Source organism: Pseudomonas fluorescens (assembly GCF_018614655.1).
In the GTDB taxonomy this organism is placed as follows: Bacteria; Pseudomonadota; Gammaproteobacteria; order Pseudomonadales; family Pseudomonadaceae; genus Aquipseudomonas; species Aquipseudomonas fluorescens_BX.
In genome coordinates this window covers 1-227,783 of the sequence record NZ_JAGGOG010000003.1, presented here as the reverse complement: position 1 = coordinate 227,783, position 227,783 = coordinate 1, and the positions used below count along the sequence as shown (strand labels likewise).

General features: G+C 59.2%; 212 protein-coding genes, 5 tRNA genes, 1 other RNA gene, 2 pseudogenes and 1 riboswitch (1 of these 221 running past the window's edge). Of the genes and pseudogenes, 134 read left to right on the top strand and 86 right to left on the bottom strand.

All coding sequences use genetic code 11. The annotated features are described in order from the left end of the window. Window positions 1-592, bottom strand: a pseudogene (locus J7E41_RS03680) (Lnb N-terminal periplasmic domain-containing protein); it reaches 1,260 nt to the left of the window's first position. 94 nt (window positions 593-686) lie between these two features. Continuing rightward, entirely contained in the window at window positions 687-1,175 is a 489-nt protein-coding gene (locus J7E41_RS03675; protein ID WP_214990193.1) for a DUF3015 domain-containing protein, read from the bottom strand. Between the two features lie 267 nt (window positions 1,176-1,442). Between J7E41_RS03675 and J7E41_RS03670 the strand changes: the two genes are divergently transcribed. Together J7E41_RS03670 and J7E41_RS03665 are read left to right on the top strand one after the other, a co-directional pair. Continuing rightward, window positions 1,443-3,881, top strand: a complete 2,439-nt coding sequence (locus tag J7E41_RS03670) for a Lon protease family protein (protein WP_214990191.1) — start codon at window positions 1,443-1,445, stop codon at window positions 3,879-3,881. A 214-nt stretch (window positions 3,882-4,095) separates the two neighbouring features. Further along, complete coding sequence (locus tag J7E41_RS03665; RefSeq protein WP_214990189.1) at window positions 4,096-4,422, top strand: hypothetical protein; 327 nt, start codon at window positions 4,096-4,098, stop codon at window positions 4,420-4,422. 20 nt (window positions 4,423-4,442) lie between these two features. Here J7E41_RS03665 and J7E41_RS03660 read toward each other — a convergent pair whose 3' ends face one another. After that, window positions 4,443-6,278, bottom strand: a complete 1,836-nt coding sequence (locus tag J7E41_RS03660; RefSeq protein WP_214990188.1) for a hypothetical protein — start codon at window positions 6,276-6,278, stop codon at window positions 4,443-4,445. Between the two features lie 166 nt (window positions 6,279-6,444). On the opposite strand from J7E41_RS03660, the gene J7E41_RS03655 reads away from it, so the two are divergent. Beyond that, the gene (locus J7E41_RS03655; protein WP_214990186.1) at window positions 6,445-6,933 is read left to right on the top strand and encodes a TIGR00645 family protein; all 489 of its coding nucleotides are present in this window, start codon (window positions 6,445-6,447) and stop codon (window positions 6,931-6,933) included. A gap of 172 nt (window positions 6,934-7,105) precedes the next feature. Next, window positions 7,106-7,723: an FKBP-type peptidyl-prolyl cis-trans isomerase gene (locus J7E41_RS03650; RefSeq protein ID WP_155584757.1), complete on the top strand. Its 618-nt coding sequence runs from the start codon at window positions 7,106-7,108 to the stop codon at window positions 7,721-7,723. Window positions 7,724-7,783: 60 nt separating this feature from the next. Here J7E41_RS03650 and J7E41_RS03645 read toward each other — a convergent pair whose 3' ends face one another. From J7E41_RS03645 to J7E41_RS03635, 3 genes are all read right to left on the bottom strand, one after another. Beyond that, window positions 7,784-8,041 (bottom strand): PA4570 family protein, encoded by a 258-nt coding sequence (locus J7E41_RS03645; protein WP_155584756.1) that lies wholly within the window; start codon window positions 8,039-8,041, stop codon window positions 7,784-7,786. Between the two features lie 198 nt (window positions 8,042-8,239). Beyond that, window positions 8,240-8,581, bottom strand: coding sequence for a zinc ribbon domain-containing protein YjdM (locus J7E41_RS03640; protein ID WP_214990184.1), 342 nt, complete (start codon window positions 8,579-8,581; stop codon window positions 8,240-8,242). A gap of 144 nt (window positions 8,582-8,725) precedes the next feature. Continuing rightward, complete coding sequence (locus J7E41_RS03635) at window positions 8,726-9,694, bottom strand: polyprenyl synthetase family protein (RefSeq protein ID WP_214990183.1); 969 nt, start codon at window positions 9,692-9,694, stop codon at window positions 8,726-8,728. Between the two features lie 240 nt (window positions 9,695-9,934). On the opposite strand from J7E41_RS03635, the gene rplU reads away from it, so the two are divergent. The 5 genes from rplU (at window position 9,935) to J7E41_RS03610 (ending at window position 13,700) form a co-directional block, all read left to right on the top strand. Then, window positions 9,935-10,249, top strand: a complete 315-nt coding sequence (gene rplU, locus J7E41_RS03630) for a 50S ribosomal protein L21 (RefSeq protein WP_003176051.1) — start codon at window positions 9,935-9,937, stop codon at window positions 10,247-10,249. Between the two features lie 34 nt (window positions 10,250-10,283). Further along, a complete protein-coding gene (gene rpmA / locus J7E41_RS03625) occupies window positions 10,284-10,559 on the top strand; it encodes a 50S ribosomal protein L27 (RefSeq protein ID WP_003215862.1) in 276 nt (91 codons plus the stop codon). A 194-nt stretch (window positions 10,560-10,753) separates the two neighbouring features. Further along, window positions 10,754-11,977, top strand: a complete 1,224-nt coding sequence (gene cgtA, locus J7E41_RS03620; RefSeq protein WP_169356447.1) for an Obg family GTPase CgtA — start codon at window positions 10,754-10,756, stop codon at window positions 11,975-11,977. Window positions 11,978-12,100: 123 nt separating this feature from the next. Further along, the gene (gene proB / locus J7E41_RS03615; RefSeq protein WP_214990181.1) at window positions 12,101-13,219 is read left to right on the top strand and encodes a glutamate 5-kinase; all 1,119 of its coding nucleotides are present in this window, start codon (window positions 12,101-12,103) and stop codon (window positions 13,217-13,219) included. 16 nt (window positions 13,220-13,235) lie between these two features. Beyond that, window positions 13,236-13,700, top strand: coding sequence for a CreA family protein (locus J7E41_RS03610; RefSeq protein WP_214990179.1), 465 nt, complete (start codon window positions 13,236-13,238; stop codon window positions 13,698-13,700). A 128-nt stretch (window positions 13,701-13,828) separates the two neighbouring features. On the opposite strand, the gene rpsT is transcribed toward J7E41_RS03610, so the two are convergent. After that, window positions 13,829-14,107, bottom strand: a complete 279-nt coding sequence (gene rpsT / locus J7E41_RS03605) for a 30S ribosomal protein S20 (RefSeq protein WP_003215870.1) — start codon at window positions 14,105-14,107, stop codon at window positions 13,829-13,831. A 253-nt stretch (window positions 14,108-14,360) separates the two neighbouring features. Between rpsT and murJ the strand changes: the two genes are divergently transcribed. From murJ to ispH, 6 genes are all read left to right on the top strand, one after another. Continuing rightward, complete coding sequence (gene murJ / locus J7E41_RS03600; RefSeq protein WP_214990177.1) at window positions 14,361-15,899, top strand: murein biosynthesis integral membrane protein MurJ; 1,539 nt, start codon at window positions 14,361-14,363, stop codon at window positions 15,897-15,899. A 118-nt stretch (window positions 15,900-16,017) separates the two neighbouring features. After that, window positions 16,018-16,956, top strand: a complete 939-nt coding sequence (gene ribF / locus J7E41_RS03595) for a bifunctional riboflavin kinase/FAD synthetase (RefSeq protein WP_214990175.1) — start codon at window positions 16,018-16,020, stop codon at window positions 16,954-16,956. A gap of 13 nt (window positions 16,957-16,969) precedes the next feature. Then, window positions 16,970-19,801 carry an isoleucine--tRNA ligase gene (ileS, locus tag J7E41_RS03590; protein WP_214990173.1) on the top strand — a complete coding sequence of 944 codons (2,832 nt, stop codon included), beginning with the start codon at window positions 16,970-16,972 and terminating at the stop codon, window positions 19,799-19,801. Continuing rightward, window positions 19,794-20,306, top strand: a complete 513-nt coding sequence (gene lspA / locus J7E41_RS03585; protein WP_169356443.1) for a signal peptidase II — start codon at window positions 19,794-19,796, stop codon at window positions 20,304-20,306. Before ileS ends, lspA begins: the two co-directional genes overlap by 8 nt. Before the next feature lie 7 nt (window positions 20,307-20,313). Continuing rightward, window positions 20,314-20,751: an FKBP-type peptidyl-prolyl cis-trans isomerase gene (gene fkpB / locus J7E41_RS03580; RefSeq protein WP_172831370.1), complete on the top strand. Its 438-nt coding sequence runs from the start codon at window positions 20,314-20,316 to the stop codon at window positions 20,749-20,751. 135 nt (window positions 20,752-20,886) lie between these two features. Continuing rightward, window positions 20,887-21,834, top strand: coding sequence for a 4-hydroxy-3-methylbut-2-enyl diphosphate reductase (gene ispH, locus J7E41_RS03575; RefSeq protein ID WP_155584746.1), 948 nt, complete (start codon window positions 20,887-20,889; stop codon window positions 21,832-21,834). Here the strand turns inward: ispH and J7E41_RS03570 are convergent. Continuing rightward, entirely contained in the window at window positions 21,788-22,369 is a 582-nt protein-coding gene (locus J7E41_RS03570) for a GspH/FimT family pseudopilin (RefSeq protein ID WP_214990172.1), read from the bottom strand. The genes ispH and J7E41_RS03570 overlap by 47 nt on opposite strands. 236 nt (window positions 22,370-22,605) lie before the next feature. Between J7E41_RS03570 and pilV the strand changes: the two genes are divergently transcribed. The 5 genes from pilV (at window position 22,606) to thiO (ending at window position 25,919) form a co-directional block, all read left to right on the top strand. Next, window positions 22,606-23,091, top strand: coding sequence for a type IV pilus modification protein PilV (gene pilV / locus J7E41_RS03565; RefSeq protein WP_214990170.1), 486 nt, complete (start codon window positions 22,606-22,608; stop codon window positions 23,089-23,091). Next, window positions 23,088-23,795, top strand: a complete 708-nt coding sequence (locus J7E41_RS03560) for a PilW family protein (protein WP_214990168.1) — start codon at window positions 23,088-23,090, stop codon at window positions 23,793-23,795. Before pilV ends, J7E41_RS03560 begins: the two co-directional genes overlap by 4 nt. 4 nt (window positions 23,796-23,799) lie before the next feature. Continuing rightward, the gene (locus tag J7E41_RS03555) at window positions 23,800-24,339 is read left to right on the top strand and encodes a pilus assembly PilX family protein (protein WP_251029315.1); all 540 of its coding nucleotides are present in this window, start codon (window positions 23,800-23,802) and stop codon (window positions 24,337-24,339) included. 12 nt (window positions 24,340-24,351) lie between these two features. Beyond that, window positions 24,352-24,753, top strand: coding sequence for a type IV pilin protein (locus J7E41_RS03550; RefSeq protein WP_214990163.1), 402 nt, complete (start codon window positions 24,352-24,354; stop codon window positions 24,751-24,753). 62 nt (window positions 24,754-24,815) lie between these two features. Next, a complete protein-coding gene (gene thiO, locus J7E41_RS03545) occupies window positions 24,816-25,919 on the top strand; it encodes a glycine oxidase ThiO (RefSeq protein ID WP_214990161.1) in 1,104 nt (367 codons plus the stop codon). 6 nt (window positions 25,920-25,925) lie between these two features. On the opposite strand, the gene J7E41_RS03540 is transcribed toward thiO, so the two are convergent. Both J7E41_RS03540 and J7E41_RS03535 read right to left on the bottom strand, forming a co-directional pair. Beyond that, the gene (locus J7E41_RS03540) at window positions 25,926-26,162 is read right to left on the bottom strand and encodes a PP0621 family protein (protein WP_214990159.1); all 237 of its coding nucleotides are present in this window, start codon (window positions 26,160-26,162) and stop codon (window positions 25,926-25,928) included. A gap of 129 nt (window positions 26,163-26,291) precedes the next feature. Then, a complete protein-coding gene (locus tag J7E41_RS03535; protein WP_214990157.1) occupies window positions 26,292-27,317 on the bottom strand; it encodes an outer membrane protein assembly factor BamD in 1,026 nt (341 codons plus the stop codon). A gap of 149 nt (window positions 27,318-27,466) precedes the next feature. Between J7E41_RS03535 and rluD the strand changes: the two genes are divergently transcribed. From rluD to J7E41_RS03500, 7 genes are all read left to right on the top strand, one after another. Next, entirely contained in the window at window positions 27,467-28,429 is a 963-nt protein-coding gene (gene rluD, locus J7E41_RS03530; RefSeq protein ID WP_155584738.1) for a 23S rRNA pseudouridine(1911/1915/1917) synthase RluD, read from the top strand. Further along, window positions 28,426-29,151, top strand: a complete 726-nt coding sequence (gene pgeF / locus J7E41_RS03525; RefSeq protein ID WP_214990155.1) for a peptidoglycan editing factor PgeF — start codon at window positions 28,426-28,428, stop codon at window positions 29,149-29,151. The genes rluD and pgeF overlap by 4 nt, the downstream gene beginning before the upstream one ends. Window positions 29,152-29,305: 154 nt before the next feature. After that, complete coding sequence (clpB, locus tag J7E41_RS03520) at window positions 29,306-31,870, top strand: ATP-dependent chaperone ClpB (protein ID WP_214990153.1); 2,565 nt, start codon at window positions 29,306-29,308, stop codon at window positions 31,868-31,870. A gap of 300 nt (window positions 31,871-32,170) precedes the next feature. Further along, window positions 32,171-32,246: transfer RNA gene (locus J7E41_RS03515), tRNA-Asn, on the top strand. Between the two features lie 9 nt (window positions 32,247-32,255). Further along, window positions 32,256-32,332: transfer RNA gene (locus J7E41_RS03510), tRNA-Pro, on the top strand. Between the two features lie 5 nt (window positions 32,333-32,337). Beyond that, a tRNA-Lys gene (locus tag J7E41_RS03505) sits at window positions 32,338-32,413 on the top strand. Window positions 32,414-32,507: 94 nt separating this feature from the next. Beyond that, window positions 32,508-32,584, top strand: a tRNA-Pro gene (locus tag J7E41_RS03500). 129 nt (window positions 32,585-32,713) lie between these two features. Here J7E41_RS03500 and J7E41_RS03495 read toward each other — a convergent pair. The 3 genes from J7E41_RS03495 to J7E41_RS03485 all read right to left on the bottom strand — a co-directional run bounded on the left by J7E41_RS03495 (window position 32,714) and on the right by J7E41_RS03485 (window position 35,054). Next, window positions 32,714-34,012 (bottom strand): NAD(P)/FAD-dependent oxidoreductase, encoded by a 1,299-nt coding sequence (locus J7E41_RS03495; protein ID WP_214990152.1) that lies wholly within the window; start codon window positions 34,010-34,012, stop codon window positions 32,714-32,716. 60 nt (window positions 34,013-34,072) lie between these two features. Then, a complete protein-coding gene (locus J7E41_RS03490) occupies window positions 34,073-34,246 on the bottom strand; it encodes a DUF3094 family protein (RefSeq protein WP_214990150.1) in 174 nt (57 codons plus the stop codon). A 178-nt stretch (window positions 34,247-34,424) separates the two neighbouring features. Beyond that, window positions 34,425-35,054 (bottom strand): DUF1780 domain-containing protein, encoded by a 630-nt coding sequence (locus J7E41_RS03485; protein WP_154744567.1) that lies wholly within the window; start codon window positions 35,052-35,054, stop codon window positions 34,425-34,427. Window positions 35,055-35,179: 125 nt separating this feature from the next. Here J7E41_RS03485 and J7E41_RS03480 point away from each other — a divergent pair, with 125 nt between their 5' ends. The 3 genes from J7E41_RS03480 (at window position 35,180) to J7E41_RS03470 (ending at window position 36,613) form a co-directional block, all read left to right on the top strand. Beyond that, the gene (locus J7E41_RS03480) at window positions 35,180-35,647 is read left to right on the top strand and encodes an FAD/FMN-containing dehydrogenase (protein ID WP_214990148.1); all 468 of its coding nucleotides are present in this window, start codon (window positions 35,180-35,182) and stop codon (window positions 35,645-35,647) included. Further along, window positions 35,644-36,333, top strand: a complete 690-nt coding sequence (locus tag J7E41_RS03475) for an energy-coupling factor ABC transporter permease (protein ID WP_214990146.1) — start codon at window positions 35,644-35,646, stop codon at window positions 36,331-36,333. Before J7E41_RS03480 ends, J7E41_RS03475 begins: the two co-directional genes overlap by 4 nt. 64 nt (window positions 36,334-36,397) lie before the next feature. Then, on the top strand, window positions 36,398-36,613 hold the full coding sequence (locus J7E41_RS03470; RefSeq protein ID WP_214990144.1) for a hypothetical protein: 216 nt from the start codon (window positions 36,398-36,400) through the stop codon (window positions 36,611-36,613). Here J7E41_RS03470 and yacG read toward each other — a convergent pair. Genes yacG through J7E41_RS03450 form a run of 4 tightly spaced genes read right to left on the bottom strand, consistent with a single transcriptional unit; the run spans window position 36,610 to window position 39,513 of the window. Next, window positions 36,610-36,813 carry a DNA gyrase inhibitor YacG gene (yacG, locus tag J7E41_RS03465; RefSeq protein WP_169356411.1) on the bottom strand — a complete coding sequence of 68 codons (204 nt, stop codon included), beginning with the start codon at window positions 36,811-36,813 and terminating at the stop codon, window positions 36,610-36,612. The genes J7E41_RS03470 and yacG overlap by 4 nt on opposite strands. Then, complete coding sequence (coaE, locus tag J7E41_RS03460; protein ID WP_214990142.1) at window positions 36,810-37,433, bottom strand: dephospho-CoA kinase; 624 nt, start codon at window positions 37,431-37,433, stop codon at window positions 36,810-36,812. The genes yacG and coaE overlap by 4 nt, the downstream gene beginning before the upstream one ends. Then, on the bottom strand, window positions 37,430-38,287 hold the full coding sequence (locus tag J7E41_RS03455) for a prepilin peptidase (protein ID WP_214990504.1): 858 nt from the start codon (window positions 38,285-38,287) through the stop codon (window positions 37,430-37,432). Before J7E41_RS03455 ends, coaE begins: the two co-directional genes overlap by 4 nt. Before the next feature lie 17 nt (window positions 38,288-38,304). Beyond that, complete coding sequence (locus J7E41_RS03450; RefSeq protein ID WP_214990140.1) at window positions 38,305-39,513, bottom strand: type II secretion system F family protein; 1,209 nt, start codon at window positions 39,511-39,513, stop codon at window positions 38,305-38,307. Between the two features lie 261 nt (window positions 39,514-39,774). On the opposite strand from J7E41_RS03450, the gene J7E41_RS03445 reads away from it, so the two are divergent. The 4 genes from J7E41_RS03445 to J7E41_RS03430 all read left to right on the top strand — a co-directional run bounded on the left by J7E41_RS03445 (window position 39,775) and on the right by J7E41_RS03430 (window position 42,261). Further along, window positions 39,775-40,188, top strand: coding sequence for a pilin (locus tag J7E41_RS03445; protein WP_214990502.1), 414 nt, complete (start codon window positions 39,775-39,777; stop codon window positions 40,186-40,188). Between the two features lie 100 nt (window positions 40,189-40,288). Continuing rightward, entirely contained in the window at window positions 40,289-41,707 is a 1,419-nt protein-coding gene (locus J7E41_RS03440; RefSeq protein WP_214990138.1) for an O-antigen ligase family protein, read from the top strand. Between the two features lie 39 nt (window positions 41,708-41,746). Continuing rightward, window positions 41,747-41,819: transfer RNA gene (locus J7E41_RS03435), tRNA-Thr, on the top strand. Window positions 41,820-41,955: 136 nt separating this feature from the next. After that, window positions 41,956-42,261 (top strand): DUF6388 family protein, encoded by a 306-nt coding sequence (locus J7E41_RS03430; RefSeq protein WP_214990136.1) that lies wholly within the window; start codon window positions 41,956-41,958, stop codon window positions 42,259-42,261. A 45-nt stretch (window positions 42,262-42,306) separates the two neighbouring features. Here J7E41_RS03430 and nadC read toward each other — a convergent pair whose 3' ends face one another. Beyond that, window positions 42,307-43,155, bottom strand: a complete 849-nt coding sequence (gene nadC / locus J7E41_RS03425) for a carboxylating nicotinate-nucleotide diphosphorylase (RefSeq protein ID WP_214990135.1) — start codon at window positions 43,153-43,155, stop codon at window positions 42,307-42,309. A 280-nt stretch (window positions 43,156-43,435) separates the two neighbouring features. Here nadC and J7E41_RS03420 point away from each other — a divergent pair, with 280 nt between their 5' ends. The 6 genes and pseudogenes from J7E41_RS03420 (at window position 43,436) to J7E41_RS03400 (ending at window position 49,819) form a co-directional block, all read left to right on the top strand. Next, window positions 43,436-45,616 (top strand): DUF1631 domain-containing protein, encoded by a 2,181-nt coding sequence (locus J7E41_RS03420; RefSeq protein WP_214990133.1) that lies wholly within the window; start codon window positions 43,436-43,438, stop codon window positions 45,614-45,616. A gap of 61 nt (window positions 45,617-45,677) precedes the next feature. Then, window positions 45,678-46,241, top strand: a complete 564-nt coding sequence (ampD, locus tag J7E41_RS03415) for a 1,6-anhydro-N-acetylmuramyl-L-alanine amidase AmpD (protein ID WP_214990131.1) — start codon at window positions 45,678-45,680, stop codon at window positions 46,239-46,241. Beyond that, complete coding sequence (gene ampE, locus J7E41_RS03410; RefSeq protein WP_214990129.1) at window positions 46,238-47,074, top strand: regulatory signaling modulator protein AmpE; 837 nt, start codon at window positions 46,238-46,240, stop codon at window positions 47,072-47,074. The genes ampD and ampE overlap by 4 nt, the downstream gene beginning before the upstream one ends. A gap of 180 nt (window positions 47,075-47,254) precedes the next feature. After that, a pseudogene (locus tag J7E41_RS28510) lies at window positions 47,255-48,394 on the top strand (HAMP domain-containing protein); the annotation flags it as partial. A 144-nt stretch (window positions 48,395-48,538) separates the two neighbouring features. Beyond that, window positions 48,539-49,252, top strand: coding sequence for a methyl-accepting chemotaxis protein (locus J7E41_RS28505; RefSeq protein WP_435304112.1), 714 nt, complete (start codon window positions 48,539-48,541; stop codon window positions 49,250-49,252). A 126-nt stretch (window positions 49,253-49,378) separates the two neighbouring features. Next, window positions 49,379-49,819 (top strand): hypothetical protein, encoded by a 441-nt coding sequence (locus J7E41_RS03400; RefSeq protein ID WP_214990125.1) that lies wholly within the window; start codon window positions 49,379-49,381, stop codon window positions 49,817-49,819. On the opposite strand, the gene J7E41_RS03395 is transcribed toward J7E41_RS03400, so the two are convergent. Next, window positions 49,766-50,542, bottom strand: a complete 777-nt coding sequence (locus J7E41_RS03395) for a TatD family hydrolase (protein ID WP_214990123.1) — start codon at window positions 50,540-50,542, stop codon at window positions 49,766-49,768. The two genes, J7E41_RS03400 and J7E41_RS03395, sit on opposite strands and share 54 nt — an antisense overlap. A 2-nt stretch (window positions 50,543-50,544) precedes the next feature. Beyond that, window positions 50,545-51,540 carry a catabolite repressor/activator gene (gene cra, locus J7E41_RS03390; RefSeq protein ID WP_214990121.1) on the bottom strand — a complete coding sequence of 332 codons (996 nt, stop codon included), beginning with the start codon at window positions 51,538-51,540 and terminating at the stop codon, window positions 50,545-50,547. Window positions 51,541-51,832: 292 nt separating this feature from the next. Between cra and ptsP the strand changes: the two genes are divergently transcribed. The 4 genes from ptsP to J7E41_RS03370 all read left to right on the top strand — a co-directional run bounded on the left by ptsP (window position 51,833) and on the right by J7E41_RS03370 (window position 59,069). Then, window positions 51,833-54,691 (top strand): phosphoenolpyruvate--protein phosphotransferase, encoded by a 2,859-nt coding sequence (ptsP, locus tag J7E41_RS03385; protein ID WP_214990119.1) that lies wholly within the window; start codon window positions 51,833-51,835, stop codon window positions 54,689-54,691. After that, a complete protein-coding gene (gene pfkB / locus J7E41_RS03380; RefSeq protein WP_214990117.1) occupies window positions 54,692-55,633 on the top strand; it encodes a 1-phosphofructokinase in 942 nt (313 codons plus the stop codon). An 11-nt stretch (window positions 55,634-55,644) separates the two neighbouring features. Next, window positions 55,645-57,366, top strand: a complete 1,722-nt coding sequence (locus J7E41_RS03375; protein ID WP_214990115.1) for a PTS fructose-like transporter subunit IIB — start codon at window positions 55,645-55,647, stop codon at window positions 57,364-57,366. 161 nt (window positions 57,367-57,527) lie between these two features. Further along, window positions 57,528-59,069: an alkaline phosphatase D family protein gene (locus J7E41_RS03370; protein WP_214990114.1), complete on the top strand. Its 1,542-nt coding sequence runs from the start codon at window positions 57,528-57,530 to the stop codon at window positions 59,067-59,069. Window positions 59,070-59,440: 371 nt separating this feature from the next. On the opposite strand, the gene J7E41_RS03365 is transcribed toward J7E41_RS03370, so the two are convergent. Both J7E41_RS03365 and J7E41_RS03360 read right to left on the bottom strand, forming a co-directional pair. Then, complete coding sequence (locus J7E41_RS03365) at window positions 59,441-61,966, bottom strand: PepSY domain-containing protein (protein WP_214990112.1); 2,526 nt, start codon at window positions 61,964-61,966, stop codon at window positions 59,441-59,443. A gap of 262 nt (window positions 61,967-62,228) precedes the next feature. Continuing rightward, complete coding sequence (locus J7E41_RS03360; RefSeq protein WP_214990110.1) at window positions 62,229-64,514, bottom strand: TonB-dependent receptor; 2,286 nt, start codon at window positions 64,512-64,514, stop codon at window positions 62,229-62,231. A 215-nt stretch (window positions 64,515-64,729) separates the two neighbouring features. Between J7E41_RS03360 and J7E41_RS03355 the strand changes: the two genes are divergently transcribed. Next, entirely contained in the window at window positions 64,730-65,410 is a 681-nt protein-coding gene (locus J7E41_RS03355) for a Fe2+-dependent dioxygenase (protein WP_214990108.1), read from the top strand. Between the two features lie 2 nt (window positions 65,411-65,412). Further along, window positions 65,413-66,162, top strand: coding sequence for a tetratricopeptide repeat protein (locus J7E41_RS03350; protein ID WP_214990106.1), 750 nt, complete (start codon window positions 65,413-65,415; stop codon window positions 66,160-66,162). A gap of 47 nt (window positions 66,163-66,209) precedes the next feature. Here the strand turns inward: J7E41_RS03350 and J7E41_RS03345 are convergent, their stop codons facing one another. The 5 genes from J7E41_RS03345 to J7E41_RS03325 all read right to left on the bottom strand — a co-directional run bounded on the left by J7E41_RS03345 (window position 66,210) and on the right by J7E41_RS03325 (window position 71,295). Then, entirely contained in the window at window positions 66,210-67,373 is a 1,164-nt protein-coding gene (locus tag J7E41_RS03345; RefSeq protein WP_214990104.1) for a type III PLP-dependent enzyme, read from the bottom strand. Window positions 67,374-67,847: 474 nt separating this feature from the next. Continuing rightward, window positions 67,848-69,005, bottom strand: a complete 1,158-nt coding sequence (locus J7E41_RS03340; RefSeq protein ID WP_214990102.1) for an osmoprotectant ABC transporter ATP-binding protein OsmV — start codon at window positions 69,003-69,005, stop codon at window positions 67,848-67,850. Next, complete coding sequence (locus J7E41_RS03335; RefSeq protein WP_169356387.1) at window positions 69,002-69,655, bottom strand: ABC transporter permease; 654 nt, start codon at window positions 69,653-69,655, stop codon at window positions 69,002-69,004. Before J7E41_RS03335 ends, J7E41_RS03340 begins: the two co-directional genes overlap by 4 nt. A gap of 9 nt (window positions 69,656-69,664) precedes the next feature. Next, window positions 69,665-70,558, bottom strand: coding sequence for a glycine betaine ABC transporter substrate-binding protein (locus tag J7E41_RS03330; protein WP_214990100.1), 894 nt, complete (start codon window positions 70,556-70,558; stop codon window positions 69,665-69,667). Between the two features lie 20 nt (window positions 70,559-70,578). Beyond that, window positions 70,579-71,295 carry an ABC transporter permease gene (locus tag J7E41_RS03325; protein WP_003215977.1) on the bottom strand — a complete coding sequence of 239 codons (717 nt, stop codon included), beginning with the start codon at window positions 71,293-71,295 and terminating at the stop codon, window positions 70,579-70,581. A 328-nt stretch (window positions 71,296-71,623) separates the two neighbouring features. Here J7E41_RS03325 and J7E41_RS03320 point away from each other — a divergent pair, with 328 nt between their 5' ends. Beyond that, window positions 71,624-73,207, top strand: a complete 1,584-nt coding sequence (locus J7E41_RS03320; protein WP_155583549.1) for a peptide chain release factor 3 — start codon at window positions 71,624-71,626, stop codon at window positions 73,205-73,207. Between the two features lie 189 nt (window positions 73,208-73,396). Continuing rightward, window positions 73,397-73,825 carry a hypothetical protein gene (locus J7E41_RS03315; protein WP_214990099.1) on the top strand — a complete coding sequence of 143 codons (429 nt, stop codon included), beginning with the start codon at window positions 73,397-73,399 and terminating at the stop codon, window positions 73,823-73,825. A gap of 194 nt (window positions 73,826-74,019) precedes the next feature. Here the strand turns inward: J7E41_RS03315 and J7E41_RS03310 are convergent, their stop codons facing one another. After that, window positions 74,020-74,361: a hypothetical protein gene (locus J7E41_RS03310; protein ID WP_214990098.1), complete on the bottom strand. Its 342-nt coding sequence runs from the start codon at window positions 74,359-74,361 to the stop codon at window positions 74,020-74,022. Between the two features lie 383 nt (window positions 74,362-74,744). Here J7E41_RS03310 and J7E41_RS03305 point away from each other — a divergent pair, with 383 nt between their 5' ends. Continuing rightward, on the top strand, window positions 74,745-75,017 hold the full coding sequence (locus J7E41_RS03305) for a hypothetical protein (RefSeq protein WP_214990097.1): 273 nt from the start codon (window positions 74,745-74,747) through the stop codon (window positions 75,015-75,017). A 114-nt stretch (window positions 75,018-75,131) separates the two neighbouring features. On the opposite strand, the gene J7E41_RS03300 is transcribed toward J7E41_RS03305, so the two are convergent. The 11 genes from J7E41_RS03300 to J7E41_RS03250 all read right to left on the bottom strand — a co-directional run bounded on the left by J7E41_RS03300 (window position 75,132) and on the right by J7E41_RS03250 (window position 92,087). Further along, window positions 75,132-76,103, bottom strand: coding sequence for a peptide ABC transporter ATP-binding protein (locus J7E41_RS03300; RefSeq protein ID WP_214990096.1), 972 nt, complete (start codon window positions 76,101-76,103; stop codon window positions 75,132-75,134). Further along, window positions 76,103-77,071 (bottom strand): ABC transporter ATP-binding protein, encoded by a 969-nt coding sequence (locus tag J7E41_RS03295; RefSeq protein WP_214990095.1) that lies wholly within the window; start codon window positions 77,069-77,071, stop codon window positions 76,103-76,105. The genes J7E41_RS03300 and J7E41_RS03295 overlap by 1 nt, the downstream gene beginning before the upstream one ends. 10 nt (window positions 77,072-77,081) lie before the next feature. Then, on the bottom strand, window positions 77,082-77,993 hold the full coding sequence (locus tag J7E41_RS03290; RefSeq protein ID WP_155583544.1) for an ABC transporter permease subunit: 912 nt from the start codon (window positions 77,991-77,993) through the stop codon (window positions 77,082-77,084). Window positions 77,994-78,003: 10 nt separating this feature from the next. Then, a complete protein-coding gene (locus tag J7E41_RS03285) occupies window positions 78,004-79,014 on the bottom strand; it encodes an ABC transporter permease subunit (protein WP_078740765.1) in 1,011 nt (336 codons plus the stop codon). 76 nt (window positions 79,015-79,090) lie between these two features. Beyond that, complete coding sequence (locus J7E41_RS03280; protein WP_214990094.1) at window positions 79,091-80,689, bottom strand: ABC transporter substrate-binding protein; 1,599 nt, start codon at window positions 80,687-80,689, stop codon at window positions 79,091-79,093. 80 nt (window positions 80,690-80,769) lie between these two features. After that, window positions 80,770-82,164, bottom strand: coding sequence for an OprD family porin (locus tag J7E41_RS03275; RefSeq protein WP_214990092.1), 1,395 nt, complete (start codon window positions 82,162-82,164; stop codon window positions 80,770-80,772). Window positions 82,165-82,336: 172 nt separating this feature from the next. Further along, on the bottom strand, window positions 82,337-83,941 hold the full coding sequence (locus J7E41_RS03270; RefSeq protein WP_214990090.1) for an ABC transporter substrate-binding protein: 1,605 nt from the start codon (window positions 83,939-83,941) through the stop codon (window positions 82,337-82,339). Between the two features lie 303 nt (window positions 83,942-84,244). Next, on the bottom strand, window positions 84,245-85,873 hold the full coding sequence (locus J7E41_RS03265; RefSeq protein ID WP_214990088.1) for an ABC transporter substrate-binding protein: 1,629 nt from the start codon (window positions 85,871-85,873) through the stop codon (window positions 84,245-84,247). Between the two features lie 257 nt (window positions 85,874-86,130). After that, complete coding sequence (locus J7E41_RS03260; RefSeq protein WP_214990085.1) at window positions 86,131-87,732, bottom strand: ABC transporter substrate-binding protein; 1,602 nt, start codon at window positions 87,730-87,732, stop codon at window positions 86,131-86,133. Between the two features lie 104 nt (window positions 87,733-87,836). Next, window positions 87,837-91,109, bottom strand: coding sequence for a dermonecrotic toxin domain-containing protein (locus J7E41_RS03255; RefSeq protein WP_214990084.1), 3,273 nt, complete (start codon window positions 91,107-91,109; stop codon window positions 87,837-87,839). Window positions 91,110-91,376: 267 nt separating this feature from the next. After that, entirely contained in the window at window positions 91,377-92,087 is a 711-nt protein-coding gene (locus J7E41_RS03250; protein WP_214990082.1) for an SIMPL domain-containing protein, read from the bottom strand. A 204-nt stretch (window positions 92,088-92,291) separates the two neighbouring features. Here J7E41_RS03250 and J7E41_RS03245 point away from each other — a divergent pair, with 204 nt between their 5' ends. From J7E41_RS03245 to J7E41_RS03235, 3 genes are all read left to right on the top strand, one after another. Next, the gene (locus tag J7E41_RS03245; protein ID WP_214990080.1) at window positions 92,292-93,554 is read left to right on the top strand and encodes an ATP-binding protein; all 1,263 of its coding nucleotides are present in this window, start codon (window positions 92,292-92,294) and stop codon (window positions 93,552-93,554) included. Further along, the gene (locus J7E41_RS03240; RefSeq protein WP_029291924.1) at window positions 93,547-94,107 is read left to right on the top strand and encodes a response regulator transcription factor; all 561 of its coding nucleotides are present in this window, start codon (window positions 93,547-93,549) and stop codon (window positions 94,105-94,107) included. The genes J7E41_RS03245 and J7E41_RS03240 overlap by 8 nt, the downstream gene beginning before the upstream one ends. 96 nt (window positions 94,108-94,203) lie before the next feature. After that, window positions 94,204-95,928, top strand: a complete 1,725-nt coding sequence (locus J7E41_RS03235) for an ABC transporter ATP-binding protein/permease (RefSeq protein ID WP_214990078.1) — start codon at window positions 94,204-94,206, stop codon at window positions 95,926-95,928. A 114-nt stretch (window positions 95,929-96,042) separates the two neighbouring features. Here J7E41_RS03235 and J7E41_RS03230 read toward each other — a convergent pair whose 3' ends face one another. Further along, complete coding sequence (locus J7E41_RS03230; RefSeq protein ID WP_214990076.1) at window positions 96,043-96,480, bottom strand: YhcB family protein; 438 nt, start codon at window positions 96,478-96,480, stop codon at window positions 96,043-96,045. 147 nt (window positions 96,481-96,627) lie between these two features. Here J7E41_RS03230 and J7E41_RS03225 point away from each other — a divergent pair, with 147 nt between their 5' ends. The 3 genes from J7E41_RS03225 (at window position 96,628) to zapE (ending at window position 99,810) form a co-directional block, all read left to right on the top strand. Then, window positions 96,628-97,257, top strand: coding sequence for an alpha/beta hydrolase (locus tag J7E41_RS03225; RefSeq protein ID WP_214990075.1), 630 nt, complete (start codon window positions 96,628-96,630; stop codon window positions 97,255-97,257). A 24-nt stretch (window positions 97,258-97,281) separates the two neighbouring features. Continuing rightward, on the top strand, window positions 97,282-98,637 hold the full coding sequence (locus J7E41_RS03220) for a tryptophan--tRNA ligase (RefSeq protein WP_214990073.1): 1,356 nt from the start codon (window positions 97,282-97,284) through the stop codon (window positions 98,635-98,637). A 78-nt stretch (window positions 98,638-98,715) separates the two neighbouring features. Beyond that, window positions 98,716-99,810: a cell division protein ZapE gene (gene zapE, locus J7E41_RS03215; protein WP_155583533.1), complete on the top strand. Its 1,095-nt coding sequence runs from the start codon at window positions 98,716-98,718 to the stop codon at window positions 99,808-99,810. A gap of 204 nt (window positions 99,811-100,014) precedes the next feature. Here the strand turns inward: zapE and J7E41_RS03210 are convergent, their stop codons facing one another. After that, the gene (locus J7E41_RS03210; RefSeq protein ID WP_214990500.1) at window positions 100,015-100,935 is read right to left on the bottom strand and encodes a GlxA family transcriptional regulator; all 921 of its coding nucleotides are present in this window, start codon (window positions 100,933-100,935) and stop codon (window positions 100,015-100,017) included. 220 nt (window positions 100,936-101,155) lie between these two features. On the opposite strand from J7E41_RS03210, the gene J7E41_RS03205 reads away from it, so the two are divergent. Beyond that, window positions 101,156-102,292, top strand: coding sequence for an acyl-CoA dehydrogenase family protein (locus J7E41_RS03205; protein WP_214990071.1), 1,137 nt, complete (start codon window positions 101,156-101,158; stop codon window positions 102,290-102,292). A 123-nt stretch (window positions 102,293-102,415) separates the two neighbouring features. Here the strand turns inward: J7E41_RS03205 and J7E41_RS03200 are convergent, their stop codons facing one another. After that, entirely contained in the window at window positions 102,416-103,456 is a 1,041-nt protein-coding gene (locus J7E41_RS03200) for an NADP(H)-dependent aldo-keto reductase (RefSeq protein ID WP_214990069.1), read from the bottom strand. A gap of 248 nt (window positions 103,457-103,704) precedes the next feature. On the opposite strand from J7E41_RS03200, the gene rplM reads away from it, so the two are divergent. From rplM to J7E41_RS03160, 8 genes are all read left to right on the top strand, one after another. Continuing rightward, a complete protein-coding gene (gene rplM, locus J7E41_RS03195; RefSeq protein ID WP_155583529.1) occupies window positions 103,705-104,133 on the top strand; it encodes a 50S ribosomal protein L13 in 429 nt (142 codons plus the stop codon). Between the two features lie 14 nt (window positions 104,134-104,147). Beyond that, window positions 104,148-104,540, top strand: coding sequence for a 30S ribosomal protein S9 (gene rpsI, locus J7E41_RS03190; protein ID WP_003216038.1), 393 nt, complete (start codon window positions 104,148-104,150; stop codon window positions 104,538-104,540). Window positions 104,541-104,807: 267 nt separating this feature from the next. Further along, window positions 104,808-105,404 (top strand): ubiquinol-cytochrome c reductase iron-sulfur subunit, encoded by a 597-nt coding sequence (petA, locus tag J7E41_RS03185; protein ID WP_003216040.1) that lies wholly within the window; start codon window positions 104,808-104,810, stop codon window positions 105,402-105,404. Then, a complete protein-coding gene (locus J7E41_RS03180; RefSeq protein WP_179448008.1) occupies window positions 105,404-106,615 on the top strand; it encodes a cytochrome b in 1,212 nt (403 codons plus the stop codon). The genes petA and J7E41_RS03180 overlap by 1 nt, the downstream gene beginning before the upstream one ends. Next, entirely contained in the window at window positions 106,615-107,394 is a 780-nt protein-coding gene (locus tag J7E41_RS03175; RefSeq protein WP_214990067.1) for a cytochrome c1, read from the top strand. The genes J7E41_RS03180 and J7E41_RS03175 overlap by 1 nt, the downstream gene beginning before the upstream one ends. Before the next feature lie 150 nt (window positions 107,395-107,544). Further along, window positions 107,545-108,162, top strand: coding sequence for a glutathione S-transferase N-terminal domain-containing protein (locus tag J7E41_RS03170; protein ID WP_155583525.1), 618 nt, complete (start codon window positions 107,545-107,547; stop codon window positions 108,160-108,162). A 17-nt stretch (window positions 108,163-108,179) separates the two neighbouring features. Beyond that, entirely contained in the window at window positions 108,180-108,599 is a 420-nt protein-coding gene (locus J7E41_RS03165) for a ClpXP protease specificity-enhancing factor (RefSeq protein WP_169356361.1), read from the top strand. A 172-nt stretch (window positions 108,600-108,771) separates the two neighbouring features. After that, window positions 108,772-109,521 carry a FadR/GntR family transcriptional regulator gene (locus J7E41_RS03160; RefSeq protein WP_214990065.1) on the top strand — a complete coding sequence of 250 codons (750 nt, stop codon included), beginning with the start codon at window positions 108,772-108,774 and terminating at the stop codon, window positions 109,519-109,521. Between the two features lie 180 nt (window positions 109,522-109,701). Here J7E41_RS03160 and J7E41_RS03155 read toward each other — a convergent pair whose 3' ends face one another. Continuing rightward, a complete protein-coding gene (locus tag J7E41_RS03155; RefSeq protein WP_214990063.1) occupies window positions 109,702-110,853 on the bottom strand; it encodes a phospholipase in 1,152 nt (383 codons plus the stop codon). 247 nt (window positions 110,854-111,100) lie between these two features. Between J7E41_RS03155 and kdgD the strand changes: the two genes are divergently transcribed. The 5 genes from kdgD (at window position 111,101) to J7E41_RS03130 (ending at window position 117,755) form a co-directional block, all read left to right on the top strand. After that, window positions 111,101-112,012, top strand: coding sequence for a 5-dehydro-4-deoxyglucarate dehydratase (kdgD, locus tag J7E41_RS03150; protein ID WP_214990061.1), 912 nt, complete (start codon window positions 111,101-111,103; stop codon window positions 112,010-112,012). A gap of 54 nt (window positions 112,013-112,066) precedes the next feature. Next, complete coding sequence (locus J7E41_RS03145) at window positions 112,067-113,512, top strand: aldehyde dehydrogenase family protein (protein ID WP_214990059.1); 1,446 nt, start codon at window positions 112,067-112,069, stop codon at window positions 113,510-113,512. Between the two features lie 184 nt (window positions 113,513-113,696). Further along, window positions 113,697-115,061, top strand: a complete 1,365-nt coding sequence (locus J7E41_RS03140) for an MFS transporter (protein WP_214990057.1) — start codon at window positions 113,697-113,699, stop codon at window positions 115,059-115,061. A 13-nt stretch (window positions 115,062-115,074) separates the two neighbouring features. After that, on the top strand, window positions 115,075-116,628 hold the full coding sequence (gene garD, locus J7E41_RS03135; protein WP_214990055.1) for a galactarate dehydratase: 1,554 nt from the start codon (window positions 115,075-115,077) through the stop codon (window positions 116,626-116,628). A gap of 185 nt (window positions 116,629-116,813) precedes the next feature. After that, complete coding sequence (locus J7E41_RS03130) at window positions 116,814-117,755, top strand: AEC family transporter (RefSeq protein ID WP_214990498.1); 942 nt, start codon at window positions 116,814-116,816, stop codon at window positions 117,753-117,755. Here the strand turns inward: J7E41_RS03130 and J7E41_RS03125 are convergent. The 6 genes from J7E41_RS03125 to gatC form a co-directional block, all read right to left on the bottom strand. Continuing rightward, complete coding sequence (locus tag J7E41_RS03125; RefSeq protein WP_214990053.1) at window positions 117,752-118,132, bottom strand: carboxymuconolactone decarboxylase family protein; 381 nt, start codon at window positions 118,130-118,132, stop codon at window positions 117,752-117,754. The genes J7E41_RS03130 and J7E41_RS03125 overlap by 4 nt on opposite strands. Continuing rightward, window positions 118,129-119,175, bottom strand: coding sequence for a calcium/sodium antiporter (locus J7E41_RS03120; RefSeq protein WP_214990496.1), 1,047 nt, complete (start codon window positions 119,173-119,175; stop codon window positions 118,129-118,131). Before J7E41_RS03120 ends, J7E41_RS03125 begins: the two co-directional genes overlap by 4 nt. A gap of 60 nt (window positions 119,176-119,235) precedes the next feature. Continuing rightward, a complete protein-coding gene (locus J7E41_RS03115) occupies window positions 119,236-119,607 on the bottom strand; it encodes a septal ring lytic transglycosylase RlpA family protein (protein ID WP_214990051.1) in 372 nt (123 codons plus the stop codon). A 156-nt stretch (window positions 119,608-119,763) separates the two neighbouring features. Further along, a complete protein-coding gene (gene gatB / locus J7E41_RS03110; RefSeq protein ID WP_214990049.1) occupies window positions 119,764-121,209 on the bottom strand; it encodes an Asp-tRNA(Asn)/Glu-tRNA(Gln) amidotransferase subunit GatB in 1,446 nt (481 codons plus the stop codon). Between the two features lie 10 nt (window positions 121,210-121,219). Beyond that, on the bottom strand, window positions 121,220-122,671 hold the full coding sequence (gene gatA / locus J7E41_RS03105; protein WP_214990046.1) for an Asp-tRNA(Asn)/Glu-tRNA(Gln) amidotransferase subunit GatA: 1,452 nt from the start codon (window positions 122,669-122,671) through the stop codon (window positions 121,220-121,222). A gap of 16 nt (window positions 122,672-122,687) precedes the next feature. Then, window positions 122,688-122,975, bottom strand: coding sequence for an Asp-tRNA(Asn)/Glu-tRNA(Gln) amidotransferase subunit GatC (gene gatC / locus J7E41_RS03100; RefSeq protein WP_032860102.1), 288 nt, complete (start codon window positions 122,973-122,975; stop codon window positions 122,688-122,690). Window positions 122,976-123,185: 210 nt separating this feature from the next. On the opposite strand from gatC, the gene mreB reads away from it, so the two are divergent. The 8 genes from mreB (at window position 123,186) to tldD (ending at window position 134,427) form a co-directional block, all read left to right on the top strand. Then, window positions 123,186-124,223 (top strand): rod shape-determining protein MreB, encoded by a 1,038-nt coding sequence (gene mreB, locus J7E41_RS03095; protein WP_002555108.1) that lies wholly within the window; start codon window positions 123,186-123,188, stop codon window positions 124,221-124,223. 140 nt (window positions 124,224-124,363) lie between these two features. After that, window positions 124,364-125,476, top strand: a complete 1,113-nt coding sequence (mreC, locus tag J7E41_RS03090; RefSeq protein ID WP_214990494.1) for a rod shape-determining protein MreC — start codon at window positions 124,364-124,366, stop codon at window positions 125,474-125,476. Beyond that, window positions 125,476-125,964, top strand: coding sequence for a rod shape-determining protein MreD (gene mreD / locus J7E41_RS03085; protein ID WP_214990044.1), 489 nt, complete (start codon window positions 125,476-125,478; stop codon window positions 125,962-125,964). Before mreC ends, mreD begins: the two co-directional genes overlap by 1 nt. Window positions 125,965-126,015: 51 nt before the next feature. Beyond that, window positions 126,016-126,612 (top strand): Maf family protein, encoded by a 597-nt coding sequence (locus J7E41_RS03080; RefSeq protein WP_214990043.1) that lies wholly within the window; start codon window positions 126,016-126,018, stop codon window positions 126,610-126,612. A 70-nt stretch (window positions 126,613-126,682) separates the two neighbouring features. Then, on the top strand, window positions 126,683-128,140 hold the full coding sequence (gene rng, locus J7E41_RS03075; protein WP_169356350.1) for a ribonuclease G: 1,458 nt from the start codon (window positions 126,683-126,685) through the stop codon (window positions 128,138-128,140). Between the two features lie 75 nt (window positions 128,141-128,215). Next, window positions 128,216-132,031: a YhdP family protein gene (locus J7E41_RS03070; RefSeq protein ID WP_214990041.1), complete on the top strand. Its 3,816-nt coding sequence runs from the start codon at window positions 128,216-128,218 to the stop codon at window positions 132,029-132,031. Window positions 132,032-132,119: 88 nt separating this feature from the next. Next, window positions 132,120-132,965, top strand: a complete 846-nt coding sequence (locus tag J7E41_RS03065) for a carbon-nitrogen hydrolase family protein (protein ID WP_214990039.1) — start codon at window positions 132,120-132,122, stop codon at window positions 132,963-132,965. A gap of 19 nt (window positions 132,966-132,984) precedes the next feature. Further along, window positions 132,985-134,427: a metalloprotease TldD gene (gene tldD, locus J7E41_RS03060; RefSeq protein WP_155583506.1), complete on the top strand. Its 1,443-nt coding sequence runs from the start codon at window positions 132,985-132,987 to the stop codon at window positions 134,425-134,427. 45 nt (window positions 134,428-134,472) lie between these two features. On the opposite strand, the gene yjgA is transcribed toward tldD, so the two are convergent. Continuing rightward, window positions 134,473-134,994 (bottom strand): ribosome biogenesis factor YjgA, encoded by a 522-nt coding sequence (gene yjgA / locus J7E41_RS03055; protein WP_169356346.1) that lies wholly within the window; start codon window positions 134,992-134,994, stop codon window positions 134,473-134,475. A 108-nt stretch (window positions 134,995-135,102) separates the two neighbouring features. Here yjgA and pmbA point away from each other — a divergent pair, with 108 nt between their 5' ends. The 6 genes from pmbA (at window position 135,103) to J7E41_RS03025 (ending at window position 140,374) form a co-directional block, all read left to right on the top strand. After that, the gene (gene pmbA / locus J7E41_RS03050) at window positions 135,103-136,449 is read left to right on the top strand and encodes a metalloprotease PmbA (protein WP_214990037.1); all 1,347 of its coding nucleotides are present in this window, start codon (window positions 135,103-135,105) and stop codon (window positions 136,447-136,449) included. A 150-nt stretch (window positions 136,450-136,599) separates the two neighbouring features. Continuing rightward, window positions 136,600-136,995: a FagA protein gene (locus tag J7E41_RS03045; RefSeq protein WP_214990035.1), complete on the top strand. Its 396-nt coding sequence runs from the start codon at window positions 136,600-136,602 to the stop codon at window positions 136,993-136,995. Further along, a complete protein-coding gene (locus tag J7E41_RS03040) occupies window positions 136,988-138,364 on the top strand; it encodes a class II fumarate hydratase (protein ID WP_214990033.1) in 1,377 nt (458 codons plus the stop codon). The genes J7E41_RS03045 and J7E41_RS03040 overlap by 8 nt, the downstream gene beginning before the upstream one ends. 27 nt (window positions 138,365-138,391) lie before the next feature. Continuing rightward, window positions 138,392-138,835: a DUF2753 domain-containing protein gene (locus J7E41_RS03035; protein WP_214990031.1), complete on the top strand. Its 444-nt coding sequence runs from the start codon at window positions 138,392-138,394 to the stop codon at window positions 138,833-138,835. Window position 138,836: 1 nt separating this feature from the next. Next, entirely contained in the window at window positions 138,837-139,448 is a 612-nt protein-coding gene (locus J7E41_RS03030; protein WP_214990029.1) for a superoxide dismutase, read from the top strand. 32 nt (window positions 139,449-139,480) lie between these two features. Beyond that, on the top strand, window positions 139,481-140,374 hold the full coding sequence (locus J7E41_RS03025) for a ZIP family metal transporter (RefSeq protein ID WP_214990027.1): 894 nt from the start codon (window positions 139,481-139,483) through the stop codon (window positions 140,372-140,374). A gap of 55 nt (window positions 140,375-140,429) precedes the next feature. Here the strand turns inward: J7E41_RS03025 and J7E41_RS03020 are convergent, their stop codons facing one another. The 10 genes from J7E41_RS03020 to J7E41_RS02975 form a co-directional block, all read right to left on the bottom strand. Continuing rightward, complete coding sequence (locus J7E41_RS03020) at window positions 140,430-140,702, bottom strand: HPr family phosphocarrier protein (protein ID WP_214990025.1); 273 nt, start codon at window positions 140,700-140,702, stop codon at window positions 140,430-140,432. Between the two features lie 16 nt (window positions 140,703-140,718). Next, a complete protein-coding gene (gene rapZ, locus J7E41_RS03015; protein ID WP_214990023.1) occupies window positions 140,719-141,576 on the bottom strand; it encodes an RNase adapter RapZ in 858 nt (285 codons plus the stop codon). Between the two features lie 2 nt (window positions 141,577-141,578). Beyond that, window positions 141,579-142,043 carry a PTS IIA-like nitrogen regulatory protein PtsN gene (gene ptsN / locus J7E41_RS03010; protein ID WP_214990021.1) on the bottom strand — a complete coding sequence of 155 codons (465 nt, stop codon included), beginning with the start codon at window positions 142,041-142,043 and terminating at the stop codon, window positions 141,579-141,581. Between the two features lie 10 nt (window positions 142,044-142,053). Then, window positions 142,054-142,359, bottom strand: coding sequence for a ribosome hibernation-promoting factor, HPF/YfiA family (gene hpf, locus J7E41_RS03005; protein ID WP_078740744.1), 306 nt, complete (start codon window positions 142,357-142,359; stop codon window positions 142,054-142,056). A gap of 75 nt (window positions 142,360-142,434) precedes the next feature. Further along, complete coding sequence (locus J7E41_RS03000) at window positions 142,435-143,928, bottom strand: RNA polymerase factor sigma-54 (RefSeq protein WP_214990019.1); 1,494 nt, start codon at window positions 143,926-143,928, stop codon at window positions 142,435-142,437. Window positions 143,929-144,126: 198 nt separating this feature from the next. Continuing rightward, window positions 144,127-144,852 (bottom strand): LPS export ABC transporter ATP-binding protein, encoded by a 726-nt coding sequence (gene lptB / locus J7E41_RS02995; protein WP_154744722.1) that lies wholly within the window; start codon window positions 144,850-144,852, stop codon window positions 144,127-144,129. After that, entirely contained in the window at window positions 144,852-145,382 is a 531-nt protein-coding gene (lptA, locus tag J7E41_RS02990) for a lipopolysaccharide transport periplasmic protein LptA (protein ID WP_214990018.1), read from the bottom strand. Before lptA ends, lptB begins: the two co-directional genes overlap by 1 nt. Then, window positions 145,369-145,941, bottom strand: a complete 573-nt coding sequence (lptC, locus tag J7E41_RS02985) for an LPS export ABC transporter periplasmic protein LptC (protein WP_214990016.1) — start codon at window positions 145,939-145,941, stop codon at window positions 145,369-145,371. The genes lptA and lptC overlap by 14 nt, the downstream gene beginning before the upstream one ends. 8 nt (window positions 145,942-145,949) lie before the next feature. Beyond that, a complete protein-coding gene (locus J7E41_RS02980) occupies window positions 145,950-146,474 on the bottom strand; it encodes a KdsC family phosphatase (RefSeq protein WP_214990014.1) in 525 nt (174 codons plus the stop codon). Next, window positions 146,475-147,449 carry a KpsF/GutQ family sugar-phosphate isomerase gene (locus J7E41_RS02975; RefSeq protein ID WP_214990013.1) on the bottom strand — a complete coding sequence of 325 codons (975 nt, stop codon included), beginning with the start codon at window positions 147,447-147,449 and terminating at the stop codon, window positions 146,475-146,477. Between the two features lie 289 nt (window positions 147,450-147,738). On the opposite strand from J7E41_RS02975, the gene J7E41_RS02970 reads away from it, so the two are divergent. From J7E41_RS02970 to hisC, 10 genes are all read left to right on the top strand, one after another. Beyond that, a complete protein-coding gene (locus J7E41_RS02970) occupies window positions 147,739-148,548 on the top strand; it encodes an ATP-binding cassette domain-containing protein (protein ID WP_214990011.1) in 810 nt (269 codons plus the stop codon). Further along, entirely contained in the window at window positions 148,548-149,345 is a 798-nt protein-coding gene (gene mlaE / locus J7E41_RS02965; protein WP_169356332.1) for a lipid asymmetry maintenance ABC transporter permease subunit MlaE, read from the top strand. Before J7E41_RS02970 ends, mlaE begins: the two co-directional genes overlap by 1 nt. After that, on the top strand, window positions 149,345-149,812 hold the full coding sequence (gene mlaD / locus J7E41_RS02960) for an outer membrane lipid asymmetry maintenance protein MlaD (RefSeq protein ID WP_010170575.1): 468 nt from the start codon (window positions 149,345-149,347) through the stop codon (window positions 149,810-149,812). The genes mlaE and mlaD overlap by 1 nt, the downstream gene beginning before the upstream one ends. A gap of 11 nt (window positions 149,813-149,823) precedes the next feature. Next, window positions 149,824-150,477: an MlaC/ttg2D family ABC transporter substrate-binding protein gene (locus J7E41_RS02955; RefSeq protein WP_214990009.1), complete on the top strand. Its 654-nt coding sequence runs from the start codon at window positions 149,824-149,826 to the stop codon at window positions 150,475-150,477. Next, window positions 150,474-150,779 (top strand): STAS domain-containing protein, encoded by a 306-nt coding sequence (locus J7E41_RS02950; protein ID WP_214990007.1) that lies wholly within the window; start codon window positions 150,474-150,476, stop codon window positions 150,777-150,779. The genes J7E41_RS02955 and J7E41_RS02950 overlap by 4 nt, the downstream gene beginning before the upstream one ends. A 114-nt stretch (window positions 150,780-150,893) precedes the next feature. Then, complete coding sequence (locus J7E41_RS02945; protein ID WP_169356329.1) at window positions 150,894-151,133, top strand: BolA family protein; 240 nt, start codon at window positions 150,894-150,896, stop codon at window positions 151,131-151,133. Window positions 151,134-151,156: 23 nt separating this feature from the next. Then, window positions 151,157-152,422: a UDP-N-acetylglucosamine 1-carboxyvinyltransferase gene (gene murA, locus J7E41_RS02940; RefSeq protein WP_169356328.1), complete on the top strand. Its 1,266-nt coding sequence runs from the start codon at window positions 151,157-151,159 to the stop codon at window positions 152,420-152,422. Window positions 152,423-152,680: 258 nt separating this feature from the next. Then, on the top strand, window positions 152,681-153,316 hold the full coding sequence (gene hisG, locus J7E41_RS02935; RefSeq protein WP_003188599.1) for an ATP phosphoribosyltransferase: 636 nt from the start codon (window positions 152,681-152,683) through the stop codon (window positions 153,314-153,316). A 128-nt stretch (window positions 153,317-153,444) separates the two neighbouring features. Beyond that, window positions 153,445-154,770 (top strand): histidinol dehydrogenase, encoded by a 1,326-nt coding sequence (gene hisD / locus J7E41_RS02930; protein ID WP_214990005.1) that lies wholly within the window; start codon window positions 153,445-153,447, stop codon window positions 154,768-154,770. A 3-nt stretch (window positions 154,771-154,773) separates the two neighbouring features. Then, window positions 154,774-155,826 carry a histidinol-phosphate transaminase gene (gene hisC / locus J7E41_RS02925; protein WP_214990003.1) on the top strand — a complete coding sequence of 351 codons (1,053 nt, stop codon included), beginning with the start codon at window positions 154,774-154,776 and terminating at the stop codon, window positions 155,824-155,826. Window positions 155,827-155,913: 87 nt separating this feature from the next. Here the strand turns inward: hisC and J7E41_RS02920 are convergent, their stop codons facing one another. Further along, complete coding sequence (locus J7E41_RS02920) at window positions 155,914-157,188, bottom strand: uracil-xanthine permease family protein (protein WP_214990002.1); 1,275 nt, start codon at window positions 157,186-157,188, stop codon at window positions 155,914-155,916. A 2-nt stretch (window positions 157,189-157,190) separates the two neighbouring features. Continuing rightward, on the bottom strand, window positions 157,191-157,829 hold the full coding sequence (gene upp / locus J7E41_RS02915) for a uracil phosphoribosyltransferase (RefSeq protein WP_214990000.1): 639 nt from the start codon (window positions 157,827-157,829) through the stop codon (window positions 157,191-157,193). Between the two features lie 164 nt (window positions 157,830-157,993). On the opposite strand from upp, the gene J7E41_RS02910 reads away from it, so the two are divergent. The 3 genes from J7E41_RS02910 (at window position 157,994) to J7E41_RS02900 (ending at window position 159,436) form a co-directional block, all read left to right on the top strand. Beyond that, a complete protein-coding gene (locus J7E41_RS02910; RefSeq protein ID WP_214989998.1) occupies window positions 157,994-158,551 on the top strand; it encodes a hypoxanthine-guanine phosphoribosyltransferase in 558 nt (185 codons plus the stop codon). Between the two features lie 3 nt (window positions 158,552-158,554). Beyond that, on the top strand, window positions 158,555-159,022 hold the full coding sequence (locus tag J7E41_RS02905) for a WbuC family cupin fold metalloprotein (RefSeq protein WP_214989996.1): 468 nt from the start codon (window positions 158,555-158,557) through the stop codon (window positions 159,020-159,022). A gap of 126 nt (window positions 159,023-159,148) precedes the next feature. After that, a complete protein-coding gene (locus J7E41_RS02900) occupies window positions 159,149-159,436 on the top strand; it encodes a PA4642 family protein (protein ID WP_214989994.1) in 288 nt (95 codons plus the stop codon). Between the two features lie 102 nt (window positions 159,437-159,538). Here the strand turns inward: J7E41_RS02900 and mqo are convergent, their stop codons facing one another. Together mqo and J7E41_RS02890 are read right to left on the bottom strand one after the other, a co-directional pair. Further along, a complete protein-coding gene (mqo, locus tag J7E41_RS02895) occupies window positions 159,539-161,074 on the bottom strand; it encodes a malate dehydrogenase (quinone) (protein ID WP_214989993.1) in 1,536 nt (511 codons plus the stop codon). 732 nt (window positions 161,075-161,806) lie between these two features. After that, window positions 161,807-162,040 (bottom strand): hypothetical protein, encoded by a 234-nt coding sequence (locus tag J7E41_RS02890; protein WP_214989991.1) that lies wholly within the window; start codon window positions 162,038-162,040, stop codon window positions 161,807-161,809. Between the two features lie 182 nt (window positions 162,041-162,222). Here J7E41_RS02890 and J7E41_RS02885 point away from each other — a divergent pair, with 182 nt between their 5' ends. Next, window positions 162,223-162,810, top strand: coding sequence for a YajG family lipoprotein (locus J7E41_RS02885; protein ID WP_214989989.1), 588 nt, complete (start codon window positions 162,223-162,225; stop codon window positions 162,808-162,810). A gap of 57 nt (window positions 162,811-162,867) precedes the next feature. Here J7E41_RS02885 and J7E41_RS02880 read toward each other — a convergent pair whose 3' ends face one another. Continuing rightward, window positions 162,868-163,077 (bottom strand): hypothetical protein, encoded by a 210-nt coding sequence (locus J7E41_RS02880; protein WP_169356316.1) that lies wholly within the window; start codon window positions 163,075-163,077, stop codon window positions 162,868-162,870. 184 nt (window positions 163,078-163,261) lie between these two features. Between J7E41_RS02880 and J7E41_RS02875 the strand changes: the two genes are divergently transcribed. Beyond that, complete coding sequence (locus J7E41_RS02875) at window positions 163,262-163,546, top strand: hypothetical protein (RefSeq protein ID WP_214989987.1); 285 nt, start codon at window positions 163,262-163,264, stop codon at window positions 163,544-163,546. Between the two features lie 227 nt (window positions 163,547-163,773). Here J7E41_RS02875 and J7E41_RS02870 read toward each other — a convergent pair whose 3' ends face one another. Beyond that, on the bottom strand, window positions 163,774-164,937 hold the full coding sequence (locus J7E41_RS02870) for a 1-acyl-sn-glycerol-3-phosphate acyltransferase (RefSeq protein ID WP_214989985.1): 1,164 nt from the start codon (window positions 164,935-164,937) through the stop codon (window positions 163,774-163,776). Window positions 164,938-165,081: 144 nt separating this feature from the next. On the opposite strand from J7E41_RS02870, the gene J7E41_RS02865 reads away from it, so the two are divergent. From J7E41_RS02865 to J7E41_RS02850, 4 genes are all read left to right on the top strand, one after another. After that, the gene (locus J7E41_RS02865) at window positions 165,082-165,264 is read left to right on the top strand and encodes a CPXCG motif-containing cysteine-rich protein (protein ID WP_214989984.1); all 183 of its coding nucleotides are present in this window, start codon (window positions 165,082-165,084) and stop codon (window positions 165,262-165,264) included. Next, on the top strand, window positions 165,264-165,524 hold the full coding sequence (locus J7E41_RS02860) for a putative signal transducing protein (protein WP_214989982.1): 261 nt from the start codon (window positions 165,264-165,266) through the stop codon (window positions 165,522-165,524). The genes J7E41_RS02865 and J7E41_RS02860 overlap by 1 nt, the downstream gene beginning before the upstream one ends. 36 nt (window positions 165,525-165,560) lie before the next feature. Then, on the top strand, window positions 165,561-166,181 hold the full coding sequence (locus J7E41_RS02855; RefSeq protein ID WP_214989980.1) for an SOS response-associated peptidase: 621 nt from the start codon (window positions 165,561-165,563) through the stop codon (window positions 166,179-166,181). Window positions 166,182-166,295: 114 nt separating this feature from the next. Further along, on the top strand, window positions 166,296-167,114 hold the full coding sequence (locus J7E41_RS02850; protein ID WP_214989978.1) for a M48 family metallopeptidase: 819 nt from the start codon (window positions 166,296-166,298) through the stop codon (window positions 167,112-167,114). Between the two features lie 81 nt (window positions 167,115-167,195). Here J7E41_RS02850 and J7E41_RS02845 read toward each other — a convergent pair whose 3' ends face one another. From J7E41_RS02845 to J7E41_RS02835, 3 genes are all read right to left on the bottom strand, one after another. Beyond that, the gene (locus J7E41_RS02845; protein WP_214989977.1) at window positions 167,196-167,780 is read right to left on the bottom strand and encodes a TMEM165/GDT1 family protein; all 585 of its coding nucleotides are present in this window, start codon (window positions 167,778-167,780) and stop codon (window positions 167,196-167,198) included. 87 nt (window positions 167,781-167,867) lie between these two features. Beyond that, a riboswitch (yybP-ykoY riboswitch) is annotated at window positions 167,868-167,989 on the bottom strand. A gap of 50 nt (window positions 167,990-168,039) precedes the next feature. After that, window positions 168,040-169,038, bottom strand: a complete 999-nt coding sequence (locus J7E41_RS02840) for a class I SAM-dependent methyltransferase (protein ID WP_214989975.1) — start codon at window positions 169,036-169,038, stop codon at window positions 168,040-168,042. Between the two features lie 30 nt (window positions 169,039-169,068). Further along, window positions 169,069-170,034, bottom strand: coding sequence for a 2-hydroxyacid dehydrogenase (locus J7E41_RS02835; protein ID WP_214989973.1), 966 nt, complete (start codon window positions 170,032-170,034; stop codon window positions 169,069-169,071). A gap of 84 nt (window positions 170,035-170,118) precedes the next feature. Here J7E41_RS02835 and J7E41_RS02830 point away from each other — a divergent pair, with 84 nt between their 5' ends. From J7E41_RS02830 to J7E41_RS02800, 7 genes are all read left to right on the top strand, one after another. Then, window positions 170,119-170,751 (top strand): LysE family translocator, encoded by a 633-nt coding sequence (locus tag J7E41_RS02830; protein ID WP_214989971.1) that lies wholly within the window; start codon window positions 170,119-170,121, stop codon window positions 170,749-170,751. Between the two features lie 130 nt (window positions 170,752-170,881). Further along, window positions 170,882-172,564: a fatty acid--CoA ligase gene (locus tag J7E41_RS02825; RefSeq protein WP_214989969.1), complete on the top strand. Its 1,683-nt coding sequence runs from the start codon at window positions 170,882-170,884 to the stop codon at window positions 172,562-172,564. A gap of 332 nt (window positions 172,565-172,896) precedes the next feature. Beyond that, window positions 172,897-174,756, top strand: a complete 1,860-nt coding sequence (locus tag J7E41_RS02820) for a DUF1302 domain-containing protein (protein WP_214989967.1) — start codon at window positions 172,897-172,899, stop codon at window positions 174,754-174,756. Window positions 174,757-174,783: 27 nt separating this feature from the next. Continuing rightward, entirely contained in the window at window positions 174,784-176,148 is a 1,365-nt protein-coding gene (locus J7E41_RS02815; protein ID WP_214989965.1) for a DUF1329 domain-containing protein, read from the top strand. A 291-nt stretch (window positions 176,149-176,439) separates the two neighbouring features. Further along, window positions 176,440-179,169: a LuxR C-terminal-related transcriptional regulator gene (locus J7E41_RS02810; RefSeq protein ID WP_214989963.1), complete on the top strand. Its 2,730-nt coding sequence runs from the start codon at window positions 176,440-176,442 to the stop codon at window positions 179,167-179,169. A gap of 55 nt (window positions 179,170-179,224) precedes the next feature. Further along, window positions 179,225-179,866: an MBL fold metallo-hydrolase gene (locus J7E41_RS02805; RefSeq protein WP_214989961.1), complete on the top strand. Its 642-nt coding sequence runs from the start codon at window positions 179,225-179,227 to the stop codon at window positions 179,864-179,866. A gap of 250 nt (window positions 179,867-180,116) precedes the next feature. Beyond that, entirely contained in the window at window positions 180,117-180,884 is a 768-nt protein-coding gene (locus J7E41_RS02800) for an OmpA family protein (protein ID WP_214989959.1), read from the top strand. A 65-nt stretch (window positions 180,885-180,949) separates the two neighbouring features. On the opposite strand, the gene J7E41_RS02795 is transcribed toward J7E41_RS02800, so the two are convergent. The 4 genes from J7E41_RS02795 to J7E41_RS02780 all read right to left on the bottom strand — a co-directional run bounded on the left by J7E41_RS02795 (window position 180,950) and on the right by J7E41_RS02780 (window position 184,396). After that, window positions 180,950-181,531 (bottom strand): BON domain-containing protein, encoded by a 582-nt coding sequence (locus J7E41_RS02795; RefSeq protein WP_214989957.1) that lies wholly within the window; start codon window positions 181,529-181,531, stop codon window positions 180,950-180,952. After that, a complete protein-coding gene (locus tag J7E41_RS02790; RefSeq protein WP_007904374.1) occupies window positions 181,528-182,121 on the bottom strand; it encodes a phosphoheptose isomerase in 594 nt (197 codons plus the stop codon). Before J7E41_RS02790 ends, J7E41_RS02795 begins: the two co-directional genes overlap by 4 nt. A 92-nt stretch (window positions 182,122-182,213) precedes the next feature. After that, window positions 182,214-182,585 carry a YraN family protein gene (locus J7E41_RS02785; protein WP_214989955.1) on the bottom strand — a complete coding sequence of 124 codons (372 nt, stop codon included), beginning with the start codon at window positions 182,583-182,585 and terminating at the stop codon, window positions 182,214-182,216. Further along, the gene (locus J7E41_RS02780) at window positions 182,585-184,396 is read right to left on the bottom strand and encodes a penicillin-binding protein activator (protein ID WP_214989953.1); all 1,812 of its coding nucleotides are present in this window, start codon (window positions 184,394-184,396) and stop codon (window positions 182,585-182,587) included. The genes J7E41_RS02785 and J7E41_RS02780 overlap by 1 nt, the downstream gene beginning before the upstream one ends. Before the next feature lie 177 nt (window positions 184,397-184,573). On the opposite strand from J7E41_RS02780, the gene rsmI reads away from it, so the two are divergent. The 18 genes from rsmI (at window position 184,574) to lpxC (ending at window position 204,090) form a co-directional block, all read left to right on the top strand. Further along, window positions 184,574-185,479, top strand: coding sequence for a 16S rRNA (cytidine(1402)-2'-O)-methyltransferase (gene rsmI, locus J7E41_RS02775; protein WP_214989951.1), 906 nt, complete (start codon window positions 184,574-184,576; stop codon window positions 185,477-185,479). 95 nt (window positions 185,480-185,574) lie between these two features. Continuing rightward, window positions 185,575-185,928, top strand: an RNA gene (gene rnpB, locus J7E41_RS02770) — RNase P RNA component class A. Window positions 185,929-186,283: 355 nt separating this feature from the next. Continuing rightward, the gene (mraZ, locus tag J7E41_RS02765) at window positions 186,284-186,739 is read left to right on the top strand and encodes a division/cell wall cluster transcriptional repressor MraZ (protein ID WP_003171868.1); all 456 of its coding nucleotides are present in this window, start codon (window positions 186,284-186,286) and stop codon (window positions 186,737-186,739) included. Beyond that, a complete protein-coding gene (gene rsmH, locus J7E41_RS02760; RefSeq protein ID WP_169356295.1) occupies window positions 186,736-187,683 on the top strand; it encodes a 16S rRNA (cytosine(1402)-N(4))-methyltransferase RsmH in 948 nt (315 codons plus the stop codon). The genes mraZ and rsmH overlap by 4 nt, the downstream gene beginning before the upstream one ends. Beyond that, window positions 187,680-187,973 carry a cell division protein FtsL gene (gene ftsL, locus J7E41_RS02755; RefSeq protein WP_169356294.1) on the top strand — a complete coding sequence of 98 codons (294 nt, stop codon included), beginning with the start codon at window positions 187,680-187,682 and terminating at the stop codon, window positions 187,971-187,973. Before rsmH ends, ftsL begins: the two co-directional genes overlap by 4 nt. Continuing rightward, window positions 187,973-189,715, top strand: coding sequence for a peptidoglycan D,D-transpeptidase FtsI family protein (locus tag J7E41_RS02750; RefSeq protein ID WP_214990493.1), 1,743 nt, complete (start codon window positions 187,973-187,975; stop codon window positions 189,713-189,715). The genes ftsL and J7E41_RS02750 overlap by 1 nt, the downstream gene beginning before the upstream one ends. Continuing rightward, a complete protein-coding gene (locus J7E41_RS02745) occupies window positions 189,715-191,178 on the top strand; it encodes a UDP-N-acetylmuramoyl-L-alanyl-D-glutamate--2,6-diaminopimelate ligase (protein ID WP_214989949.1) in 1,464 nt (487 codons plus the stop codon). The genes J7E41_RS02750 and J7E41_RS02745 overlap by 1 nt, the downstream gene beginning before the upstream one ends. After that, window positions 191,171-192,541 carry a UDP-N-acetylmuramoyl-tripeptide--D-alanyl-D-alanine ligase gene (locus J7E41_RS02740; RefSeq protein ID WP_214989947.1) on the top strand — a complete coding sequence of 457 codons (1,371 nt, stop codon included), beginning with the start codon at window positions 191,171-191,173 and terminating at the stop codon, window positions 192,539-192,541. The genes J7E41_RS02745 and J7E41_RS02740 overlap by 8 nt, the downstream gene beginning before the upstream one ends. Continuing rightward, the gene (gene mraY / locus J7E41_RS02735; protein ID WP_214989945.1) at window positions 192,541-193,623 is read left to right on the top strand and encodes a phospho-N-acetylmuramoyl-pentapeptide-transferase; all 1,083 of its coding nucleotides are present in this window, start codon (window positions 192,541-192,543) and stop codon (window positions 193,621-193,623) included. The genes J7E41_RS02740 and mraY overlap by 1 nt, the downstream gene beginning before the upstream one ends. Before the next feature lie 6 nt (window positions 193,624-193,629). Continuing rightward, complete coding sequence (gene murD, locus J7E41_RS02730) at window positions 193,630-194,976, top strand: UDP-N-acetylmuramoyl-L-alanine--D-glutamate ligase (RefSeq protein WP_214989944.1); 1,347 nt, start codon at window positions 193,630-193,632, stop codon at window positions 194,974-194,976. Further along, window positions 194,973-196,196, top strand: a complete 1,224-nt coding sequence (gene ftsW, locus J7E41_RS02725; RefSeq protein ID WP_214989942.1) for a putative lipid II flippase FtsW — start codon at window positions 194,973-194,975, stop codon at window positions 196,194-196,196. Before murD ends, ftsW begins: the two co-directional genes overlap by 4 nt. Beyond that, entirely contained in the window at window positions 196,186-197,256 is a 1,071-nt protein-coding gene (murG, locus tag J7E41_RS02720) for an undecaprenyldiphospho-muramoylpentapeptide beta-N-acetylglucosaminyltransferase (protein WP_214989941.1), read from the top strand. Before ftsW ends, murG begins: the two co-directional genes overlap by 11 nt. Further along, window positions 197,249-198,694, top strand: a complete 1,446-nt coding sequence (murC, locus tag J7E41_RS02715; protein ID WP_214989940.1) for a UDP-N-acetylmuramate--L-alanine ligase — start codon at window positions 197,249-197,251, stop codon at window positions 198,692-198,694. The genes murG and murC overlap by 8 nt, the downstream gene beginning before the upstream one ends. Next, window positions 198,691-199,647 (top strand): D-alanine--D-alanine ligase, encoded by a 957-nt coding sequence (locus tag J7E41_RS02710; protein WP_214989939.1) that lies wholly within the window; start codon window positions 198,691-198,693, stop codon window positions 199,645-199,647. The genes murC and J7E41_RS02710 overlap by 4 nt, the downstream gene beginning before the upstream one ends. Before the next feature lie 4 nt (window positions 199,648-199,651). Further along, on the top strand, window positions 199,652-200,521 hold the full coding sequence (locus J7E41_RS02705; protein WP_214989938.1) for a cell division protein FtsQ/DivIB: 870 nt from the start codon (window positions 199,652-199,654) through the stop codon (window positions 200,519-200,521). Window positions 200,522-200,536: 15 nt separating this feature from the next. After that, the gene (gene ftsA, locus J7E41_RS02700; RefSeq protein WP_214989937.1) at window positions 200,537-201,799 is read left to right on the top strand and encodes a cell division protein FtsA; all 1,263 of its coding nucleotides are present in this window, start codon (window positions 200,537-200,539) and stop codon (window positions 201,797-201,799) included. A gap of 79 nt (window positions 201,800-201,878) precedes the next feature. Next, window positions 201,879-203,066, top strand: a complete 1,188-nt coding sequence (ftsZ, locus tag J7E41_RS02695; protein ID WP_214989936.1) for a cell division protein FtsZ — start codon at window positions 201,879-201,881, stop codon at window positions 203,064-203,066. A 112-nt stretch (window positions 203,067-203,178) separates the two neighbouring features. Continuing rightward, on the top strand, window positions 203,179-204,090 hold the full coding sequence (gene lpxC / locus J7E41_RS02690) for a UDP-3-O-acyl-N-acetylglucosamine deacetylase (RefSeq protein WP_214989935.1): 912 nt from the start codon (window positions 203,179-203,181) through the stop codon (window positions 204,088-204,090). Between the two features lie 53 nt (window positions 204,091-204,143). On the opposite strand, the gene J7E41_RS02685 is transcribed toward lpxC, so the two are convergent. The 6 genes from J7E41_RS02685 to J7E41_RS02660 form a co-directional block, all read right to left on the bottom strand. Continuing rightward, on the bottom strand, window positions 204,144-205,640 hold the full coding sequence (locus J7E41_RS02685; RefSeq protein WP_214989934.1) for a sensor domain-containing diguanylate cyclase: 1,497 nt from the start codon (window positions 205,638-205,640) through the stop codon (window positions 204,144-204,146). Between the two features lie 84 nt (window positions 205,641-205,724). Then, a complete protein-coding gene (locus tag J7E41_RS02680; protein ID WP_214989933.1) occupies window positions 205,725-207,047 on the bottom strand; it encodes an OprD family porin in 1,323 nt (440 codons plus the stop codon). Between the two features lie 395 nt (window positions 207,048-207,442). Beyond that, the gene (locus J7E41_RS02675) at window positions 207,443-208,807 is read right to left on the bottom strand and encodes a heavy metal sensor histidine kinase (protein ID WP_214989931.1); all 1,365 of its coding nucleotides are present in this window, start codon (window positions 208,805-208,807) and stop codon (window positions 207,443-207,445) included. Then, on the bottom strand, window positions 208,797-209,474 hold the full coding sequence (locus tag J7E41_RS02670; RefSeq protein ID WP_214989929.1) for a heavy metal response regulator transcription factor: 678 nt from the start codon (window positions 209,472-209,474) through the stop codon (window positions 208,797-208,799). The genes J7E41_RS02675 and J7E41_RS02670 overlap by 11 nt, the downstream gene beginning before the upstream one ends. Window positions 209,475-209,483: 9 nt before the next feature. Next, complete coding sequence (locus tag J7E41_RS02665; RefSeq protein ID WP_214989927.1) at window positions 209,484-212,579, bottom strand: multidrug efflux RND transporter permease subunit; 3,096 nt, start codon at window positions 212,577-212,579, stop codon at window positions 209,484-209,486. Further along, entirely contained in the window at window positions 212,576-213,742 is a 1,167-nt protein-coding gene (locus tag J7E41_RS02660) for an efflux RND transporter periplasmic adaptor subunit (protein ID WP_214989925.1), read from the bottom strand. Before J7E41_RS02660 ends, J7E41_RS02665 begins: the two co-directional genes overlap by 4 nt. Before the next feature lie 215 nt (window positions 213,743-213,957). Between J7E41_RS02660 and J7E41_RS02655 the strand changes: the two genes are divergently transcribed. Both J7E41_RS02655 and J7E41_RS02650 read left to right on the top strand, forming a co-directional pair. After that, window positions 213,958-214,200, top strand: coding sequence for a hypothetical protein (locus tag J7E41_RS02655; protein ID WP_214989923.1), 243 nt, complete (start codon window positions 213,958-213,960; stop codon window positions 214,198-214,200). A gap of 183 nt (window positions 214,201-214,383) precedes the next feature. Next, a complete protein-coding gene (locus J7E41_RS02650) occupies window positions 214,384-215,598 on the top strand; it encodes a transporter substrate-binding domain-containing protein (protein WP_251029312.1) in 1,215 nt (404 codons plus the stop codon). On the opposite strand, the gene J7E41_RS02645 is transcribed toward J7E41_RS02650, so the two are convergent. From J7E41_RS02645 to J7E41_RS02625, 5 genes are all read right to left on the bottom strand, one after another. After that, on the bottom strand, window positions 215,595-216,338 hold the full coding sequence (locus J7E41_RS02645) for a YkgJ family cysteine cluster protein (protein ID WP_214989919.1): 744 nt from the start codon (window positions 216,336-216,338) through the stop codon (window positions 215,595-215,597). The genes J7E41_RS02650 and J7E41_RS02645 overlap by 4 nt on opposite strands. A gap of 107 nt (window positions 216,339-216,445) precedes the next feature. Then, entirely contained in the window at window positions 216,446-216,928 is a 483-nt protein-coding gene (locus tag J7E41_RS02640; RefSeq protein WP_214989917.1) for a GNAT family N-acetyltransferase, read from the bottom strand. Between the two features lie 3 nt (window positions 216,929-216,931). Beyond that, a complete protein-coding gene (locus J7E41_RS02635; protein WP_214989916.1) occupies window positions 216,932-217,834 on the bottom strand; it encodes a chemotaxis protein CheV in 903 nt (300 codons plus the stop codon). A 263-nt stretch (window positions 217,835-218,097) separates the two neighbouring features. Then, window positions 218,098-219,072 (bottom strand): 2-hydroxyacid dehydrogenase, encoded by a 975-nt coding sequence (locus tag J7E41_RS02630; protein WP_214989914.1) that lies wholly within the window; start codon window positions 219,070-219,072, stop codon window positions 218,098-218,100. A gap of 63 nt (window positions 219,073-219,135) precedes the next feature. After that, window positions 219,136-220,104 carry a LysR family transcriptional regulator gene (locus tag J7E41_RS02625; protein WP_214989912.1) on the bottom strand — a complete coding sequence of 323 codons (969 nt, stop codon included), beginning with the start codon at window positions 220,102-220,104 and terminating at the stop codon, window positions 219,136-219,138. A gap of 282 nt (window positions 220,105-220,386) precedes the next feature. On the opposite strand from J7E41_RS02625, the gene J7E41_RS02620 reads away from it, so the two are divergent. Genes J7E41_RS02620 through J7E41_RS02605 form a run of 4 tightly spaced genes read left to right on the top strand, consistent with a single transcriptional unit; the run spans window position 220,387 to window position 225,153 of the window. Further along, on the top strand, window positions 220,387-221,898 hold the full coding sequence (locus J7E41_RS02620; protein ID WP_214989910.1) for an efflux transporter outer membrane subunit: 1,512 nt from the start codon (window positions 220,387-220,389) through the stop codon (window positions 221,896-221,898). A 10-nt stretch (window positions 221,899-221,908) separates the two neighbouring features. Continuing rightward, entirely contained in the window at window positions 221,909-224,092 is a 2,184-nt protein-coding gene (locus J7E41_RS02615; RefSeq protein ID WP_214989909.1) for an FUSC family protein, read from the top strand. Continuing rightward, window positions 224,082-224,282: a DUF1656 domain-containing protein gene (locus J7E41_RS02610; protein ID WP_214989907.1), complete on the top strand. Its 201-nt coding sequence runs from the start codon at window positions 224,082-224,084 to the stop codon at window positions 224,280-224,282. Before J7E41_RS02615 ends, J7E41_RS02610 begins: the two co-directional genes overlap by 11 nt. Window positions 224,283-224,292: 10 nt before the next feature. Next, window positions 224,293-225,153: an efflux RND transporter periplasmic adaptor subunit gene (locus tag J7E41_RS02605; protein ID WP_214989905.1), complete on the top strand. Its 861-nt coding sequence runs from the start codon at window positions 224,293-224,295 to the stop codon at window positions 225,151-225,153. Here the strand turns inward: J7E41_RS02605 and J7E41_RS02600 are convergent. Together J7E41_RS02600 and J7E41_RS02595 are read right to left on the bottom strand one after the other, a co-directional pair. Next, window positions 225,134-225,568, bottom strand: coding sequence for a DUF4440 domain-containing protein (locus tag J7E41_RS02600; RefSeq protein WP_214989903.1), 435 nt, complete (start codon window positions 225,566-225,568; stop codon window positions 225,134-225,136). The genes J7E41_RS02605 and J7E41_RS02600 overlap by 20 nt on opposite strands. Continuing rightward, window positions 225,568-226,764: an MFS transporter gene (locus J7E41_RS02595; protein ID WP_214989901.1), complete on the bottom strand. Its 1,197-nt coding sequence runs from the start codon at window positions 226,762-226,764 to the stop codon at window positions 225,568-225,570. The genes J7E41_RS02600 and J7E41_RS02595 overlap by 1 nt, the downstream gene beginning before the upstream one ends. A 111-nt stretch (window positions 226,765-226,875) precedes the next feature. Between J7E41_RS02595 and J7E41_RS02590 the strand changes: the two genes are divergently transcribed. Then, window positions 226,876-227,742 carry a LysR family transcriptional regulator gene (locus J7E41_RS02590; protein ID WP_214989899.1) on the top strand — a complete coding sequence of 289 codons (867 nt, stop codon included), beginning with the start codon at window positions 226,876-226,878 and terminating at the stop codon, window positions 227,740-227,742. Window positions 227,743-227,783 lie beyond the last annotated feature (41 nt).

Below are 227,783 nucleotides of genomic sequence, written 5' to 3'. Positions count from 1 at the left end.
CAGGCCCGGATAGCCGCCCATCAAGCCTTTCCAGGCGTAGAGGATGCTGTTGTCCGAGCCTTCGATATAGGCACCGAAGTTGATCGCGTAGCTGAGCAGGGCGGTGTTGTTGCTTTGCACATCAGCCTGGTCGATACGCAGCAGGGTATGGCCGAACATCGACGACGGGCTGTTGAGGTAGGCCGCCGGGAAGATCATCACCGCGCTGTGGGGGGCGACGTCCTTGAACCATTGCGTGAATTCTTTGCAGTCCAGGGCCGGTAAGTCGGTCAGGTGCAACTGATCCTTGAGCCAGCGGGTGCGGGCCGGGTAAACGCATTGGGCGTGTTGTTCACCGAGGCTGGCCGGGGCATAGAGTGCCTGTACGGTAGCCTTGAGTTCGGCGTCGGGGTGATGGGCGCCGTCTTCGGCGAGGAAGAACTTTTTGTCGCTGACATAGCTGCGCCAGCCCTTGATCTTGCCGGCCTCGTAATGGCCCAGGGACAACCAGAACGGGTCATTGGCGTTGCTGCAAACGTTGATCATCAAGGTGCGGGGCCGCGTACAACGGGGCGCAGGCGAAGAGAGCCATCCAGGCAAGACGTTTGAGCATGTGGGCAACTTAAGTCGAAATAAAAAAGACCCAAGGAAGGGGCGGGTCCAAAAAATATAAAACCCGTGCCTCGAAAGGCACGGGTGGGTCGAGCTTAAGCCTGGGTAGCGTATTTCGCCAGGCGGGTGTCGCTTTTCAGTACTGCGAGGGTATTGGTGTGCACGTCTTCGGCCGTGACGTCAGCCTTGCTGAAGATTTGCTGGAAGTGCTCGTGAGTCACGGCCGCGAAGTGCTCGCGGTCTTCAGGCGCAACGCCCAGTACCACGGCATAGGTGGTCAGCGCTTCGCCGTTACCTTTAGCCATGTCTTCGGACAGCTCGTTCATCATGCCATTCATGGCAATCCAGGACTTGCCGCCATAGGTCAGCTTGCTGTTGGTGCTGCAGCCGTTGGTCCCCGAGGTCATGCCGAAAGTAGCGTTACCGGAGGTGCCGTTGGTGGTGGAGGCCAGGAAGTGAGCGGGCGTCCCGCGCTGGCCTTCGAACAGGAGGTTACCCCAACCACAGTTCGGGCCGCCTGGCGCTTCAGCCATTGCATTGAGGGAGACGACGGTGAAGAGAGTACCGAGAAGGATCCGTTTCATAGCTTTGTTCTCTTTGTGTGCAAACCAATGGACAAGGGTTCAGGTGCCTCAAGGCACCCTAGGGGTCGGTTATTAATCCAACCCGCGCAATTTGGAGTTTAGGCACGATCCAAGGGTTCCGTGGTTTTTTGTAAAACAATCGAGAACGATGAGGTTTTTCTGCATGCTCGATGCTGTGTCTGTGCTTTCCCTAAGTCGTGCCTTGCCAGCCAGCCATACCCGGCGCCAGAATGCCGTCATCTGCCCCGCCTGATGTAAGGAAGCCCGATGCCTGATCCTGTTGCTGCCAGCTTGCGTCTAGCGCCTGAAGCGCTGACTCGTCCTTTTTCCGCTGAACAGTTCAGCTTCTCGACCACCAATGATTTGGAGCCCTTTCGCGGTGTGCTTGGCCAGGAACGTGCGGTCGAAGCCTTGCAGTTCGGTGTGGCCATGCCACGCCCCGGTTACAACGTCTTTGTCATGGGTGAACCCGGGACCGGGCGCTTTTCGTTCGTCAAACGCTACCTCAAGGCCGAGGGCAAACGCCTGCAAACCCCGGCAGACTGGGTTTACGTCAATAATTTCGATGAGCCGCGCGAGCCCCGTGCGTTGGAGTTGCCAGCGAGTGGCGCAGCGGCGTTCATCGCCGATATCAACGGGCTGATCGACAACCTGGTGGCGACCTTCCCGGCGGTCTTTGAGCACCCGACTTATCAACAGCGCAAAAGCGCCATCGACCGTGCTTTCAACCAGCGTTACGACCGGGCCCTGGACGTGATTGAACGCCTGGCCCTGGAAAAAGACGTGGCGCTGTACCGCGACAGTACCAACATTGCGTTTACGCCGATGCTCGACGGCAAGGCGCTGGACGAGGCTGAGTTCTCGCAACTGCCGGAAGCCGATCGTGAGCGCTTCCACACTGATATTTCCGAACTGGAAGAACGCCTCAACGAAGAACTCGCCAGCCTGCCTCAGTGGAAGCGCGAGTCGAATAACCAACTGCGCCAGTTCAACGAAGAAACCATCACCCTGGCCCTGCAGCCACTGTTGGCGCCGTTGTCCGAGAAGTACGCGGAGAACGCCGCTGTCTGCGGTTATCTGCAGGCGATGCAGGTTTACATGCTCAAAACCGTGGTTGAGCAGTTGGTAGACGACGCGAAAACCGACGCCCAGGCGCGAAAGCTGCTGGAAGAGCAGTACTGCCCGAGCCTGGTGGTCGGTCATCCGGTCAATGGCGGTGCGCCGGTGGTGTTCGAGCCTCATCCGACCTACGACAATCTGTTCGGCCGGATTGAATACAGCACTGACCAAGGTGCGCTGTACACCACCTATCGGCAGTTGCGCCCGGGTGCTTTGCACCGTGCCAATGGTGGTTTCCTGATCCTCGAAGCAGAGAAAATGCTCAGCGAGCCGTTTGTCTGGGATGCCCTCAAGCGTGCCCTGCAGTCGCGCAAGCTGAAGATGGAGTCGCCGTTGGGCGAGATGGGCCGCCTGGCCACCGTGACGCTGAACCCGCAAGTGATCCCGTTGCAGCTCAAAGTCGTCATCATTGGTTCGCGTCAGCTGTATTACGCCCTGCAAGACGCCGATCCGGATTTCCAGGAGATGTTTCGGGTGTTGGTGGATTTTGACGAAGACATCCCGATGGTCGACGAAAGCCTGGAGCAGTTCGCCCAGTTGCTTAAAACCCGTACCTCGGAAGAAGGCATGGCGCCGTTGACCTCTGATGCCGTCGCGCGTCTGGCGACCTACAGCGCGCGCCTGGCGGAGAACCAGGGGCGTCTGTCGGCGCGGATCGGCGACCTGTTCCAACTGGTCAGTGAGGCGGATTTCATTCGTCACCTGGCGGGTGATGAGCGGACCGATGCCGGGCATATCGAGCGGGCGCTCAAGGCCAAGGCCACGCGTACCGGGCGGGTGTCAGCACGGATTCTCGACGACATGCTCGCCGGGGTCATCCTGATCGATACGGCCGGCGCGGCCGTGGGCAAGTGCAACGGGCTGACGGTGCTGGAGGTCGGTGATTCGGCGTTCGGCGTACCGGCGCGGATTTCCGCCACGGTGTACCCGGGCGGCAGCGGCATCGTCGATATCGAGCGTGAAGTTAACCTCGGGCAGCCGATTCACTCCAAGGGTGTGATGATCCTCACGGGTTACCTGGGCAGCCGTTATGCCCAGGAATTCCCGTTGGCGATCTCGGCGAGCATCGCCCTGGAGCAGTCCTACGGTTATGTCGACGGTGACAGCGCGTCCCTGGGCGAGGCTTGCACCTTGATTTCGGCCCTGTCAAAGACGCCGCTCAAGCAGTGCTTTGCCATCACCGGCTCCATCAACCAGTTTGGTGAAGTGCAGGCGGTGGGTGGGGTCAACGAGAAGATCGAAGGCTTCTTCCGCCTTTGCGAGGCCCGTGGTTTGACGGGCGAGCAAGGGGCGATCATTCCACAGGCCAACGTTGCGACGCTGATGCTCGACGAGAAGGTGTTGCAGGCTGTGCGCGATGGAATGTTCCATGTCTATGCCGTGCGCCAGGCCGACGAGGCCCTGAGCCTGCTGGTGGGCGAGCCGGCCGGTGCGCCGGACGAAGAGGGGCAGTTCCCGGAAGGCAGCGTTAACGCACGGGTGGTGGAGCGTTTACGGGCGATTGCCGAGATGATCAGTGAAGATGATCTCAAGGAAGCGGAGAAGGAGTTGGCACAACAGGCGTTGGCCGAAGCCAAGCCGAGCTGATCCTGACTCTGTAAGGGGGCTTTTGTGGCGAGGGGACAAGCCCCCTCGCCACAATGTTGACTCAGTGATCAGGGGCAAATGCCCGTTGGTCCCCGCCGCCTTGGTTTGTAGCGGTTTTCTTCTATTCTCAGCTCAAGGGATATCAGCAGGAGTCGCAGGATAGAAACAGCCTTGCCTTCTGGAGGCTGAACACCGATCTATGAGGGGCGCCGCCATGACGCGCAACCTTTGCCTTACCCGCCAGTGCCTGGGCCTGGTCACCCGTATCGAATGCTCCATTCGCCCCCTTGCCGGGGATGCCGGGATGTGGACCTTATTGTTTGCCGCCGGAATGAACGGTGAACAGCCCTCGACCGTCAAGTCCCAAGGCCCGTTTCATGGGCCCTTCGTCGCCGAAACCATCCTTGAGTCCATCGTTGAAAGCCTGATGTTGCACGGTTATCAGCTGGCCGATACCCCGCAAATCTGGTGCTTGCACTTGCAGGCACACCTGCGCCAGCTCAATGGTGGGCGCCATCAGGTGCTCAGCGATATCCGATAAGTCCGTAGCCGTTGTCGAGCCTATGGCTTGGCAACGGGTTCTGCCTCAGGCTTATCCAGCTTGACCTCAAAGCCATACTCCACGGTATTCAACTCGGTGCGCTGGTAGGTTTCCAGCGTGGTCGGTTGGCCGTAGAAGTAATGCACGTCAAACAGCTCGGTGCCGTATTCCTCGGCACGGTGGCTGACAGCGAGAATTTCCTTCAAGTAGTTGCCGCTGGCATCCCTGGCAAAAAAGCGCCAGCTATCGGAAGGGAAGACCTTTTGGTCGATAATCAACGCGTTGTCTTGCAGTTCCAGGCCTTTGGGCAGTTGCCCGGCATTGAGGGTGCCTTTTTCGATATTGGCCAGGAACAGCGGGATCGAACCCACCACAAACGCCGGGTTTTCGGGGAACAGGTTGAGGTCGTAGGTGATAGTGCCGCGGCCCGGATCGACTTCGAAGGCCTCGGCGGGCAGTTCGATCGGCTCTCCACGCTTGCCCGCATTATCGGCGGCAAAGAAGGTGATGGGGGCGTCGCCGCCATTGCGCGAGTTACCCAGCAAGTCGTCATTGAACGTGAAGGGGTGATCGAACTCGATGCGTGCGGCGCTGGCGTCTTCCACAGACTGGCTGACGCTGACGCTGCTTTTCAACTGGTCTTCGGACAGCGCGGCGTCCTTGAGCCAGTCGCTCATCTGGTCGTCATACACCGTCACCGGCATGGGTAGGCTTTGTACGGTTTTTTCCAGGCTGTTCTTGTCGAAGCGGCGGACCGGCAGCTCCAGATCCTTGTGAGTGACCGTGGCATTGGAAAAGTCGAGGACGCTAACCTGCACATTCTCGATCTGGCCGTTGAAATACACCTTGGTGTAATGGCTGCTCTGCTTGTGTTCGAAGACTTTCTGCTCGTCTTCCAACTGTTTCTCAAAAGCGTCGGACCAGGCTTTCTGTTTCTGCATCTCGGCCAATTGTTTTTCATAGAACGCCAGTTGGGCGGCGTTCTCGTTGATCGAGCCCGAGCGTGACAGAAATTGCCCTGTGGCGTCCTGAGCCTGCACCAGCAGCGGGTTGGGGGACTCCTCACCGACGTCCGGCGCTAAAGGGGCGCTGTTGGTCATCTCGATCTCGGCGTAGTTCTTTTCCAGGGCCAGCAGGGTGACGGTGACGTTTTCTTCGATGCGCTTACGGCCCACGTCCTTCTTTGACAGATCGAAGGTGAAGACCTTGCGCGGCGCGATCACTTCTATCTGACCCTTGAGGGTGACGGGTTGTGGCTGGCTCTTGTTTTCGGTCTCGATGCCTTCGATGAACGGATAGGTCACCGTCAGGTCATCCGGGTTGGTCAGGTTGGAACTGGTGGGGCTCAACTGGATGCCTGGATCGGTTTCCGACCATTCCGGCTGGAAGGGGATGACCTTGTTGTTGCTCAAGGTCACCGACTGCCATTCCAGGCCTTGGGGGAAAGGAAACTGGTCGGGCATGTTGAAGTTGAAGGGGAAGACCGGCTGCAAGTCCGTCAGGTAATCCGAATGGGATGCCTTGCGCAGGACAAACAGGCCATTGATGTAGGTATCCACCAGCGCCTGGGGTGTGGGGTAGTGCTTGAGCAATGCCAGGGTGTCTTCGCTGTACTCGGTCTCGATGGGTTTGGTGCTGAGCTTGACCCGCGCACGCTCCAGCAACAGCAGCGAGCCACCAAGGTCGGCTACAGCATCCTTGAGCCTGGGGTCCTGAATCGTGTCCAGGGACTGTTCGAATTTTGCGGTTCGTTCTTCGAGGCTGGTCTGCTTTTGTTCATCGCTGGGGGAGCAGCCGCTGCCCATCAGAAACGCCGCGCACAGGCCAAGGCTGGCCAAAGGAGATCGCACATCCATTATCTGAGTCTTCCTGTCCGACGTCATCGAGCCGAGTTGATGACCTCGACACTAGCAGAAAAAATCTTTAACAGATGCGGTGCAGATCAGTTTTCTCGGTGGTTTCTGGCCTTTGGGCACGGCTGATATACTCGCCGCCATTTCTGGCCAAGCTGTGTGAGATTCAATGGAACGTTTTATCGAAAATGCAATGTACGCCTCACGCTGGCTGCTGGCGCCGATCTATTTCGGCTTGTCCTTAGGCTTGCTGGCGTTGGCGCTGAAGTTCTTCCAAGAAGTGGTTCACGTCATTCCCAATGTTTTCGCCATGACGGAGTCCGACCTGATCCTGGTGCTGCTGTCGTTGATCGACATGGCGCTGGTGGGTGGTTTGCTGGTGATGGTGATGATTTCCGGCTACGAGAACTTCGTTTCCCAATTGGACATCGACGAGAGCAAGGAAAAGCTCAACTGGTTGGGGACCATGGATTCGTCTTCGCTGAAGATGAAGGTAGCGGCGTCCATCGTGGCCATTTCGTCCATCCACTTGTTGCGGGTCTTCATGGATGCCAAGAACGTCGATCCGGAGCACCTCAAGTGGTACGTGATCATCCACATGACCTTCGTGATCTCGGCGTTTGCCATGGGTTACCTGGACAAAGTGACCAAGCACTAGCAGGCGCATATGCCGTGAAGGGCCTCGGCCTGCACGGCGTCTGGCTGGGAGGGCGGGGCTGATAAAGGCGCCGGATTGTGTGCTAGTCTGCTCGCCCTTTTAGTTCTGGATGACTCGGGAAACGCTGCAGTTCTGTAGCATTTTCAGGGTCTTCCTACAGCGGAGCAGTTTTATGTCCGAAGTTAATCTGTCCACCGACGAAACCCGCGTCAGCTACGGTATTGGCCGTCAGTTGGGCGACCAACTGCGCGACAACCCGCCACCGGGCGTGAGCCTGGACGCAATCCTGGCTGGCCTGACCGACGCTTTTGCCGGTAAGCCAAGCCGTGTTGACCAAGAGCAAATGGCTGCCAGCTTCAAGGTGATTCGCGAAATCATGCAAGCCGAAGCGGCTGCAAAGGCTGAAGCGGCGGCGGGCGAAGGCCTGGCTTTCCTGGCTGATAACGCCAAGCGTGATGGCATCACCACTCTGGCTTCCGGTCTGCAGTTCGAAGTACTGACTCAAGGTGAAGGCGCCAAGCCGACTCGTGAAGACCAGGTGCGTACCCACTACCATGGCACCCTGATCGACGGCACTGTGTTCGACAGCTCTTACGAGCGCGGCCAGCCTGCAGAGTTTCCGGTTGGCGGCGTGATCGCTGGCTGGACCGAAGCCCTGCAACTGATGAATGCCGGCAGCAAATGGCGCCTGTATGTACCGAGCGAATTGGCTTACGGCGCACAAGGCGTTGGCAGCATTCCGCCGCACAGCGTTCTGGTGTTCGACGTCGAGTTGCTCGACGTTCTGTAAGACCTGCTGATTATCTGTTGGAGCGAGCCTGCTCGCTCCAACAGTGTTTTGCGCGGTTACTCATGGATGAAACTTGCCATTGAGATCCGTCACCGGGCGCAACGCTCGGGCATAGCAAAACAGAAACAAGTTACGGACCACCTCCTTCAGCACGCCCGGCTCACTGGAACTCAAGCCATTGACGTCCAGGTCGCCCTGGTCCTGAAGTTCATTCAAGGCTTCTTCTTCCAGCACAGCACAGACTTCTCCGGTTTCCCGATGAAGGATCCGCAGGTAAGGGTGTGGACGGTCCAGCCAGGCATCGATCAAATAAGTCATGGGTCGCATCTCCTTGATGGGTTTCAATGAGAATAATTCTTATTCGTAGAATAGCAAGCGTCTATTGGCGGTTTCCGGGTTTTTCTGTGTGGATATTGTTTTCGATCAAAAGGTCTGGCCTTTTGCTATCGGAGAGGGGATTGGTGCGGGGAGGGTGAAGCGCCATCTCGCGCAGTGCACGAGATGGAGGCAGCTCTATCAGACTTTCCGAACGAACTCGGACTTGAGCTTCATCGGTCCGATACCGTCGATCTTGCAGTCGATATCGTGGTCGCCATCGCACAGACGGATGTTCTTGACCTTGGTGCCGACCTTGACCACCAGAGAGGTGCCCTTGACCTTGAGGTCCTTGATCACGGTGATGGTGTCGCCGTCCTGCAGGACATTGCCCACGGAGTCTTTTTTCACGGTTTCATCGCTGGAAGCTTCGGCTTCGCCACCGACGGCCCACTCATGGGCGCATTCCGGGCAGATCAGTTGGGCGCCGTCTTCGTAGGTGTATTCGGAATTGCATTTCGGGCAGGGTGGCAACGTGCTCACTAAAGCTCCTTGAAAGTCAGGATGGCTAAAAGTCGCACATTATATAGGGTTTTGTTGAGGGGCGGGGCGCGGTCGTGAATTGGTGATACAGACTAAATGTGGGAGCGGCAGTGCCGCTCCCACAAAAGCCCATATCCACAGATGTTAGTGAGTACGGGCTACCGCGAACTCACTCAGCTCAACCAGGGCGTCCCGGTATTCGCTGGCTGGAAGGGCTTCCAGGCATTTGATGGCTCGGGCCACGTAGTTACGGGCCAGTTGGGCGGTGTATTCCAGCGAGCCGGAGGCTTCCACGGCTTCGCGGATGCTTTCCAGGTCTTCGATCCCGCCTTTCTGGATCGCCTTGCGCACCAGGGCGGCCTGTTCCGGCGTACCTTCGCGCATGGTGTAGATCAATGGCAGGGTCGGCTTGCCTTCGGCCAGGTCATCACCCACGTTCTTGCCCAGGGTCTCGGCATCGCCACGATAGTCCAGTAGGTCGTCCACCAGTTGGAACGCCACGCCCAAGTGGTCACCGAAGGTGCGCAGGGCTTCGCTTTGCTCGGGCGTCGCGTCACACAGGGCTGCGGCGCTGTGGGTCGAGGCTTCGAAGAGCATGGCGGTCTTGCCGCGGATCACTTCCATGTAGGTTTCTTCGGTGGTGCTGGCGTCGCGTACTTTCGACAGTTGCAGCACTTCGCCTTCGGCGATGATGCGCGTGGCCTGTGAAAGAATCTTCATCACCGGCATCGAGCCCAGCTCGACCATCATCTCGAACGAGCGCGAGTACAGGAAGTCGCCCACCAGCACGCTTGGTGCGTTGCCCCACATGGCGTTGGCAGTTTCCCGGCCACGGCGCATGCCGGACATGTCGACCACGTCGTCGTGCAGCAGGGTAGCGGTGTGCAGGAATTCGATGGTGGCGGCCAGCAGACGCAGGTCATCGCCCTCGCGGCCCAAAGCCTTGCCACACAGCAGCACTAATAAAGGACGCAGGCGCTTGCCGCCCGCCGAGGTTATGTAGTCGCCAATTTTGGAGACCAGCGGCACTTTAGAAGTCAGTTGCTTCTTGATGATGCCGTCGACGGCGCTAAAATCGTCCGCCACCGCGCGGTAGAAAGCTTGGGGTTGCATCAGCGACAGTCGCTCCAGAAGGGTTGCGCGGCATGCTAGGACCCACGTCTCGCAGTGTCAAGGCGCGATAGACGGCTACTTGCAACACCTCTTTAGCTTGCGTACAATCGCGCACCCTGAACTTCCTGGGCAGCACCTGCCTTACGCAATTGCAATCAGGCCTTCCAGCCCTATGCAGCCATGCCAGCCAATACCTCTTCTTATAAAGAGCTGGGTGAGCAGGATTATCGGAGAAATACCATGTCGTACGCAGTAATTGTTACTGGTGGCAAGCAATACAAGGTCGCCCCAGGTGAATACCTGAAGATCGAAAAACTGGAAATCGCTACCGGCGAATCCGTTACTTTTGATCGCGTTCTGTTGGTCGCCAATGGCGATGACGTGAACATCGGCGCTCCAGTTGTTGCTGGCGCTACCGTTGTGGCTGAAGTGATCTCCCAAGGTCGTCACGATAAAGTCCGCATCATCAAGTTCCGTCGTCGTAAGCACCACATGAAGCGTATGGGCCACCGCCAGTGGTACACCGAGATCAAAATCACCGGTATTCAGGCTTAATTTCAGCCTAATTCCTCACTAGGAGAATTGACTCATGGCACACAAAAAAGCTGGTGGTAGTACCCGTAACGGTCGCGACTCAGAAGCCAAACGCCTTGGCGTGAAGATGTATGGCGGCCAGGTTATCATTCCGGGCAACATCATCGTGCGTCAGCGCGGCACCCAATTCCACGCCGGTTACGGTGTTGGCATGGGTAAAGATCACACTCTGTTCGCTAAAATCGACGGCGTGATCAAGTTCGAAGTAAAAGGCGCTTTCAACCGCCGTTACGTGAGCATTGTCCCGAAGACTGAAGTCGTCGCGGCATAATTACGTAGTTGCTGGAAAAGCCCTGTCTCGCGACGGGGCTTTTTCGTTTGTGGGGTGAGTCTCTTGCAAAGCTGTTTGTGATGGGCGAAAGCAGCTGGATTTGCGGTCGTTGCTTGAGGTCGCTGCGCTCATTTTTGCAAGAGTCTTATGTCTTGGTTTCTTAAGCTCGTCCGTGCGACGAGAGGCGTTTTGTTATGAAGTTCGTTGATGAAGTTTCGATCCGAGTAAAAGCTGGCGACGGCGGTAATGGTTGCATGAGTTTCCGTCGGGAAAAATTCATCGAAAACGGTGGTCCTAACGGCGGCGACGGCGGTGATGGCGGTTCCATCTACATGATGGCCGACGAAAACCTCAACACCCTGGTGGACTACCGTTACACCCGGCACTTCGATGCCGAGCGTGGCTCCAACGGTGGCAGCACCGATTGCACCGGTAAAAAAGGTGAAGACCTGGTCCTGCGGGTTCCGGTGGGTACCACGATCATCGACTCCGCTACCCAGGAAGTCATCGGTGACCTGACCAAGGCTGGTCAGCGCTTGATGGTGGTTCAGGGTGGCTGGCACGGTCTGGGTAACACCCGATTCAAGTCCAGTACCAACCGTGCGCCGCGTCAGACCACGCCGGGCAAGCCGGGCGAGCAGCGTGACTTGAAGCTGGAGATGAAGGTTCTGGCTGATGTTGGCCTGCTGGGTCTGCCGAACGCTGGCAAAAGTACGTTCATTCGCTCGGTATCTGCTGCCAAGCCGAAAGTGGCCGATTACCCGTTCACCACGCTGGTGCCAAACCTGGGCGTGGTCAGTGTCGATCGCTGGAAAAGCTTTGTGATCGCCGACATTCCGGGTCTGATCGAAGGTGCTTCCGACGGTGCGGGCCTGGGGATTCGCTTCCTCAAGCACTTGTCCCGTACTCGTCTGTTACTGCATCTCGTCGACATGGCGCCGCTGGATGACACCAGCGCTCCCGACGCTGCTGAAGTGATCGTCAGCGAGCTGACCAAGTTCAGCCCATCTCTGGCTGAGCGCGGCCGCTGGCTGGTGTTGAATAAGTGCGACCAGATCCTTGAAGAGGAGCATGAGGCGCGGGTCAAGGAGATCGTTGATCGCCTGGAGTGGACCGGTCCGGTTTATGTCATCTCGGCCATTGCCAAAGAAGGCACTGAGCGTCTGACGCGCGACATCATGCGCTACCTCGAAGATCGTGCTGACCGTCTGGCTGCCGACCCTGTCTACAAGGCGGAGCTGGCGGAGCTGGATCAGCGCATCGAAGACGAGGCCCGTGCTCAGTTGCAGGCGCTGGATGACCAGCGTGCCCTGCGCCGCAGCGGCGTCAAGTCGGTCCATGATATCGGTGACGATGATTGGGACGAGGAAGACGTGGATGATGAAGATGGCCCGGAAATCATTTACGTGCGCGACTGATTCGTTGCAGTAAACTTAAGCGCCGCTCAATCGAGCGGCGTTTTGGTATCTGGAAATCGGTAGTCACGAATAACGTTATGGGCGGCGCTGGGTCGCGCGGCCCTCTATCTAAGGTTGAAGATGATGCGGAGCAAGGTGACAGGTGCGCAGCGTTGGGTCGTTAAGATCGGTAGCGCGCTGCTGACGGCGGATGGCAAAGGGCTGGATCGTGCAGCCATGAGCGTCTGGGTGGACCAGATGGTGGCCTTGCATGAGGCTGGCGTCGAGTTGGTGTTGGTGTCGTCCGGGGCGGTTGCCGCCGGGATGAGCCGCCTCGGCTGGACCGCGCGACCCAGCGCGATGCATGAGCTGCAGGCCGCTGCCGCCATCGGGCAGATGGGCTTGGTGCAGGCTTGGGAATCCAGCTTTGCCGAGCACGGTCGCCACACGGCGCAGATTCTGCTGACCCATGACGACTTGTCCGACCGCAAGCGTTACCTCAATGCCCGCAGCACCTTGCGTGCCCTGGTCGAACTGAAGGTGATCCCGGTGATCAACGAGAATGACACCGTGGTCACCGACGAAATTCGTTTTGGCGACAACGACACCCTGGCGGCGCTGGTGGCCAATCTCGTCGAGGCCGATTTGCTGGTGATCCTTACGGATCGTGACGGCATGTTCGACGCTGATCCGCGTAATAATCCCGATGCTCAGCTGATTTATGAGGCGCGTGCCGACGATCCGACGCTGGATGCGGTGGCTGGCAGTGTCGGTGGCGCCCTGGGGCGTGGTGGTATGCAGACCAAGCTACGTGCCGCGCGGCTGGCGGCGCGCTCCGGTGCTCACACCATCATTGTGGGTGGGCGCATCGAGCGGGTTCTGGATCGTCTCAAGGCGGGCGAGCGTATTGGCACCTTGCTGTCGCCTGAGCGCGGCATGCTGGCGGCACGCAAGCAGTGGTTGGCGGGGCATCTTCAAACGCGCGGCACTTTGGTGCTGGATGAGGGGGCTGTGTCGGCGCTGTCTCGGGGTAACAAAAGCTTGCTGCCGGTGGGCGTGAAGTTGGTCCAGGGCAGCTTTCGTCGCGGTGAAATGGTGGTGTGCGTGGCGCCGGACGGTCGTGAGATTGCCCGCGGCCTGGCCAACTACAGTGCGCTTGAGGCGCAGAAAATCATTGGGCAGTCGTCCGAGGCGATTGTCGGCTTGTTGGGGTATATGGCTGAGCCGGAGTTGGTTCACCGGGATAACCTGATTCTGGTTTAAGTGAAAGGAAGTCTGGATGCGTGTAATGAAGGGGTTGCTCGGGTTGCTGCTGGCGATGCCGTTGCTGGCGTCCGCTGAAGAGATTGGTCAGGTGTCGACGGTGTTCAAGTTCGTCGGCCCCAATGATCGGATCGTGGTGGAGGCGTTTGATGATCCGAAGGTTGAGGGTGTGACCTGTTATCTGTCTAGGGCCAAGACGGGCGGGGTGAAGGGGGGTCTCGGCCTGGCTGAAGATCGCGCTGAGGCATCGATTGCCTGCCGTCAGGTGGGGCCGATTCGCTTCAAGGGCGAATTGAAGGACGGTGACGAGGTGTTCAAGGAGCGCACGTCCCTGGTGTTCAAGACCATGCAGGTGGTGCGGTTCCTCGACAAGAAGCGCAATACGCTGGTGTACCTGGTGTATAGCGACCGCTTGATCGAAGGTAGTCCGCAGAATGCGGTGACGGCGATTCCGATCTTGCCGTGGCCGACTGCGCAATAAGCTCGACAGCGCTGCTCTGCTTTATGTGGGGGCGAGCAAGCCCGCTCCCACATTTGTTTTGGGGTGCCTATAAAATTGCAGGCAATAAAAAACCGACCCTAGGGTCGGTTTTTTAACAAACTTATCGCTTAGGCTGCAGCAGCAAGGTTCAGAGCCTTGATGTGGCCATTCAGACGACCTTTATGGCGAGCAGCTTTGTTCTTGTGGATGATGCCTTTATCGGCCATACGGTCGATAACTGGCACGGCCAGAACGTAAGCAGCTTGAGCTTTTTCAGCGTCTTTTGCGTCAATGGCTTTAACTACATTCTTGATGTAGGTACGAACCATGGAACGCAGGCTGGCGTTGTGGCTGCGACGCTTCTCAGCCTGTTTTGCACGTTTTTTGGCGGAAGGTGTGTTGGCCACCGTCGAGCTCCTCGAAAGACTTTTTAGGAAATAGCAAACAAAATAGGCCGCGAATCATGCCGATGAGTTGAAGTCTTGTCAAGGGCGGCTGATGCGAACTGCTGAGTGGTCGATCTTAAGAGGCGGGTGATTTATTTCCGGCGCTTGACCTGTAAACTCGCGAGCTTTGGTTCTGTGCTGTTGCAGACGCGGAGTATCGCATATGTGGGCGCTTTGTTCGCCTGCTCTTTATCTATAGGCAAAAACTCTTTCAATGAATCTGCTCAAATCGTTGGCCGCTGTCAGCTCCATCACCATGATTTCCCGGATTCTTGGGTTTGTGCGTGACACGCTGCTGGCGCGTATTTTCGGCGCCAGCATGGCTACGGATGCTTTCTTCATTGCCTTCAAGTTGCCAAACCTGCTGCGGCGGATCTTCGCCGAGGGGGCGTTTTCCCAGGCTTTCGTGCCGATTCTGGCGGAGTACAAGTCCCAACAGGGGGAGGAGGCGACCCGCACCTTTATTGCCTACGTTTCGGGTTTGCTGACCCTGGTGCTGATGCTGGTGACGATTGCGGGAATGCTCGCGGCGCCCTGGGTTATCTGGGCGACAGCCCCCGGTTTTGCCAATACGCCGGAAAAGTTCGCCTTGACCACCGACCTCTTGCGGGTGACGTTTCCTTATATCTTGCTGATTTCCTTGTCGTCCCTGGCCGGCGCGATCCTCAATACCTGGAACCGTTTCTCGGTGCCGGCGTTCGTGCCGACCTTGCTTAACGTCAGCATGATTATTTTTGCGCTGTTCCTCACGCCGTACTTTGATCCGCCGGTCATGGCCTTGGGTTGGGCGGTATTGGCCGGTGGTCTGGCGCAATTGCTGTACCAGCTGCCGCACCTGAAAAAGATCGGCATGCTCGTGCTGCCACGCCTGAACCTCAAGGACACTGGGGTCTGGCGCGTGATGAGAAACATGCTGCCGGCGATTCTCGGCGTTTCCGTCAGTCAGATTTCACTGATCATCAACACGGCTTTCGCCTCGCTGCTGGTTTCGGGCTCTGTGTCCTGGATGTACTACGCCGACCGTCTGATGGAGTTGCCATCCGGTGTGCTGGGCGTGGCCCTCGGTACTATTTTGCTGCCGACCCTGTCCCGTACCTACGCCAGTAAAGATCGTCACGAGTATTCGCGAATCCTCGATTGGGGCCTGCGCCTGTGTTTTGTGCTGGTGCTGCCGTGCTCCCTGGCCCTGGGAATCCTGGCCGAGCCGTTGACTGTTTCGTTGTTCCAGTACGGTCAATTCAGTGCGTTTGATGCCTCGATGACCCAGCGTGCCCTGATCGCTTACTCCGTCGGTCTGCTGGGTATCATCGTGATCAAGGTCTTGGCTCCGGGCTTTTATGCTCAGCAAAACATTCGCACGCCAGTGAAAATCGCAATTTTCACTCTTGTCGTCACGCAACTGCTCAACCTGGTGTTTATCGGCCCGCTGGCACATGCCGGCCTGGCATTGGCCATCAGTGTGGGCGCCTGCATCAACGCGGGCTTGCTGTTTTACCAACTGCGTAAACAGCAGATGTTCCAGCCTCAGCCGGGTTGGGGCATGTTTGCCCTCAAGCTGCTGGTGGCGGTGGCCATGATGTCGGCCGTGCTGCTGGGGTTGATGTACCTGATGCCTGCCTGGGATCAAGGCCATATGCTGGAGCGATTCATGCGCCTGGGGGCATTGGTGGTCGCCGGGGTGGTGGTGTACTTCGGGATGTTGCTGTTGATGGGCTTCCGTTTGCGGGATTTCAATCGCAAGTCGCTGAGTTAAGGAGTTTTCGTCGATAAGGCGGTTGTTTTATCGATTCGAGCAATTGGCCTGCGCTGTTGCCTGTCGTCCGGGGCCGGGTGTGGTTATAATCGACCACTTTATGAGCAAGAAGCGCGTTATGCAGCTGGTTCGAGGTCTCCACAACCTACGCCCCGAGCATCGGGGCTGCGTCGCCACTATTGGCAACTTTGACGGTGTTCACCGTGGCCACCAGGCTATCCTGGCCCGGCTGCGCGAGCGTGCGGTCGAGTTGGGCGTGCCCAGCTGCGTGGTGATTTTTGAGCCGCAACCCCGTGAATTTTTCACCCCGGAGACCGCGCCGGCACGATTGGCTCGCTTGCGAGACAAGCTGCAGTTGTTGGCAGAAGAGGGCGTGGACCGTGTCCTGTGCCTGGCCTTCAACCAACGTTTGCGCAGTCTCAGTGCCGCCGAGTTCGTTGACCGCATTTTGGTGGATGGCCTTGGCGTGCAGCACTTGGAGGTCGGTGACGACTTCCGTTTTGGCTGTGACCGGGTAGGGGACTTTGATTTCCTGCAACAGGCCGGCGTGACTCAAGGTTTTACTGTCGAAGCCGCGCAAACCGTCGAACTGGACGGGCTGCGCGTGAGCAGTACCCAGGTGCGTAATGCACTGGCCGCTGCCGACTTCGCCTTGGCCGAGCAACTGCTCGGTCGCCCGTTCCGGATTGCCGGGCGGATTTTGCACGGTCAGAAGCTGGCGCGTCAACTGGGCACGCCAACGGCCAACGTGCAACTCAAGCGCCGTCGCGTGCCACTGACCGGGGTTTACCTGGTGAGTGTCGATATCGACGGCCAATCGTGGCCAGGAGTCGCCAACATAGGCGTCAGACCCACGGTTGCAGGTGATGGCAAGGCCCACCTGGAGGTTCACCTTTTGGATTTTGCCGGAGATTTGTATGACCGGCGTTTGACGGTGGTTTTCCACCAAAAGCTGCGTGAAGAGCAGCGTTTCGCCTCTCTGGAGGCGTTGAAAACGGCGATCAATGCGGATGTCGCCGCCGCCCGTGCACTAGCCGCACCTAGCGCCCATCGCTAATGAAGAGCCTTAAATGACCGACTATAAAGCCACGCTAAACCTTCCGGACACCGCCTTCCCAATGAAGGCCGGCCTGCCACAGCGCGAACCGCAGATTCTGCAGCGCTGGGACAGTATTGGCCTGTACGGAAAGTTGCGCGAGATTGGCAAGGATCGTCCGAAATTCGTCCTGCACGACGGCCCTCCTTATGCCAACGGCACGATTCACATCGGTCATGCACTGAACAAGATTCTCAAGGACATGATCATCCGCTCGAAAACCCTTTCGGGTTTCGACGCGCCTTATGTCCCTGGTTGGGACTGCCACGGCCTGCCGATCGAACACAAAGTCGAAGTGACCTACGGCAAGAACCTGGGTGCGGATAAAACCCGCGAACTGTGCCGTGCCTACGCCACCGAGCAGATCGAAGGGCAGAAGTCCGAATTCATCCGCTTGGGTGTGTTGGGTGACTGGGCCAACCCGTACAAGACCATGGACTTCAAGAACGAGGCCGGTGAAATCCGTGCCTTGGCCGAAATCGTCAAGGGTGGCTTCGTGTTCAAGGGCTTGAAGCCCGTGAACTGGTGCTTCGACTGCGGCTCGGCCCTGGCTGAAGCGGAAGTCGAGTACGAAGACAAGAAGTCCTCGACCATTGATGTTGCCTTCCCGATTGCCGATGAAGCCAAGCTGGCGAGCGCCTTCGGCCTGGCGAGCCTGGCCAAGCCAGCCTCCATCGTGATCTGGACCACCACCCCGTGGACCATCCCGGCCAACCAGGCGCTGAACGTGCATCCGGAATTCACCTATGCCCTGGTGGACGTCGGTGACAAGCTGCTGGTGCTGGCCGAAGAGATGGTCGAGTCGTGCCTGAGCCGCTACAACCTGCAAGGCTCGGTGATTGCGACCACCACGGGCTCGGCCCTGGAGCTGATCAACTTCCGCCATCCGTTCTATGACCGTTTGTCGCCGGTGTACTTGGCGGATTACGTCGAACTGGGTGCGGGCACCGGTGTGGTTCACTCCTCGCCTGCTTATGGCGTGGACGACTTCGTGACCTGCAAGGCTTATGGCATGGTCAACGATGACATCCTCAATCCGGTGCAAAGCAATGGCGTGTATGTGCCATCGCTGGAGTTCTTTGGTGGCCAGTTCATCTTCAAGGCGAACCCGGCGATCATCGACAAATTGTCGGAAGTCGGCGCGCTGCTGCACACCGAAACCATCAGCCACAGCTACATGCACTGCTGGCGCCACAAGACCCCGCTGATCTACCGCGCCACCGCGCAGTGGTTTATTGGCATGGACAAAGAGCCGACCAGCGGCGAGACCCTGCGCAAACGCGCGCTCAAGGCCATCGAAGATACCCAGTTTGTCCCGGCCTGGGGCCAGGCGCGCCTGCACTCGATGATCGCCAACCGTCCGGACTGGTGCATTTCTCGCCAGCGCAACTGGGGCGTGCCGATCCCGTTCTTCCTGAACAAGGAAAGCGGCGAACTGCACCCACGCACCGTCGAACTGATGGAAGTTGTGGCCCAGCGTGTTGAACAGGAAGGCATCGAAGCCTGGTTCAAACTGGACGCTGCCGAGCTGCTCGGCGACGAAGCGCCGCTGTACGACAAGATCAGCGACACGCTCGACGTCTGGTTCGATTCGGGTACCACCCATTGGCACGTACTGCGCGGTTCGCACCTGATGGGCCACGAAACCGGTCCTCGCGCCGACCTGTACCTGGAAGGTTCGGATCAACACCGTGGCTGGTTCCACTCGTCCTTGCTGACCGGTTGTGCCATTGACGATCACGCACCGTACCGCGAACTGCTGACCCACGGTTTCACCGTCGACGAAAACGGCCGCAAGATGTCCAAGTCCCTGGGTAACGTGATCGCTCCGCAAAAGGTCAACGACACGCTCGGCGCCGACATCATGCGCCTGTGGGTCGCCTCCACCGATTACTCGGGCGAGATGGCCGTATCCGAGCAGATCCTGCAACGTAGCGCTGACGCTTACCGCCGTATCCGTAATACCGCACGTTTCATGCTGTCGAACCTGACCGGCTTCAACCCGGCCACCGATATCCTGCCGGCCGAGGACATGCTTGCCCTGGACCGTTGGGCCGTGGATCGTACCTTGTTGCTGCAGCGCGAGCTGCAAGAGCACTACGGCGAATACCGCTTCTGGAATGTCTACTCGAAGATCCACAACTTCTGCGTGCAGGAGCTGGGTGGTTTCTACCTCGACATCATCAAGGACCGCCAGTACACCACCGGCGCCAACAGCAAGGCACGCCGTTCGGCGCAGACCGCGCTGTACCACATCTCCGAAGCGCTGGTGCGCTGGATCGCTCCGATCCTGGCTTTCACCGCCGATGAACTGTGGGAATACCTGCCGGGCGAGCGTAACGAGTCCGTCATGCTCAACACCTGGTACGAAGGCCTGACCGAACTGCCGGCTGACTTCGAACTGGGCCGTGAGTACTGGGAAGGCGTGATGGCTGTCAAGGTTGCCGTGAACAAGGAGCTGGAGAACCAGCGTGCGGCCAAGGCCGTCGGTGGCAACCTGCAGGCCGAAGTCACGTTGTTTGCCGAGGAAGGTCTGACCGCCGACCTGGCCAAGCTGAGCAATGAGCTGCGCTTCGTCTTGATCACTTCGACTGCCAGCCTGGCGCCATTCGTCCAGGCCCCGGCCGATGCGGTGGCTACCGAAGTGCCGGGCCTGAAGCTCAAAGTGGTCAAGTCGGCCTTCGCCAAGTGCGCCCGTTGCTGGCACTGCCGTGAAGACGTCGGTGTGAACCCGGAGCATCCGGAAATTTGCGGTCGTTGTGTCGACAACATCAGCGGCGCTGGCGAGGTTCGTCATTATGCCTAACGCAGCCGGTCGTTTCGGACGTCTGGGCTGGCTCGTACTGAGCGTGCTGGTGCTGGTCATTGACCAGCTCAGCAAGGCTCACTTCGAGGGCTCGTTGTCGATGTATCAGCAGATCGTGGTCATTCCTGACTACTTCAGCTGGACCCTGGCTTACAATACCGGCGCTGCCTTCAGCTTCCTGGCTGACAGCTCCGGCTGGCAGCGCTGGCTGTTTGCCCTGATTGCGGTAGTGGTCAGTGCGGTGCTGGTGGTTTGGCTCAAGCGTCTTGGCCGCAATGACACCTGGCTGGCGGTTGCGCTGGCTCTGGTGCTTGGTGGCGCGCTGGGCAATCTGTACGACCGCATTGCTCTGGGCCATGTGATCGACTTCATTCTGGTGCATTGGCAGAACCGCTGGTATTTCCCGGCGTTCAATTTTGCTGACAGCGCCATCACCGTCGGTGCAATCATGCTGGCGTTGGATATGTTCAAAAGTAAGAAAACCGGAGAGACCGTTCATGACTGAACAGGTATTGGCTGAGCAACGCATCGGCCAGAACACGGAAGTCACCTTGCATTTCGCACTGCGCCTGGAGAACGGCGATACGGTCGACAGCACCTTCGACAAGGCCCCAGCGACCTTCAAGGTCGGCGATGGCAACCTGCTGCCGGGTTTCGAAGCGGCACTGTTCGGTTTCAAGGCTGGCGACAAGCGCAACCTGCAGATCCTGCCGGAAAACGCTTTTGGTCAACCAAACCCGCAAAACGTACAGATCATCCCGCGTTCGCAGTTCCAGGACATGGAGTTGTCGGAAGGCCTGCTGGTGATCTTCAACGATGCGGCGAATACCGAGCTGCCGGGTGTGGTCAAAGCCTTTGATGACGCGCAAGTGACCATCGACTTCAACCACCCGTTGGCCGGGAAAACCTTGACCTTTGATGTTGAAATCATCGACGTTAAAGCTATCTAACTGACGAACCGGCTTATGTGGGCTCTGGCTTGTCGAATCGTCGCACCGCTGCGATAGCATCGCCTCGGAGTAGCTGATATACCGAGTCGCCTGCATCGCAGGCAAGCCAGCTCCCACAAAGACACGAGGCACAGCATGCAAATCAAACTCGCCAACCCCCGTGGCTTCTGCGCCGGTGTGGACCGGGCGATCGAAATCGTCAACCGCGCCCTGGAAGTCTTCGGGCCGCCGATTTATGTGCGCCATGAAGTGGTCCACAACAAATTCGTGGTTGAAGACTTGCGGGCGCGCGGCGCTATTTTCGTCGAAGAGCTGGACCAAGTGCCGGATGACGTCATTGTCATCTTCAGCGCCCACGGTGTTTCCCAGGCTGTGCGTACCGAAGCGGCTGGCCGTGGCTTGAAAGTGTTCGACGCCACCTGCCCGCTGGTGACCAAGGTTCACATCGAAGTCGCACGCTACAGCCGTGACGGTCGTGAGTGCATTCTGATCGGCCACGCCGGTCATCCGGAAGTTGAAGGCACCATGGGTCAGTACGATGCCAGTAATGGCGGTGCGATCTATCTGGTGGAAGACGAAAAAGATGTGGCCGCGCTTCAGGTGCACAACCCGGAGAAGCTGGCCTTCGTCACTCAGACCACCTTGTCCATGGACGATACCAGTCGTGTCATCGATGCCTTGCGCACACGCTTCCCGGCGATTGGCGGGCCACGCAAGGACGATATCTGCTATGCCACGCAAAACCGCCAGGACGCCGTCAAGCAATTGGCCGATGAATGCGATGTGGTGCTGGTGGTCGGCAGTCCTAACAGCTCCAACTCCAACCGTCTGCGCGAGTTGGCCGAGCGCATGGCTACCCCGGCCTACCTGATCGATGGTGCTGAAGACTTGCAACGCAGCTGGTTCGATGGCGTCGAGCGCATCGGCATCACCGCCGGCGCTTCGGCCCCGGAAGTTCTGGTGCGAGGCGTGATTCAGCAACTGCAAGCCTGGGGCGCCACCGGTGCAGATGAGCTGGCCGGGCGTGAAGAAAACATCACTTTCTCCATGCCCAAGGAGCTGCGGGTTCGCTCGCTACTCTAAGTCCCAGCGTGCCGGTGTAACTCCGGCATAGCGCCTGTTCGGTCTTGTCACTGCGCAGGCTGATGCGCCCGGTGGGCGCGAGCACCACTTGGTGCAAGCTCAGTTGTTGGTCTGTTGCGCAAACGTGCACGGTGCCAGCCCGAAAACCTCCTGCTGACAGCAACGGTTCGCCCAGTCCGCTGAAGCGTATCTGGGTTCTGACGGGTGTATTGCCCACGATCGGTATCTGTCCGCTGTCCTGTCGCTCCAGCAGCACTGGATTGTTGTTGTCCAGATGACCGCGGCCGCTCAGGTCAAGTATGACCCTCCATCCCAGGCTCCAGTCATCGTCCAACGCATGGATGATGACCGGACGGTTGCGCGCGATAGCTTCAGTGCGGGCGTAGCGCAGTCCACCAACCAAGTACTCGGCGGCGCTCTGACGGCGCTGTGACTCAAGCAGTCCCTTGAAACTGGGCACGGCCAGTTGAGCAAGGATACTGCTCAGGATCAGGCCGAACAGTAGTTCGATCAGCGTAAAACCATACTGTTTCATGTGTCGTCCCTCCGTGGACGTACTTATCGTGGCTGGCCTTTTTCATCGAAATTCAGGCGGCCAGTTGGTAGACATAGTTATAGCGCCGGCTTCGAAGTGATGAATGGTGGCCTTCCTGTCCAAAGTATTTCGCTTTGTTCCGAGGTGCAGCGCAGCTTCAGGACAGGCGCTAGTCTTGGGTCGCAGAGGAGATTCCTCCCTGCTTTTTGACACCCTTCGACACGGATGACGATGGTATGCACGCCTGCCCAATTACGTCTTACGCCCAACCCTCCCCGGCATCGCAAGTCGGTATGACCTTGATCGAGGTCCTCGTTTCGGTGCTGATCCTCGCGGTTGGTTTACTAGGTGCGGCGCTGATCCAACTCAAGGCCTTGAAGTACACCGACAGCTCAAGGATGACCAGTCAGGCCAGCTTTATCGCCTATGACATGCTCGACCGGATTCGCGCCAATTCGGGGGCCGACTATTCATGGGGGCAGCTGGAAAGTGCTCCTGCCAATACCTCGATGGCCAGTGTTCGTGACTTGGACCTGCATGATTTTGAAGCCAATATCCTCGGCTTTGCTGGTGAAAACGCCAAAGGTTCGGTCTCTATCAATCAGCGAGAGGTAACCGTCAGCATCAGCTGGGACGACTCCCGGGGGACGAATACCAGCGGTGCCCGAGAAACGTTCACGCTGACCAGTCGCGTTGCGGTCGATCCGACGGCGTTGCAATGAGTCGCCATGATCGCGGTTTCGGTATGGTCGAGATGCTGTTGGCGCTGACCCTTGGGTTGGTGTTGGTTATAGGGCTGGTCCAGATATCTATCAGTGCTCGCAGTACATATGCCAGCCAGAATGCGTCCGCGCTATTGCAGGACGATGCGCGGTTTATTCTGGGTAAGATTATTCAGGAGGTCCGCCTGGCGGGCATGTTTGGTTGCCTGTCCACTGCCTCCATCGTCAATGCTCCGGCTGATTTTTCACGGCCTGTTGGCTGGAGCGTCACCGGGAGTTCAACGACTCTGACGCTGGTCACTGCGGACGCTGGAAACAGTGGCAGTAAAGCCGACTGGACGGTGCTCTCCGATTGCATCAGCGTTGCCCAGGCTTATGCCGGAGCTGCTCCGGAGCCTGCTGCTGGACATACCCGCTTCCCTGTTCGCAAGTTGACATACATCTTTGAAGGAGGCCAGTTACGGCTGAGCACACCAGCAGCCCCGGCCAAGGCGGTCCTGGTGGACAACGTGCAGGCATTCGACCTCAGTTTCGGAATGGCTGGGACCGCGGGGTCAAGCATTGTGACTCGGTATGACGCTAGCCCCACTGACGAAGCTTTGATACGTAGTGTACGCATCCTCCTGACGCTCCAGGATCCCGGGGGACGGGTGAGGGACCAGACGTACAGCGTCGTAGCGGCGTTACGTAATCGTCTGGAGTAGCTCTATGCCCCGATATCCATTTCGACTTCATTCGCGGCAGGCCGGTATGGTGCTGCCAATCAGTTTGGTGTTCCTGCTGCTATTGGCGCTCATAGGGTTGTCTTCGATGCAGGGAGCAATCTCCCAGGAAAAGATCACTGGCAGTGTCAGGTTGCGCAACCAGTCATTTCAAAGTGCCGAAAGTGGCCTGAGGTTGGGCGAGTCTGCGGTGCAGGCTCCGGGATTTGGGTTGCTCCCTTGCCGGACAGCTGCGATGTGCAGCCCCCCGAATGAGTCTGTTCAGGTAACGGGACCAGGGACTGATCCTGCATCCGCGATCACTTGGGTAGCCATGAAAGGGGGTGTCTATGGCATTCAAAACCTGGGGCGGGGAGTTGGATTGGCTCATCTGCCACCCGAAACCCCGGCGACGTTGTACCGGGTGACCGCAGTGGGTATCAGTGGCCACTCACGGACAGTCCTGGAGACGGTGTATGCACGGGTGACGCTGGGCGGGGAGCAGGGTGTCCGCTTCCGACGAGTCATGTGGCGACAACTTCTGTAAGCGAGCGACGTAATGAGCAGAGGCAGCAAAGGCTTTACCCTGATCGAGTTATTGATCGCAGTGACGATCGTTGCCACTCTGGCCGGTATTGCGTATCCCGGATACACCGGCCATATGAAAAGGGTCTATCGCGCAGAAATAGTTGGGCTGCTGACGGAGCAAGCTCAGTACCTCGAGCGTTATTACGCGAGGAACGGCACCTTTATTGATGCAAGCGGCGTCAGTGCGGGCAATGATCGCTATAGAATTGCGGTGGCACTGAACCCTCAGGATTTCAATCTGGTCGCTACGCCCATTATCGGCTCAGTGATGATGAGCGATCTGTGTGGTGACTTCAGCCTGACCAGCAGCGGCGTTGGGAGCAATCCGACAGCCGCCCCCGAGATGTGGGGCAAGACCTGCTGGGGGCGCTGATGAGGATCGTGAGCGATTGGGCGCCAGGTGCGTTCTTTTCTTTTTATCGGCTGGATCGAAAGATGGCTAATCAGCAACAGCAAGTAGTGATTGTCGGCGGTGGGGTGATCGGTCTGTTGACGGCATTCAATCTGGCAGCCCAAGGGCTGGCGGTAGTGCTGCTGGACCGTTCAGCGGTGGGGCAAGAGTCTTCCTGGGCCGGCGGTGGCATTGTTTCGCCGCTCTATCCATGGCGCTACAGCCCTGCGGTTACCGCGCTGGCCCACTGGTCCCAGGATTTCTACCCGCAGTTGGGCGAGCGGTTATTCGCCGCTACTGGGGTCGACCCCGAGGTTCATATCACCGGTTTGTTTTGGCTGGACCTGGATGATGAAACCGAAGCACTCGCCTGGGCTGCCCGCGAAGGCCGCCCATTGAGCAAGGTGGATGTTTCTGCGGCCTATGACGTGGTTCCCGTATTGGGCTCCGGTTTTTCCCAGGCCATCTATATGGCTGATGTGGCCAATGTGCGCAATCCGCGCTTGGTCAAGTCTCTCAAGGCAGCTTTGCTGGCATTGCCCGGTGTGACGATCCACGAGCAGTGTGCCGTAGCAGGATTTGTTCAGGAGGGTGGAAAGGTTATCGGCGTAAATACCGCACTTGGCCCGGTTCGTGGTGATCATGTGGTGCTCGCCGCCGGTGCCTGGAGTGGCGAGTTGCTAGGCAGCCTGGGTTTGGTGCTGCCCGTGGAGCCGGTCAAGGGTCAGATGATCTTGTACAAATGTGCTTCGGACTTTTTGTCGAGCATGGTCTTGGCCAAAGGCCGCTATGCGATTCCCCGGCGAGACGGGCACATTCTGATTGGAAGTACCTTGGAGCATGAGGGTTTTGACAAGACGCCTACCGAGTCGGCACTGGAAAGCCTGAAAGCCTCGGCGGTGGAGCTGATTCCGGCTCTGGCTGATGCGCAGGTGGTGGGGCACTGGGCAGGGCTGCGACCCGGGTCGCCTGAAGGTATACCGTATATCGGTAAAGTGCCCGGGTTTGAAGGGTTGTGGCTCAACTGTGGGCATTACCGCAATGGCTTGGTTCTAGCCCCGGCATCCTGTCAGTTGTTTGCCGATTTGTTGCTGGAGCATGAGCCGATCATTGATCCGGCGCCTTATGCACCGGCAGGACGGATCTAGCGGCGGCTACTGACGCTCGATAGGCGTCGGCCCCTGCTCGAGGTGCGCCTGTGTGCAGTACCACTCCTGGCGTGAGTTCAGGGCGCGCTCCTGTGGCAAATGCACGCCACAGTGGGCACAGCGAACCATGGGAGTTGCACCTTGTTCGCTGGGCCGTTGTTGCGTCGCCACAGGACGCTTGAATTTACGCCAGAGCCATACGGCGGCGGCAATCAGGGCAATCCAGAACAGTAAACGGACCATGGTGGGCAGCTTCTCGACAAGGAATTGGGCAGTTTAGCCAAGGACGTGACAGGCGCACAGCGGAATAAAGGTGTGCAATAAAAAAGGAGCCCCATAGATAGGGCTCCTTTTTTGTGCTGCATCAACCTATCAGTCAAAAACACCGAAGGTCATGTAGCTGAACCACGAGCGATCTTCGTTGTTGCCCAAGGCTTCGGGAGCCTGCTCTTCGATCACGTCACCGTTCTCGTCATGAGGCTTGAGGTCCGAAGGAATGGCGTCCTTGGCATCCTGATACTGCTTGATCACGTCCTGGTTGGCGCGGGTTTCGCCCGGCGGCAGCGGTGGACGGGATTCGATCAGGCCCAGGGTGTACTTGCTCAGCCACGACCGGTTGTCCGCCTCGGCGACGGTTGGCACGAACTGGCCGTCTTTCAGGCTTGGGTGGTCCGGATAGTTAAGCTTCAGGGTCTCCAGGCTGGTGGCGGCGAGGGCGTCCAGGTGCAGGCGCTGGTAAGCCTCAGTCATCACGGCCAGACCATCACCTACCGATGGGGTTTCCTGGAAGTTCTCCACCACGTAGCGACCACGGTTGGCGGCTGCTACATAGGCCTGACGGGTCAGGTAGTAGTGAGCCACGTGGATTTCGTAGGAGGCCAGCAGGTTGCGCAGGTAAATCATGCGCTGCTTGGCGTCCGGGGCGTAGCGGCTGTTGGGGTAGCGGCTGGTCAGCTGGGCGAACTCGTTGTAGGAGTCGCGGGCAGCGCCCGGGTCACGCTTGGTCATGTCCAGCGGCAGGAAGCGCGCCAGCAGGCCCACGTCCTGGTCAAACGAGGTCAGGCCCTTGAGGTAATAGGCGTAATCCACGTTCGGGTGCTGCGGGTGCAGACGGATAAAGCGCTCGGCGGCGGATTTGGCAGCTTCCGGCTCGGCGTTCTTGTAGTTGGCGTAGATCAGTTCGAGCTGGGCCTGGTCGGCATAACGGCCGAACGGATACCGCGACTCCAGTGCCTTCAGCTTCGCTGTGGCGCTGGTGTAGCTGTGGTTGTCCAAGTCGGTCTGAGCTTGTTGGTACAGCTCGACTTCGCTCAGGTTTTCGTCGACGACTTCCTTTGTTGACGAGCAAGCAGCAGTCATGGCGAGGATGGCGATCAGCAGCAGGTGTTTCACTTGCATGGCGGCTTGCGTCCCTATGACGGCCGCTGTCTTGGGCGGGGCCGTCCTGTTATGATGAGCGCCCCGTTGAAAGCCTCGGGGCAAAAGACGCCGTATTTAACCACAAGCGCGCAGCCGAAACCAAAGGCTGTGCCACGCCTAGTCTGAGCATGTCCGATAAAATTGAACTTCGCGCAGAGGTGCCGTCCGAATTGGGCGGCCAACGCCTCGATCAAGTCGCCGCACAATTATTCGCTGAGCACTCGCGCTCGCGCCTTTCCGCCTGGATCAAAGACGGCCGCCTGACTGTGGATGGAGCGGTTATCCGCCCGCGAGACATAGTCCATGGCGGTGCGATTCTTGAGCTGACTGCCGAGCAGGAAGCCCAAGGAGAATGGATCGCCCAGGACATTGAACTGGACATCGTCTATGAAGACGACGACATCCTGGTGATCAACAAACCCGCAGGACTGGTGGTTCACCCGGCCGCAGGGCACGCTGACGGCACCTTGCTCAATGCCTTGCTGCACCATGTGCCGGACATCATCAATGTCCCGCGCTGCGGCATCGTGCACCGTCTGGACAAGGACACCACCGGCTTGATGGTGGTGGCCAAGACCATTCAGGCGCAGACGCAACTGGTCACACAGTTGCAGAGCCGCAGCGTCAGCCGTATCTATGAGTGCATCGTGATCGGCGTGGTAGTGGCGGGTGGCAAGATCAATGCCCCCATCGGTCGCCACGGCCAACAGCGCCAGCGCATGGCGGTTATGGAGGGCGGCAAGCAGGCCGTCAGCCACTACCGTGTGCTGGAGCGTTTCCGGTCCCACACCCACGTGCGGGTCAAGCTGGAAACCGGTCGTACTCACCAGATTCGGGTACACATGGCACACATCAACTTCCCGTTGGTCGGAGATCCGGCCTACGGCGGCCGCTTCCGTATTCCGCCGGCGGCCAGTGTAACGATGGTTGAATCACTGAAAACCTTCCCGCGCCAGGCACTGCATGCACGCTTCCTGGAGCTGGATCATCCGACGAGCGGTAAGCGGATGAGCTGGGAATCGCCACTTCCAGACGATTTTGTCTGGTTGTTGTCGCTGCTCAAGCAGGATCGCGAGGCATTTATCGGATGAGTGACTGGCTGATTCCTGACTGGCCCGTGCCGGCCGGGGTGAAAGCCTGCGTCACCACGCGTGCGGGCGGCGTCAGTTTGGCGCCGTTCGACAGCCTCAACCTGGGCGATCATGTCGAAGACAGCGGTGAAGCGGTCAGTGAAAATCGCCGACGGCTCACTGATGCCTTCAATATTCAGCCGGCCTGGCTGCGCCAAGTTCATGGTGTGGTTGTGGTCGAGGCTGATCCAGGCCGGATTGCCGAGGCCGATGGCAGTTGGACCAGTACCCCCGGCATTGCCTGCACGGCGATGACGGCTGACTGTTTGCCTGCCTTGTTTTGCAATCGGGACGGTACTCGCGTTGCCGCAGCCCATGCCGGTTGGCGTGGTTTGGCAGCAGGAGTGCTGGAAGCGGCCTTCGAAAGTCTGGATGTTGCGCCGGCCGACGTACTTGTCTGGCTGGGGCCGGCCATCGGTCCGCAAGCCTTTGAAGTCGGCCCTGAAGTGCGTGAAGCCTTTATGCAGCAACATTCGGTAGCGGCTGAAGCGTTTGTTCCCAGTCAAAATCCGGGCAAGTTCATGGCCGATATCTATCAGTTGGCACGCCTGCGTCTGGCTGCTCGCGGTGTCACCGCCGTATACGGTGGCGGTTTTTGCACCGTGACCGATCCCCGCTTCTATTCTTACCGCCGCAACCCGCGCACGGGTCGGTTTGCTTCCCTTATCTGGCTCGAACGCTAGACTCTCCTGACCTGCATCAATCGTTGACCGCTTGAATCTTCCAGAATCGACCACATCTATACGGGTATCTGGCAGGCTTCTTCATTCAAGATGTGTTACTCGCGAGCAAGCTCGCTCATACATAGCTCCGGCCTGCTCAAAAGGAAGGTGACTAATGCGTATTGATCGTTTAACCAGCAAATTACAGTTGGCATTATCGGATGCTCAATCTCTGGCGGTTGGTCTCGACCATCCGGCCATCGAGCCTGCGCACTTGATGCAGGCGTTGCTGGAGCAGCAAGGCGGGTCCATCAAGCCTTTGCTGATGCAGGTGGGCTTTGATATCAACAGCCTGCGCAAGGAACTGAGCAAAGAGCTCGACCAGCTGCCGAAAATCCAGAACCCTACGGGTGACGTGAACATGTCCCAGGACTTGGCGCGCCTGCTTAATCAGGCAGACCGCCTTGCCCAGCAGAAGGGCGACCAGTTCATCTCCAGCGAACTGGTGTTGCTCGCCGCGATGGACGACAACAGCAAGCTTGGCAAATTATTGCTCGGCCAGGGCGTGAGCAAGAAAGCCCTGGAAAATGCCATCAATAACCTGCGTGGCGGCGAAGCGGTGAACGACCCCAACCATGAGGAGTCCCGCCAGGCCCTGGATAAATACACCGTCGACCTGACCAAGCGTGCCGAAGAAGGCAAGCTGGACCCGGTGATCGGCCGTGATGACGAAATTCGCCGCACCATCCAGGTGCTGCAACGTCGCACCAAGAACAACCCGGTGCTGATCGGTGAGCCTGGCGTGGGTAAAACTGCGATTGCTGAAGGTCTGGCCCAGCGCATCATCAATGGTGAAGTGCCGGATGGTCTCAAGGGCAAGCGTCTGTTGTCCCTGGACATGGGGTCGCTGATTGCCGGCGCCAAGTTCCGTGGTGAGTTCGAAGAGCGCCTCAAATCCCTGCTTAATGAGCTGTCGAAGCAGGAAGGGCAGATCATCCTGTTTATCGACGAGCTGCACACCATGGTCGGCGCCGGTAAAGGCGAAGGCTCCATGGATGCGGGCAACATGCTCAAGCCGGCCTTGGCACGGGGTGAGTTGCACTGCGTTGGCGCCACCACGCTCAACGAATATCGTCAGTACATCGAGAAAGATGCGGCTCTTGAGCGTCGTTTCCAGAAAGTGCTGGTGGAAGAGCCGGGCGAAGAAGACACCATTGCGATCCTGCGTGGCCTGAAAGAGCGCTATGAGGTCCACCATAAGGTGGCGATCACAGATGGCGCGATCATTGCGGCGGCCAAATTGAGCCATCGCTACATCACCGACCGTCAACTGCCGGACAAGGCTATCGACTTGATCGACGAAGCGGCCAGCCGCATTCGTATGGAGATCGACTCCAAGCCGGAAGTTCTGGATCGTCTGGAGCGACGCCTGATTCAACTGAAAGTCGAGTCCCAGGCTCTGAAGAAAGAAAAGGACGAGGCGGCAATCAAGCGCCTGGAAAAACTTCAGGAAGAAATTGTTCGCCTGGAGCGTGAGTATTCGGACCTCGAAGAGATCTGGACCTCGGAAAAAGCTGAAGTGCAGGGCTCGGCGCAGATCCAGCAAAAGATCGAGCAGTCCCGTCAGGAACTGGAAACGGCTCGCCGTAAGGGTGACCTGAACCGCATGGCCGAGTTGCAGTACGGGGTGATCCCGGACCTGGAGCGTAGCCTGCAAATGGTCGATCAACATGGCAAAAGCGAGAACCAGTTGCTGCGCAGTAAAGTGACTGAGGAAGAAATTGCCGAAGTCGTGTCGAAGTGGACCGGTATTCCTGTGTCGAAAATGCTCGAAGGCGAGCGTGACAAGCTGCTGAAAATGGAAAGCCTGTTGCACCAGCGTGTCATCGGTCAGGAAGAGGCGGTGGTTGCCGTGTCCAACGCGGTACGGCGTTCCCGGGCCGGTTTGTCCGATCCGAACCGTCCGAGCGGCTCGTTCATGTTCCTCGGCCCGACTGGCGTCGGTAAAACCGAGTTGTGCAAGGCGTTGGCCGAGTTCCTCTTTGATACTGAAGAAGCCATGGTGCGAATTGATATGTCCGAGTTCATGGAGAAACACTCCGTGGCTCGCTTGATCGGGGCACCACCAGGCTACGTGGGCTACGAAGAGGGTGGTTACCTGACCGAGGCTGTGCGGCGCAAGCCTTACTCAGTGATCCTTTTGGATGAGGTCGAGAAGGCCCACCCGGATGTGTTCAACGTGTTGCTGCAAGTGTTGGAAGATGGTCGTTTGACGGACAGCCACGGGCGTACCGTGGATTTTCGCAACACGGTGATCGTGATGACCTCCAACCTGGGCTCCTCGCAGATCCAGGAACTGGTAGGGGATCGTGAGGCCCAGCGTGCAGCGGTGATGGATGCGTTGACCAGCCACTTCCGGCCGGAGTTCATCAACCGGGTGGATGAAGTGGTGATCTTCGAGCCGCTGGCGCGGGATCAGATCGCGGGCATCACCGAGATCCAGTTGGGCCGTCTGCGCAGCCGTCTGGCCGAGCGCGAGCTGTCGCTGGAACTGAGCAGTGAAGCCTTGGACAAGCTGATTGCCGTGGGTTACGACCCGGTATATGGCGCACGGCCGTTGAAGCGTGCAATCCAGCGCTGGATCGAAAACCCGTTGGCGCAGTTGATTTTGTCCGGCAGCTTTATGCCAGGCACCAGTGTCACGGCGACCGTGGAGAACGACGAAATCGTCTTCCATTGAGTCCACTCTGTACCGTTATAAGAGGAGGCCCCGCATTGCGGGGCTTTTTTTTCGATAGGGCGTTGAACTGTAAGGCAAAGGCTTGTAAAGTGCGCCCCGCAGCAACGTCAGCCCACGGGTTTCTTCTCCCCAAGAAGAAATCAGAAAGAAGCGCAAATCATTGTCTTAAAAGCAATTTAAAGGGTTGACAGGGGTTTTTAAGATTGTAGAATAGCGCGCCTCAGAGACGCGAACGTAGCGATACGGACGGGTTGAAGAGAGGGTAACAAGCAGTAAAGTTGTACATTTGAAATATGTAGTTCCGTGATAGCTCAGTCGGTAGAGCAAATGACTGTTAATCATTGGGTCCCAGGTTCGAGTCCTGGTCACGGAGCCAATTTCAAACCGGGGTATAGCGCAGTCCGGTAGCGCGCCTGCTTTGGGAGCAGGATGTCAGGAGTTCGAATCCCCTTACCCCGACCATATTTGGGTCGTTAGCTCAGTTGGTAGAGCAGTTGGCTTTTAACCAATTGGTCGTAGGTTCGAATCCCACACGACCCACCATTTTTGAAACCAGCCAGCGCTGGAATCGAATCTTAAGATCAGAGGCCAAAAGCACTGATCGTAGAAGGCGACTGAAAGGTCGCCTTTTTTTTACCGGGGTATAGCGCAGTCCGGTAGCGCGCCTGCTTTGGGAGCAGGATGTCAGGAGTTCGAATCCCCTTACCCCGACCATATTAAAAATCCTCGTATTGAAAGATACGGGGATTTTTTTTGCCTGAAAGAATCTTGAGCCTTCCACAAACAACTGTGGGAGCCGGCAAGCCAGCTCCCACATGAATCAAGTCCCATCCGGACCCGTTGTCAGTGCAATTTGAGCCTCGGCTCAGTCCCGCGCCCGATCTTGCTCCCCAGCATCAACATCATTGTGCGGAAGAAGCCATACAGCGCCATCTGGTGCATGCGATACAGCGACACATAGAACATCCGCGCCAGCCAACCCTCCAGCATCACGCTGCCTGTCAGGTTGCCCATCAAGTTACCCACAGCCGAAAAACGCGACAGTGAAATCAGCGAACCATAGTCGGTGTACTTGTAGGTCGGCAGAGTCTTGCCTTCAATCCGCAGCTTCAGCGATTTGGCCAGTAACGAAGCCTGTTGGTGAGCAGCTTGCGCCCGTGGCGGTACGTTGCGATCGGTACCTGCCTGTGGACAGGCCGCGCAGTCACCAAAGGCGAAAATATTTTCATCGCGGGTGGTTTGCAGGGTTGGCAGCACCTGCAGTTGATTGATGCGGTTGGTTTCCAGCCCATCGATATCCTTGAGGAAGCCTGGTGCACGAATGCCGGCGGCCCAGACCTTGAGGCTGGCAGCAATCACCTGGCCGCTGCTGGTGATCAGGTTGTCAGCGGTCACTTCACTGACGCTTGCGTTGGTCAGCACCGTGACGCCAAGTTTCTCCAGGGTTTTATGCACCGGGGCGCCAATGCGCTCCGGCAAGGCAGGCAATACCCGTGGGCCGGCTTCGATCAGGGTGATGTGCATGTTTTCCGGCTTGATCCGGTCCAGGCCATACGCCGCCAGTTCGTGGGCAGCGTTGTGCAGCTCGGCTGCCAGCTCAACGCCGGTTGCCCCGGCGCCGACGATGGCAACGCTGATCTGCTCCACCACATCGGTCTGCCCTGCGTGGGCACGCAGGTAGTGGTTGAGTAACTGCTGGTGGAAGCGCTCGGCCTGTTTGCGGGTGTCGAGGAACAGGCAGTGTTCTGCCGCACCTTGGGTACCGAAGTCGTTGGTGGTGCTGCCGACAGCGATAACCAGAGTGTCATAGGCCAATTCGCGGGCAGGGACCAGTTCCAGGCCCTGTTCGTCGAGGGTCGCGGCCAGCTGGATCTTCTTCTGTTCACGGTCGAGTCCGCTCATGCGCCCCAGCTGGAACTCGAAGTGGTTCCATTTTGCCTGGGCAACATAATTGAGTTCGTCTTCCGAAGAGTTCAGCGAACCGGCGGCGACTTCGTGAAGCAGTGGTTTCCAGATATGGGTCAGATTGGCGTCCACCAGCGTGATGCTGGCGGTGCCGCGCTTGCCCAGAGTCTTACCCAGGCGGGTAGCCAACTCCAGGCCGCCGGCGCCGCCGCCGACGATAATAATACGATGGGTCATGGGGATATCTCGCAAGGCTAAAAGAAATCGGTGCAATTACCCGAGCGAGCGCTAGGCAGCTCATAGCGTCAGGTAACTCAAAAGTCGGCTCAGCAGGCCCATTCCGATCACGGCCACCAGTACCACACCAAGGAGCAGCCATGGCCGGAAAGGCTTGCGCTCAACTTGGTTCTGGGACAGTTGCAGGTACTCTTCGACATGCTTTTGGTCGTCGGGGTTCAGGCGGCTGGTCATAAAGGCCTCGTCGGGTAGACGTTGCAAAAGGAGTGAACGTTACAGGTGTGTGATCTGCGGCAATCCCAGAAGCATAGTCGCTGAACCGCACAGCCTTCGTTCACTGGCCATTAGCAGGCAAATATTGATTGCTCTTTGTATCACCCGGCCTGGGAGTTCGCCATGCCGGCGGTCGGGCCTATAGGCTGATACCGACGTCAAAGACAATGCTGCGTCCCAGGTTATTGCGCAGAAAATCCGGCGCATCAGGGTGGGCGAACAGCACCCGGGCAAAGGTCGGCCCCACCAATGACAGCGAGCGCCACCCTTGGCGCAGGTATTCGGTGGGCGGCGGGAAGTGACTATTGAGGTCCAGCACTTCGCGCTTGAGGCTGGCGAAAGCGATGATATCCAACTCTCCCAGGTCCATCCCGCGCTCCTTGTAGTTGTGGGCTTTCTTGCGCAAGGTCGGCGCCAGGCGCAGAAGGAACTCATGGGCTGGAATACGCTTGGGCTTGGCTTCGCGCCGCACCAATTGGCTCAGGGAAAAGGCGCTGCGGCGGCGCAGCAGTTCGTCGCGCCATTCATCGTTCAGGCGTCGGCCCTCATCCAGCACGAAAAAAACCTCGAAGCTGGCGTCACGAAATAATACGTCCGGAGGCTCCTGCCCAGCGGCGTGAAACTCTTCGGCGCGATAGGGCACGTTCAAGCCTTGCAGCAGACGTTGGCAGACCCAACGCTCACGCTCCCATTTGCGGGCATTGGACAGGAACGCATTGGCTTGTTCGGCCGCTATGGTGAGCAGGCGCAAATAATCAGAGTCATCCATGGTTCCAGCTTAGCGCCCAAATGATGACCGCAGGAAGTCCCTGTGCGGTTGCGGGTCACTGGAGTCGTTGGGAGCTCGGTGTAGACTGGCCATTCGGCAAGTGCCCTTGGCATGAGGAGTGTGTGGTGAAGTTTTTTGCAGTGTTGTTCTTGAGCTTGTTTCCCCTGTGGGCTCAGGCCATCGAAGTGGGGGAGCCAGTGGCTGCCTGGACCCTGTTGGATCAATTCGATCAGGCCTACACCTTGGACGGCCAGGCGAAAATCTTGCTGGTTGCGCGCAGCATGGACGCCGCCAAACAGGTGGATGTGGCGTTGCAAGGCCAGCCCAAAGGCTATCTGGAAGCACGCCATGCGGTGTTTGTCGCCGATATCCAGCGCATGCCCCGGCTGATCGCCAAGCTGTTTGCCGTACCTGCCATGCAGGCCTACAACTACCGGGTCATGCTCGACCGTGATGCACGGATTGCCCCGCGTTATCCCGCACCTGTGGATAAAGTGCTGTGGCTGCAACTGGACAACGGCAAGTTGGTGGCTCGTCAGGAATATGACTCCGCGACGCAACTGCGCCAAGCCCTGGAGCAGGTGCAGCCGTGATCAGCGCTGCGGTGCTGGCGCCGGAAACTCTTAGCATCGGCTGGCTGCTTTATGCGCCGGTGGTGATGTGGGCAGTCCTGCGCTCGCCCTGGGTTGAACTGTTTACCGACCGACGGCGTCAGCATTTGCTGTTTGGCACGGTGTTCGCGTTATTCATGTTGTGGCTGGTGCGCCGGGATTTCGATACCGGTGTGTCCTATCACTTTATCGGCATGACCGCCGTGACTCTTTTGCTCGACTGGCCCTTGGCAATTGTCGGGGGGCTGATCGCTCAACTTGGCTTGGTGTTGCTTGGTCGTCAGGACTTGGCGGCGGTGGGCGTCAACGGCATGCTTCTGGTCCTGCTGCCGGTGCTGATCACTGAAGCCTGCGCGCTGTTGGTGGAACGGGCACAACCGCGTAATCCCTTCGTGTACATCTTCTGCTCAGGTTTCTTTGCTGCTGCGCTCTCGGCGTTGCTGTGCCTGCTGGCGGGGCTGGGTCTGCTGTGGTTTGACGGCCGCTTCGTAATGCCGGAGTGGCTGGAGGATTTCGTCGGTTACTTGTGGCTGATCATCTTTCCTGAAGCCTTCATCAACGGGATGGTCATCAGCGCTTTGGTGGTGTTTTGCCCGGAGTGGCTGGAGACGTTCAATCGCACCCGCTACCTTTCGGCCCCCTGGAAGGACGACGATTCTCGTCCTTGATCCAGGTCAAACCCTGCGCGGCCTAGTGGTCCCATGCTCTGGGAAATTTCCAGGAGCACGGATCATGGGTGTGTACGAATGGGCAAGGCAGGAAACGCGCAGAAGTCAGCAGGCAGCACAGGAGATCGGCTTTGACCCGGGTCTTAGCCTGCGCGCCCTGCTCAGTGCGGTGGTACAGCAGAGCAAGGACGTGCGCAGCGTCGAAGACCTGGCCGACGAGTTGCAATTTCTTGTGCAGAGCCTCGACGACCAGCAGGACTACGGTTTTATGCGTCCTTAATGGGCGCGAGGGGGGAGATCTTCCGAGAACAACTCGTCTTCGGCATCCGGGCTGACCGGAATCTTGTGTTCTTCCGACGCCCAGGCGCCCAGGTCGATCAGTTTGCAACGGTCCGAGCAGAATGGCCGGTTGGGATTGGTCGCGTTCCATTCCACGGGTGCGCCGCAGGTTGGGCATTCAACGGTCAAGGGTTGGCTCATGATCGGCCTCCACGCAAAGTAAGGTAAAAGTGGTGCAGTCGCTCGACCTCGCCATGCAGCCAGGCAAGGTCTTGGTCGTTGATCAGTACATCGTCGGCTTGGCGCAAACGATCTTCTCGGGTGGCCTGGGCCTTGAGAATCGCCTGAACCTGCTCTTCGCTGATGCCGTCGCGTTGCAGGGTACGCTGAATCTGCAGCGACTGCGGCACGTCGATCACTAGGATGCGCTGGGTCATGGTGTATTGGCCTGACTCGATCAGCAAGGGTGACACGAGGATCGCGTAAGGCGATTGAGCGCGAGCCAGGTGACTGCGAATTTCCTCGGCAATCAACGGGTGCAGCAGCGCCTCGAGCCAGCGGCGTTCCTCGGGGACTTCGAAGATCAGCTTGCGCAGTGCTGCACGGTCCAATTGGCCGTCGGGCAACAACACACCAGTTCCGAAATGCTCGGTAATACTCGCCAACGCCGGGCGCCCAGGCTCGACCACCCAGCGGGCGGCGTGATCGGCGTCCACCAGATCGACGCCAAGGTCGATAAAGTGCTGGGCCGCTGCACTTTTGCCACTGCCGATGCCGCCAGTGAGGCCAAGAATCCAGGGTGTTGAGGCACAAGTCATCATTTGAAACCGACAGACTGCAAATAGAAGTCGGTTATTTGACCACCCCAGAGCAATGCAATCCAGCCGGCAATCGCCAGATAAGGTCCAAAAGGCATGGGTACCGACGTCTGGGCGTTACGCAAACGCAAAAGCACCAGCCCCGATATCGCGCCCACCAGTGAGGATAGCAACAGCGTCATCGGCAGAATTTGCCAGCCACCCCAGGCACCGAGCAGCGCCAGCAATTTGAAATCGCCGTATCCCATGCCGTCCTTACCGGTAATCAGCTTGAACAGCCAGAACACCGACCATAGGCTCAGATAGCCCGCGACCGCGCCCCAGAACGCATCCGCCGGTGCGACGAACAGACCAAACTGATTGAGGATCAGCCCCAGCCAGAGCAAGGGCAGAACCAGTACATCCGGCAACAATTGGTGATCAACATCGATCAGGCTCATCGCCAGCAGGCCCCAACTCAATAGCATGACCCAGCCGGCCTGCCAGCCGAAGCCGAAATGCCAGGCGACGTACGCCGAGACTAGCCCGCACGCCAGCTCGGTAAGCGGGTAGCGCGGGCTGATGGGTTCATGGCAATGGGAGCAGCGTCCCTTGAGCAGCAGGTAACTGAACAGTGGGATATTTTCCCATGGTCGAATTGGCTGTGCGCAGTGAGGGCAGCAAGAGTGAGGCAGCAGCAGGTTGTAGGTTGGGCCTTTCGGTTCCGCAGGGAGTCCAAGGATGTCATGGGCTTGAGCTCGCCATTCCCGCGTCAGCATTTTTGGCAGGCGCCATACCAGGACATTGAGAAAACTGCCGACAATCAGGCCAAGTAGCAGCGCGCTCCATACGAACAGCCATGGCTGCTGCGCCAACATGTCACTCAATGACAGGCTCAAAACGCTGTACCGAGCTGGAAGATCGGCAGGTACATGGCGACCACCAGTGCCCCAACAATGCTCCCAAGCACTACCATGATCAGTGGCTCCATCAGGCTGGTGAGGTTGTCGACCTGATTGTCGACATCCGCTTCATAGTGGCTGGCGACTTTCTCCAGCATGCTGTCCAGGGTGCCCGACTCTTCGCCAATCGCGGTCATCTGAATGGCCATACCTGGGAAGAGGCCGCTGATGGCCATGGCTTGATTCAGCTGCATACCTGTTGATACGTCCTGACGCATACGATTGATTGCCTGTTTGAACAGTCCATTGCCAGTGGCGCCGGCCACCGAATCCAGCGCCAGCACCAGCGGCACGCCAGCTGCGAAAGTGGTCGAGAGTGTACGGGCATAGCGGGCGACAGCTGATTTTTTCAGCAGTGTGCCTGCCAGCGGGATTTTCAACAAACCCGTATCGATCTGATGACGAAAGCCGGGCGAGAGCCGGTAAGCCTTGCGCAGTCCGAGAGCACTGACGCCCAGGCCTATGGCCAGCGCCCACCACGCGTGCTGCATGAACTGCGACAGGGCGATGATCATCAAGGTAAATCCCGGAAGTTCGGCATCGACACCGGCAAATATTCCCTGGAACTGTGGCACAACGTGAATCAGCAGGATCGCGCTGACGATGGCGGCAACCATCAGTACCGCCAGTGGATAGGTCATGGCCTTCTTGATCCTGGCCTTGAGCTGTTCACTCTTTTCAAGATGAATGGCCACGCGCTCCAACAGCGTTTCCAGTGCACCGGCTTGTTCGCCTGCTGCGATCAAGTGGCAGTACAAATCGTCGAAGTAGTGTGGCTGTTTCTGCAGAGCGGTGGCCAGGCTGCTGCCTGCAGCGATCTCCTGCTTCAAGCCTTGTACCAGTGCCTGCATGTGCCGGTTGTCAAAGCCCTCCGCGATAATGTCAAACGCCTGCAATAACGGGATTCCGGCCTTCAGCAGGGTCGCCAACTGTCGGGTGAACAAGGCGATATCGCCTGGTTTGGCGGGCTGGCGCAAGCTCGGCAAGGTACGGTTTTTTTTCCATATCCGACCGGGGTTGATCCCTTGTTGACGCAATTGCACCTTGATCAGCGCAGGCGTATGCCCGCGTGTTTCTCCGGATACCTTGCGACCTTTGCGGTTGGTGCCTTCCCAGGCATAGATCACTGAAGCTACGCTCATCCCATGGCCTTATCGCGGACTGCAACACTCAAGAGCATATTGTTCATTTCGCCATACCGTACGCAGACAGTTGAAGATTTAGAGCTTAGTCAGGAGGCGGAGTCAGAAAGGTGGGAGGTGAACGAAAAAATGTCAGATTGTGCGACTTGTACGGGATTGAGCCAGTCGGGGTGAGTACACTGGCGCGGTTGCTGAGGACAGGGCGCAGGACGCGCCTTGCTGTGGGGGCTGAACCCCGTCTTATTCTGGAGAGTGAGCGTGATACGTCAGAAAGGCTTTACCTTGATCGAATTGTTGATCGTCGTGGCGATCATCGGCATCTTGGCCACTATCGGCCTGCCCATCTATACCAAGCACCAGGCCAAGGCCAAGTTTACGGCAGGGCTGGCGGAAATTTCTGCGTTGAAAGCCGGGTTTGAAGACACGCTCAACCAGGGTACTGCGCCAACCGTAGCCTTGATCGGCGGGACCACCCCGACCGCCAATTGCAAAATCGAGGCGACCGGCGATGTCGCCACGGGGGCGGGCACGATTACCTGTGAAATCCTTGATGCGCCTGCGCCGGTATTGGGCAAGACCATCACCTTGACCCGCAGTACTACCACGGGTTGGAGCTGCACGACGGATGCCGAAGAACAGTACGCCGCGAAAGGTTGTGCTGCTGGCGGGGCGTGATCGGGCACCGTCCTGGGGCGAGTGGGCTCCAGGTTTGCTTGACTGAACAGCATCAGCTCAATTTCGATACCCGAGGTCCACAAGGAAGTTGAAGTCACTTATGGCGCTATCCGTACAGCAACGAGGAAACGTATTCCTGGTGGTGGCGGTCTGTCTGTTGGCGCTGGGGATTTGCGCGCCGTTCAGCGGGCATGACTGGCAGCGTATGGTCCAGATCGCCATGGGGCTGTGTGCGGTGATCTATGGGCTATCGGTTTCATCGAGCGCTGGCGCAATGCGGTTTGTCGATAAGCCAACGGCTACCGGGTTGACAGTGATTATCCTGTTGGGCCTGCTCTCTTCGTCGCTGGCCCATCAACCGATATGGGCGTTGACCGAGCTGGCGTTGTTCATCTCCTGTAGTGCCATTGCGCTCGCATTTACCTTGGTCAGGCGCAATGGCGACGAGTCTGTGGATCGGGCCTTGATCCTGTTTGTGATACTGCTGTGCCTGATCAAAAGTATTCAGTATTTGCACGCCGGTGTGCTCGCCTTTACCAGCGGTGAGTCGGCATTGAACACTGACCTGCTGCTGTCAGGATTCTCCAACAAACGCTTCTACGGCCAGTTCCAGACATTCACTTTACCGCTGCTGGCGCTTCCACTCCTGCTCCCTACGAGCAAGCGTGCAGTGCGCGGGTTGGTATTCGCCTTGCTGTGTATCTGGTGGCTGATTGCGATCGGTGGCGGGACGCGCGGCACATGGCTCGGCATGGGCGTCGCGGGTCTGTTCGTGGTTTTCCTGGGGCCATCAGGTCGTCGCTGGCTGGGCTGGCAACTGGCGGCACTGCTCACCGGCTTGGCGTTGTATTGGCTGTTGTTCACGGTGTTGGCAGGGTATCTGGGGATCGAGTTGGCCCAGGTTGCCAGCGACCGGTTGACCACCTCCCTTTCAGGCCGAGGCCTGATCTGGTGGCAAGCCTGGGACATGATTCGTGAGCGGCCTTGGCTGGGCTTTGGGCCAATGCATTTTGCCGACATCGCCAACGATATTGCCGCCCATCCGCACCAGGCAATTTTACAATGGGCCAGCGAATGGGGAGTCCCGTCGGCCCTGTGTGTGGTGGTGCTGGCGATGCGGGCAGGTTGGGCGACCTTGGGCGTGTTGCGTGAGCGTGTCCTGTCCGTAGCGGCTGTCGACCTGCTGCGCCTGTGCCTGTTCGCTGCACTGGTCGGGGCCATGATCCAGGCCATGGTGGATGGTGTAATCGTGATGCCCAACTCGCAATTATGGTTGGCACTGGTGGTGGGCTGGCTGATGGCCTTGCATGTGTGGCGAACCCCCGCAAGCGTCCAGCGGCCGTGGCTGCGTCGGGCGTGGATGGCGGCGGGCATCCTGGCAGTCGGCCTGTTGATATTCGTGGCTATTCGCGACGTACCTCACCTTGTTGAGCGCCAGCGTCATTATGTGGGGCCCAACAACGCACTCCTGCAGCCACGGTTCTGGACCCAGGGGGTCATTGCCCTCGAAAAGCAGTGAGTTGCCGGACGCCCAAGGCAGTGCTAGCTTTAGCCCACCGCCCGTGTAGCTCAGCCGGTAGAGCAGCGCACTCGTAACGCGAAGGTCGCAGGTTCGATTCCTGTCTCGGGCACAAAGGCAACACAGTTTTCAGATGATCCCAGAATGGTTCTGAAGGCCAGACGAACCGGTATTCATGCCTGTTCTTTTGTATCTGCGCAACCTTGATGACCCAGATGCATCCCCATTCCTAGATCAAAGAGAACGACATGACCACACAAGAAATGACCCAGGAAGCACGGCACGAAGCAGCCCTGAAAAAGTATGTCTCGGAGTCGCCGGAACTCCTGGACGAGATCAAGGACCTCAGCGCCGATGAGCAAAAGGACCAGATCCAGTGGGCATTTGAGGATGAGGCCGAGGCTCAGGGCCTTCAGCCGTGGGAGTTGACCCTCAAGTACACGTCCACCCCTGAAGAGTTCGAGACGGCACGCCTGGCTTTGCACAAAGAGGCCGCCGAGGTACTTGGCGTCGATTGGAACGAGTACTGCGGGATGAATAACCTGGCGATTTGATCGAGCAACTGCGGGAGTGAGCTTGCTCGCTCCCGCAGGCGTCCCTCAGATACTGAGGCGCATCGACAAATCCACCGCCTTCACATCCTTGGTCATCGCCCCGATGGAGATGTAGTCCACCCCGGTTTCGGCGATAGGCAGCAGGGTACTTTCGTTAATTCCACCGCTGGCTTCCAGCTTGGCTTTGCCGCCATTCAGACGCACGGCTTCGCGCATGTCATCCAGGCTCAGCTCATCGAGCATGATGATATCGGCCCCTGCCGCCAGTGCTTCACGTAACTCCTCCAGACTTTCCACTTCGATTTCCACCGGCTTTCCCGGGGCGATCTTGTGGGCAGCAGCAATGGCCTGGGCAACACCGCCGCACGCAGCGATATGGTTTTCCTTGATCAGGAAGGCGTCATACAAGCCGATACGATGGTTATGGCAGCCGCCACAGGTCACTGCGTACTTTTGTGCGAGTCGCAGGCCCGGCAAGGTCTTGCGGGTATCCAGCAGCTTGACTTGGGTGCTGGCGACAAAGTCCGCCAGGTACTGAGCGCGGGTCGCAACGCCTGACAGCAACTGCAGAAAGTTCAGCGCACAACGTTCACCACTCAACAGTGAGCGAGCCGGGCCCTCAAGATGAAACAGCGCCTGGTTGGGGCTGACGCGCTCGCCGTCGCTTACCTGCCAGTGCACGGCGACCCGAGGGTCCAGTTGACGAAACACCGCATCCACCCAGGCCGTACCACTGATAACGGCGGTATCGCGGGTAATGATGGTGGCTTTGGCCAGCCGTTCGGCAGGGATCAGTTGCGCAGTGATATCGCCGCTGCCGATGTCTTCCAGCAATGCGCGACGCACGTTGGCTTCGATTTCGGCGGTCAGGTCGGCGAGACGTAGATTCGGCATAGCGGGCTCCACAAACAAAGTGCCCCGATTATAGGGGCAGGGCGCGCTGCAACCCAAGGCGCGAAGCGCTGCCAATGTGGGATTGAGTGCCCTTTTGCAAAGCCGTTACAGAGTTTGCTGGCGCAATAGTCCCTATTTGCAGATAATCTTGCGCCTTGCAATTGGCGTCATAGCTTTGACGTCTCGGTGATGCCCCGATAATCGTCGTGCCCATGGATGTTTCCCCCAGGGTGTACCGATCTTTCACAAAACCGAACTTCGCCGTTTCAGGAGGGCCAGGATGCACAATGACGGGAAGGTGGTGCCGATCAATAAGGCACAGACGATGCCGTCACCGCTCGCCCGCCTGCCAGTGGTTCTACTCCAGGTCCGTGACAAGGCGGCCCAACAGCTCAATCAGGGGTTGCAGGAGCTGTTCGATAACGCCGATGACACCTTGTTTGAAATGGCCGACAAAACCCGTAACAGCGTCGACCACAACATCTTCTTTGAAGCCATGCGTGACTTGCGCCTCAAGCGCAAGAACTTCGAGCGCAGCTTTATGGAGCAGCTCTTTGACGCCTTCGCCAACATCGGGCAGGTGGGTCGTGGTGAGCAGCAGTTGCTGCCAGTGGTTTCCTATGAGGCGTTGCCCGACGCGTCCGGTGACGAACTGGAAAAAAACGTGGCCCTGGAAGCCATGCTCGGCAAGGTGCAGCATCGCGACGGTTTGGCCTTGGGGCAACTCACCGCGCGCTTGAGCGAGCTGCTAGGCAAGCGCCTGGATGACCGGCAAAACCCCCTCGGCCCGGCGATGCTCTGTGAGTTCTTCCTGCAGGCCGGCCGCAGCCTGGGGATGGAGATCCGGGTCAAGCTGATCATCCTCAAACTGTTTGAGAAATACGTACTCAGTGACGCCGACCAGTTGTATGGCGAAGCCAATCAACTGCTGATTGCCACCGGGGTCTTGCCCAGGCTCAAGGCCGTCCCGTCCCGGCGTCCCGGTGAACGAGAGGCTCAGGCCCACCCGACAGCAGACATCGTGCGCGCTGCCGATCCTCAAGCCGATGAGGGTTCGTTGGCCGCCTTTGCCGCCTTGCAAAAACTGCTATTCGCCGTACGCGGCAGTGTCTGTCCGACCCTTGAAGCCAGCGCCCAGACGCAACCTATTTCTACCCGTGACCTGTTGCGCCTGCTCTCCCACTTGCAGCAATACGTACCGGAGCCCGAGGTCGAGGACGATTTCGACCTGCGCAACCAACTTGAACAACTGCTGACCCGAGTCAGCGTCAAGAGTGGCAGGTCACGGGTTGTCGACGACGCCGACGAGGACGTGATCAACCTGATTGCCATGCTGTTCGAGTTCATCCTCGACGACCACTCCTTGCCTGGATCTCTCAAGGTGCTGATCGCTCGCTTGCAGATTCCCATGCTGAAAGTGGCGGTGCTGGACAAGAGCTTCTTCAGTCGTGGCAGCCATCCGGCGCGACGGCTGCTCAATGAAATCGCGTCTGCCGCCTTGGGGTGGGGCAAGTGTGACGATTACCCGCGCGACAGCCTGTACCTTCGTATTGAACAGGTGGTGCAGCGGCTATTGGACGACTTTGTCGACGATCCAGTGATTTTCTCCCAGTTGCTGGCGGAGTTCAGTGCTTTTACCAATGACGAGCGGCGCCGCTGTGACTTGCTTGAACAGCGTACCCGCGACGCGGAAGAAGGGCGCGCGCGGACCGAAATCGCCCGCTTGCGAGTGGCCGATGCCCTCAACCTAAGGTTGCTAGGCAAGGTCTTGCCCGAAGTGGTGGTGCAGTTCCTGCAGCAAGCCTGGAGCCAGGTATTGCTGCTGGCCTGTCTCAAGCACGGCGAGCAATCACCGCAGTGGCAGAGCGGTTTGCAGACCATGGACGAGTTGATCTGGAGCGTTGGTTTGAGCGAGGACACGGAGGCTGGGAGGCATTTGCTGGAGCAGTTGCCGACCTTGCTCAAAGCTTTACGTGATGGTTTGAGCGGTGCCGCATTTGATCCGTTTTTCACCCGTGAATTCTTCACCCGCTTGCAAGCTCTGCATGTTCAGTCGTTCAAGGGCAATGTGGACAGTCAGTCGTCGCTGTCGAAGATCGGCGCGTTGATCGAGGTGCGTGAGGCGTTCGTGCTCAGTCCTGTTATTCCAACCGAAGCCGTGAGCCTGCCGGAGGATGACCTGGATCTGCTCAAGGTCCGCCAACTGCGGGTCGGTTGCTGGGTCGAGTTCCAGGAAGATGAAGAAAATACCCTGCGTTGCAAGCTGACGGCGATCATCCCGCCGGCCAATAGCTATATTTTCGTCAACCGCACGGGTCTTAAAGTGCTGGAGAAAACCTGCACCGAACTGGCCCTGGAGTTCAAGCGCGGCGGGGTTCGGGCCCTGGATGATGCGCTGCTGTTCGACCGGGCACTGGCCTCTGTGATTGGCAGCCTGCGGCAACTCAATCACGCCAAGTGATCGCAACCAATGGGCTGAACGCGGCATACTGGGGCATCTCAGCCTCGTTCAAGGAACCTGTATGCAGTTGGACCCCGCCAGTGGTTGGTGCCAGGGCATTCGTCATTGCCCCTCGCCTAACTTCAATGAGCGCCCCGGCGGCGAGATTTCCCTGTTGGTGGTGCATAACATCAGTTTGCCGCCGGCGCAGTTTGCCACTGGCAAGGTGCATGAGTTCTTCCAGAATCGTCTGGACGTCACGGAACATCCCTACTTTGAAGGTATTGCTGACCTACGGGTCTCTGCGCATTTTCTGATTGAACGTGATGGCGTTGTGACCCAATTTGTTTCGTGTCTGGACCGGGCCTGGCATGCAGGGGTGTCGAGTTTCGAAGGGCGTGAGGTCTGCAATGATTTTTCCCTGGGGATCGAACTGGAAGGCACGGATGACTTGCCTTTCACCGATGCCCAGTACCAATCCTTGATTGAGCTGACCCATCAGTTGTTGGCTACCTACAAGGACATTACCCGCCAGCGCATTTGTGGCCACAGTGACATCGCCCCGGGACGCAAGACGGATCCTGGACCGGCTTTTGATTGGGTGCGCTTTCGCGACGCCTTGCAGGATGGAGGACACGCACAATGAGTTTTCTGGTGTTGGTATTGGCAGTATGGGTCGAGAAGTTTTCGGCCTTGCGCCATCGAGTGCAGCGTGACGGCGCCTGGTTGCGCGAGCTGACCAAGCTCGAATCCAGCGAACGCATGGGCAAACAGCCCTGGTTGATTCTGGTGCTGTTGGTGCTGTTGCCCGTCGCGCTGTTGGGGCTGTTGTTACTGGTGCTGGAACCCGTGGCCTATGGTTTGCTGGCGCTGCCGGTGCATTTGTTGGTAGTGATTTATGCTCTGGGGCGTGGCGATCTATTGGGCAGTCTCGGTCCGTTTCGTGATGCCTGGCGCCGCGGCGACCTGCAAGCCGCCGAGCATGTGGCCGAGCGCGACCTGAACATCGGTGCCGACAGTGGCGAACAATTGCTGGAGCGGGTCCAGGGCCACCTGTTGTGGCAGGCCTATCAAAGCTTCTTCGCGGTCATTTTCTGGTATTTCCTGCTGGGTCCTGTGGCAGCCCTGGCTTATCGCCTGTTGGCGCTGACCAGTGAGCACGGCAAGAACCCGTTGGTGGTGGAGCGTGCGACGCAACTGCGTCATGCCTTCGACTGGTTGCCGGTGCGCTTGCTGGCGGCGAGTTTTGCCTTGGTGGGCAACTTTGTCGGGGTCAGCCGGGTGATGCTCCATGAGCTGCTCAACTGGGACACCAGCGCTGCACAACTGGTGGAAAAGGTCGGTCTGGTGGCCGGCGAAATCCCGCCGCCGGTGGTGGGTGCCGATGGCATCAACAGCCTGGACCGTATCTGGGAGCTGCTGCTGCGGGCTGCCGTGCTGTGGTATGCCGGATTTGCCATCTGGACCGTCCTTCCTTGATGAAGTAACGGTAGGAGCCTGCTCCTACCGTTAACCTTAAGTTACAAACCTCCCTTTCGAATTGAGCTATACAGACAGAGCGCCAAATACTGGCTATCTGCCTTACCTCCTGCGCTCAATAAAAATAAAAGAAAAGGGAGTCCACCTGTGAAGAGCTTGCTCTATCCCGCCATCGCGTTGATGAATCGCCTGAGTTTCGGCATGAAGTTCAGCTTGATCAGTGTGCTGTTTCTCCTGCCGATGCTGGTGACCAACTACTACCTGGTGCGCGATTCCTGGCGCGAATTCCAGGGCACGCAAATCGAACTGCAAAGCCTGGACCTGTTAGGCAGTAGCCTGGTTTTGCGGCGTGACCTGGAAACCCTGAACAACCAGGTGCAGATCAACGCGACCTTGGGCCAATCGGGTAAGGCCGGTGATCTTGAAGGCAGGATCAGCGCCCTGGAGCAGAGTTTGCTGGAGCGTCTGCAAGGCTTTCAGGCCATGGTCGCCGACCCGGAACAGATCGAGGTGTTTGAAGGTAAGCGCGACGAAATGATCGCAGCCTTCAAGGCGCAGCAAAACGAATCCTCTGTGCTCAGCAAAAGTGCGCTGATCGGCAAGTTGCTCAATAAGGCGCAAATGCTCAGCCAGATCATCGCCAGCCAGTCGGGCTTGAGCCGCGACCCGCAAAGTGACCTGCGTCAGTTGAGCGAATTGATCACCAGCATCACCCCGCAAGTCACCCAAGTCTTGGGCGAGGGCCGGGCGATGGGCGCTTATTCCCTCGGCCAGGGTTTTCTCAATTCCGCTTCCAGCACTCGGTTTGATGAATTGCTGCAGCAGTTGGAAAAGCTCCAGGCTGAATATGGCCTGAAATTGCAGGATGCCTTGGGTTCCAGCAAAGCTGCTCATGCCGCGCTGGATACCCTGGCCGATGCCAGCAAGGCCAGCCTCAAGCAGGGCAGCGAGTTGTTCGAAGAGCACGTGGTGATGGCCGAAACCCTGGACGCGCCATGGCAGGGGTTTTACGACGAGGTCAGTAGCCTGATGGCCAAAACCTATCAACTGGATGAGGCGACGCTGACCTTTCTTGAGCAGCAATTGCAGCAGCGCCTGTCGCAGAATCGTACGCATATGCTGGTGCTGGTCACGGCCCTGGCCGCCGTATTTTTGCTGATCTTCTATTTGTATGGCGGGTTCTACGCCTCCACCCGGACCACTCTGCGCAGCCTCGGCGCGATGATGGACAAGGTCGCGGCCGGCGACATGACCGTCAGTATCAAGGCCCATAGCCGCGACGAGTTGGGGGACTTGGGCCAGGTATTTAACGGCACGGTGGCGAAAATTCACGACCTGATCGAGCGAGTAGGGCGCACCGTCAGCGAGGTAGAGCGCCAGGCCCTGCAGGTGGAGTCGGTTTCGGCCCGCAGCAACCAGGCGGTGTCGGACCAGCGTGGCCAGATCGAGCAGGTGGCCACAGCCATGAACCAGATGTCAGCCACGGCCCAGGAAGTGGCCCGCAGCGCGGCCGCCGCCGTCAGCAGTGCCCACAGCGTCAATGATGAAACCGTCAGCGGCCGTGGCCTGGTGCAATCCCAACAGGGCAGCATCGCGTTGCTGGCGTCGGAAATTGATCAGTCGGTACGGGTGATCAACCAGTTGGCGCTCGACAGCCAGTCCATCAGCCGCGTATTGGAAGTGATCAAGAGCATCGCTGAACAAACTAACCTGCTGGCGCTCAACGCGGCTATCGAGGCGGCGCGGGCGGGTGAACAGGGGCGCGGGTTTGCCGTAGTCGCCGACGAAGTGCGGACTCTGGCTCGACGCACTCAGCATTCCACCGAAGAAATCGAGCAGATGATCGCCAAGCTGCACAGCGGAGTTGGCGCGGCGGTGAACGCCATGGGCAGCAGTCATCAAATGGCCAATGGTACGGTTGGGCAGTCGGAAAAGGTCCAGCAGTCTTTGGAAAATATCCTCGGCGCCGTGGGCATGATCGTCGATCAGAACCAGCAGATTGCGGCTGCCGTGGAACAGCAGACCGCCGTGGCGCATGACATCGACCAGAACATCGTTGCGATCAATCGTGCAGGTGAGCATGCCGCGCAGGGCGCGCATCAGACGGAAGAGGCCAGCCGGCAATTGTCCTTGCAGGTGGTTGAGTTGAAACAACTGATCGGCGCGTTTCGGGTGTAGGAGAAGACTGTAGGGTTGACTCTCAAGGTGTGTGGCGTATGTCCTGTTTCGTCCGTCGACCTTTTTTCCCCGCCAGGATGGGTGAGAATTTGTTTCACTCATCCACTGCTTCGCGGAGGGCCGGCCATGACGGCTGCAATCGTCGGTGTCAGAGGGCATTGTGCCCACTGTGACATTACCTTTGAACTCAAACCCTGGCAGCTCAACGCCATCGCCATCAATGAGCCCTTTGATTGTCAGTACTGCCACAAGGTCTTGCAGCTGCGGTGCCCCAAGCAGCTCAAGCAGTTCAAGTCTCTGGATAACCTGGCGCTGTTGCGGCCGAGTATGATCGTGTTGACCTGTATGGCCCTGCTGGTGGCGCTGGTGGCGGAATGGACAGGCTTGATCAGTGTGCTCGGGCAGCTCAATGTGTCTCTGGTGGCGGTGCTGATTTACTTCCTGACATTGCGTTATGCCCGTCACCGTCAGCACATGACGTTGACACTGCAGGCGATCAATCCGGTCAGGGATTTACCAGTTGAACAGCTCACACCCGTTGCGCGTGCTCGCCTCGGCCAGGGTTGATGGGCTAATGCCCATGCGCTCGGCCAGGGCGGTGCAGATGTCCGGCAGGTGTTCAGGGCTGTTGCGCTGGCCGGGGTACATGACCGGCGCCATGTCCGGTGAGTCGGTTTCCAGCACCACCGAGTCCAGTGGCAACTGGGCGATCACTTTGTGCATGCGCAGGGCCTGAGGCCAGGTTGCTGCACCCCCCAGGCCCAGCTTGAAACCCAGCTTGATGTATTCGCGGGCCTCTTCCTGGCTACCGGCGAAGGCGTGGATGATGCCGCCCCGTGTCAGGCGAATGCGCTTGAGGGTCGCGATGACGGCGGCATGGCTGCGCCGAACGTGCAGCAGCGCCGGCAACTGGAAGTCCACCGCGAGTTTCAGTTGGGCTTCAAACAAGGCTTGCTGGCGTTCACGGTCCAGCTGTTCGAGGAAGTAATCCAGGCCGATTTCACCCACCGCACACAGCTGTCGATGCCCTTTTAATCGGGTCAGCCAGTCCCCCAGCTCAGTAAGGTCGGCCGGTCGATGGTCATCGAGATACACTGGATGCAGCCCAAGGGCCGCGTACAAATCCGCGTCTTGCTGCACCAGATCCCACACGCGTTGCCAGTTCTGCTGATAGACACCCAGCACCACCATTCGCCGTACGCCCAACTGGCGACTGTGGTTCAGGACGTCATTGCGATCGGCATCGAAGTCCGGAAAATCCAGGTGAGTGTGGCTGTCGATCAGCTCCACGCTCAGGCCTCGTGAATCCGTTGCTTGAACGTCCGGCCGATGGCATGGACGCCCGGCTGGTACTGTTCTTCTTCAATGGCCGCCAGGGCCAGGCGCAGCGCCGTATCGGCGATCAACGAGTGCTGCTGGGCCATGGCGTTGACCGGCAGCGGCAGGAAGTCCAGCAGTTGAGTATCGCCGAAGGTCCCCAGGCGCAACGGCCGGGACTTGAGCGGGAAGTCATGCAGCGCGTCGAAGACGCCTTGCAGCAGCACGTAGGAGGTGGTCACCAGCGCGTCAGGCAAATGCCCAAGGCGTTGCAGCAATTCCTCCATCAACTGTCGGCCACAGTCGCGACTGAAGGCCTCGCCGTGTTCGATCAGCACCTCACCGGTGAAGCTGTTCAGGGCTTCCTTGAAGCCGGCAGCGCGCTCCTGACTGATGCTCAGCTCTGGCCGGGCGCCGATCAGCACAATCTGCCGGGGCACGGGTTGCAGCAGGCTGCTGGTCAATTGCTGGCATGCCTGGTGGTCGTCGCTGACCACCGAGCAGAACTGGGTAGGCTCCATCACCCGGTCGATGGCAATCACCGGCAGGCCCTTGGCTTGCAGTTCGCGGTAGCTGTCGTCGTTGGCCGGCAGGCAGCTGGCGACGAACAACGCATCGCAGCGCCGGGCGCGGAACAGTTTCAGCAACTGGCGCTCGCTGTCGGCGTCGTCGTCGGAGCTGGCGATCAGCAATTGATAGCCACGCGCCCGCGCGCCTTGTTCCAAAAGCTTGGCGATCCGTGCGTAACTGGGGTTTTCCAGGTCTGGAAGAATAAAACCCAGGGTACGGGTATGCCGGCTGCGCAGCCCCGCGGCCTGAGGGTTGGGCGTAAAGCCGTGTTCTTCAACCACCGCACGCACCCGCTCGACGGTTGCGCTGCTGATGCGTTGCTGTTCGGCCTTGCCATTGATGACGTAGCTGGCGGTGGTGACTGACACACCGGCTATGCGCGCGATATCACTGAGTTTCAAACCGGGATTTCCTTGTTTTTTAGAGCTTGCCCCGACATTTTGTCCAATCGTAACCGATTCCAGCACACGACCATTGTCTCAGCTCAAGCGCCGAGTGGCGCTTCAAGCATGCTTAATTAACGCGTAACCTGCCATAAATTCTAGATTAAACGTTTCAGCAAGCGTATTTTTACGATTATCGCGACGGGGATGGTTCTGCCAACTGACCATCCAGTCAATTTTTCGAACGCATTTGCACTGATTTATTCAAAATAATACCTAGTGCGCCCGGCGCACTAACTAGGAGAACGGCATGCTTGAGCTCACCATAGAGCAGATATCCATGGGCCAGACGGCTGTGGATAAGTCTGCTGCCTTGCACCTGCTCGCAGACAAACTGGTGGCCGATGGCCTGGTCGCTGAAGGCTACCTCAGTGGTTTGCAAGCCCGTGAAGCCCAAGGCTCGACCTTTCTGGGCCAAGGTATCGCCATCCCCCACGGCACCCCCGAAACCCGCGACCAAGTGTTCGCCACCGGTGTGCGCCTGCTGCAATTTCCCGAAGGCGTGGATTGGGGGGAAGGCCAGATCGTCTACCTGGCGATCGGCATTGCCGCTAAATCCGACGAACACCTGCGTCTGCTGCAACTGCTGACCCGTGCCCTCGGTGAAACCGATCTGGGCCAGGCGTTGTGTCGCGCCAGTTCCGCCGAAGCCCTGCTGAAGTTGCTGCAAGGCGCGCCGCAAGAACTGGCGCTGGATGCGCAAATGATTGGCCTCGGCGTGTCCGCCGATGATTTTGAAGAGCTGGTGTGGCGCGGTGCCCGCCTGTTGCGCCAGGCCGATTGCGTGAGCAATGGCTTTGCCGCCGTGCTGCAGCAGGTTGATGCGCTGCCGTTGGGCGATGGCTTGTGGTGGCTGCACAGCGAACAAACGGTCAAGCGTCCTGGCCTGGCCTTTGTCACCCCGGACAAGCCTATGCGTTACCTGGGCCAGCCCCTGAGTGGCCTGTTCTGCCTGGCCAGTCTGGGCGAAGCGCATCAAGCCTTGCTCGAACGCCTGTGTGCCTTGTTGATTGAGGGCCGGGGCCACGAACTGGGCCGCGCCACCAGCAGCCGTGCCGTATTGGAAGTGCTCGGTGGTGAACTGCCCGCCGATTGGCCCAACGCACGAATCGCCTTGGCCAACGCCCACGGCTTGCACGCGCGTCCGGCGAAAATCCTTGCGCAACTGGCGAAAAGTTTTGACGGTGAAATCCGCGTGCGTATCGTCGACGGCCAAGGCGGCGCCGTGTCGGTGAAAAGCTTGAGCAAGTTGCTGAGCCTCGGCGCCCGGCGTGGCCAGGTACTGGAGTTTGTTGCCGAGCCAGCCATCGCCGGCGATGCGTTGCCCGCCTTGTTGGCTGCCGTGGAAGAAGGGCTCGGAGAAGAGGTCGAGCCGCTGCCTGTGGGTAACGCCGTACTCCCAATCGTCGACATCGAACCGCAGATCAGCGCGCCGTTATCCGGCAGCCTGATCCAGGCCATCGCCGCTGCGCCCGGTATTGCTATCGGCCCGGCGCATATTCAGGTGTTGCAACCCTTCGAGTACCCGCTGCGTGGTGAAACGACCGCTATTGAACGACAGCGCTTGCACGCTGCGCTGACGGATGTGCGCCACGATATCCAGGGTCTGATCGAGCGCAGCAAATCCAAGGCGATTCGCGAAATTTTCATCACCCACCAGGAAATGCTCGACGACCCGGAACTCACCGACGAAGTCGACACCCGCCTCAAGCAAGGCGAAAGCGCCGAAGCCGCGTGGATGAGCGTGATCGAAGCCGCCGCCAAGCAGCAGGAGTCCTTGCAGGACGCGCTGCTGGCCGAGCGTGCCGCTGACTTGCGGGACATTGGTCGACGGGTGCTGGCCCAGTTGTGTGGCGTTGAAACCGCACAAGAGCCGGATGAACCCTACATCCTGGTGATGGACGAAGTCGGCCCCTCGGACGTGGCCCGTCTCGATCCGGCGCGTGTCGCCGGCATCCTCACTGCCCGTGGTGGCGCCACTGCCCACAGCGCCATTGTCGCCCGTGCCTTGGGTATTCCGGCGCTGGTGGGCGCCGGTGCAGCGGTATTGCTGCTGGCTTCGGGCACGCCGCTGTTGCTCGATGGCCAGCGCGGCCGCCTGCATGTGGACGCCGACGCGGCCACCCTGCAACGTGCTACCCAGGAGCGCGACACCCGCGAACAACGCTTGCAAGCCGCCGCCGCACAACGTCATGAGCCGGCGCTGACCCGCGATGGTCACGCCGTGGAAGTGTTCGCCAATATCGGTGAAAGCGCCGGCGTTGCCAGCGCGGTGGAGCACGGCGCCGAAGGCATCGGATTGCTGCGCACCGAACTGATTTTCATGGCCCATCAACAGGCACCGGACGAAGCCACCCAGGAAGCCGAATACCGCCGTGTGCTCGACGGCCTCGGTGGTCGGCCGCTGGTGGTGCGAACCCTGGATGTCGGTGGCGACAAACCGCTGCCGTATTGGCCGATTGCCAAGGAAGAAAATCCCTTCCTCGGCGTGCGTGGCATTCGCCTGACCCTGCAACGCCCACAGATCATGGAAGCGCAACTACGCGCACTGTTGCGCTCGGCGGATAACCGGCCACTTCGGATCATGTTTCCCATGGTCGGCAGCGTCGATGAGTGGCGTCAGGCCCGGGACATGACCGAGCGCCTGCGCCTGGAAATCCCGGTGGCCGATTTGCAGTTGGGCATCATGATCGAAGTACCGTCCGCCGCTTTGCTGGCGCCGGTGCTGGCCAAGGAAGTGGACTTTTTCAGCGTCGGCACCAACGACCTGACCCAGTACACCCTGGCCATCGACCGTGGCCATCCGACGCTCTCGGCCCAGGCCGATGGCCTGCATCCGGCGGTGTTGCAACTGATCGATATCACCGTGCGTGCGGCTCACGCCCATGGCAAATGGGTCGGCGTGTGCGGAGAGCTGGCGGCGGACCCGTTGGCCGTTCCGGTGCTGGTCGGCCTGGGTGTTGATGAACTGAGCGTCTCGGCCCGCAGCATTCCTGAGGTCAAGGCGCGGGTGCGTGAGTTTACCTTGAGCCAGGCCCAAGGCCTGGCGCAACAAGCGCTGGCGATGGGCACTCCCGCGCAAGTGCGTGCCCTTGTGGAGGCTGTGTAAATGGCAAGGATTTTAAGCCTGACGCTGAACCCGGCGTTGGACCTGACAGTGCCATTGGCGCGCCTGGAACCGGGCGCGGTCAATCGCAGCGAAGCGCTGCTCACCCACGCGGCCGGCAAGGGCGTCAACGTCGCCCAAGTGCTGGCGGACCTGGGGCATCAGGTGACCGTGGGCGGCTTTCTCGGTGAAGGCAACCCACAAGCGTTCGACGCGCTGATCGCTCGGCGTGGTTTTGTCGATGCCTTCATCCGCGTCCCTGGCGAAACTCGCAGCAACATCAAGATCGCCGAGCAGGACGGTCGTGTCACTGACATCAACGGGCCAGGCCCGGTGGTCAGTGAACAGGCGCAACAGGCATTGCTCGATCAGTTGGCGCGGGTTGCACCCGGGCATGACGTGGTGGTGGTCGCCGGCAGTCTGCCCCGTGGCGTCAGCCCGCAGTGGTTGCAAGGCTTGCTGGAACAACTGAAAAGCCTGGGTTTGAAAGTTGCGCTGGATACCAGTGGCGAGGCCTTGCGTGCCGGGCTCAAAGCCGCCCCGTGGTTGATCAAACCCAATACCGAAGAACTGGCTGAAGCGCTGGATTGCCCGGCGGACTCGGTCGCGCAACAGGCCCAGGCCGCCGTGCGGTTACATGCCCAAGGTGTCGAACATGTGGTGATTTCCCACGGCGCCGACGGCGTTAACTGGTTCAGTCCTGGCACGGCGCTGCACGCTACGCCACCCAAGGTCACGGTTGCCAGCACGGTGGGAGCAGGGGATTCGCTGTTGGCGGGGATGCTCCACGGTTTGCTCAGTTTCGATCTGCCTGAAACCACCTTGCGCCGGGCCACGGCCATTGCCGCAATGGCGGTGACGCAGATCGGTTTTGGTATCAGCGATGACGCGCAGTTGGCGCGTCTCGAAAGCGGCGTCCACGTGCGCACGCTGACAGAACAATAAGAGGGTTTGTCATGAAGTTAGCCATTGTTACTGCCTGCCCCAACGGCATGGTCACCAGTGTGCTGTGCGCCCGCTTGTTGGACGCCGCCGCTCAGCGCCAGGGTTGGAGCACCAGTGTTGAAGTGGTCGACACGCAGCACCCCGAGCGCCAATTGTCGGCGGCGACGATTGAGGCAGCCGAGTGGGTATTGCTGGTCAGCAGCACGCCAGTGGACAAGCAGCGGTTTGTCGGTAAGCGCGTGTTCCAGAGTACTCCGGCGCAAGCGTTGCAAGATGTCGAGGCCGTGTTGCGCAGGGGGGCCGAAGAAGCTCAGGTGCAGGTCGCGAGCGAGGCGCCGGCCGCTGCCAAGAATACGCCGCGTATTGTCGCCATCACCGCTTGCCCAACCGGCGTTGCCCACACCTTTATGGCCGCCGAGGCGTTGCAGCAGACGGCCAAGCGTCTGGGGTATGACCTGCAAGTGGAAACCCAGGGTTCGGTGGGCGCTCGTACTCCGCTGAGTCCGCAAGCCATTCGTGACGCTGACGTAGTTCTGCTGGCGGCCGATATCGAAGTCGCCACCGAGCGTTTCGCCGGCAAGAAAATCTACCGCTGCGGCACCGGCATTGCCCTCAAGCAATCGGAAGCCACCCTCAATAAAGCCCTGGCCGAAGGCAAGCAAGAAAGCGCCGCCAGCGGTGCAACGGCCAAGACTGAGAAAACCGGGGTCTACAAACACCTGCTGACCGGCGTGTCATTCATGTTGCCGATGGTGGTAGCGGGTGGTTTGCTGATCGCCTTGTCCTTCGTCTTTGGGATCCACGCGTTTGAAGAAAAAGGCACCCTGGCTGCCGCCCTGAAAACCGTCGGTGACCAGGCGTTCATGCTGATGGTGCCGTTGCTGGCGGGTTACATCGCGTACTCCATCGCTGACCGCCCTGGCCTCGCACCGGGAATGATCGGTGGCTTGCTGGCCAGCACCTTGGGTGCAGGGTTTATCGGCGGGATCCTGGCGGGCTTCCTCGCCGGTTACTGCGTCAAGCTGATCAGCCGCGCAGTGCGTTTGCCGCAAAGCCTTGAAGCCCTCAAACCGATCCTGATCATTCCGTTGCTGGCGAGCCTGTTCACTGGCCTGGCGATGATCTACCTGGTCGGCCCTCCGGTGGCGCAGATGCTCACGGGGCTGACGGATTTCCTCAGCAACATGGGCACGGCCAACGCGGTGCTGCTGGGGATTCTGTTGGGCGGGATGATGTGCGTCGACCTGGGCGGGCCGATCAACAAGGCGGCCTATGCGTTTTCCGTCGGGTTGCTGGCGGCACAGAGCGGTGCGCCGATGGCCGCCACCATGGCCGCCGGCATGGTGCCGCCGATTGGCATGGGCATCGCCACCTTCCTGGCGCGGCGCAAGTTTGCCCAGACCGAACGCGAGGCTGGCAAGGCCGCATTGATTCTTGGCATGTGCTTTATCTCCGAAGGGGCCATCCCGTTTGCCGCCAAGGACCCATTGCGGGTAATCCCTGCGAGCATCGCCGGTGGTGCATTGACTGGCGCGTTGTCGATGTATTTCGGCTGCAAGCTGATGGCGCCCCATGGCGGATTGTTTGTGATGCTGATCCCGAACGCGATCAACCATGCGCTGTTGTATTTGCTGGCGATTGTGGCCGGGAGCTTGTTGACGGCGGTGGTGTATGCGTTGATCAAGCGCCCCGAGGTCGCCGAGCTGACAGTTGCCCAGCCAGTCCCTCTGTAGCCGCTGGTGCAGCCTGCGATTAGGCCGAAGGCCTTCCGCGATCTTGATCGGTTGCGCCTCTTCGAGGCGATCGCAGCCTGGCGGCAGCGGCTACAGATGTCATCTGTTTTTCATCCTGGCGTGTTTAAGTTCCTCTTTTGATCCAGCAAGGGGAGCCCACCATGAGCCACTTCGATCTCGGTCGCCGCCGTGTGATGCAAGCTGTCGGGGCCGGTCTGTTGTTGCCCGGCCTGGCGCCGGCGGTCATTGCCTCGGTCAAGGACCGCCCGCAACTCACCGATGGGGTGCAGTCCGGCGACTTGCTGGGCGACCGGGCGATGATCTGGAGCCGCAGCGACCGCCCGGCGCGGATGGTGGTGGAGTGGGACACCCGCAGTGTGTTCAGCAACCCGCGCCGATTCGTCTCGCCCCTGGCTGACGGCCGCACCGATTTCACTGCCCGCGTCGAGCTGACCGGGCTGCCTGCCGACCAGGCGATTTTCTATCGCGTGCACTTCGAGGACGCCCAGAGCGGTGTCGCCAGCGAGCCCTGGTTCGGCCACTTGCGCAGCGTGCCGCAACAGCGCCGGGACATTCGTTTCGTCTGGAGCGGCGACACCGTTGGCCAAGGCTTTGGCATCAACCCGGACATCGGTGGCATGCGCATCTACGAAGCCATGCGTCTGCGGTTGCCAGACTTTTTTATCCACAGCGGCGACACCATCTACGCCGACGGCCCGGTGCCCGCGCAGTTGCCCACCGAAGGCGGGCGTATCTGGCGCAACATCACCACCGAGGCCAAGAGCAAAGTCGCCGAAACCCTGGATGAATATCGCGGCAACTATCGCTACAACCTGATGGACGAAAACATCCGCCGCTTCAACGCCGAAGTCCCGCAGATCTGGCAGTGGGATGATCACGAAGTGATCAATAACTGGTCGCCGAGCAAGCAGCTGGATGATCGTTACCAGACCAAAGACATCAACACTCTGGTGGGGCGCGCGCGCCAAGCCTGGCTCGAATATGCACCGATGCGCCTGCAGAGTGCCGATCAGGGCGGGCGCATCTATCGCAAGCTCAGCTACGGGCCACTGCTGGATGTATTCGTGCTCGACATGCGCAGCTATCGCGGGCCCAACGATGACAACCTGGGCGGCGAAAAACCCTTTCTCGGGCGTGAGCAACTGGACTGGCTCAAGCGTGAGCTCAAGGCTTCCAAGGCCCAGTGGAAAGTCATTGCTGCCGACATGCCCATCGGCCTCGGCGTGCCCGATGGTGAGGTCAGCCCCGGTGTGCCGCGCTGGGAAGCCATCGCCAACGGCGACCCGGGGCAGGCCCAGGGGCGTGAGTTGGAAATCGCCGAGCTGTTGGCGTTCCTGCGGGCGCAAAAAGTGCGCAACCATGTGTGGTTGACTGCCGATGTGCATTACTGCGCGGCCCATCACTATCACCCCGACCGGGCGGCGTTTCAGGATTTCGAGCCGTTCTGGGAGTTTGTCGCCGGGCCGCTGAATGCGGGGAGTTTTGGGCCTAATCCGTTGGACAAGACCTTCGGGCCGGAGGTGGTGTTCGAGAAAGCACCGTCGGCGCAGAACACCTCGCCATTTGCCGGGTTTCAGTTTTTCGGCGAGGTGCAGATTGATGGTCAGACGGCGGAGCTGACGGTTATTTTGCGGGATCTGGATGGCGTGTCGGTGTTTGAGCAGAAGTTGCAGCCGGTGTAACAACGGTCCCTGTAGCCGCTGGCGCAGCCTGCGATCGGCTGCGCAGCAGTCGCCAGGGACTTGAAACCGTCGAAGGTCCTTCGGCCCTTATCGCAGCCTGGCGGCAGCGGCTACACATTGGACAGTGCTGCGATACCTGTAGCCGCTGGCGCAGCCTGCGATCGGCTGCGCAGCAGACGCCAGGGACTTGAAACCGTCGAAGGTCCTTCGGCCCTTATCGCAGCCTGGCGGCAGCGGCTACACATTGGACAGTGCTGCGATACCTGTAGCCGCTGGCGCAGTCTGCGATCGGCTGCGCAGCAGACGCCAGGGGCTTGAAACCGCCGAAGGTCCTTCGGCCCTTATCGCAGCCTGGCGGCAGCGGCTACAGGTCAGTAAACATCCCGGCGATAACGGCCTTGCTCGATCAGGCGTTCAACGGCCTCACTGCCCAACACCTCCACCAGCACCTGATCCACGCCCGTTGCCATACCCTGCAAACTGCCGCAGACATAAATCGCCGCACCATTGGCCAGCCACTTGCGCAGGACCTCGGCGGATTCGCGCAGGCGGTCTTGAACGTAGATCTTTTCCTCCTGGTCCCGACTGAACGCCAGGTCCAGCAAGGCCAGATCACCGCTGGCCAGCCAGCCTTGCAGCTCGTCCCGGCAATGGTAGTCGTGGGCGATATTGCGCTCGCCAAACAGCAGCCAGTTACGTTGCTGGCCGTCGACAATCCGCGCCTTGAGCAGGCTGCGCAACCCGGCGAGACCGGTGCCGTTGCCCAGCAGAATCAGCGGCACCGGTTCGCTCGGCAAATGGAATCCGCTGTTACGCCGCAGACGCAGGCTGATGCCTGAGCCGATGTTCGCGTGTTCGGTCAACCAGCCGGAGCCCAGGCCGAGGCTGCCGTCGGAGTGGCGTTCCTGGCGCACGATCAGCTCCAGTACGCCGTCGCTGGCAATCGAGGCGATGGAGTATTCGCGCATGACCAACGGCACCAGCGCATCCACCAACGCCTGGGCGTGCAGGCCCACCAGATGAGCGCGATTGTCCGGGAGCTGGCGGCTGGCCAACGCCTGATCGAGGGTTTGTACCAGGCCGTCGATCTGCACACCGTCGCTGCCGGCAATGCCGAGGCCGGCGAGGAAGTGGTCGATGGCCCAGGGAGCATTGCGCGGCAGTACTTCTACCAGGTCACCGGCCAGCCAGGTTCGTGGGCCTGGCGGCGTCAGCCCCAGCAAGTACACGCCTGAGCCGCTGCTGTCCGGGTTGAGCAGGGTGCGCTGGCTCAAGGTCCAGTTTTCGTAACTGGGGCTGGCCCACGCGGCCGTGGGTGCGTGGCCGGTGAGTTGGCCCAGTTGTTGTTGCCAGTGCAGCAAGGCGTCGCTGTCGCCGCTGTCGACTTCAACCGGGGCGAACAACGGGTTGCCACCCTGGTTGGTCAGCCAGAAATGCAGACGTCGGGCAAAGCCGCAGAAGTGCTGGTATTGCCGATCGCCCAAGGCCAGTACCGAGTAATTCAAGCCTTTAAGGGACAAGTCCCGGCCCAGCACGCTACGCTCAAAACCGCGAGCGCTGTCCGGAGCCTCGCCGTCGCCGAAGGTACTGACCACGAACAGCGCATTCTCTGACTGACGCAAGTCGTCTTCGCTGACGCTGCCCAGGGATTGGACTTTCACCGGCAAACCGGCGGCCTGCAATTGCCCGGCGGTCTGCCAGGCCAGTTGTTCGGCAAAACCGCTCTGGCTGGCAAAGCCGATCAGCCAGGCTGGCGCGTCGCCGGGGTTTTCACTCAAGCCTTTACGGGCGTCGCGGATCTGGCGTTTCTTACGGCGACGGTCCAGGTACAGCAGCCAGCCGGTGATAAAGAACAGCGGCATACACAGGGCGGTGATGGTCAGGATGATCCGTCCCACCAAGCCGAAATAACTGCCGACGTGCAGCGCATAAATGCTGGTCAGCAACTGTGCCTTGACGCTTTTGCTGGCGTATTGATCATGGCGTTTGACCTCGCCCGTGGCCGGATCCAGGCTGATCTGGTTCAGTGCCCGGTCATGGGGCGAATCCTGCAGCAGATAGAACACGGTGGCGGGTTGGCCTGCAACCGCTGGCATGCGGATGTTGTAGGCACTTAACTTGGGGCCGGCATTGCTGTAGATGCTGCTCCACATCGCTTCATAGTTGGCCACTGGCGCCGGGCCTTCAAGGGCTGGGCCGCGCTTGCGCATCCGCTCGTTTTGCGGAGTGTCCGAGAGCAATTTATTGAGGCCCTGGCTGTACCACTCGTAGGACCAGGACAGGCCGGTCAATGCGGCCAAGAGATAGAACAGCAGGCACCAGGTACCGAATACCGAGTGCAGGTCCCAGTTGAAACTGCGGCCTTTTTTGCGCCAATCCAGGGTCAGCCAGGCACGCCAGCTCGCTACTTGGCGCGGCCAGCGCAGGTACAGGCCGGACAGGCAGAAGAACACCAGGATCAGCGTGCAGGCACCGGTGATCTGTCGGCCGGTATCGCCTATCGCCAGGAAACGGTGCAGTTGCAACATGAATCCGAAGAAGTCCTGGCCGACGGCGTCGCCCATGTAGTTACCGGTGTACGGGTCGAAGTAGCGCATCTGGCCGCGACGTTCGCCCGGCGGCGGGGTGAAGAACACCCGGGCGGCGTTGCCGCTTTCGCTTTCCACCCAGAGCATCGAGACGGCCTTGCCTTCGGTGGCCTCCAACGTGCGCACCAGCTCGGCAGGCGGCAGCACCCCGGCCGGGCGCTTTTCGACGGTCAGCACTGTCGGGTTGAGCGCCCTCAGGATTTCATCCTGGAACGAGACCGTGGCACCGGTAATCCCCATCAAGGCCAGCACCAGCCCGGCCGTAATGCCGAAGAACCAATGCAACTGGAACAGGGTTTTCTTCAACACGTCGGACTGCCTCGTTCATCTGAATATGTTCGCCACGGCGCGCATTATGCCGTGAGTTGTCGAGAAACATTCTGTTTACACACAAAAAACCCACGCATCCGATGCGTGGGGTTTTACTACGGCTATCGCCGCCTTGTAGCCGCTGCCGAGGCACGAGGCTGCGATGCGTGTCCGCAGGACCGCCTTTCGGGGTCTGCTACGTCGGAATGCCGCCCAAACCCATCGCAGCCTCGTGCCTCGGCAGCGGCTACAGGGTCGCGTTTTAGAAGTGGAAGCTGGTGGTCAACAGCGCCGTACGACCGGCCGCCTGGTTGGCGAAGTGTGCCGAGTAGGCTTTGTCGTAGTAGGTCTTGTCGGTCAGGTTCTGCACGTTCAATTGCAGGTCGACGTTCTTGGTCAGCTTGTAGCTGGCCATGGCGTCGTAGCGGGTGTAGGACGGTACGTAAACGGTGTTGCCCGCGTCGCCGTAGACCTCGTCGACATAGAACGCGCCGCCACCGATGGTCAGCTTCGGGGTCACGTCATAGGTGGTCCAGAGGCTGAAGGTGTTCTTCGGCGTGTTGGGCATGTCGTTGCCTTTGTTGGAGCCTGCGCTGACTGCGCCGTTACGGCCGTTGAGGCCTGCGTCCACCAGCTCGCTTTTCAGGTAACTGTACCCGGCGAACATCTGCCATTTGTCGGTGATCTTGCCGCTGGCCGACAGTTCCAGGCCGTCAACGCGGGACTCACCGGCGTTTTGGTAGGTCATGGAATCCACCAGGATCCGGGTGTTTTTCTTCTCGGTACGGAATACAGCAGCCGTCAGGGACAGGCGGTCGTGGAACACGTCCCACTTGGTGCCCAGTTCGTAGTTGACGGTTTCTTCTGGCTTCAGGTCGCTGGTGGCAGCACCGGCGGACAGCGGGTTGCCGTCAGCGCCTTCGCCTACCAAGCCACCGGCCGGGGTCGCCGAGGTCGCGTAGGAAGCATAGACACTGCCGTTTTCCATTGGCTTCCAGACCAGACCGGCCTGCCAGTTGAAGAACTGGCTGTCGTCCTTGATCTTGGTTCTTCCGGCAGCCGCGTTGGTGTTGGCCTCGGTGTCGAAGGTGTCGTAGCGCAGGCCAACGTTCAGCAGCCATTTCGGATCGAGTTCGATGGTGTCGAACACGTAAGCGGCGCGGCTAGTGGCCTTGGTATTGGTGCCGTAGTAGTTGCGTACGGCACTGCCGGTCCAGTTGTCGTCCGGAGTCGGGTTGCTCAGCGAGGTGCAGCTACCGCCCAGGCTGCCTTTGGCGGGATTGCAAGTCGGGTTGGCATTAGGCGTGACGGTATAGCCGCTGGCGCGGTTCTCTTCGCCAGTGAATTCCAGGCCAGTGGAGTAGGAGTTCTTGAAGCCCAGCGCCTGGAACGTACCAAACAGGTCGGTCTGGTTGGTAGTGGTTTCAGTCGTGGTCACTCGGGTGTTGGCGCGACGCCAAACGGTACCGAACTGGTTGACGTTGTGCTGGCTGTCGTCCGGTTGCGTCAGGATGTAGTCCTGACCGGTGTTGCCGTGGCGCAGGGTGTTTTTCAGCGTCATGTTGTCGTTCAGGTCGTGCTCGATGGCGAACGTGGCGATATCGGCGCGGGTCTTGCGGAAGTCGCGGTCTTTCAGACCATAGAAGTTATTGCTGTCGCCGCCATCGGTAGGCTTGTCATGGACGTGGACGGCTTTTGCTCCGCTGTTACCGTAGCCATACGGAATCCCCGAATCCGGCAGATCATTACTTTCCATGTGGTAGTAGCTGAAGTTGACGCGAGTCGGTGTGCCCAGGCCAAAAGTCAGCGACGGTGCCACGCCCCAACGGTCGTAGTTGATGGTGTCGCGACCGGCCACGTTCTGTTCGTGGCTCATCAGGTTCAGGCGGAACGCGGCGTTGTCGAGGAACTGACGGTTGACGTCCAGCACGTAGCGACGGGTCTGGTCGGAACCGTAGGTAAAACCGCCGTTTGTGAAGTCCCGCGCCTGTGGCGTCTTGCTCACCAGGTTGAGGCTGCCACCGGCCGAGCCGCGGCCGCCGAAGGACGAGTTCGGGCCTTTGCTGACTTCGATGGACTCGATGTCGAAGATCTCGCGGCTCTGGCCGCCGGTGTCGCGCACGCCATCGAGGTAGGTGTCGCCCTGGGCGTCAAAGCCGCGAATGAACGGACGGTCGCCCTGCGGGTTGCCACCCTCACCGGCGCCAAAGGTAATGCCTGGTACGGTGCGCAAGGCATCCTGCAACGAGGTGGCGGCGGTGTCCTTGAGGACTTGCTGGGGTACCACGGTGACCGAGCGCGGGGTGTCTACCAGCGGGGCGGTGTATTTTTGCGAAGAGGCTTTTTCTACCTGGTAAGAGGTTGCGTCCTGTTCTTGCCCGGTGATGCTGGTGGCACCCAGGGAGATGCTGTTGCGCTCGCCTTTTTGTTCGGTGTCTTCGGCCGCTTGAGCCAAGTGGGCTACAGAGCTGGCGCTGATGGCAACGCCGATGGCCGAAGCCAGTAAGCGAGGTGAATTGACCGGTGTTTTTATCGAAGTGCGCGACATGACGTGTCCTTTCCCCAAGGATGTGAAGGCGCGGAATATAGTGTTAACAAGTATTTCTATCAATTGCGATACATTACTATTCGCATTGAATTTACATTCTTTACACTTTTGCCTTACGGTTTTTGCGTTCTCGTTCGTCTCCGGCGCAGAACAGGGTTTTACACATTCAATAAGAATCAATACCATTGGCATCCCTCTGCCCCAGGTATTGCCCCATGTTGCTGCACATTCCCGGCCTGTTCTCTCGCGAGGAGGTGCTGCGCATCCGCGAAGCCCTAGAGCAAGCCGATTGGGCCGACGGCAAAATTACCGCCGGGCATCAGTCGGCCAAAGCCAAGCACAACCTGCAACTGCCGGAAGGCCATCCGCTGGCACAGGAAATCGGCGCGGCGATGCTGGATCGCCTGTGGAAAAATCCGCTGTTTATGTCAGCGGCGTTACCGCACAAAGTCTTTCCGCCCCTGCTTAATTGCTACACCGCTGGCGGCAGTTTCGACTTCCATATCGACAACGCCGTGCGCCAGCCCAAGAGCAGTCATGAGCGGGTGCGCACCGATCTTTCATCCACGCTGTTTTTCAGCGACCCGGACGACTACGACGGTGGCGAACTGGAAATCCAGGACACCTTCGGCCTGCAGCGGGTTAAGTTGCCGGCCGGGGACATGGTGTTGTACCCAGGCTCCAGCTTGCACAAGGTCAATGCCGTCACCCGTGGTACCCGCTACGCCTCGTTTTTCTGGACCCAGAGCCTGGTGCGTGAAGACAGCCAGCGAACCCTGCTGTTTGAAATGGATGGCGCGATCCAGCAACTGACCACGGATGTGCCGGACCACCCGGCGCTGATCCAACTCACCGGTACCTACCACAACCTGTTGCGCCGCTGGGTTGAGGTCTGACCGTGGGCTTTCATCTGCGCCGTGAAGAAGTGCTGGACGGTGAGCAACTGCGAGCCATGCTCGACGAATCCCCGGTGCGCGCCGCCCAGGCAATCCTGATCGCCGCGAAAGAGGGTGTGGTGGATGCCCAAGCGCTGCTCGGGCAGATCCTGCTGGAAGGGCGCGGCATCGAGCGCGACGAGGCACTGGCACTGCGCTGGTTCCAGATTGCGGCCCAAGGCGGCCACGTGATGGCGCGCAATATGGCGGGTCGGTGTTTTGAGCAGGGTTGGGGTTGCGACGCCAATGCGGGTGCGGCCGCTCGGGAATATCGCCTGGCGGCGGAAGCCGGGCTGGATTGGGGCTTGTACAACTACGCCAACCTGCTGGCGACCGGGCGTGGCGTGGCTTGCGATCAGTCGCAAGCGCTGAGGTGCTACCGACAGGCGGCGGAGCGGGGGCATGCCAAGTCGATGAACCTGCTGGGGCGGTATCTGGAAGAGGGGCAATTCTGCCCGCAGGATTTAAACGCAGCGGTTGAGTGGTATCGACAATCAGCCGTCGGTGGGGATTTTCGCGGGCAGTTCAGCTATGCGGCGGTGTTGGCGGATCAAGGTCAGACCGAGGCTGCACTGGAGTGGCTGCGCAAGGCGCTGGAGGGCGGGAATCTGAAGTTTTTGCGGGTGGCGCAGGTGGCATTGCAGAGCGCCAATGATCCGCAGATCAAGGCGATGGCATTGGCTTATCAGGCGCGCGCCGCAGCACTTTCATGATCAAAAAAAAGCCCATGACACGTCATGGGCTTTTTTTGTTGCTTGCGTTACAGGTAGAACGATTTCAACGGTGGGAAACCATTGAATTCAACAGCACTGTAGCTGGTGGTGTAAGCACCGGTGGACAACCAGTACAACCGATCACCAATCGCCAGGTTCAGCGGCAGCCCGTACTTGTAGTTCTCGTACATGATGTCGGCGCTGTCGCAGGTTGGCCCGGCGATGACCACTTCTTCCATCTCGCCTTTTTTCTCGGTCCAGATCGGGAACTTGATGGCTTCGTCCATGGTTTCGATCAGGCCAGAGAATTTGCCCACATCCGTGTACACCCAACGCTCGACGGCGGTACGCGATTTACGGGCGACCAACACCACTTCACTGACCAGGATCCCGGCGTTGGCGATCAACGAGCGGCCTGGCTCCAGGATGATTTCCGGCAGGTCATCACCGAAGTCTTCCTTGAGGAAACGGATGATTTCTTCGGCGTAGGTTTCCAGGCTGTTGGTGCGGGTGATGTAGTTGGCCGGGAAGCCGCCGCCCATGTTGATCAGCTTCAACTGGATGCCGTCTTCTTCTTTCAGGCGCTCGAAGATCACTTTGACCTTGGCGATTGCTGCATCCCACACGCTGATATCACGCTGTTGTGAACCTACGTGGAACGAGATGCCGTACGGCACCAGGCCCAGGTCGCGGGCGAGGATCAGCAGGTCCATGGCCATGTCGGTCTGGCAGCCGAACTTGCGCGACAGAGGCCAGTCAGCGGTGGTCGAGCCTTCGGTGAGGATCCGCACATAGACTTTCGAACCCGGTGCGGCCTTGGCGATGTTGCGCAAGTCGGCTTCGGAGTCGGTGGAGAACAGCCGCACGCCCTTCTCATAGAAGTAGCGGATGTCCTTGGATTTCTTGATGGTGTTGCCGTAGCTGATACGGTCGGCGCTGACGCCACGGTCCAGCACCTTGTCCAGCTCGTAGATCGAGGCGATGTCGAAGCTCGAGCCTTTGGCTTTCAGCAGGTCGATGATTTCGACGGCCGGGTTGGCCTTGACCGCGTAATAGACCTTGGCGAATTCGAAACCGGCGCGCAGGTCGTCATAGGCCTTGCTGATCATCGCGGTGTCGATCACCACGAACGGGGTTTCTTGCGTGTCGGCGAAGGCCTTCATTTTCTGGAAGGTTTCGCGCGCGTAATAGTCTTCGACCTGGATCGACATGCTGGGAACTCCTACTGGCAAACTAGATTGATCAATGGGTGCAAATGAACGTCCTCCGTATCCCCACTTTGGTTCGCCTACTTCCCAAGGCATGTCGCCGAAAGCAAAAAGGCCATGGGAGCAACCGCTGCCCTTGGCCTTGCTGTCTCGTCGTCAGTACTTGAGCCGGATGGATCGTTTCCAGCATGGACGTTCGGCGCGAACTTTAGGACGTGAGGGGTTTTAGATCAACTAAAAATGTCGCGTTTTTGCACGCGTTCGTCGTGTGGTGCCGTGCAGCTACTTATGTAACCGACGGGGATGACGGAATGATGTTCCCCGGATGGGGATATTTGAGGTGTTTTAGAGCCCAGTGGAGATCCAAATGTGGGAGCGGGCTTGCTCGCGAAGGCGGTGGGTCAGTTATGCATATTTGACTGACACTCCGCCTTCGCGAGCAAGCCCGCTCCCACATTTGAACTGCGCTGTGTCAGGTCAGGCCAACGCAGTCTCGGCAGGCGACACGATACTGGTCTTGCCCCCACGCGACTTACCGGAGCTCAGGTACTCGGCAATCGACTCCTGGGTCACTTCCCCCAGGAACACCCGCTCGGCGTCCATCACCGGCAGCCACGAACGGTTGAACTCGTACATCCGCGACAGCAGGATGCGCAAGTGCTCGTCGTACGCCGCCGTGGCGTTGAATTCCCGCAGGTATTGCCCGCAGGTACCGGTCTGACGGTGCAGGTCGCGACGTCGCACATAACCCAGTGCCTTGTTGTCGGCGCAGGTGACCACCACATAGCGGCGATCATGTTCGTCCATCAACTCCAAGGCATCCGCCACCGGGGTTTCCGGGCTGACGGACGGTGCGTTGTCCGCCGCATCTTCGGCCTTCACCAACAACAGGCGCTTGAGCGTGCTGTCCTGGCCAACAAAGTTGCTGACAAATTCGTCGGCAGGGTGGGCCAGCAGGGTGTCCGGGTGGTCGATCTGCAACAGCTTGCCAGCGCGGAAAATCGCGATCTTGTCACCCAGTTTGATGGCTTCATCGATGTCGTGGCTGACCATGATCACGGTCTTGTTCAGCGCACGCTGCATCTCGAAGAACTCGTTCTGAATCATCTCGCGGTTGATCGGGTCGACCGCGCCGAACGGCTCATCCATCAACAGCAGCGGCGCATCGGCCGCCAGGGCGCGGATCACGCCGATCCGCTGTTGCTGGCCACCGGACAATTCACGCGGGTAGCGATGGAGGTACTGCTTGGGTTCGAGCTTGATCATGCTCATCAATTCGCGGGCGCGGTCATGGCACTTTTGCTTATCCCAACCCAGCAGCTTGGGCACGACCACGATGTTTTCCTCGATGGTCATGTTGGGGAACAGGCCGATCTGCTGGATGACGTAGCCGATGTTGCGGCGCAGGGTCACTTCGTCGAGCCCGGTGGTGTCTTCGCCGTTGATCAGGATCTTGCCCGAGGTGGGTTTGATCAGGCGGTTGATCATCTTCAGTGTGGTGCTTTTGCCGCAGCCCGACGGGCCGAGGAATACGCAAATTTCGCCTTCGTTGACGGTCAGGCTCACGGAATCAACGGCGGTGATGGTCTTGCCGTTGCTTTGAAAGGTCTTGGTCAGGTTTTGAAGTTCGATCATTTGAGTAATCCTTTTGGAGTCAGCGTGCGTTGCAGCCATTGCAGAAGCAGGTCGGCGAAGATGGCCAGGAGACTGACCAGTACGGCGCCAACGATCAGCATCGACATGTCGCTGCGGCTGATGGAAGCCAGAATTAGTACACCCAGGCCACCGGCGCCGATGGTGGCGGCGATGGTCATCACACCAATGTTCATCACCACGGCGGTGCGCACACCGGCGAGGATCACCGGCACGGCAATCGGCAGCTCGACCATGCGCAGGCGCTGGCCGAAGGTCATGCCGATGCCACGGGCGGCTTCGCGAATACCCGGTTCCACGCCGGTCAGGGCCAGGTAGGTATTACGCATGATGGGCAACAGGGAGTAGAGGAACACGGCAGTGATCGCCGGCATCGGCCCCAGGCCCTGGCCAAACTTGGAATAGAACGGCAACAGCAGGCCGAACAGCGCGATGGACGGTACGGTGAGCAGTACCGTGGCGCTGGCTTGCAGTGGGCCGGCCAGGGTCGGGAAGCGGGTCATCAGCACGCCCAGAGGCACGCCAACAACGATGGCCAGGATGACTGCGATACCGACCAGGGTGATGTGCTGCCAAGTCAGTTGCAGGACGAGTGCCCAGTCAAGATGGGAAAAGGCGTTCAGGAATTCCATGTCTTCTCCTTAGTTGAGTGGGTGTTGACGCAGGAAATCGGCGGCAACGGCGGACGGGCTTTCATGGTCGACATCCACCCGCGCGTTGAGCTGGCGCATGGTTTCGTCGTCGAACAGCGCAGCCAGCGGCGCAAGCTCTGCGGCCAGTTGCGGGTGGGCGTCGAGGTAAACCTGGCGCACTACGGGCGCGGCGGTGTAGTCCGGGAAGTAATGCTTGTCGTCTTCCAGCAACTTCAATTTGAAGGCGTTGAGGCGCCCGTCGGTGGTGTAGACCAGGCCGGCAAACACTTGGCCATTACGCAGGGCGGTATAGACCAGGCCTGCGTCCATCTGCCGGGTGTTTTTGCGGGTCAGGTTCATGCCGTACAGCTTGACCATGCCCGCCATGCCGTCGGAACGGTTGGCAAACTCGGTGTCCAGGGCCACCAGCCGGTTTTCACGGGTGTCTTCGGCCAGGGCCTTGGTCAGGTCGCTGATCGTGTTGATCTGCGGGTATTCCTTGGCCACGTTCTCCGGCAGGGACAGCGCGTAGGTATTGCTGAACTTCGACGGCGACAGCCAGACCAGGCCTTTTTTGGCGTCGAGTTCTTTGACCCGAGCGTAGGACTGTTCGCTGTCGAGCTTCTCGTCGACATGGTTGTAGGCCACCAGCGACACGCCGGTGTATTCCCAGATCAGGTCCAGTTGCCCGCTCTCCTGGGCACTGCGTGCCAGGTTGCTGCCCAGCCCGCCGGTCACACGGGTGTCGTAGCCCTTGGTGCGCAGGTATTGGGAGGTGATTTCGGCCAGCAGGGTCTGTTCGGTGAACACCCGGGCGCCGATGCGGATTACCGGTTTTTCAGCGGCTTGCGCAATGCCTGTAAACAGCAGGACGCAGCTCAATATCAAAGTCAGTTTTTTCATGTTGATTCCTTGGCCAAGCCTTAAGACGGACGCAACCCGCGTTCCAGCCAGAGGCGGCTGGCCATGGTCACCAGGCCGTCGAGCAGCAAGGCCAGCAGCGCGGTGCACGCGGCGCCGAGCAGCAGTTGCGGCTGATTGTTCAGGGCGATGCCGGGGAAGATCAGGCTGCCCAGGCTGTTGGCGCCAATCAGGAACGCCAGGGGCGCGGTACCGACGTTGATCGCCAGGGCCACGCGCACACCACCGATGATGATCGGCACGGCGTTGGGCAACTCCACGCGAAACAGCACCTGGCGCGGGGTCATGCCGATGCCGACAGCGGCTTCTTTCAAGGAACCCTGGACGTTTTTCAGGCCTTCATAGGTGTTACGTACGATGGGCAGCAAGGAGGCAAGGAACAGCGCGAAGATCGCAGGGCCGCTGCCAATGCCGAGGACGCCGAGAGCGATGGCCAGTACAGCCAGGGGAGGGACGGTGTTGCCGATGTTGAAGATCTGCATGAAGCGTTCTGCGCGCCCGACCATGTTCGGACGGCTGAGCAGGATACCGGCGGGAATGCCCACAATCAGGGCGGCAAGCATGGAGACAAGAACAAGAATCAGGTGAGCTTGCAGGTAAAACAACAAATCGTCGCGGTACAGTTCGATCGTGTTGATGCCAATCCAGTGGACCAGCAGGGCCAGGAGAGCGACGACAACCGCTCCTCCTATCAGCCCTTTGCCATAGCGAATAGCCACAGGCGGACTCCTTTATTCAGTCGGCGAGCACATTCCCGAGCGGCAATGCCATTCCTGGCTGTCGGCAAATATGGTCGCGAAAAGCAGCTCGCCAATGCCGGCAAAACGGCATGAGGTCGAGCCATGAGCGCAGCCTCGTCAGGCTAACTTGCTGATTTTTCAGCCCCTGGTACGAATGCTGTAACAGGGGAGTGGACGCCTCCACCTTTTAAAAGGTTCCACACTTGGGAGCTTTTAGCCACCCCTAACCGGGTGAACGGTGGTCCGGCACCCTGGGTTTACGCTATACTCGCCGCCCTTTTTTGACTCACCTGCCAGGCGATTTCCCATGACCCACCAGGCCGCCGAAGTCGCGAAACGCCGCACTTTCGCCATTATTTCCCACCCCGATGCCGGTAAAACCACCATCACCGAAAAGCTCCTGCTGATGGGCAAGGCGATCGCAGTGGCCGGCACGGTGAAATCCCGTAAATCCGATCGTCATGCCACCTCCGACTGGATGGAGATGGAGAAGCAACGGGGTATTTCCATTACCACGTCGGTCATGCAGTTCCCTTACCGTGAACACATGATCAACCTGCTCGACACCCCGGGCCACGAAGATTTCTCCGAAGATACCTACCGCACCTTGACGGCGGTCGACTCGGCACTGATGGTCCTCGACGGCGGTAAAGGTGTTGAGCCACGGACCATCGCGCTGATGGACGTCTGCCGTCTGCGGGATACGCCGATTGTCAGCTTCATCAACAAACTCGACCGCGATATTCGTGACCCGATCGAATTGCTCGACGAGATCGAAGCCGTCCTGAAGATCAAGGCCGCGCCAATTACCTGGCCGATCGGTTGCTACCGTGACTTCAAGGGTGTGTACCACCTGGCCGACGACTACATCATTGTCTACACCGCCGGCCATGGTCACGAACGCACCGATGTGAAAATCATCGAGAAGCTCGACTCCGACGAAGCCCGCGCCCATCTAGGTGATGAGTACGACCGTTTTGTCGATCAGTTGGAACTGGTGCAGGGCGCTTGCCATGAGTTCAACCAGCAGGAATTTCTCGACGGCCAGCTGACCCCGGTGTTCTTCGGTACCGCCCTGGGCAACTTTGGTGTCGATCACGTGCTCGACGCCGTGGTCAATTGGGCACCCAAGCCGCTGGCCCGTGTCGCCAACGAACGTACCGTAGAGCCGGTGGAAGAGAAGTTCGCAGGCTTCGTGTTCAAGATCCAGGCGAACATGGACCCAAAACACCGCGACCGTATCGCCTTCATGCGTATCTGCTCAGGCAAATACGAAAAAGGCATGAAGATGCGCCACGTGCGTACCGGCAAGGACGTGCGCATCGGCGACGCCCTGACATTCTTCTCCTCCGAGCGTGAACAACTGGAAGAGGCGTTTGCCGGCGACATCATCGGGTTGCACAACCATGGCACCATTCAGATCGGTGACACCTTCACTGAAGGCGAAGTGCTGGGCTTCACCGGTATTCCGCACTTCGCGCCGGAACTGTTCCGCCGCGTGCGGCTGCGTGACCCGCTCAAATCCAAGCAACTGCGTCAAGGTTTGCAGCAACTGGCGGAAGAGGGCGCGACCCAGGTGTTCTTCCCTGAGCGCAGCAACGACATCATCCTCGGGGCCGTCGGTGTACTGCAGTTCGATGTGGTGGCCAGCCGCTTGAAAGAGGAATACAAGGTCGAGTGCTCCTACGAGCCGATCACCGTGTACTCCGCGCGCTGGATCGATTGCAGCGACAAGAAGAAGCTGGAGGAATTCTCCAACAAGGCCGTGGAAAACCTCGCCATCGACGGCGGCGGTCACCTGACTTACCTGGCCCCGACCCGGGTCAACCTGGCGCTGATGGAAGAGCGCTGGCCGGATGTGAAATTCCGCGCGACCCGTGAGCATCATTAATGTAGGCATTTCTAACTGAACTAAAAAGGCCCTGCAGATTTTATCTGTAGGGCCTTTTTAGTTTCTGATGGGGTCGAACTGTAAGTTGTCAACTGTCAATGTTGACAGTTGACAACTTACAGTTATGCTTTTTACTTTAGAGGTGGGAGGCATGTGCCTTTTCGATGACCGAATATGGAGAGCCATATCATGTTAGATAGTCAGGAAATAGAAAATAAACTGCTAAGCGCCTCTGGGAGATTTGAATACACCGTTGATGGTGGGGCAGTTGTCATCCCAACTTATAAATATGCTAGTTTTTACATGGGTAATACCCATACATTTTTTGTGGGGCGGGATACTGACGTCGCTATCCAAGAAACGGGTGTCCATATGGCATTCACATATGAGAGTGCAGCGAGTTTTTGGGGGGTCGATACTTCTCTTGGAGGAGGTATCGTGGCCAATTTTCACAGTGTTGGGGAAGTCTGGCGTGGTCAGACGGGGATTGTGACTGGGATATTTAGTTCTTCGCAAAAAACGGTGTTCATTCAGTTTGATTTTATGGCGCACCGAGACTCGCGAAGTAAGCATGTAAAGGGGCATTTTATATTGAAGGCGGATGGTGTTTCTTCGTAATTTGACGCGGTATAAAGATGTTATGCCTGACGCTGTTGAAACTCGAGGGGGTCTATACTCCAATGGATTCAACGGTGTGATGGACGATTTTATCGGAAAGCTTGGTTGGAGACGGTGAGGTTGTGTTTATGAAGATTGATAAGAGGGCGAAGCGGTGACGACTTCGCCCTTTTTTATGGCGGATAACGATTGAATTAGAGGCTGTTCGGGCCTACCCGGAGTTGTTTTAACGAAAGCTCAGCCCCCACGCGCACCGCCTCAACTTGCGCAACAATGGCATCCTTGACAATCGCCTCACCCAAGTCAGTCAGTTCCTGACTCGCTATATGGGTCACGCTCAAGTGCAACAAGTGCATGGCCACATCCATGGCACTTTGAAATGATAGCAATGTATTGTTCGGTCCCAGCTCACCGATCACTGCTTCCCAGCGGCGGTCTGATTCGGCTTGCAAGGCCTTGAACTCGCCCATCAATACGTCGCCATCTTCGAAAATATCTGACAATAACGTTTCCAGGGATTTGGAAATAGCTCTCATAGATAACGCTCGCCCTTAAGTAATGAAATTGAAGAGGGCGGACTTTAATCTTTGATGTTTGAATTGTGCAATTGCAGAAACATGCTCGTTACAAGTTGCAGATAATGCCTCTGTGGCGTGAGCGCTAATATAGTTTTTCACGTAAGAGTGTTCGGGCTTTCGTGAAAGGAATTTATGTGTGTTGTCGGTGGCAAAGCTTTCTCTATATTTGGAATAATTAATATTCCAATTGGTTCTATAGGCGAAGTGCTAATTCCTCCGACAACAGTGATCAAGATGGCGAAAACCCCATAACGCTACTAGCTTGAGAAAGGGCGACAGTCGGCGTAAGCCGAAGACACAGGTCGTGCGGGATTCACCAACTGACTGGACGGAAATCGACCATGAGTATCTTTCAACGTTTGGTGCTGTTGATCAAAGTGCTGGTGATGTTATCGCTGGGCATGTCGGCAGCATGGGCTAATACAGCCGTGCAGGGTCATGGTTCAGGGTTTGTGGCGGCGAAGGTGGTGCAAGTCAGTGGCTTGCAACTGGCCAAGAGTGAGTCTGAAGGTGGCGATGAAGGCCAAGGCGGCTCAAAGGATGATGATGACGGCACCACCGGCGGGCCAGATAACAACGACGACCCGGATGACGACGGTGACAGCGATACGTAAATAGCACGGGCAAAAGAAAGCCCCTCCCGCCAGGCTGATGCGCAACCTGATGGGAAGGGCTGTAGAACTCAAGTAATGCTCCGGGCTCATCCCCGGGGCATTTTTTGTGTCACCTCAGGCGATGAACTGTTCCGCAAAGTGGCAAGCCACCTGGCGGTTATCCAGTGGCCGCAAGGCCGGCTCTTCGGTGCTGCACAGTTCGGTGGCGTACGGACAACGCTTGTGGAAAGCGCAGCCAGATGGCGGGTTCAGCGGGTTGGGTAACTCACCGACGATCTTGATCTTCGGCTTGTTCGGGTCCGGGTGGATGGTCGGGGTGGCCGACAGCAGCGCCTGGGTGTACGGGTGCAGGGGACGTGCGTAGATGTCTTCTTTCGGGCCCACTTCCACCGGGCGGCCGAGGTACATCACCATCACATCATCGGCAACGTGTTGCACCACCGCCAAGTTGTGGGAGATGAACACATAGGCGGTATTGAACTCCTGCTGCAGGTCCATGAACAGGTTGAGCACCTGGGCCTGGATCGACACGTCCAGCGCCGAGGTCGGTTCATCCGCCACCAGCACTTTGGGTTGTAGCATCATTGCCCGGGCCAGGGCGATCCGCTGGCGCTGGCCACCGGAGAACATGTGCGGGTAGCGCTGATAATGCTCAGGGCGCAGGCCCACTTGCTTCATCATCGCCTGGACCTTTTCCCGGCGCTCGGCGGCGGACAGGTTGGTGTTGATCAGCAGCGGCTCGCCCAGTTGGTCACCGACTTTCTGGCGTGGGTTCAGCGAGGCATAAGGGCTCTGGAACACCATCTGCACGTCTTTGCGCAGTTGCTTGCGCTGGGCCTTGTCGGCACCGGTGACTTCCTGGCCGGCGATTTTCAGCGAGCCGGAGGACGGCTCTTCAATCAGCGTCAGGGCGCGGGCCAGGGTGGACTTGCCGCAACCGGATTCGCCCACGACCGCGAGGGTCTTGCCGGCTTCCAGTTCGAACGACACACCATTGAGCGCGCGTACCAATGCGTGCCCCTTGAACAGGCCACGGGACACTTCGTAGTGACGGGTCAGGTCGCGAGCAGTAAGTACGACGGCCATTACGCCACCTCCTGATTCAGCGGGTAGAAGCAGCGGGCGAGGCTGTTACTTTTCGGGTCAAGGCCAGGGCGCTGGGCACGGCAGGACTCCTGCACATACGGGCAGCGCGGTGACAGCAGGCAACCCTGCGGACGGTCATAACGACCGGGCACGATACCCGGTAGCGTGGCCAGGCGCGTGGCGCCGAGGCTGTGCTCGGGAATTGCCTTGAGCAGCGCTTCGCTGTACGGGTGCGCCGGAATGTCGAACAACTGCGGTACCTGGCCGACTTCAACAGCTTGGCCTGCGTACATCACGCACACACGCTGGGCAGTTTCTGCCACGACCGCGAGGTCGTGAGTGATCAGCACCAGGCCCATGTTCTGCTCTTTCTGCAAGGCCAGCAGCAGGTCCATGATTTGGGCCTGGATGGTCACATCGAGTGCAGTGGTCGGTTCATCGGCAATCAGCAGTTTCGGCTCGCCGGCAATCGCCATGGCAATTGCCACACGCTGGCTCATACCGCCGGACAACTGGTGCGGGTAGGCGTCCATCCGGCTGGCTGCGCCTGGGATTTCGACCTTTTCCAGCAGTTCGATCGCACGCTTGCGCGCTTGTTTGCTGGACATCTTCAGGTGCAGACGCAGCACTTCCTCGATCTGGAAACCCACGGTGTAGCTGGGGTTCAGCGCGGTCATCGGGTCCTGGAACACCATGGCCAAGTCTTTACCGACGATCTGTCGACGCTGACGGTTGCTCAGCTTGAGCATGTCCTTGCCGTCGAAGTTCAGTGCGTCGGCGGTGACGATACCGGGGTGCTCGATCAGGCCCATCAGCGCCATCATGGTCACGGATTTACCCGAGCCCGACTCGCCAACGATTGCCAGTACTTCGCCCTTGTCGACGGAAATGTCGAGGCCGTCGACCACCGGGACGGCGGTCTTGTCGCCGAAGCGGACATTGAGATTCTTGATTTCTAGCAGTGACATGGGAATCTCCTCAGGCGGCGTTCTTGAGTTTCGGGTCCAGCGCATCGCGCAGACCGTCGCCCATCAGGTTGATTGCCAGCACGCTGAGCAAAATGGTCAAGCCAGGCAGACTCACTACCCACCAGGCGCGTTCGATGTAGTCGCGAGCCGAAGCCAGCATGGTGCCCCACTCAGGGGTTGGCGGTTGTACGCCAAGGCCGAGGAAGCCAAGGGCTGCGGCATCGAGAATCGCCGAGGAGAAGCTCAAGGTCGCCTGAACGATCAACGGTGCCATGCAGTTAGGCAGCACGGTGACAAACATCAGGCGTGGCAGGCCGGCGCCGGCGAGGCGGGCGGCGGTGACGTAGTCGCGGTTCAGTTCACCCATCACCGCAGCACGGGTCAAGCGGACATAGGACGGCAGGGACACGATGGCGATAGCGATCACGGTGTTGATCAGGCCAGGGCCGAGGATGGCGACAATCGCCACAGCCAGCAGCAGCGATGGCAGGGCCAGCATGATGTCCATCAAACGCATGATGGTCGGGCCGAGCAGACGCGGAAAGAAACCGGCGAACAAACCCAGCAGGATCCCCGGGATCAACGACATGACGACCGAAGACAGGCCGATCAGCAATGACAGGCGCGAACCCTGGATCAGGCGCGACAGCAAGTCACGGCCCAGTTCGTCGGTGCCCAGCAGGAATTGCATCTGCCCGCCTTCCAGCCAGGCTGGCGGGGTCAGCAGGAAGTCGCGGTACTGTTCGCTCGGGTTGTGCGGTGCCACCCAAGGGGCGAACAGTGCGCAAAATATCACCAGCAGCATGAACAACAGGCCGGCAACCGCACCCTTGTTCTTGGAAAAGGCTTGCCAGAATTCTTTGTACGGGGACGGATAAAGCAGGCTTTGATCGACTGCTACCGAAGTAGTTGGAGTGGTCATGGTCATGATCTCAGCGCTGGTGACGGATGCGTGGGTTGGCGAAGCCGTAGAGGATATCCACCACGAAATTCACCAGAATCACCAGGCAGGCGATTAACAGGATGCCGTTTTGCACCACGGGATAGTCCCGTGCGCCAATGGCTTCGATCAGCCACTTGCCGATGCCGGGCCAGGAGAAGATGGTTTCGGTCAGGACCGCACCGGCCAGCAGGGTGCCGACTTGCAGGCCGACCACCGTCAGTACCGGAATCAGCGCGTTACGCAGGCCGTGCACGAACACGACGCGTGCGGGCGACAGGCCTTTGGCCTTGGCGGTACGGATGTAGTCTTCACGCAGCACTTCGAGCATCGAGGAGCGGGTCATCCGTGCGATTACGGCCAGCGGAATGGTGCCAAGCACGATGGCCGGCAGGATCAGGTGGTGCAGGGCGTCGAAGAACGCGTCGGGCTCATCGGCCAGCAAGGTGTCGATCAGCATGAAGCCGGTGCGCGGCTCGATGTCGTAGAGCAGGTCGATACGTCCGGACACCGGAGTCCAGCCCAGGCTCACGGAGAAGAACATGATCAGGATCAGGCCCCACCAGAAGATCGGCATCGAATATCCCGCCAGGGAGATGCCCATCACCCCATGGTCGAACAGGGATCCTCGCTTCAAGGCCGCGATCACCCCGGCCAAGAGGCCCAGGATGCCGGCGAACAACAACGCGGCCATGGACAGTTCCAGGGTCGCAGGGAAGAGGGCGGTGAATTCAGTCCACACGCTGGTACGGGTACGCAGGGATTCGCCAAGATCGCCGTGGGCAAGCTTGCCGACGTAGTCAAAGTATTGCGCATACAAGGGTTTATTCAGACCAAGGCGTTCCATTGCCTGAGCGTGCATTTCGGGGTCGACTCGTCGTTCGCCCATCATGACTTCCACGGGATCGCCAGGGATCATGCGAATCAACGCGAACGTCAGCAAGGTGATGCCGAAAAAAGTGGGGATCAATAGCCCCAATCGGCGGGCAATAAAACTAAACATCTTGTTGTGTACCTCAATCAGCCGGTTAGGCAGGTCCGGCACCGTCAGGGTCGACGGCGCCGAGCGTTTTTCTTATTTACTTCACCTGGGTGGTGGCGAAGTTATTAGTCCCCAGAGGGCTTTGGGTGAAGCCTTCTACGTTCTTGCGCATGGCGGTGAACAGTTTCGGATAAGCCATGGGGAGCCATGGTTGGTCCTTGTCGAAAACGTCCTGTGCTTGTTCATAGAGTGCAGCGCGCTGGGCGGGTTCAGCAGTGGCGCGCGCTTTGTCGATCAAGTCTTGAAACTCTTTGTTACACCAGCGCGCGTAGTTTTCGCCGTTTTTCGCTGCATCGCAACTCAGGTTTGGCGTTAGGAAGTTGTCAGGGTCGCCGTTATCACCGACCCAGCCAGCCGACACCATGTCGTGCTCGCCGTTTTTAGCGCGCTTGAGCATCTCGCCCCATTCCATGACTTTGATATTCACCTTCAGGCCAATCTGCGCCAGATCCGCCTGCATGCGCTGGGCGCCGAGCATCGGGTTGGGGTTGGTCGGGCCGCCGCCGTTACGCGTGAACAGGCTGAATTCGGTGCCTTCCGGCACGCCGGCTTCCTTGAGCAGGGCGCGGGCCTTGTCCAGGTCGCGGGGCGGGTTCTTCAGTTTGTCGCTGAAACCCAGCAAGGTCGGCGGATAAGGACCAGTCCCCACCACCGCATTGCCTTTGCCGAACAGGGCTTCGGTATAGCCGGCCTTGTCGAACGCGATGTTGATCGCGTGACGCACCCGCGCATCGCTCATGTATTTGTGGGTTGTGTTCAAGGCGGTGTAACTGGTGGTCATCGCCGCCAGTTCATCGACTTTCAGGTTGGGGTCTTTCTTGATGCTTGGAATGTCATCCGGCTTGGGGAACAGCGCGATCTGACATTCATTGGCCTTGAGCTTCTGCAGGCGCACGTTGTTATCGGTGCTGATCGCCAGGATCAGCGGGTCGACTGCCGGTTTGCCACGGAAGTAGTCGGGGTTGGCCTTGAAGCGCGCCTGGGCGTCCTTCTGATAACGGGTGAAGATGAACGGGCCAGTGCCGATGGGCTTGGCGTTGAGGTCTTCGGTCTTGCCGGATTTGAGCAACTGGTCGGCGTATTCCTTCGAATGGATTGAAGAGAATGCCATGCCCAGGTCGGCTAGGAAGGGGGCTTCAGGACGCGTCAGGGTAAAGACAACGGTGTAGTCGTCGGTCTTCTCTACGCTCTTGAGCAGTTCCTTGAAGCCCATGCTTTCGAAATACGGATAGCCCACGAGGGACTTTTTATGCCAAGGGTGATTCGGGTCCAGCTGGCGCTGGAAGCTCCAAAGCACGTCGTCGGCGTTCAGGTTGCGCGTGGGTTTGAAATAGTCGGTGGTGTGGAACTTGATGTCGTCACGCAGGTGGAACGTGTAGGTCAGGCCATCGGCGCTGATTTGCGGCAGGTCCTTGGCCAGGGCCGGGACCACTTCGGTGGTGCCGGGCTTGAAATCCACCAGGCGGTTGAACATGGTTTCCGCAGCGGCGTCAGCGGTCACGGCGGTGGTATACAGGACCGGGTCAAAACCTTCCGGGCTCGCTTCGGTGCAGACCACCAGCGGTTTGGCCGAAACGCCAACCGCCACGCTCAACAGCGCAGCGGCGATGGCAGCTTGTAACGGGAGCATTTTCATTGAGAACCCTCTGCAATCGATGGAACCAGAAAAACGTAGACGGCGGGCTCTTCCTGAGCCCGCCGTCTACCTGGCGCTAATTAAAGGATGTTGAACGGGATGGTGGTGACCAGACGGAACTCTTTGATGCTGCCGTCAGACTGGTTTTCGCTGCCGCGGTGCTCGACGTAGGTAGCGCGAATGGCGGTGGCCTTGAGTGGGCCGCTTTGCACGGCGTAGGACGCGCCAACCCCGTATTCCTGGTGTTTTTCATTGTCCTGGGACTGAATGCCATCGTAGGCAAACTTGGCCCGGCCGCCGTTGCCGGTGTAGTGGGTACCGTCGATACCCCAGCCGCGAGCGGAGTAAATATTGAACTTCAGGCCCGGCACCCCGTATTCGGCCATGTTGATGCCGTAGGCGATCTGGAAGGACTTCTCGTTCGGACCGTTGAAGTCGGACGTCAGGGAGTTGGCCAGGTAGATACCGTTGGTTTCGTGCAGGTAGTCGAAGTACTCGTTACCGTTCACGGCCTGGTAGGAGAAGGTCAGGCTGTGGGCTTGGTGGGCCAGGCCCAGGGACAGGGAGTAGGTATCGTTGTCGATTTCCCCCATCAGTTTTTTGCCTTCATCGACGGTTTTGTAGTAGTTGAAGCCGGTGGTCAGTGCCAACTGCTGGCTATCACCCAGCTCGTGGGTTGCGCCGAAGTAGTACTGATTCCAGAAGTCTTTGACATTGGCGCCGAAGAAGCTGGTTTTCAGACTCTTGAGCGGCTGGTAGTTGGCGCCCAGGGTGTAGACCTTGTCGGTCTCTTGGCCATTGCCGTATTCGGAACGGAACTTCGACAGGCTCTGTTCGGTACGTGGCGAAACGCGGTCAAACACGCCGCCCTGGAACGACAGGTTGCTGAACTCTTCGCTGTTGAAGCTCACACCTTGAAAGCTGGAAGGCAGTGCACGGTTGCCGATGGTGTCGACAATACCGCTGCTGAAGTTCTGGCGACCGGCGGTCAAGGTAGTGTTGGATACACGGAACTGGACGTTGGCCAGTCCCAGTTTGCTCCACTGGTCTACGGCGTCGCCATTGGAGTCGGCCAGGGTACGGTTGGAGCCGCCCTTGATATCGCGCTTGCTGCGGTCCAGGACCAGAGCGTTGTAGACCGCCACTTCGGTTTTGACGCCTACGGTGCCTTGGGTGAAACCCGAGCTTGCATTGAGGATGGTGCCCTGGACCCAGTTCTCACGGCGACGGTCGGTAACGGTTTGGCCGTGCTTTTGGTAGGAGAAGGTGCCGCCCCGGTATTTCTGTTCATTGGAATACCAGTTACGGGTAGTGCCGCCCAGGCTGAAGTCTTCGACAAAGCCTTTGGCCTCGCTTTGGGCGCTGGTGCCGGCCAGGGTGGTAGGAACGAAGTCCTGACTTACAGATTCAGCATAGGCGGTGGCCGTGATGCTGCTGATGGCCAAGGCCAGTAGCGCGGTGCTGCTCAGTTTCATGGGTGAAGCTCCTTTGGTTCTCTTTTTTTAATGCCGGTCTTTTTAGGTGAACCGGCTATTGGGTGTGTAACTCGTTCAAGCCTTTGCAAACGTTTGCCGTAGGAAAAATCCTGAATTAAGGCTGCACGTTTGCCGAAGAGCGAACTTCGCTCTCCTCAATCCGGTTATTTTCTTATGGGGTGATACTGACGCCCGAGAACACGTTGCGGCCGAAGGGGCTCACTTTGAAACCTTCGACTTTGGCGCTTAACGGCTGGTTGACCGTCGAGTGGGCGACTGGCGTGATCGGCACCTGTGCTTTAAGCAGTTGCTGCGCCTGTTTGTACAGAACAGTCCGTTGTTCGCGGTCGGTGACGACCTTGGCTTGCTTGATCAGCTTGTCGTACGCCGGGTCACACCACATGGAATAGTTGTTCCCGCCGATGGCGTCGCAGCTGTACAGGGTGCCCAGCCAGTTGTCCGGGTCACCGTTGTCGCCGGTCCAGCCGATCAGGCTGATGTCATGTTCGCCATTTTTGGTGCGCTTGATGTACTCGCCCCATTCGTAGCTGACGATCTTGACCTTGAGGCCGATCTTGGCCCAATCGTTCTGCAGCATTTCTGCCATCAGCTTGGCGTTGGGGTTGTACGGTCGTTGTACCGGCATCGCCCACAGGGTGATTTCAGTACCTTCCTTGACGCCGGCGGCCTTGAGCAACTCTTTGGCCTTTTCCGGGTTGTAGGCAGCGTCCTTGATCGTGTCGTCGTAGGACCACTGGGTCGGCGGCATGGCGTTGACCGCCAGTTGCCCCGCGCCCTGGTAAACCGCATTGAGAATGCTCTGCTTGTTGACCGCCATGTCCAGGGCCTGGCGCACTTCGAGCTGGTCGAAAGGCTTGTGCCGCACGTTATAGGCGATGTAACCGAGGTTGAAGCCAGGCTTGGTCAGCAGTTGCAGTTTCGGGTCGGCCTTGAGGGCATCTACGTCTGCCGGACGAGGGTGCAGGGTGATCTGGCATTCGTTGGCCTTGAGCTTCTGTACCCGTACCGAGGCGTCGGTGTTGATGGCGAAGATCAGGTTGTCCAGCTTGACCCGGCTCGGGTCCCAATACTGTTTGTTGGCTGAGTAGCGGATGTTGGAGTCTTTCTGATAGCTCTTGAACTCGAACGGCCCGGTGCCGATCGGCTTCTGGTTGATGTCGCTCGGTTTACCTTCCTTGAGCAGCTTGTCGGCGTACTCAGCCGACAGGATCGCGGCGAAGCTCATGGCGATATTCTGGATAAACGCGGCATCGACCGTATTCAGGGTCATGACCACGGTCAGTGGCCCGCTCTTCTCGACCTTGGCGATGTTCTTGTTCAGGCTCATCCCGTTGAAGTACGGAAACTCGGTAGGGTAGGCCTTGCGGAACGGGTGCTCGGGGTCAAGCATGCGATTGAAGGTGAACAGCACATCGTCAGCGTCGAAGTCCCGCGTCGGAGTGAAGTACTTGGTCGTGTGGAATTTCACGCCTTCGCGTAAATGGAAGGTGTAGGTCAGGCCGTCTTCGGAAATATCCCAACGGGTCGCCAATCCTGGCACTACGTTGGTCGCGCCTTTTTCGAACTCGGCCAAACGGTTATAGATGGGCTCGGCGGCATCGTTGTCCGTGGCGGTGGTGTATTGCGCAGTGTCGAAGCCCGCCGGGCTGCCTTCGGAGCAAAACACCAGGCTTTTCTTGTCAGCCGCTTGGCTCAGCGATGCGCTGACTAACAAGCTTGTACCCAATATTACGGATAGAACGGTGGTATGGCGCATGACGGTCCCCACTCCTTGTTTGTTGTTGTTATCAGTGACCAATCGCCAGGCCGTTCAGGGCATGGAAACAACACTGACCCCACATTCAGCAAGTGCCCTACAGGTACGAGGCCTCTGCCGTGCACGACGTTAAGAGTCGGGAGCCGGGCAGTAAATGCGTCGAATCTGACAGACCTTGTAGGTCACGGACGAGTGATTCGCAGCTTGTTGCCGTAGGACGGCAGCAAGCGCGGATGTAGTCTGATTCCTATGGTCTTGGCGGATGCAATAGCGGCGACGTTTACACGTCGCCGCCAGGAATCCTTACTTGCCGCTTACGCTCACGCCGTAGAAGGAGTTCAAGCCAAATGGGCTGATCTTGAAGTCCTGCACGTTGTTGCGCATGGGTTGATACACCGTCGAGTGCGCGATAGGTGTCATCGGGACTGCATCTTTAAGGATATGTTGCGCCTGCTTGTACAGCTCGGTGCGTTTGGCTACGTCGGAAGTCGCCTTGGCTTCTTTCACGATGCCGTCGAATTTCTTGTCGCACCACTTGGAGAAGTTGTTGCCGGCCAGGGAATCGCAGCCGAACAGCACGTTCAGCCAGTTGTCCGGGTCACCATTGTCGCCGCTCCAGCCAATGATCATGGCTTGGTTCTCGCCGCCCTTGGAACGCTTGATGTACTCGCCCCACTCGTAGCTGACGATGTTGACCTTCAGGCCGATCTGCTTCCAGTCGTTCTGCAGCATCTCAGCCATCAGCTTGGCGTTCGGGTTGTACGGACGCTGAACCGGCATCGCCCACAGGGTGATTTCGGTGCCTTCCTTGACGCCTGCTTCCTTGAGCAAAGCCTTGGCTTTGGTCACATCGTGCGGGACATCCTTGATGGTGGTGTCGTAGGACCACTGGGTTGGCGGCATGGCGTTGACGGCCAGTTGGCCTGCACCCTGATAAACCGAGTCGATGATCTGTTGTTTGTTCACCGACATGTCCAGGGCCTCGCGTACTCGCAGGTCGGACAGTGGGTTAGGTGCGGTTTGGCCCTTGAGCACCGGCATCACGTTATAGGCGATGTAGCCCAGGTTGAACCCGGCCTGGTGCGGCAGTTTCAGGCTCTTGTCTTCACCCAGCGCCTTGAGATCGGCTGGACGCGGGAAGAGGGTGATCTGGCATTCGTTTTTCTTCAGCTTCTGGATACGCACCGACGGGTCGGTGGTGATGGCGAAGATCAGGTTGTCGATCTTGACGTCCTCAGGCTTCCAGTAATCCTTGTTGCCGGTGTAACGGATGTTGGAGTCTTTCTGGTAGCTCTTGAACACGAACGGACCAGTGCCGACCGGCTTCTGGTTGATATCGGCAGGCTTGCCATCCTTCAACAGCTGCGCGGCATATTCGGCCGACTGCACGGAAGCGAAGCTCATAGCCAGGTTCTGGATGAAGGCCGCGTCCACGGTGCCAAGGGTGAACTTGACGGTGTGGTCATCGACTTTCTCGATGTTCTTGATGTTGGTGTCCATCCCCATGTCCGTGAAGTACGGGAACTCGGTGGGGTAGGCTTTGCGGAATGGATCGTCTTTATTGATCATCCGGTTGAAGGTGAACAGTACGTCGTCAGCCGTGAACTCACGAGTTGGCTTGAAGTACGGGGTGGTGTGGAACTTGACGCCTTCACGAAGATGGAAGGTATACGTCAGGCCATCCGGGGAAACGTCCCAACGGGTGGCTAGCCCAGGAATCACGGCGGTACCGCCGCGCTCGAACTGGGTCAGGCGGTTGAACATGGTTTCGGCCGAGGCATCGAAGTCTGTTCCGGTGGTGTACTGGCCTGGATCGAAACCGGCCGGGCTCCCTTCGGAGCAGAACACCAGATTAGTCGCCGCTTGGGCGAAAGGTGCAGCAGCCATTAAACCGGCGCTGACTAATAACGGAATGACTGCGTGTTTAAGCATGTTGGCCTCATGATTTGTTGTCATTTTTGGTAGTGAGGGCGACCTCGTGAGTCGACCTGCGGATACTTATGCAGGGCCCATACCCAATGCAAGATGTTGAGAGGTCGCAGGCGCTAAACAGTGGTACGAACGTACAGGAATGTCGCATTGATGTAAGTTTCGACACAAATCGACATTTTCGAGGGTCTTTTCGGTGCGTTTAGCGCACCAAAAATGACCAGCCGGGGCGTCTGGCGCACCCGGTTGGCGCAGCGCTGTTACTTATGGAGACTCACGCCATAGAAGGGTGTCAGCCCAAATGGACTGATCTTGAAGTCCTGGACTTCCTTTCGAAGCGGCTGGAAAACCGTCGAGTTCGCAATAGGTGTTATAGGTACTTGTTCCTTAAGGATTTTTTGCGCCTGTTGATACCACTTGATGCGCTGCTCACCGTCACTGCTGACTTTGGCCTGCTGCACCAGTTTGTCGTACTCGGGGTTACACCATTTTGCATAGTTGCTGCCCTTGACCGCGGCACAACTGTAGAGCACACCCAGCCAGTTATCCGGGTCGCCGTTGTCGCCGGTCCAGCCGTAGATCATCACATCGTGCTCGCCATTTTTCGCCCGCTTGATGTACTCACCCCACTCGTAGCTCACGATATTGGCGGTTATCCCGATCTTGGCCCAATCCTGCTGGATCATTTGTGCCGACATCCGCGCGTTGGGATTGGACGCCCGTTGTACCGTCATGGCCCAAAGATTGATGGTGGTACCTGGTGCAACCCCTGCTTCTTTTAGTAGCGCCCGAGCCTTGGCCGGATCGTACGGTGCGTCCTTGATGGTCGGGTCATAAGACCACTGAGCCGGCGGCAGTGCGTTCTGCGCCAATTGTCCGGCGCTCTGGTACACGGCTTTGATGATGGCCGGTTTGTCGATGGCCATGTCCAGGGCCTGGCGCACTTTGAGCTGGTCCAGAGGTGGGTGGGTCACGTTGTAGGCGAGGAAGCCCAGGTTGAAACCAGCCTGTTGCAACACCCGCAGGTTTGGGTCCTGCTTCATCACGTCGATATCGGAGGGGCGTGGGTAACCGCTGACCTGGCATTCGCCGGCTTTGAGTTTCTGCAAGCGCGAGGCGGCATCCGGGGTGATGGCGAACACCAGGTTGTCGAGCTTCACCTCCTCGGGTTTCCAATACTGTTTATTGGCGACGTAGCGAATCTGCGAGTCTTTCTGGTAGCGCTTGAACACAAACGGCCCGGTGCCCACCGGTTTCTGGTTGATGTCCTCGGCCTTGCCTTCCTTGAGCAGTTGCGCGGCGTACTCGGCGGACTGCACTGAGGCAAAACTCATGGCCAGGTTTTGCACAAACGAGGCATCGACGTTGTTCAGGTTGAAGCGCACGGTGTGATCGTCGATCTTGTCGACGCTCTTGATGGTGGTGTTCAGGCCCATGTCGGTGAAGTACGGTGACTCGGAGGGGTAGGCCTTGCGAAACGGGCTGTCGGCATCCAGCAGGCGCTGGAAGGTGAACAGCACATCATCGGCGTTGAAGTCGCGGGTGGGTGTGAAGTAGTCGGTGGTGTGGAACTTAACGCCCTCTCGCAGATGGAAGGTATACGTCAGACCATCCGGGGATACGTCCCAGCGTGTGGCCAGGCCTGGCTCAACTTCGGTACCGCCGCGCTTGAATTGAGTCAGGCGGTTGAAAACGGTTTCGGCGGAGGCATCGAAATCGGTGCCGCTGGTGTACTGGCTGGGGTCGAAGCCGGCGGGGCTGGCTTCTGAGCAGTAGACCAGGGTGCTGGCTGCGTGGGCCATCGGCATAAAGGCCAGCAGGCTGGCGGCGAGGAGCAGCGGTTTTAAGGCGATTCTTTCCATGGATACCCCTGAAGTGGCAGGTGAAGGCTGCTCAAACGAAAACGGCGGTCACCGAGGTTACCGCCGTTGAGGTTTATGAGGTAGAGGGAAGGTCCCGCAGTTTGCTACTGCGCTTGAACCGATATTTCAATTTGGGTAGGCGCATTCTTGTCGATCGCAAACGACCCTTCCAGCTCGTTACTCTCCCGTATCGTAAACGTTCTGCTGATAGTTACCCCTACACCTGGAACATGGTTGATATCTTGTTCTGGATTTGACAGGTGCCCTTTGGAAATGATCCTGACCTGAGTCAGGCCCTTGGATGACTCATGTTCGATGTAAAAATGGGTATCGTCAGCGCCAAAGTAGTAGCCGTCCTGCAGCACCGATTCACCATTCAAATTAATGGTGGCGGGCGCTATGGAGCCTTGATGGGCTACCTCGGAAATGCGCGCGCGCAGATCAGCAGACGGAATTACAGCCTCAAACTGTTTTAGTCTGCTTTGGCGGATACCCTCGGCAGAGTCTGCCGTGCCATCCAGCGCCATATTCACCTCACGTCCGTTTTCTTTGGTGATTACGGTGTAAGGATTGCGATTTATATCGAGCACAAAGTTTGGGGAGTACTCGTTTGTACTGTGTTCTGTAAATTGTGCCTTTTCTCCAGACTCAACCGAAAACCCACGCTCATCGATGTTCCAGGACACATTGAGGTTTCTTTTGATTATGGAGTTTTCTTCATAGTTTCTACTGGAGAACTCATAGGAACTCCCCTCGTTGACTTTCAAGTATTTATCGACCCTGTCGGCCCCCGACATTTTTGAACCGTCCAATTCAACGAATTGATCCGAGAATTTTGGCGGGATCTTTAAGTCATTACTTGGGGTCGGTGATGGTACGCGTTGCCATGGCCACTTTGCCCCACCTCTGGCCGCAGCAGTTTGAACCCACTCACCATTGCTGTCTGAATGCACCGTCATTACCGGCTTACCCGTATCACGATCAATGATCTGCACATAATCATTGCTCAATTTGAAGTCGCTTTTTATCTCATACACCTGGCGAACACCGGTTGTGTCGGTAGAGCGGATAAACCATTGATCTGAGCCGGTTGTTGCATCTTTAACCTGGTAAATACCCTTTGCGTTGCGTGTGGCATTCTCAATGAGTTGTTCACCGTTCGGCACCGTATATTGGCTGATATTGCCCGCTTGGCTGGGCTGCAAGCGGTTAATGCCAGGTACTGCCTGTGGGCGTTCAACCTGAGGGGGCTCGCCTGGCTTGGGGGTGACCGATGTTTCTTCTAGGGGAGTGAATGGGTCCTCAACCGATCCACTGGCACCGACCGAGAACAAGGTGTTCAACAAGCCATCGAATGCCTTGGATGCACCGTCATTGCGTTCAGCCAGCGTATCGCCGGAGTATTGTTTTTCCTCCCCCAGCGCCAGTTCGGTCAGCCCAGTAACGACTGCGGCGGCGGCAACGGGCGCAGCAATAGGCGCCAGCTTGGCAAGCAAACCGGCTGCGACGGTGATGTCGTTAAGCCATGTGTCCCGCGTAACCTCGCTGTTGGACTTGATCACAACATCGGCATCACTGCTCATCCGCTCTTTACTGGCGGACGCCATGGCCGAGAAGACATCGCCCTCAATGTGCGATCCGTCGCCGTCGAACGTCGGGTCTTTCAGTTTTCCAGTGGCGAGTTTTTCGAGAGTCGTGTCCAGGCCTTCCGTTTTGGTGCCGACATTCGTAAACCACAATATTGGCATGAACACTTTCGCCAAGTGTTCAATAGTGCCCGGCTCATGGTCTTGGCGGCTGATCAATGAAAAATGAGCGACCAGGGACTCGCGCTTTTTGGGGGCCTTGGTTTGATCGATAACCCATTGATCCAGTTTCTCCAGAGAGTCGAACCTGAGAAATGCCGGCTCGGCGCCAGGGATGTAGAGGACTTGCCGGCCACCGTCGGCAGCACTGAAGCGCACAATGTCGTTAGACAAGAAGCCCTTGATATTGAAAGCATGCGCTTGGACGATGCCCTTTACCGGGGCATTGGCCCTGAGCTGTTCGACGTTGAGCGGTGCATTTTCATCGAGCGGAAGATTGGACGCCGCGCCCATGACCAAACGGTAGTCTTCACGGGTGAATCGATGTTCGGGGGCTTGCAGGGCTTGCTCCGCGGGAGGCCTGGCTTCAGCGGTCTTCAGTTGCTTTCGAGCTTGATAGGCGAACTCCCCTTTGATCGCTGCTTGGTAGTCATCGCTGTAGGCGTTCCAGAAGTTGCCGATTTCTTGCGTCATTTTCGCCTGGAAGTCGGTTTTCCAACTGGCATGCATCAGTGTTGATGGGGCCAGGGAAAACTGGTTATGCGTACCGTATCCTCCCGTTTTACTCTGCCCAGGTCCGTCTTTATAGATACCGGATTCCGAGTCCAGATTGCCGGGGACCCAATCATTTTCAGAGAAGTTCTTCAGCAGTGCATCGGGCAGGCGCAGGGAGGAGGTTGGCTCTTCGTTCATGTGCTCCCAGCCGGTAGAGGTTGAAGCGCTTTGCGAGCCATTGAAACGGTTCAAATAAAGTGTATCGGCGTCCACCAATTTGCCGGTCAGTTGGAAAATGAGGGACTCCGCCCATCGTTTTGCGTGTGCGCGCACGTTTGGCAGTGCATCGGCAACCGTCAGTGCCAGGTGTTTATAGGCTTGTGCCTGCTGTGCGCTGGCGCTGGAGGGCGTGTCCTGGAGTTTGTACTGCTGATCGACAATTCCTCGCTGGCTTTTCAACTGATCTTCGCCGCGGATTCTGTCTGATTTGTACGGATCTGATGCGGCGATCGCCGGGAAGGTTTGGGTGCGATCGAGTTCGTCATAGTCCTTGGAGTCTCGCAGGCCATAAAACTGGCCTACTGTCTTCAGTTCAAGATGAGTCCTGAAGGCATCGTCGTAGCTCAGGGAAATACCGTTGCCAGCGGCGAGGACCTTGCCTGCGTCCAATACAGGTGCTGCTGCAGCATTCCATGCCAGGTCATTGCCCGGTTTGAAACTGACTCTTTGGTTATTAACGATGACCGAGATGCTGTTGGTGTCCGGATGCACGACGACACTTGAAGGGTTGATGTTGTTATCTTTCAACCAGTCTTGAAACGCCGGGTTCTTCAATGCCCTTGCCAGCTGCTGTTGCCACTGCCCCAAGGTGGAGTCGGCAGGAATTTGCACGCGGGAGTTGTATTGGCGGTCTTGGGGATGCAGTGCGTTGCGGATGTTTGTCGCTAATTGACGATCACCCTGCTCGCGGGCGGTCAGCGGTTTTTCGGTGCTTGCTTGTGCTGGGAGCGCCCCGATAACGGATTTATAGGGGGGCGAAAACGGCAAAGGAGACGGTATGCGGGTGATGGTGGTCATCGTATTTATTCTCGATAGTCGTCGGGAGGCATTGCCCGCAGCACACGCGTCCATTCATCTATGGGCATTGCTAGTACTAAGTAACGACAATCAAGCTCTCCATTCCCTCGGGAGTGTCTGGAAAAATGACGTGGGGGTGTATGAATAGGTTGTGCACCTGTTGTCCCGGGGGATTAGCAGAGTGTTGGCAAAGTTGTCCGGATCTACAGGCGAAAAAAAACGGCGCTTGCCTTGGGCCGCGCCGTTTCTGGTTTCAGTGCATCGCGGTCATTGCAGGACTTCGATCACCCCGTCTGCACTCATGCTGACCTGGCTGGTACCCGCTTCAACTTCCGGGGCAGGTGCCGAATCCATGGCCGCAGCCTTCATCATCATGCCGCCACGGGCATAAGGCTGTGGATAGCCGTTGGTATTGAAGTTCAGGTTGACGATCTTGTAGCCCTTGCCACCCAACGCATCGGTAGCCAGCTGGGCACGGGCCTTGAACGCAGTGACAGCTTCCTTGAGCAGGGCGTCTTCGCCGGCCTTGCGGGTCGGGTTGGCGATGGCGAAGTCCATGCTGTCCATTTTCAGGTTGGTCAGCATCTCGCCGGTGAGCTTGGACAGGGCGGCGAAGTCCGAGCTTTCCATGCGTATTTCGGCGCGTTCACGCCAGCCGGTGATCTTCTGGTTCTTGTTGTCGTAGATCGGGTAGCTGTTGCGACTGCCCTGGCGCAAGGTCACGGCCTTGACCTCGCGGGCCTGAGCCAGAGCTTTGTTCATAGTGGTGGTGATTTCAGCGGCGAGCTTGGCCGGGTCGCTGTTCTGGGATTCGGTGTAAAGGGTGACGATCATCTGGTCACGGGCCACTTCCTGGCTGACTTCGGCGCGCAGGGAGATCTGGTTGTAGTGCAGCTCATCGGCGGCCAGGGCCGGCAGGCTGGCAAGGGTGCCGACACCGAGGGTGATAACGGCTGCGCTGCGAATGAAACGTGACATAGAAGCTCCTTGAGATAGTCGTAATCGGTATGACTGTAGACGTGATGGTCTGGTTCGGCGGGTTACACATTCTCTACAAATAGCGGGACTGCCGACGAACGGTCATGTGGAGGGCCTGCGTCAAAGAGCCACACACGCCGTGCCAGCACCGTTGCTTCGTTTATACTCGGTGCGATCCGCCTGGAGCGCTCATCAGGAGAGCTCATGCTCGCCCCCGTACAACTGACTTCCGCCACTCGCCAGAACCTCTGGCGTCTGACCTTCATCCGCACCCTGGTCCTGGCCGCACAGGCCGGTTCCGTGGGACTGGCCTATTGGTTCGACCTGCTGCCGCTGCCCTGGCTGCAACTGGCCGTGACCCTCGGGTTTTCCATGGTGCTGTGTGCCTTTACCGCCATCCGCCTGCGCACCACGTGGCCGGTGACCGAACTGGAATACGCCCTGCAACTGGCCTGCGACCTGTTTATCCACAGTGTGTTGCTGTATTTCTCCGGCGGTTCCACTAATCCCTTCGTTTCTTATTATTTGGTGCCGCTGACCATCGCTGCCGTGACGTTGCCTTGGCGTTATTCGGTGATTTTGTCCGGCATCGCCCTGACCCTGTACACCCTGTTGCTGGCCCGGTTCTATCCGCTGCAAACCTTCCCCATTGCTCGGGAAAACCTGCAGATCTATGGCATGTGGCTGAGCTTTGCGCTGTCCGCCGCCGTGATCACGTTCTTTGCTGCGCGCATGGCCGAAGAGCTGCGCCGTCAGGAAGAGTTACGGGCGATCCGCCGCGAAGAAGGCCTGCGGGACCAGCAACTATTGGCCGTTGCCACTCAGGCGGCCGGTGCGGCTCATGAGCTGGGTACGCCGTTGGCCACCATGAGCGTGCTGCTCAAGGAAATGCGCCAGGACCACCATCATCCAGACTTGCAGGATGATTTGAGCGTGCTGCAGGATCAGGTCCAGGCTTGCAAGCAAACCTTGCAGCAGTTGGTGCGCGCCGCTGAAGCCAACCGTCGTTTGGCGATAGAGATGCAAGATGTCACCCAGTGGCTGGACGAAGCCCTGAACCGTTGGCACCTGATGCGCCCCGAAGCCAGTTACCGTTTCCATCTGCTGGGGCAGGGCACAGTGCCACGCATGGCGCCACCGCCGGATTTGACCCAGGCGCTGCTGAACCTGTTGAACAACGCCGCCGATGCCTGCCCGGAAGGGCTGGAAGTACAGTTGGGCTGGGACCAGGAAAACCTCACTATCAGCATTCGCGACCACGGCGCTGGCGTGCCGCTGGCCATTGCCGAGCAGATCGGCAAGCCATTCTTTACCACCAAGGGCAAAGGTTTCGGCCTGGGCCTGTTTTTGAGCAAGGCCAGCGTGACACGCGCCGGCGGCTCAGTGAAACTCTACAGTCATGAGGAAGGTGGCACGCTCACCGAGCTGCGCCTGCCCCGTGTCGCACGAGGAGACATCGATGAGTGACGAGATCCAAGTCGAAGGCGAAGAACTGCCGCACCTGCTGCTGGTAGATGACGACGCCACCTTTACCCGCGTTATGGCGCGGGCCATGAGCCGTCGCGGTTTTCGCGTGAGCACCGCAGGCTCCGCCGAGGAAGGGCTGACTATTGCCCAGGCCGACCTGCCGGACTACGCGGCACTGGACCTGAAAATGGACGGCGACTCCGGCCTGGTGCTGTTGCCCAAGCTGCTGGAGCTGGACCCGGAGATGCGCGTGCTGATCCTCACCGGGTATTCCAGCATCGCCACCGCCGTCGAGGCCATCAAGCGAGGTGCCTGCAATTACCTGTGCAAGCCGGCGGATGCCGACGATGTGCTGGCCGCGCTGCTCTCCGAACACGCCGACCTCGACACCCTGGTGCCGGAAAACCCGATGTCTGTCGACCGCCTGCAGTGGGAGCACATCCAGCGGGTGCTGACCGAGCACGAAGGCAATATTTCCGCCACCGCCCGTGCCCTGGGCATGCACCGCCGGACGCTGCAGCGCAAGCTGCAAAAGCGCCCGGTTCGGCGCTGAACCTGCGCTGAACAAACATCAGCGCCGCTCTCGACCACACGAGCCGATCCTCTATGATCGGCTTGTGTGTGTTCTTTCCCCTATCGAGCCTTATCCATGAATCAGAACGCTGAGTATTCCGCGGTCAACGATGCTGTGCGCGGGCAGTTTTTCCGCCGAGTCTGGCAAATGGTTACGCCGTATTGGCGCAGTGAAGAGAAGGGCAAGGCCTGGTTGTTGTTGATCGCGGTGATCGGTTTGTCGCTGTTCAGCGTGGCCATTTCCGTGTGGATCAACCACTGGTACAAGGATTTCTACAACGCCCTGGAGAAGAAGGACACCGCCGCCTTCTGGCAATTGATCGGCTATTTCGGCGCGATTGCCGCCGTGGCGATCCTGGGCGCGGTGTATCGCTTGTACCTGACTCAGATGCTGACGATTCGCTGGCGGGCCTGGCTCACCGAAAAGCATTTCGCACGCTGGCTCGCCGACAAGAACTATTACCAGCTGGAGCAGGGCGGTTATACCGATAACCCGGATCAGCGGATTTCCGAAGACCTCAACAGTTTCACCACCAGTACCCTGGGCCTCGGTTTGGGGCTGCTGCGCAACGTCGTTAGCCTGGTGTCGTTCTCCATCATTCTGTGGGGCGTTTCCGGCAGCATCGAAGTGTTCGGCATCACTATTCCGGGCTACATGTTTTGGTGTGCCTTGGTGTATGCCGGTGTCGGCAGCTGGTTGACTCACTTGATCGGCCGTCGGTTGATTGGGCTGAGCAACCAACAACAACGCTTCGAAGCTGACTTGCGCTTCTCCATGGTGCGAGTGCGAGAGAACGCCGAGAGTATTGCTCTGTATAACGGTGAACCCAACGAGAATCAGCGTCTGAGCACACGATTCGGCAAGGTCTGGCACAACTTCTGGGACATCATGAAAGTGTCCAAGCGCCTGACTTTCTTCACCGCCGGTTACAGCCAGATTGCAATCATCTTCCCGTTCATCGTCGCGGCGCCGCGCTATTTCACCGGCAAGATCGAACTGGGTGAGCTGATGCAAATCAACTCGGCGTTCGGCAACGTCCAGGAAAACTTCAGTTGGTTTATCAGCGCCTACTCTGAGCTGGCCTCGTGGCGCGCTACCAGCGATCGTCTGTTGAGCTTCCATCAGGCCATGAGCGACAACGAGGCGCGCACGCCGGCGATCGAAGTGCAAAACCAAGGTGCCGAGCTAGTGGTGGCAGGGCTCGGGCTGGACTTGGCAGATGGCCGTCACTTGCTGACCCACGCCGATATGATCGTGGAGCCGGGCCAGCGAGTGATGTTAAGCGGCCGCTCGGGCAGTGGCAAAAGTACGTTGCTGCGGGCGATGGGGCACTTATGGCCCAACGGTCATGGCGCGATTCGCCTGCCGGCGGCGCGCTATCTGTTCCTGCCACAGAAGCCATACCTGCCGATTGGTACGTTGAAGGCGGTATTGAGTTATCCACAGGAAGACTCGGTCTATAGCGCTGAACGTTATGCACAGGTCCTGGAAACCTGTCGCTTGCCGCATTTGGTCAGCCGTCTGGATGAAGCCAATCACTGGCAACGCATGCTTTCGCCGGGTGAGCAGCAGCGGCTGGCCTTTGCTCGTGCGTTGTTATTCGCCCCGCAATGGCTGTACATGGACGAGGCGACTTCAGCCATGGATGAAGAGGATGAGGCAACGTTGTATCAGGCGCTGATTGATGAACTGCCAGGGCTGAGCATCGTCAGCGTCGGCCACCGCAGCAGCCTCAAGCGCTTCCATGGGCGGCATGTGCGGATTGAGCAGGGGCAGTTGCAGGAACAAGCGGTGTCCTGAGGGCTTCCACACAAGTCTGCTCCCACATGGGGGCTGTGTTGTAGGGTAGACCGCCCAACAAAAAGCCCGGCTGATCGTCGATCAGCCGGGCTTTTTATGTCGCTTGAAAGCGTATTACTTCTTCAAGCCGTAATGCTCATCCAGCATGCCTGGGGCGTTCGGCGTTTTTGGCGCGTAGTCCCGAGGCGGTTCCTGGTTTTCCCGTGGCGGGGTCAGGCGTTCCCGTGGAGCTTGTACCGCATCGGAATGCAGCGCGGCCAGCAGACGCTGACGGGTGATGTCGTCCAGGGCCAGGCGGTTGGCGCCCTCGGCGAGATGATCTTGTACTTCCTGATAGCTCTGAGTGAGCTTTTTCACCAGGGTCGCGGTGCTGTTGAAGTGGGTAACAACCTCGTTCTGATAACTGTCAAAACGTTCCTGAATGTCGTCCAACTGACGCTGCGTGCGGTTAGGCGCCGCATTGGGCAGCAGGCGAGCAACTAGGAATCCAATGGCGACACCGGCAACCAAGGCGAGAGTCGGCAACAACCAAACTAAGAGCGAGTGTTCCACGAGTCCTTCCTCTATAAACGGCTTTGCTTTACGTTAACGGCTCGGACCTGCGCTGTATACCGCGATTAAGTTCGCAATGATGCCATGCACAGACTTTTAGCTAGACGAGTCGACCCCTTGAGAGGTCACGGAGTTCCTTCCTTGCTGATGCGTGAAACCCCCGTTTTGATCGAAGGCCCGGTAGGCCAACTGGAAGCCCTGTATCTGGATCACCCCGAGCCACGTGGCCTGGCGCTGATCTGCCACCCTAACCCGGTGCAGGGCGGCACCATGCTCAACAAAGTGGTTTCGACCTTGCAGCGCACTGCACGCGATGCCGGTTTGATTACTTTGCGTTTCAATTATCGTGGCGTCGGCGCCAGCGCCGGAACCCACGATATGTCCACCGGTGAAGTGGACGATGCCGAAGCGGCCGCTACCTGGCTGCGTGAAAAACACCCCGACCTGCCCATTACCCTGCTGGGGTTCTCCTTCGGTGGATATGTGGCAGCAAGTCTCGGCGGTCGCCTGGAAGCCAAGGGTGAAAAGCTGGCGCACCTGTTCATGGTGGCGGCTGCGGTCATGCGCCTGCGCGATCAGGATGTGCTGCCGCAGAACTGCCCATTGACCCTGATCCAGCCGGAAACCGACGAAGTGGTCGACCCCCAGACCGTCTACGACTGGTCCGCGGCCTTGAATCGCCCCCATGAGCTGCTGAAAGTGGCAGAATGCGGACACTTTTTTCATGGCAAGCTGACCGATCTCAAGGATCTGGTGCTGCCGCGCCTTTCGAATTGATAGCAGTCTGATAAGCGATTACCCATGACGACTCGTACCCGTATCCTCACCGGCATCACCACCACCGGCACGCCGCACCTGGGCAACTACGCGGGGGCCATCCGCCCGGCGATCCTTGCCAGCCAGGACGTCAATGCCGACTCTTTCTACTTCCTGGCCGACTACCACGCCCTGATCAAATGCGATGACCCGCAGCGCATCCAGCGCTCGCGTATGGAAATCGCCGCGAGCTGGCTGGCCGGTGGCCTGGATGTGAACCGGGTGACCTTCTACCGTCAGTCCGACATCCCGGAAATTCCCGAGCTGACCTGGCTGCTGACCTGCGTGGCGGCTAAAGGCCTGCTCAACCGCGCCCACGCCTACAAGGCCTCGGTAGACAAGAATCTGGAAAACGGCGAAGACCCGGATGCGGGCATCACCATGGGCCTGTACAGCTACCCGGTGCTGATGGCGGCGGACATCCTGATGTTCAACGCCCACAAGGTGCCGGTCGGTCGTGACCAGATCCAGCACGTGGAAATGGCCCGGGACATTGGCCAGCGCTTCAACCACCTGTTCGGCAACGGTAAAGAATTCTTCACCATGCCTGAGGCGTTGATCGAAGAAAGCGTCGCCACCTTGCCAGGCCTGGACGGCCGCAAGATGTCGAAGAGCTACGACAACACCATCCCGTTGTTCACCAGCGCCAAAGACATGAAAGACGCCATCTCGCGGATCGTCACCGACTCCCGCGCACCGGGCGAAGCCAAGGATCCGGACAACTCCCACCTGTTCACCTTGTTCCAGGCGTTTGCCACCAAGGCCCAGGAAGAAGAGTTCCGTGGCGAACTGCTGCAAGGCCTGGGCTGGGGCGAGGCGAAGAACCGTCTGTTCCAACTGCTGGACGGCCAACTGGGCGAAGCCCGCGAGCGCTACCATCAACTGATGTCGCGTCCTTCGGACATGGAAGACCTGCTGCTGGTCGGTGCCCAAAAAGCCCGTGCCGTGGCCGCTCCGTTCCTCAGCGAACTGCGCGAAGCGGTTGGTCTGCGTTCGTTCGTCAACCAGACAGCCGTTGCTGCCAGCACCAAGAAGAAAGCCGTGAAGGCCGCGCGTTTCGTCAGTTTCCGCGAAGACGACGGCAGCTTCCGCTTCCGCCTGCTGGCCGCCGAAGGTGAGCAACTGCTGCTGTCGCGCAACTTTGCCGACGGTAAAACGGCGGGTGCCGTGACCAAGCAGTTGCAGTCGGGCCAGGACCTGGACGTGCGCAGCGAAGCCCTGAGCTTCAGTGTCTGGCTGGAAGGTGCGGTCGTGGCTGACAGCCCGGCCTTCGCCGACAGTGCATCGCGCGATGCTGCCATCGACGCCTTGCGCGTCGCTCTGACTCCAATCGAGGATTAACCCGACCAAGGGTTGATTGCCATTCTTCAGGGCCGTCGTTACAGTGGCGGCCCGTTTTTGTTGCCTTGCTAACGAATTATGACGCCCCTAGAACGATATCAAGCTGATCTGAAACGCCCCGAATTCTTCCATGACGCCGCCCAGGAAACTGCGGTGCGTCATTTGCAGCGCCTATACGACGATCTCGTCCAGGCCTCGCAGAACAAACCGGGGATGTTCAGCAAACTGTTTGGCAAGAAAGACCAAGCGCCGGTCAAAGGTCTGTATTTCTGGGGTGGCGTGGGCCGGGGCAAGACTTACCTGGTGGACACGTTCTTCGAAGCGTTGCCGTTCAAGGAAAAGGTCCGTACTCACTTCCACCGCTTCATGAAGCGTGTGCATGAAGAGATGAAGACCCTTCCCGGCGAGAAAAACCCGCTGACCATCATTGCCAAGCGTTTCTCAGACGAAGCGCGGGTGATCTGTTTCGATGAGTTTTTCGTCTCCGACATCACCGACGCCATGATCCTCGGCACGCTGATGGAAGAACTGTTCAAGAACGGCGTGACCCTGGTCGCTACCTCGAACATCGTGCCGGACGGCCTGTACAAGGACGGCCTGCAGCGGGCGCGCTTCCTGCCGGCCATCGCGCTGATCAAGCAGAACACCGACATCGTCAATGTCGACAGTGGCGTCGACTACCGCCTGCGTCACCTCGAACAAGCGGAGTTGTTCCACTTCCCGCTCGACGAAGCGGCTCAGGAAAGCCTGCGCAAAAGCTTCCGTGCCCTGACGCCGGAATGCACCCAGGCCGTGGAAAACGATAAGCTGATTATTGAAAACCGCGAAATCATCGCCCTGCGCACCTGCGACGATGTGGCCTGGTTCGATTTCCGCGAACTGTGCGACGGCCCCCGCAGCCAGAACGACTACATCGAACTGGGCAAGATCTTCCATGCCGTTATCTTGAGCGGCGTCGAGCAAATGACCGTCACCACCGACGACATCGCCCGACGTTTTATCAACATGGTCGATGAATTTTACGACCGTAACGTGAAGCTGATCATCTCGGCCGAAGTCGAGCTCAAGGACCTCTACACGGGTGGTCGCTTGAACTTCGAATTCCAACGGACCTTGAGCCGCTTGCTGGAAATGCAATCCCACGAGTTCCTGTCGCGGGCGCATAAGCCTTAAGCGGTGTGATCGAAATGAAAAAGGCCTGCAGCGATGCGGGCCTTTTTTATACGATCTAAAGAGCAGTCGAGATCCAAATGTGTGCGGGCTTGCTCGCGAAGGCGGAGTGTCAGTCACTGAATCTGTTGGCTGATACAGCACCTTCGCGAGCAAGTCGAATCGTCGCACCGCCGCTCCCACATTTTGTCCCGTGTACACCCTGGCTTAGGCGGCTTGCTGAAACTGCTGCCGGTACTGGTTCGGTGACAGCTCGGTGTGCTGCCGGAACAACCGCGCAAAGAAGCTCGCATCGTCATAACCCACCTCATAGCTGATGGTCTTGATGCTTTTGCGACTGCCCGACAGCAAGCCCTTGGCGGTTTCGATACGCAGGCGTTGCAGGTAGTGCAGGGGTTTGTCGCCGGTGGCAGTCTGGAAGCGGCGCATGAAATTGCGGATGCTCATGCCGTGTTCCCGGGCGACGTCTTCGAAGCGGAACTTGTCGGCGAAGTGTTCTTCGAGCCAGTGCTGGATCTGCAGGATGATCACGTCCTGATGCAGTTTCTGGCCGCCGAAGCCGATGCGACCGGGGGCGTAGTTGCGTTGCACTTCATAAAGAATGTCGCGCGCCACGGCCTGGGCGATGTTGGCGCCGCAGAAGCGCTCGATCAAATAGATGTAGAGGTCGCAGGCCGAGGTGGTGCCGCCGGCGCAATACAGGTTGTCGGCGTCGGTCAGGTGCTTGTCCTGATTGAGTTGGACCTTGGGGAACCGTTCACTGAACGCGTTGAAGAAGCGCCAATAGGTGGTCGCCTCCTTGCCGTCCAATAGTCCCGCTTCAGCGAGCCAGAATACCCCAGTGGCTTCGCCGCAGAGTACGGTGCCGCGGGCGTGTTGCTCCCGTAGCCAGGGCAGGATTTGCGGATAGCGGTTGCACAGGGAGTCGAAGTCGTCCCAGAAGGCTGGAAGGACGATGATGTCGGCATTTTCCAGGCCGCCGTCCACCGGCATGATCACGTCGCTGAAGCTGCGTACCGATTGCCCGTCAGGGCTGACCAGACGGGTTTCGAATGCCGGAGTAAGGCCCTGGCCCAACTGTTTGCCGTAGCGCAGGCTGGCGAGGTGGAAGAAATCCTTGGCTTGCATGAGAGTGGAAGCAAACACCCGATCAATGGCCAAAATGCTGACGCGCCGCAAGGGCGTGGAGACTTGGGTAGACATAATTTCATTTATTCTTATAGGGGAAAGTGGTCACCAGACGGCTGGATCGTCTTATTTTTTGTCGCATGTGTCCAGTGTCCTGTGACGTCCCGGGAGCTTAGGCTCTGTGATCTTGTTCTTGTCTGACAATCCTCACAGGTGGCCCATGATTCCCAGAACCTTGTTCAGCTCGGAGCACGAACTCTTCCGTCAGAGCGTGCGCACCTTCCTAGAAAAAGACGCGGCGCCGTTTCACGGGCAATGGGAAAAACAGGGGCATATTGATCGCAACCTGTGGAACAAGGCAGGGGAGGCGGGGATGCTCTGCTCTCATCTGCCGGAAGAATACGGCGGCCTGGGGGCGGACTTTCTCTACAGCGCGGTGGTGATTGAAGAGATCAGCAGGCTCGGGTTGACCGGGATCGGTTTCTCCCTGCATTCGGACATCGTGGCGCCGTACATCCTGCATTACGGCAGCGAAGCGCTGAAGCACAAGTACCTGCCCAAACTGATTTCCGGAGAGATGGTCACGGCCATCGCCATGACCGAGCCGGGCGCCGGCTCCGACCTGCAGGGGGTGAAGACCACCGCCGTGCTGGATGGCGATGAATACGTGATCAACGGCTCGAAGACTTTTATTACCAATGGCTTCCTCGCAGACCTGGTCATCGTTGTGGCCAAGACCGATCCGAAGGCTGGCGCGAAGGGCACCAGCCTGTTCCTGGTGGAGGCCAATACGCCGGGCTTCGACAAGGGCAAGCGCCTGGAAAAGGTCGGGATGAAGGCTCAGGACACCTCGGAGCTGTTCTTTCAGGATGTGCGGGTACCCAAGGAGAACTTGCTGGGGCAGGCGGGGATGGGCTTCGCCTATTTGATGCAGGAATTACCCCAGGAGCGTTTGACCGTGGCCATTGGCGCCTTGTCATCTGCCGAGGCGGCACTGCAATGGACCCTGGAGTACACCCGCGAGCGTAAAGCGTTTGGCAAGCCGATTGCCGATTTCCAGAACACCCGCTTCAAGTTGGCGGAGATTGCCACTGAGGTGCAGATTGGCCGGGTGTTTGTCGACAAGTGCCTGGAGCAACACCTGGAAGGCAAGCTGGACGTGCCTACGGCGGCGATGGCCAAGTATTGGACCACTGACCTGCAATGCAAGGTGCTCGACGAGTGCGTGCAGCTGCACGGCGGTTACGGCTACATGTGGGAATACCCGATTGCCCGGGCCTGGGCGGATGCGCGGGTGCAGCGCATTTATGCGGGGACCAATGAAATCATGAAGGAGATTATTGCGCGGGCGCTTTGAATCTGTGGTGACTTTGAGGGCCTCTTCGCGAGCAAGCCCGCTCCCACATTCGACTGCATTCCAAAGATGGCGCTCGGTCGAATGTGGGAGCGGGCTTGCTCGCGAAGGCGGCTTAGAGGTCAATCAAGGCGCAGGATTCGGGTGGTCCTTCTGAATCGCCTCAATCCCCGCCAACACGTCATCCGACAGTTTCAAGTCAGCACTGGCGATATTGCTGTCCAGTTGTTCCAGCGTCGTGGCACCAATGATGTTGCTGGTCACGAAGGGCTGCTGCGTCACAAAGGCCAGTGCCATCTGCGCCGGGTCCAGGCCGTGCTCACGGGCCAAGGCCACGTAACGGCTGCATGCCGCTTCCGATTGCGCGTTGAAGTAGCGGCTGAAGCGGCTATAGAGGCTCAGGCGACCTTTTGCCGGACGTGCCCCCCCTTCGTATTTGCCGCTCAACATGCCGAACGCCAGTGGCGAGTAGGCCAACAGACCGCATTGTTCACGGATGGCGATTTCCGCCAGGCCGACTTCAAAGCTGCGGTTGAGCAGGTTGTAGGGGTTCTGGATCGACACCGCGCGGGTCCAGCCACGGGCTTCGGCCAGGGCCAGGAACTTCATGGTGCCCCATGGGGTTTCGTTGGACAGGCCGATGTGGCGGATCTTGCCGGCCTTGACCTGTTCGTCCAGGGCTTCGAGGGTTTCCTCCAGCGGCGTCAGGTGTTCTTCGGCCCTGTGCTTGTAGGCCAATTGTCCGAAGAAGTTGGTGCTGCGCTCCGGCCAATGCAGTTGGTAGAGGTCGATCCAGTCGGTTTGCAGGCGCTTGAGGCTGGCGTCCAGGGCGTCGACGATGTGTTTGCGGTTGTGCTTGAGGTGGCCATCGCGGATGTAGTCGATGGTGTTGCCGGGACCGGCGATCTTGCTGGCGAGGATCCAGTCGGCACGGTCGCCGCGGCTTTTGAAGTAGTTACCGATATAACGCTCGGTGGTGGCGTAGGTGTCCGCCTTGGGCGGCACGGGATACATTTCCGCCGTATCGAGGAAGTTAATTCCCGCGGCCTTGGCCCGCTCGATCTGTGCGAAGGCCTCTGCCTCGCTGTTCTGCTCGCCCCAGGTCATGGTTCCCAAGGCTATCGCGCTCACGTTCAGATCGGTTCGGCCCAGCTGTCGATAATCCATCGGGTACTCCTTTGGGGAAAACAATCATAAAAGCAGGTTGAATTTTTTTTGGCAATCTGCATAATTGCCCACCTCTTTCTGCAGTGGAAGTGATGCGCCGCCTGCCGAAGAATCTTGCCGTTGAACGGACGCGCTGACCCGAGCCCCCGATAGCGTCTGTATCCGGCTGCCTTTGACTTGTCAAAGTACGCACTATTCAGTAAGATCCGCCGTCTAATTTACAGGGCGGCCCCTGAGGCTATTAAAGAATGACAACTTTTACTGCAAAACCGGAAACAGTTCAGCGCGACTGGTTTGTCGTCGATGCCGCTGGTCAGACCCTGGGTCGTCTGGCCACTGAAGTCGCCAGCCGTCTGCGTGGCAAGCACAAGCCTGAATACACCCCTCACGTTGACACCGGTGACTACATCGTGATCATCAACGCTGAGCAGGTACGTGTTACCGGCAACAAAGCGCAAGACAAAATGTACTACCGTCACTCCGGTTTCCCAGGCGGTATCAAGTCTTCGAACTTCGAAGGCCTGATTTCCAAGAAGCCTGAAGCCCCGATCGAAATCGCGGTCAAAGGTATGCTGCCTAAGGGCCCACTGGGTCGCGATATGTTTCGCAAGCTGAAAGTCTATGCGGGCGCTGCTCACCCTCATGCTGCTCAGCAGCCCCAAGAACTGAAGTTTTAACGGAATAGTTCATTATGTCGGCGACTCAAAATTACGGCACTGGCCGTCGCAAAACCGCAACCGCACGCGTTTTCCTGCGTCCGGGCACTGGTAACATCTCGATCAACAACCGCACTCTGGAAAACTTCTTCGGTCGCGAAACTGCCCGTATGGTAGTTCGTCAGCCGCTGGAATTGACCGAGACCGTTGAAAAGTTCGACATCTACGTCACTGTTATCGGTGGCGGTGTAAGTGGTCAAGCTGGCGCAATCCGCCACGGTATCACTCGCGCTCTGATGCAGTACGACGAAACCCTGCGTGGCGCTCTGCGCAAAGCTGGCTTCGTTACTCGCGATGCTCGTGAAGTTGAACGTAAGAAAGTCGGTCTGCGTAAAGCGCGTAAGCGTCCGCAGTACTCGAAGCGTTAATTCGCTTTTACGTTCCAGAAAACGCCCAGCCTCCTCACGGAGCTGGGCGTTTTTTATTGTCTGCGATTTATAGGCAATTTTTTACCGTGACAACTTGCCACATCCGTAGACCCCCTATACTCAAAGGCTTGGAGCTGGGGCCGGGGGTAATTACCTTGTCAGAGGTGGGGCTTTTCATTACCATTCGGCAAAATTTTTATAAGTTCAGATTTAACACTTAGTAGACGCCTGATTTAACAGGCCACAAAGCTGATGGGAGAGGACTGAATGAGCAATGACGGCGTGAATGCAGGCCGGCGTCGCTTCTTGGTAGCAGCCACATCCGTGGTGGGTGCTGCAGGAGCGGTGGGGGCTGCGGTCCCGTTCGTGGGGTCATGGTTTCCCAGTGCCAAGGCGAAAGCCGCAGGTGCACCGGTGAAGGTGAATGTCAGCAAGATCGATCCAGGCCAGCAAATGATTGCTGAATGGCGCGGTCAGCCAGTGTTCATCGTTCGTCGTACCGAGGAAATCCTGGGAAATCTGAAGAAGATCGAAGGCCAGTTGTCTGACCCCGACTCGAAGAATTCCGACCAACCCGCTTACGTCGATAAGGAAATTCGCTCGATCAAGCCAGAGATTCTGCTGCTGATCGGTATCTGCACCCACTTGGGTTGCTCTCCCACCTTCCGCCCGGAAGTGGCGCCCGCGGACTTGGGCAAGGACTGGGTCGGTGGCTATTTCTGCCCGTGCCACGGTTCTCACTACGACCTGGCTGGCCGCGTCTACAAGTCACAACCCGCACCTTTGAACCTGCCAGTTCCGCCACATCACTACGAGACTGACAGTGTCATTGTCATTGGCGTCGACGAGGGGGAGAAAGCCTGATGAGCAAGTTCATGGATTGGGTGGATGCACGCTTCCCCGCCACCAAGATGTGGGAAGACCATCTCAGCAAGTATTACGCCCCGAAGAACTTCAACTTCTTCTACTTCTTTGGCTCCCTGGCACTGCTGGTGCTGGTCAACCAGATCGTTACCGGTGTCTGGCTGACCATGAGTTACACCCCGTCGGCGGAAGAGGCCTTTGCCTCCGTCGAATACATCATGCGCGACGTCGAATACGGTTCGATCCTGCGTCTGCTGCACTCCACCGGCGCTTCGGCGTTCTTTATCGTGGTCTATCTGCACATGTTCCGTGGCTTGCTCTACGGTTCGTACCAGAAGCCTCGTGAGCTGGTGTGGGTGTTCGGCATGCTGATCTACCTGGCGCTGATGGCAGAGGCCTTCATGGGCTACCTGCTGCCGTGGGGCCAGATGTCCTACTGGGGCGCCCAGGTAATCATCTCGCTGTTCGGTGCGATCCCGGTCATCGGCAACGACCTGACCCAGTGGATTCGCGGTGACTACCTGATTTCCGGTATCACCCTGAACCGCTTCTTCGCCTTGCACGTGGTGGCCTTGCCGATCGTGATTCTCGGCCTGGTGGTATTGCACGTCCTGGCGCTGCACGAAGTCGGCTCCAACAACCCGGACGGCGTGGACATCAAGAAGCACAAGGACGAGAACGGCGTACCGCTGGACGGCATTGCCTTCCACCCGTACTACACCGTGAAAGATATCGTCGGCGTGGTGGTGTTCCTGTTCATTTTCTGCTCGATCGTGTTCTTTTTCCCGGAGATGGGTGGTTATTTCCTCGAGAAGCCGAACTTCGAACAGGCGAACGCCTTCAAGACTCCGGAACACATTGCTCCGGTCTGGTACTTCACGCCGTTCTACGCCATTTTGCGGGCGATTCCCGACAAACTCATGGGTGTTATCGCCATGGGCGCGGCAATCGCGGTGCTGTTCGTCCTGCCATGGCTTGACCGTAGTCCGGTCAAATCCATGCGCTACAAGGGCTGGATGAGCAAGATCTGGCTGTGGGTGTTCTGCATTTCGTTCGTGATCCTGGGCGTACTGGGCGTATTGGCGCCGACCCCTGAGCGCACGTTGCTGTCGCAGGTCTGCACCTTCCTGTACTTCGCCTACTTCATTCTGATGCCGTTCTACACCAGGCTCGAGAAGACCAAACCGGTTCCGGAAAGGGTGACTGGCTGATGAAAAAATTATTCGCTGCATTGATTCTTGTTGCCCTGCCGGTACTGTCCTTCGCGGCCGAGCATGGCCCGGACCTTGAAAAAGTCGATATCGACGTCTCTGACAAGGCCGCGATGCAGGATGGTGCACGTACGTTCGCCAACTACTGCATGGGCTGCCACAGCGCCAAGTTCCAGCGTTACGAGCGGGTTGCCGATGACTTGGGCATCCCTCATGACGTGATGCTCAAGAACCTGGTGTTCACCGGCGCCAAGATCGGCGATCACATGAACATCGGCATGCAACCTGCCGACGCCAAGACCTGGTTCGGGGCGGCACCGCCTGATCTGACCCTGGTGGCTCGCGTTCGTGGTACCGACTGGCTCTACGGCTACCTGAAATCTTTCTATGAAGACCCGTCGCGCCCGTACGGCGTGAACAACAAGGTGTTCCCGAATGTCGGTATGCCTAACGTTCTGGTCGGCCTGCAGGGGCGCCAAGTGGTAGGATGCAAGCAGGTTCAGGTCGTTGAAGACGGCAAGAAGCAATATGACCCGTTGACCGGCACGCCGCTGACTCATGAAGCGTGCGATCAACTGACCATAATGCCGAAAACCGGTGCGCTGAACGAAGAGCAGTTTGATGAGAAGGTCAAGAATCTGGTGACCTTCCTGGCCTATTCGGCCAACCCGGTGAAGCTGCAGCATCAGCGCATTGGTACCTATGTGTTGCTGTACCTGGCTTTCTTCTTCGTGTTCGCCTATTTGCTCAAGCGCGAATACTGGAAGGACGTGCATTGATCCAACCGTAAGCAATTGCTGTTAATCTTGCGCGCCCAGCGGCATCTCTGAACAGGTAACGGTCTGGTTGATCCAGGCGTTACGGAGATGCTCTCTGGGCGCGCTCGTTTTTGAGCGTTTCGATAATTTCAACAAGCGAGGAGGACCGCCATGGGCGTGACCAATCGGTTGGCCTGTTACTCCGACCCCGCCGACCACTATTCCCACCGAGTACGCATCGTGCTCGCAGAGAAGGGTGTCAGCGCCGAGATCATCAGTGTGGAGGCCGGTCGTCACCCGCCGAAACTGATCGAAGTGAACCCTTACGGCAGCTTGCCCACCCTGGTCGATCGTGACCTGGCGTTGTGGGAGTCAACCGTGGTGATGGAATATCTGGATGAGCGTTACCCGCATCCACCTTTGCTGCCGGTGTATCCGGTGGCGCGTGCCAACAGCCGTCTGCTGATCCATCGGATTCAGCGTGACTGGTGTGGCCTGGTCGATTTGATCCTGGATTCGCGCAGCAAAGAAGCGGCTCGCGTTCAGGCACGCAAGGAATTGCGTGAAAGCCTGACGGGTGTTTCGCCGTTGTTTGCCGACAAGCCTTTTTTCCTCAGTGAGGAACAAAGTCTGGTGGATTGCTGCCTATTACCCATACTCTGGCGTTTGCCGATTCTGGGCATTGAACTGCCGCGGCCTGCCAAGCCGCTGCTTGATTACATGGAGCGCCAGTTTGCGCGTGAGGCTTTCCAGGCGAGTCTGTCTGGTGTCGAACGCGATATGCGCTAAGGCTTAAGGAGCCGCTGATGAACTCCAGTCGACCTTACCTGGTCCGTGCGCTCTATGAGTGGATTGTGGACAACGATTGCACCCCGCACATGCTGGTCAATTCCGAGTTTCCTGCGGTGCAGGTACCACAAGGTTTTGCCAGTGACGGACAGATTGTCCTGAACGTTTCGCCCAGTGCCGTGAGACACCTGCACATGGACAATGAAGCGGTCAGTTTCGAAGGGCGTTTCGGCGGTGTGCCGCATACGCTGTACGTGCCCATCGGCGCCATCCTGGGGATTTATGCCCGGGAGAACGGCCAGGGCATGGTGTTTGATCTGGAGTCGCCTCTCGAGGACGACGACGCGATCGAGCTCGAAGATGACAATGATGTGCCGCCGCCTGATTCCGAACCGCCGCGTCCTAGCGGTCGTCCGAGTCTGAAAGTGGTGAAGTGACAGGGCACGAGCCTTCGAGCCTGTGTTGAAAAAATGCCTCGGCCTTGCCGGGGTATTTTTTTGCGCGTAGCAAAAGGCTGTAGGTTACGGATGAAAGTGCTGACAGAACGGTGATCGTACAACCGGCTTGGGCTATGATGCTCCTTTAGTTCGCCGAGATAGATGATTCATCATGGAAAACTCCAGCACCGCTCCTCGTCTTCCCCGCAAGCGCCGCAGCCTTGCCCAGGAATTGGTCACGGTGCTGTCCGAGCAGATCCGTGACGGCCAGCTCAAGCGCGGTGATAAATTGCCGACCGAGTCGGCGATCATGGATGCCCATGGTGTCAGCCGTACTGTGGTGCGTGAAGCCATCTCGCGGTTGCAGGCGGCAGGGCAGGTGGAAACCCGTCACGGCATCGGCACCTTTGTGTTGGATACGCCAAGCCCCAGCGGTTTCCGGATCGATCCGGCCACGGTGGTGACGTTGCGTGACGTGCTGGCGATTCTGGAGCTGCGCATCAGCCTCGAAGTGGAGTCCGCCGGCCTGGCGGCCCAGCGCCGCAGTGACGAACAGTTAGCGGCCATGCGTGCCGCCCTGGATGCGTTGAACGAAAGCGCTGCCCACGCCGGTGATGCGGTGGCGTCGGACTTTCAGTTTCACCTGCAGATTGCCTTATCCACCGGTAATCGCTATTTCACCGACATCATGACGCATCTGGGCACCAGCATTATCCCGCGTACTCGCCTGAACTCCGCGCGCCTGGCTCATGATGATCAGCAGCACTACATGAGTCGCCTGAGCCGCGAACACGAAGAAATCTACGACGCGATTGCCCGTCAGGATTCGGATGCGGCACGGGCGGCGATGCGGTTGCACCTGACCAACAGCCGTGAGCGGTTGCGTCATGCCCATGAAGAGGCAGAGGCGCAGCGGGGCTGATTGCCATGAACGCTTATTGTGGCGAGGGAGCTTGCTCCCGTTGGGCCGCGCAGCGGCCCCAAATCTATTCTCCCGAGTTCTGTCTGAAAGAACCCAGTATTTTTCTTGGGGCTGCTGTGCCGTCCAACGGGAGCAAGCTCCCTCGCCACAGGTTAAGGCTCCAGGCTTAACTCATGTGCTTCAGGCGGGCTGATTTGGCGTGTAGTCCTTGAGCAACAGATACGTGCTCCAGCCCCACCAATCATTGGTCCACTGCTTGTCGTTAAGGTTATTGACGTCCTTGCGGCGCAGCACCTTGTCGCCTTCAGCCTTGAACAGCGGCGAGAAGTTATTGCTCGGGTTGTTCGCGGCATTCAAATCCGGCACATAAAGCGGCGCCTTGAAGTTGGCCGGGGAGGGCGCGATACCGCTGATAAACGTCTCGAAGATCTCGTCCGCCGATGCCTGCACAGCACGTTTGACCTGGGCCCGGTTGGCGGCATCATTGGTATCGAAATAGCGCTTGTCACCGTAGGCGTGCCACTCATCACCCAGGGCATTGCGCACGTTAAGTCCGAACTTGCTGTCTTCGTCGTGCATGAAGCGGCTGATCAGTGAACCCAGCTCGCCCGGTGTCACCACGGCTGCCAGTTGCTTGCGCGGTACGCGCAGGTGGCCGGCGGAAAACAGGTCGGTCAAAAAGTGATCCGCAAAGCTGTTCATGGCATAAGCCAGTTCCAGTGCCTGGTCGGTACCGCTTTGATGTGCCACGACGGCTTGTTGCAGCGCCGCCGTATGCCCGGCCAGATAGGCCAACAACGCCCATTCGCCGAAATGGTCAGCGTTGTCCGCCGCCAGTTTCAGGTAGCGCCCCAGCGGAACCATCGCAGACACTGCGCTGCCACCACCGGTAATCCGGTTCCACTCCTCGGACAAAGTATCTCCGAGCGCATCGTAAGCCTCATGGGGCTGCTTGCCGTCCTTGATAGCCTGGTTGACCGCATTGATCTCCTTTTGCATGACCGCCAGGATCTTGCCTGCTTCCTCGCGTGCAGCCGGCAGCACGGCCAGCGAGTTGAATGCTGCGGTAAACCGTTGCACCCGGTCGGTTGCCGATGCGCCATCGCTGATGGCCTGGCCTGGGATGCCATAAAAATCACCGCCCAGGGAGATGATCTGGCCGTACCTCAGGGCGAGGCCATTGGGCAGGTGCAACTCAACCTCTCGACCTGGGATCGCCGGGGCGTCCTTGGTGAAACGCAACAGGGTGTCGTCGCCGATGGCCGTGTGTTCGCCACCTTCAAAACGGAGGGAGGGGTTTTTCGAGCGTGTTACCGATTCAAGTTCTGACATGTTAGCTCCTTGCTATGTCGTAGGATTCTTCCTTGATAGCTGTATGTATATACAGCTTGTCGGATCATAGAGGAATAAATTCCTACGTCAAGAAGCCCGTTTTAGACGCTGCCAAAACTCGGGTCGCCTGTAAGCCAGATGAATTGCTGTTGACGAATATTTTTATAGTTGTACGATGACGTACGACATCAACAAATAACCATCAACAATCTCTCAACAGATAGTCTTTGCCCAGGGTGTTCGAATAATGAATCCACAAGAACTGAAGTCCATCCTCTCCTCCGGTCTGCTGTCTTTCCCTGTGACCGATTTCAACGCCCAAGGCGATTTCCACCAGGCGGGTTACATCAAACGCCTGGAATGGCTGGCCCCCTATGGCGCCACCGCCTTGTTCGCCGCCGGCGGCACCGGTGAGTTTTTCTCTCTGGCAGCCAGCGAATATTCCCAGGTGGTGAAAACTGCCGTCGATACCTGCGCCAACAGCGTGCCAATTCTCGCGGGTGTCGGCGGTTCGACTCGCCAGGCTATCGAGTACGCCCAAGAAGCCGAGCGTCTTGGCGCGAAGGGCCTGTTGCTGCTGCCGCACTACCTGACCGAAGCCAGCCAGGACGGGGTCGCCGCTCACGTTGAGGCCGTGTGCAAATCGGTAAAAATCGGCGTGGTGGTTTACAACCGCAACGTTTGCCGCCTGACCGCGCCGCTGTTGGAGCGTCTGGCCGAGCGTTGCCCGAACCTGATCGGTTACAAGGACGGCTTGGGTGACATTGAGTTGATGGTGTCGATCCGCCGTCGCCTTGGTGACCGTTTCAGCTACCTGGGTGGCTTGCCGACTGCAGAGGTTTACGCTGCTGCCTATAAGGCTTTGGGCGTACCGGTGTACTCCTCGGCGGTGTTCAACTTCATCCCGAAAACCTCGATGGATTTCTACCACGCCATTGCCCGTGAAGATCACGCCACCGTCGACAAGATCATCGACGACTTTTTCCTGCCGTACTTGGACATTCGTAACCGCAAGGCCGGTTACGCGGTGAGCATCGTCAAGGCCGGGGCGAAGATCGTCGGGTACGACGCCGGTCCTGTGCGCACGCCGTTGACCGATCTGTTGCCGGAAGAATACGAAGCCCTGGCCGCGCTGATCGATAAGCAAGGCGCGCAATAACCCATTACCAAAGCCGCTGAGCAATCAGCGGCTTTTTGCGTCAGGAGAAGATTCGTGTCCCAAGCCAAGCGTTTTGACAACTACATCGGCGGCCAATGGGTCGCCGGTGCCGATTATTCGGCCAATATCAACCCCTCCGAGTTGTCTGATGTCATTGGTGATTACGCCAAGGCAGACCTCGCTCAAGTCCACGCCGCCATCGACGCCGCCCGCGCTGCGTTCCCGGCCTGGTCGACTTCGGGTATCCAGGCGCGTCATGACGCGCTGGACAAAGTCGGCAGTGAAATCCTTGCCCGCCGCGAAGAGCTTGGCACCTTGCTGGCACGGGAGGAGGGCAAGACCCTGCCCGAAGCCATCGGCGAGGTGACTCGTGCCGGTAATATCTTCAAGTTCTTCGCCGGTGAATGCCTGCGTCTGTCCGGTGACTATCTGCCGTCAGTGCGTCCGGGCGTCAACGTTGAGGTCACCCGTGAAGCCCTCGGTGTGGTCGGCCTGATCACGCCGTGGAACTTCCCGATTGCCATCCCGGCCTGGAAGATTGCCCCGGCGCTGGCCTATGGCAACTGTGTAGTGCTCAAGCCCGCCGAGTTGGTTCCGGGGTGTGCCTGGGCCCTGGCGGAAATCATCTCCCGCGCCGGTTTCCCCGCCGGTGTGTTCAACCTGGTGATGGGCAGCGGTCGTGTGGTTGGCGATGCCATGGTTAACAGCCCGAAAGTCGACGGCATCAGCTTCACCGGCTCCGTTGGCGTCGGGCGGCAGATCGCTGTCAATTGCGTATCACGCCAGGCCAAAGTGCAACTGGAAATGGGCGGCAAAAACCCGCAGATCATTCTTGATGATGCCGACCTCAAACAGGCTGTCGAGCTGTCGGTACAGAGTGCGTTTTACTCCACCGGCCAGCGTTGCACTGCGTCCAGCCGCTTGATTGTCACCGCCGGGATTCACGACCAGTTCGTCGCCGCGATGGCCGAACGGATGAAGTCGATCAAGGTTGGCCATGCCCTGAAAACCGGGACTGACATCGGCCCCGTGGTATCCCAGGCGCAATTGGATCAGGACTTGAAATACATCGACATTGGCCAAAGCGAAGGTGCGCGTCTGGTGAGCGGTGGCGCTCTGGTGACTTGCGACACTGAGGGCTACTACCTGGCCCCGACGCTGTTTGCCGACAGCGAAGCCGCCATGCGTATCAGTCGTGAAGAAATCTTCGGCCCGGTGGCCAACGTAGTGCGCGTGGCGGATTACGAGGCGGCGCTGGCGATGGCCAATGACACCGAGTTCGGTTTGTCGGCAGGTATTGCTACCACATCGTTGAAGTACGCCAACCACTTCAAGCGCCATTCCCAGGCCGGGATGGTGATGGTCAACCTGCCGACCGCCGGCGTGGACTACCACGTTCCGTTCGGTGGACGTAAAGGCTCATCCTATGGTTCGCGTGAGCAGGGTCGCTATGCGCAAGAGTTCTACACAGTGGTGAAAACCAGCTACATCGGTTCGTAACAGCAACACCGTTGTAGGCGCTGGCTTGTGTGAGAGCTGGCTTGCCTGCGATAGCATCACTGCGGCGTGAATGACACGCCCAAGTGCCTGCATCGCGGGCAAGCCCGACTCCCACCTAAAGCGGTTCCCGCAGAAAAACAAAACGATTACCCGCAAAAAAAATAATTAGTGGGAGTACCTCTACATGCAAGCGACCAAGCCGACCCATGTCCGCTATTTGATCCTGCTCATGCTGTTCCTGGTGACCACGATCAACTATGCCGATCGGGCCACCATCGCCATCGCGGGCTCCAGCCTGCAAAAAGACCTCGGTATCGACGCGGTCACCCTCGGTTATATCTTCTCTGCATTCGGTTGGGCCTACGTGGCCGGGCAAATCCCCGGCGGCTGGCTGCTGGACCGTTTCGGTTCGAAAAAAATATATGCCCTGAGCATCTTCACCTGGTCACTGTTCACCGTGCTACAAGGCTATGTCGGTGAGTTCGGCATCTCCACCGCCGTGGTTGCGCTGTTCATGCTGCGCTTTCTGGTGGGCCTGGCTGAGGCGCCATCCTTTCCCGGTAATGCGCGCATTGTCGCTGCCTGGTTCCCCACCGCCGAACGGGGTACCGCCTCGGCGATCTTCAACTCGGCGCAATACTTCGCCACCGTGTTGTTTGCACCGCTGATGGGCTGGATCGTCTATAGCTTCGGCTGGCAGCATGTGTTTATCGTGATGGGTGTGATCGGTATCGTGTTCTCGCTGATCTGGCTGAAAGTGATCCATAGCCCGCGCCAGCACCCGATGATCAACGAAGCCGAGTTCAACTATATTGCCGAAAACGGTGCCATGGTCGACATGGATCAAGACAAGGGCAAAGGCAAGAAAGCCGACGGTCCTAGGTGGGATTACATCCGCCAATTGCTGACCAACCGTATGATGCTTGGCGTGTACCTGGGTCAATACTGCATCAACGGCATCACTTACTTTTTCCTGACCTGGTTCCCGGTGTACCTGGTTCAGGACCGTGGCATGACCATCCTCAAAGCCGGCTTTATCGCTTCGCTGCCGGCGATCTGCGGCTTTATCGGCGGTGTGTTGGGCGGGGTAATTTCCGATTACCTGCTGCGCAAGGGCCATTCACTGACCTTTGCCCGCAAGGCGCCGATCATCGCGGGCCTGCTGGTGTCCAGCAGCATCATTGCCTGTAACTACGTAGAAGTTGAATGGATGGTGGTGGGCTTCATGGCCTTGGCATTTTTCGGCAAAGGCGTGGGCGCACTGGGTTGGGCGGTGGTGTCCGACACCTCGCCGAAACAAATCGCCGGTTTGAGTGGTGGCTTGTTCAATACCTTTGGCAACCTGGCTTCGATCACCACACCGATTGTGATCGGCTACATCATCAGCACCACCGGCTCGTTCAAATGGGCGCTGGTATTCGTTGGTGCGAATGCCTTGGTGGCGGTGTTCAGCTACCTGGTGATCGTCGGCCCGATCAAGCGCGTGGTACTCAAGGAGCCACCGACCCAAGGCCCCGAGCTGACTAAACTTTCCCAAGTGCACTCCTGAAGGGGCCCGCGTCATGCAGTTGATTGAACATGCCGACTCACCACGCTCCATCCGTTTGCACGAGCGCGATAACGTGGTGATTGTGGTCAACGATCAGGGCGTACCGGCGGGGACCGAGTTCCCTGACGGCCTGATTACCGTCGACTTCATCCCCCAGAGCCATAAGGTCACGCTGGAAGATATTCCCGAAGGCGGGCAGATCATTCGCTACGGGCAGACCATTGGCTATGCCTTGCAGCCGATTCCCCGGGGCAGTTGGGTCAAGGAAGATCAACTGCGCATGCCTACCGCGCCGCCCCTGGACAGCTTGCCGCTGTCCACCGAGGTGCCCGAGGCTCAAGCGCCGTTGGAGGGGTTTACCTTCCAGGGTTACCGCAATGCCGATGGCACCGTCGGCACGCGCAATATCCTGGGTATCACCACCACCGTGCAATGTGTGACCGGGGTGCTGGACCATGCGGTCCAGCGAATCAAGAACGAGTTGCTGCCCCAGTACCCGAACGTCGACGACGTGGTGGCGCTGACCCACAGCTACGGCTGCGGCGTGGCGATTACCGCCACCGACGCCTACATCCCGATCCGCACGGTGCGCAACCTGGCACGCAATCCGAATCTGGGTGGCGAGGCGTTGGTCATCAGCCTGGGTTGCGAGAAGTTGCAGGCCGGGCAGGTGATGCACGATAACGACAGCTCCGTCGACCTCAGCGAACCCTGGCTGTATCGCCTTCAGGATTCCAGTCACGGGTTTACCGAGATGATCGAGCAGATCATGGACCTGGCGCACATCCGCCTGAAGAAACTCGACCAGCGTCGGCGCGAAACGGTACCCGCGTCGGAGCTGATCCTGGGCATGCAATGCGGTGGCAGCGATGCATTTTCCGGTATCACCGCCAACCCTGCGTTGGGTTATGCGTCAGACCTGTTGTTGCGGGCGGGCGCAACGGTGATGTTTTCCGAGGTAACTGAAGTCCGTGACGCCATCTACCTGCTGACGTCTCGTGCGCAAAGCAAGGAAGTGGCTCAGGAACTGGTGCGGGAAATGGACTGGTACGACCGCTACCTGGCCAAGGGCGAGGCCGACCGCAGCGCCAACACCACGCCGGGGAACAAGAAGGGCGGGTTGTCGAACATTGTCGAGAAGTCCTTGGGTTCCATCGTCAAGTCGGGTAGCAGCGCGATCAATGGCGTACTCGGCCCGGGTGAGCGGTTCAAGCGCAAGGGCCTGATCTTCTGTGCGACACCCGCCAGTGATTTTGTCTGCGGTACCTTGCAACTGGCGGCGGGGATGAACCTGCATGTGTTCACCACCGGTCGCGGCACGCCCTATGGGTTGGCAATGGCGCCGGTGGTGAAAGTCTCGACACGGACCGAGCTGGCCCAGCGCTGGCCGGATTTGATCGATATCGATGCGGGGCGGATTGCGACGGGGCGGGCGACGATCGAGGAACTGGGCTGGGAGTTGTTCCACTTCTACTTGGACGTGGCCAGCGGCAAGAAGCAGACCTGGGCTGAGCGGCACAAACTGCATAACGACATTACGTTGTTCAATCCGGCGCCGATTACCTGAGACCGAGGCGCCTGCATTCGCGAGCAAGCCCGCTCCCACATTGGATACTTGTCGGACACAAAATTCATGCCCGAGATGAACCACATGTGGGAGCGGGCTTGCTCGCGAAAGCGGTCGACCAGACGAAGCCGCCGGTGCTGGCTTATCATTGCCACCTACCGACGCTCACCCAAGGTTTTCCCCGCATGCTGGCAATCTTCCTCGCGACCCTGAACATCACTGCGCCAGTGTTTGCCATGCTGTTTCTCGGTGTGTTGCTCAAACGCATCAACTGGATCAACGATAACTTCATTCACATTGCGTCGGCCCTGGTGTTCAACGTCACCATGCCCGCGTTGCTGTTTCTCGGGATTCTTCATGCGGACCTGCACTCGGCGCTCAAGCCCGGGCTGTTGATCTACTTCTGCGTTGCCACGCTGCTGAGTTTTGCCCTGGCCTGGGGTTGGGCGATATGGCGCTGCCCGCGGGAAGACCGTGGCATCTACGCCCAGGGCGCATTTCGCGGTAATAACGGGGTGATCGGCCTGGCACTGGCGGCCAGTATGTATGGCGATTATGGGATTTCCCTCGGGGCGATTCTCGCAGCGCTGGTGATCCTGTTCTACAACACGCTGTCGACCATTGTGCTGGCGGTGTACAGCCCGGTGATCAAGTCTGATCCGTGGAGCATCTTCAAAAGTGTGATCAGCAACCCGCTGATCATCAGCGTAATCGCGGCGACGCCTTTCGCTTATTTCCAGATCGGCTTGCCCAACTGGCTGCAGGCTTCGGGGCAGTACCTGGCGGACATGACCTTGCCCCTGGCCTTGATCTGCATTGGCGGGACATTGTCATTGGCGGCCTTGCGCAAGAGCGGCGACATGGCGTTGAGCGCCAGTCTGGTGAAGATGATCGGTTTGCCGGTGCTGGCGACCCTCGGTGCCTGGTTGTGCGGGTTCCGTGGGCCGGAGCTGGGGATTCTGTTTCTGTACTTCGGCGCTCCGACGGCGGCAGCCAGTTTCGTCATGGCCCGCGCAGCGCAAGGCAATCATGAACTGGCAGCGGCGATTATTGTGATCACCACACTGATGGCGGCGGTGACCACGAATATCGGGATCTTTGTGTTGCAGGCAGGTGGCTGGATCTAGGCTTCTTTCTGGTAGCTGTCGATGACTTCCTGTGCGGCGCGGAAAGCGTCAATGGCTGCTGGCACGCCGGCATACACCGCGCAATGCAGCAGCGCCTCGCGAATTTCCTCCACGGTGCAACCATTGTTCAGCGCACCGCGAACGTGCCCTTTGAGCTCTTGCGGGCATTTGAGCGCAGTCAAGGCGGCGAGGGTGATCAGGCTTCGGGTTTTCAGCGGCAAGCCGTCACGATTCCAGACGCTGCCCCAGGCATGTTCATTGACGAAATCCTGCAGCGGCTGAGTGAACTCGGTGGCGTTGCCCAGAGCGCGGTCGACGAAGGCATCACCCATGACCTGGCGACGCATTTCAACCCCGGGCTTCTTTTGATCGGTCATTGCGATTCCCTCTTGTGTTGGCGGCGCCAGGCTCGCAGCGAGGTGAACAACAGGAACGCCACCAGCGCTGGCAGGACGTAAAACAGCATCAGTTGTTCCAGTTTGTTGGCCAGCGGCATACCGGTGGTGAACGAGATCACGTGCAGCCCATAGGCCAGGTAGAGCCCCAGCAGCAGCAAGCCTTCGGCCCGAGTGATCCGATAACCGGAATAGAACACCGGCAGGCACAAGACCGCGACACCGAGCATTACCGGCAAGTCGAAGTCCAGGGCATTGGGCGACACCGACAGCGGCGAAGGCGCCACCAGGGCGGTAAACCCCAGCACACCCAACAGGTTGAACAGGTTGCTGCCGATCACATTGCCCACGGCAATCTCGCGTTCCCCTCGCAGGGCCGCGATCAGGGAGGTCGCCAGGCAAGGCAGTGAGGTGCTGACGCCGACGATGGTCAGGCCGATGACCCGCTCGGACAGGCCCAGGTCACTGGCCACTTCCACCGCCGCCCCCAGCAACAGGTGCCCGGCAAACACCAGCAACAGCAGGCCGGCGATCATCCAGAGCACGCTGCTCAGCCATGGCGCCTGCGCCACCGTGTCACGGGTGCGAGGGCGACGGGAATGGCGGGTCTGGTAGAGCAACAAGCCAAGGTAAGCCACCAGTGCGGTCAGCAAGAGCAGGCCATCCACCGGGGTCAGTATTTCGTTGGCGGCGAGCACGAACACCAACAGGCTGGCAAGGATCATCACCGGAATATCCAGGCGCACCAGTTGCCGTGAGACCCGCAATGGAATGATCAACGCCGACAGGCCGAGCGTGACGAGGATATTGAAGATGCTACTGCCGATCACGCTGCCTACGGCGATATCGGTGTTCTCCGTCAGGGTGGCTTGCAGGCTGATGGCCATCTGCGGCGCGCTGCTGCCGAAGGCGACGATGCTCAAGCCGATGATCAGTGGTCGCACCTTGAGGCTGGCAGCCAGGCGAACGGCCGCGCGCACCAGCACTTCGGCACCGAGAATCAGCAGCACCAGGCCACTGATCAGCTCGATCAGGCTGAAGGGCGATAGGGCGGTTAATCCGAAAATGGTCAGGGCTCCCGTCGGTCAGTTACTCAGGGCCTGCACACGAACGCGCGCGGTCCCGCTGCGCAGCATACCCAATTGCTCGGCGGCCTTGCGCGAAAGATCGATCAGGCGTCCACGGGTATGGGGACCACGGTCATTGATGCGGACCACGACGCTTTTATCGTTGTTGAGGTTGGTGACTTTGACCCGCGTGCCAAAGGGCAGGCGGCGATGAGCGGCGGTCAGGCCGTTCTGATTGAAGGGTTCACCGCTGGCGGTACGTTTGCCGTGGTGTTTGGCGCCATAGTAGGACGCGGTGCCCGTTTCGTCGTAGCCGTTGGGGTCAATGAGACCGCTGGCGCAGCCGGTGAGCAGGGAGAACAGGGCCAGGAGGCCGAGTAGACGCTTCATTAAAGGGGTCCCCGAAATTAATGCAGGAACCCGCTCATGTGGGAGCCGGGCTTGCCCGCGATGCAAGCGCCTCGGTCTTTCAGATGCACCGAGGTGATGCTATCGCAGGCAAGCCAGCTCCCACACAAGCAGGTTCCTGCAGAGAGGCAACCGCTATCAGCCTTCGAGTTTGCTTTTCAGCAATTCGTTGACCTGTTGCGGGTTGGCCTTGCCTTTGGAGGCCTTCATCGCCTGGCCGACAAAGAAGCCGAACATCTTGCCACGCTTGGCTTCATCGGCCGCGCGGTATTGTTCGACCTGTTCGGCATTGGCCGCGAGCATCTCGTCGAGCACCGCCGAAATCGCGCCGCTGTCGGTGACTTGCTTCAGGCCGCGCTTCTCGATGATCTCATCGCTGCTGCCTTCGCCTGCGGCCATGGCTTCAAACACGGTCTTGGCGATCTTGCCGGAGATGGTGTTGTCCTTGATCCGCAGCAACATGCCGCCCAACTGCTCGGCCGACACGGGTGCCTCGTCGATTTCCAGGCCCTGTTTGTTCAACAGGCTGCCCAGCTCAACCATCACCCAGTTGGCTGCCAGTTTGGCGTCGCCGGCAATGCTCACGACTTTTTCGAAGTAGTTGGCTTGCTCGCGGCTCGACGCCAAAACGCTCGCGTCGTACACCGAAAGACCGAACTGCTCTTGGAAACGCTCGCGTTTTTGCGGTGGCAGTTCCGGCAGCGTGGCGCGCACGTCAGCCAGGAACGAGTCCTCGATGACCACCGGCAACAGGTCCGGATCGGGGAAGTAACGGTAGTCGTTGGCTTCCTCCTTGCTGCGCATGGCGCGGGTTTCGTCTTTGTTCGGGTCGTACAGGCGCGTTTGCTGGATCACCTTGCCGCCGTCTTCGATCAGTTCGATCTGGCGACGCACTTCAGTGTTGATCGCCTTCTCGATGAAACGGAACGAGTTGACGTTCTTGATCTCGCAGCGGGTGCCGTACTCGACCTGGCCTTTTGGCCGAACCGATACGTTGCAGTCGCAACGCAGGGAGCCTTCGGCCATGTTGCCGTCGCAGATACCCAGGTAACGCACCAGCGCATGGATCGTCTTGACGTAAGCCACGGCTTCCTTGGCGCTGCGCATGTCCGGCTCTGAAACGATCTCCAGCAGCGGGGTGCCGGCGCGGTTCAGGTCGATGCCGGTGGCGCCGTTGAATTCTTCATGCAGGCTTTTGCCAGCATCTTCTTCCAGGTGCGCACGGGTTACGCCGACACGTTTGATGGTGCCGTCTTCCAGTGGGATGTCCAGGTAGCCCTTGCCGACAATTGGCAGTTCCATCTGGCTGATCTGGTAGCCCTTGGGCAGGTCCGGGTAGAAGTAGTTCTTGCGGGCGAACACGTTGTGCTGACCGATTTCGGCGTCAATCGCCAGGCCGAACATCACCGCCATGCGCACCGCTTCCTGGTTCAGCACCGGCAGTACGCCGGGCATGCCCAGGTCTACCAGGCTGGCCTGGGTATTCGGCTCGGAGCCGAAGGTGGTGGCGCTACCGGAGAAAATCTTCGATTGGGTGGCGAGCTGGGTATGAATCTCCAGCCCGATCACGACTTCCCATTGCATAGTGTTCTCCTCAGAAGCCGGTAGGGGTGCGAGTGTGCCAGTCAGTGTTCAACTGGTACTGGTGCGCCACATTGAGCAGGCGGCCTTCCTGGAAATACGGTGCGAGCAATTGCACGCCCACCGGCAGGCCATCGACGAAACCGGCGGGCATGGACAAGCCCGGTAGACCTGCGAGGTTGGCGGTGATGGTGTAGAAGTCTTCCAGATACTCGGCAATCGGGTCGTTGTTCTTGGCGCCGATCTTCCAGGCCGGGTTAGGCGTGGTTGGGCCGAGGATCACGTCGACTTCATTAAAGGCTGCCATGAAGTCGTTCTTGATCAGGCGACGGATTTTTTGCGCCTTGAGGTAGTACGCGTCGTAGTAACCGGCCGACAGGGCGTAGGCGCCGACCATGATCCGACGTTGTACTTCCGCGCCGAAACCTTCGCCACGGGAGCGCTTATAAAGGTCGGTCAGGTCTTTCGGGTCTTCGCAACGATAGCCGAAGCGCACGCCGTCGAACCGCGACAGGTTGGAGGAAGCTTCTGCCGGGGCGATCACGTAGTAGGCCGGAATCGCGTGCTGGTTGTTCGGCAGGCTGATTTCCTTGATCACTGCGCCGAGCTTTTCCAGCTCCTTGACGCTGTTGTGCACCAGTTCAGCAATACGCGGGTCGAGGCCGGCGCTGAAGTACTCTTTTGGTACACCAATGCGCAGGCCTTTGAGCGAGGTGTTGAGGCTGACGCTGTAGTCCGGCACCGGCTCATCAATGCTGGTGGAGTCCTGCGGATCGAAGCCTGCCATGCCTTGTAACAATATTGCGCAGTCTTCAGCCGTGCGCGCCAAAGGGCCGCCCTGATCGAGACTGGAAGCGTAGGCAATCATGCCCCAGCGGGAAACACGACCGTACGTCGGTTTCAAACCGGTGAGGTTGGTGAAGGCGGCCGGTTGGCGAATCGAGCCGCCGGTATCAGTCGCGGTGGCGGCTGGCAGGAAACGTGCGGCAACGGCAGCGGCCGAACCACCGGACGAACCGCCTGGCACATGCTCCAGGTTCCACGGGTTTTTCACCGCGCCGTAGTAGCTCGACTCGTTGGCCGAACCCATGGCGAACTCGTCCATGTTGGTCTTGCCCAGGGTTACGGCGCCGGCAGCGGCCAGCTTGGCGACCACGGTGGCGTCGTATGGCGCCTTGAAGTTGTCGAGCATCTTCGAGCCGCAACTGGTGCGAATGCCCTGGGTGCAGAACAGATCCTTGTGGGCAATCGGCGCACCCAACAGGGCGCCGTTCTCACCGTTGGCGCGACGGGCGTCGGCGGCCTTGGCCTGGCTCAGGGCCAGCTCTTCGGTGAGGCTGATGAAGCTGTTGACCTTGGGGTCCAGCTCGGCGATACGCGCCAGCAGGGTCTTGGTCAGCTCTTCGGATGAAAACTTTTTATCGGCGAGACCGCGGGCGATCTCGGCCAGAGTCAATTGATGCATTGCAGGCTCTTTCCCTTTAGTCGATGACTTTCGGAACCAGGTACAGGCCGTTTTCGACCGCTGGTGCGATGGACTGGTAAGCCTCGCGATGATTGCGTTCGGTCACGACGTCTGCGCGCAGGCGCTGGCTGGCTTCCAGTGGGTGAGCCAGGGGCTCGATGCCGTCGGTATTCACGGCCTGCATTTGGTCGACCAGCCCGAGAATGCTGTTCAGGGCTGCGGTGGTCTGTGGAAGATCGGCTTCATTGAGGCCAAGGCAGGCCAAATGAGCGATTTTTTCCACGTCGGAGCGTTCAAGCGCCATGGGATTCTCCAGTGGAAAACAGAACGGAAGCTATCCGTGTGTTAGATTGTCGGAACACTACCGCATTTCTACGGTCATAAGGCCGCGATTGTGGGGGTTGGTGCACAGAAAGTCGGTCAATTTAACATATTGGCGCCTTGCCCAAAATCCCTGTCGTTGTTAGAGTTTGCCGCACTTTTTTACCCACGCGTTGCCTAGGGTCCCTTTCCCATGTTCAAGAAACTGCGTGGCATGTTTTCCAGCGATCTTTCCATCGACCTGGGCACTGCCAACACCCTTATTTACGTGCGCGAGCGCGGTATCGTCCTGAATGAGCCATCGGTTGTGGCTATTCGGACCCATGGTAATCAGAAAAGTGTCGTTGCCGTTGGCACCGAGGCCAAACGCATGCTTGGCCGAACGCCGGGCAACATCGCTGCCATTCGTCCGATGAAGGATGGTGTGATTGCCGACTTCAGCGTCTGCGAGAAGATGCTGCAGTACTTTATCAACAAGGTTCACGAAAACAGTTTTCTGCAGCCCAGCCCTCGTGTGCTGATCTGCGTTCCGTGCAAGTCCACCCAAGTGGAGCGTCGTGCCATTCGTGAATCGGCCCTTGGTGCCGGTGCCCGTGAAGTGTTCCTGATCGAAGAGCCAATGGCTGCTGCGATCGGTGCCGGCCTGCCGGTTGAAGAAGCGCGCGGTTCGATGGTGGTGGATATCGGTGGTGGTACCACTGAAATCGCCCTGATTTCCCTGAACGGTGTGGTGTATGCCGAATCCGTACGTGTAGGCGGCGACCGCTTCGACGAAGCGATCATCACTTATGTGCGTCGTAACTACGGCAGCCTGATCGGCGAATCCACCGCCGAGCGCATCAAGCAGGAAATCGGTACCGCTTACCCGGGCGGCGAAGTTCGCGAAGTTGATGTTCGCGGTCGTAACCTGGCCGAAGGCGTTCCACGTGCTTTCACCCTGAACTCCAATGAAGTGCTGGAAGCTCTGCAAGAGTCCCTGGCTACTATCGTTCAGGCTGTGAAAAGCGCCCTGGAGCAATCGCCGCCGGAACTGGCTTCCGATATCGCCGAGCGTGGCCTGGTACTGACCGGTGGTGGCGCCTTGCTGCGCGACCTCGACAAGTTGCTGGCCCAGGAAACCGGTCTGCCGGTGATCGTCGCCGAAGACCCGCTGACCTGCGTTGCCCGTGGCGGTGGTCGTGCACTGGAAATGATGGATAAACACACCATGGACCTGCTTTCCAGCGAATAAGATGTTGCTGGTTCGTCCATGTTTCGCCCGCAGGCAGCACTTTGCAGTGCTGCCTGTTGGCGTTTATCTTCTTCAATCTGCATCCAGGCCGGTTTGATGCCGTATGAATAAAGAAAACATTTGCCTGGGAGGAGCGGCTTATTAAACCGCTTTTCGCCAAAGGCCCCTCATTGGGCGTGCGCCTGTTGGTGCTGGTCGTGCTATCGGTCGCGCTGATGGTGGTCGATGCCCGCTTCACACTGCTCAAGCCAGTGCGTAGCCAGATGTCGCTGGTACTGATGCAGTCCTACTGGATCACTGACCTGCCGCAACGGTTATGGCAAGGTGTGGCCAGCCAGTTTGGCAGCCGTACCGAGCTGGTCGCCGAAAACGAAAAACTCAAGACCGAAAACCTGCTGCTGCAGGGGCGCATGCAAAAGTTGGCGGCCCTCACCGAGCAGAACGTTCGGCTGCGCGAGTTGCTCAACTCTTCCGCGCTGGTTAACGAGAAGGTCGAAGTGGCCGAGTTGATCGGCATGGACCCCAATCCCTTCACCCATCGCATCATCATCAACAAGGGTGAGCGCGACGGCGTGGTCCTTGGCCAGCCGGTGCTCGATGCTCGTGGCTTGATGGGCCAGGTGGTGGAGTTGATGCCGTATACCTCCCGCGTCCTCTTGCTCACCGACACGACCCACAGCATTCCGGTGCAGGTCAACCGTAACGGTTTGCGGGCGATTGCCAGCGGTACTGGCAATCCTGAGCGCCTGGAATTGCGCCATGTAGCAGACACCGCTGATATCAAGGAAGGCGACCTGTTGGTCAGCTCCGGCCTGGGGCAGCGTTTCCCGGCAGGCTACCCGGTGGCGACGGTCAAGGAAGTGATCCACGATTCCGGCCAACCATTCGCCATTGTCCGTGCCGTGCCGACCGCCGCGTTGAACCGCAGTCGTTACCTGCTGTTGGTATTCAGCGACAACCGAACCCCCGAAGAGCGCGCCAACGAAGCTGCCCAGGCCCAGGAAGCGGAAGACAAGCAAAACGGCATCACGCCGATTATTCCGGCAACCGTGCCGAAACCCGCCGCGCCTGTTGCACCGGCACCGGCAGCCGCCCCGGTCACGCCCGCGGCCCCGGTAGCCACGCCGGCCAGCCCTGTGCGCCCCGTCAAGCCCACGACGACGCCGGCCGCGGCCAAACCACCCGCAGCTGCGCCTGCCGTCACCAAGCCACCAACGGCGGCCCCGGCAACCACTCGGCAGAGGGAGGAATAATGGCCGGTACTCATTCGCGCAATGGCTGGATCGTCTGGCTGACCTTCGCCATTGGCTTGCTGCTCAGCGTTTCGCCGTTACCGCAGTTCATGGAGATCCTGCGCCCGCTGTGGCTGGCGCTGTTGCTGGCATTCTGGTCCCTGACACTGCCCCACAAGGTCGGCATGGTCACAGCGATGTGCCTGGGGCTGGCTGAGGATGTGCTGTACGGCACCTTGCTCGGCCAGAACGCGTTGATCCTGACGTTGATTACCTTTCTGGTACTGTCGCTGCAACAGCGTTTACGCATGTTCCCGATGTGGCAACAGTGCCTGGTGATCCTGGTGATATTCGGGCTGGCCCAGCTGGTACAGCTATGGCTCAGTGCTTTGACTGGCAATCGCCAGCCGACGCTGGCGTTGGTGCTGCCGGCACTGGTCAGCGCGTTGTTGTGGCCCTGGATCAGTTTTGGCCTGCGTGGGTTGCGTCACCGCTACAAAATCAATTGAATGGATCTCGAGGCTCTGCCTGGTTATCAAACTCTACAGGGAGAGTCTGGAATGAATTCGCTTTATCTGGCCTCCGGATCCCCCCGGCGGCGTGAGCTGCTGACCCAGATCGGTGTGCCTTTCACTGTGGTTGGCGCCGCCATTGATGAAACTCCCCTGACCGATGAGCCTGCGACGTCCTATGTCGAGCGCCTTGCCCGTGGCAAGGCGGCGGCGGGGAGTGCAGCGTTGGCGAATACTTCGGGCGCCTGTGTACTGGGCGCCGATACCGCCGTGATCCTCGACGGTCAGATCCTCGGCAAGCCGTTGGATCAGGCTGACGCCCTGGCCATGTTGCTGGCCCTTTCTGATCGTGAACATGAAGTTCTTACCGCCATCGCCCTGCTTGATGGTCAGCGTTGCGAAACGCGGCTGGTGAGCAGTCGCGTGCGGTTTCGCAAGATATCGGCAGACGAAGCCACCACTTACTGGCACAGCGGCGAACCCCAAGACAAGGCGGGCGGCTATGCTATCCAAGGGCTGGGCGCGGTGTTTGTGGCCGGGCTCAATGGCAGCTACTCCGCCGTTGTCGGCCTGCCTGTGTGCGAAACCGCGGAACTGCTGGGCCAATTCGGCATACCCTGTTGGCAAAACCTTACCGTGCGCTAAACGCCGTATTTCAGCGCCAAGCCTTAAGCGATCGGTCACTATTGTGAAAACGCCTGAACGAGACCCAGCCATGAGTGAAGAGATTCTGATCAATATCACGCCGATGGAATCACGCGTGGCGGTGGTAGAAAACGGTGTTTTGCAAGAAGTGCATGTCGAGCGGACCCAGAAGCGCGGGATCGTCGGCAATATCTATAAAGGCAAGGTGGTGCGCGTGTTGCCGGGCATGCAGGCGGCGTTTGTCGATATCGGCCTGGACCGCGCCGCGTTTATCCATGCCTCGGAAATTTCCTTGCGCGAAGGCCCGGCCGTCGAAAGCATCAGTGCCCTGGTGCACGAAGGGCAAAGCCTGGTGGTGCAAGTCACCAAGGACCCGATTGGCTCCAAGGGCGCGCGGTTGACGACCCAGCTGTCGATTCCTTCCCGTTACCTGGTGTACATGCCGCGTACGGCTCATGTCGGCATTTCCCTGAAGATCGAAGACGAAGCCGAACGTGAACGCCTGAAGAAGGTGGTCAGTGATTGTGTGGCCCTGGAAGGCATCAAAGAGGCCGGTGGTTTCATCTTGCGCACCGCCGCCGAAGGTGCCGGCGCTGATGAAATCCTCATGGACATCCGCTACCTGCGGCGTCTTTGGGATCAAATCGACGCGCAGATCAAAACCATTAGCGCCCCGAGCGTTATCTATGAAGACCTGGGCCTGGCCCTGCGCACGCTGCGCGACCTGGTCAGTCCGAAAATAGAGAAAATTCGCATCGACTCGCGGGAAACCTTCCAGCGCACCACGCAATTCGTCGCCGAACTGATGCCGGAAATTGCCGATCGCCTGGAACACTACCCTGGCGAGCGTCCGATCTTCGACCTATATGGTGTCGAGGACGAAATCCAGAAGGCCCTGGAGCGCAAAGTGCCGCTCAAGTCCGGCGGTTACCTGGTGGTAGACCCCGCGGAAGCGATGAGCACCATCGACGTCAACACGGGGGCCTTTGTCGGCCATCGCAATCTCGAAGAAACCATCTTCAAGACCAACCTCGAAGCCGCCACCGCGATTGCTCGCCAACTGCGTCTGCGCAATCTGGGCGGGATCATCATCATCGACTTCATCGACATGGAAGATGAAGAGCACCAGCGCCAGGTGTTGCGCACCCTCGAGAAGCAGTTGGAGCGCGACCACGCCAAGACCAACATTATCGGGATTACCGAGTTGGGCCTGGTGCAGATGACCCGCAAGCGCACCCGCGAAAGTCTCGAACAAGTGTTGTGCGAACCCTGCAGCAGTTGCCAGGGGCGCGGAAAGTTGAAAACCCCGGAGACGGTTTGCTACGAGATTTTCCGGGAAATTCTCCGAGAGGCACGCGCTTATCAGGCTGAGGGCTATAGGGTGTTGGCCAATCAGAAAGTGGTCGACCGGCTGCTGGACGAAGAGTCAGGCAATGTGGCGGAGCTGGAAGGCTTCATCGGACGCACGATTCGCTTCCAGGTTGAAACCATGTATTCACAGGAACAATACGACGTGGTGCTGCTCTGATTCGCGTATGTTTTTTTCAGCGAGACGGGCAGACCATGATCTGCCGTCCGATTACCGTCTTGAGGGTCGCCTGACATGGAGCGTCTGATACGCTTTTTTGCCGCATTGACCCGCTGGGGCCTTGGCCTGTGCGCCTTGCTGCTGGTTCTGGCAGCGGTCTATGTCAGCCTGGGCCGTGAGTTGACGCCGTTGGTGGCGGAATACCGGGGTGAAATCGAAGCCAAGGCACGTGCCGCTGTGGATATGCCCTTGAGCATTGGCAGCCTGGAAGGGCGCTGGAGTGGCTTTGCGCCTGTGTTGTTGGCTCACGATGTGATGGTCGGAGAGGGCAGCAGTGCACTACGCCTGGACCAGGTGCAAGTGGTGCCGGATGTCTGGGCCAGCCTGCTGGCGTGGGAAGTGCGTATCGCACACTTGGAAGTCAGTGGCTTGCAGGTCAGCGTCAAAGAGGACAAAGACGGCCATTGGGCGCTGCAAGGCCTGCCGGTGCAGGACGACCAACCGCTGGATCCGCAGCAGTTGTTCACACGCATGCAAATGGTGTCGCAACTGTCGCTGCTCGATAGCCAAGTGACCTTGCAGCCGTTCGGCCAGGCGCCAGTCACCCTTACGTATGTCGGCGTGAACCTGCAAACCGGTGCCTCTCGTCAACGCCTCGATGCGCGGTTGACCTTGCCGGATGGCCAGCCCCTGGCGCTGAACCTGCGCACCCGGATCAAGGCCGACCAATGGAAGTACGCAGAGGTTCAGGCTTACCTGAGCCTGCCCCAGAGTGACTGGGCTCGCTGGATCCCGGCAAAACTGACCCAGCAATGGAAGCTCAGCGAACTCAAGGCCGGTGGCGAGTTCTGGCTGAACTGGAGCCAAGGCACGGTGCAAAGCGCTGTCGCCCGCCTCAATGCCCCGCAATTGCGCGTCAGCTATGCCGATCGCAAACCGACGCATATCGAGAATCTGGCACTGACCGCCTATGTGCAGCGCAGTGATGGCGGTCTCAAGGTGCTCTTCGACTCCCTGGCGATGAACCTGGGGGAGACTCGCTGGGAGTCGCGTCTGCAATTGCAGCAGACATTGGCCACGGGCAATGCTCAGGAAGTCTGGAATCTGCAGGCTGATCGTCTGGACCTGACGCCCATCACGCCCTTGCTCAATGCCCTGGCCCCCCTGCCGGAAGGCGCTGCCAAGGCGGTGGAGCACCTGAAGGCGACCGGGACCTTGCGCAATGTACTGGCGGATTATCGTCCCCAGGACACCACCGACCAGAAAGTGAGTTTTGCCGCCAACCTCGATCGGATCGGCTTCGACGCCTATTTTGGCGCTCCGGCTGCTCGCAATGTCACCGGCAGTATCAGCGGCGATTTGGGACATGGCGAACTGCGCATGGACAGCAAGGATTTCTCCCTGCACCTGTTCCCGATCTTCGCCAAGCCCTGGCAGTACATCCAGGCCAATGCACGACTGACCTGGAAGCTGGATAAAGAGGGCTTCACCCTGATCGCACCGTATATCAAGGTGCTTGGAGAAGAAGGCAAGGTGGCTGCCGACTTCTTGATTCGCCTGCATTTTGACCATAGCCAGGAAGACTACATGGACCTGCGTGTCGGCATGGTCGATGGCGATGGGCGTTTTACTTCCAAATACCTGCCGGCAGTCCTGAGCCCGGCGTTGGACGAATGGCTGCGTACGGCGGTTCTCAAGGGCGCTGTGGATCAAGGCTTTTTCCAGTATCAGGGGTCGTTGAACCACGACGCCCCGACGGCCGCGCGCAATATCAGCCTGTTTTTCAAGGTGCATGATGCCGAATTGGCCTTCCAGCCCGGCTGGCCTCATGTCAGCAAGGTCGCGGGTGAAGTGTTTGTCGAAGAGCCCGGCGTGCGCATCCTGGCCAGCAAGGGGCAGTTGCTCGACACCAAGGTCAAGGACATCTACGTCAATATCCCTCACGTACCCAAAGGGCAGGACAGTCATCTGCTGCTGACCGGTGGTTTTGCCGGTGGCTTGGGCGATGGTCTGAAAATTCTCCAGGAAGCGCCGATTGGTACGGCATCGACCTTTGCCGGCTGGAAAGGCGAGGGCGATTTGCAGGGCAAACTGGATCTGGATATTCCATTGGCCAAGGACGTCGAACCCAAGATTGTGGTGGACTTCAAGACCGACAAGGCACGGCTGCAGTTGGCCGAGCCAACGCTGGATCTGAGTCAGCTCAAGGGTGACTTCCGCTTCGACACCGCCAAGGGTCTCAGCGGTCAGAACATCAGTGCCCAGGCGTTTGACCGACCGATCACCGCGCAGATTTTTGCCGATGGTAAACCGGGCAATCTCAGTACCCGGGTCACTGCCAAGGGCCAGGTGGCGGTCGAGAAACTGACCGACTGGCTCAAGGTCAGCCAGCCATTGCCGGTCTCAGGCGATATCCCTTACCAACTGCAATTGAACCTGGACGGCGCCGACAGTCAGTTGATGGTCAGCTCTAACCTCAAGGGCGTGGTGGTTGATCTGCCGGCACCATTCGGCATGCCCGCCAGCCAAGGGCGCGACACCGTGTTCCGCATGACCTTGCAGGGCAAGGAACGGCGCTACTGGTTTGATTATGGCGAGCTGGCCAACTTTACCTTTGCTGCCCCGGCGGATAATTTCGCCGACGGTCGCGGTGAGCTGTTTCTGGGTGACGGCGATGCGCTGTTGCCAAGCGCCAAAGGTTTGCGCATTCGCGGGGTACTGTCAGAGCTGGATATCGACCCGTGGAAAAAACTGGCGGATCGCTATGCCGGCAATGACCCGGGCGGCAGTGCCAAGCAACTGTTGAGCGGTGCGAACTTCAAGGTCGGCAAACTGACCGGTTTTGGCACTCAGTTCGATCAGGTCACGTTGCTGTTGGATCGCAAGCCAGCGGCATGGGCTTTGCAACTCGACAGCCAGCAAGCCAAAGGCACTGTGGGGTTGCCGGATGCCAAAGGTGCACCGATCGCGGTCAACTTGCAGTACGTGAAGTTGCCGGCGGTCGACCCCTCGGTGCAGGCCGATGAAAATGCGCCAGACCCGCTGGCGGATGTGGATCCCAAGCAGATCCCGGCACTGGATATCGCCATTGACCAATTGTTCCAGGGGCCTGACTTGATTGGTGCCTGGTCGCTGAAGGTGCGGCCGACGGCCAAGGGCATGGCCTTCAATAGCCTCGACCTGGGTCTCAAGGGCATGCAATTGAAAGGCGCCGGTGGCTGGGAAGGTGCGCCGGGCGCCAGCAGCAGTTGGTACAAGGGCCGTCTGGATGGCAAGAACATCGCTGATGTGCTCAAGGGCTGGGGTTTTGCTCCGACCGTGACCAGCGAGGATTTCCACCTGGATGTGGACGGGCGCTGGCCGGGTTCTCCGGCCTGGGTCGGGCCCAAGCGTTTCTCCGGCAGCCTGGACGCCAGTTTCCGCAAAGGCCAGTTCGTTGAGGTGGAAGGTGGAGCCCAGGCCCTGCGGGTGTTTGGTCTGCTGAACTTCAACTCCATTGGTCGACGCCTGCGCCTGGACTTTTCCGACTTGCTCGGCAAAGGTTTGAGTTATGACCGGGTCAAGGGCTTGCTGGCGGCCAGTAACGGCGTGTTTGTCACCCGTGAGCCAATCACCATGACCGGGCCGTCCACCAACCTGGAGATTAACGGTACCCTGGACCTGGTGGCTGATCGGGTCGATGCCAAGCTGCTGGTGACCTTGCCGGTGACCAACAACCTGCCGATTGCGGCGCTGATTGTCGGGGCGCCGGCTATTGGTGGGGCGCTGTTTTTGATTGACAAGCTGATAGGGGACCGGGTTTCTCGCTTCGCCAGCGTGCAATACACGGTGCAAGGTCCTTGGAAGGACCCGAAAATCACCTTCGACAAGCCATTTGAAAAGTCACGATAAGCGCCTGTAGCCGCTGCCGAGGTACAGAGGTGCGGTGACCGCCCTTATAGTGTCATGGTCCATTACGTCTCGAACGCAGGAGCCCGTCATGTCCATCGCAGTCATTCAAATGGTCAGCCAGAGCGACGTGCTGGCCAACCTGGCCCAGGCACGGCGTCTGCTTGAACAGGCTGCCGCCGGCGGTGCTCGGCTGGCGGTCCTGCCGGAGAACTTCGCTGCCATGGGCCGTCGTGACGTTGCCGATATCGGCCGTGCCGAGGCTTTGGGCGAAGGCCCGATCCTGCCCTGGTTGAAACAGACCGCCCGCGACCTCACCTTATGGATAGTGGCGGGCACTTTACCGTTGCCGCCCGAGGGGCAGCCGAAGGCGAAGTCCAATGCTTGCTCGTTGTTGATCGATGAGCACGGCGCAATCGTCGCCCGTTACGACAAGCTGCATTTGTTTGATGTTGACGTGGCCGACACCCGGGGTCGTTATCGAGAATCCGATGACTATGCTTACGGTAGTCAGGTGGTGGTAGCGGATACGCCGGTGGGTCGGCTGGGGCTGACGGTTTGTTACGACTTGCGTTTCCCGGAGCTGTACAGCGAATTACGTGCTGCCGGGGCTGAATTGATTAGCGCACCGTCGGCGTTTACGGCGGTGACCGGGGCTGCACATTGGGACGTATTGATTCGTGCCAGGGCCATCGAAACCCAGTGTTACCTGCTGGCGGCCGCTCAAGGCGGCGTACATCCAGGGCCAAGGGAAACCTTCGGTCACGCGGCGATTATCGACCCCTGGGGGCGAGTACTGACACAACAGGATCAAGGCGAAGCGGTGTTGCTGGCCGAGCGCGATAGCAGTGAACAGGCGTCGATACGGGCGCGCATGCCGGTGGTGAACCATCGGCGCTTTTTCTCGCAGGGCGCGCAGCGACCTGCTTCAGAATGATGAATTTAAGGCCAAACCTATGAGCGAGTTGTTGTCCTCAGTCAGTGAACACCTCCTGGCGCCCGGTGGCGTGACCATCGAAAGTTTGCAAACCGTGCTGGGCGATTTGGCCGGGCCGGGTATCGACGCCGCCGATTTGTACTTCCAGGGGCAGATTTCCGAGTCTTGGGCGCTGGAAGACGGCATCGTCAAGGAAGGCAGTTTCAACCTGGACCAAGGCGTGGGTGTTCGAGCGCAATCCGGTGAGAAAACCGGTTTTGCCTACAGCAACGCCATCACCCTCGAAGCGCTTGGCCTGGCCGCCCGTGCGGCTCGTTCGATTTCCCGTGCCGGGCAAAACGGTACGGTGCAGGCGTTCAGCACCCAGGATGTGGCTCAGTTGTATGCGCCGGATAACCCGCTGGAAGTGATCAGCCGTGCCGAAAAGGTCGAGCTGCTCAAGCGTGTGGATGCGGCAACCCGCGCCCTGGACCCGCGTATCCAGCAAGTGACCGTGAGCATGGCCGGTGTCTGGGAGCGAATTCTGGTGGCGTCCACTGACGGTGGCCTGGCAGCGGACGTGCGGCCATTGGTGCGTTTTAACGTCAGCGTGATCGTTGAGCAAAACGGCCGTCGCGAGCGCGGCGGCCATGGCGGTGGCGGGCGTACCGATTACCGTTATTTCCTGACTGAAGACCGCGCCATGGGCTATGCCCGTGAGGCACTGCGCCAGGCATTGGTCAACCTGGAAGCGATTCCGGCCCCGGCGGGTACCTTGCCGGTGGTGTTGGGCTCGGGTTGGTCCGGGGTGCTGCTGCATGAGGCGGTGGGCCACGGCCTGGAAGGCGACTTCAACCGCAAGGGCAGTTCGGCCTACAGCGGTCGCATGGGCGAAATGGTTGCCTCCAAACTCTGCACTATCGTCGATGACGGCACGTTGGCCGGGCGTCGTGGCTCGTTGAGCGTCGATGACGAAGGCACGCCGACCGAATGCACCACCCTGATCGAAAACGGTGTGCTCAAGGGCTACATGCAAGACAAGCTCAACGCCCGCCTGATGGGCGTGGCCCGCACCGGCAATGGTCGTCGTGAGTCTTATGCGCACCTGCCGATGCCGCGTATGACCAACACTTACATGCTCGGTGGCGAAAGCGATCCAGCCGAAATCATCGCCTCGGTGAAACGCGGTATCTACTGCGCCAACCTCGGTGGCGGACAGGTGGACATCACCAGCGGCAAGTTCGTGTTCTCTACCAGCGAGGCGTATTTGATCGAAGACGGCAAGATTACCGCGCCGGTCAAAGGGGCAACGCTGATCGGTAACGGCCCGGAAGCCATGAGCAAGGTGTCGATGGTCGGTAACGACCTGGCGCTGGACAGTGGTGTGGGGACGTGCGGGAAGGATGGGCAGTCGGTGCCAGTGGGTGTCGGCCAGCCAACCTTGAAAATTGATGCGATCACCGTGGGTGGCACTGGGTCGTAAGAACGGGAGCTTCGGGTGGCGAAGGCCGCCACCCGGGGAAGAGGATCAGCGCAGGCCGCGTTGAGTCTCGTCCAGCTCACGGATGTACTTGAACATTTTACGGCTGGTGGCCGGTGGCTTGTTCTGCGCCAGTTCGTGCTGGGCCTGACGGATCAGGGAGCGCAGTTGCTGGCGGTCGGCATCCGGGTAGTCCAGGACGAACTTCTCCAGAACGGCGTCGTCGCCCGCGATCAAGCGGTCACGCCAGCGTTCCAGATTGTGAAACCGTTCGTTGTACTGGCGCGTGGAGGCATCCATTTGATCGAGCAAAGTCAGAATGGCGTCAGTGTCCTGATCGCGCATCAACTTGCCGATAAACATGATGTGCCGTTTACGCGCGATATTCGCGGTGTGCTTGGGCGCATCGGCCAAGGCCCGGCGCATGGCGTCGGTCAAGGGCAGTTTTGCCAGCAAGTCAGGCTTGAGCGTTGTAAGGCGCTCGCCGAGGTCAACCAGAGCATGCAGCTCGCGTTTGACCTGGGTTTTGCTTTTCTCCCCGTCGAGGGAGTCGTCGTAAGAATCAACCATGGTGGCAGTCCGCAAAGAAACGCCGCCATGATAACCAGTCGGGGGCCGCTTGTCCGGCCCGGTCGCTCGAAGGCCTTAACCGAAAGCAGAATTTGAGTGGAGAAAACCATGAGTGCAGCCCAAAGCGTCGGTCCGCAAGCGTTACCGGCACTGCAGGAACAAGTCGAGCAGATCCTTGCCGAGGCCAAGCGCCAGGGGGCCAGTGCCTGTGAAGTGGCGGTGTCCCTGGAGCAAGGGTTGTCGACGTCGGTGCGCCAGCGGGAAGTGGAAACCGTTGAATTCAACCGTGACCAAGGGTTTGGCATCACCTTGTATGTGGGCCAGCGCAAAGGCTCGGCCAGCACATCCGCCAGCGGCCCGGAAGCGATTCGCGAGACCGTTGCCGCGGCCCTGGCCATCGCCAAGCACACCTCTGAAGACGAAAGCTCAGGGCTGGCTGATAAAGCCTTGATGGCCAAGGATTTGAAGGATTTTGATCTGTTCCATGCCTGGGACATCACCCCGGAGCAGGCCATCGAACAGGCACTGACCTGCGAAGCGGCGGCGTTTGATGCCGACAGCCGGATCAAGAATGCTGATGGCACGACTCTGAGTACCCATCAGGGTTGCCGTGTGTATGGCAACAGTCACGGTTTTATCGGTGGGTATGCTTCCACGCGCCACAGCTTGAGCTGCGTGATGATCGCTGAGGCCAATGGCCAGATGCAGCGCGATTACTGGTATGACGTAAGCCGTCAGGGCGAGTTGCTGGCTGATCCGGTGATCATTGGTCAGCGCGCTGCGCAACGTGCGGCGAGCCGCCTGGGTGCGCGTCCGGTGCCGACATGCGAAGTCCCGGTGCTGTTTTCGGCAGAGCTGGCTGGTGGATTGTTCGGCAGTTTTCTGGGAGCGATTTCCGGTGGCAACCTGTATCGCAAATCCTCGTTCCTGGAAGGGGCGATGGGTCAGAAGCTGTTCCCTGAGTGGATGACTATTGATGAGCGCCCGCATTTGATGCGTGCCATGGGCAGTTCGGCGTTCGACGGGGATGGCCTGGCGACCTATGCCAAGCCGTTCGTCGAGAACGGTGAGTTGGTGTCCTACGTACTGGGCACCTATGCCGGCCGCAAACTCGGCCTGCCGAGCACTGCCAACTCCGGTGGCGTGCACAACCTGTTCGTGACTCATGGTGAAGAAGACCAGGCGGCGCTGTTGCGGCGTATGGGGCGCGGCCTGTTGGTTACCGAGCTGATGGGGCAGGGCCTGAATATGGTCACCGGTGATTACTCCCGAGGCGCGGCAGGTTTTTGGGTGGAAAACGGCGAAATTCAGTTCGCCGTCCAGGAAGTGACCATCGCCGGCAATATGCGCGATATGTTCAAGCAGATTGTTGCAGTGGGTAATGACCTGGAACTGCGCAGCAACATCCGCACCGGTTCGGTGCTGATCGAAAAGATGACGGTCGCAGGTAGCTAAGCCCTAAGACGGGGACTGTAGAAAAGGCGCACCACCCAATGGGTGGCGCGCCTTTTTTTATGGCTGCTATTCCGAGCTTTTCACTCAGACTCTTGTTTTGATTCTCAATATCATTTAATAATAAATATCATTACCGAATGAGTGTGGATCATGAGTTCTGTCCTGCACGAGGATCCCTACCTGGAAAGCTGGCGCTGGATGAGTCGTCAGATTCGCTGCGGCCTCGATCCTGATGAGCCTCGCCTGATCGAACATTATCTGAATGAAGGTCGATACCTGGCGTGTTGCACGGCGACCCACCCCTGGACCATCGCCGAAACCTCATTCCGCCTGCTGATCGACACCGCAAGTGATATCGCCTTGCCCTGGCACTGGCGCTCCATGTGCCTCGATCAGGCCTGGCGCCCCCTGCACGACCTGGAAAAACTATCCCACTGTGCCTGCCGCCTCAAGCGCTGGCAGACCTTTGCCTGGCAACTGGCGACCTGTGAGTTGCAGCCTTCCATTTCCTTTTCTGACTTGGTGCAAGGATTTCCCGATGAGTAATACCCGTATCGAACGCGACAGCATGGGTGAACTACAAGTACCGGCCGAGGCCTTGTATGGCGCGCAAACACAGCGCGCAGTGAATAACTTTCCCATCAGTCACCAGCGCATGCCGGCGCCATTCATTCGCGCTCTGATCCTCGCCAAGGCTGCCGCCGCCAAGGCCAGCGTCGAGCTGAAACAACTGAGCGAAGCCCAAGGCAAGGCCATTGTCGATGCCGCCCAGGGTTTGCTGGAAGGCGACTTCATGCAGCACTTCCCGGTGGATATTTTCCAGACCGGTTCCGGCACCAGCTCCAACATGAACGCCAACGAAGTCATCGCGACCCTTGCCAGCCGTCTGCTGGGCGAGCCGGTCAATCCCAATGATCACGTCAACTGCGGGCAAAGCAGCAACGACATCATCCCGACCACGATTCACGTCAGCGCAGCCCTCGTACTGCATGAGCAAACGCTGCCGGCACTGCTGCACTTGGTGCAGGTAATCGAACGCAAGGCGGAGGAGGTTCATCCGTTTATCAAGACCGGTCGTACCCACCTGATGGACGCCATGCCCGTGCGCATGAGCCAGGTGCTCAATGGCTGGGCGCAGCAACTCAAGGCCAATATCGGCCACCTGCAGGACTTGCTGCCGAGCCTGCAAGCACTGGCCCAGGGGGGGACGGCGGTAGGCACTGGGATCAACGCGCATCCGGAGTTTGCGATGCGTTTCAGCCAGCAGCTCAGCCGTTTGACCCAGGTGACGTTCACGCCTGGCAAAAACCTGTTTGCCCTGATTGGTTCTCAGGACACCGCCGTCGCCGTGTCTGGGCAACTGAAAGCCACCGCCGTGTCCTTGATGAAGATCGCCAACGACCTGCGCTGGATGAACTCTGGCCCGCTGGCCGGCCTCGGTGAAATCGAGCTGGAAGGCTTGCAACCCGGTTCTTCGATCATGCCGGGCAAGGTCAATCCGGTGATTCCGGAGGCCACGGCGATGGTTGCGGCACAAGTGATCGGTAATGACACGGTGATCACGATTGCCGGCCAATCCGGCAACTTCGAACTGAACGTCATGCTGCCGATCATTGCCCAGAACTTGCTCAGCAGCCTGGAACTGCTGGCCAACTCCAGTCGCCTACTGGCGGACAAGGCAATCGCCAGCTTCAAGGTCAACGAAGCCAAGCTCAAGGAGGCGCTGTCGCGCAATCCGATTCTGGTCACCGCACTCAACCCGATCATTGGTTACCAAAAGGCCGCTGAAATTGCCAAGAAGGCCTATCAACAAGGCCGGCCGGTGATTGATGTCGCGCTTGAACACACTGACTTGTCTCGCAGCCAACTGGAAATCCTCCTGGATCCGGAAAAGCTCACGGCGGGCGGCGTGTAATCATCGACCCTGCTTTGGAGGCTCACCATGGAGCACTGGAAACGCACGATCGAAAGGGCTAATCGCTGCTTTATGCAAGGCGAGCTGGTGGACGCTCGCGAGCATTACTTGCAAGCCCTGGCCCTGGCCCAAGTGTTGTTTGAGCGCTGGGCGGATGCCGACGAAGCAGTGGCGGCTTGCGTCATTTCCCATCACAACCTCGCAGACTTGCACCTGCGCCTGAATCAGCCGGAAGAAAGCGCGGAATACCTCTGTGCCATTCACCAGCGCCTGTTGCAGGCCATGCAGGACGCCCGCTTGAACCCGCTACTTCGAGAAGCGGCGCTGCGTCAGAGCAGCAAAACCTACGTTGAACTGTTGAATTTTATCAGCGATCACGGCGAGTACCCACGTACCTATCGCTTGCTGGGCAGTCATGCGACGCAATCGGATGCGCCGCCCCGCAACAGTCCTCACTATGGAGCACATTGATATGACCCACACCTTGCCTGTCTTGCCCTACGCCTACGACGCCCTGGAACCGCATATCGATGCACAAACCATGGAGATTCACTACACCAAGCACCATCAGACCTACATCAATAACCTGAACGCGGCGGTCGAGGGCACCGAGTGGGCGGGTTGGCCGGTGGAGAAGCTGGTGTCCAGCGTCCAGCAATTGCCGGAGAAGCTGCGTGCCGCGGTGATCAATCAGGGCGGCGGCCATGCCAACCACTCGTTGTTCTGGGCGGTCATGTCGCCCAAGGGCGGAGGCAAGCCGGATGGCGTGTTGGGTAAGGCTATTGATGAACAGTTGGGCGGTTTCGACAGCTTCAAGGAAGCCTTCACCAAAGCCGCATTGGCTCGTTTTGGCAGCGGCTGGGCCTGGTTGAGCGTAACCCCGCAAAAAACCCTGGTGGTGCAAAGCAGTGGTAATCAGGACAGCCCGCTAATGAGCGGCAATACACCGATTCTCGGTCTGGACGTCTGGGAGCACGCTTATTACCTGCTGTACCAGAACCGCCGTCCGGAATACATCAATGCGTTCTACAGCGTCATCAACTGGCCAGAAGTCGCCGAGCGGTACCACGCTGCGCTCGCCTGACACCCGTTCTATAACAAGATCTAAGGCTGACTATGGGCACTGAAACACTGGCGATCGGCAGCGTGCGAATGTTTCGTTATGCGTTTGGCTCGCTGTTGCTGTTGGCAGGAACTGCATTGCTGGTGGCTCAAGGGCTGGCCTGGCTGGATCTGGAACCGCGTATATTGCGCGCCCTGCAAGGTGGGGCCATCTGTGCCCTGGGCACGGCTTTAGGGGCGGTGCCGGTGCTGGTAATTCGCCGGATGCCATTGGCGGTGAGTGATACTTTGCTCGGTTTTGGTGCCGGTGTGATGTTGGCGGCGACGGCGTTCTCGCTGATCGTGCCCGGTATCGCCGCAGCCGAAAGTCTTGGTTTATCGTCTTGGTCGGCCAGCGGGCTGATCAGTTTCGGCATCATGCTGGGGGCGTTCGGGCTGTTTCTGGTGGATCGCAAAGTCTCAGGTGTCAGTCCGCAAATGCTGGTGGGCACGCCGGAGCACCCGGTTATCCCGCCGCGCATCTGGTTGTTTGTGTTTGCCATCATTGCCCATAACATTCCCGAAGGCATGGCGGTCGGCGTGTCGGCGGGGGGCGGCATGCCTGACGCAGATAGCCTGGCCATGGGCATCGCGTTGCAGGATGTGCCGGAAGGGCTGGTGATTGCGTTGGTGTTGGCGGGTGCGGGGATGTCGCGGATCAAGGCATTTCTGATCGGTGCTGCGTCCGGATTGGTCGAGCCGGTGTTTGCCGTATTGTGTGCCTGGCTGGTGAGCCTGGCGCAGGTGCTGTTGCCCTTGGGGTTGGCGTTGGCGGCTGGTGCGATGTTGCTGGTAGTGACTCACGAAGTAATACCCGAGTCGCGGCGCAATGGCCATGACAAGCTGGCCAGCCTGGGGTTGTGTGTCGGGTTTTGTTTGATGATGGTGATGGATACGGCGCTGGGGTAGGGCGCTTCTATTGATCGTTCCCGCCGATGGGAACGATCACAGGGCAAGAGAGGGCTTATTCACCCTCGTCAAAGTAGTCATTGATCAGTTTTACCAGAGCGGCCATCGCTTCATCCTCTTGCTCGCCTTCAGTCTTCAAATGAATCCAGGTGCCTTTGCCCGCAGCCAGCATCATCATGGCCATGATGCTTTTGCCATCAACCATGGATTCCGGAGTGCGCCCGGCCCTGATCTGGCAAGGAAACTGCCCCGCAACGCCGACAAACTTGGCTGAGGCCCGGGCATGCAAACCCAGCTTGTTGATGATTTCAATTTCCAGAGCGGGCATCGCGGGGGTGTTCCTTTCAGCTAAGGTCGCGGTGGCGAACCTGGACATTCTTGAGGGTTTGCTGCAACACCTGGCCCAGGCGCTCCGTCAGGTAGACAGAACGGTGGTGCCCGCCGGTGCAGCCAATGGCAATGGTGACATAGGCTCGATTGCTGGCAGCAAAGCGCGGCAGCCATTTGAGCAGGTAGCTGGAGATGTCCTGGAACATCTCCTCGACATCCGGTTGTGCCGCCAGATAATCGGCCACCGGTTGATCCAGGCCGGATTGGTCGCGCAGCTCCGGCTTCCAGTACGGGTTGGGCAGGCAGCGCACATCAAACACCAGATCGGCGTCCACCGGCATGCCTCGCTTGAAGCCGAACGACTCCACCAGGAACGCTGTACCGGGCTCCGGCTGGTTCAACAGGCGCAGCTTGATGGCGTCGCGCAGTTGATACAGGTTCAGGTTCGTGGTGTTGATCTTCAGGTCGGCCAAATCAATGATTGGGCCCAGCAGCTTGGTCTCGTCCTCGATGGCTTCGGCCAGCGAGCGGTGCGGGCTGCTCAGCGGGTGGCGTCTCCGGGTTTCGGAGAAGCGCTTCAACAAGGTTTCTTCGTCGGCATCCAGGTACAGCACATCACAGTGAATGTGTTTGCTGCGCACTTCTTCGAGCAGTTCCGGGAAGCGTGTGAGGTGGCTGGGCAGGTTGCGGGCGTCGATGGACACGGCCACCAGCGGTTGCGCCAGCTCGGTGTGGATCAAGGCGCGCTCCGCAAGCTCAGGCAACAGGCCGGCGGGCAGGTTATCAATGCAATAGAAGCCGTTGTCCTCAAGAACATTGAGGGCAGTACTTTTACCTGAGCCGGAGCGGCCGCTGACGATGATCAAACGCATGATTACTGCCCGTTCTGTTCATCCAGGACGACCTGATACAACGCCTCATTGCTGTTGGCGTTGCGCAGTTTGTCACGCACTTCTTTGCGGTCGAGCATGCTGGCGATCTGCCGGAGCAGTTCCAGGTGCGCATCGGTGGCAGCTTGCGGGACCAGCAGGACGAAGAGCAGGTCCACGGGGGCGCCGTCGATGGCGTCGAAATCGATAGGGGCGTCCAGGTGCAGCAGGGCACTGACTGGCGACTCACAGCCTTGCAAGCGGCAATGAGGAATGGCGATGCCGTTGCCAAAGCCGGTTGAACCGAGCTTTTCACGGGCAATCAGGGCCTCGTACACAGCTTGCGTATCCAGCTCGGGCACTTCGCGGCCGATCAGGTTGGCAATTTGTTCGAGGGCGCGCTTTTTACTGCCGCCCGGCACGTTCACGAGGGAACGGCCGGGGGTCAGGATGGTTTCAAGTCGGATCATGGGGGGAGAGTTAGCGACCTGTACCTTGCATCAGGTGCAGGTTCTTTTCCTTATGCTTTTTAAGTTGGCGGTCAAGCTTGTCAGTCAAGGCATCGATCGATGCATACATGTCTTCATGCTCGGCATTGGCGACCACTTCGCCACCGGGTATCTGAAGGGTAGCTTCGATTTTCTGCTGAAGCTTATCGACCTTCATGATGACCTGCACATTGGTGATCTTGTCGAAATGACCCTCAAGTCGCTTCAGCTTCTGCTCGACGTATTCGCGCAATGGAGGGGTGACTTCTACATGGTGTCCACTGATGTTGACTTGCATACAGCTTCTCCTTCGTTGCCAGTGCATAAAGCGGTGGGTAGGAATACCCACCACTGGAACGCTATGGCCCGCCCGTCACATCAAACGCTTACGCTCGCTGGAAGGCGCGATCCCCAGGGACTCGCGGTACTTGGCGACGGTTCGACGGGCGACCTGAATGCCTTGTGCCTCCAGTAAACCAGCGATCTTGCTGTCACTCAACGGCTTTTTCTGATTTTCCGCGGCAACCAGTTTTTTGATGATCGCGCGGATTGCCGTGGACGAGCATTCGCCGCCTTCGGAGGTGCTGACGTGACTGGAGAAAAAGTATTTCAGTTCATAAATACCCCGCGGGGTATGCATGAATTTTTGCGTGGTAACCCGGGAAATCGTCGATTCGTGCATACCCACCGCTTCGGCGATATCGTGCAGCACCAGCGGTTTCATCGCTTCATCGCCGTACTCCAGAAAGCCGCGCTGATGCTCGACGATCTGGGTAGCCACTTTCATCAGGGTTTCGTTACGGCTCTGCAGGCTTTTGATGAACCAGCGTGCTTCCTGCAACTGGTTGCGCATGAAGGTGTTGTCGGCACTGGTGTCGGCGCGACGGACGAAACCGGCATATTGTGGATTGACCCGCAGGCGTGGCACCGATTCTTGGTTCAGCTCTACCAGCCAGCGTTCGTTGTCCTTGCGCACGATCACGTCGGGAACGACATATTCGGCTTCACTGGACTCGATTTGCGAGCCGGGGCGCGGGTTGAGGCTCTGAATCAGTTCGATGATCTGGCGCAGGTCATCTTCCTTGAGCTTCATCCGGCGCATCAGTTGGCTGTAGTCGCGGCTGCCCAGCAGGTCGATGAAGTCGGTGACCAGGCGTTGGGCTTCGGCCAGCCACGGCGTCTTGGCCGGCAGTTGCCGCAGTTGCAGTTGTAAGCACTCACTGAGGTTGCGGGCACCGATCCCGGCAGGTTCAAACTGCTGGATGCGGTGCAGGACGGCTTCGATTTCGTCCAGTTCGATGTCCAGTTCCGGGTCGAAGGCTTCGAGGATCTCTTCCAGTGTCTCGTCCAGGTAGCCCTGGTTATTGATGCAGTCGATCAGGGTCACGGCGATCAGCCGATCGGTGTCGGACATCGGCGCCAGGTTCAGTTGCCACAGCAGATGACTTTGCAGGCTTTCGCCGGCGGAGGTGCGGGTGGTGAAGTCCCACTCGTCATCGTCGTTGCTGGGCAGGCTGCTGGCGCTGGTCTGGTACACGTCTTCCCAGGCGGTGTCGACCGGCAGCTCATTGGGAATGCGTTCGTTCCATTCACCTTCCTCGAGGTTGTCTACCGTCGGGGCGGTTTCCTGGTAGGAGGGTTCCTGGATATCGGTATTGGGTTTTTGCTCGACATTATCGGCCAGCGGGTCGGCATTATCGAAGTCTTCGCCTTCTTCCTGGCGTTCGAGCATCGGATTGGACTCCAGGGCCTCCTGGATTTCCTGTTGCAGGTCCAGGGTCGACAATTGGAGCAGGCGGATGGCCTGTTGCAGCTGAGGTGTCATCGTCAGCTGCTGGCCCATTCTCAGGACTAGCGATGGTTTCATGGCAGGGGCTTAACACCTTATTCGCCGGCGCAGTGCGCCATCCACGACAGGGCGCGTGAGCGCCAAACATAAGCAAATTATATGCCTGATATCGGGGGCTTTGCCTAGAGCGCGGTAACAATAAAAATATTGAGGTTTTTATTGTTGCTCACGCTCCTCGGCGAAGGGCCAGACACCATGCTGCTTGCAGGATGCTGCTTACAGACGGAACTCGTGGCCCAGGTAAACTTCCTTGACCAGTTCGTTGGCCAGGATGGTGGCGGAATCGCCTTCGGCAATCAGTTGCCCATCGTTGACGATATAGGCTGTTTCGCAGATATCGAGGGTTTCTCGGACGTTGTGGTCGGTGATCAATACACCGATACCCTTGGCCTTGAGATGATGGATGATCTGCTTGATATCGCCGACCGAGATCGGGTCGACACCGGCGAAGGGTTCGTCCAGCAGGATGAATTTCGGTGCAGTGGCCAGGGCGCGAGCGATTTCCACGCGACGACGCTCGCCGCCGGAGAGGCTCATGCCGAGGTTGTCGCGAATGTGGTTGATGTGGAATTCCTGCAGCAGGCTTTCCAGCTCTTTCTTGCGCCCGGCGCGGTCGAGTTCCTTGCGGGTCTCGAGGATCGCCATGATGTTGTCGGATACCGACAGTTTGCGGAAGATCGATGCTTCCTGAGGAAGATAGCCGATACCCGCCCGTGCACGACCGTGCATGGGCTGGTGGCTGACGTCCAGGTCGTCGATCAGTACTCGACCCTGGTCGGCCTGTACCAGGCCAACGATCATGTAGAAGCAGGTGGTCTTGCCGGCACCGTTGGGGCCGAGCAAGCCGACGATCTGGCCGCTGTCGATCGACAAGCTGACGTCGCGCACGACCTGACGGCTTTTATAGGCCTTGGCCAGATGCTGGGCTTTCAGGGTTGCCATTACTCGGCCTTCTTCTTCGGCTGGATAACCATGTCGATACGTGGACGCTGCTGTGTGACCTTGCTGCCGTTGGCGCGACCTGCCTGGGCGATCTGCTTGACGGTGTCGTAGACGATTTTCTCGCCTTCGGTGGTGTTGCCGTCGTTGATGACCTTGGCCTTGTCGATCAGCACGATGCGGTTTTGCTGGGCATGGTACTGGATGGTCACGGCGTAGCCTTTGACCGGCGTCGGGTCGGTCTGCTTTTGCAACTGCTCGAAGTAGGCAAGATTGCCCACCGACGTTACCACGTCGATTTCGCCCGCAGCGTTGCGAGTGAGCGTCACGGTATTGCCTTTAACGATCATCGAACCCTGGGTGATGATCACGTCACCGGTGTAGGTCGCGACACCTTTCTTGTCATCCAGTTGCGCATCGTCAGCCGAGATGTGGATCGGTTGCTGGCTATCGTTCGGCAGAGCCCAGGCGCTCACGCTTCCCAGTGCTGCGCCCAGACCGAGCAAAATAGGGAGGGTTTTAACGAGCCTCATACTGTCCTCTTACGTTCGATAGCAGGTGTATCCTGCTTTCTTTCAAATACGCTTTCATTCCCTTGCCAGTCGATACACCGCCAGCGCCGTCGATTCTAACGTCTTGCTCGGTCTGCGCATATTGCTTCTGTGGGAATACGGTCATGCGACTGCTGGTAATGAGGGTGGCGCGATTCTGTGCATCGGTACGCGCGACGCGAACCGAGTCGATCAGTTCGACCTCGGTGCCGTCGGGATTGACCTCGCCACGTTCGCTGGTGACATGCCAGGGGAACTCTGCACCGCGATACAGTTGCATGTCCGGTTTGGTCAGCATCGTGATCTGCGAGGCCTTCATGTGATCGACCTTTTCCGAGGTCATCTCATACTGAACCTTGCCATCGGGCAGGAACTGGATGCTGTAGGCATTAGTGGCGTAATAGTCGATAGCGCTCTGGTCGACCTGCGCAACAGGCTGGTCGAGGAAGCGCTCCGGGCTGATATTCCAGTAGCCAACCGCCGCGAACAACGCGGCGATGACGGCGAATAACAGGAAATTGCGAATCTTTTTACTCAGCATACAAAGCTCTATAGGTAGGCGGCGTGGGCCGCTTCAAGGCTGCCCTGGGCGCGCAGGATCAACTCGCAGAACTCACGGGCGGCGCCTTCGCCCCCGCGGGCGGTCGTGATGCCGTGGGCGTGCTCGCGGACAAAGGCTGCGGCATTGGCCACCGCCATGCCCAGGCCGACCCGGCGAATCACCGGCAAGTCAGGCAAGTCGTCACCCAGGTAGGCAACCTGCTCATAGCTTAGGTTGAGTTGGCCAAGAAGCTCATCCAGGACGACCAGTTTATCCTCGCGGCCCTGATAGAGGTGAGGAATCCCCAGATTTTGTGCGCGACGTTCCACAACGGGGGTCTTGCGACCGCTGATAATGGCGGTTTGTACACCCGCAGCCATCAGCATCTTGATGCCCTGGCCGTCGAGGGTGTTGAACGTCTTGAATTCGCTGCCGTCTTCGAGGAAGTACAGGCGGCCATCGGTCAGCACGCCGTCAACGTCGAAAATCGCCAACTTGATGTTCTTGCCACGTTGCAACAGGTCGGTGGTCATTTACATCACTCCCGCACGCAGCAAGTCGTGCATGTTCAGGGCGCCAATCGGGTGATCGTCGGCATCAACCACCACCAGGGAAAGGATTTTGTTGTCTTCCATGATCTTCAGGGCTTCGGCTGCGAGCATTTCAGGGCGCGCGGTCTTGCCATGAGGCGTCATGACATCGTCGATGGTTGCGGTGTGGATATCGATGCTGCGGTCCAGGGTGCGGCGCAGGTCACCGTCGGTGAAGACCCCGGCCAGACGCCCATCAGCCTCCAGGATAGCGGTCATGCCCAAGCGTTTACGGGTCATTTCCATCAATGCATCCCGCAGAAGGGTGCCGCGCTGGACCTGCGGCATTTCTTCGTCCGAGTGCATCACGTTTTCCACTTTCAACAGTAACCGACGGCCCAATGCGCCCCCAGGATGGGAAAACGCGAAATCCTCGGCAGTAAAGCCGCGGGCCTCCAGCAGGGCCACCGCCAGCGCATCACCCATCACCAGGGCGGCGGTGGTAGAGGAGGTCGGGGCCAGGTTCAGTGGGCAGGCTTCATGGGCCACATGCACATTCAAATTCACTTCGGCGGCCTTCGCCAGCGTCGAATCCGGGTTGCCGGTGAGGCTGATCAGCTTGATGCCCAGGCGCTTGATCAGGGGCAGCAGGGTGACGATTTCGTTGGTGGTGCCGGAGTTGGACAGCGCCAGAATGATGTCATCCCGGGTGATCATGCCCATGTCGCCGTGACTGGCCTCGGCCGGATGCACGAAAAACGCGGTGGTCCCCGTGCTCGCCAAGGTGGCGGCAATTTTGTTGCCGACGTGGCCGGATTTGCCCATGCCAACCACGACAACGCGGCCTTTGCTGGCCAGAATCATCTCGCATGCGCGTACGAAATCTGCGTCGATATGGGCCAGCAAGCCTTCTACGGCTTCAAGCTCGAGGCGGATGGTGCGTTGTGCGGATTGAATAAGGTCGCTGGATTGGCTCATGTCTGAAATCGTATAGCCTGACGAAAAGTCGGCGATTATAGCGGTAATGATCAATTCCCTCACGCAAGTTCGTCAGCCTTTAGTTCGGGCCGCGTTGCGGGAACCCTCTCAAATACAATTTTTTACCTGTCCTGATTCTGAACAAGCTCTGTTCCGGCCTTGGGCGCGCTGTATCGACAGTGATATAGTTCGCCGCCAGTTCGGTCCGCGCAGCCTTTGTGTTTATTTGTCGTAAGCATTTAATCAAAACAAGGTGTCTGAGCGAGAGGCTGCATCCCAAGGAGTTTAGATGAGTGCCGATAACGCCTACGCGGTCGAGCTGAAGGGCCTTTCCTTCAAGCGCGGTACGCGCAGCATCTTCAATAATGTGGATATTCGCATTCCCCGCGGCAAGGTCACGGGCATCATGGGGCCTTCCGGTTGCGGCAAGACCACATTGCTGCGCCTGATGGGCATGCAATTGCGCCCAAGTGCCGGCGAAGTCTGGGTCAATGGGCTGAACCTGCCGACGCTGTCGCGCAGCGATCTGTTCGATGCCCGCAAGCACATGGGCGTGCTGTTCCAGAGCGGCGCGCTGTTCACTGACCTGGATGTGTTCGAGAACGTGGCGTTTCCGCTGCGGGTGCACACTCAACTGTCCGACGAAATGATTCGTGACATTGTGTTGCTGAAACTGCAGGCCGTAGGGCTGCGCGGTGCCATCGACCTGATGCCCGACGAATTGTCCGGCGGCATGAAGCGCCGAGTGGCCCTTGCTCGCGCCATTGCCCTGGACCCGCAGATTCTCATGTATGACGAACCTTTCGTCGGCCAGGACCCGATTGCCATGGGTGTGCTGGTGCGCTTGATCCGCCTGCTCAATGATGCCCTGGGTATTACCAGTATCGTGGTCTCTCACGACTTGGCCGAAACCGCGAGCATTGCCGACTACCTCTATGTGGTGGGTGATGGCCAGGTATTGGGGCAGGGTACGCCTGAAGAGCTGATGAACGCTGATAACCCGCGGATTCGTCAATTCATGACCGGCGATCCCGATGGCCCGGTGCCTTTTCATTTTCCGGCAGCGGACTACCGCTCAGATCTTCTGGGGAAGCGCTGATGCGCAAGACATCTTTAATCGAGAAGGTTCGCCTTTTCGGCCGTTCGGGCATCGACATTGTCGAAGTGCTCGGCCGTTCGACGATTTTCCTGTTTCATGCCTTGCTCGGCCGCGGCGGTATCGGTGGCGGTTTTGGCCTGCTGCTCAAGCAACTGCACTCGGTGGGCGTGATGTCCCTGGTGATCATTGTGGTCTCCGGGATGTTCATCGGCATGGTGCTGGCGTTGCAGGGTTTCAATATCCTCTCCAGCTACGGTTCCGAGCAGGCGGTAGGGCAGATGGTCGCCCTGACGTTGTTGCGTGAACTGGGGCCGGTGGTCACTGCGTTGCTGTTTGCCGGGCGTGCCGGCTCGGCGCTGACGGCGGAAATCGGCAACATGAAGTCCACCGAACAGCTGTCCAGCCTGGAAATGATCGGCGTGGACCCGCTCAAATACATTGTTGCCCCGCGCCTGTGGGCCGGTTTCATCTCTCTGCCACTGCTGGCGATGATTTTCAGCGTGGTCGGGATTTGGGGCGGTTCGTGGGTGGCGGTGGACTGGCTGGGGGTCTATGACGGCTCCTACTGGGCCAACATGCAAAACAGTGTGACCTTCACCGGTGACGTGCTCAACGGCATCATCAAGAGCATTGTCTTTGCCTTTGTAGTGACCTGGATTGCCGTATTCCAAGGCTATGACTGCGAGCCCACCTCAGAAGGGATCAGTCGCGCCACCACCAAGACCGTTGTGTACGCCTCGTTGGCAGTACTGGGCCTTGACTTCATTTTGACCGCCTTGATGTTTGGAGATTTCTGATGCAAAACCGCACTGTGGAAATCGGTGTCGGCCTTTTCTTGCTGGCTGGCATCCTGGCTTTACTGTTGCTCGCCCTGCGAGTCAGCGGCCTCTCGGCCAGCCCTACGGCCGATACGTATAAACTTTACGCCTACTTCGACAATATCGCCGGTTTGACTGTCAGAGCTAAAGTGACCATGGCGGGTGTAACCATCGGCAAGGTCACGGCTATCGATCTGGATCGCGACAGCTTCACTGGCCGGGTGACAATGCAAGTGGACAAGAAGGTGGATAATCTGCCGACCGACTCCACGGCGTCTATTCTCACGGCGGGTTTGCTGGGTGAAAAGTACATTGGTATCAGTGTGGGCGGGGAAACAGCCCTGCTCAAGGATGGTTCGACCATTCATGACACTCAGTCGTCGCTGGTGCTGGAGGACCTGATCGGAAAGTTCCTGCTCAATACCGTTAACAAAGACGCCAAATGAGGAATGTGTTCATGATCTCTACCTTGCGACGTAGCCTGCTGGTACTGCTTGCAGCGTTGCCGATGATGGCAAATGCGGTCGCTGCAGGTTCTGCGCATGACCTGGTGCAGGACACGACCAACAGGATGTTGGCCGATTTGCAGGCCAACAAGGAAAAGTACAAGCAGGACCCGAGCGACTTTTATGAAGCGCTGAATACTATTGTCGGTCCGGTGGTGGATGCCGAAGGCATCTCCAAAAGCATCATGACCGTCAAGTACTCGCGCAAGGCGACACCTGAGCAAATGACCCGCTTTCAGGAAAACTTCAAGCGCGGCCTGTTTCAGTTCTATGGCAATGCACTGCTTGAGTACAACAACCAGGGCATTACCGTTGATGCGCCAAAGGATGAGTCGGGTGACCGTACCAGTGTCAGCATGACCGTCAAGGGTAGCAGCGGCGCGGTGTATCCCGTGGCTTACACCCTGGAAAAGATTAACGGCGAGTGGAAACTGCGTAACGTGATCATCAACGGCATCAATATTGGCAAGCTGTTCCGTGATCAGTTTGCGGATGCAATGCAGCGCAATGGCAATGACCTGGACAAAACCATCAATGGTTGGGCCGGTGAAGTCGCCAAGGCCAAGGAAGAAACCGACAAAGCTGCCGGGAAGCCTGCCCAATGACCGAGTCGGCCATTCGCCTTGGCGAGTCCGGTGAGCTGTTGCTCAGCGGCGTGCTGGATTACAGCACCGGGCCAGCCCTGCGCAAGCAGGGCCAGGCGCTGATCAATGCCAGCACCTCTCCTGCGCTGGTGCTGGATTGCTCGGCGGTGGTGAAATCCAGCAGCGTCGGTTTGTCATTGTTGCTGTGTTTTATGCGCGATGCTGAGGCAGTCAAAAAGCCGGTCAGCATTCGGGCATTGCCCGAAGACATGCGTGAAATAGCCCAGGTTTCCGGTCTGACCGAGCTGTTGGCGCACCCTTAATACACATTATTAAAGAAGCCCCCCGTCAGAGTCCTGCTATGCGGGGTTCGCAGGCGCGGGGCTTTTTTGTATGATGTGCGACCCGCGCGCACTGGGCGCCGATAGAGGTTGAGCATGCAGGCCCTAGAAGTGAAGAGCTTCCTTGAAGGAAAGCTGCCAGATACGAAGGTCGAAGTTGAAGGCGAAGGCTGCAACTTCCAGCTGAACGTGATTAGCGATGAACTGGCGGCACTGAGCCCGGTCAAGCGTCAGCAGCAGATCTATGCCCATTTGAACCCATGGATCACCGATGGCAGCATCCATGCGGTCACTATGAAATTTTTCAGCCGCGCGGCCTGGGCCGAGCGCACCTGAGCCCCCAAGGCGTCGAGATTCTTATGGATAAATTGATTATTACTGGCGGTGCTCGTCTTGATGGCGAGATCCGCATTTCCGGGGCGAAGAACTCCGCCCTGCCGATCCTGGCAGCTACCCTGCTGTGCGATGGCCCGGTGACTGTAGCCAACCTGCCGCACCTGCACGACATCACCACCATGATCGAACTGTTCGGTCGCATGGGCATCGAGCCGGTGATCGACGAGAAACTCAGCGTCGAAATTGACCCGCGCACCATCAAGACCCTGATCGCCCCGTACGAACTGGTGAAAACCATGCGTGCCTCGATCCTGGTGCTGGGCCCAATGGTTGCCCGTTTCGGCGAAGCCGAAGTTGCATTGCCTGGCGGTTGCGCCATCGGCTCGCGTCCGGTGGACCTGCACATCCGTGGCCTCGAAGCCATGGGCGCAACCATCGACGTCGAAGGTGGCTACATCAAGGCCAAGGCGCCGGAAGGCGGCCTGCGTGGTGCCAATTTCTTCTTTGATACCGTCAGCGTGACCGGTACCGAGAACATCATGATGGCGGCTGCACTGGCCAACGGCCGCAGCGTCCTGCAAAACGCCGCGCGTGAACCGGAAGTCGTCGACCTGGCGAACTTCCTGATCGCCATGGGTGCCAACATCACCGGCGCGGGTACCGACACCATCACCATCGAAGGTGTGAAGCGTCTGCACTCGGCCACCTACAAAGTGATGCCGGACCGCATCGAGACCGGTACCTACCTGGTCGCCGCTGCCGTGACCGGCGGTCGCGTCAAGGTCAAGGACACTGATCCGACCATCCTTGAAGCTGTCCTGGAAAAACTCAAGGAAGCCGGTGCTGAAATCACTACCGGTGAAGACTGGATCGAGCTGAATATGCACGGCAAGCGGCCAAAAGCCGTGAACGTACGCACCGCTCCGTACCCGGCGTTCCCGACCGACATGCAAGCGCAGTTCATTTCCCTGAACGCAATTGCTGAAGGCACCGGTGCGGTCATCGAGACCATCTTCGAAAACCGCTTCATGCACGTGTATGAACTGCATCGCATGGGCGCCAAGATCCAGGTCGAAGGCAACACCGCCATCGTCACCGGTATCGACAAGCTCAAGGGCGCGCCAGTGATGGCTACCGACCTGCGCGCTTCCGCCAGCCTGGTGATCTCGGCACTGTGCGCCGACGGCGATACCCTGATCGATCGCATCTACCACATTGACCGTGGCTACGAGTGCATCGAAGAGAAACTGCAGATGCTCGGCGCGAAAATTCGCCGCGTACCGGGCTAGTCCCGGGGACTACAAATTCGGTCATTGTGGCGAGCGGGCTTGCCCGCGTTGGGGCGCGAAGCGGCCCTGCTCTTTGTTTAAAAAGACTGGGACTGCTGCGCAGTCCAACGCGGGCAAGCCCGCTCGCCACATGACTGTGTTTGCTGTTAACTGAGCGGTATTGGATTTGTTTCAAATCGAGGCTGTAATGGCCTTGATCTGTGTCCGGCGCCGATTGCGACCGGGCAGCAATAGCCTGATGAAGGACTGACGTTTCCCATGTTGACCATCGCACTGTCCAAGGGCCGCATCCTTGACGACACCTTGCCGCTTCTGGCTGAAGCGGGCATCGTGCCGACCGAGAATCCGGACAAGAGCCGCAAGCTGATCATCCCCACGACCCAGGACGACGTTCGCCTGCTGATCGTGCGTGCCACCGACGTGCCGACCTATGTTGAGCATGGCGCGGCAGACCTCGGCGTCGCTGGTAAGGACGTGCTGATGGAATACGGTGGCCAGGGCCTGTACGAGCCGCTGGATCTGCGCATTGCCCTGTGCAAGCTGATGACCGCCGGCCGTGTCGGCGATGTCGAGCCCAAGGGCCGCCTGCGAGTGGCAACCAAGTTCGTCAACGTTGCCAAGCGCTACTACGCCGAGCAGGGCCGTCAGGTCGACATCATTAAGCTTTACGGCTCGATGGAGCTGGCACCGCTGATCGGTCTGGCTGACAAGATCATCGACGTGGTCGACACCGGCAACACCCTGCGCGCCAATGGCCTGGAACCCCAAGACTTCATTGCCGATATCAGCTCCCGGCTGATCGTCAACAAAGCTTCAATGAAAATGCAGCACGCTCGTATCCAGGCGTTGATCGACACCCTGCGCAAGGCAGTGGAGTCTCGACACCGCGGTTGACTCACCCGCGCGGCCTTAGGTCGCGCCCGTCTATCCGCCTCATAGCCAGAATTCTCAGGTGCCCAAGCGGATCGACTGCTAACTTTTCGGCGCCTGAGCATTTTTGCCAATCCTATGAGGCCCTCGCTATGACCACGTCCACTGCAATCGCCCGACTCAACGCTGCCGATCCTGATTTCGCCCATCATCTGGATCATCTGCTGAGCTGGGAAAGTGTGTCTGACGATTCGGTCAACCAGCGGGTGCTCGACATCATCAAGGGCGTACGCGAGCGCGGTGACGCGGCGCTGGTGGACTTCACCCGGCAGTTCGATGGCCTGGACGTTGCCTCCATGGCTGACCTGATCCTGCCCCGCGAACGCCTGGAGCTGGCGCTGACCCGTATCACCGCTCCCCAGCGCGAAGCGTTGGAAGTCGCGGCGGCACGAGTGCGCAGCTACCACGAGAAGCAAAAGCAGGACTCCTGGAGCTACACCGAGGCCGACGGCACCGTGCTGGGCCAGAAGGTTACCCCGCTGGACCGTGCCGGCTTGTACGTACCGGGCGGTAAAGCGTCCTACCCATCCTCGGTGCTGATGAATGCGATTCCAGCCAAAGTCGCCGGCGTGACCGAAGTGGTCATGGTGGTGCCTACCCCGCGCGGCGAAATCAACGAACTGGTACTGGCCGCCGCCTGCATCGCTGGTGTCGACCGGGTGTTCACCATCGGTGGTGCCCAGGCCGTAGCGGCACTGGCCTACGGCACCGAAAGTGTGCCGAAAGTCGACAAAGTGGTCGGTCCCGGCAACATCTATGTCGCCACCGCCAAGCGCCATGTATTTGGTCAGGTTGGCATCGACATGATTGCCGGCCCTTCGGAAATCCTCGTGGTGTGCGATGGCCAGACCGATCCTGACTGGATCGCCATGGACCTGTTCTCCCAGGCTGAACACGACGAGGACGCCCAGGCGATTCTGGTCAGTCCCGACGCTGAATTCCTTGATAAGGTCGCCGCCAGCATCGCCAAGTTGATGCCGACCATGGAGCGCGCCGAGATCATCGAGAAATCGATCAATGGCCGTGGTGCGCTGATTCAGGTCCGTGACATGGAGCAGGCCATCGAAGTGGCCAACCGCATTGCGCCGGAGCACCTGGAGCTGTCCGTGGCCGATCCACAAGCCTGGCTGCCGCTGATTCGTCACGCCGGTGCAATCTTCATGGGGCGTCACACCAGCGAAGCCTTGGGCGACTACTGCGCCGGTCCCAATCACGTGTTGCCGACCTCGGGTACTGCGCGATTTTCGTCGCCGCTTGGGGTTTACGACTTCCAGAAGCGCTCGTCGATCATCTTCTGCTCGCCTCAGGGCGCGTCAGAGCTGGGCAAGACAGCTTCAGTGCTGGCGCGCGGCGAGTCGCTGACTGCCCACGCCCGTAGCGCGGAATACCGCATTCTTGACGACAAGCAGGGGAACTGAGACATGAGTAAATTCTGGAGCCCGTTCGTCAAGAACCTGGTGCCCTACGTGCCTGGCGAACAACCGAAGCTGGCCAAGCTGGTCAAGCTCAACACCAACGAAAACCCTTATGGCCCATCGCCCAAGGCGCTGGCAGCCATGCAAGGCGAATTGAACGACAACCTGCGTTTGTACCCGGATCCCAATGGCGATCTGCTCAAGCAGGCTGTGGCGCAGTATTACGGCGTGCAAACGGCGCAGGTATTCCTCGGTAATGGGTCTGACGAAGTGCTGGCCCATATCTTCCACGGGTTGTTCCAGCACGATCAACCGCTGCTGTTCCCGGACATCAGCTACAGCTTTTACCCGGTGTACTGCGGCCTCTACGGCATCGCGTTCGACGCGGTACCGCTGGATGAGCACTTTCAGATTCGTGCGTCGGACTACGCCAAGCCCAACGGCGGGATTATATTCCCCAACCCGAACGCACCGACCGGTTGCGTGATGGCGCTCGCCGCAGTGGAGCAGATCCTCCAGGCCAGCCCAGACTCAGTGGTGGTAGTCGATGAAGCCTACATCGACTTCGGCGGCGAAACTGCCATCAGCCTGGTGGACCGCTACCCGAACCTGCTGGTGACTCAGACCCTGTCCAAGTCGCGCTCCCTGGCAGGGCTGCGGGTGGGCCTGGCGGTAGGGCATCCGGACCTGATTGAAGCGCTGGAGCGGATCAAGAACAGCTTCAACTCCTACCCGCTGGATCGCCTGGCGATTGTCGGCGCGGCGGCCGCATTCGAGGACCGTGAGTACTTCGAGAAGACCTGCCAGTTAGTGATCGACAGCCGGGAAAAGGTTGTGGGGCAGTTGCAGGCAAAAGGCTTTGAGGTACTACCTTCGGCGGCGAACTTCATCTTTGCCCGTCACCCGCGGCATGATGCGGCGGCGCTGGCAGCGAAGGTGCGGGAACAAGGGGTGATCGTGCGGCACTTCAAGCAGGAGCGGATTGCCCAGTTCCTGCGCATCAGCATCGGTACGCCTGAGCAGAATCAGGCGTTGATCGACGCGTTGGGCGAGCTTTAACCGGCGCTGAAACCAAATGTGGGAGCGGCGGTGCGACGATTCGACTTTGCTCGCACCGCCGCTCCCACACTGGATCTGTGGTGCCCGTTACAGCAACGGCTCATCCGGCTTCTTGTGCTTCCAGCCATCATTGCCCGGCAATAGCAGATTCAAGGCAATCGCTACCACTGCACACAGGGCGATGCCCTTCAGGCCGAAGTCGTCCGGACCCGTCCCGGTGCCGACCAGCACACCACCAATCCCGAACACCAGGGTCACCGAAACAATCACCAGATTGCGTGCTTCCCCCAAGTCGATCTTGTGACGGATCAGCGTGTTCATCCCCACTGCGGCAATCGAGCCGAACAGCAGGCACAGAATCCCGCCCATCACCGGCACCGGAATGCTTTGCAGCAACGCGCCGAACTTGCCGATAAACGCCAGGGTGATGGCAAACACTGCTGCCCAGGTCATGATCTTCGGGTTGTAGTTCTTGGTCAGCATCACTGCGCCAGTCACTTCGGCGTAGGTGGTGTTGGGTGGGCCGCCGAACATGCCGGCAGCCGTGGTGGCGATACCGTCACCCAGCAACGTGCGATGCAGGCCGGGTTTTTTCAGGTAGTCGCGACCGGTCACGCTGCCGACGGCAATCACGCCACCGATATGTTCGATCGCCGGCGCCAGGGCCACCGGGACGATAAACAGAATCGCCTGCCAGTTGAACTCCGGTGCAGTGAAGTGGGGAAGGGCGAACCACGGTGCGGCGGCAATCTTGGCCGTATCGACCACGCCGAAGTAGAACGCCATGGCAAAACCTACCAGCACGCCCGAGATGATCGGCACCAGGCGGAAAATGCCTTTGCCGAACACCGCCACGATCAGTGTGGTCAACAGTGCCGGCATCGAGATCAGCATGGCCGTCTGGTAGTGAATCAGTTCGGAGCCATCACCGGCTTTGCCCATGGCCATGTTGGCGGCAATCGGCGCCATGGCCAGGCCAATGGAGATAATGACCGGACCGATGACCACCGGCGGCAGCAACCGGTCAATGAAACCGGTGCCCTTGACCTTAACCGCAAGGCCCAGGAAGGTGTAAACGAAACCGGCCGCCATCACGCCGCCCATGGTCGCCGCGAGGCCGAATTGGCCCTTGGCGAGAATGATCGGGGTGATAAAGGCAAAGCTGGAGGCCAGGAATACCGGCACCTGACGCCCGGTGACTATCTGGAACAACAGCGTGCCCAGACCTGCGGTAAACAGTGCGACGTTCGGATCCAGACCTGTGATCAGTGGCATCAACACCAACGCGCCAAATGCCACGAAGAGCATCTGTGCGCCAGACAGGATCTGGCGCCAAAGCGGGTCGTTGAATTCATCCTGCATGGTCACGCGTCCTTCTGCTTGGTGCCGAAGATCTTGTCACCGGCATCGCCCAGGCCTGGGATGATGTAGCCGTGTTCGTTAAGGCGCTCATCAATGGAGGCGGTGTAGATCACCACGTCCGGATGCGCTTTATCGACGGCGGCGATACCTTCGGGCGCGGCTACCAGCACCATGGCGCGGATGTCCTTGCAGCCGGCTTTTTTCAGCAGGTCGATGGTGGCGACCATGGAACTGCCGGTGGCGAGCATCGGGTCGATGATCATGGCCAGGCGTTCGTCGATTTCCGGGACCAGTTTTTCCAGGTAAGTGTGGGCCTGCAGGGTTTCTTCATTGCGGGCTACGCCCACGGCGCTGACCTTGGCGCCCGGGATCAGGCTCAGTACGCCTTCGAGCATGCCGATACCGGCACGCAGGATCGGCACCACGGTAATTTTCTTGCCGGCGATCTTCTCGACCTGGACAGGACCGGCCCAGCCAGGGATCTCATAGGACTCCAGGGGCAAGTCTTTTGTGGCTTCATAAGTCAGCAACGCTCCGACTTCCTGAGCAAGCTCGCGGAAGTTCTTCGTGCTAATGTCGGCGCGGCGCATAAGGCCGAGCTTGTGTCGGATCAGCGGATGGCGGATCTCACGGGTAGGCATAGGGAAAGGCTCCGGCGGCGGGCAAAAAAACCGGCCTAGATTAATCTATCCGACGGTGTTGTCCTATAGACATCTAGTACGTTAGTCCATTAAGGCTTGATCGTTGCGTCCCAGAAGCGTACCTTCGCCCGCTTTTCTTGCCATAAGCACCCTTGGAGAGCGCCATGTCCGCTGATCTCGAGCATATCCGTCAAATCATGCGAGAGGCTGACTGCCTGTACACCGAATCGCAAGTCGAAGAGGCAATCGCCAAGGTCGGCGCTCACATCACTCGCGAAATGGCCGACACCAACCCGGTGGTCTTTTGTGTGATGAATGGTGGTCTGATTTTCGCCGGAAAACTGCTGACTCATCTGCAATTCCCTTTGGAGGCGTCCTATCTGCACGCCACCCGTTATCGCAATGAAACCAGCGGCGGCGACCTGTTCTGGAAGGCCAAGCCGGAAGTATCGTTCATCGACCGCGACGTGTTGATCATCGACGACATCCTCGACGAAGGTCATACCTTGGGCGCGATCATCGACTTCTGCAAACACGCGGGCGCCCGTAAAGTGCACACCGCCGTGCTGATCGACAAGGAGCACGACCGCAAGGCCCGTCCAGATCTGAAAGCCGACTACGTTGGCCTGCCGTGCATTGACCGCTACATCTTTGGTTATGGCATGGACTACAAGGGTTACTGGCGCAACGCCAACGGCATTTATGCCGTCAAGGGGATGTAATCAATGGCCAGCTTTCTTGATCAGTCGCTGTTTGCCGAGTTGGCTGAGAAAGCGGCCAACAGCCCACGTGGCCGGCATCACCATAACTTCCATCAGATGGAAGAGCCTTGTCATCGCATGGCGGTGGGCCTGCAACCCTCGACTTATGTGCCTCCGCATCGTCACCTGAGTGCCGACAAGGCGGAAACCTTGTTGGTGCTCAAGGGCTGCCTGGGTCTGTTGATTTTCAGTGAGACCGGTGAAGTATTGGCCAAGCGCGTGATGCAGGCGGGTGGTGAATGCCAGGGTGTTGATTTGCCTCCGGGCGTATTTCACGGCCTGGTGGTGCTGGAACCCGATACCTTGATGTTCGAATGCAAGGCGGGGCCTTATCGGCCAGTCAGCGAGGGCGAGCTGGCGAGTTGGGCGCCTCGAGAAGGTGATGCCGAAGTGGCTGAGTATCAGCGCTGGATGCTTGCCCAGTTCGATTGAGCTAGAGTGCTGGACCATCGTCAATGGCCCTGTCTGGGCGGATTTGCACACCGGGGCGGTGCGTTCGAGGTAGCAGCGGAGTTAAACTGCCCGCCCCGTGTAAATGTCTGCAGGCTGGAGTCGGTAATGCGTAAAGATAAGAAACAGGTGATTGGTGATGAGATCGGCGACGAGCAGATCAAGCTGTTCCTGGATTTCGAGCCGGTAGACGCCACTTCACCGTCCCTGCACAAACTGATCAAGGCTTATCGTGGTCTGCGTATCGACGACTTCGAGCGCTTTGTGGGTTTCTTCAAGGAAGCCGGCCTGGACCTTGATGGCAAGGATGAGCATGGCCTGACGTTCGTTGAAGTCATCAAGGATCAGCGCAACGCCGCCGAGTACATCGAGCTGATCGAAAAAGCTCGCGGCTGATTTGCCCTGACAAAAAAACGCCCCGTTCTCCAAAAGAGAGCGGGGCGTTTTTGCGTTTACCGTAGGAGCGAGCTTGGTCGCGAAGAGCCTGAGAGCGCCGCGTTAAACCAAGCGCGCTGCGTCATCGTTAACGTTTTTCGCGAGCAAGCTCGCTCCTGCATCAACCAGTTCCAGGCTGATGTTGTTCTGCGTGTTGATCTTGCGATACAGCGCCGCATCGGTCTCCAGGATCTTTTCCCGTGCCGGGAAGATTTCCTGCAGTTTGGTGGCCCACTCGCCAGCAGCTTTGGCCGGGAAGCAACGTTCGATCAGTTCCAGCATGATCGAGACGGTCACCGAAGCACCTGGGGAGGCGCCCAGTAGTGCCGCCAGAGAACCATCCTTGGCGGCAACCAGTTCGGTACCGAATTGCAGCACGCCGCCTTTCTTCGGGTCTTTCTTGATGATTTGCACCCGTTGGCCGGCCACTTCCAGGCGCCAGTCTTCGGCTTTCGCCTCGGGGTAGAAGCGACGCAGGGACTCCAGGCGTTGCTCCATGGACTGCATGACTTCGCTGACCAGGTACTTGGTCAGGTCCATGTTGTCGCGGGCCACGGCCAGCATCGGACCAATGTTGCCGGCGCGAACCGACATCGGCAGGTCGAGGAACGAGCCATGTTTGAGGAACTTGGTGGTGAAGCCGGCGTATGGCCCGAACAGCAGGGACTTGTTGCCGTCGACGACGCGAGTGTCGAGGTGCGGCACGGACATCGGTGGCGAACCCACGGCAGCCTGGCTGTAGACCTTGGCCTGGTGGTGCTTGACCACTTCCGGGTTATCGCAACGCAGCCACTGGCCGCTGACCGGGAAGCCGCCGAAGCCTTTGCTTTCTTCGATGCCCGAGGCTTGCAACAGCGGCAGGGCCGCGCCACCGGCACCCAGGAACACGAACTTGGCGTCGACATCACGGGAATTGCCGCTGTTGACGTCCTTGATGCTCACGGTCCAGCCGGCGCCGTTGCGCTTGAGGCCGGTGACGCGCTTGCTGTACTTGACCTGGGCATCCGCCGAACTGGTCAGGTGCGACAGCAACTGATTGGTCAGGGCGCCAAAGTTGACGTCGGTACCGTTCATCACACGGGTGGCAGCGTTTTTTTCGTCCAGCGGGCGGCCGGGCATCATCAACGGCATCCACTCGGCCATCTCGCTACGGTCTTCGGTGTAGTGCATGTCCGAGAAGGCGTGGTGCTGGCTGAGGGCTTCAAAGCGCTTCTTGAGGAATGACACGCCTTTTTCGCCCTGCACGAAGCTCAGGTGCGGTACCGGACTGATAAAGGATTTGGACGAGCCAAAGGTGCCTTTCTTGGTCAGGTAAGCCCAGAACTGCTTCGACACCTCGAACTGGGTGTTGATGTGCACGGCTTTCTTGATGTCGATGGAACCATCGGCAGCCTCAGGCGTGTAGTTCAGCTCACACAGCCCGGCGTGGCCGGTACCGGCATTGTTCCACGGGTTGGAACTTTCCGCGGCACCCGAATCCATCAGCTCAACGACTTCCAGCTTGAGGCCGGGGTCGAGCTCTTTGAGCAGTACGGCGAGGGTGGCACTCATGATGCCCGCACCTACCAGTACTACGTCGACTGCTTCGTTATGCGCCATTAACGCGTCTCCAAAATCTGCAGCACCAAATTGACGGCATGGCTGCCAGGAGTGACGGGGCGGTTCACGTGATGCCCCAGGTTACCCATGGCCAGGATCGCCATGTCCGATTCTTCGCAATTTTTTTGCAACTTCAGCGGACGCTGCCGACCGGGCCTGATCTGCGTATGAACGCATTTAAGGGCTCCTGTGGCAATTCGACTTATGGTCAAGTACGTCCGATCGTGCAACCAAATCCGTAGCGGACAGGCTTCAAACTCCAGTTCTTGAGGAGTACTCGGTCCTGTGTGGTTGGGCAGTGCCAGACGCTGATGGTGCTTGTACAAACGCAAAACTATTCATTTGCTCGCCACACTCTTGTGAAGTTGTGAAAACCCGTTTTTTCACGCTCTTTTGAAGACGTGAACCTCAAAAAAGGGCTGCCCCAGCCTGGCACCTGGCCCGAAACCACTGCCGACACGCGGCATAACGGGCAAACAACTCAAGTGGCCGAGCGCAATGGCAGCTCTGGCAGATTCGGTGAAGGCGGTGGTTTTGCAGACAAAACAGCAAGCTCGCCAGCTTCACTCGATCTGTGTGGGCGGCTCTCTGTGGGCGGTGCGGGGGAGCTAATACCAAGGCATTAGCGATGCTGCGAGGCCCGATCAGGAGACGTCCTTATAATCGGGGGGAGATTGTAGCGAAGAAATGCGCGCAAATGGTCCTGTTTAATGACTTTTATTAAGCATCTGGTCAGGAGGCCAACGCTTGCCGGGTATGTGGGTGCAAAACCCGTGGGCTGATCCGTGCGCTGGCGGGCAATGGACGGTGCATCCAGCTCAATCGAATCTCCTCGACTTCCACCCATCCGTCGCCGACGGGCGGCAGATTGCACTGTTTAAATGCCAGGCAGCAGCCTTGGGCATCAAGCAGCGCAAAGTACCGATGAGCGGAGTGGGACATGAACAATGATTTGAGAAGGCGCATGGCTGTGTACCTGATCCGTTACATGCTCGAAGAATGTCAGTCTGGCATGACACTGGAGTGACGATTCTATGCAAAATTGTAATTTCATCGTCAGTTCAGCCAATGTTCAGGATTTCTGGTGAGTGACGCCCACGCGCCGTTATACTGGCGCCCTGTTTGCATCTAGTCCTGGAGAAATGAGTATGTTGCAACGCCTGTTGTTCGGTTTGATCACTGTGACCAGTTTGACCCTGGTTGGCTGCGCCCACAGCCCGCAACAACTCAGCCCGCAACCGAAAATCACCACTGCGCTGGCAGCCGTCGGCCATGGCCAGCCGGTGTCGGTACGTGTGGTTGATGGTCGTCCGTCGCCGACCCTCGGCACCCGCGGTGGCCTGTACCCGGAAACCAGCGCCATCACCGTGACAGGCGCCGACATACTGCCCAAGTTGCAAGCTCAGGCCGAAGCGGCTGTGCGCCTGCTGGGGTTCACCCCGACCAGTAACTCCCCGGGTGCCCCGCAGTTGACCGTGACCCTGGCCGAATTGAAGTATCAGTCACCCAAGGAAGGCTTGTACGTGACTGAGGCCACCATTGGTGCGACCTTCAAGTCCGATGTGTCTGCTGGCACCCGTCGCTACAGCGGCCGCTACGCTGCGTCCCTGGACCAGCGCTTCGGCATGGCGCCGAACCAGGAAACCAATACCAAGCTGGTCGGCGATGTCCTGAGTGACGCCCTGACTCGCCTGTTCAAGGACCCGAGCGTCAGCCAGCTCCTCAGCTCGCAGTAAACGCTGATAAAAAAACCGGGCTCAGTGATGAGCCCGGTTTTTTTGTGCCTGCAGTCTTCATGCGGCCGATTCGACATAAAAGTCCAGCACGCTCACTCCGGTCAGTAAATCCAGCTCCGGAAGGTCGGCGTGCAAGTGCCCACCGAGGGCGCAGTACACCAGCCAATGCCGATCCTGGACATTGAACGCCAAGCCACCGACGAGTGCCTCTTGTTCGTCGCTTTGGGTTATCAGATACAGGCGGTCCTGGTTTTGTGCGTGCAGCATGACAAGCTCCTGGGCTTTGGAAGGGCAACAGAGTGGCTTGTTAAGGTGACGTTCAGGTGACGGCGTAAATTACTGGATACATTAGCCGTTAATGGGGGACGGAGCAGTTACGTAAGCGCAAGCAGCGCATATCGGTCAGGTTTGTAACCTGTTTGATACCAAGGCCACAGTGACACCGAGGTTCATGATGTCGTTGCCACTTTCCGTGCTCGGCGTTAACGCTGCAACACTACTCAATGCATTCGCATTGCTCGCCGCTTGCCCCGGCGCCTGGCTGCTGTCTGTCACGCGCCTGCGTGAACAACGCGCCCTGGCTCATTTGGCAGCGCTTAGCGAAGAGCGGGCCGTTGATCAGCCGATGCTGTTTCTGGATGTACGAACCCAGCGTGCCCAGCGCCTTGCTTACCGACTGGGTTTTGCTTGCCTCGGGTTGGCGCTGGTGGCGTCCTGGTTCAGTACCCGTCTGTAAGAACCCCGCAAATCAAATGTGGGAGCGGCGGTGCGACGATTCGACTTGCTCGCGAAGGCGGTTGTAGCCGCTGCCGAAGAATGAGGCTGCGATGGGCTTGGTGCGGCATTCCGACGTAGCGGCCCTAAGGGCGGTCCTGCGGACACGCATCGCAGCCTCGTGCCTCGGCAGCGGCTACAACCGCATTCGCGAGTAAGCCGCACCGCCGCTCCCACATGAGCGAGTCGTTACAGCGCAATCCCTGCCTTGACCCGATACTGGTTCCTCACCGGTGTCGCATATTGCTGCACCAGATACGGCCGATGTTCCGCCGGGCAGGCATTCAGCCGTCGTTCCCATTCCGCCTTCGCCTTGGCCAGTTCATCGGCCGGGAACACCTCGGCGGCGGTCGGTACCTGCAATTGCGGGTCGGCGTCGCTCCACTGGGCGTATGCCAGGTAGTGCACCGGAAACAGGCGATAACCGCCGAGGATCTGCCGGTCCATCTCGATGGCCAGCAGTTTGGTGTCTTCAAAACGCTCGGTGATCGGCAATGCGAAGTTGATGTGGACCCGGCCCTTGTAGCCGGTGATGCCCAGGGCAATGCTCACATCGTCTTCGCCCGGTACCTTGCTGTACGTGCCAGTAGTCGCGCGGATGTACAACTCGCGGGCCTTGGCCGCATCGCACGGGTCATATTCGTAGCTGATGGACACCGGCGTCAGGTTCAGCGACTGGATGACCTCGGCAAACGGTTCGTCCTTACGACTCATGTGGAACATCTTGAGGATCGCCGATTCGGTGCGGTCATCCCCGTCCTTGGCGCGGCCTTCGGCCTGCGCGATCCAGATCGACTGGCTGTCGTTGCGAATCGAATGGTTGATGTAGGCCGAAAGCAACTGATACGCCGCCATCTTCTCGCGTCGTCCGGTGATGGAGCGGTGCACGATAAAGCTCTTGTTCAAGCGCATCAGGTCGCTGACGAAGGGCTTTTGCAGCAGGTTATCGCCAATGGCAATGCGTGGCGTCGGCAGGCCGGCGTGGTAGACCGCATAGTTGACGAAGGCCGGGTCCATCACGATGTCGCGGTGGTTGGCGAGAAACACATAGGCCATGCCGGACTTGAGTTGTTCGACACCGGTATAAGTCACGCCGTCGGTGGCCCGGTCAATGGTATGGTCGACGTAGTACTCGACTTTGTCTTGCAGGGTGGCCACGGTGGTCACGCCGGCGAACTCACGGCGCAGGCGGTGGCTGATCAGGGGCTTGAGCAGCCAGCCAAAGGCACCGGCAAAGCGCGGGAAGCGAAAGTGGGTCAGGATGTCCAGAAAGGCCTTGTCACTGAACAGCCGGGCCAGCACTGCCGGGACTTCGCTGTCGTTGTAAGGTCGGATGGTATCGAATTCGCCCATCATGCTCTCTTGTTAGAAACGGCTAGGGTAAGTAAAGGTTTGGATCGATAAGTGACAGGGCGCAGTTTGAGCAAATGGCATCAAACGAAAATAGTCCTGCAAATAGACCGGCGATTATACGCACAAGTCACTTGGGAGACTGCGATGCTGGAAACCGAGCCGTACGATTGTCCTTATTGTGGTGAGCCTGTGGAGGCCGTACTGGATTTGTCCGGTGGTGATCAGACTTATATAGAAGACTGCCCGGTGTGCTGCCGGCCCATTACTTTCGTGCTACAGATTCACGGTGATGAATGGATGCTTGAAGTGCGCAGCGAGAACGAATAATGCAGCGAATCTACGAACCGGAAAATCTGATGGAAGGCGAGCTGCTCCAGCGCATGCTTGCCAGTGAGGGGATCAAGGCGCACTTGGTGGGCCGCGATTTGCTCGGTGGCGTGGGGGAGTTGCCGGTGTTTGGCCTGTTGGGGTTATCGGTCGAGGACGAGCAGGCTGACTACGCCCGGGAATTGATCACTGCCTACAATGGCGCGCTGCCTGTGCCTGGAGATGAACCCGACAGCTTCCCTGACGTGCTGGTCTGTTAGGCTGTCGGCCAGTTTCTCCAAGAGTCGTGTTGCCCCATGTGTGGACGTTATGCCCTGTTTCGCTGGAACCCCGCGTTTGCTTCCTTGCCGGGCTTTCCGGCGGACCAGCAGGCCCAGTGGAATATTTCTCCTAATGATTCGGTATTGATCCAACGTACCGCCGACGGTCAGCGCACCCTGGCGCGAGCCCGTTGGGGGCTCACGCCGCCGTGGCTCACGGATTTGTCCCGCACCCCGGCTCATGCCCGAGCAGAAACCCTGGCTGAGCAACCGATGTTTCGCGAAGCGTTCCGTCAGCGGCGCTGCCTGCTGCCGGCCAACGGTTTCTACGAATGGCGCGGTACTCAGCGCAAGCGGCCGTACTGGCTGACGCCGGGGGAGGGCTCGACGCTATTCTTTGCGGCGATCTGGGAGGCTTATCCGGTGCAGGAACAGGTGTGGTTGAGTACGGCGGTGGTCACTCAGGCCGCGCAGAGTCAGCGGCGACCGTTGATTCTCGATGCGGCGGGGCAAGAGGCATGGCTTGATCCCGAGACCCCCTTGCATGCCTTGCAGGCATTATTGGCCAGTGAGCCTGCCGTGTTACGCGAGCGGGTACTGGCCAATATGGTCAACGATCCGAAACTCAATGGGCCGGAGTGTTTGACGCCGGGTTAAACCTTGGGCGGGGTTGTGAGATGTCTCCGAAATTTGTCGGTTAAACGTCTGGTGTATCTAGCGCCGATACAATTGACCGCCTACGATACGCGCCATGTTTTCAGGGAGCGTGTCATGAAGAAATCATTAGCGGTATGTGCATTGGGCGCAGCGGTGCTGCTGGCCGGTTGTCAGTCGGTCAATACCACCAGCGGCGGTGCTGTGGGCGTTGAGCGCAAGCAGTACATGTTCAGCATGTTGTCGAGCCAGGAAGTCGACCAGATGTATGCGCAGTCCTACCAGCAGACGTTGGGGGACGCCAGCGGCAAGGGCCTGGTGGACAAGACCAGTGCCAACGCCAAGCGCGTGCAGGCGATTGCCAATCGCCTGATTGCCCAGGCACCGACCTTCCGTCCGGACGCGGCCCAGTGGAAGTGGGAAGTGAACCTGATCAAAAGCGATGAGATGAACGCCAACTGCGGGCCTGGCGGCAAGATCCTGGTCTACAGCGCGTTGATCGATAACCTTAAATTGACGGACGACGAGCTCGCCGCAGTAATGGGTCATGAAATCGCCCACGCCTTGCGTGAACACGGCCGCGAAGCCATGTCCAAGGCCTACGGTATCCAGATGGCCAAGCAGGGCGCCGGTGCGTTGTTCGGCCTGGGCCAGGACAGCCTGGCACTGGCCGATACCGTGGCCAACTACGGCATGACCTTGCCCAACAGCCGCAGCAATGAAAACGAAGCGGACTTGATCGGTCTGGAGCTGTCGGCCCGCGCCGGTTATAACCCGAACGCGGCGATTACCCTGTGGAACAAGATGGCCAAGGCTTCCGAGGGCGCGCCACCTGAGTTCATGAGTACTCACCCGGCCTCCGACAGCCGGATCGCCTCGTTGCAGGCGGCAATTCCGAAGGTGATGCCGTTGTATCAGCAGGCCAAGAAGTCCTGATCTGTAAGGCTGCAATGCAAGTCTGAATGTGGGAGCGAGCAAGTCGAATCGTCGCACCGCCGCTCCCACATTGGATTGCGTTTACAACCAGCCGCTACTTTGCATGGCCTTGTAGACAGCAACGATTGCCAGGACGAAAAACGCCGTGGCCGCCAAGCGACGAATCAACGTCAACGGCAATTTATCTGCCGCGAAATTCCCCGCCAGTACCACCGGCACGTTGGCAATCAGCATGCCCAGCGTCGTACCGATAATCACCAGCCACAGCTCCGGGTATTGCGCCGCCAGCATGACGGTAGCGATCTGCGTCTTGTCACCGATCTCTGCGAGGAAGAACGCAATCAATGTGGTCAGGAACGGCCCGAACTTGCGAGTGGTGCTGGCTTCGTCGTCATCGAGCTTGTCCGGCACCAAGGTCCACAGAGCCGTGGCGCAAAAGCTCGCGGCGAGAATCCAGTGCAGCATCGCATTTGAGAAGAAGCTGCCAAACCAGGCGCCCACGGCGCCAGCGGCCGCATGGTTGGCCAGGGTCGCAGCAATGATGCCGGCGATGATCGGCCAGGGTTTGCGAAAGCGTGCAGCGAGAACGAGGGCGAGCAGTTGCGTCTTGTCGCCAATTTCGGCCAAGGCAACGATTGCGGTAGGGACGAGCAGAGAATCCAGCATCAGGTAAGTTCCAGGGGCGGGTCGACACGGCTATGACACGTACAGCCTTCCCGCCCCGGGTAAGGTGTTCGTGTCATAGGTCTTGTCAAACCCCGGTCCGTCTGTGCGGACTCCTGGGTCGCATACGCCATGGTCTGTTGACCAAGTATGTTGACGTATGCCGGACGAGCATGGCGCTCGTGGGAGACTACTCCCCTAGGACGGAGCGGATTCTGCCTAGGCAAAATCCATTCGGCAAGCCTTCTTTTTCAAAAAGCCGTCAAGGGCGTTTGGCACGGTAAATGCGAAATCCCTGGCCTTCGGCCTTGATTGCACACACGCCCAGATGCTCTTCGATCAGCGGTTGGTATTTCAGGAAGCTGTTGGCTACCAGTCGAAGTTCGCCACCTTTTGCCAGATGTTTTGCTGCTTTTCGCAGCAAGTTCTCCGTGGCGTGATAGTCGGTGTGCACCCCGACATGAAACGGCGGATTGCTCAAAATCGTGTTCAGGCCCATCGGCGCGGCGTCGATGCCATCACCGGTCAGCACCTCGGCGTCCAGGCCGTTGGCGGCCAACGTCAGGCGACTGCTGGCCGCCGCAAAGGCGTCCACATCCAGCAGGGTGACCGTATTGTGGGGATAGCGCCGTTTGACCGCCGCGCCCAGAACGCCCGCGCCGCAACCGAAGTCCAGCAAATGACCGCTTGGCAATTTATCCAGATGCTCCAACAGCAGTTCGGTGCCGCGATCAAGACGACCGTGGCTGAATACGCCTGGCAGGCTCACGACCTTGAGCGGCCCCTCGGCCAGTGGCACCTCGAAGACCTCGGCCAGGCTTTCCAACTCCACGGCTTGCGGGGCGTTGGCCACGGTGACTTGCCACAACTGGCAGTGCCGCGCGTTGTCGAGTTTGCGGGGTTTACCGAAGGGGATCAGTTGTTTGGCGGCACTTTCGATGCCGCCCTTTTTTTCCCCTACCAGATACAGCTCTTTACCGGGCAGGCGTGCGGCCACGGCATTGAGCAGGTAGTCGGCCAGGTCCTTGGACTTGGGCAGGAACACGACGGCCGAGTCGAATGAACGCTCGGGCACATTCACGCCAAAATGGCTGCGCTCGGCAAAACGCGCGTCCAGCGCTGCCTGATCGCCGGCATGCCAGCACCAGCCATGGGCGTTGGGCAGTCGACCCAGCAGGTCGTCGGCGGGTAGGCCTACCAGCAGCAAGTCACCTTGAAAAAGTTCGGTCTGACGAAGCAGTACTTCACTGCGCGGATCCATGGTCTGCTCCTTGAAAAGGGGCGCAGTTTATCAACTGACGACGCGCCGTGGGGCGCCGCTGAAAAAGCCTCGGGCATTTTCCGTCAATTGGCCGACAATCCGCTGCCGGGCTTCGCGGCTGGCCCAGGCGATATGAGGTGTGACGATCAGGCGCGGGATGTCGGCAGCCAGCAGCGGGTTGCCGGCGGTCGGCGGTTCAACGCTCAACACGTCGGTGGCCGCGCCGCCCAGGTGACCGCTGCGCAAGGCATCGGCCAGGGCCTGTTCGTCGATCAGACCGCCGCGTGCGGTGTTGACCACAAACGCGCCAGGCTTGAGCAGTGCCAGCTCACGGGCACCGATGAAGTGGTGGGTGTGTTCGTTGAGCGGGCAGTGCAGGGTCAGAGCGTCAACCTGCGGCAGCAATTCATCCAGCGGCATTCGATTGGCGCGGGCCGGGCGTCCTGGTATTGCCCCCAGCACAACGCGCATACCAAAGGCTTCGGCCAGGCGTGCAACGGCGCCCCCTAGTTCGCCATGCCCCAGCAGGCCGAGGGTTTTGCCTTCCAGTTCGACGATGGGGTAGTCCAGCAGGCAGAACTGTTTGGCCTGCTGCCACAGCCCGGCATCGACATCCCGTTGATAGTCCTTCAAGCGCGTCGCCAGATTGAGCAGCAACATCAGGGTGTGTTGGGCCACCGACGGCGTGCCGTAACCCTGGCAATTGCTCACGGTAATGCCCTGGGCACGGGCGGCGGCGAGGTCGACGTTGTTGGTGCCGGTGGCGGCGATCAGGATCAGTTTCAACTCGGGGCAGGCCGCCAGGGTTTCGGCGTTGAGCAAGATCTTGTTACTGATCGCCACTTGGGCGCCTTGCAGGCGTTCGACCACGTTTTGCGGGGTGGTTTGTTCCCACAACTGCAAGTCGCTGAAATGTTCCCGCAACCCGCTCAGGTCGAGGTCCCCCAAGTCCAGGGAAGGGTGATCGAGGAAGACGGCGCGGCGATTGTTCGTCATCAACTGTACCTTTTGCGGCTGGGTTCGAAGGCGTAATCTGCCGAGCCTATCAGATGAAATAATCAGTTACTTCCTGGAGTGTGCATGTACCTCACCGAGTTCTTGACCGTGGCCTTGATTCACTTGCTGGCGGTGGCCAGCCCGGGGCCGGATTTCGCCGTGGTGGTACGTGAGAGCGTGACTCATGGCCGTCGCGCCGGGACCTGGACGGCGTTGGGTGTCGGTTCGGCGATTTTCCTGCATGTAGGCTATTCGTTGCTTGGTATCGGTCTGATCGTTTCCCAGTCCATTGTGTTGTTCAACGCGCTGAAGTGGGCGGCGGCGGCCTACCTGCTGTACATCGGTTTCAAGGCGTTGCGTGCTCAGCCAGCCAAGCCTTCAAGTGAAGACGATTTGCACCGTGAAGCGGGTGAGCGCACTGCGCGTGGGGCGTTTACCTCGGGGTTTGTCACTAATGGGTTGAACCCCAAGGCGACGCTGTTTTTCCTGTCGCTGTTTACGGTGGTTATCAATCCCCATACACCGCTGGCGGTTCAGGCGGGTTATGGGGTTTACCTGGCGGTGGCTACGGCGCTTTGGTTCTGTCTGGTGGCCATGTTGTTCAGCCAGCAGCGGGTGCGTGCAGGGTTTGCGCGGATGGGGCATTGGTTCGATCGGGGCATGGGGGCGGTGCTGATTGCAATCGGTGTGAAGCTGGCATTTACCAGCATGAAATAACCTGGGTGCTGGCGCAAAGCTAGCATTCACGACGTTCAGCAAATCATTCCTTTGGCTGATTTGGCAGGCGCGCAAGGGCTCTAAAGTGCAAATCTTTCAGCCAGACCGTGCAGTCAGATAAGGGATTAGTATGTTGCAGACTCGTGTTATCCCGCCCGCCGAAGGCGCTTACCAGTACCCGTTGTTGATCAAACGCCTGTTGATGTCCGGTACCCGCTACGAGAAAACACGGGAAATCGTCTACCGCGACAAACTGCGTTACACCTATCCGACCCTGATCGAGCGCGTTGCCCGGCTGGCCAACGTGCTGACGGCTGCCGGGGTCAAGGCCGGTGACACCGTCGCAGTAATGGATTGGGACAGTCACCGTTACCTGGAATGCATGTTTGCCATCCCGATGATCGGCGCGGTGATCCACACCATCAACGTGCGTCTGTCGCCGGAGCAGATTCTCTACACCATGAACCACGCCGAGGACCGTTTCGTGCTGGTCAACAGCGAGTTCGTGGGGCTGTATCAAGCCATCGCCGGGCACCTGACCACCGTCGACAAAACCCTGCTGTTGACCGATGACGAGGAAAAAACCGCCGAACTGCCCAACCTGGTGGGCGAGTACGAAAGCCTGCTGGCGGCGGCCAGTCCCACGTACGACTTCCAGGATTTTGACGAAAATTCGGTGGCCACCACCTTTTACACCACCGGTACCACCGGCAATCCCAAGGGCGTGTACTTCACCCATCGCCAACTGGTACTGCACACCATCGGCGTGGCAACCATCATGGGCAGCGTCGACAGCGTGCGCCTGTTGGGCACCAACGACGTCTACATGCCCATCACGCCGATGTTCCACGTGCATGCCTGGGGCTTGCCGTATGTGGCCACGATGCTTGGCCTGAAACAGGTCTACCCCGGCCGTTACGACCCAGAGTACCTGGTGGAGTTGTGGCGCAAGGAGAAGGTCACGTTCTCCCATTGCGTGCCGACGATCCTGCAAATGGTGCTCAACGCCAAGGCGGGTCAGGGTGTCGATTTTGGCGGCTGGAAAATCGTCATTGGCGGCAGCGCACTCAATCGTTCGCTGTATGAGGCGTCCAAGGCGCGGGGTATTCAACTGACCGCCGCCTATGGGATGTCCGAGACCGGCCCGTTGGTGTCCTGTGCCCACCTCAACGAAGAGTTGATGGCCGGCAGCGAAGACGAACGCATTACCTATCGCATCAAGGCCGGTGTGCCCGGGCCGTTGGTGGAGGCGGCGATCATCGATGCGGACGGCAATTTCCTGCCCGCCGACGGCGAGTCCCAAGGCGAACTGGTGCTGCGTGCGCCATGGCTCAGCGAAGGTTATTTCAACGAGCCGCAAAAGGGCGCCGAGCTGTGGGCCGGTGGCTGGATGCACACGGGTGATGTGGCGACGCTCGATGCCTTTGGTGTGATCGATATTCGTGACCGCATCAAGGATGTGATCAAGACGGGAGGCGAGTGGATCTCCTCCCTGGCCCTCGAAGACCTGGTCAGCCGTCACCCGGCGGTACGCGAAGTAGCGGTGGTGGGGATTGCTGACCCGCAGTGGGGCGAGCGCCCGTTTGCCTTGCTGGTGGTGCGTGATGGCCATGTGATTGGGGCGAAGGAGCTCAAGGAGCACCTCAAGCCGTTTGTCGAATTGGGCCATCTGAGCAAATGGGCGATCCCGAGCCAGATTGCCGTTGTTACGGAAATTCCCAAGACCAGCGTCGGTAAACTCGACAAAAAACGTATCCGTGTCGACATCATTGAATGGCAAGCCAACAACAGCACTTTCCTTTCTACCCTCTGAGGCATTTCGCCGTGCCTTCGCGGGCACGGCGGCGCTCTAACACAAGCCTTCAACTTGTTTATTCGAAATTTTCAGCCATCCTTGCCGCGCCGGCTCTCGCTGGTATGGCGAAAGGACTGTGGCAGACGGGTTGGTGATGCAAATCACACTTTAGAGGGATCAAGTGGTACCCCCTGCTGGCTATAGTCCATCCCAGAGTTTTCACGGATGCGGTGCGGCGGACCTGCGCAGGTTCGGTTGTCACCCGGCTTTGGAATCGTTGTATTCCCGCCGTTACAAGCGTCCAGGAAAAAGCTCACTGCCATAACAATAATGCACATGGAGTAGCGTCGATGACCTCAGTAAACCAGTTCTGGCGCCGGGCGAGACTGCCCTTGGCCGTCAGTCTTGCTTCTACGCTCGCCGGGCCGGCATTCGGCGTCAGTTTTAACATTGGTGAAGTCGAAGGCAGCTTCGACTCGTCCCTGTCGGTAGGCGCCAGTTGGTCCACCGCCAAACCCAACAAAGACCTGATCGGCGCCAACAACGGCGGCCGGGGTTTGTCCCAGACCTCCGATGACGCGCACTTGAACTTCAAGCGCGGGGAAACGTTCTCGAAGATCTTCAAGGGCATTCATGACCTGGAACTGAAGTACGGCGACACCGGCGTGTTTGTACGTGGCAAGTACTGGTACGACTTTGAACTCAAGGACGAAAGCCGTCCGTTCAAGGACATCAGCGACAACAACCGCAAAGAGGGCGCCAAGTCCTCCGGCGGGCAAATTCTCGACGCCTTCGTTTACCACAACTACTCCATTGCCGATCAGCCGGGTAACGTGCGCTTCGGTAAGCAAGTCGTGAGCTGGGGTGAAAGTACATTCATCGGTGGCGGCATCAACTCCATCAACCCGATCGACGTGTCCGCGTTCCGTCGTCCGGGGGCTGAAATCAAGGAAGGCTTGATTCCGGTCAACATGTTCTATGTGTCGCAGACCCTGACCGATAACTTGTCGGCAGAAGCGTTCTACCAGTTGGAGTGGGACCAGACCGTAGTGGATAACTGCGGTACGTTCTTCTCACAGCCCGACGTTATTGCCGATGGCTGCAGCAACAACTTGCGGGTCTTGAACAAGCGCTCGACCATTCCGGGTGCTGCAATGCCGACCCTCAATGCTCTGGGTGTGAATGTGAACGACGAAGGGGTTCTGGTGCGTCGTGGCCCGGACCGTGATGCGCGGGACAGTGGCCAGTTCGGCGTGGCCATGCACTACAACTTCGAACCGTTGGATACCGAGTTCGGCGCGTACTTCATGAACTACCACAGCCGTGCACCGATCTTCAGTGCCCAAGGTGCGCCGTCCTCGGCTTACACCCGGCCGCTGGGGCCTTTAGCGGCACTTCGGCCGTTGATTGTCGCGGGCAGCTCCAACTATTTCGTCGAGTACCCGGAAGACATTCGCCTCTACGGCCTGAGCTTCTCCACCACGCTGCCTACCGGCACCGCCTGGAGTGGCGAGTTGAGCTATCGGCCAAACGCACCCGTACAACTGAGCACCACCGACATCCTCTACGCGGGCGTCACACCGATTCCTGGTTACGGTAACGCTTCGGTGTTGAAAGGCTCTCCAGGCCAAGACCTACATGGCTACAACCGTAAGGAAGTGACCCAGTTCCAGACGACGTTCACGCACTTCTTTGATCAGGTCATGGGCGCCAGCCGCCTGACCACGGTCGGTGAAATTGGTATTACCCACGTCGGCGGGCTGGAAAGCAAAAACGAGGCACGTTATGGCCGTGACCCGGTCTTCGGTCCAGGCACTCTGCCGGGTGGATTCTGTGCCGCCCTCAACAATTCGACGGCCACCGGCGCCGGTTTGCCCAATGCCGCAGGCCTGAACACCAACTGCAACAACGACGGTTACACCACCGCGACCTCCTGGGGCTATCGCGCCAGGGCGATCTGGGAATACCCGGATGTGTTTGCCGGCGTCAACCTCAAGCCCAATGTGGCTTGGTCTCATGACGTGAAGGGTTATTCGCCAGGCCCTGGCGGCAACTTCGAAGAAGGCCGCAAGGCAGTCAGCCTGGGTGTGGATGCCGAATACCAGAACACCTACACCGCCAGCCTGAACTACACCAACTTCTTTGGTGGCAAATTCAGCACAGTGGATGACCGCGACTTCTTAGCTCTTAGTGTTGGTGTGAACTTCTAAGCACATGCATTTCAGGAAGACCAGAATATGAAAATAACTAAAAGTCTGTTGCACGTGGGTGTGCTTGGGCTGTCGATCATGGCCTGCAACGCCATGGCGGCCGTATCGGCGGATGAAGCGTCAAAGCTGGGCACGACCCTGACCCCGATGGGCGCAGAAATGGCCGGTAACGCGGCGGGCACCATCCCTAAATGGTCACCGATGCCAACCAATGCTGGCGCCGTGGATGCTCGAGGCTTTCTGGCCAACCCATACGCCAGTGAGCAACCGCAGTTCACCATCACTGCGCAGAACGTAGAGCAGTACAAAGACAAGCTGGCCCCGGGGCAGTACGCAATGTTCAAGCGCTACCCGGAAACCTTCAAGATGCCGGTCTATCCGACCCATCGCGGTGCTACGGTGCCGGCCGATGTGTTCGCCTCCATCAAGAAAAACGCCACCAACACCAACCTGGTGTCCGGCGGCAACGGCTTGGAAAATTTCGAAACCGCCGTGCCTTTCCCTATTCCGAAAAGCGGCGTCGAAGTCATCTGGAACCACATCACCCGCTATCGCGGTGGCAGCGTGACCCGTCTGGTGACTCAGGCCACGCCACAAACCAACGGCTCGTTCAGCCTGGTGTACTTCCGCGACCAGTTCGTGTTCCGCGACAAGATGAAGGACTACGACCCGAAAAACCCGGGCAACATCCTGTTCTACTTCAAGCAACAAGTGACTGCGCCGGCACGTCTGGCCGGTGGTGTGCTGCTGGTGCATGAAACCCTGGATCAGGTGAAGGAACCACGTTCGGCGTGGGTCTACAACGCCGGCCAGCGCCGTGTGCGTCGTGCGCCGCAGGTGTCTTATGACGGCCCGGGGACTGCCGCCGATGGCCTGCGTACCTCCGACAACCTTGATATGTACAACGGCGCACCGGACCGCTACGACTGGAAGCTGGAAGGCAAGAAGGAAATCTACATCGCCTCCAACAGCTACAAGATCGACGATCCGAAGCTCAAGTATGTCGACATCATCAAGGCTGGCCATATCAATCAGGACCTGACTCGCTACGAGCTGCGTCGGGTCTGGCATGTGGTCGCCACCTTGAAGGAAGGCCAGCGTCACATCTACGCCAAACGTGACTTCTACATCGATGAAGACACCTGGCAAGCCGCTGTCATTGACCATTACGACGGCCGTGGCCAACTGTGGCGTGTGGCGGAAGCTCATGCTGAGAACTACTACGACAAGCAAGTGCCGTGGTACTCCCTGGAAACCCTCTACGACCTGCAGTCCGGCCGCTACCTGGCACTGGGCATGAAGAACGAAGAGAAGCAGGCCTATGACTTCGGCTTCACCGCCACCACCAGCGACTTCACCCCGGCCGCCCTGCGTCAGGATGGGGTTCGCTAACCCGCCGTAACAGAGGCCGCATCCTCGGGTGTGGGAGCCGGGCTTGCCCGCGATAGCATCACTTCGGTGTATCTGACACACCGAGGTGCCTGTATCGCGGGCAAGCCCGGCTCCCACATTTTATTTGCGTTTTTTGAAATACCGAGCCCAGCCGGGTAATGGAAACTCCCGGTTATGTTTTGTTGTAGTCTTTTTCAGACAATTGTTGCAAAGATCTACAAAGCTGCCGCTTTTACCGCTAGTCTGCGGACATCTGCAATGCCGACAACAGCCTTCTACAAGAGCCCGGCGATGACTGATCTGTCCCGAATCCAAGGGCCTGCCAGTGCGGTGATTCCCACCCTGGAAGGTCGCTTCTATCGACCCCCGCTGCCTGACGGCTACGTGTTGCGACCACGCCTGTGCGAACGCCTGAGCGAAGGGTTGGGTGGCCGCCTGTTATTGGTCAGCGCGCCGGCGGGCTTCGGCAAGAGTTCGTTGGCGGTTGAGTTCTGCCAAAGCCTGCCGGTGCACTGGCAAAGTCTGTGGCTGGGCTTGAGCGCCAGGGACAACGATCCAGGGCGTTTTCTCGAGCGTCTGCTCGACGGCCTGCAGCAATATTTCCCTCAAATAGGCGCCCAGTCGTTGGGCCTGCTGAAAATGCGTCAGCGGCATCAGCCGTTCGCCTTTGAAGAGTGGCTCGACGGGCTGCTTGATGAATTGACGATGCACCTGTCCACCCGCGAGCCCCTGCTGCTGGTGCTGGATGACTATCATCTGGCCCAGGGCCCGGTACTCGACCGTTGTCTGCAGTTTTTCCTCAATCATTTGCCTGATGGGCTGCTGGTGATGGTGACCAGCCGCCAGCGCCCCGACTGGCACCTGGCGCGGTTGCGACTGTCCCGGCACTTGCTGGAACTGCATGAGCAGGACTTGCGGCTGACCAACGATGAGTCTCTGGCCTTGCTCGACCGCCACAGCAGTTCATTGCGCGGCGAAGCCCTGGATAACCTTATCCGCCGTAGCGAAGGCTGGGTCGCCGGCCTGCGTTTCTGGTTGTTGGCCGCCTCCGAAGCCGGCAACGACGGTGCCTTGCCCCAGGGTTTGCACGGTGGTGAGGGGCTGATCCGCGACTATCTGCTGGAGGAGGTGATCGACTGCTTGCCTGTGGAAGTGCAGTCATTCCTCTATGACACCGCGCCTCAGGAACGCTTTTGCAGCGGACTGTGCGACGCCCTGCGTGAAGCGCACGACAGCGCGGAGATCTTGCGTTATCTGCAAGCTCACCAAGTCTTTCTGGTGCCACTGGACGAGCAGGGGCACTGGTTCCGTTATCACCATCTGTTTTCCGATTTGCTGCGTACCCGACGTGCCGCTAACGCCGTATTGCCGATTGCCAGCCTGCATTTGCGGGCTTGCCGCTGGTTCAATGCCCAGGGCCTGATCGATGAGGCGGTAGAGCAGGCGTTGCGCGCCGGCCATCTGGATGTGGCGGCGAACCTGGTGCAAAACCTTTCGGAAGAGCAACTGCTGGCCGAGCAAAACGTCGGCATGCTCCTGCGCTGGAAGATGGACTTGCCCGACAGCCTATTGATCAGCACGCCGCGCTTGATCGTGCTCTATAGCTGGGCCCTGGGCCTGGCTTGTCAGCTGGATGCGGCCGAAGAGTTGTCCAGTCATCTCAGCCGTTTCCTGCCGGCCCCGTCGGCCACCGCCCAGAAGTCGATGCTGGCCCAGTGGCTGGCCCTTAGCGGGATCATTGCCCGTGGGCGCGGTAACCGTGAATTGACCCAGCTGTATTGCACCGAGGCGTTGGAGAGCCTGCCGCAGAAACGTTACGGCCAACGGCTGATGTGCTTGTCCACGCTGTCTAATTTGGCGATTGTCGATGCCGACCTGTGGCGTGCCCGTGGTTTGAACCGCGATTCGCTGGAGTTGGCGCAGCGGGTCGGTAATCCACTGTTCGAGGCCCTGGCTCATTACGACCGCGCGCGGGTGTTGCAGGCGCGCGGAGAGATCCAGCGCTCCCTGGATGAAGTCCGTCAGGGCCTGCAACGCTTGAATGGGTTAGCGCCTCAACGCTTGTACGCGGTGCGTGCCCGCCTGGCGTTGTATGAAGGTTATTTGCTGCTGGTGCGCTGCCAGCCAGAGGCTGCCATTGTCCGCTTGCGCGCTGGCTTGAGCGAGGCCCGCGCCTGCCGGGACATCAGTGTTTTGATCGGTCATTGCGTGATCGCCAACTTCGAAGGCCGTCGCGGGGATTTCCCTCTGGCGTTTGCCGAATTGGCCGAAGCCGAGCGCTTGATGCACATCTGGGATGTGCCGCCGATCTATTACCTGGCGATGATTACCCTGATCAAATGCGAGCTGTGGCTGGCGCAGGGGCGTACAGACTTGGCCGACGCCTGGCTGACACGTCTGGGGCAAACGTATAACGGTGAGCAGGCGGCGGCCGCGCCGGAGTTCCATCCACACCTGCCGCAACATATCGAACTGCAACAAGCTGCGCTGGATGCCATTCGCCATCAGCCTTCTGCCGCACTGCAGCGGCTCGAAGAGCTGGCGCGACAGGCCCACAACAATGGGCGGCAGATGATCGCGCTGATGGCGTTGACCCAGCAGACGCAATTGTTGCTGGAGAGTGGTCAGGAGCCACAGGCGCGCCAAGTGTTTGCCCGAGCACTTGAAGCCGCGGCGGGTGGGGCGCTGCAGCCTTTTGAGCGTCTACTGGAACGTTATCCCGACTGGATGCGGGAACAATTGGGCCGTGACGCTCAGGGTCTGCTGAACCAAAGCCTGCTGGCACTCTTGCCAGCCATGGCATATGTCGAGATTGCGCCTACCCATGAAACCTTGAGCGTGCGCGAGCTGGCAGTGCTGCACTTGATCGCCCAGGGCTGTTCGAACCAGGAAATCAGCAACCAGCTGTTTATCTCGTTGCATACGGTCAAGACTCACGCCAGTCATATCAACAGCAAGCTTGGGGTGGAGCGCCGCACCCAGGCGGTAGCTCGGGCGCAGGAGATGGGGTTGTTGGGGTAGGCCTCGGGCATTTTGTGCCAGAATCGGCATCATCACAGCATACCGAGCCCGTTTGATGTCCCAGCCTCCTGCCCTGATTCGCGAAACCTTCCCTGTCGGCCCGTTGCAGTGCAATTGCACCATCATCGGCGACCCCATCAGCAAAAAGGCCATCGTGGTCGATCCGGGCGGCAACCATGAACTGATCCTGGCGCGGCTGGATGCGCTGGGCTTGAAAGTGGTGAGCATCATTCACACCCACGCTCATCTTGATCACTTCCTGGCGTCCGGCCAGTTGAAGGAAAAGACCGGCGCCACGTTGCACTTGCACAAGGAGGATCAATTTCTCTGGGACAACCTGGAAATGCAGTGCCAGATGTTCCGTGTGCCCTACACCCCGGTGCCGTCGCCGGACCACTGGTTGGAGGATGAAGAAGAACTCGCCTGCGGATGTGGGGTGGCCTTGCACACACCTGGGCACACTCCGGGGTCTATGAGTTTTTGGTTTGCCGACGCCAAATTGTTGATCGCCGGGGACACATTGTTTCGGCGTGGCGTGGGGCGTACCGATTTATGGGGTGGGGACCAGGCGACTATTGTGCGTTCGATCAAGCAACGGTTGTACACGCTGGATGAGGGCGCGACGGTAGTGACCGGTCATGGTCCGGACACGCGGTTGGGAGATGAGATGCGCGAGAACCCTTTTGTCAGGGCTTGAAGGGCAGGGGGGTATTTTTCCTGACACCAAGTGATGACGATCTGACGATACTTATAGCAAAAATGACAATTCCCATTCATGAGGCGTCTGCTAGGGTTTCACCATGTTCATCTGTTGTAACGCGGTTGAATCAGTTTTGTGTGGACCTGATCGGACACGGAATTTTTACCGTTTGTCGTGTTCCAACATCGGCACAGGTCCATTGCCAATGTCCTCTGCATCACAGAATGCAAAAGTAGGAGCTTCCTTCATGTTCACTTCGCGTCGTTTGCTTGTTGTTGCTACGGCTGTTGCTTTGTTGTCCGGCTGTGCCTCGCCCAATCCTTATGACGGTAGCCAAGGGCAGGCAGATGGCGGCTCGCAAGGTATGAGCAAAACTGCCAAATACGGTGGGCTCGGCGCTTTGGCGGGCGCCTTGGCGGGTGCGGCCATTGACCATAACAACCGTGGCAAGGGCGCCTTGATTGGCGCTGCCGTCGCCGGTATTGGCGCGGCAGGTTACGGTTACTACGCCGACAAGCAGGAAGCCGAGTTGCGGGCCAAAATGGCCAACACCGGCGTCGAGGTGCAGCGTCAGGGCGATACGATCAAGTTGATCATGCCGGGCAATATCACCTTCGCCACAGACTCGGCTGCCATCGCCAGTAGCTTCTACACGCCACTGAACAACCTGGCGGGCTCCCTCAAGCAGTTCAACCAGAACACCATCCAGATCGTCGGTTACACCGACAGCACCGGCAGCCGCCAGCACAACATGGACCTGTCCCAGCGTCGTGCGCAGAGCGTTGCCACGTACCTGACATCCCAGGGTGTCAGCCCGACCAACCTGAGTGCTCGCGGCGCCGGTCCGGATAACCCGATTGCCAGCAACGCCGACGTCAATGGCCGCGCTCAGAACCGTCGCGTAGAGGTCAACCTCGGCCCGATCCCTGGCCAGCAGTACCAGCAGCCTGGACAGCAACAAGCGCCTCAGCAGAACAACGAGTTCCAAGGCAACCCGTACCAGCAGTACCAGTAACACACGCTAATAAAAAAGGGCGCCATGCATTGCATGGCGCCCTTTTTCGTCACTGTCGATTTACATCAGTCGATGTATTCGAACACTTTCACAATCTTCTGTACCCCGGACACACTCTGTACCAGGTTGGCCGCGCGGGTGGCTTCCGCCTGGGTCAGCAGGCCCATCATGTAGACGATGCCGTTATCGGTGACGACCTTGATCCGTGAGCTGGGAACCGCGCTGTCGGTCAACATCTGCGTCTTGATCTTGGTGGTCAGCAAGGCATCGTTGCTGATTGCCAGCAGCGTGATGGGCTCCATTACTTGCAATTCGTTGTGGACTTTCTTGACCCGTTGAACGGCTGAGGCGGCTTGTTCAGCCTGGGCCTTCAGGTCGGCGCGTGGGGTTTGTCCTGCGAGCAGCACAACACCATTAAAGCTGACGACCACGATGCGCGAGGCACCATTGCCCAGGTCCGCAGCGGCCTTGGAAACGTTGACGGAAACCTTGGTTTCGATCAGCGAGTCATCGATTTTGCTGCCGAAAGTGCGGGTGCCTTTATCGTCCTGGATCGGCGTGTCGCGGCTCGCTTCGATTACCGAGCTGCAGCCGCTGATGCCGAGGCATAGCGTGAGGGCCAATAGGCTGAGGCGGTTAACGGTCATTCTTCACTCCCGAACAGTTGGCTGTCGATCAGATCGCACAGGCAGTGGATCGCCAGCAGGTGGACTTCCTGAATACGTGCGGTGACATTGGCCGGGACGCGAATCTCCACGTCTTCGGGCAGTAGCAGCGAGGCCATGCCGCCGCCATCGCGTCCGGTCAATGCTACGACAATCATTTCCCGATCATGTGCGGCCTGGATCGCTTGAATAATGTTCGCCGAATTGCCGCTGGTGGAAATCGCCAGCAGTACGTCGCCGGGTTGGCCAAGGGCGCGAATCTGCTTGGAGAAGATTTCGTTGTAGCTGTAGTCGTTGGCGATCGAGGTGATCGTCGACGAATCGGTGGTCAGGGCGATGGCCGGCAGGCTCGGGCGCTCACGCTCGAAGCGGTTGAGCAGCTCGGAGGAGAAGTGCTGGGCATCACCGGCCGAACCGCCGTTGCCGCACGAGAGCATTTTGCCTTCGTTGAGCAGGGCGTTGACCATGACCTGGCTGGCTTGCTCGATGTGCGGTGCAAGTACGTCCATCGCCTGTTGCTTGGTATCAATGCTGGCCTGGAAAAGCTGGCGAATTCGGGATTGCATGTCCATCTGTGTGACCTTAAGTAGCGCGGCTGTTTGGCACAGGAATGTGCAGCCCGCAAAGCAAAGAGCAAAAGTGTGCGGTGAAGATATCCGGCGAATCAGCTGTCAAAGGCATCTTTCAGCCAATTCAGATCAACTGTTCCAGACGGTGTGCTTTCCATGGCAACCACATCGAAACGGCAGGGGTAATCGGCCCAGCGGCGTTCGCTTTGCAGGAAAAACTGCGCGGCGAGTATCAGCTTTTGACGCTTGCGCCCGTCGATACTGGCGAGCGCGCCACCCCATTGTGCGTGTTTTCTGTAGCGGACTTCGACAAATACTACTGTATCGCCGTCAAGCATGACCAGATCAAGCTCGCCGCGTTTACATAACCAGTTCTGCGCCAGGAGGCGCAGACCTTGTTGTTGCAAGTGCTGGAGTGCTTGAAATTCGGCGTCCTTGCCGCTTTGTGCGCTTGACCGCTGGGGCATCAACGTGGGGTATCAGGCAGGCGCTGGACCTGGCCACTGACAAACTGAGCCCATGGCAGCTGGCGATCGACCCGTTGGTTTGGGCTGATGCCCAGGCTGCCGGAGAGGCCGTCGATACGAGTGTCCGGCAGGGCCTTGAGTTGCCCCAGGCGTGGCGCCAGGCGGTAGGCATCAGCGCCCATCGCGTAGAGGCGCCCCAGGCTGCCATTGGCTTGCGGCCATTGTGCGGCAACCTGATTGCGCAGCGGATCAGTGGTGTTGAGCAGCCATGGCGTTTCGCAGAACAGAATGTTGTTCATGTCCAGGTACTGGTTCTTGTCGCCACTGGCACTGAACACATGGGACGTCGCATACACCGGTACATCACCGGCGTACTGGAAGTTCAGCGTTGGTTTGATCTGCTGGGCCAGTTGCGGCGGTACAGCGAGGAAGATGAACTCAATGTCCTGGCGACGCGAAGGCTGGGCGGCGACATCCGTTCCCACGGTGCTTTGCAGGCTCTTGGCGCGACCTTCGCTCTGGCGCAGATGGAACAGCTCGGCGATCTGTTGGGCCAGGGCCACCGGCTGGTCTACGTATTCAACGCCGATCACGGTGCCGCCATTGGCTTCCCAATCCTGGCGGAAGGCTTTGAATACGCGCTGACCCCATTCGCCTTTCGGCACCATGGCAGCGGCGCGGTGCAGACCGTCGGCGCGAGCGCGGCGCGACACTTCACGCGCCTCATCCTCGGCAGCCAGGCCGAACTGGAACAGTTGGGCCGGGCTCTGGTCGGTTTCGCTGTAGTTCAAGGCCAGGGTAGTGATTGGCAATTGCGGGCGAGCACTGAGTTGTTTGACCAGCGGCTTCTCCAGAGGGCCAACTACCAGTTGCACGCCGGCGGCCTGGGCCTTGGCGTAGAAATCGTCGATGGAGGTCAAACGCGAGCTGTCGTAAAACTCGATCACTGGCGGTTTCTGCCCGGCTTGTTCAGCCTGGTAGTGGGCAGCCATGAAGCCTTCACGCAAGGCTTTGGCGACGTTGGCCAGCGGGCCTTCCTGGGGCAGCAGCAGCGCGATCTTGTTCAGGGGCTGGCTGGCCAGTTCCTTGAGCTTGGTCAGGGGCACTGGCAGTTGTGAGGCGGCAGGGTGACCAGGGTTTTGCGCGCGCCAGGTGTCGATGGCGGCTTGCTGTTGTTCCAGGGTCCCTGCGCTCTTGACCGCCAGGGCCAGGGTGATCCAGCCGTCCAGTGTCGGGTTGCCGGTGGCTTGTAGTTGTTCGGCAGGCAGCGCGGCAATCAACGCCCAGATGGCGTCATGGTTGCTGTTGTAGGCGTCGCCGCTGAGCAGCGGGGCCATGGCGACGCGCTCGCGAGCAGCGGCCAGGGTCTGGCCGTCGGCCTCATAGGCACGGGCATGCACGGTACCGGTACGGACCTGCTGTTCTGGCGGCAGCTCCTTCAGGTTTTGCAGGCTTGGATGATTCAGCGCCGCCAATGCTGCCTTGGGCTGGTTGCGGGTCATCGCCAGTTCCGCCGCCAGGGTACTGGCGAAAACCTGTGCCGCAGGCTTGAGGGTGTCCAGCGGGACTTGCGCAAGGATCTGCGCCGAGCGTCCGGGATTGTTCTGGTGGTAAGCCAGGTCCGCAGCACTCAGGCGCAGAAGGGCGGCTTTTTCCGGCGTTTTTGCCGAGGTGGCCTGTTCGAGCAGTTGCTCGATACTGGCATCTGGAGTCCGTGGTAGGTCGCCAAGGCTGGACGAGGGCGAGCTGGCACAAGCGGCCAACAAGGCAGCGAGGCAGAGGGCGGAGAGCAGCCGCAGGCAAGCGATCATGTAAGTGTTCCTGATACCGATCAAATTAGCGTGGAATTGTACCCAAGCACTGGCCGGGGCGCGATGTTACTGGCGTAAAACCGTCTATTTAGGTCGTGCAAATGTTGCAAGGCCTGATAGATGACTACAAAAGGTCTCTGCCCCGATGTCCTGTCTTCGAGGCGTCTACACGCTACAATGTGGCTTTTGCCAATCATCGAGGTGTGCGCTTTGACTGCTCCAGGTCCTTTGAATTCCACTGCAGGCTCGCTTTTTGTCGTGGCGACGCCCATTGGCAACCTGGACGATATCAGCGCGAGGGCGCTGAAGGTGTTGCGTGAGGCTAAATTGATTGCGGCTGAAGACACTCGGCACTCCCTGCGTTTGTTGCAGCATTTTGGCATTACCACGCCGTTGGCGGCCTGTCACGAGCACAACGAACGTGAGGAGGGTAGCCGCTTTATTATGCGGTTACTCGCTGGCGACGACGTGGCGCTGATCTCCGACGCCGGCACGCCACTGATTTCCGATCCTGGCTACCATTTGGTCCGTCAGGCGCGTGCCGCTGGTATCAATGTAGTGCCTGTTCCGGGAGCGTGCGCGCTGATTGCGGCGTTATCCGCTGCCGGCTTGCCGTCGGACCGTTTTATTTTTGAAGGTTTTCTGCCGGCTAAGGCAGTGGGGCGTCGAGCACGACTTGAGCTGTTGAAGGAAGAGCCGCGAACGCTGATTTTCTACGAGGCGCCGCACCGTATCCTTGAGTGCCTGCAAGATATGGAACTGGTATTTGGTGGCGAGCGCCTGGCTTTGTTGGCGCGTGAGCTGACTAAAACCTTCGAAACCCTCAAGGGGCTGCCGCTGGAAGAGCTGCGGGCGTTCGTCGAAGGCGACAGCAATCAGCAACGTGGCGAGTGCGTGGTGCTGGTGGCGGGCTGGACGGCACCGGAGAGTGAGGATGCCGTAGGCAGTGAGGCCATGCGTATTCTCGATTTGCTGCTCAAGGAAATGCCCCTCAAGCGGGCGGCTGCCTTGGCGGCAGAAATTACCGGTGTGCGCAAGAATGTGCTGTATCAGGTCGCGCTGGATAAACAAAAGAGTGAATAGTTCCGCGTTTTAACCTGCGTCACGTCGGAACATGATGGCATTGTTGGCTTTTAAAGCTTGTCCTGAAAGCCACCTGCCGTTAATCTTCGCGGCGGAGAGTCGATTGGACAGTCGCTGCCCTCTATGAAAATTAGAGGGGGGAGGAAAGTCCGGGCTCCATAGGGCGAAGTGCCAGGTAATGCCTGGGGGGCGTGAGCCTACGGAAAGTGCCACAGAAAATAACCGCCTAAGCATTTCGGTGCCGGTAAGGGTGAAAAGGTGCGGTAAGAGCGCACCGCACGACTGGCAACAGTTCGTGGCTAGGTAAACCCCACTTGGAGCAAGACCAAATAGGGTTCCAAGGCGTGGCCCGCGCTGGAACCGGGTAGGTTGCTAAAGATGTCCAGTGATGGCCATCGTAGACGAATGACTGTTCAAGACAGAACCCGGCTTATAGATCGACTCTCCACCTTTTTCCTTCCGCCCGAATCTCGAGCAGGAAACCAGGTAGTAACGCAAGAATCCCTCCCTGCCAAATCATTGGCAGATGTGTCTTCGTAATACCAAAAAAATCTTACTCTTAATAAATTACTTTAACTTCGACCTCTAGCACTTTGAGTTGCTTGTGGTTGTTGAGTCAAAAATATCGCAAAACTGTCATTTCTCCTCTGTTTACCTTCCTAAATCTCCGTTCTGTAAGGCTTTTCCTTTAATCCGCGCCTTGACGGTGTGGTGGGCGCATTCCTATAGTGTGCGCAAGTGGCGGAAAGTGGCATAAAGTGGGTTTTTTGAACGTAAAACGCTAAAATTTGGAGAAGCGCACCTGTGTTTCGCGGAGCTAACGCTATCAGTCTCGATGCAAAAGGCCGTCTCGCTATGCCGAGCCGGTATCGTGACGAGCTCATTTCGCGAAGTTCCGGGCAATTAATCATCACGATTGACGCCGTTGACCCTTGTTTGTGTGTTTACCCGCTCGATGAGTGGGAACTGATTGAAACCAAGTTGCGAGCCTTGCCTTCTTTGCGTGAAGAAAACCGCCGCTTGCAGCGCTTGCTGATTGGTAATGCCGTCGACCTCGAGCTCGATGGCAGTGGTCGTTTCCTGGTTCCACCGCGTCTGCGCGAATACGCCAAGTTGGACAAGCGCGCGATGTTGGTAGGCCAACTGAACAAGTTCCAATTGTGGGACGAAGATGCCTGGGATGCTGTTTCTGCAGCAGACCTGGCTGCTATTCAACAACCGGGCGCCATGCCTGATGAACTGCGTGATTTGATCCTGTGACTATTGATAGCGGCTTTAACCACATCACCGTACTGCTTGACGAAGCCGTCGAGGCTCTCGCCGTACGCCCTGATGGCTGCTATTTGGATGGCACGTTCGGGCGCGGTGGGCACAGCCGGCTCATCCTCAGTCAGCTCGGTTCCGACGGTAAGCTCCTCGGTTTCGACAAAGACCCTCAAGCGATTGCCACCGGGCAAGCGCTAGCGGCCGAAGACGGCCGCTTTGTCGTTGTGCAGCGCAGCTTTGCCGAGCTGGGTGCCGAAGTCGCCGAGCGCGGAATGGCGGGCAAGGTGGCCGGGGTTTTGCTGGACCTGGGCGTGTCTTCGCCACAGCTGGACGACCCTGAGCGCGGCTTCAGTTTCATGAACGACGGTCCGCTGGATATGCGCATGGACCCAAGCCGTGGCATCAGTGCCGCGCAGTTCATCGCCACCGCTCCCCATGAAGAAATCACCCGTGTATTCAAGGAATACGGTGAAGAGCGCTTCGCTGGCCGCATGGCTCGCGCCGTGGTTGAACGCCGGGAAATCCAGCCGTTCGAGCGTACCGCCGACCTGGCTGAAGTGCTGAAAGTCGCCAACCCGGCGTGGGAGAAGGGCAAGAACCCGGCTACCCGGGCATTCCAGGGCCTGCGTATTCACGTCAACAACGAATTGGGTGACCTGGAGGCCGGTCTTGAAGCGGCTCTGGAGTCCCTGGAAGTGGGCGGTCGCCTGGTGGTGATCAGTTTCCACTCCCTCGAAGATCGCATCGTCAAACTGTTCATGCGTCGTCTGGTCAAGGGTGAATCCGACAATTTGCCGCGCAACCTGCCGGTACGTTTCGAAGCCTTTGTGCCGAAAATCAAAATCCATGGCAAAGCGCAGTTCGCCTCCGAGGCCGAACTCAAGGCCAACCCGCGTGCCCGTAGTGCTGTCATGCGCGTTGCGGAGAAGTTGCGGTGAGTAAGCTCTTCGCCAAGCCCCTCCCGGGCGGCAGCTTCTTTATGATGCTGCTGTTTATCGGCGTGCTGGTGTCCGCAATTGGGGTGTCCTATAGCGCCCATTGGAACCGCCAGTTACTCAATTCCCTGTACGGGGAGTTGAGCGTGCGTGACAAGGCGCAGGCAGAGTGGGGCCGGTTGATCCTGGAGCAAAGCACCTGGACAGCCCACAGCCGCATCGAAATCCTGGCCACTGAACAGCTTAAGATGCACATCCCGGGCGCGGCCGAAGTGCGGATGGTGGCGCCATGATGAAACTCGAAGGCGCACTCTATCCGTGGCGTTTCCGTGTGGTGTTGGGCTTGCTGGCACTGATGGTAAGCGCGATTACCTGGCGGATTATCGATCTGCAGGTGGTCGACCGCGACTTCCTGATCGGCCAGGGCGATGCCCGTAGCCTGCGTCATATCCCGATTCCTGCGCACCGCGGCCTGATCACCGACCGCAATGGCGAGCCCCTGGCCGTCAGTACTCCGGTGACCACCCTGTGGGCCAACGCCAAGGAGCTGCAGACTGCCAAGGACAAATGGCCGGAACTTGCCGCCGCCCTGGGCCAGGATCCAAAAGCCCTGAGCGAGCGTCTGGAAGCTCAGGCCAACAAAGAATTCATCTACCTTGTTCGTGGCCTGACCCCCGAACAAGGCCAGATCGTGCTCGACCTTAAAGTCCCCGGTGTCTATGGCATCGAGGAATTTCGACGTTTCTATCCTGCCGGCGAAACCACTGCGCATATGGTGGGGTTCACCGACATCGACGATCACGGTCGCGAAGGTGTAGAGCTGGCCTATGACGAGTGGCTGGCCGGAGTTCCCGGCAAGCGGCAGGTCATCAAGGATCGGCGCGGCAGATTGATCAAGGATGTCCAGGTCACCAAAAACGCCAAGGCAGGTAAGCCCTTGGCGTTGTCGATTGACCTGCGTCTGCAGTACCTGGCTAACCGCGAGCTGCGCAACGCCATCATCGAGAACGGCGCCAAGGCCGGTAGCCTGGTGATCATGGACGTGAAGACCGGCGAGATTCTCGCCATGGTCAACCAGCCGACCTACAACCCTAACAACCGTCGTAACCTGCAACCGGCGATGATGCGTAACCGCGCCATGATCGACGTGTTTGAGCCGGGCTCGACCATGAAAGCCGTCTCCATGAGTGCTGCCCTGGAAACCGGTCGCTGGAAGCCCAGCGACAAGGTCGAGGTTTATCCGGGCACCCTGCAGTTGGGCAAATACACCATTCGTGACGTGTCCCGTAGCGAAGGCCCGGTGCTGGACTTGACCGGCATCTTGATCAACTCCAGTAACGTCGGCATGAGCAAGGTTGCCTTCGACATTGGCGGCGAAACCATTTACCGCCTGGCACAGAAAATCGGCCTGGGCCAACCCACCGGTCTGGATTTCCCGGGCGAGCGTGTTGGTAACCTGCCTAACTACCGCGATTGGAAAAAAGCCGAGACCGCGACCTTATCCTACGGCTACGGCTTGTCGGTGACCGCGATCCAGCTGGTTCATGCATTTTCGGTGCTGGCCAACAACGGCAAGATGGTCCCACTGAGTCTGATTCATGTTGACGAGCCGCCGAAGGCCACCCAAGTCATTCCGGAAAACGTCGCCAGGACCATTCAGGGCATGTTGCAGCAAGTGATCGAGGCACCGCGTGGTGTGTTCCGCGCTCAGGTACCGGCGTATCACGTGGCAGGCAAGTCCGGTACCGCACGTAAAACAGCTGTGGGTACTAAAGGCTACGCAGAAAACTCCTACCGTTCGCTGTTCGCCGGCTTCGGCCCCATGAGCGATCCGCGCTACGCCATCGTCGTGGTCATCGATGAACCAAGCAAGGCTGGCTACTTCGGTGGTCTGGTCTCGGCGCCGGTGTTCAGCAAAGTGATGTCCGGGACCTTGCGCCTGATGAACATCACACCGGACAACCTGCCGCCTACCCAACAAGCGAACGTCGGGCCACCGGCCGTTGCTGTAAAAGCCAATGGAGGGCGCGGCTGATGTCTCTTAGCCTGAACAAGATTTTTGCCCACGCTGGCCGCGACCTGTTGATTCGCGAGTTGACCCTCGACAGCCGTAATGTGCGTGCCGGTGACTTGTTCCTGGCGGTACCGGGTGGCAAATTCGATGGTCGCGCGCATATCGCTGACGCGCTGCAACGTGGGGCGGCAGCCGTCGCCTATGAAGTCGACGGCGCCACCGTACTGCCGATCACCGATGTACCGTTGATTCCGGTCAAGGGCCTGGCGGCGCAGCTGTCGGACATCGCCGGGCGTTTTTATGGTGACCCGAGCCGCACCCTGAACCTGATTGGCGTGACCGGTACCAACGGCAAGACCAGCGTGACCCAACTGGTCGCACAGGCCCTTGACCTGTTGGGCCAGCACTGTGGCATCGTCGGTACCCTGGGCACTGGTTTCTACGGCGCGCTGCAAAGCGGCCTGCACACCACGCCCAACCCGATTGCCGTCCAGGCAACCCTGGCCGACCTGAAAAAGGCCGGTGCCAAGGCGGTTGCCATGGAAGTGTCTTCCCACGGTCTTGATCAGGGCCGCGTGACCGCCTTGGCATTCGACGTGGCGGTGATGACCAACCTGTCTCGCGATCACCTGGATTACCACGGCACCATGGAGGCCTACGCGGCCGCCAAGGCAAAGCTGTTTGCCTGGAACGACCTGAGCTGCCGGGTGGTGAATCTGGATGACGAATTTGGTCGGCAATTGGCTGCCGAGAAAAGCGAAGCGCGACTGATCAGCTATAGCCTGGAAGATTCCAGCGCGTACCTGTATTGCCGCAGCGCCCAGTTTGATGATGAAGGCGTGCGAGCCACGCTGGTCACGCCTCAGGGCGAGCATCACTTGCAAAGCACCTTGCTCGGTCGTTTCAACCTGAGCAACGTCCTTGCCGCCATTGGTGCGTTGCTCGGCCTGGATTACGCCCTGGACGAAATCCTCCGTGTGCTGCCGAAGCTTGAAGGTCCGGCCGGGCGCATGCAGCGTCTCGGTGGCGGCACACAGCCGTTGGTGGTAGTGGATTACGCCCACACTCCGGATGCTCTTGAAAAAGTCCTGCTGGCCCTGCGTCCTCACGCCAAAGGCAAGTTGCTGTGCCTGTTCGGCTGTGGCGGTGACCGCGATCGCGGCAAGCGCCCGCTGATGGCGGAAATCGTCGAGCGCTTGGCGGACGATGTTCTCGTCACTGACGATAACCCGCGCAGCGAAGCACCGAGCCAGATTTTCGACGATATCCGCGAAGGGTTTGTCGACGCCTCGAAAGTGACCTTTGTTGCCGGTCGTGGCGCTGCCATTGCCCAACTGATCGCCAGCGCCAGCGCCGACGACGTGGTGGTACTGGCTGGTAAAGGCCATGAGGACTACCAGGAAATCAACGGCGAGCGCCATGCCTTCTCCGATCTGGTCGAGGCTGATCATGCCTTGACCGCGTGGGAGGTGGCCCATGCTTAAGGCTCTGAAATTCAGCGAGTTGACCGAAGCCTTGTCGGCACGCCTGTTGTCCAGCGATTGCAGCTTCGACGGCGTCAGCATCGACAGCCGCGCCATCAAGCCGGGCCAATTGTTTGTCGCTCTGGCCGGCCCGCGCTTCGACGGTCATGACTACCTCAATGAAGTCGCCGCCAACGGCGCGGTCGGTGCCCTGGTCCAGCGCGAAGTCGCGGACTCGGCATTGCCGCAGTTGCTGGTGGCCGATACCCGTCTGGCCCTGGGCCAGTTGGGTGCCTTGAACCGCGCCGCCTACGGCAAGCCTGTTGCCGCGGTGACCGGTTCCAGCGGTAAAACCACGGTCAAGGAACTGCTTGCCGGCATCTTGCGTACGCGCGGGCCGGTGCTGGCTACCCGTGGCAACCTGAACAACGACTTCGGCGTCCCGCTGACCCTGTTGGAATTGGCGCCTGAACACACGGCTGCCGTGATCGAACTGGGCGCTTCTCGCGTCGGCGAAATCGCTTACACCGTGGCGATGACTCGCCCCCACGTTGCCGTGATCAACAATGCCGGAACTGCCCACGTTGGCGAGTTCGGCGGCCCGGAAAAAATCGTCGAAGCCAAGGGTGAAATCCTCGAAGGCCTCGACGCTTCCGGTACGGCGGTACTGAATCTCGACGACAAGGCCTTTGAGACCTGGCGTGTACGCGCTGCCGGTCGCAAGGTCTTGAGCTTCTCGGTACACAACGCGGCAGCCGATTTCCACGCCTCGGCTATCAGCGTCGACGCACGCGGTTGCCCGGCTTTCACCCTGCACACACCGCAAGGCGACGAGCGCGTTCAACTGAATTTGCTGGGCAACCATAACGTGGCCAATGCGCTGGCTGCCGCTGCCGCTGCTTATGTTCTGGGGGTGTCGCTGTTCGGCATCGCCACCGGCCTTGGCGCGGTGCAACCGGTCAAGGGCCGCACCGTGGCGCAATTGGCAACCAACGGCATGCGCGTCATTGATGACACCTATAACGCCAACCAGTCCTCGATTTGTGCCGCTGTCGACCTGCTGGCCGGCTTTGCTGGTCGCAAGGTACTGGTGCTTGGCGATATCGCTGAACTGGGCGACTGGGCTGAACAAGCTCACCGTGAAGTCGGCAGCTATGCCGTCGGCAAGGTAGATGCTCTTTACGCCGTGGGCTCGAACATGGTCCACGCCGTGAAAGCCTTCGGCTCCGGCGCGCAGCATTTCGCCAGCCAGGCCGAATTGATCCAGGCGCTGAGCGCGGCTGAACAAGACAAACACACCACTATTTTGATCAAGGGATCGCGCAGCGCGGTGATGGAAAACGTCGTCGCGGCCTTGTGTGGCTCAAGTACGGAGAAACATTAATGCTGCTGCTGCTGGCTGAGTATCTGCAACAGTTCCACAAAGGCTTCGCGGTCTTTCAGTACCTGACCCTGCGCGGGATTCTGGGTGTGCTGACCGCGCTGTCGTTGTCGCTGTTTCTGGGGCCATGGATGATCCGTACGTTGCAGAACCTGCAGATCGGCCAGTCGGTTCGTAATGACGGCCCGCAGTCGCACCTGTCCAAGTCCGGCACCCCGACCATGGGCGGTGCGCTGATCCTGTCGTCCATCGGCATCAGTACCTTGCTCTGGGCTGACCTGCATAACCGCTACGTCTGGACCGTGCTGCTGGTGACCCTGCTGTTCGGTGCCATCGGCTGGGTTGACGATTACCGCAAAGTGATCGAGAAGAACTCCAAGGGGCTACCAAGTCGCTGGAAGTATTTCTGGCAATCGGTGTTCGGCCTGGGCGCGGCGATCTTCCTTTACATGACCGCGCCAAGTGCGGTGGAAACGACCCTGATCCTGCCGATACTCAAGGATGCCAGCATCCCGTTGGGCATTGGTTTCGTGGTGCTGACCTACTTCGTGATCGTCGGCTCCAGCAACGCGGTCAACCTGACCGATGGCCTCGACGGCCTGGCGATCATGCCTACGGTAATGGTCGGCGGCGCGTTGGGCATCTTCTGCTACCTGTCGGGTAACGTGAAATTCGCTGAGTACCTGTTGATCCCATACGTACCGGGCGCGGGCGAGCTGATCGTGTTCTGCGGCGCACTGATCGGTGCCGGCCTCGGCTTCCTGTGGTTCAACACCTATCCAGCACAAGTTTTCATGGGCGACGTCGGCGCACTGGCGCTGGGCGCAGCCTTGGGCACCATCGCAGTGATCGTCCGTCAGGAAATCGTCCTGTTCATCATGGGCGGTGTGTTCGTGATGGAAACCTTGTCGGTGGTGATCCAGGTCGCCTCCTTCAAATTGACCGGACGTCGGGTGTTCCGCATGGCGCCAATTCACCACCACTTTGAACTCAAGGGCTGGCCTGAGCCGCGCGTGATTGTCCGTTTCTGGATCATCACCGTGATTCTGGTCCTGGTCGGCCTTGCCACCCTGAAACTGAGGTAGAAACGAGTGTCCTTGATCGCTTCTGACCACTTCCGCATCGTTGTCGGCCTCGGCAAGAGCGGCATGTCCCTGGTTCGCTTCCTGGCGAACCGGGGCACGTCGTTCGCCGTGGCCGATACTCGGGAAAATCCACCGGAGCTGGTCACGCTGCGCCGTGACTACCCGCATGTGGAAGTGCGTTGTGGCGAGCTGGATGTCGACTTCCTCTGCCGTGCCGATGAGCTCTACGTGAGCCCCGGACTCGCGTTGGCGACTCCGGCCCTGCAAGCCGCTGCTGCTCGTGGCGTGAAACTGTCCGGTGATATCGAGTTGTTCGCGCGTAATGCGAAAGCGCCGATTGTCGCCATCAGCGGCTCCAACGCGAAAAGTACCGTCACCACCCTCGTGGGTGAGATGGCAGCTGCGGCCGGTAAGCGCGTGGCCGTGGGTGGCAACCTGGGCACCCCGGCGCTGGACCTGCTCAGCGATGACATTGAGCTTTACGTGATGGAACTGTCGAGCTTCCAGCTGGAAACCACCGATCAACTGGGGGCTGAAGTCGCCACCGTGTTGAACGTCAGCGAAGACCACATGGATCGCTACAGCGGCCTGCCGGCCTATCACCTGGCCAAACACCGGATCTTCCGTGGTGCGCGGCAAGTGGTGGTCAACCGTCAGGATGCTCTGAGCCGTCCGCTGATGGGTGAAGGTCTGCCGTGCTGGACCTTCGGTTTGAGCAAACCAGACTTCAAGGCCTTCGGTATTCGTGAAGAGAACGGCGAGAAATACCTGGCCTTCGAATTCCAGAACCTGATGCCGGTGCGCGAGCTGAAAATTCGTGGCGCGCATAACCAGTCCAACGCCCTGGCGGCGCTGGCCCTCGGTCATGCGGTGGGCTTGCCGTTCGACGCCATGCTCTCGAGCCTGCGTACTTTTGCCGGCCTTGAGCACCGTTGCCAGTGGGTGCGCGACCTGGACGGCATCAGCTATTACAACGACTCCAAGGCGACTAACGTGGGCGCTGCGTTGGCTGCCATCGAAGGTCTCGGTGCTGACATCGAAGGCAAGGTGGTGTTGATCGCCGGTGGCGACGGCAAGGGCGCTGACTTCAAGGACCTCAAAGGTCCGGTCGCGGCCAACTGCCGCGCAGTGGTGCTGATGGGCCGTGATTCCGGCTTGATCGCCGATGCCCTGGGCGGCTCGGTGCCACAGGTTCGTGCGCAATCATTGGATGACGCCATTGCCCAATGCCGGGCCCTGGCCCAGGCGGGTGATGCGGTACTGCTGTCGCCGGCGTGCGCCAGCTTCGACATGTTCAAGAACTACGAAGAGCGCGGTCAGCTGTTCGCTCGCGCCGTGGAGGCCTTGGCATGAGTATCGACTTCAAAAACATCATCAAGCCTTACCCGTCGCCGATCATTACCGGGCGTGGCATCGACCTTGACTTCCCGATGCTCGCCGGTTGCCTCGCGCTGCTGGGCCTGGGCCTGGTGATGATTACCTCGGCATCCTCGGAAGTGGCCGCCGTGCAGTCGGGTAACACCCTGTACATGATGATCCGTCATCTGGTTTACCTGGTGATCGGCCTGGGGGCGTGCATCGTCACCATGATGATTCCGATCGCCACCTGGCAGCGCTTGGGTTGGCTGATGCTGATCGGGGCCTTTGGTTTGCTGGTGATGGTGATCGTGCCCGGCATAGGCCGTGAAGTGAACGGTTCGATGCGCTGGATTGGCTTCGGTGCGTTCAACGTACAGCCTTCGGAAATCGCCAAGGTGTTTGTGGTGATTTACCTCGCGGGCTACCTGGTACGGCGCCAGAAAGAAGTGCGCGAAAGCTGGATGGGCTTCTTCAAACCGTTCATCGTGCTGCTGCCGATGGCTGGCCTGCTGCTGATGGAGCCGGACTTCGGCGCCACCGTGGTGATGATGGGCGCCGCCGCGGCGATGCTATTCCTCGGTGGTGTGGGCTTGTTCCGCTTTGCCTTGATGGTGGGGCTGGCAGTGGCGGCGGTGACGATCCTGGTCCAGGCGCAACCTTACCGGATGGCCCGTCTGATCACCTTTACCGACCCATGGTCCGATCAGTTCGGTTCCGGCTACCAACTGACCCAGGCCTTGATCGCCTTCGGTCGCGGTGAATGGCTGGGTGTGGGCCTGGGCAACAGTGTGCAGAAACAGTTCTACCTGCCGGAAGCCCACACGGACTTCGTGTTCTCGGTACTTGCCGAAGAGCTGGGTGTGGTTGGCTCCCTGTGCACCGTCGCGCTGTTCGTGTTCGTCTGCGTACGGGCCATGTACATCGGTTTGTGGGCCGAGAAGGCCAAACAGTTTTTCGCAGCCTATGTGGCTTATGGCTTGGCATTCCTGTGGATCGGCCAGTTCCTGATCAACATCGGTGTGAACGTCGGCCTGCTGCCGACCAAGGGCTTGACCCTGCCGTTCCTCAGTTACGGTGGTAGTTCGTTGGTGATTTGCTGCGCCTGTCTCGGGTTGCTGCTGCGTATCGAGTGGGAGAGTCGAACCCATTTGGGCAGCGAAGAGATGGAGTTCAGCGAAAGCGACTTCGCCGAGGAGCCGACCCATGGGCGCTAACGTGCTGATCATGGCGGGCGGCACCGGTGGCCACGTGTTCCCGGCGCTGGCCTGTGCTCGCGAATTCCAGGCCCGTGGCTACACGGTGCATTGGCTGGGCACGCCGCGTGGCATTGAAAATGAATTGGTCCCGAATGCCGGCTTGCCGCTGCATCTGATCAACGTCACCGGCCTGCGGGGCAAGAGCAAGTTATCCCTGCTCAAGGCGCCGTTCGTGTTGCTCAAGGCCGTCTGGCAAGCGCGCAAAGTCATTCGTGAATTGAAGCCGGTCTGTGTATTGGGCTTTGGCGGTTATGTGACAGGTCCCGGTGGTGTGGCTGCCAGGCTTGCGGGCGTGCCGGTGATTGTCCACGAACAGAACGCCGTTGCCGGAACTGCCAATCGCCTGCTGGCACCGTTGGCTGCCCGGGTGTGCGAAGCGTTCCCCAATACCTTTGGCCCGTCGGACAAACTCCGTACCACCGGCAACCCGGTGCGTACCGAGCTGTTCATGGCCATCGCGCGCCAGGCGCTGATTGGGCGCAAGCCGCACTTGCTGATCCTCGGTGGCAGCCTGGGCGCGGAGCCGTTGAACAAATTGTTGCCCGAAGCCTTGTCACAGCTTCCCGTGGACCTGCGTCCTGAAGTGTTCCATCAAGCGGGCAAAAATCACGATGAAGTAACTGCCGGGCGCTATCGCGACGCAGGGGTTGAAGCCAACGTGCAGCCCTTCATCAAAGACATGGCCCATGCCTATGGCTGGGCCGACCTGGTGGTCTGTCGCGCAGGTGCGTTGACCGTCAGTGAACTGGCCGCCGCCGGTCTGCCGTCCTTGCTGGTGCCTTTGCCCCACGCCATCGACGATCACCAGACCCGCAACGCCGAATATTTGGCCGGGGAGGGCGCTGCCTTCCTGCTGCCGCAAAGAACGACTGGCGCAGCCGATTTGGCCGCACGCCTGACTGAGGTTTTGATGCAACCGGAACGACTGAACAGCATGGCGAGCACCGCAAGCCGCCTGGCCAAGCCTGACGCAACCCGCACCGTGGTCGATATCTGCCTGGAGGTGGCCCATGGTTGAGAATCAGAAAGCTATGCCACAACCGGAAATGCGCCGCATCCGTCGCATTCACTTCGTCGGGATCGGCGGTGTGGGCATGTGCGGGATTGCCGAAGTGTTGCTGAACCTGGGTTACCAAGTGTCTGGCTCCGACCTGAAAATGTCGCCGGTCACCGAGCGCCTGGAGTCTTTCGGCGCGCAAATCTTTATTGGTCACCGTGCCGAGAACGCTGCCGAGGCCGACGTGCTGGTGGTTTCCAGCGCCGTGAACACCTCTAACCCTGAAGTGGCCACCGCCCTTGAGCGGCGCATTCCCGTGGTGCCTCGCGCCGAGATGCTGGCCGAACTGATGCGCTACCGCCACGGCATTGCCGTCGCCGGTACCCATGGCAAGACCACCACCACCAGCCTGATCGCCTCGGTGTTCGCTGCCGGCGGCCTGGACCCGACGTTCGTGATCGGTGGCCGGCTGAATGCAGCGGGCACCAATGCACAGTTGGGCACCAGCCGCTACCTGATCGCCGAAGCCGATGAAAGCGACGCCAGCTTCCTGCACCTGCAGCCGCTGGTGGCCGTGGTCACCAACATCGACGCCGACCACATGGCGACCTACGACGGTGACTTCAACAAGCTGAAGAAAACCTTCGTCGAATTCCTCCACAACCTGCCGTTCTACGGTCTGGCGGTGGTATGCCTGGACGATCCGGTGGTGCGCGAGATCCTGCCGCTGGTCAAGCGTCCGACCGTGACCTATGGCTTCAGCGAAGACGCCGACGTGCGCGCTATCAATGTTCGCCAGCAAGGCATGCAGACCTTCTTCACCGTGCTGCGTCCTGACCGTGAGCCGCTGGACGTCTCGGTGAACATGCCGGGCAACCATAACGTGCTCAACTCCCTGGCGACCATCTGCATTGCCACCGATGAGGGCGTCAGCGATGAAGCCATCGTCGAAGGCCTGTCGGGCTTTGCCGGTGTGGGCCGGCGCTTTCAGGTCTACGGCGAACTGCCGGTGGATGGCGGGAGCGTGATGCTGGTGGACGACTACGGTCACCACCCGACTGAGGTCGCAGCTGTGATCAAGGCAGTGCGCGGTGGCTGGCCGGAGCGTCGCCTGGTGATGGTCTACCAGCCGCACCGTTATAGCCGCACCCGCGACCTGTACGACGACTTCGTCAATGTACTGGCCGATGCCAACGTCTTGCTGCTGATGGAAGTCTACCCGGCCGGTGAAGAACCGATCCCGGGCGCCGACAGCCGCAAGCTGTGCAACAGCATCCGTCAGCGCGGCCAGTTGGACCCGATCTACATCGAGCGTGGTGTCGACCTCGCACCCGTGGTCAAGCCACTGCTGCGTGCCGGTGACATCCTGCTGTGCCAGGGCGCCGGTGATATCGGTGGCCTTGCCCCCAAATTGCTGGCAAGCCCGTTGTTTGCCTCACCACAGGGGAAGTCGAAATGACCACTGACTACGGCTCCCTGTTTTCCACCGTTGCGCCCGCCGATTTTGGCCGCGTTGCAGTGCTGTTCGGCGGCAAGAGTGCCGAGCGCGAAGTGTCGCTCAAGTCCGGCAATGCCGTGCTGGATGCGCTGCTCAGCGGTGGCGTGAATGCGTTCGGCATCGACGTGGGCGATGACTTCCTGTCGCGCCTGCAGGCCGAAAAAATTGATCGCGCCTTCGTCATTCTTCACGGCCGTGGCGGTGAAGACGGCAGCATGCAGGGCCTGCTGGAATGCCTGGGCATTCCGTATACCGGCAGTGGCATCCTGGCCTCGGCGCTGGCGATGGACAAGCTGCGTACCAAGCAGGTCTGGCACAGCCTGGGTATTCCGACCCCGCGTCATGCCGTGCTGTGCAGCGAAGACGATTGTATTTCTGCAGCCAAGGAACTGGGCTTGCCTTTGATCGTCAAACCAGCCCATGAAGGCTCCAGTATCGGCATGGCCAAAGTGAACTCGGCCGCCGAATTGATTGACGCATGGAAAGCGGCCAGTACCTACGATTCGCAAGTGTTGGTGGAACAGTGGATTTCCGGTCCCGAGTACACCATCGCAACCCTGCGTGGTCAGGTATTACCGCCTATCGCTTTGGGCACGCCCCATACCTTTTACGACTACGACGCCAAGTACCTGGCTTCCGATACCCAGTACCGGATCCCGTGCGGCCTCGACAGTGCCAAGGAACAGGAATTGATGGACCTCACGGCGAAAGCCTGTGAGGCGCTGGGTATCGCCGGTTGGGCGCGGGCAGACGTGATGCAGGATGGCCAAGGGAATTTCTGGTTCCTTGAAGTCAACACCGCACCCGGGATGACCGATCACAGCCTGGTACCTATGGCTGCACGCGCAGCCGGATTGGATTTCCAGCAGTTGGTGCTGGCCATTCTGGCAGCAAGCATTGAGCCGCGGGGTTAAGACCATGCAAGGCGCATCGCTTCGTCATCAGCAAACCCCGCCACCCGGCCGCAAGCCGGTGCCTCGGGGTGCCAGCCGGATGGTGGCTAAAGAGCCGATGTCGGCGCGCCTGCCGAAAGCCAACTTTGGTTTTCTCAAAGCGTTGTTCTGGCCGGTGTTGTTGGTGGCCTTGGGTTTTGGCACCTACGAAGGTGCCCAGCGTCTGCTGCCTTACGCGGATCGCCCGATTACCAAGATCAGCGTGCAGGGTGATTTGAGCTACATCAGCCAGCAAGCGGTGCAACAGCGGATCGGCCCGTACCTGGCGGCGAGCTTCTTCACCATCGACCTGGCAGGCATGCGTTCCGAACTGGAACAGATGCCGTGGATTGCCCACGCCGAAGTGCGCCGTGTTTGGCCGGATCAAGTGACGATCCGCCTGGAAGAACAACTGCCCGTGGCCCGTTGGGGCGATGGCGCGTTGTTGAACAACCAGGGCCAGGCGTTCGCGCCTCGCGAAGTAGCGAATTATGAGCACCTGCCGCAGTTGTTCGGACCACAACGGGCGCAACAGCAAGTGATGCAGCAGTACCAGGCCTTGAGCCAGATGCTGCGGCCACTGGGCTTCTCTATCGCGCGACTGGAATTGCGTGAGCGGGGCAGCTGGTTTTTGACCACCGGGGCCGGCAGTTCCGGGCCGGGTATCGAGTTGTTGCTGGGACGCGGCAACTTGGTGGAGAAGATGCGCCGTTTTATCGCCATCTATGAAAAGACCTTGAAAGAACAGATTACGAACATTGCGAGCATCGACCTGCGTTACGCCAACGGCCTGTCCGTCGGCTGGCGGGCCGCTGCGGCGCCCACGGCAGCGCAGCCCGCTGTCGCGAAGAATTAAGAAGAGGCAGGACCCATGGCAAACGTGCAAAGCGGCAAAATGATCGTCGGTCTCGATATCGGCACCTCCAAGGTGGTGGCGCTGGTAGGCGAGGTCTCGGACGACGGCACGCTGGAAATCGTCGGTATCGGCACGCATCCGTCCCGGGGCCTGAAGAAGGGCGTGGTGGTCAACATCGAATCCACCGTGCAGTCGATCCAGCGCGCCATTGAAGAAGCGCAGCTGATGGCCGGTTGCCGGATTCACTCGGCGTTTGTCGGTGTTGCCGGCAACCACATCCGCAGCCTGAACTCCCACGGCATCGTGGCGATTCGTGATCGCGAAGTCAGCTCGGCTGACCTGGAACGGGTACTGGACGCCGCGCAAGCCGTAGCGATCCCGGCCGACCAGCGGGTGCTGCACACCCTGCCGCAGGATTACGTGATCGATAACCAGGAAGGTGTTCGTGAACCGTTGGGCATGTCGGGCGTACGTCTGGAAGCCAAGGTCCACGTGGTCACTTGCGCCGTCAATGCCGCACAGAACATTGAAAAGTGCGTGCGCCGCTGTGGCCTGGAAATCGACGACATCATTCTGGAGCAGCTTGCGTCCGCGTATTCGGTACTGACCGACGACGAAAAAGAACTGGGCGTGTGCCTGGTGGACATCGGCGGCGGTACCACCGACATCGCGATCTTCACCGAGGGTGCGATCCGTCACACCGCCGTGATCCCGATTGCCGGTGATCAGGTGACCAACGACATCGCCATGGCGTTGCGCACACCGACCCAGTACGCCGAAGAAATCAAGATCCGTTACGCCTGCGCCCTGGCCAAGCTGGCCGGTGCCGGTGAAACCATCAAGGTACCAAGCGTTGGCGACCGTCCACCGCGCGAGCTGTCCCGCCAGGCGTTGGCCGAAGTGGTCGAGCCGCGCTACGACGAGTTGTTCACCCTGATCCAGGCTGAACTGCGCCGCAGCGGCTACGAAGATTTGATCCCTGCCGGCATCGTGCTGACCGGTGGCACCTCGAAGATGGAAGGCGCGGTCGAACTGGCCGAGGAAATCTTCCATATGCCAGTCCGCCTGGGCGTGCCCCATGGTGTCAAAGGCCTGGGCGACGTGGTGCGTAACCCGATTTATTCCACCGGTGTGGGCTTGCTGTTGTACGGGCTGCAAAAGCAGACCGACGGCATTTCCCTGTCGGGTATTGGCAACCGCGAAAGCTACAGAAGCGACGACGAAGCGAAAACGCCGTTGCTCGAGCGGTTACAAGCCTGGGTGAAAGGCAATTTCTAAAGATTTACCGCAACACCGTTTCACTGTTGTAGATGCATGCAGTAGGCGAAAAAACTAGAGAAATGAAAGGAGAGGGAAAATGTTCGAACTCGTAGACAACATCCCCGCAAGCCCGGTTATCAAAGTAATCGGTGTCGGCGGTGGCGGCGGCAACGCTGTCAACCATATGGTCAAGAGCAACATTGAAGGCGTTGAGTTCATCTGCGCCAACACTGACGCCCAGGCCCTGAAAAGCATCGGTGCACGCACCATCCTGCAATTGGGCACAGCCGTGACCAAGGGCCTGGGTGCTGGCGCCAATCCGGAAGTCGGCCGTCAAGCCGCCCTGGAAGACCGCGAGCGTATTGCCGAAGTGCTGCAGGGCACCAACATGGTGTTCATCACCACGGGCATGGGCGGTGGTACCGGTACCGGTGCTGCGCCGATCATTGCCGAAGTGGCGAAGGAAATGGGCATTCTCACCGTTGCGGTGGTGACTCGTCCGTTCCCGTTCGAAGGCCGCAAGCGCATGCAGATCGCCGATGAAGGCATCCGTCTGCTGTCGGAAAGCGTCGACTCGTTGATCACTATTCCTAACGAGAAGCTGCTGACCATCCTCGGTAAAGACGCCAGCCTGCTGTCGGCTTTCGCCAAGGCTGACGATGTACTGGCCGGTGCCGTTCGCGGTATCTCCGACATCATCAAGCGTCCGGGCATGATCAACGTCGACTTTGCCGACGTGCGTACCGTGATGAGCGAAATGGGCATGGCGATGATGGGCACTGGCTGCGCCAGCGGTCCGAACCGTGCACGTGAAGCCACCGAAGCGGCCATCCGCAATCCATTGCTGGAAGACGTGAACCTGCAAGGTGCACGCGGCATCCTGGTGAACATCACCGCCGGTCCTGACCTGTCTCTGGGTGAGTACTCCGACGTGGGTAGCATCATCGAAGCCTTCGCTTCCGAGCACGCGATGGTCAAGGTCGGTACTGTTATCGATCCGGACATGCGCGACGAGCTGCACGTTACGGTAGTGGCTACCGGTCTGGGCGCGAAAATCGAGAAACCTGTGAAGGTTATCGACAATACCGTTCACACCAGCCAAGCGGCTGCTGCTCCAGCGCCTTCGCGCCAGGAACTGCCGTCGGTGAACTATCGTGACCTGGATCGTCCGACCGTGATGCGCAATCAGGCTCAGGCCGGTGCTGCGGCGTCGACTCGCTTGAATCCGCAAGATGATCTGGACTACCTGGACATCCCGGCTTTCCTGCGTCGTCAGGCCGATTAATGGAATGTATCAGGGCTATGAAGGTGATTGGTGTTCAGCAAAGGTCTGGTCTGCTATTATCGCCAGCCTTTGTTGATACCAGTTCGCAATTTGCGCTGAAGCGGTCCAAGCCATGATTAAACAACGCACCCTGAAGAATATTATCCGTGCCACAGGTGTAGGTCTGCACTCCGGGGAGAAGGTATACCTGACTCTCAAACCTGCACCTGTCGACACCGGCATCGTGTTTGTTCGTGCCGACCTGGACCCTGTGGTGCAGATTCCTGCTCGCGCGGAAAACGTTGGCGAAACCACTATGTCGACCACATTGGTCAACGGTGACGTCAAAGTGGACACGGTGGAGCATTTGCTCTCGGCCATGGCTGGCCTGGGCATCGATAACGCCTACGTCGAGCTCTCCGCGTCCGAAGTCCCTATCATGGATGGCAGCGCTGGACCCTTCGTATTCTTGATTCAATCTGCCGGCCTGGAAGAACAGGACGCAGCCAAGAAGTTCATTCGCATTCTGCGGGAAGTGACAGTAGAAGACGGCGACAAGCGCGCCACCTTCGTCCCGTTTGAAGGCTTCAAAGTGAGCTTTGAGATCGATTTCGATCACCCGGTATTCCGTGACCGCACCCAAAGTGCAAGCGTGGATTTTTCCAGCACTTCGTTCGTAAAAGAAGTCAGCCGCGCCCGTACCTTTGGTTTCATGAGTGACATCGAGTACCTGCGCAAGCACAACCTCGCACTCGGCGGCAGCGTTGAAAACGCCATTGTGGTCGACGCGGATGGTGTACTGAACGAAGACGGCCTTCGCTATGAAGACGAATTCGTGAAGCACAAGATCCTCGATGCAATCGGTGACCTCTACCTGCTGGGCAATAGCCTGATAGGCGAGTTCAAAGGCTTCAAGTCGGGCCACGCCCTGAACAACCAGCTGCTGCGCAAGTTGATTGCCCAGAAAGATGCTTGGGAAGTCGTGACCTTCGAAGATGCCAGCACCGCACCGATCTCTTACATGCGTCCCGTCGCGGCGGTGTAAGTAACAACTCTCTTTCCTTTTGTTTTTAAAGGCTGCCTTCGGGTGGCCTTTTTTTATGCCAGAGATTTTGCGTCAACACTGCGATTACGCCCGCTGTGCTTGGCCTCGTACAGCGCCCGGTCGGCGCTGAGCAGCAATTCTTCCAGGGAGCCACGGTTGTTTTTATCCCAGATGGCGAACCCGATGCTCACCGTAATGGGGCTCGTGTCCCCGGCCACCGGTGGCAAGTGCTCGACGGCACTGCGGATATGCTCGGCAATCCGCCCGGCGCCGTGGCCGTCGGTATGCGGCAGGATCACCGCAAACTCCTCACCGCCATAACGGGCGGCCAGGTCGGCAGGGCGACGAATAGTGCTGTCGATGACCTGAGCCACGCTGCGCAAGGCTTCATCGCCAGCCTGATGGCCATGACGGTCGTTGAAGGCCTTGAAGTGATCGACGTCGATCATCAACAAGGCCAGTGGATCCCCCGAGCGTTGGGTACGGTCCCATTCCAGGCGAAAGCGCTGATCCAGGGTGCGACGGTTGGCCAGGCTGGTCAGGGCATCCGTGGCGGCAAGCTCCGACAACACCGCTTCGGCTCGATAGCGTCGGCGCAACTCCAGACGTAACAACCAGGTCAGCCACAACAGGCCAATGCACAGCACGCCGGTAGCGCCACTGATCAGCAGGGCTGCGCGTTTCCAGGCGGCGAACACGTCATCACTGGACAACGCCACCGCGACGATCAGCGGCAGCGTGCCGACGTTGGTGAATGTGTACAAGCGTGAGGTGCCGTCGATGCTGGAGATTCCACTGAAACTGCCGCTACCCTCGCGCAGCATTCTTTTGAAGTTCGGCCGTGCACTCAGGTCCTTGTCGATCATGTTCTGTTCGAGCAAGGGTTGCTGGGCCAGGAGAATACCGCTGTTGTTAAGCAGGTTGATGCTGCTGCCACTGCCGATCGTGAGGCTGTTGAACAACTGGTCGAAATACGCCAGACGCATGGTCGCGACCGCGACCCCTGCGAACTCGGCATCTGGCCCGTTGACCCTTCGGCTGAACGCAATGCGCCATACCTGATCGCAGTCACAGCGGACTTTGAAAGGACGGCTGATGAACAGTCCGGCGTCGGTGTTCTGTTGGTGTATTTGGAAAAAGTCTCGGTTGGCGAAGTTGCGGGGAGTGGGTGCCAGCGTCGATGAGTCGGCAGTGACCGCGCCTGTCTTGTCCAGCAGCAGGACTTCACCCTTGTAAGGGGCCGCCGTTGCCTGATCGAACTGCACCAGATGCCGAATGTCTGCCGGGACCTGGGACAAGTCCTGGCGAGTCGCCGCAGCGGTCAGACCTTGCAGGGCCAAGTCATACAGTTCGACGTTACGCAGCACATCGGCGTTGATTAGCTGGGTGATGTTGCTGGTCGAGCGTTTGGCGGCCAACAGAGCGCTGGCGTGTTCACGGATCAGCAACACGGCCACGATGCCAACGATGAGGATGACGGTGAGGCCACTGCCCAGAATCAGTAAAAGCTCTGGGCGTGCAGGGCGGATAAAGGCGGAGCGTGGACTCATCGGACTGACTTCAGCGTGGGGATGCTGGCAGTTTAGTTCGATGCAGTACGAATTAAGTGGTTACCCGTAAAAGAAAGATCCGGCTCAAAACACATCAATGGGGTAATCCACAATCACCCGGTACTCATCCATGTCCCGATCCACCGCCGAATAACCATTACCACCCCGGTTGGTTGCCCACTGCAGGCGCACGGCCAGGTTCTTGGCGTTGCCGCTCTGGACCACGTACTTCAAGTCGATATCCCGCTCCCAATGCTTGGCGTTCTTGCCATCGGCGCTGTACCAGGACGAGTAGCCACGGCTGTCGGGATCGACCTTGGTCAGGTCGGTCTTGCCACTGATATAGGACACGGCCGAGGTCAGGCCTGGCAGGCCGAGGCCGGCGAAGTCGTACGCGTACTTGAGCTTCCACGAGCGCTCGTTGGGGCCGTTGAAGTCCGAGTATTGCTGGGAGTTATCCAGGTAGATGCTGTCGCCCTGGGTGATGTAGTCGAACGGAGTGTTGCCGTTGACCCGCTGGTAGGCGGCGGTGACGCTGTGATTGCCGACGCCAACGGTGAAGTGCAGGCTGTAGGTGTTGTTGTCGATGTTGCCCAACAGGGCGTTGCCGGTGTCCTGGGTATGGTAGAAGTGCAGGCCCGGGTTGAGGCTGACCAGGTCGTTGACCGCGTAGGTGTAGTCCAGGTCGTAGTAGTACTGGTTCCAGATGTCCTTGAGTTCGGACGCGTACAGGCTGCTGGTCAGCCCCGGGGCGCCGCTCCAGGCCACGCCGGCCCAGTTCAAGTGCTGGCTGTCTTCACCGGTGGGTAAGGTGCCGTAGCTGGTGCCGATGCGGCGGTGACCGCTCTGGTTGTAGAGCTTGGTGAAGCTGGCCTGGCCGCCTTCGATCATCCAGCCATCAACGCTGTGGTTGGTCAGGCTGATGCCACGAAAGGTCTGCGGCAGCATGCGGGTCATGCCCCCCGCGATAACCGGGTTGTTGAGAAACAGGTCGCCGGCTTTCAGTTCGGTGTCGAAGGCACGCATTTTCAGGGTGCCGCCTGCGGTTGAAAAAGAGCCCGGCGCTTTGCCGTTGCCGGAGCCCACCGGCAGGATGCTGGAGCCGTCGGTACCGCCACCGCCATCAAGCTTGAGGCCGAGCATGGCGTGGGCGTCGAGACCGAAACCGACAGTGCCCTGGGTGTAGCCGGATTCAAAGATCCCGAGGAAGCCCTGGCCCCATTCCTTGCTGTCATCGGTGTGAGTATCGCGGCGGTCGCGGTTCATGTAGTAGTTGCGGGTGTTGATCTTGAAGCTTGAGCCTTCGACGAAACCATCGGCGGGCGCGGGGTTTGCCGCGTGGGCAAAAGGGATGATAGTTGCAGTAATTGCGAGGAATAGCGGGGTGAACGTCAGCGAAGTTTTCACCGGGAGGAGCTCCTTTGGATGGGTCGAAACTGGCCAGTGTCGTTAGGTTTGCCTGGCTTTTTTGGGGCAAAAAAAAGCCGCTGAAGTCAGCGGCTTTAAGGCAGATTCCCAGTGTAGAGCCCTGGAAATAAGTCGAGGGAAATAGGGGAGAGCGGGTCAGCTGTCTTCGCCGTCACGCTCATCACTGCGACAAATTAGCGCAGGTGAGCGGTGCGATACAGAGTGTAACAAGATAATGACTATTGCCCAAATCGCAACAGTATCTAGGATGGGATTCCAAATGTGGGAGCGGGCTTGCTCGCGAAGGCGGAGGATCAGTCACATGAAGGCTGAATGACCCACCGTATTCGCGAGCAAGCCCGCTCCCACATTGGAATCTGTGGTGTCTTGAAAATTTAGACCGGCAGGGTAATGCCGAACGTATTGCCACCGACCTCACTGCGCACAAACACATCGCCGCCATGCATCAATGCAATCGCCTTGACGATCGCCAACCCCAACCCGTGGTTGGCGCCGCTGTTGCTGCGGGACGCGTCCACCCGATAGAAGCGTTCAAACAAGCGAGGCAAGTGCTCGCTGGCGATCACCTCGCCAGGGTTGGTCACTCCAATCGCCACGTGATGCTCCAGCACGTCGATCTTCACCTTGATGGTCTGCCCTGGCGCGGTGTGTTGCACGGCATTGCTCAGCAGGTTGATCAGCGCCCGCCGCAAATGGGCTTTTTCGATTTGTACCTGAGCATCGCCGATCACCTGCACTTGTACCTGGGCGTCTTCAAGGATGAAGTCCAGGTAATCGAGTGTGGTGGCGACCTCATCGGCCAGTGAGCTTTCAATCAGCTTGGTGGCTTTGCTGCCCTGGTCGGCACTGGCCAGGAACAGCATGTCATTGATAATCGAGCGCAGGCGCTCCAGCTCTTCCAGGTTTGATTGCAGCACCTCGAAGTAATGCTCCGCCGAACGGCCACGGGTCAGGGCGACCTGGGTCTGGCCAATCAGGTTGGTCAAGGGGGAGCGCAGTTCATGGGCAACGTCGGCGTTGAACGATTCCAGCCGGGAGTAGGCCTGTTCCACCCGGTCCAGGGTGGAGTTGAAGGAGTTGACGAACTGCTTGAGTTCCGGCGGCAACGGCGACAGTTGCAGGCGTCCGGAGAGTTTCGGTGGGGCGAGTTTCTGTGCCTCATCCGACAGCTTGATCAGCGGTTTGAGACCAATGCGCGCCACCCAGAAACCCAGCAGGGATGCCAGCACCACACCCACCAGCGCGAGGCTGATCAGCGCCACCAGTAAATGATGCTGGGTCGCGCGGAAGTTTTCGGTATCGATGGCAATCATGAAGCGCAGCGGCGGACGTTGTTCCTTGGCCGGGAACTGGCTCACCAGCACTTTGAACGGATAAGCGTGCCCCGGCAGGTGCAGGTCGCGCTTGCCGACCGGCCCTTCGGCGAACGCACGAATCTGTGCGTCGGGGTTGCCGTATTCGTAGGTGGGATCACTGCTCACCACCCAGAAGCGGATGCGTTTGTCTTCTTCCCCCAGCAATTTGAGTTTGTTGGTGATCTTTGCCCAATGGTCCGGCGTACCAAAACGCGTCACCGAAGACTCCAGCACGCTGTAGCGCGCATCCAGCTCGGCGCCCGGCAACAAGCCCAGGCCACGGTCTACCTGTTGGTACAGCGCGCCGCCGATCAACAGAAAGATCAGCATGGCCACGAGGGTGAACATGCCACTCAGGCGCAGGGCGATGGAATTAGCCGACACTGCGGTTCTCCAGCACATAGCCCATGCCGCGGATGGTGTGCAGCAGTTTCTGTTCGAACGGCCCGTCGAGTTTGGCCCGCAGGCGCTTGATCGCCACTTCCACAACGTTGGCGTCGCTGTCGAAATTGATGTCCCAGACCATTTCCGCAATGGAGGTCTTGGACAGGATCTCGCCTTGGCGTCGAGCCAATACGCTGAGCAACGAGAACTCCTTGGCGGTCAGGTCCAGGCGCACGCCATTACGGCTGGCCTTGCGGCTGATCAAGTCGATCCACAGGTCGGCAACGGTCACTTGCACCGGCTCGTGGCCGCCGCTGCGCCGGGTCAGGGCTTGCAGGCGCGCCACCAGTTCGAGGAACGAAAAGGGTTTACCCAAGTAATCATCGGCACCTTCACGCAGGCCGCGAATGCGGTCTTCCACCCGCTCCCGGGCGGTGAGCATGATCACCGGCGTCTGTTTGCGGGCGCGCAATGCCCGCAGCACACCAAAGCCGTCAATCCCCGGCAGCATCACATCGAGCACGATCACTGCGTAGTCATTCTCCAGGGCCAGGTGTAAACCTTCGACGCCGTCGCGCGCCACGTCGACGGTGTAGCCTTGCTCCGTCAGGCCGCGGTGCAGGTAGTCAGCCGTTTTTTCTTCGTCTTCAATAATCAGAACGCGCATGACCCTGCCTCAGTGTGTGGTCGCCAGCTCAGGGGCCGGTTCGGGTCTGTGAAAAAGTTTCTCAAGGTACAAGTATATGACCGGCGTGGTGAACAGCGTCAGCGCCTGGCTTACCAGCAACCCACCGACCACCGCGATCCCCAGCGGCTGGCGCAGTTCCGCCCCGGGGCCGGCACCCAACATCAGCGGCACGGCACCCAGCAACGCGGCGAGGGTGGTCATGATAATTGGCCGGAACCGCGTAACGCAGGCTTCATAAATCGCGTCATGGGGCGCCAATCCACGAACGCGTTGGGCCTCCAGGGCGAAGTCGATCATCAGGATGCCGTTCTTCTTGACGATACCAATCAGCAGCACCAGGCCGATCAACGCCATGATCGAAAAGTCCTGGCCCAATAGCCACAACATGATCAACGCCCCCAGTCCCGCCGAGGGCAGGGTGGAGATGATGGTCAGCGGATGCACAAAGCTCTCATACAGCACCCCGAGAATGATGTAGACCGCCACCAGCGCCGCGAGGATCAGCCATGGCTGGCTGGCCAGCGAGCTTTGGAATGCCTGAGCCGCACCCTGAAAGTTACCGATGATGGAGGCCGGCATGCCGATCTCGTTCTTCGCCTGGTTGAGCATGATCACCGCATCACCCAAGGCCACGCCCGGTGCCAGGTTGAACGACAGGTTGGCCGCCGGGAACATGCCGTCATGGCTGATGGACAACGGCCCGACGGTGGGCGGATCGACCTTGGCCACCGCCGACAGCGGCACCATCTCGCCACTCAACGGGGAGCGCAGGTAGAAGTAATTGAGGCTTTCGGCCTTGCCGCGCTGCTGGGTGTCGAGTTCCAGCACCACTTGGTACTGGTTGATCTCGGTCTGGAACTCATTGACCTGGCGTTGACCGAAAGCATCGTAGAGCGCTTGATCGACATCGGTAGCAGTCAGGCCAAAGCGGGCGGCGGCCTGTCGGTCGATGCTGATATGGGTGATGCTGCCCCCCAGTTGCAGGTCGTTGGACAGGTCGCGGAACGCCGGGTTGGCCCGCAGCTTTTCCGTCAGGCGCTGGGTCCAGGTGTTCAGCGTCGGGCCGTCGTTGCTCTTGAGTACGTATTGGTACTGGCTGCGGCTGGGGCCGGAGCTGAGGTTGATATCCTGGCCTGCCCGCAGGTAAAGGACGATACCCGGTACTTTGGCCAGCTTGGAGCGGATGCGATCGATAAACTGGCTGGCGGACACATCGCGATCACCACGATCTTTCAAGGCAATCCAGAATCGGCCATTGGCGATGGTCTGGTTACTGCCGGTCACGCCAACGGAGTGGGAGAACGTCTCCACCGCCGGGTCGGCCTTGACGATTTCGGCCAGGGCCTGATGCTTGGCGATCATGTCCGGATAGGACACGTCAGCCGCCGCTTCGCTGGTACCAAGGACAAAACCTGTGTCTTGTACCGGGAAGAAACCCTTGGGAATAAACACGTAACCGGCGATGGCCAGCCCCAGGGTCACGATGAAGATACTCAGCATCAATCGTGGGTGAGCCAGGGCACGGTGCAGGTTCCTGGCGTAACCGGCCAGCAGGCGTTCGCTGAAACCGGGTTTGTCGTGGGGATGATGGGTCGGCGCACGCATGAATAGCGCGGCCAATGTGGGGGCCAGGGTCAGGGACACTACCACCGAGATCAGAATGGTCGAGGTGGCGGTCAGGGCGAACTCCTTGAACAGGCGTCCCACCACGCCGCCCATGAACAGCAGCGGAATAAACGCCGCCACCAGCGAGAAGCTGATGGACACCACGGTAAAGCCAATCTCGCCGGCGCCTTTGATGGCCGACTCGCGCATGCCCAGGCCCGCTTCCAGATGGCGGTGGATGTTCTCCACCACCACGATGGCATCGTCCACCACAAAGCCCACGGCGATCACGATGGCCACCAGGGTCAAGTTGTTCAGGCTGAAGCCCATCACGTACATCAAGGCAAAGCTGGCGATCAGCGACACCCCGAGCACGCTGGACACAATCATCGTCGCCGACCATTGCCGCAGGAACAGCGCCATCACCGCCACCACCAGCAGCACGGCGATCAACAGGGTGATTTCCACTTCATGCAGGGAGGCGCGAATGGTCTTGGTCCGGTCCGACAGTACGGTGACGTCCACCGAGGCTGGCAGCATGGCCTCCAGGCGCGGTAGCTCTGCCTGAATACGGTCCACGGTCTCGACGATATTGGCGCCGGGTTGGCGGGAAATCACCAGGTTGACCCCTGGCGTATCGCCGGACCACGCCTGGACGTAGGCGTTTTCCGAGCCATTGACCACTCGTGCCACGTCCCGCAACTGCACGGGCGCGCCGTCTTTGTAGGAGACGATCAGCTCGCCGTATTCCTCGGGGTGAAACAGTTGGTCGTTGGTGGACAGAGTGGACACGCTGTTCTGTCCGTAGAGCGCACCCTTGGCCAGGTTCAGGCTTGATTGCTGGATGGCCAGGCGAATGTCCGCCAGGGTCAGGCCGATGGCCGCGAGTTTGTCCGGCGAGGCTTGCACGCGAATAGCCGGGCGTTGCTGGCCGGTAATGTTGATCTGGCCGACGCCATCGATCTGGCTGATCTGCCGGGCCAGCAGGGTTTCCACGTAGTCGCTCAGCTCAGTGCCGGGCATGCTGCTGGAACTGACGCTGAGGATCAGCACCGGGCTGTCCGCCGGGTTGACCTTCTTCCAGGTCGGCAGGCTTGGCATGTCGCTGGGTAGCTTGCCGGAGGCGGTGTTGATCGCCGCCTGCACTTCTTGCGCGGCCGTGTCGATGCTCTTGTTAAGGGTGAATTGCAGGGTCAACAGGCTAGAGCCCAGCGCACTGCTGGAGGTCATCTGGGTCATGCCGGGAATGGCGCTGAATTGCACTTCCAGGGGCGTCGCGACCGATGAGGCCATGGTGTCGGGGCTGGCGCCAGGCAATTGCGCGGTGACCTGGATGGTCGGGAATTCCGCTTCCGGCAGCGGCGCGATGGGCAGGCGCGGAAAGGCGATCAGCCCCAGCAGTACCAGGGCGAAGGTCAGCAGCAGGGTGGCGACCGGGTGGTCGACGCACCAGGCAGATGGCGAGAGGCTGCCCTTCATGGCTGCACCTGCGCGTTGGCGGTCTGGATCACCTGCGGCGGTTCCTTGAGGACCTCCACCTGAGCCCCGGCCTTGAGCCGCGACTGGCCATCGCTGACCAGTACGTCACCGGCCTGCACGCCCTTGACGATGTTCATGTCGCTGTTCTGATAAACCACCTGCACTGGCACGATATCGACCTTGTCACCGTTGATCCGGTACACGAAGTGCGAGTCCAGGCCGCGCTGGACCACCGTCGGCGGCACCACGAGGGCGTTTTTGTCGAGGGCGGTCTGGATCTTGATGGTCACCAGTTGCCCCGGCCACAATTTCTGCGGGGCATTGCTGAATTCGGCCTTGGCGCGGATGGTACCGGTGGTGGCGCTGATCTGGTTGTCGATCAGGCTCAGGCGGCCTTCGCCGAGCAGGTCACCGGTCTGGCCATCCGTGTCGGCGCCCATGTAGGCGTTGACGTTGGCAGGGTGCTGGGCGGCGATCAAGCCTTGCAGGGTGGGCAGCATTTGCTGCGGCAGGGAGAATTCGACGGCAATCGGGTCGATCTGGGTAACCGAGAATAAGCCTTGGGCATCGCTCATGCGCAGGAAGTTGCCTTCATCCACCGTACGAATACCGACGCGCCCAGTAACGGGCGAGCGAATCTGCGTGTACGACAACTGCACCTGCGCTGAATCAATGGCGGCCTGGTTACCCTGGGCCGTCGCCTTGAGCTGGTTGACCAGGGCTTGTTGCTGGTCGTAGGTTTGCTTGGACACACCGTCGTCGACACTCAATTCCTTGTAGCGCTTGAGGTTAACCTGCGCCACTTGCAGTTGCGCCAGGCTTTCCCCCAGTTGCGCCCGAGCCTGGTCCAGGCTGGCGCGAATCGAACGGTCGTCGATGGTCGCCAGCAGGTCGCCGGCCTTGACCCGTTGGCCTTCCTTGACCAGCAACTGGGTGAGGATGCCGTCGATCTGCGGCCGGATGATCACGCTGTGCAACGACAACACCGAACCGATACCGCTGACGAAACGTGGGATGTCCTGCTCGGCGACGCTGACCACTCGCACCGGGATTGCCGTCGAGGCCACCAGTTTGGTCTTGGTCGGCCGGGTCAACGCCCAGGCGGCGATGGCCAGTAGTATCAGGACGCCGACGATCACGGCAGATTTTCGTGGAATGTGCATGGGGTGACGGCGCCCGGACAGAGAAACGGAAGAATGATGGCTCTTTATAGCCTGTGGACCGGGTCAGCAAAGTGACTGCTAACTGACGGCGCTGTCAGCAAACACCGACCATTCGTACGGGCAGTGGTTAAAGATCCGAGGCGCGCAGGTATACTGCGCACCAGTGTGGTCCGCAAGGCGGTCCCGCGTCATTTTTTGCACTCCCCGGAGCTCCCATGAATTCCCCGACACAACCCCCTGTTGAAGCTGTCGAGATTGACGGACAGGTCAACCCTGAAAACGTCGAAAGCGCAGCCAAAACCGAGATCCCGGCGTTCAAGTTTCCATTCAAACCGGGCGAGCTTGCCGGGGAAAAAAGTGCCAGCCAGCCCTGGTACAAAAACGGCGCCAAGAACGGTCATACCAAGAGCCCGGGCATGGCACCTCCCGGCACCCGCCGCTCGATGGGCAAGCGCTGACTGCTCTGGCCTGTACCGGTAAGAAATCCCCTGCATTGGTAAGTTGTGCCTACAACAACTACTGACCTTTCGCCTTGTCCGCCAGCGACCATTTCTTGAAAGATTGCACGCCATCTCGTCCCCGGTTCTGCCTGACAGAAACGGGGACCGATGAAGCTGTTTTTTCCGGAAAAGGACGTCCCTATGGCTGTGACACAGGTCTGCGCTGCGCTTATCTTCTTGACGGTCATCGGTAGCTTTTCTACCGCCGCGGCAGACAACCATCTGCGCAGTGAAATCCGCTTCGCCATCGCCGCCCAGTTTCCTCCCTACGAAAGCCGCAATGAGAAAGGCCAACTGGTGGGCTTGAACATCGAGCTGGGCAATGCCTTGTGTGCGCAGCTCAATGTGCGCTGCACCTGGGTCGATCAGGTGTTTCCCGGCAGCATCGCGGCCCTTGAACAGCGGCGTTTCGACTCGATCATGGGAATGGCCTCGACCCCGCAACGGCGGCAATTGATCGACTTTACCGAAGATCTTTACCCGCTCACCACTCACTTGGTGGCACGCAAGGATTCGGGCCTGGTGCCCACGGTACGATCGTTGAGAGGCAAGCGGATCGGTGTATTGGCTGGCAGCAATCGCGAGGCCTTTGCGCAAGCGCAGTGGGCACCCGCGGGAGTGATCATCAAGAGTTTCTGGCTCAATGACCAACTGATTCGCAGCCTGGTGGCGGGGGATATCGATGCCACACTGCAGGGTACGATTGAGATTCGTGAGGCATTGCTTGATACCCCCTACGGACAGAACTTTACGTTCTCCGGACCTGCTGTGACGGGGGAGCAATTGGGCAAAGGCGTGGCTATCGGTTTACGCAAGGCTGACACGGCCTTGCGCGATGAACTCAATCGCGCGCTTGAGGAGCTCAAGCAAAACGGTGAGTACACGCGAATTACCCTGGGTTACCTGCGGGAGGAGGAGCGTTCAGCAACGCTGGGCAGCAGCGAGGGTCCGCAGTTCTATCCCGGTGCTTCGGGATTGCCTTTTTCCGAGGTGGTCAGGGTCGGTAACACCCTTTACCTCTCGGATGTCCTGGGGCTTGATGCACGCCGCAACCCGGTGAAGGGCGGTGCGCCGGCGCAGATGAAGCAAGCGATGAACATCTTGCGTGAAACGCTTGAACGTCATCAGTCTTCTCTGGCAGATGTCGTCAAGTGCACACTGTTGCTGACGGATCTGGACGACCTGAGGCAGGTCAATGAAGTGTATCTGAGCTATTTTCCGTCGGATCGCCTGCCTGCCCGCAGTGTTCTTTCGGTACGCCGGCTGCCACGCAGAGCCATGGTCGCGATTGAGTGCATTGCGGTGATCCACGATCAGGAAGAGCCCCGCGATCATGCCGATAGCCGAAAGAATTAAGCCGCTCGCAATGAAATAAATGCGTAGTTGGCCGGTACCTCGGTCGCGATCCGTGCGCCGGCATCCAGCAGTTGCTCGGCGATATCCAGCCCGGACACATGAAACACCCATTCATTGGCGATCGACGGCTGTTCCGTGGCCTGTTCGATCGCCGCCGCAAAGGCGTTCATGTCCGGCAGGTAGGCAGTAAACCCATCACCCTTGAGGGCGGAGGTATGAATCCCCAGCAGCCCACATACCGCTTCCTTGGTCTGAATATCATCACGGTCGGCTTGCCGTGAACGGCGAATCAACTCGGCCAGTTCATTATCCACCAGATCACCACCGACAATCAGCGCCGGGCCCTGCTCCCAGGATTCCGTAGGGCAGTCTTTGGCGGCGGGGTTCAGCGGGATATGCGGGTTGATCTCCATGGGATAGATCCGACAGACCAGCGGCCGGCGCTCATAGATGCGGCATAACTTGTCTTCGTCAAGATTCCGGCAGGGACCGGCGTTATAGGCGGCAAAGGTGATTGCCACATACGCCTCGGTACTGCCGCTTGGCACGATGGCGGAACGCCGTTGGGCGTGCTCGCGTTGCAGGGCCGGCAGGCCGAGCCCGTTGCCGAGGAAACCCTCCACCAGAACGATGACGTTACCGCCGTCCGCCGCCCACTGCCGGGCCTCGTCGAGGGTCAGGGGGACATGATGGTCGGTGCAGCATTTGCCGCAGCCTACGCAGGAAAAATGGGTACTCATGGAGGATCTGTCACCAGGCCAGGTCAGAGGGTTCACACGCGCGGTGACGGGTTTACACCTCTTTCCACCGTGCAGGCTCTGTGCAAAGCAAGTTATGCGCCAGTGCTTTATTCCTCGGGAACAAGATCCCTGAGTACAAACACCATGCCGGCACTTTCATACAACTGGCGGGCGCGCGGGTTGGATTCGCGCACCTTGAGGTCGACAAACGCCTCGCCGCGCTGCTGGAACACCTGGAAGGTGTGCAGCAACAACGCCCGGCCCCAACCCTGACCTTGGGCGGCGGGGTGGATGGCCAGGTTCTTGATGAAGGCGCTGGTCCAGCATTGCGCGACGCCGAGAACCCCGTCGGCGTTACTGGCGACCAGGCACAGGGCGGGATCGAACTCAGCATCAGTGACGAACTGTTGGCGCCACTGATCAAGGGCACCGACATGGCCGCCGCCTTGGTCTTGGGCCAGGTGCAACACCGCGTGAATCGCCGGGGCGAGTTCATCACGGTAGTGACCCAGGCGAATATCCGCCGGCCATTGCGGGGAAGGTAGGGTGCCGGTGAGGTCGCGGCGCAGCAGTTGGTAGTACTCGCCCACAGGTCAGAGACCTTGTTGCGCCACGGCCTGGGCCGCCACCACCAGGCACTTGGTCAGTTCCGGTGAGGAAAACTTGGTCAGTACTGCGTTGGCACCGGCCAGGCGGGCTTTTTCGCTGTTCATCGCGCTGTCCAGAGAGGTGTGCAGCAGCACGTACAGGTCCTGAAAGTCCGGGGTTTCCCGCAGGGTGCGAGTGAAGGCGTAGCCGTCCATTTCAGACATTTCGATGTCCGAGACCACCACGTTGATCTGCTCGACGGTGCCTTGCAGTTCCAGCAGGCGGTCGATGGCTTCCTTGGCGCTGCGGGCGGTATGGCACTGCAGGCCGAGGTTGCGCAGGGTGTGTACGGATTGCTGCAGGGCGACCTGGCTGTCGTCCACCACCAGGATGCGCGCGTTACCGAGCACTTCGGCCTCTTCCATGGTCAAGTCGGTAGGCGCGGCTTCAATTTGTGCCGGGGCGATACCGTGGATGACTTTTTCGATGTCCAGCACCTGCACCAATACGCCGTCGACTTGGGTCACACCGGTGATAAACGAGCGATTGCCACCCGAACCAAAAGGTGGTGGGCGGATGTCGGTGGTCAGGCAGTGGACGATCTTGCTCACCGCTTGCACATGCAGGCCCTGCTTGGACCGGCTGACATCAGTAACAATCAGGCAGCCGCCATCCGGGTCTTGCAGGGGCATTTCCCCCAGTGCCCGGCTCAGGTCGATCACTGACAGCGCCGCGCCGCGCAAGGTGGCGATGCCTTTGACGTGGGGGTGGGACTCCGGCAGCTTGGTCAGCGGCGGGCAGGGGATGATTTCGCTGACCTTCAGCAGGTTGATCGCCATCAGCTTGCCGCTGCGCAAGGTAAAGAGCAGGAGCGAGAGCGAGTCTGCGCGGGCTTTGTTGACGGACATAAAAACCTTCTGTGGATCACGGATGACAATCTATAGCGGGTTATCGACTTGAGCGCCCCAGGCTTTAGCGTCAATCAGGGCCGAAGGCCAAGTTTCTGTAGCCGCTGCCGAGGTACGAGGCTGCGATGGGCTGTAGCCGCTGTCGAGGAACGAGGCTGCGATGGGTTGCGAAGCGACCCCCGAGGGCGGTCCTGCGGACACGCATCGCAGCCTCGTACCTCGGCAGCGGCTACAGGGACTTCGGCGGGTTATGCCTTGGGAGCCTAGCCCTTCCACACCTGCGGGTTGACCAAGTCCTGCGGCCGCTCGCCCAACAGCGCGCTGCGCAGGTTGTCCAGGGCGCGGTTGGCCATGGCTTCACGGGTTTCATGGGTGGCCGAGCCGATGTGCGGCAAGGTCACCGCATTGCTCAGCTGGAACAACGGCGATTCGGCCAGTGGCTCCTGTTCGTACACATCCAACCCGGCACCGCGAATTCGCTGGTTTTGCAGGGCTTCGATCAGGGCGGGTTCGTCTACCACCGGGCCTCGGGAGATGTTCACCAGGATGGCGCTGGGTTTCATCAAACCCAGCTCACGGTGGCTGATCAGGTGTTTGGTCTTCTCGCTCAACGGCACTACCAGGCAGACAAAATCAGCCTCGGCCAGCAATTGGTCCAGGCTGCGAAATTGTGCGCCCAGCTCGTGTTCCAGCTCGGTCTTGCGGCTGTTGCCGCTGTAGAGGATCGGCATATTGAAGCCCAGGCGACCACGCCGGGCGATGGCTGCACCGATATTGCCCATGCCGACGATACCGAGGGTCTTGCCATGCACGTCACAGCCAAACAACGGCGCGCCAACGCTGGCTTTCCACTGCCCGGCCTTGGTCCAGGCGTCCAGCTCGGCGACGCGGCGAGCGCTGCTCATCAGCAAGGCGAAGGCCAGGTCGGCGGTGCTTTCGGTCAGTACATCCGGGGTGTTGGTCAGCATGATCCCGCGTTCGTTGAAGTACGCCAGGTCGTAGTTGTCGTAGCCGACGGAGACGCTGGAGACCACTTCCAGCTTGCCCGCACCTTCCAGTTGCGCCCGGCCCAACTTGCGCCCGACCCCGATCAGACCGTGGGCATGGGGCAAGGCTTCATTGAACTGGGCGTTGATATCGCCGAGCTTGGGGTTAGGGGCAATGACCTCGAAATCCTGTTGCAGGCGTTCGATCATTTCCGGGGTGACGCGGCTGAAGGCAAGGACGGTCTTTTTCATCGCAGGGGAGCTCATCGACACGGCTGGGAATGCCAAGCAAGCTAACATTCCTGATGACGATTGTCAGTTACTCGGCCGTGCCACACCGAGGCTGCTGCTCAACTCATACGCTGCCAGTTCCGCCTGATGGGCCGCCAGAATCTCCGGCAATGAGCCACGCAAGTACTCCACCCAGGTCTTGATCTTCGCGTCCAGGTACTGGCGCGACGGGTAGATAGCGTACAGGTTCAGCTCCTGAGAGCGATAAGTCGGCATCAGTCGCACCAGCGAACCATTGCGCAGGCCTTCGATGGCCGCGTACACCGGCAACAGGCCGACGCCCATGCCGCTGATGATCGCGGTTTTCATCGCATCGGCCGAGTTCACCAGGAACGGTGAGGTGTTGATCGCCACGCTTTCCTGGCCTTCCGGGCCGTTGAACGACCATTTGTCCAACTGAATCACCGGGCTTACCAGGCGCAGGCAGGCGTGGTTGAGCAAATCACTGGGCCGTTGCGCGCAGCCGTTGGCTTTGACGTAGGCGGGGGAGGCACAGACGATGCTGTAGGTGATCCCCAGGCGTTGGGACACAAACCCCGAGTCCGGCAGTTCGCTGGCGAGCACGATGGACACGTCGTAGCCCTCGTCGAGCAAGTCCGGCACGCGGTTGGCCAGGGTCAGGTCGAAGGTCACGTCCGGGTGGGTGCGACGATAGCGGGCAATCGCATCGATCACAAAATGCTGACCGATACCGGTCATGGTGTGCACTTTCAGTTGCCCGGCAGGCCGCGCATGGGCATCGCTGGCCTCGGCTTCGGCTTCCTCGACATAGGCCAGGATCTGCTCGCAGCGCAATAAATAGCGCTTGCCGGCCTCGGTCAAGGCGATGCGGCGGGTGGTGCGGTTGAGCAAGCGGGTTTGCAGATGGGCTTCCAGGTTGGAGACCGCGCGCGAGACGTTGGCGGTGGTGGTATCCAGTTGCACGGCGGCGGCGGTGAAGCTGCCGGCTTCGGCGACGCAACTGAAGGCGCGCATGTTTTGCAAAGTGTCCATGGGGTGCTCTCAAGGGAGATGGCAAATTGTGACACGAAGTTGCAGGATCCAGTGATCCCTACTAACGGATTATCGCCTGAACGGTAACAAAGATTCACAGGAATCCCACCTTATCGCCGCTTGAACGGCCCCCTAGAATTGCGCCACCTTCCCTCTGTAGGAGCGAGCTTGCTCGCGAAGGACACCCGGCCGCCGCGTTTCTCCAGGCATCCCGCGTCATCGTTGACGGTTCTTCGCGAGCAAGCTCGCGCCTACAAAAAACCATCTCAGGAATTCGCAGCAGTGCCGCGTCGCATCAGCAGAGAGCTGAAGACTCTCAGTGTTTGGGCCTTATCGTTAGCCATCAGCGGCTGCATCGGAACCGCAGGAATCGCCCCTCAAGGCACGACGCTCGCCGCCAATACCCTGGCCACCGACGCCGCGATAAAGAGCGCCGCCCAGGACGCCCATTGGCCCACCGCAAAATGGTGGCAAGCCTACGGCGACCCGCAACTCAACCATTGGATCGACCTTGCTGTACAAGGCAGCCCGAGCATGTCGATGGCCGCTGCGCGGGTTCGCGAAGCACGGGCGATGGCCGGTATTGCCGAGTCTGCCGAATCGGTACAGATCAATGGCGATGCGACCCTCAAGCGCCACAACTGGCCCAGCGACCCGTTCTACGGCCCCGGCAAACTGGACAATTCCACCACCTGGGACAACAACGCCGCCCTGGGCTTCAGTTATGCCCTCGACCTGTGGGGCCGGGAAAGCAACGCCACTGAACGCGCCGTGGACCTGGCCCATATGAGTGCCGCCGAAGCGCGTCAGGCTGAGCTGGAATTGCAGAACAACGTGGTACGCGCCTATATCCAGTTGTCCTTGCACTACGCCCAGCGCGATATCGTCGCCGCGACCCTGGCCCAGCAACAGCAGATCCTTGACCTGGCGCAAAAGCGCCTGGCCGGTGGCATCGGTACCCACTTCGAAGTCAGCCAGGCCGAGACGCCGTTGCCGGAAACTCACCGTCAGCTGGATGCCCTCGATGAAGAGATTGCCTTGAGCCGCAACCAGCTTGCTGCTTTAGCGGGCAAAGGTCCGGGGGAGGGCGCGACATTGTTGCGCCCAACCCTGTCCCTCGGTGCGCCCTTGAAGCTGCCCTCAACCTTGCCCGCCGAACTGCTGGGCCAACGCCCGGACGTGGTCGCCAGCCGCTGGCGCGTAGCGGCCCAGGCCCGTGGCATCGACGTGGCGCATGCCGGCTTTTATCCCAACGTCGATCTGGTGGGCAGCCTCGGCTACGTCGCTACCGGCGGTGGAATGCTGGAGTTCCTGACCGGCAAGAAGCTCAACTACACCGCTGGCCCGGCCATCAGCTTGCCAATCTTCGATGGCGGCCGCTTGCGTTCGCAACTGGGAGAGGCCAGCGCTGGTTATGACATTGCCGTCGCCCAGTACAACCAGACGCTGGTCAACGCGCTCAAGGGCATCAGCGACCAATTGATCCGCCGCGCATCCATGGACAAGCAACAGGCCTTCGCCGCGGAGTCGGTGGCCTCGGCGCAGAAAACCTATGACATCGCCATGATTGCCTACCAGCGCGGCCTCACCGATTACCTCAATGTACTGAACGCCCAGAGTTTGCTGTTCCGCCAACAGCAGGTCGAGCAACAGGTCCAGGCGGCGCGCCTGAGTGCCCACGCCGAGCTGGTGACCGCATTGGGCGGCGGCCTGGGCGCCGGCAAAGATGTGCCAACTACCGACCAGACGCTACCGAGCAAGACCCCGGCGGCCCTGGCCGTCTTCGATCATTGAGTAGGACGTCATGACTCCCTTGCCTGCCCCCCTGCGCTGGTTGCACTCCCTTGAGTGGCGACGTGGTTTTTTCGACTGGGTCCGCAGTGATGGCGTGACCTGGGTCTACATCTTCAAGGTGCTGATCGCCGCGTTCCTGACCCTGTGGTTGGCGATGCGCCTGGAACTGCCGCAGCCGCGCACGGCGATGATCACGGTCTTTATCGTCATGCAGCCACAAAGCGGTCAGGTGTTTGCCAAGAGCTTCTATCGCTTCCTCGGCACCCTGGCCGGCTCGGCGGTAATGGTGTTACTGATCGCCCTGTTTGCGCAGAACACTGAACTGTTCCTCGGCGCCCTGGCGGTTTGGGTCGGCCTGTGCACGGCGGGTGCTGCGCGCTATCGCAACTTTCGCGCCTATGGGTTTGTGCTGGCCGGTTACACGGCAGCGATGGTCGGTTTGCCGGCCCTGGCCCATCCGGACGGTGCCTTTATGGCGGCGGTGTGGCGGGTGCTGGAAATCTCCCTGGGGATTTTATGCGCCACGCTGGTCAGCGCCGCAATCCTGCCGCAAACCGCCAGCGCCGCCATGCGCAATGCCTTGTATCAGCGCTTCGGCACCTTCGCGCTGTTTGTCACCGACGGCCTGCGGGGGCGCAGCCAGCGCGAAGGTTTTGAAAGCAGCAACGTGCGCTTTATCGCCGAAGCCGTGGGCCTGGAAGGGCTGCGCAGCGTCACCGTGTTCGAAGACCCGCACATGCGCCGGCGCAACGGTCGCCTGAGTCGGCTGAACAGCGAGTTCATGGGCATCACCACGCGCTTCAACGCGTTGCATCAGTTACTCGAGCGCTTGCGCGGTCACGAGGCTGACCATGTGGTGGACGCCATCAAACCGGGCCTGCAAGACCTGGCCGAGTTGCTCGATGGTTTCAGTAGCCGCGCCCTCACCAGCCCCGATGCCGCGCGCCTCGTGACGCAGCTGACGGCCTACAAGCAAGGCTTGCCTGCCAAGGTGCGCAGCCTGCGGGCGCAGTTCCAGGAAAGCGCTCCGAGCGATGCCGAGCAGTTGGATTTTCATACGGCCTATGAGTTGCTGTACCGCTTTGTCGATGACCTGCACAGTTATGCACAGACCCACGCGTCCCTGGCCGATCACAGCCATGAACGCGAACACTGGGACGAACCTTTTACCCCGAAAACCAACGGGCTGGCCTGCGCCGCCTCGGGTATTCGCGCTGCCTTCATCCTGGTGATTCTAGGCAGCTATTGGGTAGCCACCGCGTGGCCCAGCGGCGCCACCATGACCCTGATTGCAGCGGCCACGGTGGGCTTGTCCGCCGCCACGCCGAACCCGAAACGCATGGCCTTCCAGATGGCCTGTGGCACCTTGATCGGCGCGCTGGTGGGGTTCGTCGAGATGTTCTTCGTGTTTCCGTGGATCGACGGTTTCCCGTTGCTGTGCGTAATGCTCGCGCCGGTGATCGTACTGGGAGCTTTCCTCACTTCCCGGCCGCAATACGCCGGAGTCGGTCTGGGATTGCTGATCTTCTTCAGCACCGGCTCGGTGCCGGATAACCTGACGCTCTACAACCCTTACACCTTCATCAACGACTACATCGCGATGATCATCGGCATGCTGGTGTGTGCGGCGGCGGGCGCGATCATCTTGCCGCCCAATAGCCGCTGGCTGTGGCGTCGACTGGAGCAGGACCTGCGTGAGCAAGTGGTGTACGCCATCAGCGGCAAACTCAAAGGTCTGGCTTCACGGTTTGAAAGCCGCACCCGCGACTTGCTCCATCAGGCCTACGGCCTGGCCGCCGGCCAACCGCACGTGCAACGCGACTTGCTGCGCTGGATGTTCGTGGTGTTGGAAGTCGGCCACGCCATCATCGAGCTGCGCAAGGAACAGGCGATCTTGCCGGTGCATCCGGCGTACGCCGAATCCCAGCCGTGGCGCCAGGCCATCCGGGTGATGGGTCGTTCGTTGGTGCGGTTATTCCTGCAACCCAGTGCCAGCAATCTGGAGCGTGGGCTGATTGCGGTGGACCACGCCATCAGCCGCGTCCAGGCCACCGACGAACCTTTCGCCCCGCACTTCGACACCTCGGCCCTGCGCCGAGTGAAAAGCTACCTGCACTTTATTCGCACGTCCTTGCTGGACCCACAATCGCCCCTGGCTGCTCTCACGCTTGAAGGATCTGCCCATGCCTCGTGAAATCGCCTTCCACGGCCTCTACATGCCGACCATGACCCTGATGTTTTTCATCGCGGCGGGACTGGCCTGGGCCCTGGATCGCTGCCTGGCCGGTTTTGACCTGTACCGTTTTTTCTGGCACCCGGCGCTGTTGCGCCTGAGCCTGTTCACCTGTCTTTTCGGCGCCTTGTCGCTGACCGTCTACCGTTGAGAATGCCCCGATGAAAAAGTTTTTCAGCCTGCTCGCGACCCTGCTGGTATTGGCCCTGGCGATCTGGATTGGCCGCACGTTGTGGGTGCATTACATGGAGACGCCGTGGACCCGAGATGGCCGGGTGCGCGCCGATATCATCAACGTTGCCGCGGATGTCACCGGAGAGGTGGTCAACGTTCCGGTGCGCGACAACCAGTTGGTGAAAAAGGGCGACCTGTTGATGCAGATCGACCCGGAGCATTACCGGATCGCAGTAAAACAGGCGCAATCGCTGGTGGCGTCACGCAAGGCCACGTGGGAGATGCGCAAGGTCAACGCCCACCGCCGCGCGGATCTCGACGCCCTGGTAATTTCCAAGGAAAACCGTGATGACGCCAGCAACATCGCCGACTCGGCCCTGGCCGACTATCAACATGCCCTGGCCCAGTTGGAGGCTGCCGAACTGAACCTCAAGCGCACCCAAGTGGTGGCGGCGGTGGACGGCTACGTCACCAACCTCAACGTCCACCGCGGCGACTATGCGCGCATCGGCGAGGCGAAGATGGCGGTGGTGGATATGAACTCGTTCTGGGTTTATGGCTTCTTTGAGGAAACCAAGCTGCCCCATGTGAAAGTCGGTGATAAAGCCGACATGCAATTGATGAGCGGTGAAACCCTCAAGGGTCACGTGGAAAGCATTTCCCGTGGCATCTACGACCGCGACAACCCCGAAAGCCGCGAACTGATCGCCGATGTGAACCCGACCTTCAACTGGGTGCGCCTGGCCCAGCGGGTGCCGGTGCGGATTCACATTGATGAAGTGCCGGACGGCGTGCTGTTGGCGGCGGGGATCACCTGCACCGTGATCGTTAACCAAACACCGAACTAAATGTGGGAGCGGGCTTGGCTTGGCAAAAGGTCTCGTGCAGGTGCCGCCACAGCAGTGCGCCGCTGGCCTGCTTTTCAAACACCACTGTAGCGCGACGATCCGTCTGGGTGCCGCTGGCATCAATCTGGTGTTCGCGGTAGCTCACGGTGGCGCCACGCGCATGACGATCAATGCCGGTCAGCTCGCTCAAGGTGATTTTCAGCCCCGGGCGCATGCCACCGAGGCGGGTGAACAGGGCATTGACTCCAGCCGTATTCACCCGTGCGCCGGTAGCCGGCGCGATCATGCTGAACTCGGGCGAGAAACGCGCCAGTAGATTCTCCAACGTCCCCTCGGGTGCGACGCCGGCAAACCATTGTTCGATCTCGACGTGGGTCTGGATCACTTCTTCGAAAAAGTCGCTGTAGTCGATCATCAACTGTACTCGGGTTGAGGGTGGAGAAGCGCCCGCACCCTGGATGCATCCAGGCGCAGTACGGCAAACAGGGGGAACACGGTCAGCACCGCAGCCATCACAAAGGTCACGGTAAAGGAGTCCAGCGCGGCCAGCAATGCACTGAGCAACGCGGCGCCCAAGCAAAAACTCAATTGACGATTGATGTTCCACAAGGCGCTGGCATGACCCATGCGGTCGGCCGGAATGTCGAGAAACGCCAACGTCTGCGCCGTGCTGCTGCATAGGCTGCCACCCATGCCCATCAAGGCATAAGCGAGGATGGCGAGCAGCGATTGCGCCGGTTGGAGGGCGATCAGCAGCAGGATACCGATGCTCTGCAACGCCATGCCCACCAGCAACAACGGCTTGGGCCCACAGCGGTTGAACAGCTTTTTGCTCAAGGCAATCGCCATCGCCGAAGCGAACGCCCAAGGCAACATGAGTGCACCGGTATGGGCGGCGTCAAACCCCAGGCCTCTCAAGTACAGAACGGCGATCAGGCTGGTGCCGATAAACACACCGGGAATGAACAGGTACACCAGCATCGCGATCCGCAGCATCGGGCGGCTGATCTGCTCGAACACGCCACGCAGGTTCAGCGGTGGGCGAGCGGAGGAGGGCGTGTCTGCGTGCAACCACAGCAGCGTCAATAGCAGGGTGATCAGCGCCAACGGCGCGTTGGCGTAAAAGATCCAGCGCCAGGAAACGCTGTCGACCACCAGGCCACCCAATGCCGGCGACAGCGCCGGCACCAGCAGCGCCACCGACATGACCTTGGCCGTCAGTTGGCTACGTTCTGCGGGCGGAAAGTGTCGGTAAGCCAAGGCTTGCCCGACTGGAATCAACAAGCCGCCGCCCAGGCCTTGCAGCAGGCGCCAGCCGATCAGCGCTTCAATCGACCCGGCCTGGCCCACCAGCACCGAAGCGATACCAAACAGCAACAGGCTCGCGGCAATCAATCGCCGTTCACCCAACGCCGCCGCCAGCCACACACTCAACGGAATAATCAGCGTCAGGCCGAGCATGTAGGCATTGCTGATCCAGGCCAGTTGGATGACCGAGGCCTGTAACTCCCGGGCGATATCCGGGTAGGCGATGGTGGCGACAAACATGTTCACCAGGTCCAGGGCGAAGCCCAGTAAAAAGATCCAGGTGACTTTCGAACGGTAGGTCATCGGGCGTTCCTGCGTTAAGTCTCCGGCAGGGTAGACCTCCGGAAGCGCTTGGGAAACGTCGGTTTGACTGTTAGTTTGTCAAAATTATTTTGACAAAGGAGCACGCTGCCCATGGTCAGCCTGGACCGATTCGAGACCTTCAAGGCTGTGGTGCAAGCCGGTTCCCTGACGGCCGCCGCCGATACATTGGGGCAGACTCGAGCCGTGGTCAGCTTCAACCTCAAGCGTTTGGAAGCCGAACTGGGCGTCACCTTACTGACCCGCAGCACCCGGCAATTGGCCCTGACCGATGCCGGCGAGCGCTTCTATCTGCGCTGTACGCGGATGCTGGAAGAAGCGCGCTTGGCAGTGGAGGAAGCACGTTCTGAACACGCGCAGCTCAAGGGTACGTTGCGTGTCACCACCACCGTGGAATATGCCTTGGCCGTGGTTGCCCCGGCGCTGGAAGCTTTCCGGCGCCTGCACCCGGAGCTGAATATCCACTTATCCACATCCTCGACCCACGCGGACCTGATTTCCGAACGCTTTGACGTGGCTATCCGCCTCGGGCGCATCCTCGATTCCAATCATCGTGCCGTGCAGTTATCGAGTTTTCAGGTGTTTGCCGTGGCGGCGCCAGAATTTGCCAAGATCAGCACACTGGATGAGTTGGAGCAGTTGCCGAAGTTGGGTCATGCCCGGTTGACCGATTTGTCCGTCATTGACCCTTCAGGGACCGAACACCTTTATCGACCGGGTCCTGGCAAAACTTCCCTGGTAGCCGACAGCGCCGCCATTCTCCAGGCCTTCGCGGTGCGCGGGCACGGCGTGGCGATTCTGCCGCAGTGGTTGGTGCAGGAGGATCTGGAGGCGGGGCGCCTGGTGCGGCTATTGTCGGATCACCGCTTTGCGCCGCAGGGGGTGTATGCGTTGTATCCGGATACAAGGCATTTACCGCTGAAGGTGCGGGCGTTTATTGATTTTATGAAGGAGCAATGAATTGTGAGAACCTGTGGCGAGGGGTGTAGAACCGTAGACAT

Bases quoted from the DNA above. Each gene is read 5' to 3' on its own strand.
- J7E41_RS03335 (WP_169356387.1), bottom strand. From the start codon at position 69,655: ATGGAATTCCTGAACGCCTTTTCCCATCTTGACTGGGCACTCGTCCTG.
- murJ (WP_214990177.1), top strand. From the start codon at position 14,361: ATGAATCTGCTCAAATCGTTGGCCGCTGTCAGCTCCATCACCATGATT.
- rpsI (WP_003216038.1), top strand. From the start codon at position 104,148: ATGTCGGCGACTCAAAATTACGGCACTGGCCGTCGCAAAACCGCAACC.
- J7E41_RS03165 (WP_169356361.1), top strand. From the start codon at position 108,180: ATGAACTCCAGTCGACCTTACCTGGTCCGTGCGCTCTATGAGTGGATT.
- J7E41_RS02910 (WP_214989998.1), top strand. From the start codon at position 157,994: ATGTCCGCTGATCTCGAGCATATCCGTCAAATCATGCGAGAGGCTGAC.
- J7E41_RS02840 (WP_214989975.1), bottom strand. From the start codon at position 169,038: ATGGATCCGCGCAGTGAAGTACTGCTTCGTCAGACCGAACTTTTTCAA.
- murC (WP_214989940.1), top strand. From the start codon at position 197,249: ATGGTTGAGAATCAGAAAGCTATGCCACAACCGGAAATGCGCCGCATC.
- J7E41_RS02835 (WP_214989973.1), bottom strand. From the start codon at position 170,034: ATGACGAACAATCGCCGCGCCGTCTTCCTCGATCACCCTTCCCTGGAC.
- J7E41_RS03130 (WP_214990498.1), top strand. From the start codon at position 116,814: ATGCTGGCAATCTTCCTCGCGACCCTGAACATCACTGCGCCAGTGTTT.
- coaE (WP_214990142.1), bottom strand. From the start codon at position 37,433: ATGATGACTTGTGCCTCAACACCCTGGATTCTTGGCCTCACTGGCGGC.
- J7E41_RS02790 (WP_007904374.1), bottom strand. From the start codon at position 182,121: ATGGACATGCAATCCCGAATTCGCCAGCTTTTCCAGGCCAGCATTGAT.
- J7E41_RS03540 (WP_214990159.1), bottom strand. From the start codon at position 26,162: ATGGTCCGTTTACTGTTCTGGATTGCCCTGATTGCCGCCGCCGTATGG.
- J7E41_RS02820 (WP_214989967.1), top strand. From the start codon at position 172,897: ATGACCTCAGTAAACCAGTTCTGGCGCCGGGCGAGACTGCCCTTGGCC.
- J7E41_RS02665 (WP_214989927.1), bottom strand. From the start codon at position 212,579: ATGAAGGGCAGCCTCTCGCCATCTGCCTGGTGCGTCGACCACCCGGTC.
- J7E41_RS03555 (WP_251029315.1), top strand. From the start codon at position 23,800: ATGCCCCGATATCCATTTCGACTTCATTCGCGGCAGGCCGGTATGGTG.
- J7E41_RS02740 (WP_214989947.1), top strand. From the start codon at position 191,171: ATGCTTAAGGCTCTGAAATTCAGCGAGTTGACCGAAGCCTTGTCGGCA.
- J7E41_RS02855 (WP_214989980.1), top strand. From the start codon at position 165,561: ATGTGTGGACGTTATGCCCTGTTTCGCTGGAACCCCGCGTTTGCTTCC.
- ampD (WP_214990131.1), top strand. From the start codon at position 45,678: ATGCAGTTGGACCCCGCCAGTGGTTGGTGCCAGGGCATTCGTCATTGC.
- J7E41_RS03370 (WP_214990114.1), top strand. From the start codon at position 57,528: ATGAGCCACTTCGATCTCGGTCGCCGCCGTGTGATGCAAGCTGTCGGG.
- J7E41_RS02650 (WP_251029312.1), top strand. From the start codon at position 214,384: ATGGCTGTGACACAGGTCTGCGCTGCGCTTATCTTCTTGACGGTCATC.
- J7E41_RS02590 (WP_214989899.1), top strand. From the start codon at position 226,876: ATGGTCAGCCTGGACCGATTCGAGACCTTCAAGGCTGTGGTGCAAGCC.
- J7E41_RS03455 (WP_214990504.1), bottom strand. From the start codon at position 38,287: ATGTTGGCGCAGCAGCCATGGCTGTTCGTATGGAGCGCGCTGCTACTT.
- J7E41_RS03330 (WP_214990100.1), bottom strand. From the start codon at position 70,558: ATGAAAAAACTGACTTTGATATTGAGCTGCGTCCTGCTGTTTACAGGC.
- J7E41_RS02890 (WP_214989991.1), bottom strand. From the start codon at position 162,040: ATGCGCCTTCTCAAATCATTGTTCATGTCCCACTCCGCTCATCGGTAC.
- J7E41_RS03115 (WP_214990051.1), bottom strand. From the start codon at position 119,607: ATGAAGCGTCTACTCGGCCTCCTGGCCCTGTTCTCCCTGCTCACCGGC.
- J7E41_RS02800 (WP_214989959.1), top strand. From the start codon at position 180,117: ATGTTCACTTCGCGTCGTTTGCTTGTTGTTGCTACGGCTGTTGCTTTG.
- J7E41_RS02880 (WP_169356316.1), bottom strand. From the start codon at position 163,077: ATGCTGCACGCACAAAACCAGGACCGCCTGTATCTGATAACCCAAAGC.
- pfkB (WP_214990117.1), top strand. From the start codon at position 54,692: ATGGCAAGGATTTTAAGCCTGACGCTGAACCCGGCGTTGGACCTGACA.
- J7E41_RS03275 (WP_214990092.1), bottom strand. From the start codon at position 82,164: ATGAAACTGAGCAGCACCGCGCTACTGGCCTTGGCCATCAGCAGCATC.
- J7E41_RS03045 (WP_214990035.1), top strand. From the start codon at position 136,600: ATGAGTTCTGTCCTGCACGAGGATCCCTACCTGGAAAGCTGGCGCTGG.
- J7E41_RS03030 (WP_214990029.1), top strand. From the start codon at position 138,837: ATGACCCACACCTTGCCTGTCTTGCCCTACGCCTACGACGCCCTGGAA.
- mlaE (WP_169356332.1), top strand. From the start codon at position 148,548: ATGCGCAAGACATCTTTAATCGAGAAGGTTCGCCTTTTCGGCCGTTCG.
- J7E41_RS02955 (WP_214990009.1), top strand. From the start codon at position 149,824: ATGATCTCTACCTTGCGACGTAGCCTGCTGGTACTGCTTGCAGCGTTG.
- J7E41_RS03320 (WP_155583549.1), top strand. From the start codon at position 71,624: ATGACCCACCAGGCCGCCGAAGTCGCGAAACGCCGCACTTTCGCCATT.
- J7E41_RS02635 (WP_214989916.1), bottom strand. From the start codon at position 217,834: ATGTCCGTCAACAAAGCCCGCGCAGACTCGCTCTCGCTCCTGCTCTTT.
- J7E41_RS03485 (WP_154744567.1), bottom strand. From the start codon at position 35,054: ATGGATGACTCTGATTATTTGCGCCTGCTCACCATAGCGGCCGAACAA.
- J7E41_RS03155 (WP_214990063.1), bottom strand. From the start codon at position 110,853: ATGTCAGAACTTGAATCGGTAACACGCTCGAAAAACCCCTCCCTCCGT.
- J7E41_RS02810 (WP_214989963.1), top strand. From the start codon at position 176,440: ATGACTGATCTGTCCCGAATCCAAGGGCCTGCCAGTGCGGTGATTCCC.
- J7E41_RS03175 (WP_214990067.1), top strand. From the start codon at position 106,615: ATGAAAAAATTATTCGCTGCATTGATTCTTGTTGCCCTGCCGGTACTG.
- J7E41_RS03300 (WP_214990096.1), bottom strand. From the start codon at position 76,103: ATGGCCGTCGTACTTACTGCTCGCGACCTGACCCGTCACTACGAAGTG.
- rluD (WP_155584738.1), top strand. From the start codon at position 27,467: ATGTCCGATAAAATTGAACTTCGCGCAGAGGTGCCGTCCGAATTGGGC.
- lptC (WP_214990016.1), bottom strand. From the start codon at position 145,941: ATGCTGAGTAAAAAGATTCGCAATTTCCTGTTATTCGCCGTCATCGCC.
- ftsW (WP_214989942.1), top strand. From the start codon at position 194,973: ATGAGTATCGACTTCAAAAACATCATCAAGCCTTACCCGTCGCCGATC.
- thiO (WP_214990161.1), top strand. From the start codon at position 24,816: ATGGCTAATCAGCAACAGCAAGTAGTGATTGTCGGCGGTGGGGTGATC.
- J7E41_RS02660 (WP_214989925.1), bottom strand. From the start codon at position 213,742: ATGCACATTCCACGAAAATCTGCCGTGATCGTCGGCGTCCTGATACTA.
- J7E41_RS02655 (WP_214989923.1), top strand. From the start codon at position 213,958: ATGAATTCCCCGACACAACCCCCTGTTGAAGCTGTCGAGATTGACGGA.
- J7E41_RS02865 (WP_214989984.1), top strand. From the start codon at position 165,082: ATGCTGGAAACCGAGCCGTACGATTGTCCTTATTGTGGTGAGCCTGTG.
- J7E41_RS03570 (WP_214990172.1), bottom strand. From the start codon at position 22,369: ATGAAACAGTATGGTTTTACGCTGATCGAACTACTGTTCGGCCTGATC.
- J7E41_RS03305 (WP_214990097.1), top strand. From the start codon at position 74,745: ATGAGTATCTTTCAACGTTTGGTGCTGTTGATCAAAGTGCTGGTGATG.
- J7E41_RS02710 (WP_214989939.1), top strand. From the start codon at position 198,691: ATGACCACTGACTACGGCTCCCTGTTTTCCACCGTTGCGCCCGCCGAT.
- J7E41_RS02875 (WP_214989987.1), top strand. From the start codon at position 163,262: ATGATGTCGTTGCCACTTTCCGTGCTCGGCGTTAACGCTGCAACACTA.
- J7E41_RS02825 (WP_214989969.1), top strand. From the start codon at position 170,882: ATGTTGCAGACTCGTGTTATCCCGCCCGCCGAAGGCGCTTACCAGTAC.
- J7E41_RS02780 (WP_214989953.1), bottom strand. From the start codon at position 184,396: ATGATCGCTTGCCTGCGGCTGCTCTCCGCCCTCTGCCTCGCTGCCTTG.
- J7E41_RS03040 (WP_214990033.1), top strand. From the start codon at position 136,988: ATGAGTAATACCCGTATCGAACGCGACAGCATGGGTGAACTACAAGTA.
- J7E41_RS03020 (WP_214990025.1), bottom strand. From the start codon at position 140,702: ATGCCCGCTCTGGAAATTGAAATCATCAACAAGCTGGGTTTGCATGCC.
- rplM (WP_155583529.1), top strand. From the start codon at position 103,705: ATGACAACTTTTACTGCAAAACCGGAAACAGTTCAGCGCGACTGGTTT.
- J7E41_RS28505 (WP_435304112.1), top strand. From the start codon at position 48,539: ATGAACCAGATGTCAGCCACGGCCCAGGAAGTGGCCCGCAGCGCGGCC.
- murG (WP_214989941.1), top strand. From the start codon at position 196,186: ATGGGCGCTAACGTGCTGATCATGGCGGGCGGCACCGGTGGCCACGTG.
- J7E41_RS02980 (WP_214990014.1), bottom strand. From the start codon at position 146,474: ATGACCACCGACCTGTTGCAACGTGGCAAGAACATCAAGTTGGCGATT.
- ptsP (WP_214990119.1), top strand. From the start codon at position 51,833: ATGCTTGAGCTCACCATAGAGCAGATATCCATGGGCCAGACGGCTGTG.
- J7E41_RS02795 (WP_214989957.1), bottom strand. From the start codon at position 181,531: ATGACCGTTAACCGCCTCAGCCTATTGGCCCTCACGCTATGCCTCGGC.
- J7E41_RS03670 (WP_214990191.1), top strand. From the start codon at position 1,443: ATGCCTGATCCTGTTGCTGCCAGCTTGCGTCTAGCGCCTGAAGCGCTG.
- ftsA (WP_214989937.1), top strand. From the start codon at position 200,537: ATGGCAAACGTGCAAAGCGGCAAAATGATCGTCGGTCTCGATATCGGC.
- rplU (WP_003176051.1), top strand. From the start codon at position 9,935: ATGTCGTACGCAGTAATTGTTACTGGTGGCAAGCAATACAAGGTCGCC.
- J7E41_RS03285 (WP_078740765.1), bottom strand. From the start codon at position 79,014: ATGTTTAGTTTTATTGCCCGCCGATTGGGGCTATTGATCCCCACTTTT.
- J7E41_RS03205 (WP_214990071.1), top strand. From the start codon at position 101,156: ATGATTCCCAGAACCTTGTTCAGCTCGGAGCACGAACTCTTCCGTCAG.
- J7E41_RS02630 (WP_214989914.1), bottom strand. From the start codon at position 219,072: ATGAAAAAGACCGTCCTTGCCTTCAGCCGCGTCACCCCGGAAATGATC.
- mreB (WP_002555108.1), top strand. From the start codon at position 123,186: ATGTTCAAGAAACTGCGTGGCATGTTTTCCAGCGATCTTTCCATCGAC.
- J7E41_RS03660 (WP_214990188.1), bottom strand. From the start codon at position 6,278: ATGGATGTGCGATCTCCTTTGGCCAGCCTTGGCCTGTGCGCGGCGTTT.
- J7E41_RS03490 (WP_214990150.1), bottom strand. From the start codon at position 34,246: ATGACCAGCCGCCTGAACCCCGACGACCAAAAGCATGTCGAAGAGTAC.
- J7E41_RS03240 (WP_029291924.1), top strand. From the start codon at position 93,547: ATGAGTGACGAGATCCAAGTCGAAGGCGAAGAACTGCCGCACCTGCTG.
- J7E41_RS03560 (WP_214990168.1), top strand. From the start codon at position 23,088: ATGAGTCGCCATGATCGCGGTTTCGGTATGGTCGAGATGCTGTTGGCG.
- J7E41_RS02785 (WP_214989955.1), bottom strand. From the start codon at position 182,585: ATGCCCCAGCGGTCAAGCGCACAAAGCGGCAAGGACGCCGAATTTCAA.
- J7E41_RS02845 (WP_214989977.1), bottom strand. From the start codon at position 167,780: ATGCTGGATTCTCTGCTCGTCCCTACCGCAATCGTTGCCTTGGCCGAA.
- hisD (WP_214990005.1), top strand. From the start codon at position 153,445: ATGACCACGTCCACTGCAATCGCCCGACTCAACGCTGCCGATCCTGAT.
- J7E41_RS02605 (WP_214989905.1), top strand. From the start codon at position 224,293: ATGAAAAAGTTTTTCAGCCTGCTCGCGACCCTGCTGGTATTGGCCCTG.
- J7E41_RS03375 (WP_214990115.1), top strand. From the start codon at position 55,645: ATGAAGTTAGCCATTGTTACTGCCTGCCCCAACGGCATGGTCACCAGT.
- J7E41_RS02900 (WP_214989994.1), top strand. From the start codon at position 159,149: ATGCGTAAAGATAAGAAACAGGTGATTGGTGATGAGATCGGCGACGAG.
- J7E41_RS03420 (WP_214990133.1), top strand. From the start codon at position 43,436: ATGCACAATGACGGGAAGGTGGTGCCGATCAATAAGGCACAGACGATG.
- J7E41_RS03125 (WP_214990053.1), bottom strand. From the start codon at position 118,132: ATGACCGATCAAAAGAAGCCCGGGGTTGAAATGCGTCGCCAGGTCATG.
- J7E41_RS03340 (WP_214990102.1), bottom strand. From the start codon at position 69,005: ATGATCGAACTTCAAAACCTGACCAAGACCTTTCAAAGCAACGGCAAG.
- kdgD (WP_214990061.1), top strand. From the start codon at position 111,101: ATGAATCCACAAGAACTGAAGTCCATCCTCTCCTCCGGTCTGCTGTCT.
- J7E41_RS02850 (WP_214989978.1), top strand. From the start codon at position 166,296: ATGAAGAAATCATTAGCGGTATGTGCATTGGGCGCAGCGGTGCTGCTG.
- yjgA (WP_169356346.1), bottom strand. From the start codon at position 134,994: ATGGTTGATTCTTACGACGACTCCCTCGACGGGGAGAAAAGCAAAACC.
- ribF (WP_214990175.1), top strand. From the start codon at position 16,018: ATGCAGCTGGTTCGAGGTCTCCACAACCTACGCCCCGAGCATCGGGGC.
- rpmA (WP_003215862.1), top strand. From the start codon at position 10,284: ATGGCACACAAAAAAGCTGGTGGTAGTACCCGTAACGGTCGCGACTCA.
- J7E41_RS02970 (WP_214990011.1), top strand. From the start codon at position 147,739: ATGAGTGCCGATAACGCCTACGCGGTCGAGCTGAAGGGCCTTTCCTTC.
- ileS (WP_214990173.1), top strand. From the start codon at position 16,970: ATGACCGACTATAAAGCCACGCTAAACCTTCCGGACACCGCCTTCCCA.
- J7E41_RS03070 (WP_214990041.1), top strand. From the start codon at position 128,216: ATGGAGCGTCTGATACGCTTTTTTGCCGCATTGACCCGCTGGGGCCTT.
- J7E41_RS03495 (WP_214990152.1), bottom strand. From the start codon at position 34,012: ATGACCCATCGTATTATTATCGTCGGCGGCGGCGCCGGCGGCCTGGAG.
- petA (WP_003216040.1), top strand. From the start codon at position 104,808: ATGAGCAATGACGGCGTGAATGCAGGCCGGCGTCGCTTCTTGGTAGCA.
- J7E41_RS03345 (WP_214990104.1), bottom strand. From the start codon at position 67,373: ATGTCGATCCAGGTCGAAGACTATTACGCGCGCGAAACCTTCCAGAAA.
- J7E41_RS02905 (WP_214989996.1), top strand. From the start codon at position 158,555: ATGGCCAGCTTTCTTGATCAGTCGCTGTTTGCCGAGTTGGCTGAGAAA.
- J7E41_RS03665 (WP_214990189.1), top strand. From the start codon at position 4,096: ATGACGCGCAACCTTTGCCTTACCCGCCAGTGCCTGGGCCTGGTCACC.
- mqo (WP_214989993.1), bottom strand. From the start codon at position 161,074: ATGGCGCATAACGAAGCAGTCGACGTAGTACTGGTAGGTGCGGGCATC.
- J7E41_RS03210 (WP_214990500.1), bottom strand. From the start codon at position 100,935: ATGCAAGCCAAGGATTTCTTCCACCTCGCCAGCCTGCGCTACGGCAAA.
- J7E41_RS03310 (WP_214990098.1), bottom strand. From the start codon at position 74,361: ATGAGAGCTATTTCCAAATCCCTGGAAACGTTATTGTCAGATATTTTC.
- J7E41_RS02805 (WP_214989961.1), top strand. From the start codon at position 179,225: ATGTCCCAGCCTCCTGCCCTGATTCGCGAAACCTTCCCTGTCGGCCCG.
- J7E41_RS03235 (WP_214990078.1), top strand. From the start codon at position 94,204: ATGAATCAGAACGCTGAGTATTCCGCGGTCAACGATGCTGTGCGCGGG.
- J7E41_RS03170 (WP_155583525.1), top strand. From the start codon at position 107,545: ATGGGCGTGACCAATCGGTTGGCCTGTTACTCCGACCCCGCCGACCAC.
- upp (WP_214990000.1), bottom strand. From the start codon at position 157,829: ATGCCTACCCGTGAGATCCGCCATCCGCTGATCCGACACAAGCTCGGC.
- J7E41_RS03470 (WP_214990144.1), top strand. From the start codon at position 36,398: ATGGGTGTGTACGAATGGGCAAGGCAGGAAACGCGCAGAAGTCAGCAG.
- J7E41_RS02950 (WP_214990007.1), top strand. From the start codon at position 150,474: ATGACCGAGTCGGCCATTCGCCTTGGCGAGTCCGGTGAGCTGTTGCTC.
- J7E41_RS03650 (WP_155584757.1), top strand. From the start codon at position 7,106: ATGTCCGAAGTTAATCTGTCCACCGACGAAACCCGCGTCAGCTACGGT.
- pilV (WP_214990170.1), top strand. From the start codon at position 22,606: ATGCACGCCTGCCCAATTACGTCTTACGCCCAACCCTCCCCGGCATCG.
- tldD (WP_155583506.1), top strand. From the start codon at position 132,985: ATGAGCGAGTTGTTGTCCTCAGTCAGTGAACACCTCCTGGCGCCCGGT.
- J7E41_RS03550 (WP_214990163.1), top strand. From the start codon at position 24,352: ATGAGCAGAGGCAGCAAAGGCTTTACCCTGATCGAGTTATTGATCGCA.
- J7E41_RS02920 (WP_214990002.1), bottom strand. From the start codon at position 157,188: ATGCAGGATGAATTCAACGACCCGCTTTGGCGCCAGATCCTGTCTGGC.
- J7E41_RS03000 (WP_214990019.1), bottom strand. From the start codon at position 143,928: ATGAAACCATCGCTAGTCCTGAGAATGGGCCAGCAGCTGACGATGACA.
- J7E41_RS03675 (WP_214990193.1), bottom strand. From the start codon at position 1,175: ATGAAACGGATCCTTCTCGGTACTCTCTTCACCGTCGTCTCCCTCAAT.
- J7E41_RS02870 (WP_214989985.1), bottom strand. From the start codon at position 164,937: ATGGGCGAATTCGATACCATCCGACCTTACAACGACAGCGAAGTCCCG.
- J7E41_RS03280 (WP_214990094.1), bottom strand. From the start codon at position 80,689: ATGAAAATGCTCCCGTTACAAGCTGCCATCGCCGCTGCGCTGTTGAGC.
- hpf (WP_078740744.1), bottom strand. From the start codon at position 142,359: ATGCAAGTCAACATCAGTGGACACCATGTAGAAGTCACCCCTCCATTG.
- lpxC (WP_214989935.1), top strand. From the start codon at position 203,179: ATGATTAAACAACGCACCCTGAAGAATATTATCCGTGCCACAGGTGTA.
- J7E41_RS02615 (WP_214989909.1), top strand. From the start codon at position 221,909: ATGACTCCCTTGCCTGCCCCCCTGCGCTGGTTGCACTCCCTTGAGTGG.
- pmbA (WP_214990037.1), top strand. From the start codon at position 135,103: ATGAGTGCAGCCCAAAGCGTCGGTCCGCAAGCGTTACCGGCACTGCAG.
- J7E41_RS02975 (WP_214990013.1), bottom strand. From the start codon at position 147,449: ATGAGCCAATCCAGCGACCTTATTCAATCCGCACAACGCACCATCCGC.
- J7E41_RS03655 (WP_214990186.1), top strand. From the start codon at position 6,445: ATGGAACGTTTTATCGAAAATGCAATGTACGCCTCACGCTGGCTGCTG.
- rsmI (WP_214989951.1), top strand. From the start codon at position 184,574: ATGTGGCTTTTGCCAATCATCGAGGTGTGCGCTTTGACTGCTCCAGGT.
- J7E41_RS03645 (WP_155584756.1), bottom strand. From the start codon at position 8,041: ATGACTTATTTGATCGATGCCTGGCTGGACCGTCCACACCCTTACCTG.
- J7E41_RS03265 (WP_214990088.1), bottom strand. From the start codon at position 85,873: ATGCTTAAACACGCAGTCATTCCGTTATTAGTCAGCGCCGGTTTAATG.
- J7E41_RS03610 (WP_214990179.1), top strand. From the start codon at position 13,236: ATGCGTGTAATGAAGGGGTTGCTCGGGTTGCTGCTGGCGATGCCGTTG.
- J7E41_RS02610 (WP_214989907.1), top strand. From the start codon at position 224,082: ATGCCTCGTGAAATCGCCTTCCACGGCCTCTACATGCCGACCATGACC.
- ptsN (WP_214990021.1), bottom strand. From the start codon at position 142,043: ATGATCCGACTTGAAACCATCCTGACCCCCGGCCGTTCCCTCGTGAAC.
- J7E41_RS03355 (WP_214990108.1), top strand. From the start codon at position 64,730: ATGTTGCTGCACATTCCCGGCCTGTTCTCTCGCGAGGAGGTGCTGCGC.
- gatB (WP_214990049.1), bottom strand. From the start codon at position 121,209: ATGCAATGGGAAGTCGTGATCGGGCTGGAGATTCATACCCAGCTCGCC.
- J7E41_RS03245 (WP_214990080.1), top strand. From the start codon at position 92,292: ATGCTCGCCCCCGTACAACTGACTTCCGCCACTCGCCAGAACCTCTGG.
- J7E41_RS02860 (WP_214989982.1), top strand. From the start codon at position 165,264: ATGCAGCGAATCTACGAACCGGAAAATCTGATGGAAGGCGAGCTGCTC.
- gatC (WP_032860102.1), bottom strand. From the start codon at position 122,975: ATGGCGCTTGAACGCTCCGACGTGGAAAAAATCGCTCATTTGGCCTGC.
- J7E41_RS03400 (WP_214990125.1), top strand. From the start codon at position 49,379: ATGACGGCTGCAATCGTCGGTGTCAGAGGGCATTGTGCCCACTGTGAC.
- zapE (WP_155583533.1), top strand. From the start codon at position 98,716: ATGACGCCCCTAGAACGATATCAAGCTGATCTGAAACGCCCCGAATTC.
- J7E41_RS03450 (WP_214990140.1), bottom strand. From the start codon at position 39,513: ATGAGCGTAGCTTCAGTGATCTATGCCTGGGAAGGCACCAACCGCAAA.
- ispH (WP_155584746.1), top strand. From the start codon at position 20,887: ATGCAAATCAAACTCGCCAACCCCCGTGGCTTCTGCGCCGGTGTGGAC.
- J7E41_RS03140 (WP_214990057.1), top strand. From the start codon at position 113,697: ATGCAAGCGACCAAGCCGACCCATGTCCGCTATTTGATCCTGCTCATG.
- hisG (WP_003188599.1), top strand. From the start codon at position 152,681: ATGTTGACCATCGCACTGTCCAAGGGCCGCATCCTTGACGACACCTTG.
- J7E41_RS03360 (WP_214990110.1), bottom strand. From the start codon at position 64,514: ATGTCGCGCACTTCGATAAAAACACCGGTCAATTCACCTCGCTTACTG.
- J7E41_RS03220 (WP_214990073.1), top strand. From the start codon at position 97,282: ATGACGACTCGTACCCGTATCCTCACCGGCATCACCACCACCGGCACG.
- J7E41_RS03225 (WP_214990075.1), top strand. From the start codon at position 96,628: ATGCGTGAAACCCCCGTTTTGATCGAAGGCCCGGTAGGCCAACTGGAA.
- mlaD (WP_010170575.1), top strand. From the start codon at position 149,345: ATGCAAAACCGCACTGTGGAAATCGGTGTCGGCCTTTTCTTGCTGGCT.
- J7E41_RS03290 (WP_155583544.1), bottom strand. From the start codon at position 77,993: ATGACCACTCCAACTACTTCGGTAGCAGTCGATCAAAGCCTGCTTTAT.
- cgtA (WP_169356447.1), top strand. From the start codon at position 10,754: ATGAAGTTCGTTGATGAAGTTTCGATCCGAGTAAAAGCTGGCGACGGC.
- J7E41_RS02625 (WP_214989912.1), bottom strand. From the start codon at position 220,104: ATGGACACTTTGCAAAACATGCGCGCCTTCAGTTGCGTCGCCGAAGCC.
- J7E41_RS02600 (WP_214989903.1), bottom strand. From the start codon at position 225,568: ATGATCGACTACAGCGACTTTTTCGAAGAAGTGATCCAGACCCACGTC.
- lptA (WP_214990018.1), bottom strand. From the start codon at position 145,382: ATGAGGCTCGTTAAAACCCTCCCTATTTTGCTCGGTCTGGGCGCAGCA.
- lspA (WP_169356443.1), top strand. From the start codon at position 19,794: ATGCCTAACGCAGCCGGTCGTTTCGGACGTCTGGGCTGGCTCGTACTG.
- mreD (WP_214990044.1), top strand. From the start codon at position 125,476: ATGGCCGGTACTCATTCGCGCAATGGCTGGATCGTCTGGCTGACCTTC.
- J7E41_RS03035 (WP_214990031.1), top strand. From the start codon at position 138,392: ATGGAGCACTGGAAACGCACGATCGAAAGGGCTAATCGCTGCTTTATG.
- J7E41_RS03160 (WP_214990065.1), top strand. From the start codon at position 108,772: ATGGAAAACTCCAGCACCGCTCCTCGTCTTCCCCGCAAGCGCCGCAGC.
- ampE (WP_214990129.1), top strand. From the start codon at position 46,238: ATGAGTTTTCTGGTGTTGGTATTGGCAGTATGGGTCGAGAAGTTTTCG.
- pgeF (WP_214990155.1), top strand. From the start codon at position 28,426: ATGAGTGACTGGCTGATTCCTGACTGGCCCGTGCCGGCCGGGGTGAAA.
- J7E41_RS02745 (WP_214989949.1), top strand. From the start codon at position 189,715: ATGTCTCTTAGCCTGAACAAGATTTTTGCCCACGCTGGCCGCGACCTG.
- proB (WP_214990181.1), top strand. From the start codon at position 12,101: ATGCGGAGCAAGGTGACAGGTGCGCAGCGTTGGGTCGTTAAGATCGGT.
- J7E41_RS03440 (WP_214990138.1), top strand. From the start codon at position 40,289: ATGGCGCTATCCGTACAGCAACGAGGAAACGTATTCCTGGTGGTGGCG.
- nadC (WP_214990135.1), bottom strand. From the start codon at position 43,155: ATGCCGAATCTACGTCTCGCCGACCTGACCGCCGAAATCGAAGCCAAC.
- J7E41_RS03315 (WP_214990099.1), top strand. From the start codon at position 73,397: ATGTTAGATAGTCAGGAAATAGAAAATAAACTGCTAAGCGCCTCTGGG.
- J7E41_RS02685 (WP_214989934.1), bottom strand. From the start codon at position 205,640: ATGAGTCCACGCTCCGCCTTTATCCGCCCTGCACGCCCAGAGCTTTTA.
- J7E41_RS02815 (WP_214989965.1), top strand. From the start codon at position 174,784: ATGAAAATAACTAAAAGTCTGTTGCACGTGGGTGTGCTTGGGCTGTCG.
- J7E41_RS02670 (WP_214989929.1), bottom strand. From the start codon at position 209,474: ATGCGCGTTCTGATTATTGAAGACGAAGAAAAAACGGCTGACTACCTG.
- J7E41_RS03270 (WP_214990090.1), bottom strand. From the start codon at position 83,941: ATGCGCCATACCACCGTTCTATCCGTAATATTGGGTACAAGCTTGTTA.
- J7E41_RS02885 (WP_214989989.1), top strand. From the start codon at position 162,223: ATGTTGCAACGCCTGTTGTTCGGTTTGATCACTGTGACCAGTTTGACC.
- rng (WP_169356350.1), top strand. From the start codon at position 126,683: ATGAGTGAAGAGATTCTGATCAATATCACGCCGATGGAATCACGCGTG.
- mraY (WP_214989945.1), top strand. From the start codon at position 192,541: ATGCTGCTGCTGCTGGCTGAGTATCTGCAACAGTTCCACAAAGGCTTC.
- clpB (WP_214990153.1), top strand. From the start codon at position 29,306: ATGCGTATTGATCGTTTAACCAGCAAATTACAGTTGGCATTATCGGAT.
- J7E41_RS03255 (WP_214990084.1), bottom strand. From the start codon at position 91,109: ATGACCACCATCACCCGCATACCGTCTCCTTTGCCGTTTTCGCCCCCC.
- gatA (WP_214990046.1), bottom strand. From the start codon at position 122,671: ATGCATCAATTGACTCTGGCCGAGATCGCCCGCGGTCTCGCCGATAAA.
- J7E41_RS03535 (WP_214990157.1), bottom strand. From the start codon at position 27,317: ATGCAAGTGAAACACCTGCTGCTGATCGCCATCCTCGCCATGACTGCT.
- J7E41_RS02750 (WP_214990493.1), top strand. From the start codon at position 187,973: ATGAAACTCGAAGGCGCACTCTATCCGTGGCGTTTCCGTGTGGTGTTG.
- J7E41_RS02595 (WP_214989901.1), bottom strand. From the start codon at position 226,764: ATGACCTACCGTTCGAAAGTCACCTGGATCTTTTTACTGGGCTTCGCC.
- J7E41_RS03635 (WP_214990183.1), bottom strand. From the start codon at position 9,694: ATGCAACCCCAAGCTTTCTACCGCGCGGTGGCGGACGATTTTAGCGCC.
- ftsZ (WP_214989936.1), top strand. From the start codon at position 201,879: ATGTTCGAACTCGTAGACAACATCCCCGCAAGCCCGGTTATCAAAGTA.
- hisC (WP_214990003.1), top strand. From the start codon at position 154,774: ATGAGTAAATTCTGGAGCCCGTTCGTCAAGAACCTGGTGCCCTACGTG.
- J7E41_RS03080 (WP_214990043.1), top strand. From the start codon at position 126,016: ATGAATTCGCTTTATCTGGCCTCCGGATCCCCCCGGCGGCGTGAGCTG.
- J7E41_RS02830 (WP_214989971.1), top strand. From the start codon at position 170,119: ATGTACCTCACCGAGTTCTTGACCGTGGCCTTGATTCACTTGCTGGCG.
- murA (WP_169356328.1), top strand. From the start codon at position 151,157: ATGGATAAATTGATTATTACTGGCGGTGCTCGTCTTGATGGCGAGATC.
- garD (WP_214990055.1), top strand. From the start codon at position 115,075: ATGCAGTTGATTGAACATGCCGACTCACCACGCTCCATCCGTTTGCAC.
- J7E41_RS03025 (WP_214990027.1), top strand. From the start codon at position 139,481: ATGGGCACTGAAACACTGGCGATCGGCAGCGTGCGAATGTTTCGTTAT.
- yacG (WP_169356411.1), bottom strand. From the start codon at position 36,813: ATGAGCCAACCCTTGACCGTTGAATGCCCAACCTGCGGCGCACCCGTG.
- J7E41_RS03295 (WP_214990095.1), bottom strand. From the start codon at position 77,071: ATGTCACTGCTAGAAATCAAGAATCTCAATGTCCGCTTCGGCGACAAG.
- J7E41_RS03180 (WP_179448008.1), top strand. From the start codon at position 105,404: ATGAGCAAGTTCATGGATTGGGTGGATGCACGCTTCCCCGCCACCAAG.
- J7E41_RS03430 (WP_214990136.1), top strand. From the start codon at position 41,956: ATGACCACACAAGAAATGACCCAGGAAGCACGGCACGAAGCAGCCCTG.
- lptB (WP_154744722.1), bottom strand. From the start codon at position 144,852: ATGGCAACCCTGAAAGCCCAGCATCTGGCCAAGGCCTATAAAAGCCGT.
- J7E41_RS02945 (WP_169356329.1), top strand. From the start codon at position 150,894: ATGCAGGCCCTAGAAGTGAAGAGCTTCCTTGAAGGAAAGCTGCCAGAT.
- J7E41_RS03200 (WP_214990069.1), bottom strand. From the start codon at position 103,456: ATGGATTATCGACAGCTGGGCCGAACCGATCTGAACGTGAGCGCGATA.
- J7E41_RS02705 (WP_214989938.1), top strand. From the start codon at position 199,652: ATGCAAGGCGCATCGCTTCGTCATCAGCAAACCCCGCCACCCGGCCGC.
- J7E41_RS03065 (WP_214990039.1), top strand. From the start codon at position 132,120: ATGTCCATCGCAGTCATTCAAATGGTCAGCCAGAGCGACGTGCTGGCC.
- J7E41_RS03250 (WP_214990082.1), bottom strand. From the start codon at position 92,087: ATGTCACGTTTCATTCGCAGCGCAGCCGTTATCACCCTCGGTGTCGGC.
- J7E41_RS02645 (WP_214989919.1), bottom strand. From the start codon at position 216,338: ATGAGTACCCATTTTTCCTGCGTAGGCTGCGGCAAATGCTGCACCGAC.
- J7E41_RS03260 (WP_214990085.1), bottom strand. From the start codon at position 87,732: ATGGAAAGAATCGCCTTAAAACCGCTGCTCCTCGCCGCCAGCCTGCTG.
- rapZ (WP_214990023.1), bottom strand. From the start codon at position 141,576: ATGCGTTTGATCATCGTCAGCGGCCGCTCCGGCTCAGGTAAAAGTACT.